The 227,365-nt window shown below is 63.3% G+C and carries 206 protein-coding genes and 2 pseudogenes (2 of these 208 only partly in view); 103 read left to right on the top strand and 105 right to left on the bottom strand.

From position 1 onward, the window contains the following. Positions 1-413, top strand: partial view of an MFS transporter gene (locus CJU94_RS24355; RefSeq protein WP_095421225.1) — the 3' end only. Its footprint begins 754 nt before the window's first position; only the last 413 of its 1,167 coding nucleotides appear in the window; the start codon falls outside the window, past its left edge; the stop codon is at positions 411-413. 20 nt (positions 414-433) lie between these two features. On the opposite strand, the gene CJU94_RS24360 is transcribed toward CJU94_RS24355, so the two are convergent. Genes CJU94_RS24360 through CJU94_RS24370 form a run of 3 tightly spaced genes read right to left on the bottom strand, consistent with a single transcriptional unit; the run spans position 434 to position 3,776 of the window. After that, positions 434-1,147 (bottom strand): methyltransferase family protein, encoded by a 714-nt coding sequence (locus tag CJU94_RS24360; RefSeq protein WP_095421226.1) that lies wholly within the window; start codon positions 1,145-1,147, stop codon positions 434-436. A gap of 7 nt (positions 1,148-1,154) precedes the next feature. Continuing rightward, positions 1,155-2,495 (bottom strand): vWA domain-containing protein, encoded by a 1,341-nt coding sequence (locus tag CJU94_RS24365; RefSeq protein ID WP_095421227.1) that lies wholly within the window; start codon positions 2,493-2,495, stop codon positions 1,155-1,157. A gap of 33 nt (positions 2,496-2,528) precedes the next feature. Then, positions 2,529-3,776, bottom strand: a complete 1,248-nt coding sequence (locus CJU94_RS24370; protein WP_095417046.1) for an ISL3 family transposase — start codon at positions 3,774-3,776, stop codon at positions 2,529-2,531. On the opposite strand from CJU94_RS24370, the gene CJU94_RS24375 reads away from it, so the two are divergent. Next, positions 3,775-4,194 (top strand): hypothetical protein, encoded by a 420-nt coding sequence (locus CJU94_RS24375; protein ID WP_095417045.1) that lies wholly within the window; start codon positions 3,775-3,777, stop codon positions 4,192-4,194. The two genes, CJU94_RS24370 and CJU94_RS24375, sit on opposite strands and share 2 nt — an antisense overlap. Positions 4,195-4,261: 67 nt before the next feature. Here the strand turns inward: CJU94_RS24375 and CJU94_RS24380 are convergent, their stop codons facing one another. From CJU94_RS24380 to CJU94_RS24450, 15 genes are all read right to left on the bottom strand, one after another. Next, entirely contained in the window at positions 4,262-4,894 is a 633-nt protein-coding gene (locus CJU94_RS24380; RefSeq protein WP_095421228.1) for a TadE/TadG family type IV pilus assembly protein, read from the bottom strand. A 1-nt stretch (position 4,895) separates the two neighbouring features. Continuing rightward, positions 4,896-5,426: a TadE/TadG family type IV pilus assembly protein gene (locus CJU94_RS24385; RefSeq protein ID WP_095421229.1), complete on the bottom strand. Its 531-nt coding sequence runs from the start codon at positions 5,424-5,426 to the stop codon at positions 4,896-4,898. After that, complete coding sequence (locus CJU94_RS24390; RefSeq protein WP_095421230.1) at positions 5,423-6,289, bottom strand: sterol desaturase family protein; 867 nt, start codon at positions 6,287-6,289, stop codon at positions 5,423-5,425. Before CJU94_RS24390 ends, CJU94_RS24385 begins: the two co-directional genes overlap by 4 nt. A 26-nt stretch (positions 6,290-6,315) precedes the next feature. After that, a complete protein-coding gene (locus CJU94_RS24395; RefSeq protein WP_095421231.1) occupies positions 6,316-7,272 on the bottom strand; it encodes a type II secretion system F family protein in 957 nt (318 codons plus the stop codon). Positions 7,273-7,316: 44 nt separating this feature from the next. Further along, positions 7,317-8,294 (bottom strand): type II secretion system F family protein, encoded by a 978-nt coding sequence (locus CJU94_RS24400; protein WP_095421232.1) that lies wholly within the window; start codon positions 8,292-8,294, stop codon positions 7,317-7,319. A 27-nt stretch (positions 8,295-8,321) separates the two neighbouring features. Beyond that, positions 8,322-9,701 (bottom strand): TadA family conjugal transfer-associated ATPase, encoded by a 1,380-nt coding sequence (locus CJU94_RS24405; RefSeq protein ID WP_095421233.1) that lies wholly within the window; start codon positions 9,699-9,701, stop codon positions 8,322-8,324. Positions 9,702-9,767: 66 nt separating this feature from the next. Then, positions 9,768-10,970, bottom strand: a complete 1,203-nt coding sequence (locus CJU94_RS24410; RefSeq protein WP_095421234.1) for a CpaE/TadZ family protein — start codon at positions 10,968-10,970, stop codon at positions 9,768-9,770. Positions 10,971-11,015: 45 nt separating this feature from the next. Further along, positions 11,016-11,309: a hypothetical protein gene (locus CJU94_RS24415; protein ID WP_095422773.1), complete on the bottom strand. Its 294-nt coding sequence runs from the start codon at positions 11,307-11,309 to the stop codon at positions 11,016-11,018. Between the two features lie 23 nt (positions 11,310-11,332). Further along, complete coding sequence (locus CJU94_RS24420; protein ID WP_095421235.1) at positions 11,333-13,126, bottom strand: type II and III secretion system protein family protein; 1,794 nt, start codon at positions 13,124-13,126, stop codon at positions 11,333-11,335. Between the two features lie 87 nt (positions 13,127-13,213). Continuing rightward, positions 13,214-14,047 (bottom strand): Flp pilus assembly protein CpaB, encoded by an 834-nt coding sequence (gene cpaB / locus CJU94_RS24425; protein ID WP_095421236.1) that lies wholly within the window; start codon positions 14,045-14,047, stop codon positions 13,214-13,216. A gap of 36 nt (positions 14,048-14,083) precedes the next feature. Then, positions 14,084-14,620 (bottom strand): A24 family peptidase, encoded by a 537-nt coding sequence (locus CJU94_RS24430; protein ID WP_095421237.1) that lies wholly within the window; start codon positions 14,618-14,620, stop codon positions 14,084-14,086. 132 nt (positions 14,621-14,752) lie between these two features. Next, positions 14,753-14,938, bottom strand: a complete 186-nt coding sequence (locus CJU94_RS24435) for a Flp family type IVb pilin (protein ID WP_095421238.1) — start codon at positions 14,936-14,938, stop codon at positions 14,753-14,755. A 1,113-nt stretch (positions 14,939-16,051) separates the two neighbouring features. Beyond that, the gene (locus tag CJU94_RS24440; RefSeq protein ID WP_095421239.1) at positions 16,052-17,374 is read right to left on the bottom strand and encodes an MFS transporter; all 1,323 of its coding nucleotides are present in this window, start codon (positions 17,372-17,374) and stop codon (positions 16,052-16,054) included. A gap of 66 nt (positions 17,375-17,440) precedes the next feature. Next, positions 17,441-18,970, bottom strand: coding sequence for a bifunctional 3-(3-hydroxy-phenyl)propionate/3-hydroxycinnamic acid hydroxylase MhpA (mhpA, locus tag CJU94_RS24445; protein WP_095421240.1), 1,530 nt, complete (start codon positions 18,968-18,970; stop codon positions 17,441-17,443). A gap of 68 nt (positions 18,971-19,038) precedes the next feature. Beyond that, positions 19,039-19,890 carry a fumarylacetoacetate hydrolase family protein gene (locus tag CJU94_RS24450; protein WP_095421241.1) on the bottom strand — a complete coding sequence of 284 codons (852 nt, stop codon included), beginning with the start codon at positions 19,888-19,890 and terminating at the stop codon, positions 19,039-19,041. A gap of 145 nt (positions 19,891-20,035) precedes the next feature. On the opposite strand from CJU94_RS24450, the gene CJU94_RS24455 reads away from it, so the two are divergent. After that, entirely contained in the window at positions 20,036-20,602 is a 567-nt protein-coding gene (locus CJU94_RS24455) for a VOC family protein (protein WP_095421242.1), read from the top strand. A gap of 109 nt (positions 20,603-20,711) precedes the next feature. On the opposite strand, the gene CJU94_RS24460 is transcribed toward CJU94_RS24455, so the two are convergent. From CJU94_RS24460 to CJU94_RS24470, 3 genes are all read right to left on the bottom strand, one after another. Further along, on the bottom strand, positions 20,712-21,467 hold the full coding sequence (locus CJU94_RS24460; protein WP_095421243.1) for an IclR family transcriptional regulator: 756 nt from the start codon (positions 21,465-21,467) through the stop codon (positions 20,712-20,714). Between the two features lie 42 nt (positions 21,468-21,509). Then, positions 21,510-21,842 (bottom strand): DUF2322 family protein, encoded by a 333-nt coding sequence (locus CJU94_RS24465; RefSeq protein WP_095421244.1) that lies wholly within the window; start codon positions 21,840-21,842, stop codon positions 21,510-21,512. Between the two features lie 84 nt (positions 21,843-21,926). After that, entirely contained in the window at positions 21,927-23,843 is a 1,917-nt protein-coding gene (locus tag CJU94_RS24470; protein ID WP_095421245.1) for an SMP-30/gluconolactonase/LRE family protein, read from the bottom strand. Positions 23,844-24,245: 402 nt separating this feature from the next. Between CJU94_RS24470 and CJU94_RS24475 the strand changes: the two genes are divergently transcribed. Then, the gene (locus CJU94_RS24475) at positions 24,246-25,919 is read left to right on the top strand and encodes an FAD-dependent oxidoreductase (RefSeq protein ID WP_095421246.1); all 1,674 of its coding nucleotides are present in this window, start codon (positions 24,246-24,248) and stop codon (positions 25,917-25,919) included. A 43-nt stretch (positions 25,920-25,962) separates the two neighbouring features. On the opposite strand, the gene CJU94_RS24480 is transcribed toward CJU94_RS24475, so the two are convergent. From CJU94_RS24480 to CJU94_RS24490, 4 genes are read right to left on the bottom strand one after another with little or no spacing between them, the layout of a single operon-like run. Continuing rightward, a complete protein-coding gene (locus CJU94_RS24480) occupies positions 25,963-27,282 on the bottom strand; it encodes a sensor histidine kinase (RefSeq protein WP_095421247.1) in 1,320 nt (439 codons plus the stop codon). Beyond that, positions 27,279-28,019 carry a response regulator gene (locus CJU94_RS24485; protein WP_095422774.1) on the bottom strand — a complete coding sequence of 247 codons (741 nt, stop codon included), beginning with the start codon at positions 28,017-28,019 and terminating at the stop codon, positions 27,279-27,281. Before CJU94_RS24485 ends, CJU94_RS24480 begins: the two co-directional genes overlap by 4 nt. Positions 28,020-28,026: 7 nt before the next feature. Next, a complete protein-coding gene (locus CJU94_RS42295) occupies positions 28,027-28,149 on the bottom strand; it encodes a hypothetical protein (RefSeq protein WP_279636658.1) in 123 nt (40 codons plus the stop codon). Then, positions 28,146-28,493: a GFA family protein gene (locus tag CJU94_RS24490; RefSeq protein WP_095421248.1), complete on the bottom strand. Its 348-nt coding sequence runs from the start codon at positions 28,491-28,493 to the stop codon at positions 28,146-28,148. The genes CJU94_RS42295 and CJU94_RS24490 overlap by 4 nt, the downstream gene beginning before the upstream one ends. A 209-nt stretch (positions 28,494-28,702) precedes the next feature. Between CJU94_RS24490 and CJU94_RS24495 the strand changes: the two genes are divergently transcribed. The 3 genes from CJU94_RS24495 (at position 28,703) to CJU94_RS24505 (ending at position 30,996) form a co-directional block, all read left to right on the top strand. Further along, positions 28,703-29,242 (top strand): thioredoxin family protein, encoded by a 540-nt coding sequence (locus CJU94_RS24495; RefSeq protein ID WP_095421249.1) that lies wholly within the window; start codon positions 28,703-28,705, stop codon positions 29,240-29,242. A 206-nt stretch (positions 29,243-29,448) separates the two neighbouring features. Next, complete coding sequence (locus tag CJU94_RS24500) at positions 29,449-29,700, top strand: DUF4148 domain-containing protein (RefSeq protein WP_095421250.1); 252 nt, start codon at positions 29,449-29,451, stop codon at positions 29,698-29,700. Between the two features lie 192 nt (positions 29,701-29,892). Beyond that, positions 29,893-30,996 carry a linear amide C-N hydrolase gene (locus tag CJU94_RS24505; RefSeq protein WP_208645406.1) on the top strand — a complete coding sequence of 368 codons (1,104 nt, stop codon included), beginning with the start codon at positions 29,893-29,895 and terminating at the stop codon, positions 30,994-30,996. Positions 30,997-31,065: 69 nt separating this feature from the next. Here CJU94_RS24505 and CJU94_RS24510 read toward each other — a convergent pair whose 3' ends face one another. From CJU94_RS24510 to CJU94_RS24520, 3 genes are all read right to left on the bottom strand, one after another. After that, positions 31,066-31,767: an OmpA family protein gene (locus tag CJU94_RS24510; RefSeq protein WP_095422776.1), complete on the bottom strand. Its 702-nt coding sequence runs from the start codon at positions 31,765-31,767 to the stop codon at positions 31,066-31,068. A gap of 73 nt (positions 31,768-31,840) precedes the next feature. Beyond that, positions 31,841-32,605, bottom strand: coding sequence for a flagellar motor protein (locus tag CJU94_RS24515; protein WP_095421251.1), 765 nt, complete (start codon positions 32,603-32,605; stop codon positions 31,841-31,843). A 72-nt stretch (positions 32,606-32,677) separates the two neighbouring features. Continuing rightward, positions 32,678-33,922, bottom strand: coding sequence for a Crp/Fnr family transcriptional regulator (locus CJU94_RS24520; RefSeq protein WP_095421252.1), 1,245 nt, complete (start codon positions 33,920-33,922; stop codon positions 32,678-32,680). Between the two features lie 734 nt (positions 33,923-34,656). On the opposite strand from CJU94_RS24520, the gene CJU94_RS24525 reads away from it, so the two are divergent. Then, complete coding sequence (locus CJU94_RS24525; RefSeq protein ID WP_095421253.1) at positions 34,657-35,007, top strand: DUF4148 domain-containing protein; 351 nt, start codon at positions 34,657-34,659, stop codon at positions 35,005-35,007. Between the two features lie 190 nt (positions 35,008-35,197). Here the strand turns inward: CJU94_RS24525 and CJU94_RS24530 are convergent, their stop codons facing one another. The 5 genes from CJU94_RS24530 to CJU94_RS24550 form a co-directional block, all read right to left on the bottom strand. Then, positions 35,198-36,049 (bottom strand): carbohydrate ABC transporter permease, encoded by an 852-nt coding sequence (locus CJU94_RS24530; protein WP_095421254.1) that lies wholly within the window; start codon positions 36,047-36,049, stop codon positions 35,198-35,200. A gap of 10 nt (positions 36,050-36,059) precedes the next feature. Then, the gene (locus tag CJU94_RS24535; protein WP_095421255.1) at positions 36,060-37,034 is read right to left on the bottom strand and encodes a carbohydrate ABC transporter permease; all 975 of its coding nucleotides are present in this window, start codon (positions 37,032-37,034) and stop codon (positions 36,060-36,062) included. A gap of 205 nt (positions 37,035-37,239) precedes the next feature. Beyond that, positions 37,240-38,493 (bottom strand): ABC transporter substrate-binding protein, encoded by a 1,254-nt coding sequence (locus CJU94_RS24540; protein WP_095421256.1) that lies wholly within the window; start codon positions 38,491-38,493, stop codon positions 37,240-37,242. A gap of 88 nt (positions 38,494-38,581) precedes the next feature. After that, a complete protein-coding gene (locus CJU94_RS24545; RefSeq protein ID WP_095421257.1) occupies positions 38,582-40,567 on the bottom strand; it encodes a beta-galactosidase in 1,986 nt (661 codons plus the stop codon). Between the two features lie 11 nt (positions 40,568-40,578). Continuing rightward, positions 40,579-41,733 carry an ABC transporter ATP-binding protein gene (locus CJU94_RS24550; protein ID WP_095421258.1) on the bottom strand — a complete coding sequence of 385 codons (1,155 nt, stop codon included), beginning with the start codon at positions 41,731-41,733 and terminating at the stop codon, positions 40,579-40,581. Between the two features lie 189 nt (positions 41,734-41,922). Here CJU94_RS24550 and CJU94_RS24555 point away from each other — a divergent pair, with 189 nt between their 5' ends. The 6 genes from CJU94_RS24555 to CJU94_RS24580 all read left to right on the top strand — a co-directional run bounded on the left by CJU94_RS24555 (position 41,923) and on the right by CJU94_RS24580 (position 48,655). Next, complete coding sequence (locus tag CJU94_RS24555; protein ID WP_095421259.1) at positions 41,923-42,954, top strand: LacI family DNA-binding transcriptional regulator; 1,032 nt, start codon at positions 41,923-41,925, stop codon at positions 42,952-42,954. Positions 42,955-43,215: 261 nt separating this feature from the next. Continuing rightward, entirely contained in the window at positions 43,216-43,980 is a 765-nt protein-coding gene (locus tag CJU94_RS24560) for a flagellar brake protein (protein ID WP_095421260.1), read from the top strand. 463 nt (positions 43,981-44,443) lie between these two features. Continuing rightward, positions 44,444-45,448 carry a sugar ABC transporter substrate-binding protein gene (locus CJU94_RS24565; RefSeq protein WP_095421261.1) on the top strand — a complete coding sequence of 335 codons (1,005 nt, stop codon included), beginning with the start codon at positions 44,444-44,446 and terminating at the stop codon, positions 45,446-45,448. A gap of 92 nt (positions 45,449-45,540) precedes the next feature. Next, positions 45,541-46,527, top strand: coding sequence for an ABC transporter permease (locus tag CJU94_RS24570; RefSeq protein ID WP_091807372.1), 987 nt, complete (start codon positions 45,541-45,543; stop codon positions 46,525-46,527). A 73-nt stretch (positions 46,528-46,600) separates the two neighbouring features. Further along, positions 46,601-47,398: an ATP-binding cassette domain-containing protein gene (locus CJU94_RS24575; RefSeq protein WP_095421262.1), complete on the top strand. Its 798-nt coding sequence runs from the start codon at positions 46,601-46,603 to the stop codon at positions 47,396-47,398. A gap of 30 nt (positions 47,399-47,428) precedes the next feature. Next, positions 47,429-48,655, top strand: coding sequence for an ROK family transcriptional regulator (locus CJU94_RS24580; RefSeq protein ID WP_095421263.1), 1,227 nt, complete (start codon positions 47,429-47,431; stop codon positions 48,653-48,655). Between the two features lie 51 nt (positions 48,656-48,706). Here CJU94_RS24580 and CJU94_RS24585 read toward each other — a convergent pair whose 3' ends face one another. Together CJU94_RS24585 and CJU94_RS24590 are read right to left on the bottom strand one after the other, a co-directional pair. After that, positions 48,707-51,787, bottom strand: a complete 3,081-nt coding sequence (locus CJU94_RS24585; RefSeq protein ID WP_095421264.1) for a transglycosylase domain-containing protein — start codon at positions 51,785-51,787, stop codon at positions 48,707-48,709. Between the two features lie 196 nt (positions 51,788-51,983). Continuing rightward, a complete protein-coding gene (locus CJU94_RS24590) occupies positions 51,984-52,985 on the bottom strand; it encodes a LysR family transcriptional regulator (protein ID WP_095421265.1) in 1,002 nt (333 codons plus the stop codon). A gap of 146 nt (positions 52,986-53,131) precedes the next feature. On the opposite strand from CJU94_RS24590, the gene CJU94_RS24595 reads away from it, so the two are divergent. The 5 genes from CJU94_RS24595 to CJU94_RS24615 all read left to right on the top strand — a co-directional run bounded on the left by CJU94_RS24595 (position 53,132) and on the right by CJU94_RS24615 (position 57,829). Then, complete coding sequence (locus CJU94_RS24595) at positions 53,132-54,064, top strand: dihydrodipicolinate synthase family protein (protein ID WP_095421266.1); 933 nt, start codon at positions 53,132-53,134, stop codon at positions 54,062-54,064. A gap of 195 nt (positions 54,065-54,259) precedes the next feature. Beyond that, the gene (locus CJU94_RS24600) at positions 54,260-54,829 is read left to right on the top strand and encodes an RNA polymerase sigma factor (protein ID WP_095421267.1); all 570 of its coding nucleotides are present in this window, start codon (positions 54,260-54,262) and stop codon (positions 54,827-54,829) included. Continuing rightward, positions 54,829-55,611, top strand: coding sequence for an anti-sigma factor (locus tag CJU94_RS24605; RefSeq protein ID WP_095421268.1), 783 nt, complete (start codon positions 54,829-54,831; stop codon positions 55,609-55,611). Before CJU94_RS24600 ends, CJU94_RS24605 begins: the two co-directional genes overlap by 1 nt. A 147-nt stretch (positions 55,612-55,758) precedes the next feature. Next, the gene (locus CJU94_RS24610; protein ID WP_095421269.1) at positions 55,759-57,039 is read left to right on the top strand and encodes an NAD(P)/FAD-dependent oxidoreductase; all 1,281 of its coding nucleotides are present in this window, start codon (positions 55,759-55,761) and stop codon (positions 57,037-57,039) included. 94 nt (positions 57,040-57,133) lie between these two features. Beyond that, entirely contained in the window at positions 57,134-57,829 is a 696-nt protein-coding gene (locus CJU94_RS24615; RefSeq protein WP_095421270.1) for a TetR/AcrR family transcriptional regulator, read from the top strand. 72 nt (positions 57,830-57,901) lie between these two features. Here the strand turns inward: CJU94_RS24615 and CJU94_RS24620 are convergent, their stop codons facing one another. The 3 genes from CJU94_RS24620 to aroQ are packed head-to-tail and all read right to left on the bottom strand — an operon-like array spanning position 57,902 to position 60,651. Further along, the gene (locus CJU94_RS24620) at positions 57,902-59,263 is read right to left on the bottom strand and encodes an MFS transporter (RefSeq protein WP_095421271.1); all 1,362 of its coding nucleotides are present in this window, start codon (positions 59,261-59,263) and stop codon (positions 57,902-57,904) included. Between the two features lie 45 nt (positions 59,264-59,308). Next, the gene (locus tag CJU94_RS24625) at positions 59,309-60,199 is read right to left on the bottom strand and encodes a shikimate dehydrogenase (protein WP_095421272.1); all 891 of its coding nucleotides are present in this window, start codon (positions 60,197-60,199) and stop codon (positions 59,309-59,311) included. After that, positions 60,196-60,651, bottom strand: a complete 456-nt coding sequence (gene aroQ / locus CJU94_RS24630) for a type II 3-dehydroquinate dehydratase (RefSeq protein ID WP_095421273.1) — start codon at positions 60,649-60,651, stop codon at positions 60,196-60,198. The genes CJU94_RS24625 and aroQ overlap by 4 nt, the downstream gene beginning before the upstream one ends. A gap of 318 nt (positions 60,652-60,969) precedes the next feature. On the opposite strand from aroQ, the gene CJU94_RS24635 reads away from it, so the two are divergent. The 3 genes from CJU94_RS24635 (at position 60,970) to CJU94_RS24645 (ending at position 63,793) form a co-directional block, all read left to right on the top strand. Then, entirely contained in the window at positions 60,970-62,853 is a 1,884-nt protein-coding gene (locus tag CJU94_RS24635) for a bifunctional sugar phosphate isomerase/epimerase/4-hydroxyphenylpyruvate dioxygenase family protein (RefSeq protein WP_095421274.1), read from the top strand. A 190-nt stretch (positions 62,854-63,043) separates the two neighbouring features. Further along, positions 63,044-63,376 (top strand): hypothetical protein, encoded by a 333-nt coding sequence (locus CJU94_RS24640; protein ID WP_095421275.1) that lies wholly within the window; start codon positions 63,044-63,046, stop codon positions 63,374-63,376. Between the two features lie 156 nt (positions 63,377-63,532). Further along, complete coding sequence (locus CJU94_RS24645) at positions 63,533-63,793, top strand: hypothetical protein (RefSeq protein WP_095421276.1); 261 nt, start codon at positions 63,533-63,535, stop codon at positions 63,791-63,793. Between the two features lie 110 nt (positions 63,794-63,903). Here CJU94_RS24645 and CJU94_RS24650 read toward each other — a convergent pair whose 3' ends face one another. From CJU94_RS24650 to CJU94_RS24675, 6 genes are all read right to left on the bottom strand, one after another. Beyond that, positions 63,904-64,233, bottom strand: a complete 330-nt coding sequence (locus CJU94_RS24650) for a hypothetical protein (protein ID WP_095421277.1) — start codon at positions 64,231-64,233, stop codon at positions 63,904-63,906. Between the two features lie 10 nt (positions 64,234-64,243). Next, a complete protein-coding gene (locus CJU94_RS24655) occupies positions 64,244-65,011 on the bottom strand; it encodes an AraC family transcriptional regulator (protein WP_095421278.1) in 768 nt (255 codons plus the stop codon). Positions 65,012-65,165: 154 nt separating this feature from the next. Continuing rightward, complete coding sequence (locus CJU94_RS24660; RefSeq protein WP_095422777.1) at positions 65,166-66,452, bottom strand: FAD-dependent oxidoreductase; 1,287 nt, start codon at positions 66,450-66,452, stop codon at positions 65,166-65,168. Between the two features lie 67 nt (positions 66,453-66,519). After that, positions 66,520-66,798: a (2Fe-2S)-binding protein gene (locus tag CJU94_RS24665; protein ID WP_095421279.1), complete on the bottom strand. Its 279-nt coding sequence runs from the start codon at positions 66,796-66,798 to the stop codon at positions 66,520-66,522. Beyond that, the gene (locus CJU94_RS24670; protein ID WP_095421280.1) at positions 66,788-67,945 is read right to left on the bottom strand and encodes an NAD(P)/FAD-dependent oxidoreductase; all 1,158 of its coding nucleotides are present in this window, start codon (positions 67,943-67,945) and stop codon (positions 66,788-66,790) included. Before CJU94_RS24670 ends, CJU94_RS24665 begins: the two co-directional genes overlap by 11 nt. Continuing rightward, a complete protein-coding gene (locus CJU94_RS24675) occupies positions 67,942-68,898 on the bottom strand; it encodes a 4-hydroxyproline epimerase (RefSeq protein WP_095422778.1) in 957 nt (318 codons plus the stop codon). Before CJU94_RS24675 ends, CJU94_RS24670 begins: the two co-directional genes overlap by 4 nt. Positions 68,899-69,245: 347 nt before the next feature. Between CJU94_RS24675 and CJU94_RS24680 the strand changes: the two genes are divergently transcribed. Then, positions 69,246-70,151 carry a dihydrodipicolinate synthase family protein gene (locus CJU94_RS24680; RefSeq protein ID WP_095421281.1) on the top strand — a complete coding sequence of 302 codons (906 nt, stop codon included), beginning with the start codon at positions 69,246-69,248 and terminating at the stop codon, positions 70,149-70,151. A gap of 16 nt (positions 70,152-70,167) precedes the next feature. Here CJU94_RS24680 and CJU94_RS24685 read toward each other — a convergent pair whose 3' ends face one another. Beyond that, positions 70,168-70,914 (bottom strand): response regulator transcription factor, encoded by a 747-nt coding sequence (locus tag CJU94_RS24685; RefSeq protein WP_095421282.1) that lies wholly within the window; start codon positions 70,912-70,914, stop codon positions 70,168-70,170. Positions 70,915-71,309: 395 nt separating this feature from the next. Between CJU94_RS24685 and CJU94_RS24690 the strand changes: the two genes are divergently transcribed. Next, the gene (locus tag CJU94_RS24690) at positions 71,310-72,611 is read left to right on the top strand and encodes an MFS transporter (RefSeq protein ID WP_095421283.1); all 1,302 of its coding nucleotides are present in this window, start codon (positions 71,310-71,312) and stop codon (positions 72,609-72,611) included. Positions 72,612-72,742: 131 nt separating this feature from the next. On the opposite strand, the gene ilvB is transcribed toward CJU94_RS24690, so the two are convergent. The 4 genes from ilvB to CJU94_RS24710 form a co-directional block, all read right to left on the bottom strand. Continuing rightward, the gene (ilvB, locus tag CJU94_RS24695) at positions 72,743-74,506 is read right to left on the bottom strand and encodes a biosynthetic-type acetolactate synthase large subunit (RefSeq protein WP_095422779.1); all 1,764 of its coding nucleotides are present in this window, start codon (positions 74,504-74,506) and stop codon (positions 72,743-72,745) included. A gap of 32 nt (positions 74,507-74,538) precedes the next feature. Further along, positions 74,539-76,332, bottom strand: a complete 1,794-nt coding sequence (gene lpdA / locus CJU94_RS24700) for a dihydrolipoyl dehydrogenase (RefSeq protein WP_095421284.1) — start codon at positions 76,330-76,332, stop codon at positions 74,539-74,541. A gap of 14 nt (positions 76,333-76,346) precedes the next feature. Further along, positions 76,347-77,696: a dihydrolipoyllysine-residue acetyltransferase gene (gene aceF, locus CJU94_RS24705; protein WP_095421285.1), complete on the bottom strand. Its 1,350-nt coding sequence runs from the start codon at positions 77,694-77,696 to the stop codon at positions 76,347-76,349. A 276-nt stretch (positions 77,697-77,972) separates the two neighbouring features. Then, positions 77,973-78,989, bottom strand: coding sequence for a 1-aminocyclopropane-1-carboxylate deaminase (locus tag CJU94_RS24710; RefSeq protein WP_095421286.1), 1,017 nt, complete (start codon positions 78,987-78,989; stop codon positions 77,973-77,975). A 1,084-nt stretch (positions 78,990-80,073) separates the two neighbouring features. Here CJU94_RS24710 and CJU94_RS24715 point away from each other — a divergent pair. The 4 genes from CJU94_RS24715 (at position 80,074) to CJU94_RS24730 (ending at position 83,772) form a co-directional block, all read left to right on the top strand. Next, positions 80,074-81,024, top strand: a complete 951-nt coding sequence (locus CJU94_RS24715; protein WP_095421287.1) for a branched-chain amino acid ABC transporter permease — start codon at positions 80,074-80,076, stop codon at positions 81,022-81,024. 25 nt (positions 81,025-81,049) lie between these two features. Further along, a complete protein-coding gene (locus CJU94_RS24720) occupies positions 81,050-82,216 on the top strand; it encodes a branched-chain amino acid ABC transporter permease (protein ID WP_095421288.1) in 1,167 nt (388 codons plus the stop codon). Between the two features lie 66 nt (positions 82,217-82,282). Further along, the gene (locus CJU94_RS24725) at positions 82,283-83,056 is read left to right on the top strand and encodes an ABC transporter ATP-binding protein (RefSeq protein WP_095421289.1); all 774 of its coding nucleotides are present in this window, start codon (positions 82,283-82,285) and stop codon (positions 83,054-83,056) included. Then, positions 83,056-83,772 (top strand): ABC transporter ATP-binding protein, encoded by a 717-nt coding sequence (locus CJU94_RS24730; RefSeq protein ID WP_011489615.1) that lies wholly within the window; start codon positions 83,056-83,058, stop codon positions 83,770-83,772. Before CJU94_RS24725 ends, CJU94_RS24730 begins: the two co-directional genes overlap by 1 nt. Before the next feature lie 342 nt (positions 83,773-84,114). Here the strand turns inward: CJU94_RS24730 and CJU94_RS24735 are convergent, their stop codons facing one another. After that, positions 84,115-84,624, bottom strand: coding sequence for an Lrp/AsnC family transcriptional regulator (locus CJU94_RS24735; protein WP_095421290.1), 510 nt, complete (start codon positions 84,622-84,624; stop codon positions 84,115-84,117). A 186-nt stretch (positions 84,625-84,810) separates the two neighbouring features. Between CJU94_RS24735 and CJU94_RS24740 the strand changes: the two genes are divergently transcribed. The 4 genes and pseudogenes from CJU94_RS24740 to CJU94_RS42565 form a co-directional block, all read left to right on the top strand. Next, a complete protein-coding gene (locus tag CJU94_RS24740) occupies positions 84,811-85,293 on the top strand; it encodes a hypothetical protein (RefSeq protein WP_157763802.1) in 483 nt (160 codons plus the stop codon). A gap of 52 nt (positions 85,294-85,345) precedes the next feature. Beyond that, entirely contained in the window at positions 85,346-86,146 is an 801-nt protein-coding gene (locus CJU94_RS24745; RefSeq protein WP_095421292.1) for a phytanoyl-CoA dioxygenase family protein, read from the top strand. Positions 86,147-86,730: 584 nt separating this feature from the next. After that, a complete protein-coding gene (gene mdeB / locus CJU94_RS24750; RefSeq protein WP_095421293.1) occupies positions 86,731-89,400 on the top strand; it encodes an alpha-ketoglutarate dehydrogenase in 2,670 nt (889 codons plus the stop codon). A gap of 183 nt (positions 89,401-89,583) precedes the next feature. Beyond that, a pseudogene (locus tag CJU94_RS42565) lies at positions 89,584-89,955 on the top strand (hypothetical protein); the annotation flags it as partial. On the opposite strand, the gene CJU94_RS24760 reads toward CJU94_RS42565, so the two are convergent. The 6 genes from CJU94_RS24760 to CJU94_RS24785 all read right to left on the bottom strand — a co-directional run bounded on the left by CJU94_RS24760 (position 89,950) and on the right by CJU94_RS24785 (position 92,960). Continuing rightward, positions 89,950-90,222 (bottom strand): hypothetical protein, encoded by a 273-nt coding sequence (locus CJU94_RS24760; protein WP_095421294.1) that lies wholly within the window; start codon positions 90,220-90,222, stop codon positions 89,950-89,952. The pseudogene CJU94_RS42565 and the gene CJU94_RS24760 overlap by 6 nt on opposite strands. A gap of 63 nt (positions 90,223-90,285) precedes the next feature. Beyond that, positions 90,286-90,744, bottom strand: a complete 459-nt coding sequence (locus CJU94_RS24765) for a DoxX family protein (RefSeq protein ID WP_095421295.1) — start codon at positions 90,742-90,744, stop codon at positions 90,286-90,288. A 215-nt stretch (positions 90,745-90,959) separates the two neighbouring features. Beyond that, positions 90,960-91,367 carry a VOC family protein gene (locus CJU94_RS24770; protein WP_095422780.1) on the bottom strand — a complete coding sequence of 136 codons (408 nt, stop codon included), beginning with the start codon at positions 91,365-91,367 and terminating at the stop codon, positions 90,960-90,962. Between the two features lie 164 nt (positions 91,368-91,531). Continuing rightward, on the bottom strand, positions 91,532-91,996 hold the full coding sequence (locus CJU94_RS24775) for an RbsD/FucU family protein (RefSeq protein ID WP_095421296.1): 465 nt from the start codon (positions 91,994-91,996) through the stop codon (positions 91,532-91,534). Between the two features lie 138 nt (positions 91,997-92,134). Continuing rightward, on the bottom strand, positions 92,135-92,566 hold the full coding sequence (locus tag CJU94_RS42570) for a hypothetical protein (protein ID WP_244221066.1): 432 nt from the start codon (positions 92,564-92,566) through the stop codon (positions 92,135-92,137). A gap of 25 nt (positions 92,567-92,591) precedes the next feature. Beyond that, positions 92,592-92,960, bottom strand: a complete 369-nt coding sequence (locus tag CJU94_RS24785; protein WP_095421297.1) for a nuclear transport factor 2 family protein — start codon at positions 92,958-92,960, stop codon at positions 92,592-92,594. 324 nt (positions 92,961-93,284) lie between these two features. On the opposite strand from CJU94_RS24785, the gene CJU94_RS24790 reads away from it, so the two are divergent. From CJU94_RS24790 to flhC, 4 genes are all read left to right on the top strand, one after another. Next, on the top strand, positions 93,285-94,151 hold the full coding sequence (locus CJU94_RS24790; protein ID WP_244221067.1) for a helix-turn-helix domain-containing protein: 867 nt from the start codon (positions 93,285-93,287) through the stop codon (positions 94,149-94,151). A gap of 76 nt (positions 94,152-94,227) precedes the next feature. Further along, a complete protein-coding gene (locus CJU94_RS24795; protein WP_095421299.1) occupies positions 94,228-94,761 on the top strand; it encodes a GNAT family N-acetyltransferase in 534 nt (177 codons plus the stop codon). Between the two features lie 629 nt (positions 94,762-95,390). Beyond that, positions 95,391-95,711 carry a flagellar transcriptional regulator FlhD gene (gene flhD / locus CJU94_RS24800; RefSeq protein ID WP_028194930.1) on the top strand — a complete coding sequence of 107 codons (321 nt, stop codon included), beginning with the start codon at positions 95,391-95,393 and terminating at the stop codon, positions 95,709-95,711. Positions 95,712-95,725: 14 nt separating this feature from the next. After that, positions 95,726-96,295, top strand: a complete 570-nt coding sequence (gene flhC / locus CJU94_RS24805) for a flagellar transcriptional regulator FlhC (RefSeq protein ID WP_007177883.1) — start codon at positions 95,726-95,728, stop codon at positions 96,293-96,295. A gap of 130 nt (positions 96,296-96,425) precedes the next feature. Here flhC and CJU94_RS24810 read toward each other — a convergent pair whose 3' ends face one another. The 9 genes from CJU94_RS24810 to CJU94_RS24850 all read right to left on the bottom strand — a co-directional run bounded on the left by CJU94_RS24810 (position 96,426) and on the right by CJU94_RS24850 (position 109,323). Then, positions 96,426-97,754, bottom strand: a complete 1,329-nt coding sequence (locus CJU94_RS24810; protein ID WP_095421300.1) for an Nramp family divalent metal transporter — start codon at positions 97,752-97,754, stop codon at positions 96,426-96,428. A 60-nt stretch (positions 97,755-97,814) separates the two neighbouring features. Further along, positions 97,815-99,017, bottom strand: a complete 1,203-nt coding sequence (locus CJU94_RS24815) for an acyl-CoA dehydrogenase family protein (protein WP_095421301.1) — start codon at positions 99,015-99,017, stop codon at positions 97,815-97,817. 170 nt (positions 99,018-99,187) lie between these two features. Continuing rightward, entirely contained in the window at positions 99,188-99,844 is a 657-nt protein-coding gene (locus CJU94_RS24820; RefSeq protein WP_095421302.1) for a methionine ABC transporter permease, read from the bottom strand. After that, a complete protein-coding gene (locus CJU94_RS24825) occupies positions 99,837-100,997 on the bottom strand; it encodes a methionine ABC transporter ATP-binding protein (protein WP_095421303.1) in 1,161 nt (386 codons plus the stop codon). Before CJU94_RS24825 ends, CJU94_RS24820 begins: the two co-directional genes overlap by 8 nt. A gap of 125 nt (positions 100,998-101,122) precedes the next feature. Next, positions 101,123-101,962: a MetQ/NlpA family ABC transporter substrate-binding protein gene (locus tag CJU94_RS24830; RefSeq protein ID WP_167397572.1), complete on the bottom strand. Its 840-nt coding sequence runs from the start codon at positions 101,960-101,962 to the stop codon at positions 101,123-101,125. A 383-nt stretch (positions 101,963-102,345) separates the two neighbouring features. Continuing rightward, positions 102,346-103,923 (bottom strand): efflux transporter outer membrane subunit, encoded by a 1,578-nt coding sequence (locus CJU94_RS24835; protein ID WP_095421305.1) that lies wholly within the window; start codon positions 103,921-103,923, stop codon positions 102,346-102,348. Between the two features lie 13 nt (positions 103,924-103,936). Continuing rightward, positions 103,937-107,122, bottom strand: a complete 3,186-nt coding sequence (locus tag CJU94_RS24840; protein ID WP_095421306.1) for an efflux RND transporter permease subunit — start codon at positions 107,120-107,122, stop codon at positions 103,937-103,939. A 56-nt stretch (positions 107,123-107,178) separates the two neighbouring features. Then, positions 107,179-108,423, bottom strand: coding sequence for an efflux RND transporter periplasmic adaptor subunit (locus CJU94_RS24845; RefSeq protein WP_095421307.1), 1,245 nt, complete (start codon positions 108,421-108,423; stop codon positions 107,179-107,181). A 45-nt stretch (positions 108,424-108,468) separates the two neighbouring features. Then, entirely contained in the window at positions 108,469-109,323 is an 855-nt protein-coding gene (locus CJU94_RS24850; protein ID WP_095422781.1) for an alpha/beta hydrolase, read from the bottom strand. A 183-nt stretch (positions 109,324-109,506) separates the two neighbouring features. Between CJU94_RS24850 and CJU94_RS24855 the strand changes: the two genes are divergently transcribed. Further along, positions 109,507-110,511 carry a LysR family transcriptional regulator gene (locus tag CJU94_RS24855; protein ID WP_095421308.1) on the top strand — a complete coding sequence of 335 codons (1,005 nt, stop codon included), beginning with the start codon at positions 109,507-109,509 and terminating at the stop codon, positions 110,509-110,511. 235 nt (positions 110,512-110,746) lie between these two features. After that, positions 110,747-111,055, top strand: a complete 309-nt coding sequence (locus CJU94_RS24860) for a DUF4148 domain-containing protein (RefSeq protein ID WP_095421309.1) — start codon at positions 110,747-110,749, stop codon at positions 111,053-111,055. Positions 111,056-111,277: 222 nt separating this feature from the next. Here CJU94_RS24860 and CJU94_RS24865 read toward each other — a convergent pair whose 3' ends face one another. Next, positions 111,278-112,351 (bottom strand): purine-nucleoside phosphorylase, encoded by a 1,074-nt coding sequence (locus tag CJU94_RS24865; RefSeq protein ID WP_095421310.1) that lies wholly within the window; start codon positions 112,349-112,351, stop codon positions 111,278-111,280. 258 nt (positions 112,352-112,609) lie between these two features. Between CJU94_RS24865 and CJU94_RS24870 the strand changes: the two genes are divergently transcribed. Continuing rightward, positions 112,610-113,590: an aldo/keto reductase gene (locus CJU94_RS24870; RefSeq protein ID WP_095421311.1), complete on the top strand. Its 981-nt coding sequence runs from the start codon at positions 112,610-112,612 to the stop codon at positions 113,588-113,590. Positions 113,591-113,599: 9 nt separating this feature from the next. Here CJU94_RS24870 and CJU94_RS24875 read toward each other — a convergent pair whose 3' ends face one another. Continuing rightward, positions 113,600-114,511: a cation diffusion facilitator family transporter gene (locus tag CJU94_RS24875; protein WP_095421312.1), complete on the bottom strand. Its 912-nt coding sequence runs from the start codon at positions 114,509-114,511 to the stop codon at positions 113,600-113,602. Between the two features lie 155 nt (positions 114,512-114,666). After that, entirely contained in the window at positions 114,667-119,508 is a 4,842-nt protein-coding gene (locus CJU94_RS24880) for an NAD-glutamate dehydrogenase (RefSeq protein WP_095421313.1), read from the bottom strand. A 194-nt stretch (positions 119,509-119,702) separates the two neighbouring features. Here CJU94_RS24880 and CJU94_RS24885 point away from each other — a divergent pair. Next, a protein-coding gene (locus CJU94_RS24885) for an IS5 family transposase (RefSeq protein ID WP_095417314.1) occupies positions 119,703-120,514 on the top strand; the annotation gives its coding sequence in 2 pieces (ribosomal slippage) (positions 119,703-120,042 and positions 120,042-120,514; 813 coding nt in all). Positions 120,515-120,579: 65 nt separating this feature from the next. Here the strand turns inward: CJU94_RS24885 and CJU94_RS24890 are convergent. Continuing rightward, positions 120,580-121,380, bottom strand: coding sequence for an alpha/beta fold hydrolase (locus CJU94_RS24890; protein ID WP_095421314.1), 801 nt, complete (start codon positions 121,378-121,380; stop codon positions 120,580-120,582). Then, positions 121,377-122,411, bottom strand: a complete 1,035-nt coding sequence (locus tag CJU94_RS24895; RefSeq protein ID WP_095421315.1) for a M14 family zinc carboxypeptidase — start codon at positions 122,409-122,411, stop codon at positions 121,377-121,379. Before CJU94_RS24895 ends, CJU94_RS24890 begins: the two co-directional genes overlap by 4 nt. Before the next feature lie 291 nt (positions 122,412-122,702). Here CJU94_RS24895 and phnC point away from each other — a divergent pair, with 291 nt between their 5' ends. From phnC to CJU94_RS24920, 4 genes are all read left to right on the top strand, one after another. Then, on the top strand, positions 122,703-123,611 hold the full coding sequence (gene phnC / locus CJU94_RS24900; RefSeq protein WP_095422782.1) for a phosphonate ABC transporter ATP-binding protein: 909 nt from the start codon (positions 122,703-122,705) through the stop codon (positions 123,609-123,611). 41 nt (positions 123,612-123,652) lie between these two features. Beyond that, entirely contained in the window at positions 123,653-124,630 is a 978-nt protein-coding gene (gene phnD, locus CJU94_RS24905) for a phosphonate ABC transporter substrate-binding protein (RefSeq protein WP_095421316.1), read from the top strand. Then, positions 124,627-125,469, top strand: coding sequence for a phosphonate ABC transporter, permease protein PhnE (phnE, locus tag CJU94_RS24910; protein ID WP_095421317.1), 843 nt, complete (start codon positions 124,627-124,629; stop codon positions 125,467-125,469). The genes phnD and phnE overlap by 4 nt, the downstream gene beginning before the upstream one ends. A 362-nt stretch (positions 125,470-125,831) precedes the next feature. Continuing rightward, positions 125,832-126,668, top strand: a complete 837-nt coding sequence (locus CJU94_RS24920; RefSeq protein WP_095421319.1) for a DMT family transporter — start codon at positions 125,832-125,834, stop codon at positions 126,666-126,668. 16 nt (positions 126,669-126,684) lie between these two features. On the opposite strand, the gene pdxR is transcribed toward CJU94_RS24920, so the two are convergent. Next, positions 126,685-128,190 carry a MocR-like pyridoxine biosynthesis transcription factor PdxR gene (gene pdxR / locus CJU94_RS24925; RefSeq protein WP_095421320.1) on the bottom strand — a complete coding sequence of 502 codons (1,506 nt, stop codon included), beginning with the start codon at positions 128,188-128,190 and terminating at the stop codon, positions 126,685-126,687. A 122-nt stretch (positions 128,191-128,312) separates the two neighbouring features. On the opposite strand from pdxR, the gene CJU94_RS24930 reads away from it, so the two are divergent. From CJU94_RS24930 to CJU94_RS24970, 9 genes are all read left to right on the top strand, one after another. Continuing rightward, a complete protein-coding gene (locus CJU94_RS24930) occupies positions 128,313-129,596 on the top strand; it encodes a 4-aminobutyrate--2-oxoglutarate transaminase (protein ID WP_095421321.1) in 1,284 nt (427 codons plus the stop codon). Between the two features lie 10 nt (positions 129,597-129,606). Continuing rightward, positions 129,607-131,067, top strand: coding sequence for an NADP-dependent succinate-semialdehyde dehydrogenase (gene gabD, locus CJU94_RS24935; protein WP_095421322.1), 1,461 nt, complete (start codon positions 129,607-129,609; stop codon positions 131,065-131,067). 543 nt (positions 131,068-131,610) lie between these two features. Continuing rightward, the gene (locus CJU94_RS24940) at positions 131,611-133,224 is read left to right on the top strand and encodes a methyl-accepting chemotaxis protein (protein WP_095421323.1); all 1,614 of its coding nucleotides are present in this window, start codon (positions 131,611-131,613) and stop codon (positions 133,222-133,224) included. Between the two features lie 304 nt (positions 133,225-133,528). Continuing rightward, positions 133,529-134,461: a hypothetical protein gene (locus CJU94_RS24945; RefSeq protein WP_095421324.1), complete on the top strand. Its 933-nt coding sequence runs from the start codon at positions 133,529-133,531 to the stop codon at positions 134,459-134,461. A gap of 378 nt (positions 134,462-134,839) precedes the next feature. Further along, positions 134,840-136,378 (top strand): methyl-accepting chemotaxis protein, encoded by a 1,539-nt coding sequence (locus CJU94_RS24950; RefSeq protein WP_095421325.1) that lies wholly within the window; start codon positions 134,840-134,842, stop codon positions 136,376-136,378. A 195-nt stretch (positions 136,379-136,573) separates the two neighbouring features. Next, the gene (locus tag CJU94_RS24955) at positions 136,574-136,879 is read left to right on the top strand and encodes a hypothetical protein (protein WP_157763804.1); all 306 of its coding nucleotides are present in this window, start codon (positions 136,574-136,576) and stop codon (positions 136,877-136,879) included. An 842-nt stretch (positions 136,880-137,721) separates the two neighbouring features. Further along, positions 137,722-137,973 carry a hypothetical protein gene (locus CJU94_RS24960; RefSeq protein WP_244221068.1) on the top strand — a complete coding sequence of 84 codons (252 nt, stop codon included), beginning with the start codon at positions 137,722-137,724 and terminating at the stop codon, positions 137,971-137,973. 41 nt (positions 137,974-138,014) lie between these two features. Further along, positions 138,015-138,269: a hypothetical protein gene (locus CJU94_RS24965; protein WP_095421327.1), complete on the top strand. Its 255-nt coding sequence runs from the start codon at positions 138,015-138,017 to the stop codon at positions 138,267-138,269. A gap of 91 nt (positions 138,270-138,360) precedes the next feature. Further along, positions 138,361-138,558 (top strand): hypothetical protein, encoded by a 198-nt coding sequence (locus CJU94_RS24970; protein ID WP_095421328.1) that lies wholly within the window; start codon positions 138,361-138,363, stop codon positions 138,556-138,558. A 40-nt stretch (positions 138,559-138,598) separates the two neighbouring features. Here CJU94_RS24970 and CJU94_RS24975 read toward each other — a convergent pair whose 3' ends face one another. Further along, on the bottom strand, positions 138,599-138,784 hold the full coding sequence (locus tag CJU94_RS24975; RefSeq protein ID WP_095421329.1) for a hypothetical protein: 186 nt from the start codon (positions 138,782-138,784) through the stop codon (positions 138,599-138,601). Positions 138,785-139,394: 610 nt separating this feature from the next. Between CJU94_RS24975 and CJU94_RS24980 the strand changes: the two genes are divergently transcribed. From CJU94_RS24980 to CJU94_RS25030, 11 genes are all read left to right on the top strand, one after another. Beyond that, positions 139,395-140,381: a GlxA family transcriptional regulator gene (locus tag CJU94_RS24980; protein WP_095421330.1), complete on the top strand. Its 987-nt coding sequence runs from the start codon at positions 139,395-139,397 to the stop codon at positions 140,379-140,381. Positions 140,382-141,010: 629 nt separating this feature from the next. Further along, positions 141,011-142,030 (top strand): GlxA family transcriptional regulator, encoded by a 1,020-nt coding sequence (locus tag CJU94_RS24985; protein WP_244221085.1) that lies wholly within the window; start codon positions 141,011-141,013, stop codon positions 142,028-142,030. 50 nt (positions 142,031-142,080) lie between these two features. Further along, positions 142,081-143,463, top strand: a complete 1,383-nt coding sequence (locus CJU94_RS24990; RefSeq protein WP_095421332.1) for an undecaprenyl-phosphate glucose phosphotransferase — start codon at positions 142,081-142,083, stop codon at positions 143,461-143,463. A gap of 121 nt (positions 143,464-143,584) precedes the next feature. Then, positions 143,585-144,700, top strand: a complete 1,116-nt coding sequence (locus CJU94_RS24995) for a polysaccharide biosynthesis/export family protein (RefSeq protein WP_095422784.1) — start codon at positions 143,585-143,587, stop codon at positions 144,698-144,700. Between the two features lie 46 nt (positions 144,701-144,746). After that, positions 144,747-146,399, top strand: a complete 1,653-nt coding sequence (locus CJU94_RS25000; protein WP_095421333.1) for a hypothetical protein — start codon at positions 144,747-144,749, stop codon at positions 146,397-146,399. 113 nt (positions 146,400-146,512) lie between these two features. Beyond that, complete coding sequence (locus CJU94_RS25005; protein WP_157763805.1) at positions 146,513-146,956, top strand: arsenate reductase/protein-tyrosine-phosphatase family protein; 444 nt, start codon at positions 146,513-146,515, stop codon at positions 146,954-146,956. Further along, positions 146,953-149,214, top strand: coding sequence for a polysaccharide biosynthesis tyrosine autokinase (locus tag CJU94_RS25010; protein ID WP_095421335.1), 2,262 nt, complete (start codon positions 146,953-146,955; stop codon positions 149,212-149,214). Before CJU94_RS25005 ends, CJU94_RS25010 begins: the two co-directional genes overlap by 4 nt. Beyond that, complete coding sequence (locus CJU94_RS25015; protein WP_095421336.1) at positions 149,211-151,364, top strand: glycosyltransferase; 2,154 nt, start codon at positions 149,211-149,213, stop codon at positions 151,362-151,364. Before CJU94_RS25010 ends, CJU94_RS25015 begins: the two co-directional genes overlap by 4 nt. A gap of 49 nt (positions 151,365-151,413) precedes the next feature. Then, positions 151,414-152,454, top strand: a complete 1,041-nt coding sequence (locus CJU94_RS25020; protein WP_095421337.1) for an EpsG family protein — start codon at positions 151,414-151,416, stop codon at positions 152,452-152,454. A 6-nt stretch (positions 152,455-152,460) separates the two neighbouring features. Then, on the top strand, positions 152,461-153,624 hold the full coding sequence (locus CJU94_RS25025) for a glycosyltransferase (RefSeq protein WP_095421338.1): 1,164 nt from the start codon (positions 152,461-152,463) through the stop codon (positions 153,622-153,624). Continuing rightward, the gene (locus CJU94_RS25030; RefSeq protein WP_095421339.1) at positions 153,621-154,811 is read left to right on the top strand and encodes a polysaccharide pyruvyl transferase family protein; all 1,191 of its coding nucleotides are present in this window, start codon (positions 153,621-153,623) and stop codon (positions 154,809-154,811) included. The genes CJU94_RS25025 and CJU94_RS25030 overlap by 4 nt, the downstream gene beginning before the upstream one ends. A gap of 116 nt (positions 154,812-154,927) precedes the next feature. Here CJU94_RS25030 and galU read toward each other — a convergent pair whose 3' ends face one another. Then, entirely contained in the window at positions 154,928-155,809 is an 882-nt protein-coding gene (gene galU, locus CJU94_RS25035) for a UTP--glucose-1-phosphate uridylyltransferase GalU (RefSeq protein ID WP_095421340.1), read from the bottom strand. A 426-nt stretch (positions 155,810-156,235) separates the two neighbouring features. On the opposite strand from galU, the gene CJU94_RS25040 reads away from it, so the two are divergent. The 3 genes from CJU94_RS25040 to CJU94_RS25050 all read left to right on the top strand — a co-directional run bounded on the left by CJU94_RS25040 (position 156,236) and on the right by CJU94_RS25050 (position 157,930). Next, positions 156,236-156,469 (top strand): flagellar transcriptional regulator FlhD, encoded by a 234-nt coding sequence (locus tag CJU94_RS25040; protein WP_095421341.1) that lies wholly within the window; start codon positions 156,236-156,238, stop codon positions 156,467-156,469. 239 nt (positions 156,470-156,708) lie between these two features. Continuing rightward, complete coding sequence (locus tag CJU94_RS25045; RefSeq protein ID WP_095421342.1) at positions 156,709-157,017, top strand: hypothetical protein; 309 nt, start codon at positions 156,709-156,711, stop codon at positions 157,015-157,017. Between the two features lie 61 nt (positions 157,018-157,078). Continuing rightward, complete coding sequence (locus CJU94_RS25050) at positions 157,079-157,930, top strand: transposase (protein ID WP_244221069.1); 852 nt, start codon at positions 157,079-157,081, stop codon at positions 157,928-157,930. A 41-nt stretch (positions 157,931-157,971) separates the two neighbouring features. On the opposite strand, the gene CJU94_RS25055 is transcribed toward CJU94_RS25050, so the two are convergent. The 6 genes from CJU94_RS25055 to CJU94_RS25080 all read right to left on the bottom strand — a co-directional run bounded on the left by CJU94_RS25055 (position 157,972) and on the right by CJU94_RS25080 (position 163,653). Then, the gene (locus CJU94_RS25055; protein WP_095421343.1) at positions 157,972-158,181 is read right to left on the bottom strand and encodes a hypothetical protein; all 210 of its coding nucleotides are present in this window, start codon (positions 158,179-158,181) and stop codon (positions 157,972-157,974) included. A gap of 30 nt (positions 158,182-158,211) precedes the next feature. Beyond that, entirely contained in the window at positions 158,212-158,460 is a 249-nt protein-coding gene (locus CJU94_RS25060) for a hypothetical protein (RefSeq protein WP_095421344.1), read from the bottom strand. Between the two features lie 137 nt (positions 158,461-158,597). Then, a complete protein-coding gene (locus CJU94_RS25065; protein ID WP_095421345.1) occupies positions 158,598-159,230 on the bottom strand; it encodes a response regulator in 633 nt (210 codons plus the stop codon). Then, the gene (locus tag CJU94_RS25070; protein ID WP_095421346.1) at positions 159,208-160,857 is read right to left on the bottom strand and encodes a response regulator; all 1,650 of its coding nucleotides are present in this window, start codon (positions 160,855-160,857) and stop codon (positions 159,208-159,210) included. The genes CJU94_RS25065 and CJU94_RS25070 overlap by 23 nt, the downstream gene beginning before the upstream one ends. After that, complete coding sequence (locus tag CJU94_RS25075; protein WP_095421347.1) at positions 160,854-163,013, bottom strand: ATP-binding protein; 2,160 nt, start codon at positions 163,011-163,013, stop codon at positions 160,854-160,856. Before CJU94_RS25075 ends, CJU94_RS25070 begins: the two co-directional genes overlap by 4 nt. Before the next feature lie 211 nt (positions 163,014-163,224). Beyond that, entirely contained in the window at positions 163,225-163,653 is a 429-nt protein-coding gene (locus tag CJU94_RS25080) for a hypothetical protein (RefSeq protein ID WP_244221070.1), read from the bottom strand. A gap of 181 nt (positions 163,654-163,834) precedes the next feature. Here CJU94_RS25080 and CJU94_RS25085 point away from each other — a divergent pair, with 181 nt between their 5' ends. From CJU94_RS25085 to CJU94_RS25105, 5 genes are all read left to right on the top strand, one after another. After that, positions 163,835-164,716, top strand: a complete 882-nt coding sequence (locus CJU94_RS25085) for an ABC transporter substrate-binding protein (RefSeq protein ID WP_095421349.1) — start codon at positions 163,835-163,837, stop codon at positions 164,714-164,716. A gap of 337 nt (positions 164,717-165,053) precedes the next feature. Further along, entirely contained in the window at positions 165,054-167,324 is a 2,271-nt protein-coding gene (locus tag CJU94_RS25090; RefSeq protein WP_095421350.1) for a sigma-54-dependent transcriptional regulator, read from the top strand. A gap of 36 nt (positions 167,325-167,360) precedes the next feature. After that, entirely contained in the window at positions 167,361-168,578 is a 1,218-nt protein-coding gene (locus CJU94_RS25095; protein ID WP_095421351.1) for a DUF917 domain-containing protein, read from the top strand. Then, entirely contained in the window at positions 168,575-169,300 is a 726-nt protein-coding gene (locus CJU94_RS25100; protein WP_095421352.1) for an aspartate/glutamate racemase family protein, read from the top strand. Before CJU94_RS25095 ends, CJU94_RS25100 begins: the two co-directional genes overlap by 4 nt. Before the next feature lie 867 nt (positions 169,301-170,167). Then, complete coding sequence (locus CJU94_RS25105) at positions 170,168-170,356, top strand: hypothetical protein (RefSeq protein ID WP_095421353.1); 189 nt, start codon at positions 170,168-170,170, stop codon at positions 170,354-170,356. 33 nt (positions 170,357-170,389) lie between these two features. Here CJU94_RS25105 and CJU94_RS25110 read toward each other — a convergent pair whose 3' ends face one another. Beyond that, positions 170,390-170,665, bottom strand: coding sequence for a substrate-binding domain-containing protein (locus CJU94_RS25110; RefSeq protein ID WP_425272231.1), 276 nt, complete (start codon positions 170,663-170,665; stop codon positions 170,390-170,392). On the opposite strand from CJU94_RS25110, the pseudogene CJU94_RS25115 reads away from it, so the two are divergent. After that, positions 170,556-171,748, top strand: a pseudogene (locus CJU94_RS25115) (LysR family transcriptional regulator); the annotation flags it as partial. The gene CJU94_RS25110 and the pseudogene CJU94_RS25115 overlap by 110 nt on opposite strands. Before the next feature lie 377 nt (positions 171,749-172,125). Here CJU94_RS25115 and CJU94_RS25120 read toward each other — a convergent pair. Beyond that, positions 172,126-172,455, bottom strand: a complete 330-nt coding sequence (locus tag CJU94_RS25120; RefSeq protein WP_095421355.1) for a DUF4148 domain-containing protein — start codon at positions 172,453-172,455, stop codon at positions 172,126-172,128. A gap of 110 nt (positions 172,456-172,565) precedes the next feature. Beyond that, positions 172,566-173,591, bottom strand: coding sequence for a GlxA family transcriptional regulator (locus CJU94_RS25125; RefSeq protein ID WP_095421356.1), 1,026 nt, complete (start codon positions 173,589-173,591; stop codon positions 172,566-172,568). A gap of 347 nt (positions 173,592-173,938) precedes the next feature. Between CJU94_RS25125 and CJU94_RS25130 the strand changes: the two genes are divergently transcribed. The 5 genes from CJU94_RS25130 (at position 173,939) to CJU94_RS25150 (ending at position 178,571) form a co-directional block, all read left to right on the top strand. Beyond that, complete coding sequence (locus CJU94_RS25130; RefSeq protein ID WP_095421357.1) at positions 173,939-174,904, top strand: choline ABC transporter substrate-binding protein; 966 nt, start codon at positions 173,939-173,941, stop codon at positions 174,902-174,904. Positions 174,905-174,945: 41 nt separating this feature from the next. Then, entirely contained in the window at positions 174,946-175,875 is a 930-nt protein-coding gene (cdhC, locus tag CJU94_RS25135; protein WP_095421358.1) for a 3-dehydrocarnitine:acetyl-CoA trimethylamine transferase CdhC, read from the top strand. A 76-nt stretch (positions 175,876-175,951) separates the two neighbouring features. Continuing rightward, on the top strand, positions 175,952-176,917 hold the full coding sequence (locus CJU94_RS25140; protein ID WP_095421359.1) for an L-carnitine dehydrogenase: 966 nt from the start codon (positions 175,952-175,954) through the stop codon (positions 176,915-176,917). A gap of 180 nt (positions 176,918-177,097) precedes the next feature. Then, positions 177,098-177,607 (top strand): thioesterase family protein, encoded by a 510-nt coding sequence (locus CJU94_RS25145; protein ID WP_095421360.1) that lies wholly within the window; start codon positions 177,098-177,100, stop codon positions 177,605-177,607. Then, on the top strand, positions 177,600-178,571 hold the full coding sequence (locus tag CJU94_RS25150; protein WP_095421361.1) for an alpha/beta hydrolase: 972 nt from the start codon (positions 177,600-177,602) through the stop codon (positions 178,569-178,571). Before CJU94_RS25145 ends, CJU94_RS25150 begins: the two co-directional genes overlap by 8 nt. Here the strand turns inward: CJU94_RS25150 and CJU94_RS25155 are convergent. The 3 genes from CJU94_RS25155 to CJU94_RS25165 form a co-directional block, all read right to left on the bottom strand. Next, positions 178,568-179,992 (bottom strand): sensor histidine kinase, encoded by a 1,425-nt coding sequence (locus tag CJU94_RS25155; RefSeq protein WP_095421362.1) that lies wholly within the window; start codon positions 179,990-179,992, stop codon positions 178,568-178,570. The two genes, CJU94_RS25150 and CJU94_RS25155, sit on opposite strands and share 4 nt — an antisense overlap. Positions 179,993-180,015: 23 nt before the next feature. Continuing rightward, positions 180,016-180,978 (bottom strand): response regulator, encoded by a 963-nt coding sequence (locus CJU94_RS25160; RefSeq protein ID WP_095421363.1) that lies wholly within the window; start codon positions 180,976-180,978, stop codon positions 180,016-180,018. Positions 180,979-181,304: 326 nt separating this feature from the next. After that, positions 181,305-181,979 carry an HAD family hydrolase gene (locus CJU94_RS25165; protein WP_095421364.1) on the bottom strand — a complete coding sequence of 225 codons (675 nt, stop codon included), beginning with the start codon at positions 181,977-181,979 and terminating at the stop codon, positions 181,305-181,307. A gap of 485 nt (positions 181,980-182,464) precedes the next feature. Here CJU94_RS25165 and CJU94_RS41880 point away from each other — a divergent pair, with 485 nt between their 5' ends. Both CJU94_RS41880 and CJU94_RS25170 read left to right on the top strand, forming a co-directional pair. Continuing rightward, the gene (locus CJU94_RS41880; RefSeq protein WP_244221071.1) at positions 182,465-182,719 is read left to right on the top strand and encodes a hypothetical protein; all 255 of its coding nucleotides are present in this window, start codon (positions 182,465-182,467) and stop codon (positions 182,717-182,719) included. Between the two features lie 21 nt (positions 182,720-182,740). After that, the gene (locus tag CJU94_RS25170) at positions 182,741-183,256 is read left to right on the top strand and encodes a hypothetical protein (RefSeq protein WP_244221072.1); all 516 of its coding nucleotides are present in this window, start codon (positions 182,741-182,743) and stop codon (positions 183,254-183,256) included. Between the two features lie 181 nt (positions 183,257-183,437). Here the strand turns inward: CJU94_RS25170 and CJU94_RS25175 are convergent, their stop codons facing one another. Next, positions 183,438-185,717 carry a hypothetical protein gene (locus tag CJU94_RS25175; protein ID WP_208645407.1) on the bottom strand — a complete coding sequence of 760 codons (2,280 nt, stop codon included), beginning with the start codon at positions 185,715-185,717 and terminating at the stop codon, positions 183,438-183,440. Positions 185,718-186,429: 712 nt separating this feature from the next. Here CJU94_RS25175 and CJU94_RS40975 point away from each other — a divergent pair. After that, a complete protein-coding gene (locus CJU94_RS40975; RefSeq protein ID WP_157763806.1) occupies positions 186,430-186,906 on the top strand; it encodes a hypothetical protein in 477 nt (158 codons plus the stop codon). Positions 186,907-186,930: 24 nt separating this feature from the next. On the opposite strand, the gene msrA is transcribed toward CJU94_RS40975, so the two are convergent. Beyond that, the gene (gene msrA / locus CJU94_RS25185; RefSeq protein WP_095421365.1) at positions 186,931-187,671 is read right to left on the bottom strand and encodes a peptide-methionine (S)-S-oxide reductase MsrA; all 741 of its coding nucleotides are present in this window, start codon (positions 187,669-187,671) and stop codon (positions 186,931-186,933) included. A gap of 51 nt (positions 187,672-187,722) precedes the next feature. Beyond that, the gene (locus CJU94_RS25190) at positions 187,723-189,588 is read right to left on the bottom strand and encodes a cytochrome c biogenesis protein DipZ (protein ID WP_095421366.1); all 1,866 of its coding nucleotides are present in this window, start codon (positions 189,586-189,588) and stop codon (positions 187,723-187,725) included. A gap of 266 nt (positions 189,589-189,854) precedes the next feature. On the opposite strand from CJU94_RS25190, the gene CJU94_RS25195 reads away from it, so the two are divergent. Together CJU94_RS25195 and CJU94_RS25200 are read left to right on the top strand one after the other, a co-directional pair. Beyond that, positions 189,855-190,601 carry a response regulator transcription factor gene (locus tag CJU94_RS25195; RefSeq protein WP_095421367.1) on the top strand — a complete coding sequence of 249 codons (747 nt, stop codon included), beginning with the start codon at positions 189,855-189,857 and terminating at the stop codon, positions 190,599-190,601. Beyond that, a complete protein-coding gene (locus CJU94_RS25200) occupies positions 190,598-192,091 on the top strand; it encodes a sensor histidine kinase (RefSeq protein ID WP_095421368.1) in 1,494 nt (497 codons plus the stop codon). The genes CJU94_RS25195 and CJU94_RS25200 overlap by 4 nt, the downstream gene beginning before the upstream one ends. Before the next feature lie 95 nt (positions 192,092-192,186). Here the strand turns inward: CJU94_RS25200 and CJU94_RS25205 are convergent, their stop codons facing one another. After that, positions 192,187-192,936 (bottom strand): hypothetical protein, encoded by a 750-nt coding sequence (locus CJU94_RS25205; RefSeq protein ID WP_095421369.1) that lies wholly within the window; start codon positions 192,934-192,936, stop codon positions 192,187-192,189. A gap of 133 nt (positions 192,937-193,069) precedes the next feature. Further along, positions 193,070-193,261 (bottom strand): hypothetical protein, encoded by a 192-nt coding sequence (locus CJU94_RS25210; RefSeq protein WP_095421370.1) that lies wholly within the window; start codon positions 193,259-193,261, stop codon positions 193,070-193,072. Between the two features lie 186 nt (positions 193,262-193,447). On the opposite strand from CJU94_RS25210, the gene CJU94_RS25215 reads away from it, so the two are divergent. The 3 genes from CJU94_RS25215 to CJU94_RS25225 all read left to right on the top strand — a co-directional run bounded on the left by CJU94_RS25215 (position 193,448) and on the right by CJU94_RS25225 (position 195,024). After that, complete coding sequence (locus tag CJU94_RS25215) at positions 193,448-193,768, top strand: DUF4148 domain-containing protein (RefSeq protein WP_095421371.1); 321 nt, start codon at positions 193,448-193,450, stop codon at positions 193,766-193,768. A 386-nt stretch (positions 193,769-194,154) separates the two neighbouring features. After that, positions 194,155-194,349 carry a hypothetical protein gene (locus CJU94_RS25220; RefSeq protein ID WP_095421372.1) on the top strand — a complete coding sequence of 65 codons (195 nt, stop codon included), beginning with the start codon at positions 194,155-194,157 and terminating at the stop codon, positions 194,347-194,349. A gap of 213 nt (positions 194,350-194,562) precedes the next feature. Beyond that, entirely contained in the window at positions 194,563-195,024 is a 462-nt protein-coding gene (locus CJU94_RS25225; protein ID WP_095421373.1) for a TerB family tellurite resistance protein, read from the top strand. Here the strand turns inward: CJU94_RS25225 and CJU94_RS25230 are convergent. After that, positions 195,000-195,878 (bottom strand): LysR family transcriptional regulator, encoded by an 879-nt coding sequence (locus CJU94_RS25230; protein ID WP_095421374.1) that lies wholly within the window; start codon positions 195,876-195,878, stop codon positions 195,000-195,002. The genes CJU94_RS25225 and CJU94_RS25230 overlap by 25 nt on opposite strands. 120 nt (positions 195,879-195,998) lie before the next feature. Here CJU94_RS25230 and CJU94_RS25235 point away from each other — a divergent pair, with 120 nt between their 5' ends. Beyond that, positions 195,999-196,751 carry a TerC family protein gene (locus tag CJU94_RS25235; protein ID WP_095421375.1) on the top strand — a complete coding sequence of 251 codons (753 nt, stop codon included), beginning with the start codon at positions 195,999-196,001 and terminating at the stop codon, positions 196,749-196,751. An 85-nt stretch (positions 196,752-196,836) separates the two neighbouring features. Beyond that, positions 196,837-197,130 (top strand): TFIIB-type zinc ribbon-containing protein, encoded by a 294-nt coding sequence (locus CJU94_RS25240; protein ID WP_095421376.1) that lies wholly within the window; start codon positions 196,837-196,839, stop codon positions 197,128-197,130. A gap of 52 nt (positions 197,131-197,182) precedes the next feature. Here the strand turns inward: CJU94_RS25240 and CJU94_RS25245 are convergent, their stop codons facing one another. Genes CJU94_RS25245 through CJU94_RS25260 form a run of 4 tightly spaced genes read right to left on the bottom strand, consistent with a single transcriptional unit; the run spans position 197,183 to position 201,614 of the window. Further along, a complete protein-coding gene (locus CJU94_RS25245) occupies positions 197,183-197,848 on the bottom strand; it encodes a DUF2894 domain-containing protein (RefSeq protein WP_244221073.1) in 666 nt (221 codons plus the stop codon). After that, entirely contained in the window at positions 197,841-198,488 is a 648-nt protein-coding gene (locus CJU94_RS25250; RefSeq protein WP_095421378.1) for an OmpA family protein, read from the bottom strand. The genes CJU94_RS25245 and CJU94_RS25250 overlap by 8 nt, the downstream gene beginning before the upstream one ends. Further along, complete coding sequence (locus CJU94_RS25255; RefSeq protein WP_095421379.1) at positions 198,485-200,842, bottom strand: DUF802 domain-containing protein; 2,358 nt, start codon at positions 200,840-200,842, stop codon at positions 198,485-198,487. Before CJU94_RS25255 ends, CJU94_RS25250 begins: the two co-directional genes overlap by 4 nt. A 10-nt stretch (positions 200,843-200,852) precedes the next feature. Further along, positions 200,853-201,614 (bottom strand): DUF3348 domain-containing protein, encoded by a 762-nt coding sequence (locus tag CJU94_RS25260; protein WP_095421380.1) that lies wholly within the window; start codon positions 201,612-201,614, stop codon positions 200,853-200,855. Between the two features lie 357 nt (positions 201,615-201,971). On the opposite strand from CJU94_RS25260, the gene CJU94_RS25265 reads away from it, so the two are divergent. Next, positions 201,972-203,204, top strand: a complete 1,233-nt coding sequence (locus CJU94_RS25265; RefSeq protein WP_095421381.1) for an NAD(P)/FAD-dependent oxidoreductase — start codon at positions 201,972-201,974, stop codon at positions 203,202-203,204. Here CJU94_RS25265 and CJU94_RS25270 read toward each other — a convergent pair. Beyond that, on the bottom strand, positions 203,201-204,109 hold the full coding sequence (locus CJU94_RS25270) for a LysR family transcriptional regulator (RefSeq protein WP_095421382.1): 909 nt from the start codon (positions 204,107-204,109) through the stop codon (positions 203,201-203,203). The two genes, CJU94_RS25265 and CJU94_RS25270, sit on opposite strands and share 4 nt — an antisense overlap. A gap of 150 nt (positions 204,110-204,259) precedes the next feature. Here CJU94_RS25270 and CJU94_RS25275 point away from each other — a divergent pair, with 150 nt between their 5' ends. Further along, complete coding sequence (locus tag CJU94_RS25275; RefSeq protein ID WP_095421383.1) at positions 204,260-205,243, top strand: aldo/keto reductase; 984 nt, start codon at positions 204,260-204,262, stop codon at positions 205,241-205,243. On the opposite strand, the gene CJU94_RS25280 is transcribed toward CJU94_RS25275, so the two are convergent. Next, on the bottom strand, positions 205,240-206,610 hold the full coding sequence (locus CJU94_RS25280) for a putative bifunctional diguanylate cyclase/phosphodiesterase (protein WP_244221074.1): 1,371 nt from the start codon (positions 206,608-206,610) through the stop codon (positions 205,240-205,242). The two genes, CJU94_RS25275 and CJU94_RS25280, sit on opposite strands and share 4 nt — an antisense overlap. A gap of 393 nt (positions 206,611-207,003) precedes the next feature. Here CJU94_RS25280 and CJU94_RS25285 point away from each other — a divergent pair, with 393 nt between their 5' ends. After that, positions 207,004-207,954 carry a LysR substrate-binding domain-containing protein gene (locus CJU94_RS25285; RefSeq protein WP_095421385.1) on the top strand — a complete coding sequence of 317 codons (951 nt, stop codon included), beginning with the start codon at positions 207,004-207,006 and terminating at the stop codon, positions 207,952-207,954. Positions 207,955-208,148: 194 nt separating this feature from the next. Here the strand turns inward: CJU94_RS25285 and mctP are convergent, their stop codons facing one another. Then, positions 208,149-209,630, bottom strand: coding sequence for a monocarboxylate uptake permease MctP (gene mctP / locus CJU94_RS25290; protein WP_095421386.1), 1,482 nt, complete (start codon positions 209,628-209,630; stop codon positions 208,149-208,151). Next, a complete protein-coding gene (locus CJU94_RS25295) occupies positions 209,627-209,824 on the bottom strand; it encodes a DUF3311 domain-containing protein (protein ID WP_095421387.1) in 198 nt (65 codons plus the stop codon). The genes mctP and CJU94_RS25295 overlap by 4 nt, the downstream gene beginning before the upstream one ends. Positions 209,825-210,084: 260 nt before the next feature. On the opposite strand from CJU94_RS25295, the gene CJU94_RS25300 reads away from it, so the two are divergent. From CJU94_RS25300 to CJU94_RS25330, 7 genes are all read left to right on the top strand, one after another. Continuing rightward, positions 210,085-211,494: a cache domain-containing protein gene (locus tag CJU94_RS25300; RefSeq protein ID WP_095421388.1), complete on the top strand. Its 1,410-nt coding sequence runs from the start codon at positions 210,085-210,087 to the stop codon at positions 211,492-211,494. 2 nt (positions 211,495-211,496) lie between these two features. Next, on the top strand, positions 211,497-212,144 hold the full coding sequence (locus CJU94_RS25305) for a response regulator (protein WP_095421389.1): 648 nt from the start codon (positions 211,497-211,499) through the stop codon (positions 212,142-212,144). A gap of 114 nt (positions 212,145-212,258) precedes the next feature. Continuing rightward, entirely contained in the window at positions 212,259-212,804 is a 546-nt protein-coding gene (locus CJU94_RS25310) for a hypothetical protein (RefSeq protein WP_095421390.1), read from the top strand. 159 nt (positions 212,805-212,963) lie between these two features. Further along, the gene (locus tag CJU94_RS25315; protein ID WP_095421391.1) at positions 212,964-214,910 is read left to right on the top strand and encodes an arylsulfatase; all 1,947 of its coding nucleotides are present in this window, start codon (positions 212,964-212,966) and stop codon (positions 214,908-214,910) included. Between the two features lie 7 nt (positions 214,911-214,917). Then, entirely contained in the window at positions 214,918-216,000 is a 1,083-nt protein-coding gene (locus CJU94_RS25320; protein WP_095421392.1) for a formylglycine-generating enzyme family protein, read from the top strand. Next, the gene (locus CJU94_RS25325; RefSeq protein WP_095421393.1) at positions 215,997-216,791 is read left to right on the top strand and encodes a MetQ/NlpA family lipoprotein; all 795 of its coding nucleotides are present in this window, start codon (positions 215,997-215,999) and stop codon (positions 216,789-216,791) included. The genes CJU94_RS25320 and CJU94_RS25325 overlap by 4 nt, the downstream gene beginning before the upstream one ends. After that, on the top strand, positions 216,785-217,741 hold the full coding sequence (locus CJU94_RS25330; protein WP_425272226.1) for a hypothetical protein: 957 nt from the start codon (positions 216,785-216,787) through the stop codon (positions 217,739-217,741). Before CJU94_RS25325 ends, CJU94_RS25330 begins: the two co-directional genes overlap by 7 nt. Positions 217,742-217,753: 12 nt before the next feature. On the opposite strand, the gene cls is transcribed toward CJU94_RS25330, so the two are convergent. The 3 genes from cls to CJU94_RS25345 form a co-directional block, all read right to left on the bottom strand. After that, positions 217,754-219,016: a cardiolipin synthase gene (gene cls, locus CJU94_RS25335; RefSeq protein WP_095421394.1), complete on the bottom strand. Its 1,263-nt coding sequence runs from the start codon at positions 219,014-219,016 to the stop codon at positions 217,754-217,756. 142 nt (positions 219,017-219,158) lie between these two features. Then, positions 219,159-219,644: a hypothetical protein gene (locus CJU94_RS25340; protein WP_095421395.1), complete on the bottom strand. Its 486-nt coding sequence runs from the start codon at positions 219,642-219,644 to the stop codon at positions 219,159-219,161. 22 nt (positions 219,645-219,666) lie between these two features. Further along, on the bottom strand, positions 219,667-220,527 hold the full coding sequence (locus CJU94_RS25345; protein ID WP_095422787.1) for an H-NS family nucleoid-associated regulatory protein: 861 nt from the start codon (positions 220,525-220,527) through the stop codon (positions 219,667-219,669). A 509-nt stretch (positions 220,528-221,036) separates the two neighbouring features. Here CJU94_RS25345 and CJU94_RS25350 point away from each other — a divergent pair. Further along, positions 221,037-221,327, top strand: coding sequence for a hypothetical protein (locus tag CJU94_RS25350; RefSeq protein WP_095421396.1), 291 nt, complete (start codon positions 221,037-221,039; stop codon positions 221,325-221,327). A 54-nt stretch (positions 221,328-221,381) separates the two neighbouring features. Next, positions 221,382-221,618, top strand: coding sequence for a hypothetical protein (locus CJU94_RS25355; protein ID WP_095421397.1), 237 nt, complete (start codon positions 221,382-221,384; stop codon positions 221,616-221,618). A 30-nt stretch (positions 221,619-221,648) separates the two neighbouring features. Here CJU94_RS25355 and CJU94_RS25360 read toward each other — a convergent pair whose 3' ends face one another. Next, positions 221,649-222,722 (bottom strand): DUF6765 family protein, encoded by a 1,074-nt coding sequence (locus CJU94_RS25360; protein WP_095421398.1) that lies wholly within the window; start codon positions 222,720-222,722, stop codon positions 221,649-221,651. A 360-nt stretch (positions 222,723-223,082) separates the two neighbouring features. On the opposite strand from CJU94_RS25360, the gene CJU94_RS25365 reads away from it, so the two are divergent. Next, entirely contained in the window at positions 223,083-223,313 is a 231-nt protein-coding gene (locus CJU94_RS25365; protein ID WP_095421399.1) for a DUF2964 family protein, read from the top strand. Between the two features lie 48 nt (positions 223,314-223,361). Here CJU94_RS25365 and CJU94_RS25370 read toward each other — a convergent pair whose 3' ends face one another. Continuing rightward, positions 223,362-223,823, bottom strand: coding sequence for a DUF488 domain-containing protein (locus CJU94_RS25370; RefSeq protein WP_095421400.1), 462 nt, complete (start codon positions 223,821-223,823; stop codon positions 223,362-223,364). 100 nt (positions 223,824-223,923) lie between these two features. Continuing rightward, a complete protein-coding gene (locus CJU94_RS25375; RefSeq protein WP_035516750.1) occupies positions 223,924-224,325 on the bottom strand; it encodes an FKBP-type peptidyl-prolyl cis-trans isomerase in 402 nt (133 codons plus the stop codon). Positions 224,326-224,592: 267 nt separating this feature from the next. Between CJU94_RS25375 and CJU94_RS25380 the strand changes: the two genes are divergently transcribed. Both CJU94_RS25380 and pdeM read left to right on the top strand, forming a co-directional pair. Then, a complete protein-coding gene (locus CJU94_RS25380; protein WP_095421401.1) occupies positions 224,593-227,229 on the top strand; it encodes a ligase-associated DNA damage response DEXH box helicase in 2,637 nt (878 codons plus the stop codon). Beyond that, a protein-coding gene (pdeM, locus tag CJU94_RS25385; protein WP_095421402.1) for a ligase-associated DNA damage response endonuclease PdeM crosses the window boundary here: on the top strand, positions 227,226-227,365 show its 5' end (the start). Its footprint extends 523 nt past the window's final position; only the first 140 of its 663 coding nucleotides appear in the window; its start codon is at positions 227,226-227,228; the stop codon falls past the right edge of the window. The genes CJU94_RS25380 and pdeM overlap by 4 nt, the downstream gene beginning before the upstream one ends.

Here is a 227,365-nt window from a genome sequence, read left to right on the forward strand (position 1 = left end):
CGTTCGCGTTCTCGATGGCAGCGTGCCGCATCGTCGGCGACGTGTCCGTGCGGCGTTTCGGTTCGAGCAGGGTCGTGGCGCTCGGCGCTCTGATTGCGGTGGCGGGGCTTGCGCTCGTACTGGGCTGGCCGACCGTGTTCACCGCTTGCGTGGGCTTCGCGATGGTCGGCGTGGGCCTCGCGAATATCGTTCCGGTGATCTTCAGCGCGGCGGGCCGCTCGACGCTCACGCCGGCAACCGGCGTCTCGATGGCCGCGACCTTCGGTTATGCCGGCTTCCTCGTCGGGCCGCCGTTGATCGGCCTCGGCGCGGGCCTGCTCGGCCTGCGCCTCGCGTTGTGCGTGCTCGTCATGGCGACGCTGGTCGTTTGCCTCGTCGGCGGCCAGGCCGTGCGCAGCGCGCGGCTCGCCTAGCAGTCCGCCCGGCGGTCCGCCTAGAACACGCCCGGAATCACGCGGTAACGCACGCGGCCCTTGTAGGTCCGATACCCTTCGTCCGCCGAGAGCAGTTGCTCCTCGCGCACGATGCGCCCCACCTGCAATGCGAACTGGCAGCCATACACCAGCAGGTTTTGCAGACCGAAATTCACCAGCAGAAAACCGATGTCGGTCAAGAAATAACCGAGGTACATCGGATGACGCACGAAGCGATAGGCGCCACGCGATACGACACCGCGGTTGGCCGGCAAGATGCCGAACGAGCGGCGCAGCGACGCCTTGGCGAACAGTTGCCAGAAAATCCCCAGCAGTTGCAGCGCCGCGCCGACGGTCTCCGGCACGAGTTGCGCGCCCGGGGCGAGACGCACGGCCAGGAAGTAGTACGTGCCGCCCATCGAGCACATGAAAGCGAACGGCCGCCAGTCGCGTTTCATCGGCACCCGCGTGAAGAGCGACAAGCCCACCGTGAAGCACGCCGCGACCACCAGCAACAACAGCGTGATCCGCGACGGCGCGGCAAGCCATTGCATGATCGCGGCATAGGCGAACACGCTCAGCATGAGCGCGGCGCCCACGCGCGCGGCCACCTCGATCAGCGCGTGCCGCAGCCCAGGCGCGCCGCCCGCGGCGTCGGATCCGCTGCCCGTTGTGGTGGCGCCTTCGATGCTGGCGGCGAGGGGCAAGTCTTGCAAAGGGGTCGTCGGTGTCATGGCGCGCTCACTTGGAAATACGCAGGATTTGCGAAGCCAGCTGCGAAAAGCACGGCTTCAGATCGGCGGGCGTCGCGGCGTAGCAATACACGCCGACCGGCTGTTTCGGGTTGTAGCAGCGCGACAGCGAATCGGCTGTGTTGGCCATGCACTTGAGCAGGTCCTGGCCGAGTTCGTTGTCCGGGCCGGCGGGCTGCACCAGTTCGGGTCCGTAACCGAGCGTGAACACGTAGGTGCCTTCATCACGCGCCGCCGAGGCCATCGCTTCGAGCAGATTGCGCGACGCGCGATTGACGTTCACGTAGGTGATGGTGCCGTTGGGCACGGCGCGCGGCGCGCTCACGGGCCAGATCGGGAACGTCTGTTCGTTGACGTTGTGGGCGTTGTACCACTTCGGCATGGCCGTCACGAGCTTGGTCACGTTGCTCTGGAAACACGGCGAGCCGAGCGTCTGGTTGAGCGCATTCATGTTGTACAGCCCCGACATCGTGCCAGGGCTGTCCGGACTCGCAATCGTGCCGGCGGTGTTGTTGCAGCCGCTCTGATTGGTCGTGAAAAACGAGGAGAAGCTGTTGGGCGCGCCGTCCGAGAAGAACACGATCACGCGCAAACTGGACGGCTGCGTGATCACCGTGTTCAACTGATTGCGCGCGTTCCAGATCGCTTCGGCCGAATTGGTGCTGCCGTTGAACGTGTATTTATTGATGTCGGCGGTCATCGTCGTGCGATCGAAACCGCGCGCGTCGCCGTTGAACGGCACGTCGACCACGGTGCCGTACGCGAAGTGCATCAGCGCCACCCGGTCGTTGGTCACATCGAAATTGTTGAGAAAGGCCACCGCGTTCGAGCGCACCGCGGCCGGCACGCCCGAGCTATTCAGCGAACCCGTCGTATCGATCACGAACGCCATATCCAGCGTCTTGCGAATCGCCTGTGACGACGCGCTCACGTTCAGCACCTTGAAGCCGAGCACCTTCGTGAAGCTGACCGGCACGCTCGCCTGCGCGTTCATGCCGATCGTCACGGTACCGCCGTTGAACACGATCGACGGTGTGCCCGCCGTCACGCTCGAGCCGAGAAACCCCGCCGGATAGTTCGCCGCGAAAAAAGCCGTTGCCGCCTGCTGCGCGTTGTTGGTCTGCTCCGTCTGGTTGGCGCCGCGCGTGACCGCTTCGCCGGCCGCGATCACCGCGCCGTCGGTGGCGGCATCCAGGCGCGCCTTGATCATGTAGCCGAGACCGGAATCCACGGCGAGACCGAGAATGCCCAGCAACGCGATCAGCGAGACCGCCACGATGATGCTGACCGAGCCCCTCTGCCGCCTTCTGAATGTCGCTGTCGTTTTCATGGCTTCCCCCGAAACTGCTTTTTCTTAGGTTCGTCAGTAAAAAGTGTGGGTTGTCGGCGGCTCGGGCAAATTGCCAAGTGCATGATATAGCGCGATTTCCGTCGTTCGAAACGTCCGGAAGCCGTACGCTTTTCTCATGGTGACTTTGGCCTTGTTGTTCAAACCCTCGACGATTCCGCTGGAGAACTGCTTGCGCGCATGAAAGTAGTTGAGAATCAGTTCTCGATGGGCGCGCACGGTGCGTGCGAACTTCTTCATTGGTTCGATGCGTGAGCGCATGACCCGGGTGCACCACTGATCGAGGAACTTGCCTGCCCAGACAGGCGAGATGTAATCCCAGATCTGCTGGAACTCCTCCTTGAGAAGATAGGCGCGGACACTGCGCAGGTTGTAGTGCAGCAGATCGCGCAGGCGCAGTCGCTGATTGTCAGTAAGGTTCTCTGGCCGCTTGAGCAAACACCAGCGGGACTTCTTGAGGACTGGCTCATAGCCGTCGCGGGTCATGCGGCGAGCTTCCTCGGCGCGAACCTCGTCGATCGCCTTGTTCATTTTGGCAACGATGTGGAAGCGGTCGAGGATGTTCAGCGCGTTGGGGCAATGTAGTGCGATCATCTCGATGTAGGGCCGCCACATGTCCGAGCAGACGAACTCGACCTGCTCGCACAACCGTTTGCCGATCATGACGAAGAACTTTGCGAAGCTTTCCTTCGTGCGCTCCTGGCCAACCCAAAGCAGGCGCACGCAGCTGGCCTCGATCTGATAGACCAGCGTGAGATAATTGTGCCCTCGGCCATACTGGATTTCATCGACGCCCAAAGCGCGGATGGTGCCGAGTTCGCGATGGGCCAGCCCCCAGTCGACCACCCACTCCACCGCCTGGGCAACCTTCTCCCAACTGGTGCGAAAGCTTTGCGCTGTCTCTTTCCAGGAGAGCTTGCGTGCCCACTGCGCGAGAAACAGCATGTAGGCCTTGGTCAGCGTGTGCTTGCCGATGGCCCACGGCACCGTCTCGACCTTCACGCCGCACTCACGGCAGTCGACGCGGCGCATGGCGTACAGCAAAATCACCGCGAAGCCCCAGATCGGAATAAATTCGAAACTACGCGATGCGAGCGTGTCATAGCCGCTGCCAGGCCGGTTGCAACACGAACAGATCGGCTTCGAACCCTTGCGTGGCCGCACGTCGATCTCGATGGTTTTGGACTGCTCGCACAGTCGGGCACTTTCATAGACGAAGCCGGGAAAATGATGGCAGGCATTGAGCAGGCGGGTCAGCAACATGGTTAGCAAGCGCGCGGGAATCAGTAAAGACGCTATTGTTACCTCAGATCCGCACGCACTGGAGCGCTACGTCCCGGACTTGCAGAACTGGCCTGCCTCATGGCGCTTCGAGGACGAGGACATCCCATTCGGACAGGCGCTCGTGAAGGTCTTCACACCTTTCCTGCAACACCTGCTGACCCACGGCTATGCCCGCAAAACGTTGCACCGCCACCGCGATCACCTTTGGATGCTTGGTGGCCATCTCATCGAAGTCCGTCACGTCGATCCGGACTTAGCCGCCATGGATGCCCGCACACTGCTTCTCAATGAGATCCACGAGTTCGGTGGCCCGCTTTCGAGGCACCTCTCCGAGCACGAGCAGAACGCCTTTGACGCTACCTGCAAGAAACTCTATCGCTTCCTCTGTCCCTCATGAATCGCATCAAACCACCCACAGATTCCGCCGACGAGCCTTTTCTTATTTGACCCGGCTTATCGGCGCGTCAGAACACCGTCATGGCATAGAGATTCGGCGAGAGCGCGGGCGTCCTGATGCCGCCGCCGAGATTCAGCGAACCGATCAGCGGCGTTTGCAGATAGAACGCCTCGACCACGTATGCGATCTGGCCGTCGGCGAGCTTGCCTTGCAACAGGTTCACCACCGGCGACGAACTGCCCGCAGCCGGAAGCCCGCTGCAACTGCCGGTGCCGTCCGTCGCCCAGCGCGTGCCGCTGCTGCCGCAACTCCACAACTGGCTCGCCGGATAGTAGTTGCCGCCGTTCCAGCGGTATTGCGCGACCACCACGCCGGTGCAGTTATTGCCGCTGCTGTCGCAGTTGTTGTTGCCCATGATCTCGGTGATGTAGATCATGCCGTGCGCCGTCATGTTCAGCGGCGGCGTGGTCGCGGTCAGCGAGGACATGATGGTCTGCATCGGATAGGTGAGCGACGCGCGCGACGACAGGCTCGCGCCTTCGCGGCTCACGTTGATCAGGATCATCTGCGCCTGGATGTTGCGCGCAAGGTCGTACACCGGCAGCGCGAGCGCCACCAGGATCGGCAGCAACAGCGCCATTTCCACGCTGACGATGCCTTTGGACGCGCGGCGGCGGTTTCGCAGGGAGCGTATGCGCATGTCAGAATCCCTCGTTACGCATCGTCGCCGCGACGCTGAAGGTGAACTTGCCGTTGGCGAAGAACGGCTTGACGAGCGGCGTGAGGAGCGGCCAGATGCAGTTGATCTGCAGCACCACGATGTCGCCCGGGCTGCCGAACATGCCGGTGCTGTAACTCGTCTGCGTGTTGTAGGTTTGAGTCGCACCGTTGATGGTGATCACGTAGGTGGGCGAGACGAGCGAATAGAGGCCCATCGAGCTGTTCTTGATCTCCTGCACGACGGCCAGATAACGTTGCTGGTTGGTCGCGTTCGGATCGAGGTTGGCCTGCCCCGTCACCGAATAGCGCGCGCCTTCCCGCACCGCGTATTGCATGGTCAGATTGACCCACAGCGCGATGCCGAGATCCATCGCAATGCACAGCAACAGGAACAGCAGCGGCGCGATCAACGCGAATTCGATTGTGGCGACGCCGCGCTGCCTGCGCGTGAGGCCGCGCTTGCCCGCGCGCGCCTCGCCGCTGAAGGGGGACTTCCGGCGAGCGGCTTTCATTTGGTCTCCTTGTCCAGCACCGGCACGGGCTTGCGGCCGAGCCCCGCAGCGCGTTCGGCGTGCAGGCGCAGCGGCCAGCAGAACGCCTCCAGCAGCGAATGCGGTTGCGCGCCGTCGTCCAGACCGGAGGCCGGCCACTCCTCGCTGGCCGGCACCCATTGCGTGTCGAACAGGTGGTCCCACAACGGCAGCAATTGCGTGAAGTTATGGTTGAAATGCTCGGTGCGGTTCGAATGATGCAGGCGGTGATAGTGCGGATTGTTGATCCACGTGACGCAGCGGCCGAGGTCGATGCGCAGGTTCATATGCGCGAAGTAATTGCCGAGCATGAACACGACTGAAGTCGCGCCGACGATCCACGGATCGACCTTGAACAGCACGCCGACGAGTGGATAGAGCAGACAGCCCTTGATGAGCGATTCGACCCAGTGGTGCCGCCACGTGACCGTGATATTGAATTCGAGCGCGCTATGGTGCAGCGAATGCAGCTTCCACAGCACGGGCCACGTGTGCTGCAAGCGGTGAAACGCGTATTCGAGCACGTCGATGGTCAACAGCACGATCACGAACGAAGCCACCGCGCCCCACCCGCGCGAATTCAGCACCACCATGCCGCCGCCCAGCGCATTCACGATCGCGATGCTCGCCGCCGCCGTCAGCGGTTTCATCGCTTCCACCATGGCCAGATACACGCCCGCATACGCGACGTTCAAACGCTGTCCGGCGCGCGATTGCAGCCGCGCGGCGGGCCAGCGCCGTTCCAGCGCGGCCCCCACGGCCATCATCGCCAGGCCGAGCGCGTACGCGCGCAGCCAGAAGCTTGCGTGGTTCAACAGGTCAGGTAGCGGGCTGGATGCGAACATAGGATTCCCCGGTGAAGACCCGGCGCTCAACCACCCGCCATCGAGTTCACGGCCGGGAATAGCTGGCGCACGACCTGGATCGCCGACGGGCCGACTAGCACGACCAGCAGCGTCGGAAAAATGAAAAACATCAGCGGAAACAGGAGCTTCAAGGCAATCTTGGCAGCCTGTTCTTCCGCGCGCAAGCGGCGCTTGGTGCGCAGGTTGTCGGTATAGACCCGCAGCGAATCGCCCACGCTGGTGCCGAAACGGTCGGCCTGGATCAGCATCGCGGCGAGCGTGTCGATATCTTCCACGCCGGTGCGCAGCGACAGGTTGCGCAACGCCTTGTCGCGGCCTGAACCGGCGCGCAGCTCCAGCAGCACCATGTCGAACTCGTCTTTCAGCGCATGGCTCTTCACGCCGATTTCCTGAGTGACGCGCATCATCGCCGCGTCGAGGCCGAGGCCCGCTTCCACGCAGACGGTCATCAGATCGAGCGCGTCGGGCAGATCTTCGAACAGCTTGCGCTGGCGGCTTTCAACGAGACGCGTCATCACGAGATTCGGCAGATAGAAGCCGAGCGCGGACGCGGCCAGCACCGTCAGCAGCAGATAGATGCGCTGATCGGCTTCGAAGGCGTTGCCGAAGAAGATCAGCGCGAGCGCCGGCAGCGCGAGCGCCAGCACCGTCTTGGCGGCGAAATAGACCGCCGGTGCGGACGGCGTGCGGATACCCGCATTGGCAAAGCGCAGACGCAGCGCCGACTTGTCCCAGTCGTCTTTCGGCAGCGACAGTTTGGCGACCCGCTCGGACATCTTCGTGACCGTCTCGACCCAGTTCTTCTGCGCGCCGGCGTCGGCCTCGACGGCCACGTCCGGCTGCGCGAGTTCCTCGATGCGCCGTTGCACCGGGTCGGGCCGCAACAGCGTCATCGCCTTCAGCGCCGCGCCGAACACGATCAGAAACATCACCCCCAGCATCACGATCTGTTCTATTTTCATGGTCTGCGGGCCGGGCCCGCGCTCCTCGTGTCGAAACCGGTGGTCTAGATATGGATGCGCACGACTTTGCGCATCCACACGATGCCGATCAGCATCATGGTGATCGCCACGCCGGCGAGTTGCACGCCGGCCGGGTCCTTCCAGAACACGCTGATATAGCCGGGATTGAGCACCGTCAGCAGCCCAAGAATCGCGAACGGCAGCACGCCGAGCACCCAGGCCGACAGGCGCCCTTCCGCCGACAGCACGCGCACCTTGCCGAGCAGCTTGAGCCGCTCGCGGATGATGCCGCTGATGCTGCCGAGAATCTCCGCCAGATTGCCGCCCGCCTCGCGCTGGATCAACACGGCGATCACGAAGTAGCGCAGATCCTCGACCGGCACGCGGCTCACCATATTCAGGAGCGCGTCGTTCATCGAGACGCCGTAGTTGATTTCGTCGAACACCAGTGCGAATTCGCCGCCGAGCGGTTCGGGCAACTCTTCGCCAACCATGCCGAGCGCGGCCGGAAACGAATGCCCGGCGCGCAGCGCACGAGCGATCAGATCGGCCGCATCGGGCAACTGGCGTTCGAGTTGCAGCACGCGTCTGGCGCGCTTGCGGCGCAGAAGCGTCGCCGGCAGCAGGGCTGCCGCCGCGGCGAGCGCGCCGCACACCAGCGCGGGCGCATGCAGCACGAAACCGCCAAACGCGCCCGCGAGTGCGCACAGCAGCGTGTAAGCGATAAAACGCGCGACCGACCACTTCAGCCCGGACTGCTGCAATTGCCGGTCGAGCGTGTGCACGCGCGGCAGGCGCAGCAGCAGGTTCGTGACGAACGGCGAGTCGCTGAGCATGCGCTGCTTGAGAATCGACAGCTGTTCGCTGCTCACGTTGCCGCCCGCGGACAACGCGCGAATCCGCTCGTCCATGCGCTTCACGGCCTTGCCGTGATGGCTGCTCCAGAACAGATAAAGGCCCTCGATGGACAGCACCACCGCGAGAAACGCGAGCACCGCGAAGCCGATAAACGACGTATTCATGTGCCTCTCCTCAACCCCGTGGCGCGCTCATACTTCGAAACGCCGCGCCGGATCGAACATCTGGTCCGGCAGCACGATGCCGAAGCCCGCCAGCCGCTCGCAGAATTTCGGCCGCACGCCGCTCGCGCAGAAATAGCCTTTGATCATGCCGTTTTCGTCGACGCCGGTGCGCTTGAACGTGAAGATCTCCTGCATGTTGATGATGTCGCCTTCCATGCCGGTGATTTCCTGAATGCTCATCAGCTTGCGGCGCCCGTCGGTCAGACGCGAAGCCTGCACCACCACCGTGATCGCCGACGCGATCTGCTGACGGACTGCCTTGATCGGCATCGTCAAGCCCGCCATGCCGACCATGTTCTCCAGACGCGTGAGCGCATCGCGCGGCGTGTTCGCGTGCAGCGTCGCCATCGAGCCTTCGTGGCCGGTGTTCATCGCGTGCAGCATGTCGAGCGCTTCGGCGCCGCGCACTTCGCCGAGCACGATGCGGTCCGGGCGCATCCGCAGCGCGTTGCGCACCAGCGAGCGCTGCGAGATTTCGCCCTTGCCTTCGATATTCGGCGGCCGGGTTTCGAGCCGCAGCACGTGCTGCTGACGCATCTGTAATTCGGCCGCGTCTTCGATCGTCACGACCCGCTCGTCCTCGGGAATGAAACCGGAGAGCAGGTTGAGCAGCGTGGTCTTGCCGCTGCCCGTGCCGCCCGAAATCAGCACGTTCAGCTTCGCCTTGATCAGCGCTTCGAGCAGTTGCGCCATGGCGGGCGTGAAGCTCTGGTTGTTCACCATGTCGGTGACCGTGAGCGGATTCACCGCGAAGCGGCGAATCGACACCAGCGGTCCGTCGATCGCGGACGGCGGAATGATCGCGTTGACGCGCGACCCGTCGGGCAGGCGCGCATCGACCATCGGCGTGGATTCGTCGATGCGGCGGCCCACGCGCGAGACGATGCGCTCGATGATCTTCATCAGATGGGCGTCGTCGTAGAAGGTCACGTCGGTATGTTCGAGGCGGCCGCGCCGTTCCACATAGACGTGCTGCGACGTGTTCACCAGAATGTCGGAGATGGTCGGATCGTTGAGCAACGGTTCGAGCGGGCCGAGGCCGACCATTTCGTCGTGCACGTCCTGGGCGAGACGGCGGCGCTCGAGCTCGTTCATCGGAATCTTGTCTTCGTCGACGATCCGCTCCACCAGTTGCGCAAGCTCACGCTTGATCTGCTCGGGCGACAGGCGTTGCAGCTTGTCGAGCTCCACCCGGTCGATGATCGCCTGATGAATGTTCATCTTGAGCTGCTGATACGCGCGCCGCGCCGCGAGGCTCTCGGCGGCCGCGCCGGCGGCGGCCGCGGGACTGGCGCTATCGAACGGCAGCGTGCCGCTCTGGATCATCAACTGTTCGCGCAATGACATGGTGCTCTCCGCATTCTTTTCGGTGGCAGCCGGACCTGAACGGATTCAGGCGGGGCGTCCTGAGGTTCAGTGTCCGGGCTTCAGTTGCGGCGGCGAATTCGACCTGCCGGGAAAGAGGCGCCCGAGCACGCTCTTGCGCGTCACGGCCGGCAGCGGCCACAGCAGCGCGGCCAGTTGCGAGATGCCCTGGGCGAGCGCGCCGCCCTTCGCGCCGGTGACGAGCGGCACGCCGTGATTCAGCGCCTCCGTGGCCTGCTTTTCGTCGCGCGGCAAGTGATGCGCGACCTTCGCGCCGAAGGTTTCTTCGAGCGTCGCCAGGTCGATGCGCGCGTGCTTGTCGTACTGGTTGACGATCACCTTCACCTTGCCCGGCGGATAGCCGAGCTCCTTGAAGATGTCGAGCATGCGGCGGCCCGCATGCAGGTACGGAATGTTCTGCCGCACCACCATGCAGATCGAATCGCTGTGATCGAGCGCGTAGATCGCGAGCGGATTGATGTTCTGGCCGACGTCGATCAGCACCGCGTCGTATTGCTCGCGCACCAGCGTGAGAATCCGTTCGAGATGCGCGGCGCGCAGTTCGCCGGACTTGACCGGGTCGCCCGCGCCGGCCAGCACGTCGAGATTGGCGTGCACGTGCATCACGCAGGCTTCGAAGAACGCGGCGTCGAGCCGCTCGATCTGCGAGCACAGATCCGCGAGCGTGGCGGGCGGGGCCTTGTCGGCGACCAGCAGGCTCGCGTCGGCGAACTGCTGGTTCAGGTCGATCAGCAGCACGCGCTTCTCGCGCAGGGCGGCCAGCCCGTAGGCGAGATTCACGGCGATCAACGTGGTGCCGCTGCCGCCCTTGCAGGACGTGAACGACACCACGCGGCCGTCGCGGCGCACGCCGGCGTTTTTCTTCGCCGAGACATGGGCGAGCGCGTCGGCGATCTCGCCGTCGTCGAGCGGCCACGAGAGCACATGCCGCACGCCCACGCGCATTGCCGCCATCAACAGGGTGGTCGACGGCGCGGGCGTCACCAGCATGCAGTGCAGATTCGGCATGAGGGACAGCATCTCTTCGACGCCGTTCAGATCGCGCGGCGTGAGCTCGGCGTCGTCGACGATCAGCAGGTCGGCGCTCTTGATCGCTGCGGCGTGCACGCGCAACTGCTTCGCGGTTCCGTGCAGCGTACGCAGACGAAACGCGATGCCGCTTGCCTCGAGACGCGCCGCGATCAGCGGCGCACGCTCGGCGCTGGACGAAATCAGAAGAGTATCGATCATGGTCAGTCTCCGCTGGCTCCGGTGGAGCCGCCTGGTTGCACCGCTTCAGTACCCGCTCGACGAGCCGATGCCGATCGTGAAGGCATTGGTCGGCGGGGGCGGCGCGGTGAACGACTTGGCGTAGCTCTTCTGCGCCGCCGCTGCCGCCTTGCCGTCGATACCCGCAACCGGATCGGTATTGGCCGAGCCCTGCGGGTTGAGCGTCTGCATTTCCTTGATCTGGTTGACCGAGTCGCCGAAGGTGGCGTCCCAGTGCGGCGTGGAACTCAGGCAGCCGGCGAGCGCGGCGCTCAAGCCGGCGCACAGTGCCATGCGGATCAGTGTGTTGGTGGTGGTCATGTCGATCTCCGGTAGGCCGCGCATTACTGCGAGGCGTGTGAGTCGCTGGTTTCCGGCGTGGCCGGGAGCACAGCCACGGATGCGGCCGCACTCGGAGCGGGCGCGGGCGTGGGCGCGGGAACCGGCGCCGGGGCGGGCGCCGACGCTCCCGCAGCCGGTGCGGCGCGCTTCGTGCCTTCCATGTGGCCGGTCAGGTACACGTTCGCTTCGCCGGCGTCGCCGAAGCCGTCGGTGGGCAACGGATAGTGCTGCGGCAACGGTTTGGCCAGACGCGGCGTAACGACGAACACCAGTTCGGTCTTGTCCTGCTCGTAGCTCGTGCTGCGAAACAGCGCGCCGAGCACGGGCAACTCCGCGGCGCCGGGCAAGCCCTTGATCGAACCGGTCACGTTGCTCTTCAAAAGGCCGCCTATCGCGAAGCTCTGACCGTCGAACACCTGCAGCGTGGTGGAGGCGCGGCGCGTCGTGATCAACGGCAGGATCGACGTGGTGTTCGAGTTGCCGGCGCTCACCACCACGCCGGTGGACGACAGTTCGGACACTTCCGGCGCGACCTTCAGGTTGATGCGTCCGCCTTCGAGCACGGTCGGCGTGAAGGTGAGGCCGACACCGTACTGCTCTTCCTGCAGCACGATGGTGGTGCCGCCGGAGCCGTTGCTTTGCGGCACCGGAATATAGACCTTGCCGCCCGCGAGGAAACTCGCTTCCTGGCCGCTGATCGCCATCAGATTCGGCTCGGCGAGGATCTTCACGAGCTGATCGGTTTTCTGCGCGTCGACCGCGAACCTGAGCGGCGAATTGTTCGCTTTCGACGCGGTCAGCGCGCTGAGTCCGCCCGACAGATAGTCGGCCAGCAAGCCGAAGCTCCAGCTGCCGATGCCGCCGTTGATATTGGCCGCCATGCCGAGCTGGTCGATCAACGTCTTCGACACTTCGGCGACCTTCACTTCGAGCATCACCTGCTGCGGCGCGGCCACGTGCATCATGTTGATGATGCGCTCGCCGCTCGCGCTGCCGAGCGAGGGCGCCGGCGCGCCCATCGCGCGCGGCGCGGCGCCGACCGGCAACGGGCCGCTGCCCATCGGCGCGGCGCCTTGCAACGCGGTGGCCGGGCGGGCCACGAAGGCGCGCGCCAGCTCGAGCACGCGTTCGGCCTTGACCGCGTCGGAGACGGTGCCGGTCAGCACCAGCGAGTCGGCGGCGGCCTTCACCTGAATGCCGGTTTCCTCCGGCATCAGCGCGGCGAGGGTTTGTTGCAGTCCGCCCGGATCCGCGCCGACGCTCACGTCGATGATCGTGCAGGAGCCGCTGCGCCCTTGCACGATCATGTTGGTGGTGCCGACATCGGAGCCGAGCAGATAAAGCGTTTGCGGGGATACGAGCATGGCCTGCACGATCGACGGATTGCCGACCGTGCGGCTCTTCACCGGTTCGCGCACGTCGATCATCGCGGACTTGCCGACCGGGATCGTCACCGAGCTATGGTCGGCGACCGGGCCGCTGCAGTTCGGGCCGCGGCTGCCTTGCTGCGCGCCGCCGGAGGAAGCGCCCGGGCCCATGCCGCTGGCGGCGATGGTCAGACGCACCGAGCCGTTCGACGCCACCGTGAGCGGCACGTCCGGCAGTCCCGGCACGCCCGCTGCCGCGTTCTGGCCGGCCGCTTGCGCCACCGGCAGCATCGTCAGGTACATGCCGAGCAGCACGCCGGTGCAGGCTTCGGCGATCCGGGTGCGGCCCCGTGGCGAGCGCGAATTCGCTTCGCGTGGGCCGGGCGGGTGCTGCGGCGCGCTAGCGCGCTGAGTCGTTCTGGCGTTCATGTCCTACCCCCGTTATGTGCCGGTTTTTTTTGCGTGCTGGTCTGGACGCCAGTCATGCATCGGTCACGGCTTGCAGGCTCGAGCCTGTCAAAAACATTCTTGTCTTGCGTCGGCGCCGTCGAGCACTCGCACGCAGTTGGCCGGCGCATGCGCAACCACTTTGCGCACGATGTGCACCGGCTTCGGTTCGGGCGCGGGCGCCACGGCGACCGGCGTTTTCAGCAGCGTGGCCTTGGTGGCGCCGGCGGTATCGATCGCCTGCGGATCGATCTGGTTGCGCAACACGAGAGACAGCGTGCCGATGCTGCGCGCGAGGTCGATCTTCTCGGCCTGTTCCGGCGAGACTTCGAGCGTCACCGCGTCGACCACCTTCGGCTTGGTCTCGTCGCGGCCCACTTCCTGGGCGACGGCCAGTACGAGAATCTTTTCGAGCACGATCTTCGAGATGTTCTGGTCGCGCTGCGTGCCCGGATCGCGGGCATCCTTCTGCGTGTTGACAATGATGTCGACGTAATTGCCCGGCAGCGCGAAACCGGCCACGCCGATCACGTCGTTCACGCGCACCGTGATGGCGCGCTTGCCTTCGCCGATCACCGCCGAGAGGCCGCCGAGCGTGCCGACCGGCGTGAGCTTCGCCTCGAGGATCGGTTCGCCGTGCAGCAGGCTTTCCTTCAGCACGCGGCCGTCGAGTTTCTGCAGGTCGGTGAACGAACCCGGCGGCACGCTATTGGACGGCCAGTCGGTGAGCTTGAGGAAATCCGGGCCGATCCGCTGACCGAGATTGATGTCGGTTGCCGCCACCACCACCTTGGTCGTGGCATTCGACGACTGCGAGACCATCCAGCGCGAGGCGAACACCACCGCGGTGAGGCCCGCCAGCGTCGCGATCAGCAGCATCGTTACAGCGCGCGCATTTTTCATTTTCAACCCCCGAATTGTGTCCTGTCCCGGCACACGTCACACGCTGGCGAACAACACGCATGCGCTGCCTATTGCTATCGCGACGCCGTACGGCATGGTCCCCGTCGCACTGCTTTCAGCCACACTGCCCGACCTTCGCAGCGCGCCGTTTCCCGGCGTCGCGCAGTCGATCAGCAATGCCGCCATCCCACTCAGCCCGGCGCGCATCTGGCGGCGCCGCAGCCATATTGCGAGCGACCCGATGCCGCCGATCACACAGGTCGCCAAGCCAATTTCGAGCGCGCCGTAAGCGCCGCAGAAAGCGCCGACCGCCGCCATCAGCTTCACGTCGCCCGCGCCCAGGAGCCGCATTGCGTAGCCCGGCAGGAAAATCGCGCCGCCGGCCAGCATGCCGCCCAGCCACAACGTCAATGCGTCGATACCGCCATGCGTGAACCACTGCACCGGCATCGCCACGACCAATCCCGACGCCACCAGCCAGTTAGGAATCCGGCGCGTTTGCACGTCCCACAGTGCGGCGACGAGTACCAATGTCATCACGCACGGCCCAACCGGAAAAGGAACCCCGTTCATTGCCCGCTCCGTGTCGAGGATCGAATTGCCCTGTTTTACTGGAGTCGAATCGTTCGGCGCGGGGCCGTCGCTACCCTGTCCCGAAGGACCGTCGAGCCAGGGCGAGCGATCGGCTTTGCGCCTCCTGCCGCCTCAGGCGGCCGGGTTGGTCACACCGTTCAACGCGTTCTGCACGTACGTGAACACGGTGTTCAGCTTGCTGCCGACCGTAGTGATCGTCGCAATGATCGCCACTGCGATCAGGCCGGCCAGCAGGCCGTATTCGATCGCTGCAACGCCGTCTTCTTCGCGCAGAAATTGTTGGATCGTGTTCTTCATGCTAACCCCCGTAGAGTGAAAGTTGACTTCGGTTTATGCCGCCTGCGGCTGCCTGAAAAACAGGTGTGCCGAAGTGGCGTTCAAGCCCGTCACGAGGACGGAAAAAAGTGGCGAGGTCAGCGCTTTACGTCGTCACGATCACGAGTGGCCGATACCCCGTATCGATTACCCGTGTCGTTGTTTATCGACATCCGCTTTTCGTTGGCCCCGCCGCCCCCCGTAAAACGCGTGGACCTCCCCGAACGCGCTTCACGAAGACTGTTGCTGCTGCCGGGAAGGCTTGCTGTTTGTGCATCTGTTTGCTGCTTCCCGGCGGCAACGTATTTCGTTTTGTGACTCTCTATTTGCAACGGCTGTGCCATGAGGCCGCAAAGCCTTGCGGGGCAATGACTGGAGGTTCGGTGAGCGAGCTCGCGGCAAGTTCGCAACACGCGATGGTTCGGATTTGAGACACGCGACGGCGTGTCGAAGAAGCCTTTTCGTCGGACATGACGGCTTGTTTCCGGGGGCGGAAAAACCCGAAGGACCGTGGACTGGCAATGGTTTGACGAATGCCCCGGACAAATATGCCTGTGCGTGAGTGGGTGAAGTAGCTTTTACTGAGCGCGGTCCGGCATGTTGCAAACGTGAGACGCACGAGTCGCGAGCGCCCGCTTTGTTGCGCCGGCACAAGCAGTCCTGGCGTGCATTCGTATGTGGGGTCGCGCACATTGGAGGATTGACGGCGCATCGCCCACGCGTTCTGGCGGCGATGAAACCCGCGCGGTCGATGCCGCGCAGGCAAGAGGCGCGCGGCAGCGCGACCAGTTCACGGACGGTGCGCAACGCGTTGCCGGTCGCGCCTGTTGTGGCGGCCGACGGTTTTGCGCAGCGTCGCGACTTTGCGCCAGATCAAGGAAACCGCGGCCGATTGCGCGCGAAGCGGCGAGCGGGATGGTCCAGAGGGGCACGGTGCCCGTTTTCATTCAGACTTGCAAGGCGGTGCCATGAGAATTCGCCGCGCCGGCAGCTCCCCTGCCGTGCACGCGCATTCGCTTCACGCGAGACGCGCCTGGACATGAGGCCGTCGAGGCTATCGCGGCCACCGCGACCGTCCAGGCCGGGACCCGCCGATCAATGAACGTGCCGCACGCTGACCGCCAGCGTCCGCCTTCCCGGCAAAACGAGACTCGCCAGCAACGTGACCACGGAGGCGCCGATCACGTAATACGCCGGCGCCGCGAGCGACCCCGTCTCGCGGATCAGAAGCGTCGCAAGCAGAGGGGCAAAACCGCTGAACGCGACCACCGCGACGTTATACGACAGCGCAATGCCGCTGAAACGGATCTGCACCGGGAAATGATCGGCGAGCACCGACGCCCACGTCCCGCTTGCCAGCGAAAAGACCAGCGCCGCCAGCACGAAAAGCACGACGGGATCGACCGAATGACGACTGAGCGCGACATAGAACGGATAGCTCAGCACGATCAGCAACAAGGCCGACAAGCGCAGCAGATGCCGGCGCGGGATTCTGTCGCCCAGCCAGCCCGCGAACAGCAGTCCGAACGAACTGACGACGAGATACGCGTTCTGCGCGATCGCCGCCGTGCGCGGCGCATAGTGCAATTGCTGAACGAGAAACGCCGGCATGTGACCATACAGAATGCCATTCACGCCAGCCATGACCGCAATCGACATCACGCCGGCCAGCACCGCTCTGCTGTGATTGCGCAGCGTTTCACGAAACGGCTGCTTCGCGACGGCGCCTTGCATCTGCTCGAACTCGGGCGACTCGTCGAGATTGCGCCGCATCCAGTACGACACGATTCCGCATGCTCCGCCGAACAGGAACGCGATGCGCCAGCCGTATGCGGCGGCGTCGGCGCTGGAGAGGAACGTCTGCACGGCGAGGTTCACCAGCGTCGCCAGCAACACGCCCACATTGACCGCGCAAATGATGATCCCCGCGGCCAGACCGGCGCGCTCGGGCGCGGCTTCCACCGCATACGTGATGGCGCCGGGCATCTCGCCGCCCACGCAAAACCCCTGCAGCATGCGCAGCACGATGAGCAGGATCGACGCCGTGACACCCCAGCTTCGATAGTTGGGCAGCAGCCCCAGACAGATCGTGGCCGCCGTCACGACGACGATGGAGACGAGGAACACCGGCCTGCGCCCATAGCGATCGCCCCAACTGCTCAGCACGATACCGCCGAGCGGGCGAATCACATAGCCGATCGCAAGAACGGAAAACGAAAACAGCAAACTGACCACCGACGACGCGTTGGGAAAGAACTGTGCGGCGATGTAATGCGCGAAGAACCCGTAGACGATGAAATCGTAAAACTCCAGCGAGCCGCCGAGACTGGCGATGAGGATCATCTTCCACTGCGCGCGGGAGATGCCGCGAGACGCGGTGCGCCGCGCCGCCATGACTTCGTGTTGGGTTGTTTCCATTGACTCCTCCGATAGGGGTGTCTGGCTTCTACTGGCCAGTACGAAAGGTGACCGCCGGCGGCAGCTTCACGCGTGTTCGGTCTGCAAACCCGCGAACGCGCGTGACAGCAATGCGTGCACTGAGGCTTCGTCGTGAGCCACGCCGTGGATGTAGCGATCCGGCCTGATGAGCACGGCGCGCGCGCCGATTTCCGCGAACCACGCCCGGACCGCTGCGCCGCCATCGGCGATGAGCGCGATGTCGGTGAGCGCCGCGCGTTCGGCGAGGCCGGGATCCCCATGCAAGATTGACGGCGACACCACGAGCGCGAAGCGGTAGCCGACGGCGTCATCGAGCAGGCGTCCATCGGACAGGCGCGGCTGGGCGGCGATACTCCCTGCCAGCGGCTGAGCGGGGCCGAGATGCGCGCCCTCGCCGAGCCTCGGTTGCGGCGTCACGAAATGGCGGATCGCCCGGGTCGTTTCGCCGCCCGCGGCATCGGGACCGGCCGGCGGCGAAGGCGTCGTCTGGATCACCGCGCCGAGTTGCACGGCGGTCTCGATGAATTCGCGCACATGCGGCGAGCGTTCCGATTCGTAGCTATCGAGCAGCGCGCCGTCCGCTTCGCCGCGAATCACCGCGGCGAGTTTCCACGCAAGGTTGCTCGCGTCGCGAATGCCGGCCGCCATGCCCTGCCCCATGAACGGCGGCGTCTGATGCGCGGCGTCGCCGGCGAGCAGGAGACGCTCGTTGCGCCAACCTTTGGCCACCACCGAATGAAACGTGTAGACCGCTGAGCGTTCGAGCGTCGCATCGGCCGGGCTCACCCAGCGAGCGAGCTTGTCCCATAGCCACTCGGGCGACGACAGCTTCGACGGATCGTCGCCCGGCATGACCATCAGCTCCCAGCGGCGGCGATTGTTCGGTCCGCGCGTATAGGTGCCCGGCCGCTCGGGGTCGCAGTATTGAATCGAGTAGTCGCCCAGATCGGGGCGCGGTGTGTCGAGCAGCACATCGACGACGACCCAGCGCTCGTGCGACTTGAGATCGTCCAGTTCGGTGCCCATGAAGCGACGCACGATGGAGCGCGCGCCGTCGCAGCCCACCACGTAGCGCGCCGTGGCTCGTCCGAGCTTGCCCGTGCGGGTGTCTTCGAAGCGAAGCGCGACCCCGTTGGCGGTCTGATCGAGCGCGAAGGCTTCGTGCCGCAGACGGACGTCGATCTGCGGCTGGTTCGCGAGCTGCGCGCGCAGTGCGCGTTCGAGATCGGGCTGGTGAAACTTGTAGCTCGCGCACCAGCCGAGCGGGCCGACGCCGGTAGGCCGCTGCCAGTCGATCAGCAACTGGCCGGCCGCGTCGACGAACTTCATGCCGGGTCCGACGAACAGGTTCGGCAGCAAGGTATCCGCGAGACCGATCGTCTGGAAGACGCGCATGCATTCGGCGTCGAAATGCACCGCACGCGGCAGCGCGAAGATGTCCTGGTCCCGTTCGAGCACCAGCACGCGCAAGCCGTCGAGCGCGAGCAGGTTGGCGAGCGTGGCGCCGGTCGGGCCCAGGCCGATCACGGCGACATCGTAGTCGCACGCATCAGGGTTGGGGATTGGCTGTGACATGAGTATCTGCCTTCAATGAGGGGCCGGCGCGGCGGTGCGAACACGCGGGCGCGCCGGCCGAACGCGCGTCAGGCCTCGTCGGCGACCGGGTTGGACAGAATGCCGACGCGGTCCACTTCGACCTCGACCACGTCGCCCGCTTTCATGAAGAGCGGCGGATTACGCTTGGCGCCCACCCCGCCCGGCGTGCCGGTCACGATCACATCGCCGGGTGCGAGCGGCGTGAACGTGGACAGATAGGCGATCTGTCTGGCGATGCCGTGAATCAGCATGTCCGTCGTCGCGCGCTGCACTTGCTGGCCGTTCAGGCGCGTGGTGAGCGTCATCGTGGCGTTGGGCGCGATCTCGTCGCTCGTCACCATCCACGGACCGAATGCGCCGGTGCGATAGAAATTCTTGCCCGGCCCCCACTGACCGGTGTGACGCTGCCAGTCGCGAATCGAGCCGTCGTTGTAGCAGGCGTAGCCCGCGATGTGATCCCACGCGTTCTGCTCGGCAATGCGCCGGCCGCCTTTGCCGATGATCACGGCGATCTCCCCTTCATAGTCGAATTGCGTCGACTCGGGCGGCCGCAGCATCGGCTGGCCGGCGCCGACCTGCGAGGACGGCACGCGCATGAAGATCACCGGGTTCTCGGTCGTCTCGCGGTTGGTCTCTTTCACATGCTCCGCGTAGTTCAAGCCCACGCAGAAAATCTGCCCGGGGTTCGGAATGACCGGCAGGAGCGCCACCTCGGCGAGCGGATAGTCGCTCGCGCCGCTTGTCGCGACGCGGCGGGCTTCGTCGAATGCATCGGCGGCGATCAGTGACTTCAGATCGGCGAAGCGCCCGTTCAGCCGCTTGCCGAGATCGATCACCTGGTGATCGCGGACGATGCCGAAGGACGGCCCTTCATGAGTGGAAAAGCTGGCGAGTTTCATGTTGCTCCATGGATAAAAGGAAACGCTTGTCTTGAAAAATTCCGCGTTTTATTTGCTGAATTTATCGTTATTTGAGAATACACTGATAAAAACGCAGTCTACAAGACACTTTTTATCAGGGTTTATCATTACCAGGGAGGAAGACATGACCTCGACCAAGACCGGGCGCCCCGGCCTGTCGCTTAGCCACATGGGCTTTTACGTGAACGACATGCCACGGGTCGAAGACTTCTACACACGCGTGCTGGAGTTCACCGTGACCGACCGCGGCAGTCTGTCGACGCCGCATGGCGACGTACGGCTCGTGTTCCTGAGCCGGGATCCGGCCGTGCATCATCAGATCGTGCTGGCGAGCGGCCGGCCCGCGCATCTCGCGTTCAATCCGATCAACCAGATCTCATTCGAGGCCGACAGCCTGGCGACGCTGAAGCGCTTCTACCGGCGTTTCATCGAAGAGGACGCGAAGGAGATCACGCCGGTCACGCACGGCAACGCGATCTCGTTCTACGCACGAGATCCGGAGGGAAACCGGCTGGAGTTGTTTATCGACACGCCGTGGTACGTGGATCAGCCCATGCGCGTAGCGGTGGATTTCTCGCTGCCGGATGCGCAACTGATGGAATCGGTGGAACGGCATGCGCGCGGCTTGCCGGGCTTTCGCCCGCGTGCGCAGTGGGAAGCGGAGATGGCCGCGCGCATGGGCATCGCCTGAGCGGTCGCGCAGTAGCGTGAAGGCGGCCTTGGCGACGGACGAGCCGCCGTGGCGATCCACGACCAAGCCGCGCGCGCTGCCGCTAGCGCGGCTCGAACACCGGCAGCGCTCAGCCGGAAATGAGGGCGCGCGTGCGCTGGGACGTGCGGGCGGCGGCTTCGCGAATCAGCTCGACGAGCCGTTCCAGATTCACGAACTCGAGCCGCGGCGTGGGCACGATCAGGGCGAGCGAACCGACGGCTTCGCCTTGATCGTCGGTGAAAAGCGGAGCGGCGATGGCCGAGACGCCTGCTTCCAGTTCGCCTTTCGACAGATAGAAGCCTGCCCGGCGGATCTTATGCAAGGCGGAGCGGAAGTCTTCGAACGTCGGACCCAGGCCGCTCGTTGCGATGTCGGCGGCATGCCGCTCGAACAGCAGCGCGAGCTTCGCCTTCGGGAAAGTCGAGAGAATGGCCTTCGGCGCCGCGCCAAGAAAGAGCGGCCGGGGACGTCCGCGCCCATAGCGCAGATCGAGCTTTGAATCGAGACTCTCGCGATGCGTATCCACCAGCTCGTCACCGTACCAGCGCGACATCACCACGTCGAAGCCGGAGTGCTCGCTCAATTCGCGCATGATGGGTTGCCCCACCTTCAGCAGCGGATCGGACATGCGCAGGTTGTAGTCGAGCTTGATGATGCGCGGACCGAGTCCATATTCGCCACCCGTGAAGCGCACCAGCATGCCGGACTCGACCAGCTCACGCACATAGCGGTAGGCGGTGGGAATCGAGCAGTCGAGTTCGGCAGCCACTTCTTCCGCGGAAAGAAAGGGGCGTCCTTCGGAAAAGAGTTCGAGTATGGAGAGAAGCTTGGCGATGCTCGACATCGAAGAGATTTCTTTCCGGGTGGGGTGGCGAAATTATAGCCTTCAGCCCGCGGCGACGACGTCGATACGCAAGGCTTCACCGCCTGCCGCGATCGCGAGCAGGATATCGACGTTCGGGTGCGCGCCGGGGCGGTTGCGCGCATCGGCCGTATGCTCGGCGAACACCGCGAGACCGTGCCCGGCCGCCTTGGCGTCGAGCGTGTCGAAGGTCTGCTGCAGATAGTTGTACACCGCGAGCGAGCCTTGCTTACCCGGCTTGTTCTCGATGCTCGCCACCACGGCGCCCTTGCCGTCGACCAGGTCGATGCGCGCGATGCCCTCGATGCCGGGCATCTGCGCGAGGTTGTCCGTGAATACGTTGCTCGGTTGAATCATTGAAACCACTCCTTCTGTTCGGAAAATGACAGCGCGGGCCGTATCTTATCCGATGGGTGTCGTTCAATCACCGAGCCACCGCCGTCACGGCGTCCAGCGATACACCACGACGCTGGAGCCGTTGTAGTTGTCCTTGGTGATCACGTACTCGCCCGCGGCTCGGAGATAGGCCCGCAGACCGTACATCGAATCGACGTCGTTACCGACATCCAGACTTGCCGGATTCGAATTGGTCAGCGTGGTGACGAGTTGGCCGGTGGTGAGATTGAAGGCGTCGATATTCGGCACCGTATGCACATAACCGACGAACAGATAATTGCCCGCCGCCGTGATCGACTTGGGATTGGCGCTGGTGAGATTGATCACCGGGTCGGGCCGCGTGGTGTTGCCCGCGCTCCAGCCGTGATACACCTCGATGCGCGACTGCATGGCCGTCCAGTCCCAGCTTCCGGCAATCCCTTGCGCGAGAATCATGGTGTCGCTCTCCGCGAGGTAGATGATGCGCGTGAGCGGCCGGATGCTCTGCGGAATGGAGAGGGTGACCGCCGGACCCCATGAAGGTTTTCCGTTGCCGTCGAAGCCGGTCAGCGGATAGTGGTAAATGTGATTCGTGCGGTCGAGGCCGGCCCACACGTCGCCCCGGCTGTCGATGCAAAACCCGCCCGTGACCTGACGGTCCGTATTGAACGCCGTGCCGGGAATCGACGCGTCCGGTATCGCGATGTAGCCGCTCGCCGGGTTGAAATGGAAAAAGTTGAAGACGCCGGGGTTCTGTCCGGACGCCACCAGAATCCGGTTGCCGCCCACCGTGACTAACTGGCCGAAGTGCTGGCCGCGCTGCGTGTCGTTCATGTTCAGGCGTGGATCGGACGGATAGGCGAACGGATCGACCGTGTTCGCGACGAACGTGCCGCCCGCCGTGCCGGTGTGAATCTGGGTGCCGCTGTAGAAGTAGGCGCCGTCGGTCGACGGGTCCGGGGCCGCGACCGCCTCGAAGTTCAGCGACTGCAGCTTCCATTCGAGATTGCCGGCGGTGTCGTATGCGTGAAGGTCGGTCGCGCCGTTGCGCCCGAGATCCCAGCCGCCGCCCCACGGGTTGTTCAGCACGTACAGGTTGCCGGCGGCGTCCCTGCCGATGCCGACCACGCGCGTGAAGCGCTTGTCGCCCACCTGCCCTTTGATGCCGCTGGTGGTGTCGAGATAACCGCCCTGAATGCCGAAGGTGCCGACAAGCGTCGGCGTGCCCGTAATGGTGTAGCGCTTGATGTTCATATCCGGCCCCTGGTCGCCCACCATCAGTTGCCCGGACGCTGCATCGAAATAAAGCGCGGACGGCCGCGACGCGGACGGCATCTGAATCGTGTTCAGTAATGCGCCTGCCGCACTGAATTCGACGATCGCGCCCGCGCTCTGCTGCGCGACCCAGAGATTACCGGCGCCATCCAACGCCAGCGCGCCGGGACCGGATATCTTGATGTCCTGCTGCCAGACGCCGTCGGTCGTGAAGACCCGCACGCGATTGCCGAAGAAGTCGCTCGCATACAGCAGCGAGCCCGCGGTCGCGAGGCCGGTGATCACATCCGCATGCGGGATGCCCGTCCACACGCTGACGGGAATGATCAGGTCGCGCGTTTGCGTGGCCCGGTTGTAGCGCCCCACCGAGCCGCTGCCGAACGACTTGTTGTACTGCAATGCTGCGAAGATCGACGTGGCATTGCCGGTAATGGCGCTGCCCTGAAAGTCGGCATGCGTTCCGATCGAACCGATGCTCTGGCCATTTCGATAGATCGCGACGCCGCCCTCGTTTTCGTCCCACAGTGAAGCGGTGTAGATGACGCCTTCAGGCGCGACCCACATCGAGCGTGCTGTGTTGCCCACGTGCGCGGCGAGGGTGCCGAACGTGTTTGCCAGCCAGTCTGTGGTGTATTGCGCCTGGCATGTCTGCGCGAACGTGACAATCAGCGCGCAAAGGAAGGCGGCACTGATTCGGTGCTTGACCATGTGTGATGCTCTCCGGAAAACCATTCGCGGACAATTTACATCGCCAGATGTGACAGAGGTCATTAATGTGACGCTATATTCATGAGGAAACGGGACAATCCATGCAGCGCGAATATAAATAAAGAAAAGAAATTCGCGGGGGGATTTTTTTTGTCATCGGGACACGACTTGACAACGTGAAAAGTGCGAGCGGCGTCATCGCGGTGATCGTTTTGCCGATGCGCGCCGCGAGCAGGACACTCCTCTTTTCCGCACTTTACCGGGCGCGGAACTCGGGCGCACAATCTCCGCGGATAGTGCGCCGCGCCGTCGTTTCCGGTGGTGCAGTCTGTTTGCGCAGGCGCGCTATCCGGCGGCAAGCTCACCACGGTCGCAATGCGCGTCCTCTATTCGGAACATCCAATGGGCAATCAATCGTCAAGCAGACTTGAAGACCTGGTGGCGGGCGGCAGCCGTCATCATCAGATTTTCCCGAGGCTCGATGAAGATCAGTTCGCGGTGCTGGAGCGCTACGGCGAACGCCGCCGCCTGAAAGCGGGCGACATCCTGTTCTCCGAAGGAGACCGGCACATTCCCATGTTCACCATCGTCTCCGGCACGATCGAGGTGACGCGAGGCGCGGGAGAGAAGCGCCATGTGCTGGGCGAGCACGGCCCCGGCAGCTTTACCGGCGAGGTGGGCACGCTGGCGGGCCGCGGCGCGGTCTCGACGGCGCGCGCCACCCGCGATTGCGAAGTGATCGTGATCGACGAGGAGTCGCTGCGGGCGCTCGTTGTCGCGGAGGCGCAGCTGAGCGAAACGATCATGCGCGCGTATATTTTGCGGCGCGTCGCGTTCATTCAGGATCAGCACGGAGGGCTTCTGGTCATCGGCAGCTCGGCGTCCTGGGCCACGCTCGCTCTGCGGCATTTCTTGAGCCGCAATGCTCAGCCTTTCGCTTACTTCGATATCGTCGAGCACGAGGCCGCCAGCGCGCTTCTCGAGCGTTATGACGCGACCGAAGCGGACATCCCGGTGATCATCACGCAGCAAGGCACCGTGCTCAAGCAGCCGACCAACCGGGCGGTGGCCGATGCGATCGGCCTGAGCCCCGACCGGTTGAACGGCGAGCGCTTCGACGTGGTCGTGGTCGGCGCGGGACCGGCCGGCCTCGCGGCCGCGGTCTACGCGGCGTCCGAAGGACTACGGGTCGCGGTTCTCGACACCAAGGCGCCCGGCGGCCAGGCGGGCACCAGCTCGAAGATCGAAAACTACTTCGGATTCCCGACCGGCATTTCGGGGCAAGCGCTCGCCGGCCGCGGCCTGTCCCAATGCCGGAAATTCGGCGCCGAAGTCGGCGTGCCTATTGAAGTGCTCGGTATCGAATGCGATGACGCGTCCCGGTTTCACCTGCGCCTCAACTATGACGAGCACGTGTACGCGAGCGCGGTCGTGATCGCTACCGGCGCGCGCTATCGGAAACCGCTGTTGCCGCGCCTCGAACAATTCGAAGGCCGCGGAATCTACTACAGCGCAACGTTCATGGAAGCCGCGTTCTGCAACAACGAAGAACTGGTTATCGTGGGCGGCGGCAATTCAGCCGGCCAGGCCGCCGTGTTTCTCTCGGGATTCGCGCGGCACGTTCATATCGCGATTCGCGGCGACGGACTCCACGCGAGCATGTCGAACTATCTGATCAGACGGATCGAAGCGACGGCGAACATCACCGTTCATGTGCGCACGCAGATTGTCGAACTGAACGGCGCGACACAACTCGAATCGATCAAATGGGACACTCAGGGATACCTCGAGGAGAAACCGATCCGCCACGTGTTCCTGTTTCTCGGTGCGCAACCCAGTACCGCCTGGCTCGGCGATTGCGTCGCGCTCGACAAGCACGGCTTCGTGCTGACGGGCCCCGATGCGCTCCACCAATGGTCGTCCGAGCGACCGCCGCATTATCTGGAGACGAGCCGGCCCGGCATTTTCGCCGTGGGCGACGTTCGCAGCGGCTCGGTGAAGCGCGTGGCGGCCGCCGTTGGCGAAGGCGCCGCGGCGATCCAGTCGCTTCATCAATATCTGGCGCTCGATCGCTGAGGTCCGGCCGCCGGCGCGCGGTGATACGCAAAGGCGGACATTTTCAGCGCGGAGGGCTCAACGTCAGGCGCGCTTCCAGGCCGCCGCCGGGCCGGTTATGCAGCGACAGCGTCGCATCCATCGCCATGGCAAGCTGCCGCGCGATGGCAAGGCCCAGCCCCGTGCCGCCCGTATCGCGATTGCGCGATGCTTCGAGCCGGTAGAACGGCTCGAACACCGCTTCCAGCGACTGCGCCGGTATGCCGGGACCGCGGTCGAGCACCGCGATCTGCGTCTGCCCACCTGCCAACACGCTCGCGGTGATCTCGGCGGCGCCGCCGAATTTCAGCGCGTTGTCCACCAGGTTGCCGAGTATGCGGCGCAACGCCTGCGGACGCGTCATCAGCGAGACGCCGAGCCGTCCCTGCAGACTCACCGCCTGGCCGGCGTCCACATAGTCACACACGAGGCTGTCGAGCAGCGCGTCCGGGTCGACGCGGCGCGGCACTTCAGTCGCGCCATGCAGCGTGCGCGCGTACGTCACGCCTTCCTTCACCAGGCTTTCCATCTCATGCAGATCCTGACGCAGCTTCGCGCCCTGCTCGTCGTCGTCCATCACATCGACGCGCAGCCGCATCCGCGTGATCGGCGTTTGCAGGTCGTGTGAAATCGCCGCCAGGATCTGCATGCGTTCGGTCATGTAGGTGGCGATGCGGTCCTGCATCGCGTTGAATGCGCGCGCGGCGCGCGACACTTCCGACGGGCCGTCTTCCGGCAGACGCGCCGCCTTCAGGTCGGGGCCGAGCGTATCCGCGGCGACGGCCAATTGATGCAGCGGGCGCGTGGCGAGCCGCACCGCCAGCCAGCAGCACGCGACCAGCACCGCCAGTTGCAACGCGAGCACGAGCGGCAGCCAGCGCGATAGCGGCGCGCCCGGCATGGGGCGCAGGTCGATCGTCAGCGGCGTGCCGTCGCTCAGCCGCAGATGAACCTGCAGGCGCTCGTTGTCGCCGGGGACCGCATTCACCGTCAGCGGATAGCGAGTGCCGATGCCGTCCGCGATGGACTGCGCCACGCGCGCGGACAGACGCGCATCCACCGGTCCGCCGGTCATGCCGGGCCCGAGGATGAACTCGTAGCTGCGCCGCGCAAGCCGCGGCAGCCACTGCACGCGTTCGTTGGGCGGCAAATGATCGAGCAGCGCCACCGAGCTGCTCACTTCACGCTCGATATAGCCCATCATCACGTTGGTCATGGTCTGGTCGCGTTCGGTCAGCGTGAGCCAGAACGACAGCGTCTGCGCCAGCGCAAGGCCGACGAAAAGAATCAGCGCGAGCCGCGCGAACAGCGTGCGCGGCCAGTGCAACCATGACCCACGGCTCATTGCAGATCCTCGATGGCGGTCACCGCCGCGGAAAACACATAGCCCTCGCTGCGCAGCGTCTTGATGTAGCGCGGCTCGCGCGCGACGTCGCGCAAGCGCTGGCGCAAGCGGCTCACCATCAGGTCGATCGACCGGTCGAACTGATCGGCCTGGCGACCTTGCGTGAGATTGAGCAGTTGATCGCGCGTCAGCACCCGCTGCGGATGATCGAGAAACACGCGCAGCAAGCGGTACTCGGCGCCGCTCAGCGCCACCATGGTGCCCTCGGCGTCGAGCAGATGGCGCGCGGTGGTGTCGAGCCGCCAGTCGCCGAAGGCGAGCATCGGTGCCGATTCCGTGACCTGCATGCCGGGCGGCAGCATGCGCGCGCGGCGCAGCACGGCGCGAATGCGTGCAAGCAATTCACGCACGGCGAAGGGCTTGGGCAGGTAGTCGTCGGCGCCCATTTCCAGGCCGACGATGCGGTCGGCTTCCTCGTTGCGCGCAGTCAGCATCACCACCGGCACTGCACGGAATTTGCCCGCGCGCAACTCGCGGCACAGCACCAGACCATCCTCGCCGGGCATCATCAGGTCGAGCACGATCAGATCGGGCGCGCCCTGCTCCAGCGCCGCGCGCATCTGCCGTCCGTTCGCCGCGAGCGAGACGCGCATGCCGTTCTTCTCCAGATAGCCGGCGAGCAGTTCGCGGATGCCGCGGTCGTCGTCGACGATCAGCACGTGGTCGATGGGTTCTATCAATGAATCATCTCCGTTGGCGTTTTAGCTGCGTCCGGCCCGTGCACAACAGCGAACAGTTCACCGGATGCGCCAGTTCGGCGGCGAGGCCGCCGGAAACGAACACAAGGATCGCGAGCAGGCGTTTCATGCGTCCTCCAGCACGGACAGGCTGGCGCCGTCGGCCACCGAGGCTTCCAGGCAACCGATGTTCACGCGCCACTGCAGCGGGTCTTTGCGGGTCTGATGAAACGGATAAATACCACAGTGCTTGCAGAAATAGTGCCGCGCCACCCGCGTGTTGAATTGATAGAGGGTCAGCGCGTCTTCGCCGCTCAGAATCTTCAACTGGCTTGCCGGAAACAGCGGCGTCATCAATGCGCCCTTGCGCCGGCACAGGCTGCAGTTGCAGCGGCCGGCCGGGACGATCGGGGTGCGAACTTCGAATCTGACGGTCCCGCAGTGGCAGGAGCCTTGCAGCAAGTCGGCGCTCATGGTGCTCTCCGTGATGGGCAATGCCTGCTTTATAGCCTGGTGCGCACGGCGATTTGTGTCGCAGTGTATCTGGACGGCGGGCGGATACACAACATTGCACTCGCGCGGTTTGGGCGACACAAGCCGGATACCTGCGCACGCTCCAATACGGACATTCGCGGCTCAAGCGCGAATTGCCGTTCCTTGCCTCTTCCTGAAAGGACTCTGACATGCTCTGCCGACCCAAGCTCAAAACCCTCGCCGCCGTCACGGTGATTGCCGCCGCAACCGCGGGCAGTATCGCCGCCGCCGCGGATCCGCTCGAAAGCCATGTGCCCGCGCCCGAATTCACCGGCATTGCGAATTGGCTCAACAGCGCCCCGCTGACGCTGCGGCAACTGCGCGGCAAGGTGGTGCTGGTCGATTTCTGGACTTATACCTGCGTCAATTGCGTCAACACGCTGCCCTACGTGAAGAGCTGGCATCAGAAATACAAAGACCAGGGGCTGACGGTGATCGGCGTGCATACGCCGGAGTACCCGTTCGAGCGCGACACCGGCAACGTCGAGTCGGCGCTCAAACGCTTCGGCATCACATACCCGGTCGCTCAGGACAACCGCTATGCGACGTGGACCGCTTACGAGAATCAATACTGGCCGGCGTTCTATCTGATCGATAGAAAAGGACAGATCGTCTACACGCATTTCGGCGAAGGCGCCTATGCGCAGACGGAAGCGAAGATTCAGGCCTTGCTCGCGCAAAAAGAGTAGTCCGACTTTGTATCGAACCGTATCCGTGGATGGCGGCGATACATAACATTGCAAATCGCCGCTTTCTCGACACATGCCAGATACGCCCGCACGGTTCAATACGTCAACGCCGCCTCAATGAAGCTATCGGATCCGGCAAGCCCCGGTCTCTGCCCTTGCACTCCGATTTGCGGGCGTCTCTTATCCAGCCGTTCAAGGAGAACGACATGAAAGTTTCGATGATCGCTTTGACTTTGGCTGCGTGCGTGGCCGGAAGTGTTGCTCACGCCGCGGTGCTGCCGGCTCCCGCTGCCGACGCGAATTCCTCGCAGAGCGCACCGGTCGGGCAGCCGCAATGGTCCGCAAACGCCGCCGGCGTCGCGCCGAAAACGCGGGCCCAGGTTCGCCATGAACTCGTGCAAGCCGAGAACGACGGTCAGCTTGCCAATCTGAACCGGTCGCTCTATTCGGGCGGTTGAGCACGTGCCTCGCGCGGACGTCACGAGGTTCGCCTACGTTCCTCGTGACGCAATCGCCTTGTGATCCGCTGCGTCGGTCAGCGGACCGGCCGCAGGTTGAGCATCGCTCGACGAATCCGCTATTCTCTCCCTGGCGGCAACCCAAGCCGCCTCGAAATGGCCAATCCAAGGGCCCGTTTCAAGGAGATCGTCATGTCCCGTGTGCTTCGCATGTTCCGGTATGCCGTGGCCGGATCGGTCCTCGCCGCTTTTGCCGCATTCGCCTCGTCGCTCGCCAACGGCTGCACGCGCGCGCTCTATGTGGGCGATGACGGCACCGTGATGACCGGGCGCTCGATGGACTGGTCTGAAGACATGCGGTCGAATCTCTGGGTCTTTCCCGCCGGGATCGAACGTGACGGCGCAGCGGGACCGCGCACGCCGCACTGGACTTCGAAATACGGCAGCGTGGTCGTATCCGGCTACGAAATTGGCAGCGTCGACGGCATGAACGAGCGCGGCCTCGTGACCAACGTGCTCTATTTGACCGAAACCGATTACGGCAAACCTGACGCGTCGCGCCCGCCCTTGTCGATCAGCCTGTGGGCGCAGTACGCCCTCGATAATTTCGCCACGGTGGCCGAGGCGGTCGACGCGCTCGGCCGCGAGCCCTTCCAGATCATTGCCCCGCCCTTGCCCAACGGCAAACCGTTGACGTTGCATCTCGCGCTTTCGGATTCGCAGGGCGATTCGGCCATTCTCGAATATCTCGACGGCAAGCTCGTGATCCATCACGGCAAGGCATTCAAGATCATGACCAATTCGCCTATCTATAGCGAACAGCTTGCTCTCGACACCTACTGGAAAGGCGTTGGCGGTCTCACCTTCCTGCCGGGCACGAATCGCGCGGCGGATCGTTTCGTGCGCGCATCGTTTCTGATGGATGCCATTCCGAAGCGCCTCGATCCCAACTATATTGCCGGCGTGCCCCAGCAATCGTATGCGTTTCAGGCGGCCGCCGGCGTGATGAGCGTGATGCGCGCCGTCAGTGTGCCGCTCGGTATCACGACGCCGGGCCAGCCGAATATCTCATCGACGATCTGGCGCACCGTGTCCGACCAGAAGAATCTCGTGTATTACTTCGATTCGTCGACGCGGCCCGATACGTTCTGGGTGCCGCTGCACAGGTTGAATCTGAAACCGGGCGCGCCCGTGATGAAGCTGACCATCGACGCCGGCCAGGTAGTGTCGGGTGATGCATCGGGTTCTTTCGTGCCGACGCCTTCGTTCAAGTTCATGCCCGCGAAGGCGCCGTGAAAGCGGGTGTGAAGTGAACCGTCACGCGGCCCGAGGCTCCCGCTGCTCTGGCGCGCACGCACGCACAGCTCAGTACTCGACGAGAATGGTCACGCGCCGGTTCGCGGCGCGCGCTGCCGTGTCGTCACCGATAATCAAGGGGAAATTGTCGGCGCGGCCAATCGCGGCCATTCTGTGCGCCTCGATACCTTTGTCCGCGAAGAAGCGCACCACCGCGCCTGCCCGTGCGGAAGATAGCTCCCAATTGGATTCGTACTTGGCCGTCGAGATGGGCACACTGTCCGTGTGGCCTTCCACGAGGATGTTGTTCTTCGACCGGTCGCGCAGCACGCGGGCAATCTGGTTCAACACCTCGAACGATTCCGGCAATAGACGCGCATCGCCCGAGTTGAACAGAATCTTCGCGTTGATGGCGACTTCAACGCCCTGCGCGGCGTTCGAAATCGTAATCTGGCGGTTGTCCTGAAGCGGCTCCAGCAGAGCCAGCAACCGCTGCTTCGAGGTATCGGGCGCGGGCGCCGATGCATTGGACGATGGGATGCTGCCCGCGGATGCCGCTGCTGTCACTGCGTGCCGCTCCAGCGCCTTGATTTCCAGCTCCCTCGTTTTTGCCAACTGAAGCACATAAAGCGCAAGGAACAACACCATCAGCGTGGTGATGAGGTCGGCGTAGGAAATCAGCCAGCGTCCGGACTGCTCCTCGCCTTCGTCGGCGGCGTCATAGCCGGTCTTATCCGCCGTGAGGCGCTTGTTACCCGAGGAGGTGTTCATATCCGAAAGGTTTGCGTTCGAAATCACGTGCGCTTCGCGCCATGCCTCCTGCTAACGGCGTGGCCCAGTCCGGCTAGCCCAGCAACTCGGCGGATCTTTCCCGCACGTCGCCCGCGAGCCGCGTTTCGATTGTGTGAGGCGACTCCTTGCGCGAGATCGCGAGCAAGCCGTCGAGATATAAACGCCTGAAGCGCAGTTCGCTGTCCACCTGCGCCCTGATCTTTCCGTACAACGGCAGAAAGACCAGATTCGCCAGAGCAAGGCCGTAGAGTGTCGCAACGAAAGCCATTGCAATACCTTGTCCGAGTTGCGCGGGTTCGAGCATATGGCCGGTCACCTGAATCAGACCGAGCACCGCGCCCAGAATGCCGAACGTCGGCGCATAGCCGCCCGCCTGTTGCCAGATCCGCGCCGCCGCCATGTGATTGCGCTCATAGGCAACCAGTTCCCGTTGCAATGCGTCTTCGAGCACCGCCGTTGATACGCCATTGGCCAGCAACTCCAGACCTCTTTGCGCAAACGGATTGATGCCGCCCGCCCCGATCGATTCGAACACCAGCATGCCGTTGAGCTTGGCCTGATCACCCCACTCGAGCAGGATGGCGAGGCTCTCACGATCGACCTGCCTCGCCTTCACAAACGCGAGGCGAAGTTGCTTCAAGCCGTCATAAAACCTCGCCCAGGTATTCTGGATCATCACCGCGCCGAAGGTGCCGCCAAGAACGATGACGAGCGCCTCCAACTGAAACAGCGAGGTGAAGTGGCCACCCTCGAGCGAGAAGCCCGCGACGATCGCCGTTACGCCGAACAAGGCGCCAAATAGCGTCAAAAGATCCATACATCCTCTCGAATGGCCACCCGGACCATCGAATTCCTAAGTCGATAATGCCTGGCGCCGGCGAATTGCGCGTCAGACATCCAGATTGGAAAGCGGCGCAGCCGTGGCAACCGGCGCCTTGATCGCTCGCACGGTCTCGAGAAAACGCTCTTCGATTTCGGCAATTTCGAGCGGATCGATCTTGATCTCACGACGCATGACCCAAGAGACCTCCTTCTTTCTCGCTTCGGTCATCACGGAGAGCAGGCGTTCGGCGACCGGCTGCCCGGTCAGCGCGGAAAGCAGTTTCGCGAGGTCGTAGGTGTCGAACGCGCTCACCGCTTCGAACAACGTGCGCTGGTCGACAAACTCCAGATCGTCGAGCGACTTCAGGTCATTCAAACCGCGCGTACTGCGCCGCGAAAAATAGCTGATGCCCTTTTCCTCGACATAGTTCAACACCCTGGTCTTGCGAAACGCAAAGATATCTTCCGCAATCTCCGAGTGCGACAGTTTGTTGAGAATCACCTTCTTCTCGACACCGATCAACGCCTCCAGATCGTTCAGTTCGATCAGCTCCAGTTCGCTGCTAATGGAGAGATCGAGATCGTGGTCCGCCACCTGTTGGGCACGCTCGATGATTCGCACCGGATCGAACGTGACCAGTTGCCGGCTCGTCGCGCCGTCCTGCGCGGAATAGCGCGCCGACGTATTGCTCACGCGATCGGAGCGGCCGGGTTCCAGCGAAACGAGATTGAGCTTCTCCATCCGTTTGAGCATGGCCATCACATGCGGACGCGAATGACCGGCAATCGCATGGCATTTCTTGACCACTTCCGGCAACGGCACCGAGAATTCCTCGCCTTGCGCGCGGCGCAGACGGCCGTCGAATCTGTCGACGTTCTCGCTTCCCGCCATCAACGAAAGAACGTGAGCGTAGGAGACCACGCCCGGCAGAAAGTCGGCATGCGTATTGGTGGCGAGGACGTCGTCCTTCTTTTTCACCCGCCGGATCAGCGTGCGGACGATATGGCGCAGCAACGGCGACACGCGCGCGAGTTCCTCCTCCACCACATCCGCCGCGACGACGGTCAATTGACAGAAGCTCAGTGCTTTGGCTGTATGCGCTCGTGGTTCGGGCGGCAACAAAGCCGCCTCGCCGAAAAACTCGCCTTTGCCCAGTGTGGCGAGAATCACTTTCTTCTCGTCGCACTGTGTGGAGATTTCGACTTTGCCGTCTGCAATAACGTAGACGACGGCGTCGCCCGCGAAGCCTTCGGAATAGATGACTTCGCCCGGAGCCGCAGTGCGCGACCATGGCGATCGTTGGTGATTCAAGATTCATTCCCCCGAATGGGCAAATCCCCGGTTAGCGCACGCCATGTCGCAGGCTCGCGCTTGTCCGATGGTCCAGATTATTTGACTGGATATCGACATGAAAAACGCAAAACTTTAATAAATGTAATCGTCAGACCTTATGGCGAAAACGTCTGGCGGCCCTCTGGTCGAGGCTTTCCGCGATGCCGGTCGTTTTCCGGCGACGCCTGCGCGGAGCGATTCCGGCATCGGTGGCGGCAGCAACCGTCGAACACTCTCGCTTCTCGATGTTCAGGAAAATGTAAGAAACACATCCGATGCTTTTCCGCGAAAAAATTTTGGAATAAGCGGAAACCCGATGTGTTTGCCCTTACGTAGACAGCAGCAAACATGACATCGCGACTCATCAAACAAGTCGATGCGCGATGCTCCGGTTGCAAGTGGGACAGGTTGGCAAGTTGGTAGGTTGGTAGGTTGGCAAAGACGTAGCTTCACTCGAACCGCAAGGTATTTACAATTTCCTTCTATTTAGGCATCCAAAATGAAAAGCAAACTTTCACTCATCCTCTCGCTGATCGTTCTCGCTTCGGCAGGCGTTGTGACACAGGCTTCGGCCAAAGAACACGTTCACACGAACACCCAGCAGTGTGTCGGTCCCGCAGGTTTCTGCACTCCGTATTTCGGCAGCTAAATACGCACCGTTTCCAGGCAATCGTTGCCCGTCAATTCAACTCATTCACGAAGGAATCTTTATCATGAAAAAAGCTCTTGTTTGCTTCGCTCTCGCCGCCGGCGCGTTGGCCGCCCCTGTTCTGAGCTTCGCGCAATCGAATGCGCCGGTCACGCGCGCCGAAGTGCGCGCCGACCTGGTGCGCCTCGAACAGGCAGGCTACAACCCCTCGCTTGCGGACGACGCTGACTATCCCGCCTCGATTCAGGCAGCCGAAGCGAAGGTCGCGGCGCAGGACGCAGCGCAAACCACGCAGTCGTCGTATGGTGGCATGACGCAGGATGGCAACACCTCGTCCGGCACGCGCACACACATGCCGGCCAGTTCGAGTTGCGTCGGCCCAGTGAGTTTCTGCAACATCTTCTTCGGCAATTAAATGACGCGCATCGGGAATCCTGTCTCACCTTCCGTCTCGACAGGATTCCTACTTTTTATAATGACGACGACAGGCGCGCGTTTTCTCTCATGGATGCAGTGCGGATGCTGTCACGCGGTGGTGAAAGACAGGCTGGCACGGCGAAACCGCGCGCGCGAGGCGACCTTTCCCGCACCCAACCGCAGCCGCTTCATCCCTTCGTCGCCCCGAACGTCAAGCCGGCCACGAAATGCTTCTGCATCGCGAAGAACATCGCCACCGAAGGCAATGCCGCGAGAATCGATCCCGCTGAAACAAGATTCCATGCCGTGGTCCATTGCCCTTTCAATGCGGCCACGCCCACGGTGATCGGCGCGGCATCGTCGCCTTGCGTCAGACACAGCGCCCAGAAATAGTCGTTCCAGACAAACGTGAACACGAGAATCGCCAATGCCGCGAGTGCCGGCCGGATCAACGGCAGCACGATCCTGAAGAACACGGCCCACTCGTTCGCGCCCTCGATGCGCGCCGCCTCGACCAGTTCGAACGGCAACTGCTTGATGAAGTTGCGCAGAAACAGCGCGCAGAATCCCGTTTGAAACGACACGTGAAAGAGAATCAGTGCGCTGACGGTATTGAACAGGCCGAGTTGCAAGGACAAATCCCGCACCGGGATCATCAGCACCTGCACGGGCACGAAATTTCCCGCCACGAACGTGGCGAACAAGGTCGAATTGCCGCGAAACCGGTAGATGGCCAGAGCAAATCCGGCCATCGCGGCCAATGCAATCGACCCCACCACCGCAGGCACCGTAATCAGTACGCTGTTCCAGAAGTAATGCAACATTGGCGACGTGGTCAGGGCCTCGCGGTAGTTATCGAACATCGCGAAGTGCTTCGGCCATCCCCAGTAGTTGCCCTCGCTCAGTTCCTCCGACGAGCGCACAGACGTGACCAGCACCGCGATCATCGGCAGCAGCCAGATCAGCAGTGCGACAGGCAGCGTCAGTTTGTACATGCGGCGAGTGGCCGGCTTCCATTTGTCGATGGGAACGGGAAACATGGTCGGCTCCTTATTGCTCGGCGCGCAGCATCCGCCGCAAGTGATAAACGATGTACACGAGCATGATGGCGAACAGCACGACCGCCACCGCCGCCGAATATCCAATGCGGTAGTACTTGATCGCCTGGTCGTACATGTAATACGCGAGCACGGTCGAACTTTCGAATGGACCGCCGCCCGTCATCACCGAGATCAGATCGAAACTGCGCAGCGCGCCGATGATGGTCACGACGATCGCCATGAACGTGGTGGGCCGCAGTTGCGGCAGGATCACGTGCCACAGCATGGACCAGCCACGTGCCCCCTCCATGCGCGCTGCCTCGATCTGTTCGGCGTTCAGCGAAGTCAGGCCGGTCAGATAGAGAATCATGCAATAAGCGGTTTGCGGCCACAGCGCCGCGAACACGATCCCGAGGGTCGCGTAGCGCGGGTCGCCGAGCACCGGCACGCCGTGGCCGAGAATCAGCGCGAGCAGGCCGAAGGTCGGGTCGTAAAACCACGAGAAGATCAAGCCGACCACCACGCCCGACAACACGAACGGCGCGAAGAACAGCGACTTGACGATGCGGATGCCGGCCACCGCCTGGTTCAGATACAACGCGACGGCCAGTCCCATTGGCGGAGCGAGCAGGAACAGCAGCAGCCAGATGAGGTTGTTCTTGAGCGCCGTGTAGAACGTCTGCGCATGGAACAGTTCCACGTAGTTCGCGAGACCGATGAACGACGGCTCGCTCATTCCGTCCCAGTTGAAAAAGCTCAGGCGGATGGTCGACAGGATCGGCCAGACCACGTAGATGGCCACCATCACGCAGGCGGGCGCAAGGAACAGAAAGGCGGCGCGCCGCTGCCGGCGCGCGGTGGGCGACGGCCGGCGCCGCCGCCCACCGGCGGGCCGGCCGCGCAACGCGCCGCCCGGCGTGGGCAAGCCCGGACCGCCGGGTTCAGCAGGACCGCCGACGGAGCGGCGGGTGACGGAATGCGACACGATGATTCTCCTGTCGACCCGAGTTAGCGCTTTAGCGCTTACTCGGGTCCCATGCAAAGCTGTCGACCCGAGTCAGTGCTTCAGCGCTTACTCGGGTCCCATGCAAAGCTGTCGACCAGAGTCAGTGCTTTAGCCCTCGCCCCGGTCCCACGCAACATCCTTGCCGATCAGCTACAACCAAAGGCGGCCTCGCGGCCGCCGCCACTCACTTCTTGTAAATCCGCTTGCGCGTCTGCTCGAGCTGCGCGAGCACATCGTCAAGTTTCGTCGGGTCTGATATGAACTGCTGCATCCCCTTCATCCCTTCGTCGGCCATTTCCTTGGTCATGTCACGATCATAGAACTGCGCAATGCCGCCTTTCGTGTTCGCAAGAATCTGGAAGCCGATCCGGGAGATCGGGTCTTCCGGTTCCGGCGACTTGCTGTTCGCCGACAGCGAACCGAGCCCGGTGGCCAGCTTCGCGCCGATTTCCGGTGTCTCGACGAACGCGAGGAACGTGTGCGCATCCGCCTTGTTCTTCGCCTTCGACGGAATATGCAGCGACTCGACCGGGCCGTCTTCGGCGGTCGGCACCTTCGAGTCGATGATCGGGAACTGGAAGTAGCTCATCTCCGGTTTCACATTCGCCGGGAAACCAGCGGTAATGAACGTGCCCATCAGCATCATCGCCGCCTTGCCCTGGAACAGGAACGGCTGCACGGAATCGAGATCGTAGGAGAGCGAGTTGTCGATGAAATAGCCCGCGTCGATCAATTGCTTCCAGGTCGTGTAGACCTTCTTCACACGCGGGTCGGTATACGCGATCTCGCCCGCCATCAGCTTCTGGTGGAACGCATTGCCGTTCAATCGCAAGTCGAGATAATCGAACCAGCCGGCGAGCGTCCATGCGTCGCGCCCCGCCACCGCAATCGGCGTGATGCCGGCGGCCTTCAGCTTCTTGCAGTCGTCGAGAAACTGATCCCACGTTTTCGGCTCGCCGCTAATGCCGGCCTTCTGGAACAGATCCTTGCGATAGAACATGCCCCACGAGTAGTACACGGTCGGCGCGGCGTACTGCTTGCCCTTATACGACGACGCTTCCTTCGTCGACGCATACATGTCGTTCCAGCCGTTCTTCGCCCAGTCGCCGCTCAGGTCTTCGAACAGGCCGCGCTGCGCGTAATAGGCCATGCGTTCGCCGTCATGCCAGTTGACGATATCGGGAGCAACGGTCGTAAGCCAGCCGGGCAATTGCACCTTGTACGCTTCTTCATCGACGAACGACACCTTCACGTCGATACCGGGGTGCGCCTTCTTGAACTCGTCGATGACCGACTGCCAGACCGCGCGCTGGCTCGCGCCTTTGAACGCGATGTTGGCGGTCAGCGTGCCCGCCTGCGCGGTAGTGGCGACGGAGGTCCCCGCAGCCGCGGCGGCCAGCGCGAGTGCCAACAGAATCTTGCGTGGTTTCAGTTTCATGCTGCCTGTCTCCTTTATTCCTTGATTTTGCGTCGTTGTCGGTACTGCATGGAATTTCGTAGGCCTCTGCTTCTGCACAGTCAGATCGTCATCGCGTTCGGTAGACGGCCACACCCTGTGGTTCGACCGTGTGCGACCCGATCACGAAGGCTTCGCCGGCCACACCGCTGAGCGTGTGCGCGTGGTCGCCGTAGTTGAAGACGTAGGTCAGCGCGCCGCGCCGGCTCACCCGTACGCTGTCGCCGAGCGACATCGTGACGAGGCCCGCCTCGCGCGCGATCCGCTCGAACAGCCGCACCGTCAGTGAATCATCGAACAGACTCGCGAAGTAGTGAAACGCGCCGCTGCGCACATAAGCGGGATGGCCGTCCGCGAAACGGGCGCGCACGTCGAGCGAATCCGCCGCGTCGCTGTCGATGAAATCGCGCCAATGGCGCGCGAAACCGTCGTCTCCATTCGCCTCCGCACTGTCGGCAAGGCGCACCGTTTCAGTCACGTTCGGCCGCATCGATTCGACGCGCCACACCCGCAGCGGCAGCACGGCAGCCAGCGCGCCGGGCGGCAGATTCGCGGGAATCTGCAGGTCGCCGGTCTTCGAACCCGTGCGCGGACCGAGCACGATCTGTGCGCCGGAGTCTGCCAGACGCTGTGCAAAACCGGCCGGCACCACCGGCAATGGCGGCACGACGATCATGCTGTAGCCGTCCAGCGGCGCGTCCGCCGGCACGATATCCACGTCGAGTCCGAGCGCACGCAGCGCCGAGTAATACTCGAAGGCGAAGCGCGGATAGTGAAAGTCCGCTCCCTGCGGATGAATCTCGAAGAGCCACTTCGCCTCGTAGTCGTAGACGAGCGCGACTTTCGAGCGAATCGAAGCATTGGCGTCGCCATTCGCGGCGAGCACCGCGTGAATCTCCCCGGCAACCTGAGCCGCCTCGGTGCCGCCCACGTCGAGCCGGTTATCGGGCGTGTTCAGTCCCGCATGCATCTGCTCCTGCGCGAACGGCGCCTGACGCCAACGGAAGTACGACACACAGCCCGCGCCGTGCGCGAACGCCTCCCAGCTCCACAGCCGCACCATGCCCGGCAGCGGCGCCGGGTTCCATAGCGCCCAGTTGACCGGCCCCGGCTGCTGCTCCATCACCCAGAACGGCAGCTTCGACATGCCGCGATAGACGTCGTGATTGAACGACGCGAAGTCGGGATGCCCGCTGCGCAGCCAACGCGCTTTCACCTCCGGCGCGAACCATTGCTCTTCGAGCGCGCCGAGCGGATAGCTGTCCCACGTCGCGATGTCCAGATCAGCCGCGACCTTGTAGTGATCGAACTCGGTGAAGAGCTGCATGAAGTTGTGCGCAACCGGCCGCCCCGGCGAATGCGCGCGGATGATCTCGACCTGCATGCGGTTGTAGCGCGCCACCTCGTCGGACGCAAAACGCCGGTAATCCAGCCGATGCGAAGGATGCGCTTCCGTCACGGTCGCCACCGGCGCGTCGATCTCGTCGAAGCTGCGGTACTCCATGCTCCAGAACACCGTGCCCCAGGCGCGGTTCAACGCGTCGATGGTGTGATAGCGCGCCTTGAGCCATTCGCGAAAACGCCCCACGGCTGCCGGCGAATAACTGACCACCGTGTGATGGCAGCCGAATTCGTTATCGGTTTGCCAGTAGGCGACGGCCGGATGCTTGCCGTAGCGCTCGGCCACCGCCGTGCAAATCCGCTGCGACGCGGCGAAATACGACGGCGACGAGAAGTCGTAATGGCGCCGCGAACCGAACGCACGAGGACGGCCGTCCGCGCCGATCGGCAGAATGTCGGGATGGCGGTCGATCAACCATTTGGGCGGCGTCGCCGTCGGCGTGCACATCACCACCTTCAGGCCGGCCGCGCCCAGTACATCGATCGCGCGGTCGAGCCAGCCCCAATCGTATTCGCCGGGCGTAGGCTCGATCCGGCTCCAGGCAAACTCGGCGATCCGCACCTGGTCGATGCCGAGGGCTTTCATACGGCGGGCGTCGTCTTCCCACATCGACTCCGGCCAGTGTTCCGGGTAATAACAGACTCCAAGGCGCATCCGAATGTCCTCTATGCGTAGTGTTCGACGGATTCGAGCGAAGCGGCGGCAAAGCCGTCTTCGGTAAACAAATGGCAAGCGGGGCGAGGCACGCGCAGGCTGGCGCGCGCGCCGGGCGCGAGGCGCGTATCGCCCGGCGCTTTGGCGATCAGCGCGGTGCCGCCGGGCTGATCGAGGTGGACATAACTGTGTTCGCCGAGCTGTTCGACGAGCGACACGGTGCGCGTCAACACGGTCTCGTCCGGCGCAACGCAAGAGCTGTCGACCAGCTCCAGGTGTTCAGGACGTACGCCGAGCGTGACCGCTTGCGAGATTTGCACGCCCGCTCCGCTCACCGGCACGCGCACGGTTTCAGCCGTGTGATCGAGCGTCACGCCCACGCCTTGCGCATCGATCGACGCCACCCGTGCCGGCAGAAAATTCATCCGCGGCGAGCCGATGAAGCCAGCGACGAAACGGCTCTTAGGACGGTGATACAACTCGAGCGGCGCACCGATCTGGGCGATGCTGCCGTAGCGCTCGGTGTCCTTGCCGGCATGCAGGAGCACGATCTTGTCGGCGAGCGTCATCGCTTCGATCTGGTCGTGCGTCACGTAGACCACGCTGGCCTTGGCGAACTGCTTGTGCAGCCGCGCAATCTCGATGCGGGTCTGGCCACGCAGCGTAGCGTCGAGATTGGAAAGCGGCTCGTCGAACAGAAACACGCCGGGCTCGCGCACGATGGCACGGCCAATCGCCACGCGTTGCCGCTGACCGCCCGACAACGCTTTCGGCTTACGCTCGAGCAATGCCTCCAGTTGCAGGATGCGCGCGGCTTCCCGCACCTTGCGGTCGATCTCGTCCTTCGGGGTTTTGGATAACTTGAGGCCGAATGCCATGTTCTCGAACACGGTCATGTGCGGAAACAGCGCGTAGCTCTGAAACACCATCGCCACGCCGCGCTGCGCGGCCGGCACATCGTTCACGAGTCGGCCGCCAATCGAGAGGTCGCCGTCGGTCACATCCTCGAGGCCCGCGATCATGCGCAGCAAAGTCGATTTACCGCAACCGGACGGCCCGAGAAACACGCAGAACTCGTTCTCGCCAATCTCGAGATCGACGTCGCGGATCACCGGCGCGCCGTCGCCATACGCCTTTTGCACGCCTCTTAACGAAATGCTCGCCATTGCATCGACTCCGTGGTTTAATCGGCTCGAAGTCGGAGATTAAGCGCTTAATCAGCGAGGCCAAAAAAACGATCGCTGTGGATCGTGGGGCCTTGCCTGTCTCCGATATCGTTTTGTCTGTGCGAGAGATGGTGCCGCGCCTTTGACTGCGATGCAAATGTCGGGCAGCCATCCCAAATACTGAAAGCCATGCCCACTCTTAGCGAAGTCGCGCGTCATGCCGGCGTCACCCCCGCCACCGTGTCCAACGTGCTGCGCAATCGCGGCCGGGTCGGCGCGACCACCCGGCAACGCGTGCTGGACGCCGTCCAGGCGCTCGGCTACCGCCCGCATCTCGCCGCGCGCGCACTCGCCGAGGGTCGCGCGCCCACGCTCGCGCTGATGGTGTCGAGTATCGCCAACCCGTTCTATCCGGAGTTCGCGCTCGCCGTCGAACGCGCGGCGCGCACGAGCGGCCATTTCGTGATCATCTGCAATACGAACGAAGATCCGTTGACCGGCCGCGCGTATCTCGACCAGATCGCGGGCACGCTCTCCGAAGGCGTGCTCGTGACGAATGCGAACCTCGACTTCGCCGATCTTCATACAACCGAGTCGCGCGGCACGCCGGTGGTGCTATGCATGTGGGAACGGCCTGACGAGCCGCCGGGGCTGCCGTGTGTCGCGGTCGATTTCCGGCGGGCGGGCGAACTGGCCGGCACGCATCTGCTGGAGCTCGGTCATCGGCGGATCGGCGCGATTGTCGGCAGTAAAGCGTCGGGCATTCACGCGGCGCGTTACGAAGGCTTCGTCGACGCGCTGCGCGCGAGCGGCGCGCCGAAAAGCCGCGTGAAGCATGCGGCCGACACGATTCAGGGCGGCTACGCCGCGGCACGCGCGCTGCTCGAAAGCGATCCGAAGCTCACCGCGATCTTCGCGACCAACGACCTGCCCGCGCTCGGCGCGATGCACGCCGCCGCCGACCTCGGTCTGCACGTGCCCACGGACCTGTCCGTGATCGGCATCACCGACATTCAGCTCGCACGCGAGTCGCGCCCCGCGTTGACGACGGTCGCCGTGCCGACGGCCGAGGTGGCCGGACTCGCGGTATCGCTGTTGCGCGAGCTGATCGAGTCGTCGTATGGCCAGGCGGGACGCGACCCCGCCGGCGTGCCGATGCGGATTTCCTCGCCGCCCGAACTCGTTGTGCGCGCATCCACCGGCGCACCGCGTTCGCGGTGATGTGGCCGTAACAGCATCGCGCACGTTACGTAGCAAACCCGCCCTCAGCCCGTAGCGGCCTCCCCGCGCACCGCCCGTGACAGGCCGCAAACGCTCCGCGGCAAGCGGTTCGGCGGCGCGCGCACCGCGTTCATTTCCCGCTCCATGCAGTTGGCACGGTCCCTGCAATCAGACAGGTAAAGGCCGGGCGCCGCGCGACCTGGAGGCCGCCCGCGCTCTCCAACTGGCCAGGCCAAGGCCATTACACGCATGGAAATTCCAATGATCGCCGATCTCCTGCAGGACGCTGAAGTCGCGCAACACAATCATCACGCCGCCTCGAACTTCGCGCAGCGCCATCCGTTGCAAATCGCCGTTTGTCTGCGCAACCTGGTAGCCGGACAGGACTTCGTCACGGTCGAATTCGGCGGCCGGCAGATCGTCACGCAGATACTCGACGTCGACTCGCGCAATGCGCGCTTCGTGTTCGATACCGGCAGCGTGGCCGATGACAACACCGCGCTGCCCGCTGCACGGCAACTGACGTTCCGCAGCCTGCCTGGCGGCATTCGCACCGAGTTCACCACACCCGGCGCCACGCCGGTCATGTTCGACGGATTGCCGGCGTTCGAAGCGCCCTTCCCGTCGTTGCTCTACTACGTTCAACGCCGCGAATTCTTTCGCGTGCAAACGCCCGTGCTTGACCCGTACATCGCAAGCGGGTCGTACGTGGACGGCGGCTCGTTCCGGCTGGAATTGCTGGACCTCTCGTTGGGCGGCGTCGCGTTGAAGACGGCCGACGAACGCTTCGGCTCGCTCGAAAGCGGCACCGTGCTGCGCGAGGTCGCGCTGCAACTCGGCAGCTTCGGCACGCTGCGGCTCGATCTGGAAATCGTCGCGCCGCGCCAGGTGAGCACAGCGAAGGGCGACCGGCGCTTCGTGATCGGCTGCAAGTTCGTCGCGACACCGGGCCCGGCCGAGCGGACCTTGCAACGCGTCGTCACGCAACTCGAAACCCGCCGGCAAACGCTCGTGCCGCGCCGGTAAGTCCATGCGCCGCAGCGCGCGTGGGTGACGATCGTTGCATCGCCGCCAGCGCGCGCCGCGCATTTGGAAGGTCACTGAATCTCCGTCACGCCGCAAACCGTTGGGCCTGGTAAACGCTCTCCCAGCCTTCAATCTCCTTTCATTCGAGCCAGGACTTTCCCCAAGCCCGAAGGCCCGATCTTGCATCGCACCACGCCCGTCGAACCCTGCCAGGTAAGGCTCAGCGCCCGACGGCGGGTTTTCGCGCGTCACCGCCCGTGCCGATCGTTTCCTTGACGAGCGTCCGCGCGCCTGCTGTACTAAATCAACCTGAGTGATTTAAGGGGCGAGAATCGAGTCGGCGGAGGTCGTTTCGAACCGCCTCGTCGCATCGAGCCGCAAACCAGGTTGTCAGCGCGCAGCGTTCGCGCGGGCAGCCGCCAGCAGTCCACAACGTCGTTGCCAAGAACCGGAGGAGCGTCCCATGAATCTGAATTCCCGCAGGCTTCCTGTCGCCAGGAAAATCGTGTCGATGTGCGTCGCCGCATCGGCGGTGTGGTGTGCGAGCGCGAGCCAGGCGGCCGATCAGCCTGTCGTCGGCCTCATCACCAAGACCGACACCAACCCGTTCTTCGTGAAGATGAAACAGGGGGCCGAGGCGGCCGCCTCGAAAGACGGCGCGAAGCTGGTCACCGCCGCGGGCAAGTTCGACGGCGATAACGCGAGCCAGGTCACCGCCATCGAAAACATGATGACGGCCGGCGCGAAAGCGATTCTGATCACGCCGAGCGACACCAAGGCGATCGTGCCGAGCATCAGGAAAGCCCGCGCCGCCGGCGTGATGGTGGTGGCGCTCGACACGCCGACGGATCCGCAGGACGCCACCGACGCCCTCTTCGCCACCGACAACTTCAAGGCCGGCGTGCTGATCGGCAAATACGCCAAAGCCGCGCTGAACGGCAAGCCGGCGAAGATCGCCACGCTCGATCTCGCGCCTGGCGTGTCGGTTGGCGTGCTGCGTCATAACGGCTTCCTGGAAGGCTTCGGCGTAAAGGCAGGCGATCCGTCGGTGGTCTGCAGCCAGGACACGCGCGGCGATCAGGCCAAGGGCCAGACGGCGATGGAAAACTGCCTGCAGAAGTCGCCCGACATCAACGTGGTCTACACGATCAACGAGCCGGCGGCGGCGGGTGCTTATCGCGCGCTCAAAGCGGCGGGCAAGGACAAGGACGTGATGATCGTCTCGATCGACGGCGGCTGTGAAGGCGTGCGCAACGTCAAGGCCGGCGCCATCGCCGCGACCTCGCAGCAATATCCGCTCAAAATGGCCTCGCTCGGCGTGACGGCCGGCGTCGAGTACGCGAAGACCGGCAAGAAGGTCTCCGGCTATCAGGACACCGGCGTGACGCTGATCACCGACAAGCCGATGTCCGGCATCGACAGCAAGGACACGAAGTTCGGCCTCGACAACTGTTGGGGCAACAAGTAACGCGCATTGAACACAGCGGCCCGCTTCGCCGGGCCGCCATCGGAATTGCCGCGTGGCTCCCGCGCCACGCTCATGCATCGAGGTCATCCATCATGTCGACTCCATCCGCGCCCGCCGGCCATTCCCGCTCGTTCGCCGAGCGCATGCCATCGCTTGCCGAGGTCGGGCCACTCATCGCACTGGTGCTGGCTTGCGGCTTCTTCATCTCGCAGAGCAGCCGCTTCCTGTCGTTCCAGAACCTCTCGCTGATCCTGCAGCAAACCATGGTGGTCGCGGTCATCGCCATCGGCCAGACGCTGATCGTGCTGACCGGCGGCATCGATCTGTCCTGCGGCATGGTGATGGCGTTCGGCTCGATCATCATGACCAAATTCGCGGTCACGCTCGGCGTGCCGCCGGTCCTCGCGATTCTGTGCGGGATCGGCGCGAGCACACTGTTCGGCGCGCTCAACGGCGTGCTGATCACGCGCATCAAACTGCCCGCCTTCATCGTCACGTTGGGCACGCTGAATATCGCCTTTGCGCTCACGCAGATCTATTCGAACGCCGAGAGCGTGTCGAACCTGCCGGACGCGATCATGTTCTTCGGCAACACGTTCAAGCTCGGCCCCGCGGATGTCACGTACGGCACCGTGCTCACGCTGTTGATGTATCTGGCGACCTGGTTCGTGTTGCGCGATACGGTGCCGGGCCGGCATTTGTACGCACTCGGCAACAACCCCGAGGCCGCGCGCCTGATGGGCCTGTCGTCGCAGAAGATCCTGCTGACCGTGTATTCGCTGGCCGGCGCGATCTACGGCATCGCCGCGCTGCTGTCGGTGTCGCGCACCGGCGTGGGCGACCCGCAGGCCGGGCAGACCGAGAATCTCGACAGTATTACCGCGGTCGTGCTCGGCGGCACGAGTCTGTTCGGCGGGCGCGGCTCGATTGTCGGCACGCTGCTCGGCGCGCTGATCGTCGGCGTGTTCCGCAACGGTCTCACGTTGATCGGTGTTTCTTCGGTCTACCAGGTGTTGATCACCGGCATGCTGGTGATTCTCGCGGTGGCCGCGGACAAACTTTCCCATCGTCGCGGTTAACCGCAATCGCACTACGTGCATGGGGCCGCAGTCAGCGCTCAGGCGCCGACTTTGGCCGACACAGGAGCCTGTCATGTCGACACCCACTTCCGCTTCTACCGCGATGCCCGTTCTGCAGGCGCGCGGACTCATCAAACGCTACGGCAACGTGACCGCGCTCGACGGTTGCGATTTCGAAGTTCTGCCCGGCGAGATCATGGCCGTGATCGGCGATAACGGCGCGGGGAAATCGTCGTTGATCAAGGCGCTTTCCGGCGCTACCGTACCCGACGAAGGCGAGATTCTGCTCGACGGCAAACCGGTCAAGTTCCGCAGCCCGCTCGATGCCCGCGCCCAGGGCATCGAAACCGTGTACCAGGAACTCGCGGTGGCGCCGGCCATGAGCATCGCGGAAAACCTGTTCCTTGCGCGCGAACTGCTGAAACCCGGCTGGCGCGGCTCGATCTTCAAGATGATCGACAAGCGCCGCATGCTCGACGAAGCGACCGCGCACATGAAAGATCTGCAGATCGGCATCCGCTCGATGCGCCAGGCGGTCGAAACGCTCTCGGGCGGCCAGCGCCAGGGCGTGGCCGTGGCGCGCAGCGCGGCCTTCGCGCGGCATGTGGTGATTCTCGACGAACCCACCGCCGCGCTCGGCGTGAAGGAAGGCAACATGGTGCTGGAACTGATCCGCCGCGTGCGTGATCGCGGCTTGCCCGTGATCCTCATCAGCCACAACATGCCGCACGTGTTCGAGATCGCCGACCGCATCCACATCCAGCGACTCGGCCGGCGCGCCGCGCTCGTGAACCGGAAAGACATCCACATGTCGGAAGCCGTGGCGATCATGACGGGCGCAAAGGAAGCAGACGTCAAGGCGATTGCCTGATGCCCGCCTCCTGCTGAGCGGATTCTCACCATGGAAACCACCGGCACCCGCTCGCCCCTCAAACGCACGGTCGGCTCGAACCAGGTCGGCATGCGGCAGTTCAACGAGCGCATCGTGCTGCAGGCGATCCGCCTGCACGGGCCGCTGCCGAAAGCCGATGTGGGCCGCCTCACGCGTCTGTCGATGCAGACGGTGTCGATGATCGTCGAGCGCCTCATCGACGACGGCCTGCTCGAAAAACAGGCTCGCGTGCGCGGCAGGATCGGCCAGCCGTCGGTGCCGATCGCGTTGCGCGCTGAGGGGGCGTACACCATCGGCATCAAGGTGGGACGCCGCAGTCTCGACGTGCTGGCAATGAATTTCGCCGGCCAGGTGGTGCATCGCGATGTCTTCGACTACGCGTATCCCGATCCGCGCACGCTGTTTCCCGCGCTCGAAAGCAAACTCGCGCGCGTGAACCAGACGCTCGGCGCGAAGGCCGACCAGGTTGTCGGCGTGGGCGTCGCGGCGCCGCTGTGGCTTGGCGGCTGGCGCGACTTTCTCGGCGCGCCGCCCGACGCGCTGGAGGCGTGGCACGAGATCGATCTGCGCTCGCGCATCGCCACCATGACGGGCCTGCCCGTCGAGTTCGCCAAAGACACCACGGCCGCCTGCGCCGCCGAGCTCGTGATGGGCCAGGGCCGCGGGATCCACAATTTTCTGTATCTGTTCGTCGGCACGTTTATCGGCGGCGGCCTCGTCATCGACGGCCGTTTGCATGGCGGCCCGCACGACAACGCGGGCGCGGTCGGTTCGATTCCGCTGCGCGAAGGCGGTCCGCGCAAACCCGCGCGCCAGCTGCTGCATGCGGCCTCGGGCTTCGTGCTCGAAAAGCTATTGACCGATGCGGGTGCGCCGGCCGCGGCCGCGCACGATCATCGCGCGCTCTCGCCGGAGATGTGGCGGCTCACCGAGCAATGGCTCGACAGCGCATGCCCCGCGATCGCCAACGCGCTGACCAATGCAGCCGCCCTGCTCGACCTCGAAGCAGTCGTGATCGACGGCGAACTCGACCGGCAGCTGGTGCGGCAAATCATTCGCCGCACCGAGCGCGTGCTCGACCGCTTCGAATGGGAAGGCATGGTGCGTCCGCAATTGCTGGAAGGCGCGATCGGCGCCGATGCGCGCGCCATGGGGGGCGCGATTCTGCCGCTCTACGCGCATTTCGCGCCCGTGCACGAGCTGTTTCTGAAACCGGCAGCGGAGGCGGTTTATTAGCCCCTGACGGTGCGGTCCATCCGGACCACACCGGCACGCTTCACGCACTGCTCATTGCGTTGCGACCTTCGTCGTGGACGCCGTTTTCACAGGCGCATCGTTTAGCAACGGCTGCAACACCGGCGCCAGCGACTTCAGCAACTGCACCGAGAGCGCGCTCGTGAACTCGTAATGCGCGGCATACGGTTCATGCACCCACGCGGTCAGCGTGCCGTAGAAGCGGTCGCCCATCGCGAACACGAAGGTCGCGCTGCGGTTCACCTTGCGCGACTCGATCAGCCGGGCGCCTTTGGCGAACACATTGAAGCGTTGATCGCCGGTGCCGGTCTTGCCGTACACCTGCAGCGTCTGACCGTCTGGGAACGTCATGCCTTGCGCAAGACGCTTCGCCGTGCCGCCCGTCACCACGTCACGCAACAGCGCTTTCACCACGCCCGCGATTTCCGGCGACAACTGCTGCTGCGGCGCCACCGCCGCGCGGCGGAAATGCGTTTCGTAAGGCGTGTCTTTCGCGAAATCGAGTTGCGTGAGGCTTTCGGTCGGCACCTTGTTGCCGTCGTTGGCAATCACGCCGATCAATTGCGCGAGCGCGGCGGGCCGGTCGCCCGACGCGCCGATCGCCGCCGCATACGAAGGCGTGAGCGTCGCGAACGGATAACCAAGGGCCTGCCACGATTTGCCGATCGCATCATAGGCGCGCAGTTCGACCATCCGCTTGATGCGGCGGTCCTGCGTCGCGTGATAGCGCGTCTTGAAGAGCCACGAATAGGTCGACAGACGCACGTCACGGCTCGCACGCTGGATCTGGTCGAGCGTGGAGTCGGGATGCTCGCGCAGATAGTTGAGGGTCCACAGTTCCAACGGATGCACGCTCGAGATATAGCCGCGGTCGTTCAGATTGAAGCGGTCGATGGCGTATTTGACGTACAGGTTCGCGAGGTCTTCGTCGTCGAGCACCGAGGCGGCGGGCGTATTTTTCAGCGCCGTGCGCATCTGAGCGTTGAACCATGCATTCGACTCGTCCGGCGCGACGCTGCGCAACACCGTCGCCACTTTGGGCGGCGATTTACGCACGCCGAGCAGCAGCAGCGTCAAGGCCTGATCGCGCGTTTTGCCGTGATACTTCGTGTAGAAACGATTCATGTACACGCGGCTTTCCTGATCGGCAAAGCGCGTCAAATACATCTTGCGGGTCGCCGGATCGCCCAGCCATTGCGACGACGGGCCGGTGGTCTGCACCATTTCGTAGTGAACGATGTCGCGCATCAGGCGCACGAACACCAGGTTCACCGAATGCTGGAAGGCGCGGTGCACGGTCAGGATGCGGCTGTTGTCGTCGGATTCGAAATTGTTGAAGGTCTGCGCGCCGCCGCCCGTGTAGAACGTTTCACCGGGACTGGCCGAGTATTTGCGCTCCACGGCCGCGTCGAGCATGGCTTGCAGCGAACGGTTCGAGGTGTGCGCCAGGTAATCGAGCGCCCAGCGCGTGAGCTGGTCGTTCGGATCGGGCTTGACGGCTTTCAGCTCCGCTGTGCTCAGCGGTGCATAACGCCGGTGCAGGTCGGAGACGATCTGCAAATACGTCACCACGGTACGTAGTTTCGCCGTCGAACCGAGATTGAGCCGCGCGCCGGAATTGATATCGAACGGCTGGTTGACGCTGTCGGTTTGCACGCGCACGAGGTTGGCGCCGTCGCGCCGCTCGAACAACGTGAAGCTATAGGCGATCTTCGACGGATCGTCCGACGCGCGCAGCATTTCGAAGCCGACCAGACCCGCGGCTTTCGCGCCGTCACGCGTAGCGGCAGCGGCGAGGCGTTCGCTCACGGCTTGCTGAACGGCGTTGTTGAGCGTGCCCGTCGCCTGGAGATCGAGGCGGTCGAGTTCGTAAAAACTCCGAATGCCGAGCGCGGCCAGCAGGTGCGAGCGCATGGACGTCACCGCCTTGCGCGACACGAAGGAATCCATGCTCGCCGTTCGCGCGGGCGCACGATGCAAATCGACCACGGCGGACAGCGCCGCATCGCGCAGCGGCATCGACACGATGCCGCCGTTCGCGAGCAGCCGCAGATAACTGTCGGTCAGCCGTTCGAGTTCCTTGTAACCGTGATGCAGGAAATACGACGGCGCGCGCTGCGCGATCATCAGCGAAAGCACCTGGCGGAACGCCACCCCCTGCTCCGGCAGATTCTGTTCGGTCGACGGCGCTGTCAGAATACGGTTGACGTCGTTGAAATCGCGTCCGTACCAGGCGGCGAGCCCGTCGCCAATGCCGTTGATTTCGCCGATACCCGGCTGCGCGGCGAGCGGCACCGAGTTGAGATAGTGGACCACGATCTGCCTGCGCGCCGGCATGGTTTGCGGGCCGTTCAGATAAGCACGCACCGAAGCCGACGCGATCTGCCGTAATTTCTCCGGCGGGCTCGCGGTGCGCCCGCCTGCCGAGTGGCGGAATTTTTCGATCTGCGTGGCGAGCGTGCTGCCGCCGGGTTGTGCCTGATGGTGGTTGAACACGCGCACGCCTTGATCGGCCAGGGCGCGGCTGAAGCGTCCCCAGTCGATTGCCGGATTGCGGTTCGGCTGATCCGGATCGAGCAGATAGCGGTCTTCGATAAAAAGCAGCGAATTCACGACGAGCGGCGGAATCGCGTCGAAGTCATCGTAGACGCGGCCAGGAAACTGCGCGGCGAAAAGCGGCGCGCCGGTGCCGTCGAAGAGTTGCAAGCCCGCGCGGTCCTTTTCTTCGTATGGAAGAAAGAGGCCGTTATCCGCCAGCGTCAGCATCCGCTCGGAGTCGCGCGCCTGGGCACTGATGGCAAATCCGTTTTGCAACAGGCGCTGCTGGATCGACGGCAACAGCGCGTAGCCCAGACGGCTGTCGTAAGGGCCCTGGCTGGATTCGGGAAAACGGATGGCGTGACTGGGACCGTCGGCGACGGAGAAACCCACGTCGCGAGTCAATTCGGAGAGATAGCGCGCCTGCAATCGCGATGTTTCGATCTCGACCTGGCAAAAGCGCGCCGCGAGGGCCAGCGCGAGCAATAACGCTGCCGCCAGCGCCCATTTGAACCACTTCCGGGCAGGCGCCGTGCCTGTCGCGCGAAACGGTAACCGAACCAGTGGCCGATTCATGCTGCTCTCCCCGAGCGGGCGCCGTGCTCTTCTGACCTGACGCGCCTTCAAAAGAGTGTAGCTCGGAACGCGAAGCCGCTAACGGTACGGATTTACCCGAGAGTGTCACGGCTACAACACCCTTTTGCGAGGCATGGCGCAGGCGCCATCGCCATGCGATATTGAGAGACTTTCGTGTGTCGAAAAAAGCGCCTCTTCAGGCGCTTTTTTGCTTGCGTGCCGTGTGCGCCGGCAGCCGTTTTCGCGGCGGCCGCGGCGTTTGCAGCGGTTGCGGCGGATGCACACGCAGCAATTCGATGAACTGTTGGGCCGGCGGCGACAGCACGCCGCCCTTGCGTGTCACGATGCCGAACGTTTGCGACGGCGATTTGAGCTTCACCGGCACGAGGCGCAGCATCTTTTTCCGCACGAACAAACCGGCGATCGCGCTGGGCAACAGCGAAACCAGATCGTGACTGCTTTGCAGGAGTGCAACCGTCACGAAAGTCGAGGCCGTCGAAACCGGGTTATCCGGCATCTGCAGACCGGCCAGATCCATCTCCCGTTCGAGCAGCGCGTGCAGCGGCATATGCGACGGATACATCACCCAACGGTGACCGGCCAGATCGCGCAGTTTCACTTCTTTGTTCGGCAACGGCGGATGGCCGTAGCCCACCACCACTGAAAGCGGCTCGTCGCCTAGCGGACGGTAATGATATTTCGACGGATCGGCCGCCACTGCCGCGCGGCCGATCACCAGATCGAGCCGGCCGTCGTCGAGTTGCTGCAGCATGCGCGCGCTCGTGTCTTCCACCACTTCGACGGAAAGATCCGGCTGACCGGCATGCAACTGATTCAGCGCCGGCACGACGCACTCGGGAATCGCTCCCATGATCGCGCCGATCGCGAGACGCCCGCCGCGCCCGGAACGTATCTCGGCGACGTCCTGGCAGAGCGCGGTGAGATCGGTCGTCACGAGGCGCGCGTAGCGGATCACGCAATGGCCGAGCTGGTTCGGGATCATGCCGCTTTTCGAGCGCTCGAAGAGCGGCGCCTCGAGCATCGACTCCAGTTCCTGCAACGCCTTGCTGGCCGCCGACTGCGTCATCGACATTACGCCGGCGGCTTTGTGCAGCGACTTCTGGTCGTCGAGCGCGATCAGCAGTTGCAGTTGCTTCATGCGCAGTTTCGAAAGCAGAAGATTCAGGGTGTCTTTCATGGCGTGCCGGGCTCAAGCGCTAAAGCGCGGGTAAGTCGCAAAAGCGATCACAAGATGGAAACAATTCAATATACCTGTCGCGTCCACCTCCGTATAGTCGGCAGCAATCTTCCGGTATTCCAACACCCTCGAAAACGCACCTCGCCATGACCCAGACTTCGCATCCTGCCGCATTGCGCGGCGTGTTCCCCGTCGTGCCGACCATCTTCGACGAGGCCGGCCGTCTCGACCTCGAAGGCCAGAAGCGCTGCATCGACTTCATGATCGACGCGGGCTCGAACGGGCTGTGCATTCTGGCGAACTTCTCCGAGCAGTTCGCCCTCTCCGACGACGAGCGCACGACGCTGATGCACGTCGCGCTCGAACACGTCGCGGGCCGCGTGCCGGTGATCGTCACGACCACGCATTTCAGTTCGCACCAGTGCGCCGAACGCAGCCGCAGCGCGCAAGCCGCGGGCGCCGCGATGGTCATGATCATGCCGCCATACCACGGCGCGACGATCCGCATCGGCGAGCGCGGCATCTTCGAGTTCTACCGTGCCGTGTCCGACGCGATCGAGATTCCGATCATGATTCAGGACGCGCCGGTGAGCGGCACGGCCTTGTCCGCGCCGTTTCTCGCCCGCATGGCGCGCGAAATCGACCACGTGTCGTACTTCAAGATCGAGGTGCCGCAGGCGGCCAACAAACTGCGCGAACTCATCGAACTCGGCGGCGATGCAATCGTGGGGCCGTGGGACGGCGAAGAGGCGATCACGCTGATGGCCGATCTGGATGCGGGCGCAACCGGTTCGATGACGGGCGGCGGCTACGCCGACGGCATCCGCCGGATCGTGGACGCCTATGCGGCCGGCGACATCGAGGCGGCGGCCGCGCACTATCAGCAGTGGCTGCCGCTGATCAACTATGAAAACCGCCAGGGCGGGCTCGCGTCGTGCAAGGCGCTAATGAAGGAAGGCGGCGTGATCCGTTCGGACGCGGTGCGCCATCCGTTGCCGCAGATGCATCCGGCCACCCGCGAAGGACTGTTGAATGTCGCGCGGCGGCTCCATCCGCTGGTGTTGCGCTGGGGTCGCTAACCCGCGCCGGGAAGCAGCCGGACGCAGCGATGAATCTGGTCACGATCAGGTCAAAGTCGGGTCAAAGTCGGGTCACAGTCAGGTCGAATACGCACACACCGCATCAACGGATGCAAGCCGAGGGGAAAAAAACCGCATATAAGACGGCGGAGAAATTGAGTAACATAGGCCCGCAAGCTCACCCTAACTTTCTCCATGACCGCCAAGCCTCGAGAACTGACGCCGGAAACCCTTGCCGAGCTGCTCGAACGTGTCGCCAAACAGGATGCCGCGGCATTGCGCGAGCTTTATGATCTCGCCGCCCCGAAACTGTTTGGCCTCGCCCTCCGTATATTGAGCAAGCATGAGTGGGCCGAAGAAGTCTTGCAGGACAGCTTCGTCAACATTTGGCGTTTCGCCGGCGACTATCGCCGCGCGCTGTCCGCCCCGATGACGTGGATGTCGGCCATCGTCCGTAATCGTGCTCTCGATCACCTGCGGCGGGTCAACACGCAGGAAACAGAATGGAGCGATGCGTTGGACGATCTCCTGGCGGCCGGCGATCCGGATCCCGAAGCGCTGACCGCGGTCAGCCTGCAGGCACGTTTGCTGGCCGGCTGCATGCAGCAACTGGAGCCGGCACAGCGTCAGGCGGTCGCCCTCGCCTACCTGCGCGATCAGAGCCATAGCGAGATCGCGGAAGTGCTGACGGTGCCGCTCGGCACCATCAAGTCATGGATCCGGCGCGGCCTCGCCAAGCTGAAGACCTGCCTGGGAGGCGAGTGATGAATCTCCATCGCTATCCTCAGCTAGTCGATCTGCTGGCCGCCGAGTATGTGCTCGGCACGTTGCGCGGCGGCGCGCGGCGCCGCTTCCAACGCTACGCGGACCACGACACGACGATCCGCAAGGCCGTCGACGAATGGCAGCGCCGCATCTCGCCGATGGCCGAACTCGCGGAGCCGCGCATGCCCCCCGCCGCCGTGTGGGACGCCATCGAACGGCGGCTCGGCCTCACGGCCGCGCGTGACGCGGCACGCCCGCGCACCGTGGTGGAAACGCCGGCGCGGCCGGCGCGCAGCCTGTTCGAGAATCTGGCGTTCTGGCGCGGCTGGGCACTCGGCGTCACGGGTCTCGCCGCGGTCGCCGTGGTGGTCGCCGTCCGCTCGCTGTTGCCCTCCGCCACGGCGCCTGTCACCGCGCCGACCGTGGCTCAGCAAGCAGAAGCAACCGTGTCGCATGTCGCCGTGCTGAACAATAAGGACGCGCATCCGGTCATGCTGGTCGCATGGGATGAAGCGCATTCGACCATGACGGTGCAACCGCTCGGCAAGGTCGACCTGCCCGTGGGCCGGGCGATGGAACTGTGGGGCATTCCGGCGAGCGGCCACCCGGTCTCGCTCGGCATGCTGCCGGACAGCGCGAACGGAAAGGTCACCGCCGGTCAGCAGAAGCCGGAGAGTTATGCGGCGCTGGCCGTCTCGATCGAAGCGCCGGGCGGCTCGCCTGATCACAATGCGCCTAGCGGTCCGGTGGTATACACCGGCAAGCTGCTGCCGGTGTCGTGACGGGACTTATGCCGAACGTCGCCCCGCCGTTCAGTCCGGCAAGGCCGGCATTCGCTCGACGCGGGCGCCGCCTTGCCTCGCCACTCTTGCACACGGCAAGCGCACGACGGCTGGACGCGAGCGCGCGATTGCCGCTACCCTAACCCTATGCAAAGCTTTTACGAAGCCACTGTCACCCGCTCGTCCGCTTATGCGCCGCTCGCCGGGCGGCGTAGCGCCAACGTCTGCATCATCGGCGGCGGCCTTGCGGGATTGTCCACGGCGTTGGGGCTCGCCGAGCGAGGCGTCGCCGACGTCACCGTGCTCGAAGCCCGGCAGGTGGGTTTCGGCGCGTCCGGGCGCAATGGCGGATTCGTGTTCGGCGGCTACAGCCTCGATTGCGCCGACCTGTTGAAAACCCTCGGTGCGGCCCGCGCCCGCGAGCTCTACACGTTGACCACCGACGCCGTCGATCTGATGAGGAAGCGCATTGCGCGCTATAGCATCGACTGCGACGCGACCGATGCCGGCGTGATCCTCGCGAACTGGTTCGACGAACCGGCGCGGCTCGAATCGCAGCGGCGTCTGATGCGCGACTCGTTCGGCGTCGAGTGGGAACCGGTGACGGCGGAACAGCTCGCTTCGCAGCTGAAGACGCGCCGCTATCACGGCGGCCTGTTCGAGCGCAACGCATTCCACTTTCATCCGCTCAAATATGTACTCGGCGTGGCCGGCGCCGCATCCCATGCCGGCGTGCAGATTCATGAGCACTCGCCCGTCGTGCGTCTGCAGCGCGACGGCGCCGGCTTCGTGGTGCACACGCGGCACGGCGCGCTCGAAGCGCGCCATGTCGTGATGGCCGGCGGCGGCTACGCGCGTCGCGTCTACCCGCGGGTCGAACGCGCCGTGCTGCCGATCGCCACCTACGTGATGGCGACCGAACCGCTCGGTGCGCGCCTGAAAGACGCGCTCGACACCCGCGCCGCCGTCTACGACACCCGCTTCGCCTTCGACTATTACCGGCCGCTGCCCGACACGCGCATTCTGTGGGGCGGCCGCATCTCGGTGCGCGACCGCGCGCCCGAGGTGATCGCGCGCCTGTTGCGGCGCGATCTGCTGAAGGTCTATCCGCAGTTGCACGACGTGCGTATCGAGCACGCGTGGGGCGGCTTGATGAGCTACGCGCGGCACAAGATGCCGCAAATCGGCCGCAGCACGGACGGCGTCTGGTACGCGGTCGGCTTCGGCGGGCACGGCATGGCGCCGACCACCGTGTCCGGCGAACTGCTGGCGGCGGCCATTGCCGGCGAGCGCCCGGTGCCCGAGGCATTTGCAACGTTCGGTCTGACGCCCACGTATGGCGCGCTGGGTCTCGCGGCCGCGCAACTCACCTACACCGCCATGCAGACACGCGACGCGCTCGCCGCGCGCCGCCGGCCTGCCGTTTGAGGTCGGCCAATACGTGCCCGCTTAGGTCCGGGACCCGCGCCGGCCGTCGATTTGGCCATGCTAGAATGCGCCGTCACTGCCGCTCGAATACACAATGAAAAAGGGAAGCAAGGCTGCCGAGCCTGATACCAACGGCATCCCGTCCGACAGTCCGCGTACCGACACCCGGCGCAAGTACGACCCGGAACAGACCAAGCGCAATATCCTCGAGGTCGCGACCCAGGAGTTCTCCGCGATGGGATTGGCGGGCGCACGCGTCGACGCGATCGCGGAGCGTACCAACACCACCAAGCGCATGCTGTACTACTACTTCGGCAGCAAGGAAGGGTTGTACCAGGCAGTGCTGGAAAAGGTGTATGGAGACATTCGCGCACTCGAACAGGATCTGCACGTCAGCGAGCTCGATCCGATCGAGGGCATGCGCGCGCTGGTCGAGTTTACGTTCGACTATCACGACCGTCAGCGCGATTTCGTGCGGCTCGTCACCATCGAAAATATTCACGGCGCGAAGTACGTCGAGCAGGTCAAAAGCTTCAAAGGCCGCAACGTCACCGTGATTCATACGATCGAAGATCTGCTCAAGCGCGGTATCGCGGCAGGCCAGTTCCGCAGCGACATCGATCCCATCGATCTGCATCTGCTGATCAGTTCGCTGTGCTTTCACCGCGTCGGCAATCGCCATACCTTCGGCGCGGCGTTCGGGCGCGACCCCTCGCATCCGCGCTTGCGCGCGCGGCATCGCGCCATGATCGTCGATGCCGTGCTGCGATTCGTGCGCAAAGACGATTGAGGCGAGCCTCAACGTAAAAAACGGGACGTGGCCTGCGCCACGTCCCGTTTTTTTCATCGGTTTGCGGACCGCTCAATCCACCAGCACGATCCGCTTGATATCGCCGACGATAAAGATGTACGACAGCGCGCCGATCAGCGCGATCGCGCCGATGAACACCAGCGCGCCGACAAACGAGCCGGTTGCCGCGACGATGAAACCCACCACCAGCGGCGTCACGATGCCGGCCAGGTTGGCGGCGAAGTTGAAAATGCCGCCGGTCACGCCGAGCAGGCCTTCCGGCGCGATATCCGACACCAGCGTCCAGCCCAGCGCGGCCATGCCCTGCGCGAAAAACGCCACCGACAGAATCGCGATCACCGCCACGTTGCTCTCGACATAGTTGGCAAGAACGATGGTCGACGCGAGCAGCAGGCCGGCAATGATCGGCAGCTTGCGCGCCACGTTCGCCGACTTGCCGCGACGCAGCAGCCAGTCGGAGAAAAAGCCGCCGAACATCACGCCGATCGACGCCGCAATGAACGGCATGATCGCGAAGAAGCCGATTTTCAGCCATGCCATATGGCGTTCGGTGGCGAGATACGTCGGGAACCAGGTGAGGAAGAACACCAGCGTCGAGTTGCCGGCGAACTGGCCGAGGCAGATGCCCGCCAGTTGACGATGCTTGAGCAGCCGGCCGATGGTGCGCCATTCGAAACCGCTCTTTGCCGCGCCGCCCGCTGCATCGGCGACCTTCTTCGCGCTCGTCAGACCGCCGCCCGCTTCGATATAGGCGAGCTCCGCCTGATTCGCCGACGGATGATCGCGCGGCTCGCGATAGAACATCCACCAGATCCCGCCGAATACGATGCCGACGCCGCCCACCACGTAAAAGAGCGAGCGCCAGCCGAAGGCGCCCATCAGCATGAACAGGAACGGGCTGAAAAAAGCGAGGCCGATATATTCGCCCACCGTGTACGTGCCGGTCGCCATCGCGCGTTCGCTCTGCGGGAACCACGTGGCCACCACCCGGCTATTGGTCGGAAAGCACGGCGCCTCCGAGACGCCGAGGCCGAGTCGGAACGCGAACAGCGCGCCGATGCCGTGCACCAGGCCTTGTGCGAGCGTGCACAGCGACCAGAAGGTCATCGACAGGAAATAAGTGAGCTTGCTGCCGAAGCGGTCGAGAAACAGACCGCCCGGAATTTGCGAGGCCACATAGCTCCACGAAAACACCGAGAAGAGCAGCCCCATCAGGGCGGCGTTGATGCCGAGCTCTTTGGTCAACTGCGGCGCCGCGATGCCGAGCACCGTGCGGTCGAGATAATTGATCATCGTGCCGACCGCGAGCAGCGCCAGAATCTGATAGCGGGCTTTCGAGCGGCGCGCGGTGCTCACCGCAGCGCTTTTCGGCGTGGCGGCGTCGGCCTGGGCGGATGGAATGGGTTGCTGCATATCGTGTTTGTCTCCTCTGCTTGTTACCGGTTGATGCGCTACCGGTTAGCGTTGCAATAACGACTGGAAATGGCCGTACACTCGCTCGGCGTCGGGTTCGAGGCCGGTGAAGATGCGCATGGCGTCGACCGCCTGATAGACCGCCATGCCGCCGCCGCTCAGCGTGCGGCAGCCGAGTGCTTCGGCCGCCTGCAGCAGCGCGGTGCGAATCGGAAAATAGACGATGTCCGCCACCCACAGATCGCGGTGCAGCAATTCGACCGGCAACGGCAAGCCGGGCAATTTCGCCATGCCCGTGGGGGTGGCGTGAATCAGGCCATTGGCGACCGCGAGCGACTCGCCGAGCGAACTGCCCGCGCTGACCGCGGCGCCAGGAAAGCGCGTTTGCAACTCCTCGGCGAGCGAGGCCGCGCGCGTCGCATCCACGTCGAATAGCGTGAGCGATTTCGCGCCCATGGTCAGCGCGGCATGGGCCACCGCCGCGCCGGCGCCGCCCGCGCCCAGTTGCACGACGCGCTCCAGCGACACGTCCGGCAAGCCGCGCTGGAACGCACGGGCAAAGCCGGACCAGTCCGTGTTGTGACCGATGCGTTTGCCGTCCTTGAACAGGACCGTGTTGACCGCGCCGAGCGCGCGTGCGTCGTCGGACAGTTCGTCGAGCAGCGGAATCACCGCCTGCTTGCACGGGTACGTGATGTTCAGACCGTTGAAACCCATGCGTTCGGCCGCGGTGAGCAGATCGGGCAGCGCGGCGATGTCGAGCTTCAACGCTTCCAGATCGATGCGCCGGTATACATAGTGCAAGCCGAGCTTGCTGCCCTCTTCCTCGTGCATCGCGGGTGTCAGCGACCCGCCGATACCCGCGCCGATCAAACCGACCAGATAGGAATGGGGTGTTGCCTGTGCGTTTGCTTGTGCGTTCGCTTGTGCGTTCATTTCGCCGCCCTATGCTTAAGAATGGTAGCCATCCGCTCCAGCGCCAGTACGTAGCCTTGCGTGCCGCAACCGATGATGATTCCCTCCGCCACCGCCGACACGTACGAGTGATGCCGGAACGCCTCGCGGCGATGCACGTTTGATATATGCACTTCGATGACGGGCTTTTCGATAGCCGACAGCGCGTCGGCGATGGCAACCGACGTATGCGTGTAAGCCGCCGGATTGATCACGATGCCGTCGACCTTGGTGCGCGCCGTATGCAACCAGTCGATCAGCTGATGTTCGGCGTTCGACTGGCAGAAGTCGATCGACAGATTCAAACGCTCTCCCGCATCGCGGCAGAGTTTCGCGACGTCGTCGAGCGTTTCCGAGCCATAGAATGCCGGCTCGCGCGTGCCGAGCAGATTGAGATTCGGTCCGTTGAGGACCAGTACTGAGGCGAAACTCATGAGATGCACTCCTGCAAATTGAGGCCTGAAACCAGCCGCGGCGAGCGCGGCGCTCCGGCAACCTGACGGCAGTGTGCACGCGTTGGCCGCTGTCGTCATTCGGGGTTTGTACGAATTTGTACCATCTAGTTAGTTTGTATAAACTATCGACAACATTAGTTAGCGTGGGCAGTTGTGGCCTGCGTATTACTGCAACAAGTAACGAACTGGCCCATTTTGCGCATTGCAGCATGCCTGACTCAACACCGGCGAGCGGCGCGCGCGGGCCGTCGCACGCCCTCTCCCCTAGCCGTTTGATTGTTTCTGCAGGAGCCGTCCATGCAACGTTCGATTGCCACCGTGTCGATCAGCGGAACCCTCGTCGAGAAGCTGACCGCGATCCAGGCCGCGGGCTTCGAAGGCATCGAGATCTTCGAGAACGATCTGCTGTATTTCGACGGCTCGCCGGCCGACGTGCGGCGCATCGCCGAAGATCTCGGGCTGAAGATCGTGCTGTTTCAGCCGTTCCGCGATTTCGACGGTGTGAGCCCGGAGCGCCTCGAGCACAATCTCGACCGCGCGAAGCGCAAGTTCGACGTCATGCATGAACTGGGTACGGACCGCATTCTGGTATGCAGCAACGTTTCGCCCGACACCATCGGCGACGATTCGCTGATGACCGACCAGCTCGGCGCGCTCGCCCGCGCCGCAGAGGCCGCCGGCGTGATCGCCGGCTACGAAGCGCTCGCGTGGGGCAAGCACGTGAAAACGTACCGGCACGCGTGGAAACTCGTGAATGCGGTCAATCATCCCAACCTCGGACTCGTGCTCGACAGCTTTCACACGCTTTCGCTGAACGATACGGTGGACGGGATCGCCGACATTCCCGGCGAGCGCATCGCCTTCGTGCAGATCGCCGATGCGCCGAAACTCGCGATGGACGTGCTCGAATGGAGCCGCCACTATCGCTGCTTCCCGGGCCAGGGCGATTTCGATCTGGCCGGTTTCACGGCCCAGGTCGTGAGAACAGGCTATAACGGGCCGCTTTCACTGGAAATTTTCAACGACGGCTTTCGCGCCGCCCCGACCACCATCACGGCCGCGGACGGCCATCGTTCGCTGCTGTTCCTCGAGGAACAGACCCGCGCGCTGCTCGAAACCACCCAGCAGCCGGTCGGCGACCTCTACCACTCGCCCGCGGCGCCCGCGCACGTCGGCTATCAGTTTCTCGAATTCGCGGTCGACCACACCACGCGCGCGCAACTGATCGACTGGCTCGGCAAACTGCGCTTTCGCGAGGCCGGGCGGCATCGTTCGAAGGAAGTGACGCTTTATCAGCACGGTGCAGCCTCGATCGTGCTGAACGCCGAACCGGATTCTTTCGCCAATGCGTTCTTTCAGCAGCATGGCTTGTCGCTGTGCGCATCGGCATTTCGCGTGGACGACGCCCACCAGGCCTTCGAGCGCGCCGCCGGCTTCGGCTACGCGCCGTTCTCCGGGCAAATCGGCCCGAACGAGCGGCTGCTGCCCGCCGTGCAGGCGCCGGACAGCAGCCTGAACTATTTCGTCGACGAAACCCCGGATCAGCCCACCTTGTTCGAGGCCGATTTCGTCCTCACCGACATCAACGGTCCGACCGAAGTGGGGCCGCTTAGCCGCATCGACCATGTCTGCCTGTCGGTGCCGGCGAATTCGCTGGATACGTGGGTGCTGTTTCTGCGAACCGCCTTGGGGTTCGACGCCGAGCCGGGCGTGCTGGTGCCCGATCCCTACGGGCTCGTGCGCAGCCGCGCGCTGCGCAGCCGTGACGGGTCGGTGCGCATCGTGCTGAATGCCTCCGTGGACCGCCACACGGCGGTGGCCGAGGCGCTGCACACCTATCACGGCTCCGGCCTGAACCACGTCGCGTTCAGCACCGGCGACATTTTCAGCGCGATCCCCGAATTCGTCGCCGACGGCTTGCCGGTACTGCGCATCCCGCGTAATTACTACGAGGATCTCGCCGCCCGCTACGCGTTGCCGGACGAGACGCTCGAGGCGCTGCGCGCCAATAACATCCTGTACGACCGCGACGAACGGGGCGGCGAATTTTTCCACGCCTACACGGAACAGCTCGATCAACGCTTTTTCATGGAAGTCGTCGAGCGGCGCGGCGGGTACGACGGCTACGGCGCGGCCAACGCCGCCGTGCGGCTTGCCGCGCAGGCGCAGCGCCGCAAGTAGGCTGCGCGCGAGTCAGCTTGGCGCCCGACGGCCCGTTGAACCGGCCCTGGCGGGCACGGCACGTGCGGCTTTGGCTGAAGCGCCGCGCCGCCCCGATATAATGACGCCTGATTTCGCGGCCCATGCCGCGCGGCTGTGCCATGTGCGGGCGTCGCACGTACTGTCGGCCGAATGTAACGCCAGGAGAGATATGAAGAAGTTTGCCGTAGTTCTGTCAGTTCCCCTGCTTCTCAGCGCGTGCGCGTACTTCCAGAAAAACCCGGATGCCGGCGAACCCGTCACGGACACGACCACGCAACGCTCCGTCAACGACGTGGTCTCGTGTCTGACGCAGGTGGCCACGAGCCACAACGCCGCGTTCAAGTCCACGGCGATTCCGCAAGGCCAGATGCTCGACTTCGGCGATTCGAATATCGTGAAGGTGCGCAGCGACAATGGCGCGACGACTTACCGTTTCTATGCGGGCAAGCGCCACGTCAACAATCTGTGGATCGAATCGGCGGGCAAAACGTGCGCCCCGTAAGGGTTGGCGGGCGAAAGCAGACGTAAGTGTGACAATCGGTAAGCGGTTCCGGTGCCATCTTCGTGTCACGGTGTTACAGGACAATGGTGTCTTAAGAATCGTTTAAGACTTCGTCCGCATCATCCACCAGACACTAATTCGCACAAGGTGCGCACCATGAACCAGCCCGACCCCAACACGAACGACACGGCGGCGCCGGCCAAGCGGCCTACCATCCTGCGTCGCCTGCTGAGCCATCACGAACTGGCCACGCTGCTGCTGTTGCTGCACGCACCCATCGACGCGTCCGCCAAACCGGAGATTCCGCAGCTTCACGAAGCCGGCCTGATCGAAACGGTCTCCGGCGATGCCGGCTCGTCGCATATCCGTTTGACGCGCGAGGGCAACGCCGTGCTGCGCGGTCTGGGCGTGAAATAACGCGCGCTTCGATATCCGGATTCGAAAGCCGCGCGCCTGGATCCGAGACCCTTTGGGCGCTCGAGCGCCGGCAAGGCCCGCTGACGAACGCCACGGCGAAATCGCGCGACTCAAGCCTGCCACACGCCGTACCCCGCTTCGCGCAGTCCTATCGCCAGTTCCACCTCCATATCCTGTGCGCCGCGGTAAGGCATGGGATTGAACACTTCATATAACTCGGGCACGAGCCGCACGCCGTAATCGCGCACATAGCGATTGGCCTGAATGCCCGCCTTGTGCCGGTCGAAGCGCAGATCCGGGTCCAGTCCCGTCATTCCCACGTACACGCAAGGCTTGTCGAACCGGTAGTCCGGATTCGCGCGGCGAAAGCGCGCCTCGTTCCACACCTTGTCGTCCAGCGCGACGACGTAGACAGAGTAGTGATGCTTGCGGCGAGCCATGGCCGGCGCTTCAGCTCCGCGAAGTGCCGTGCAACAGCATGCGGTATTCGGTGGGCGTCACGCCGACGGTCGCCTTGAATTGGCGCGTAAACGCGCTGTGGTCGGTGTAGCCGCACAGCGCGGCGACGTCGGTGACCTTGTCGTGCGACACCAGCAGCGCCGTGGCGGCATCCAGCCGGGTTTTCAGCAATACCTGGCGCGGCGTCAGATGAAACACTTTGTGAAAGTAGCGCTCCAGTTGCGCGACCGACATGTCCGCCATGGCCGCGAGCTGCTTCAGATTCAATGGCTGGACGTAATTTTCCTGGATGGACTGCACCACCGCGGCGAGGCGGCTGTAGGCAGGATGGCTGCTTTCGTCCGCTTTCAGATCGCGCGAAATGCCGGCTAGGCCGACCACCTTGCCGGCCGGATCCCGCAGCGGCTGCTTGCAGGTCAGACACCAGCCCGGCTGCCTGCCGGGATAAAGATGCAGTTCCAGTTGATCGATCAGCTGATTGCCGACGTTGATGATCGCCTTGTCCTGCGCCGTATAGATGCGCCCGAAGCGGCGCGGGAAGACGTCCTCGGCGGTCTTGCCGAGCAGCGCGGCCTTTTCCTTGAAGCCGCAGCGCGACGCGAGCGTGCGGTTGACGAGCGCATAGCGCGCCTCGGCGTCCTTGACGAAGAACACGACATCCGGCATCGCGTCGAACACCGGCTCGAGCAGCCTGAAATGCGACAGCATGCCGGACAGCGTTGCGTCGTCCGTTTCGAGCGGATGAGCCAGCGTGTTCATCGTGCGGGTCCCGTTGGTCCGTGCGTTGATGAGGGGAGTCGGGGGAGCGAACGTCGTTGCGGCCCGACGCTCGGCGTGTGCGGTCGATTATAGGGCCGCGCCGCAGCGGAACAATATCCGCCGGCGGGAGTCCGCCTGCCTGTGGACGAACGGGTCATTCCGCTGGCGGCGGCGCCGCATTCGCCGCCATCAATGTACTGATCGGCGCGGGGCTGAACGGTGGGCGCGGTGCCGCGGCCTGCCAGCCGAAGTAGAGGCTCGCCGCCGTGCCGCAGATCCTCCCCTGACAAGCGCCCATGCCGCAGCGGGTCTGCAGCTTCGCGTCGCGCCAGTTCGCGAACTCGCGGACTTCGCCGAGGCTCACGTCCTCGCAGCGGCACAGCAGCGTGCTGTCGGCGGGCGGCGTGCGCGCGGCGTCCCGCAACGCGAAAGCGGCGTCCACACGCCGGCCGAAGCGGCGCCATCGCGCCCGCTGAGCGTCGAGCGCGGCGCGGTCCGCGGCGCCGCCGCTTGCGGCAAGACCGGCGATCTCGCCTTCCACGCCGGCCAGTTCCGCGCCGCCCACGCCGGTGCACTCGCCCGCCGCGAACACGCCCTCGACCGACGTGCGCTGCCCGCCGTCGACGACGATCTCGCCCGCTGCGCCGATCGTGCAGCCGAGCGCTTGCGCCAGCGTCACGTTCGGCACGAGACCATAGCCGCAGGCGATGCGCTCGCACTCGAGCGTCACGCGCCTTTCCGCGTGGCCCCGTGAGATGGTGACCCGCTCGACGCGGCCGTCCCCGTGCGCCGCTTCAACCATACTGCCGGTCCAATAATGCAGGCCCGCGAACCCGCGCGTCATGCCGACGGCCTGCCGCAACTTGCCGGGCTCCGCCAGAAGCGAGACGCCGAAACGCGCAACGTCGAACGCCGGCGCCTGCTCCACCACCGCCACCACCCGCGCCCCGGCCGCGCGCGCGGTGGCGAGCGCGGCGATCAGTAAAGGACCGCTGCCGCCGATCACGATCCGCTCGCCGCGCACCGGCATGCCGCCCTTGATGAGCGCCTGCAGCGCGCCCGCGCCGCTCACGCCCGGCAAGGTCCAGCCCGGGAAAGGCAAGAGCCGTTCCCGGGCGCCGGTTGCGAGGATCAAGTGTTCATAGGTCACGCAGGCGCCGCCGTGCTCCGCCGATTCGAGCAGCAATCGGCGTGAATCCAGCGGCGCAACCACGCGAGTCGACGGCCAGAGCGTGGTGTTACCTCGATCCCCGATCGCGCTCAGTAAGCGCTGCAAAGGCGCTTGCGGCGCATGGCCCGGCCCCTGCCGCCAGATCTGGCCGCCAGCGCGCGGATTGTCGTCGAGCAAGGCGACCGTGGCGCCCGCGCGCGCGGCGGCGTGCGCGGCGTTCAAACCGGCCGGACCCGCGCCGACGACGACGATATCGAAGTGCTGTTTCATGGTGTGGCCGCCGCTTTGTCCCATTGCGCCACGCGGATTTCCGTGGCGACCTGGCATGATTGCCGGTTCATGGCGTGCCTGCCGAATCGTCGGTACGAACGATCTGGCCGTCCCGGCACAGCGCCTGGCACGCCAGCGTGTGCGCCCGGCCGTCGATCGTCACGCGACACTCCTGGCACACGCCCATCCCACACAGCGCGGCGCGAGGCTCGCCGCTCACGGACGTCCGCGTGCTGCGAACACCCGCCAGCACGAGCGCCGCGGCCACGGTCGTGCCGCTTTCGACGTCGATACTCCGGCCGTCGATCGTCAAGCGGATGACTGACGCGTCGCCGCTACGATGCATGGGTCACCTTTTCGGCAAAACGCACGGGCAGATAAGGCTCGGCAGGAATCGGCGCGATGGTCGCCACAGTCGCCACACTCGCACCACTCGCGACGATCTGCGCCGCAAGCAGCTTCGCGGTGGCGAGCGAGGTCGTCACGCCCAAGCCCTCGTGCCCGACGGCCAGCCACACTCCGGGCGCAAAATCACCCGCCGCGCCGATCAGAGGCAGTCCGTCCGGCGTGACCGCCCGAAATCCGGTCCACGCGCGAATGCCATTGAGCGTCGGCAGAACCGGCAGGTAGCGCGCGGCGCGCTGCAGCATCCGCGCGAGCACGGGCATGTCGACGGCGGGATCGGTGCTGTCGAACTGGCGCGACGAGCCGATCAGCAGTTGCCCCGTGGGCCGCGGTTGCGCATTGAACGCCACCGAGGTGCCGGCCGCGTGATGCGCGCTTTTGATGTAGCCGAGTTCGAGCAACTGATGCCGGATCACGCCGGGATAGCGGTCCGTGATCAGCAGATGGCCTTTCTTCGCCTGCAACGGCAGCGACGGCACCAGATGCCGTGCGCCCAGACCGTTGGCCACGACGACGTGCGCCGCGCCGACAAACTCGCCGCCGGCGAGCGTGATGCCGCTCGCGCCGATCGAGCTCACCGTCGTGCCCAGGCGCACGCGAATCTTCGCGGCGGCCGGCGATTGCGTCAGCAGCCATTCGGCGACCGTCGGCGCGTACACGATACTGTCGTGCTCGATGCGCAAACCGCCCGCCATCGAGGCCGCCAGTGCCGGCTCGCACGCGCGCAACGCGGCCGCGTCGAGCAGTTGCGCCGCAACGCCCTGCGCCTCGAACGCGGCATGCATCGCGCGGGCGGCTTGCTGTTCCTCTTCGTCGGCGGCGACCCAGAGCGTGCCGCAGCGCGCGAACGCGTCGCGCGAGCGCAGCTGCGGCGCGAGTTCCAGCCACAGGTCTCGTGAATAGCGGCTCAGCGCGAACTCAGCCGGCGAGTCGTTCATCACGACGATGTGGCCCATGCCCGCCGCCGTCGCGCCGCCGCCGATGCCTTGCGCGTCGAACACGTCGACCCGCATGCCGAGCGCCGCCAGTTCCGCCGCGCACGCCGCGCCGACAATCCCTGCGCCAACGATCAACACGTCCGCCGTCATGCCGTGCGGATGCCCCACGCGAACGGATCGCGCTCGTCGAAGCACAGGCGCGCCTGCGCGGTAATGTAGGCGTGGCCGGTGATGGTGGGAATCACGTGGACGCCGTCGCCGGCATGGCGATAGCTCGCCTCGAATACGCTGCCGATAATGCTCTCCTGCCGCCACACCGCGCCTTCGGCCAGTTTGCCGTCGGCCGCGAGGCAGGCCACCTTGGCGCTCGTGCCGGTGCCGCATGGCGAGCGGTCGTACGCATTGCCGGGACAAAGCACGAAGCTGCGGCTGTCGATGCCGTCGCGCGAACCGGGAGCGAAGAGCTCGATGTGGTCGATCAACGCACCCCCGGCGCCGGTGATGCGTTGCGCGATCAGCGCGTCGCGGATCGCCCCACTGAACGCCGTCAATTCGCCGATACGCGAGGCCTCCAGCACGCGTCCATGGTCGGCGACGAGAAAGAACCAGTTGCCGCCCCAGCCGATATCGCCGCTCAACACGCCGTGCCCCGGCACGTCTACCCGCACGGACTCGCGATAGCGACAGGCCGGCACATTGCGCACGGCCACGCTGCCATCCTCGTTGAGCGTCGCTTCGACGATGCCGACCGGCGTCTCGATCCGATGACGCCCCGGCCCGATCCGTCCCAGGTGGGCGAGCGAGACGATGAGACCGATCGTGCCGTGCCCACACATGCCGAGATAGCCGACGTTGTTGAAAAAGATCACGCCGGCCGCGCACGTGGGGTCATCGGGCTCGCACAGCAGCGCGCCCACCACCACGTCCGAACCGCGCGGTTCGGTGACGATGCCCGCGCGCCAGTCGTCGAACTGCGTGCGCAATACGTCGAGCCGTTGCGCCAGCGTGCCGCCGCCGAGATCCGGGCCGCCCGACACCACGAGGCGGGTCGGTTCACCGCCGGTGTGCGAGTCGATAATGTCCAAGGTTTTCATGATGCTCATGGTAGAAACGGCGAACCGCCGAGTCTTGGTGCGCTTGCGCGCGGATTGTGACGATTTCGGCATAGTCATGCGATAGCGCGTCGGCTTCGGGGGTTCGGCATGGACAAAGCCGGAAAAGTCCGCCGGACGTGCAACGGGCGCGACCCGGCGTAGATCGCGTCGCGCCAGCCATGCGCTTCAACGCGTCCCGCTTCGCATCCCAAAATAAGGGATTCGCATTGAGCCGGCGACGCTTCAGGCAAAGCGCCTATGCTGAAATCGTCATGCGCCGCGCGCGATTCACGCAAGACGGCACGATTTTCCCTGCTTACACTGCGCTTGAACACATCACACTCAGGAGAGCAGTCGTGGCGCATATCTGGGAAGGCGTATTGCCCGCAGTCACCACCAAATTCAACGCGGATTTCAGCATAGACCGCGCATGGACCGGGAAGAATATCGAGGCGCAGATCGAAGCGGGGGTGGACGGCATCATCGTGTGCGGATCGCTGGGCGAAGCGTCCACGCTCTCGCTGGATGAAAAGCTGCAGGTGCTCGACATCGCCGTCGAGGCTTCGCGTGGCCGCGTGCCGGTCCTCTTGACGATCGCCGAAAACAGCACGCTCGACGCCTGCCGCCAGGCCGAAGCGGGCAGCCGCCATGGCGCGGCCGGTTACATGGTGCTGCCGGGGCTGCGCTATCTGTCGGACCGCCGCGAGACGCTGCACCATTTCCGCAGCGTCGCCGATGCGAGCGCGCTGCCCTTGATGATCTATAACAATCCGCTCGCCTATGGCGTCGACATGACGCCCGACATGTTCGCGGAAATCGCCGACGAGAAGAAGATCGTCGCGATCAAGGAATCATGCGGTGACGTGCGGCGCGTGACCGACCTCATCAACGCGGTCGGCGACCGTTTCGCGATTCTTTGCGGGGTGGACAATCTCGCCATGGAAGCCATATTGATGGGCGCACATGGCTGGGTGGCCGGTCTCGTTTGCGCATTTCCGCGGGAGACGGTGGTGATCTACAAGCTGCTGAAGGCGGGACGCCTCGAAGAAGCGCGGACGATCTACCGCTGGTTCGCGCCGCTGCTCGCGCTCGACGTCTCGGCGAAGCTGGTGCAGAACATCAAGCTCGCCGAAGCGATCGTCGGACTGGGCACGGAGCCGGTGCGCCCGCCGCGCTTGCCGCTGGCCGGCGACGAACGCAAAGCGGTCGAGGCGTTGATTCGCAAGGCAATCGAAACGCGGCCCGCGCTGCCGCAGATCTGACCGGAGCGGGTCCGCTTCAGGCCGCCTGCCTCTCGACGTCGGAGTCGGAGTCGGAGTCGGAGTCGGCGGATTCGCCGTGGCGCAGATGCAGCAGCCTGTAGCCGCTTTTATAAACCGGCTGCAGCCGGAACTCGTTTTGCGGCTCGATCTCCAACAGCAGGCGCAGCCGCGAAACGTGGCTGTCGATCGTACGGGTGAACTCGCGGAACTCGCGGCCCCATACCATCGCGAAAATGTGATCGCGCGACAGCACACGGCCGATATTGGAGAAGAATAGCGACGCCAGCCGGTACTGGGTGCCGGACAGTTGGACCGGCTGGCCGCGCAGCATGACGAGTTGGCGGCGTGTGTCGAAATGGTACGGGCCCACATCGAAACTCGAGGCGCTGAACCGGTCCGGATATGCGCGCCGCAGTAGCGCCGCGACCCGCTCGCGAAACTCGGCCGCGCGCAGCGGCAACCCGACATAGTCGTCCGCGCCGGCGACGAAGGCACGCACGACGTGCTCCTCCGCCATGTCCGCCGATGCGAACATCACCGGCAGACGGTCGCCGCCCGCCGAGCGCGCCGCCCGCAAAACCTCGGCGCCGGACAGGCGCAGACCCTGCCAGTCCAGCACCAGCATATCCACGGTGGAGCGCGCGAGCATTCTCGACATGCTCAGGCCGTCGTCGAAAGCCGTGCAGGTGTGGCTGGCAGTCGTCAGGACCTTTTCGATCGACTGACGCATGACCGGGTCACGTTGAAGAATGGCAATGCGCATGGGATGACTCTTAACTGATAGCTCGGACGCGATTCTCAGAGGCAGGCCCGCGCCGTCCCATAGGAGCAATCCTAATTTACATATGAATCCGTTGCCCCCGGCACCACCGCCGCGCATTCCCGCACCCGGTTGCGACAATTCTCAAGGCGCCTTCGTCAATGCCTCGAAAAAGCGCGTTCCGGGGAACTTTTCCAGTCCAATTAAGCACTTCCCGAAACGGTCCGCTTTCATCCTGTAAAATCCCCGCCTGGCCCCAGTCGTCACCGTGCCGGCCCTATCCGGGCCGGCGCGCCGGTGTCCCGTGCTCTACCCAGCGCTTGCCACACTTCTCGCCCGACGACCGCCGTGTTTCCACGCGCTACGTGTGGCTCCCAATTCAAAACAAGACACAAGCAATGCAAGCGACAAATCTGGGTGGAGCGCAGGCTGTCACCCCACGCCCTCTTGGGCGCAGCGATTACAAGACGCTCGGCCTCGCCGCCCTCGGCGGGGCTCTCGAGTTCTACGACTTCATCATCTTCGTATTCTTCGCGCCAGCAATCGGCCAGCTGTTTTTCCCGGCCGCCATGCCGGAATGGCTGCGCCAGGTGCAAACCTTCGGCATCTTCGCCGCGGGCTATCTGGCACGTCCGCTCGGCGGCATCATCATGGCGCATTTCGGCGATCTGTTCGGCCGCAAGCGCATGTTCACGCTGAGCGTGCTGCTCATGTCCGTGCCGACGCTGATGATGGGCCTCTTGCCTACCTACTCCAGCATCGGCGTGCTGGCGCCGGTCCTGCTGCTGCTGTTTCGCGTGATGCAAGGCGCGGCGGTGGGCGGCGAAGTGCCGGGCGCCTGGGTGTTCGTCTCGGAGCACGTGCCGCAGCGGCACGTCGGCTATGCGTGCGGCACGCTGACGGCGGGCCTCACGGCGGGCATCCTGCTCGGCTCGCTGATCGCCTCGGCGGTGAACCGCCACTTCGCGCCGGCGGAAATCTCCGCGTACGCGTGGCGCATTCCGTTCCTGGTGGGCGGCGTGTTCGGCATGTTCTCGGTCTACCTGCGCCGCTGGCTGCATGAGACGCCGGTGTTCGCCGAACTCAAGCAGCGCAAGGCGATTGCCGCCGAAGTGCCGCTCAAGGCCGTGCTGCGCGACCACGGCCGCGCCGTGATCGTCTCGATGCTGCTTACGTGGATGCTCTCGGCGGCGATCGTCGTGGTGATTCTGATGACGCCGACACTGCTACAGAAGCAGTTTCATATCGCGCCGGCCACCGCATTGCTGGCGAACTGCGTGGCGACGCTGTGCCTGACGATCGGCTGCGTGATGGCGGGCTCGATTGCCGGACGCATTGGCGCGGGGCGCACTATTTTCATCGGCGGCCTCGCGCTGGCGGTGACGTACTACGCGATGTTCCAGCAACTCGCCCTCGATATCTCGGCGCTAGTGCCGCTGTATGCGCTGGCGGGGCTCTTCGTCGGCGTGATCGGTGCAATCCCGTTCGTGATGGTGAAGGCGTTCCCGCCGGTCGTGCGCTTCTCGGGCATCTCGTTCTCGTACAACGTGGCGTACGCGATTTTCGGCGGCCTGACGCCGATTGCCGTGTCGCTCATGATGAAATCCAACCCGATGGCCGCGCCGCTGTACGTCGGCGCGATCTGCATTCTCGGGGCATTGACCACGCTGTTTATCAAAGACGCGCCGCAAAAGCGCTAAACGGAGACTCGGCTTCTGATTGCCGATTCAACTTCGCGATGACGGCGCGCCGCACGGTGCGCCGTTTTTATTTGCAATGAGGAGCGGCGCTGCGAAAAAAGAGCAAGGCCATCTCACAGGCCTGAATTCAGTTATTCGCCGCGTATGTCGTCCGTGTTCAGCAACATTTCGGTCAACCCTTTGCCCGATGGGATCATGGGCCAGACCCGTTCCCGCGCATCGACCACCACATCGACAAAGACAGTCCTGTCGCGCGTGGCAAGCATGTCGAGCAACGTTTCATCCAGATCGGCCTGGCTCTGCACGCGCAGGCCAACATGACCATAGGCTTGCGCGAGCTTGACGAAATCGGGAAGCGAGTCCATATAGGAATGAACGTAGCGCCCCTCGTGATCGACATGCTGCAATTGCCGCACCATCCCGAGCGCGCCATTGTTCAGGCACAGAACCTTCACGTTGATGCCGTATTGCAAACAGGTCGACAGTTCCTGAATGCACATCTGGATCGAACCGTCGCCGGTCACCACGACTACATCTGAGTCGGGCGATGCCAGTTTCGCACCCATCGCATAGGGTAATCCAACCCCCATCGTTCCAAGGCCGCCGGAATTGATCCAGCGACGCGGTTTGTCGAAGCGGTAGTACTGCGCTGCCCACATTTGATGCTGGCCAACGTCAGAGCAGATGATGGTGTTCCCGCCAGCCAGTTCGCAGAGCCGCTCGATCACGTACTGAGGCCTCAGCCACGCCACCGAGTTGTCATACGCCAGGCACTTTCTATCGCGCCATTGCGCAATATTCAGCCACCAGGGCGCGAGGTCTTCACCACGCGCCGCGCTTCCCAACCGGGCGAGCAACTCGGGAATCACATGACGCAAATCGCCGACGATAGGTATGTCGACCTTAACCCGCTTGGAAATGGACGTGGGGTCCACGTCGACGTGAATGATCGTACGGCCGACCTTTGCGAAATCGGCTGGATTTCCGATAACCCGATCATCGAAACGAGTTCCGAGCGCCAGTAAAACGTCGCAGTTCTGCAGCGCCATATTCGCTTCGAACGTTCCGTGCATTCCCGGCATACCGAGAAATCGCCGGTCGGCACCTGGAAACGCCCCCAACCCCATCAGCGTCGTCGTGACGGGATATCCGGTCAGTTCCACAAGCTGTTTGAGTGCCTGTGACGCACCGGCCGAAGTGATGCCGCCTCCAGCGTAAATGAACGGACGTTTGGCGCGTTGAAGCGCCTGGACCGCCCGGTCGATCTGCCGACGATCCCCGTGGGCAGGAGGCGAATACGACCTGACTTCCACTCTGTCTGGATAGACAAACCGGCTGCGCGCTAACAGGACATCTTTCGGAATATCTATCAATACCGGGCCCGGACGCCCCGTGGAGGCAATGTAAAACGCGCGTTTTATCGTCTGGGCGAGCGTGGTTACGTCTCTGACCGAGAAGTTATGCTTGGTAATCGGCCGTGTGATACCTGCGGCATCGCATTCCTGAAAGGCATCTTGCCCGATCAGGCCGGTAGAAACATTGGCGGCAATCACGACAAGTGGAATCGAATCGAAATAGGCGGTTGCTATGCCCGTAATCGCGTTGGTCGCACCGGGACCGGAAGTAACGAGCGCAACCCCGACCTTGCCCGTGACCCGGGCAGAACCGTCTGCGGCATGTAATGCCGCTTGCTCGTGGCGGACAAGGATGTGCTCGACCTGATCCTGTTCGTGAAGCGCGTCGTAGACCGGCAGCGCCGCGCCGCCAGGATAACCCCAAACATACCGCACGCCTTCCTTGCACAGCGCGGCGACTACCATCTCTGCGCCAGACAGGATGTCTGCATTTCTGCCACTGCGGGCAACCATGTCCTGCTCTTTCAAATCAATCTTCATACCGCCGTTGTCCTTCGCGCTCACGTTCCGAATTAAGTGGTCCGCCTCGGCAAGTCGGTACACACGCCTTCATACAACTCGGCGGCCATACCGATCGATTCGCCGAGCGTCGGATGCGGATGAATCGTCTTGCCGATATCCGTTGCGTCCGCACCCATCTCGACCGCGAGACACACTTCGCTGATCAGGTCGCCCGCATTCAGACCGACAATCCCGCCGCCGATCACGCGATGCGTTTCCTCGTCGAACAGCAGCTTCGTGAAGCCTTCGTCGCGGCCATTCGCGATCGCGCGGCCCGATGCCGCCCACGGGAACACCGCTTTGCCGTACCGGATGCCGGCCGCCTTCAACTGGTCTTCCGTCTTGCCGGCCCACGCCACTTCCGGATCGGTGTAAGCCACCGACGGAATCTGCAGCGCGTCGAAATACGCCTTCTCGCCATGCGCCGCTTCTGCCGCTACGTGGCCTTCGTGCACCGCCTTGTGCGCGAGCATCGGTTGACCGACGATATCGCCGATCGCGAAGATATGCGGCACGTTGGTGCGCATCTGCCTGTCGACGTCGATGAAGCCGCGATCCGTCACCGCAACGCCGGCCTTGTCCGCACCGATCTTCTTGCCATTCGGCGTACGGCCGACGGCGACCAGCACCAGGTCATAGCGTTGCGCTTCGGCCGGCGCCTTTTCGCCTTCGAACGAGACGTAGATGCCGTCGTCTTTCGCTTGCGCACCGGTCGTCCTGGTCTTCAGCATGACGTTCGCGAAACGCTTGCTGTTGTACTTTTCCCAGACCTTGACCAGATCGCGATCCGCGCCGGCCATCAGGCCGTCGAGCATTTCGACCACGTCGATCTTCGCGCCGAGCGTGGCGTACACCGTGGCCATTTCAAGACCGATGATGCCGCCGCCGATCACCAGCATGCGTTGCGGAATCTGACGCAGTTCGAGCGCGCCGGTCGAATCGACCACCCGCGGATCTTCCGGAATGAACGGCAGCTTCACCGCTTCCGAGCCCGCGGCGATGATCGCCTGCCTGAACCTGACGACCTTCTTGCCGCCTTCGGTCTGCACTTCCAAGTGATGCGGATCGACGAACGTGCCGTTACCCGTCACGACTTCGACCTTGCGCATCTTCGCCATGCCGGCGAGACCGCCGGTCAGCTTCTTGACCACGCCCGACTTGAAGTCGCGCAGCTTGTCGAGATCGATTTGCGGCTTGCCGAACGTGATGCCGTGCGCGCCGAGCGCTTCGGCTTCGTCGATCACGAGCGCGGTGTGCAGCAGCGCCTTCGACGGAATACAGCCGACGTTCAGACACACGCCGCCGAGCGTCGCGTAACGTTCGACGAGCACGGTCTTCATGCCGAGATCGGCCGAGCGGAACGCCGCCGAATAGCCGCCGGGCCCGGAGACGAGCACGAGCATGTCGCATTCGATATCCGCGCTGCCGGAGAAGCTGCCCGCTTGCGGAGCGGGTGCTGCCGCCTTGGCCGGAGCCGCCGCTGCTTGGACGGCTTGCGCGGCTTGCGGTTTGGCCTCCGCCTGCGCGGGCGCTTCACGTGCCGGCGGGACCGAGGCAACCAGCGCATCCGCACTGTCCATTGTCACAACGACGGTTCCCCGCGAGACCAGATCACCTACCCTGACTCTCACTTCCTTGATCGTGCCGGCGGCTGGACTGGGCACATCCAGGGTCGCCTTGTCCGATTCGAGCGTTATTAGCGACTGCTCTTTCTCGACGCGGTCCCCTGCCTGCACCAGTACTTCGATGACCGGTATATTCTTGTAGTCGCCGATATCCGGGACCTCGACCAAGCTCGCCTTCATTGCAGCGGCTCCCATCACAAAGACACCCGACGAAAATCGCCGAGCAATGAGGACAGGTGGGCATTAGAACGCCCCGCCTGCGCGCCATCGATCACCCGGTGATCCCACGAAAGCGAAAGCGGCAGAATCAGGCGCGGCACGAACTGCTCGCCGTCCCAAACAGGTTTCATCGCACCACGCGACAGACCAAGAATGGCGACTTCAGGCGCATTGATGATCGGCGTGAAATTCGTGCCGCCAATGCCGCCCAAAGAAGAAATCGAGAAGCACCCGCCTTGCATCTGATCCGGCTTCAACTTGCCGTCGCGCGCGGCCTTCGACAGCTCGGCCATTTCCTTCGCGATCTCGATCAAGCCCTTCCTGTCCGCGTCGCGAATGACAGGCACGACCAGCCCATTCGGCGTGTCGGCCGCAAACCCGATATGGAAGTACTGCTTGAACACCAGGTTGTCGCCGTCGAGGCTGGCATTGAACGTCGGGAACTGCTTCAAAGCAGAAACAACAGCCTTGATCACGAAAGCCAGCATGGTGATCTTCACACCGGCCTTTTCGTTTTCCTTGTTCAACTGCACGCGCAGCGCTTCGAGATCGGTGATATCCGCTTCGTCGTTATTCGTGACGTGCGGAATCATGACCCAGTTGCGATGTAGATTCGCGCCCGAAATCTTCTTGATGCGCGACAGCGGCTTCGAATCGACCGGACCGAACTTCGTGAAGTCGACCTTCGGCCACGGCAGCAGATTCAGCTCGCCGCCACCCGCCGCAGCCGGCGCCGCGCGCCGAGCGGTCATCACACTCTTGATGAACGCGGTTACGTCGGCTTGCGTGATCCGTTCTTTCGGACCCGTGCCCAGCACCTGCGTCACGTCGACGCCGAGTTCGCGCGCGAACTTGCGTGCAGAGGGCGACGCGTGGCCCGCCTGTCGGTCGCCTATGCCAGCCGGAATGAGGGGTGGCTGAATGGCAGCTTGAGTGGATGCTTGAGTGGATGCTTGAGTGGATAACTGAGTGGCTGACTCAGTGCGTTCCTGAGCGAGCGCCTGCGGCGAAGGCAACGCGGGCGACAGAGCTGCCGGTGCGTTAGCCGGCTTTTCCGCCGCCGGCACTGTCGCCTGAACTGGAGCCGTCGCGTCGCGTTCGGCTTCGACCATCACGATCACCGTGCCTTCCGAGACGATATCGCCGACCTTGACTTTCAGTTCCTTGATGATGCCAGCGGCCGAACTCGGCACGTCCATGGTCGCCTTGTCGGATTCGAGCGTCACGAGCGACTGCTCTTTCTCGACACGGTCCCCCACCTTCACCGCGACCTCGATCACGGGAATGTTCTTGTAGTCGCCGATATCCGGAACGCTTACTTCCATTACCGTCACGAATTATTCTCCAGTTCCGCTTCAGTGCCGCCATACAACCTGATTAGCATGTCGAAGTATCTATCGTCCAATGCGAGCCGTGTGCCGCAAACGGTTCGCAACGCTGGACATGTCGAACTTTCTGCCAGGCCCAGGGTTGCACGTTATCGTGATGTCGACATTGCGACCCACAGCTCGTTTCATATCTATGCACAGAAAAAAGCCCACCCAGATGTGGGCTTCCTGCGCTCGCTCCGCCAACTTCGACAGAAACCGCGACTGTGATTCTCAGCCGTCGCGGAAGATGAAGCTATAGCCGTTCAGCGCGGGGACGCCGCCCAGATGGGCATAAAGCACCCGCGAACCCTCGGGAAACTCGCCATTGCGGACTTTGTCGATCATGCCGTGCATCGACTTGCCTTCGTAGACCGGGTCCGTCAGCATGCCTTCGAGCTTCGCACACAGGCGGATCGACTCAAGCGTGCCGTCACTGGGAAGGCCATACTCCGGGCCGCCATAACGGTCGTCGAGCACCACGTCCTTTGCCGTAATGGCGCGCCCCAGTCCGACCTTGTCGGCGGTATTCTGCGCGATGCGCAGAATCTGGGCGTGTGTCTTTTCCGGCTTCGCCGACGCGTCGATACCGATCACCCGATCCGCGCGGCCGTCCGCGGCAAAGCCCACCACCATGCCCGCTTGCGTGCTGCCAGTGACAGAACATACGACGATGTAGTCGAACTTGAATCCGAGCTCTGCTTCCTGCTGGCGAACTTCTTCAGCAAAGCCAACGAATCCCAGACCGCCAAGCGGATGATCCGAGCAGCCTGCCGGGATGGCATAGGGTTTTCCGCCTTCCGCCCGAACGTCCTCGAGCGCGTCTTCCCAGCTCCTTCTGAAGCCGATATCGAATCCATCCGGAACCAGTCGTACGTCAGCGCCCATGATGCGCGACATCTGAATATTGCCGACCCGGTCGTACACTGCGTCGCTGTAGTTGACCCAGTTCTCCTGAACCAGCACGCACTTCATTCCGAGGTGTGCCGCGACCGCTGCCACCTGGCGAGTCTGATTCGACTGGATGCCACCAATCGAAACAAGGGTGTCGCAGCCTTGGGCGAGTGCCTCCGGGATCAGATACTCAAGCTTGCGTGTCTTGTTACCGCCAAAAGCCAGGCCGCTGTTGCAATCCTCCCGCTTGGCGTACAGCTCGACTTTGCCCCCGAGATGATCGCTCAGACGTTTCAGCGGCTGGATCGGAGTCGGACCAAACGTGAGCGGGTGGCGGGGAAATTTGTTCAGGTTCATAGCGATTTCCAGTGTTAGAAGGTCGGCCTCGCAGAGACGGAAGCCCGGATGGCCTTTCGATAGAGGACGTTGAACATGTTACAAATTTCCGAAAAAACATGGGTTGTGTTTTTTATCCGCAATTTTTAATCTTTACGAACGTTCCTTTCTAACGGCAACTTTTTATTAATTATGACCCTTGAAAATCATAATAAAATTACGTCGAGACGATACTCCCGATAGAAGATATCCGCGCCGCAAAAGCTTGGCCCTGGCCACCGAGCGCGCGGCAGGGCCTGAGATGATGGATCTCGCGTCTATCGCTGCGCTGCTCCGCGCAGCCGACGAGCTGGAAGAAGCATTTCAGCTCACAGTCACCCCGGCGGCGATGCGAACGCACTATCCACTCCTGGTGCCGCTGCGTTCCTTCGCGAACGCGGTAGGCCAATGACTTCAATGCATGCTCTCCCACGCAGCCGCTTCAGTTGACCGCGTCACTGCGTTTCCATCGGTAGTGGACGCGATAGCGCCACGCCGCTCCATCCAATACACAACAAACGTTCTTTCCTCATGGCCATTGCACAATGAAATTCCGTGCTTCTGATGAAATAGCCGATCTTGTTTTGCGCCGCGAATTTATTTTGCAACCACCAATTCTTCGAGCTTCTTTAGGATTGCCTCTGAGTCTGCGCGGCCAATCGAGCCTCCGCGCCTCGCACATGACAAATCCAAAGGAGACACAGTTGAACACTTCAATCGACGAAAAAATCCGCCTTGCCTGCACGTCGATCTCTTCGGATCGACCTCGGAGGGCGAGAAGGCCACTCAGGTAGTCGCGCAATGCCAAAGAGGCAGCCAGCTGTCTCGTGACGACCCTATACGCCTGCGAAGTGCCATCTGCGCGTCGCTTAAAGCTCCCACTCCGTCTAAGCAGCGCAGATCGAGGTTAGAACTGGAGCGATGCAGCAGCGAATACCGCGTTCGTTTTCCCATGTTCAGGTTTCGACTGGCTCGGCTGGGAGCCTGGCCTCGCCAACACGGCTCTCGAACACCAGCTTTACCTTATTACGTGACGCGCTCACACGGGCGCGACCAGGAGCAATCGATGGATATCTTCATCCAACAACTTTTGAATGGGCTGGTGCTTGGCAGCGTTTACGCCATCATCGCACTGGGCTATACGATGGTTTACGGCATTCTGGGCATCATCAACTTCGCTCACGGCGATGTGTTGATGGTGGGCGCGATGGTTGCGCTCTCAGCTATCGGCGTGCTGCAGAACCACTTCCCAGACCTCGGCAATGTGCCGACGCTCGTCATCGCACTGATCATCGCGGCGGTTGTGTGCGCGGTGGTCGGTTATACGATCGAGCGCGTGGCTTACCGGCCGTTGCGTAAGGCACCGCGTCTCGCCCCGCTGATCACCGCGATCGGCGTGTCGATCCTGCTGCAAACGCTGGCCATGATTATCTGGTCGCGCAACCCGATGCCGTTCCCGCAACTGTTGCCCACCGACCCGCTGAACGTGATCAAGGCCACGGACACGACACCGGGCGCCGTGATCTCGATGACTGAAATCGTGATCGTCATCGTGGCGTTCCTCGTGATGGGCGGGCTGCTTCTGCTCGTGCACAAAACCAAACTTGGCCGCGCAATGCGGGCGATTGCCGAGAACCCGGGTAACGCGTCGCTGATGGGCGTGAACCCGAACTTCGTGATTTCGGCCACCTTCATGATCGGCTCGGCGCTCGCCGCGCTGGCCGGCGTGATGATTGCGTCGGCATATGGCAATGCGCACTTCTACATGGGTTTTCTCCCCGGCCTGAAGGCCTTTACCGCGGCAGTGCTCGGCGGTATCGGCAATCTCGGCGGCGCGATGGTGGGCGGCGTGCTGCTCGGCCTGATCGAGCAGTTGGGTGCCGGTTATATCGGCGATCTCACGGGTGACGTTTTCGGCAGCAACTATCAGGACGTGTTCGCCTTCATCGTGCTGATCATCGTGCTGGTGTTCCGTCCGTCGGGTCTGCTCGGCGAACGCGTGGCGGATCGCGCCTGATTTCTGATCCAAGGAGAAAACAGATATGACATTGATTCAACGCATCGAGCCATCCTCGCTTGCCGCCGAAAGGACGCGGACCACGACGCTATCGGTCGGCATCATCACCGCGATCTTCGTGATCGCGGCACCGATGATCATCGGCGCCGCAGGCGGCAACTACTGGGTCCGCGTGCTCGACTTCGCGATGCTGTACGTGATGCTCGCGCTCGGCCTCAACGTGGTGGTCGGCTTCGCCGGCCTGCTCGACCTGGGCTACATCGCGTTCTACGCGGTCGGCGCTTACGTTGCAGCGCTGCTGAGCTCGCCGCACCTGTCCACGCAGTTCGAGTGGATCGCGCACTTCGCACCGAACGGTCTGCATGTGCCGTTCCTCCTCATCGTGCCGTGCGCGATGGGTCTGGCCGCGCTGTTCGGCGTGCTGCTCGGTGCACCGACGTTGCGTCTGCGGGGCGACTACCTCGCCATCGTGACGCTGGGCTTCGGGGAAATCGTGCGGATCTTCATGAACAACCTCGACCGTCCGGTGAATATCACCAACGGCCCGAAGGGGATCACGGCGGTCGACCCGGTGCACGTCGGCGACTTCAGCCTCGCGCAGACGCACTCGCTGTTCGGCTTCCAGTTCCCGTCGGTCTACTCGTACTACTACCTGTTCGTGGTCGCCGCATTGCTGGTGATCTGGGTGTGTACGCGCTTGCAGCATTCGCGTATTGGCCGCGCATGGGCCGCGATCCGCGAAGACGAAATCGCCGCCAAGGCAATGGGCATCAACACCCGCAACGTGAAGCTGCTGGCGTTCGCGATGGGCGCTTCGTTCGGCGGCCTGTCGGGCGCGATGTTCGGTTCGTTCCAGGGTTTCGTGTCGCCGGAATCGTTCACGCTGCCGGAATCGATCGTGGTGCTGGCGTGCGTGGTGCTGGGCGGCATGGGCCACATTCCGGGCGTGATTCTCGGCGCGGTGCTGCTCGCCGTACTGCCGGAATTCCTGCGCTCGACGATGGGTCCGCTGCAGAACATGATCTTCGGCCATGAAATCGTCGATACGGAAGTGATCCGCCAGCTGGTCTATGCGCTCGCCATGGTGCTGATCATGCTGTACCGCTCGGAAGGCTTGTGGCCGTCGCCCAAGCATGAAGACAAGATTGCGAAGCTGTCGAAGCGTGGCGGCAAGAAACCGCTGCGCGATTAAGAATCGGGCAGAGCATCGGACCAGACCAGGCGCTGAAGTGCAGCCTGGTCAACCAGGAGATTAGACATGAGCGACAACATTCGACTGTCCATTAGAGGAGCGAACAAGCGCTTCGGCGGTTTGCAGGCGCTGTCCGATGTCGGGCTTGAGATCGAGTCCGGCCAGATTTACGGTCTGATCGGGCCGAACGGCGCCGGCAAGACCACCTTCTTCAACGTGATCACGGGCCTCTACACGCCGGATTCGGGCGAGTTCAAGCTCGACGGCACGCCGTACACGCCGACCGCTGTGTATCAGGTGGCGAAGGCCGGCATTGCGCGCACGTTCCAGAACATCCGTCTCTTTGGCGGCATGACCGCGCTGGAGAACGTGATGGTCGGCCGTCATGTGCGCACCAAGCACGGCCTGCTCGGCGCGGTGTTCCAGACGCCCGCGGAACGCAAGGAAGAGCGCGAGATCAAGGAGCGCGCGATCGAACTGCTGGAATACGTCGGCATTGCGCAATACGCGGACTACACGTCGCGCAATCTGTCGTACGGCCACCAGCGCCGCCTCGAAATCGCCCGTGCACTGGCAACGGATCCGAAGCTGCTTGCGCTGGACGAACCGGCCGCCGGCATGAATGCGACGGAAAAGGTCGAGCTGACCAAGCTGCTCGACAAGATCCGCGCGGACGGCAAGACGATCCTGCTGATCGAGCACGACGTGAAACTCGTGATGGGTCTGTGCAACCAGATGACGGTGCTCGACTACGGCAAGGTGATTGCCCAGGGTCTGCCGCAGGACGTGCAGAAGGATCCGAAGGTGATCGAAGCTTATCTGGGTGCGGGGGTCCACTAATGGCAACGGCAATGTTGAAAATCAAGGGCCTGCAGGTCAATTACGGCGGCATTCAGGCAGTCAAGGGCATCGATCTCGAAGTCGCGCAGGGCGAACTGGTCACGCTGATCGGCGCGAACGGCGCGGGCAAGACCACGACGATGAAGGCGATCACGGGGCTTAAGCCCTACACGATCGGCGACATCGAGTACATGGGCGAGTCGATCAAGGGCATTCCGCCGCATCTGCTGCTCAAGCGCGGCCTCGCGATGGTGCCGGAAGGCCGCGGTATCTTTGCGCGCATGTCGATCGTCGAGAACATGCAGATGGGCGCTTATCTGCGTACCGACACGGACGGCATCAAGGCGGACGTGGATCGCATGTTCGGCTTCTTCCCGCGTCTGAAGGAGCGCGCCACGCAATACGCGGGCACGCTCTCGGGCGGCGAACAGCAGATGCTGGCGATGGCGCGCGCGATCATCTCGCGTCCCAAGCTGTTGCTGCTGGACGAACCGTCGATGGGTCTGTCGCCGATCATGGTCGAGAAGATCTTCGAAGTGGTGCGGGCGATTTCGGCTGAAGGCATGACCGTGCTGCTGGTCGAGCAGAACGCGCGTCTCGCGTTGCAGGCGGCCAATCGCGGCTACGTGATGGACTCGGGTCTGGTCACCATGTCGGGCGACGCGAAGCAGATGCTGGACGATCCGAAGGTGCGGGCGGCTTATCTGGGTGAGTGAGCGGTTCATTACCCGCCGACACGGTTTTCTTCGGGGAAGAACCGCCCGTCCCCGCCGGTTTCAATAAGCTCAAGCACAGGTATCTGCTCCACAGCGAAGACCGACCGGGGCAACTACCCTTCCCCCAAAAACCGGCGGCAGATGATGAACCCCGCGTTCCAGTCTGCCGCTGTCATTGCCTGCCAGCACTACGGCGTAGTCGATAGCCGGTTCGAATCAGGCGGCCAACGGAGCCGCCGTTACCACGGCTCTACCGCCTCTCGCTTCCTAGACGCAATAGAACTCAATGCCGAGCGGATTCCAGGCAAAATCGTTCAGGTGTGCAATGCAACAATCGGTTATTCAGAGCGGCAGTTTGGTGGTGGAGAGAATCTCCTTGAGCACCATGAACGTCCGGATTTGACGAACCCCCGGAAGGTACAGCAACTGCTCCGCATGCAGCCGGTTGAAGCTGTCATTGTCGCGCGTGCGTACCAACATGAAATAGTCGAATTCGCCCGTTACCACGTGACATTCCATGCAGCCAGAGACTTTTTGAGCTGCCTTCTCGAACTCGGCGAAGGTCTCGGGGGTGGAACGGTCCAGCACAAAGCCAATCACCACGAGCATCGCCCAGTCTAATGCCTTGGCGTCGAGAAGTGCGACCACGGATCGTATCAATCCCATCTCCTTGAGCCGCTCAACGCGCCTCAGGCAGGCCGGCGCACTCAGCTTAACCTTCGCCGCGAGATTGACGTTGGAAATCGAGGCATCACTTTGCAACTGCTTGAGGATTGCGCGATCAATCCGATCCAGCTGCAGCGCCGACTTCTCATTGCCCACAACCGGACCGTGCTTTTTTGTTGCTCTCATTGCCTTCCTTTGCAAATTTAATTACGTGCATATGCGCGCTGACTCTGTGAAATTACCCCCGCACGCAGGCATTTGCAACATTGTCGAACAGAAAATGTCCTAAAATTTCCAGATACGATCGCGCCACGCAGATGACAGATCGAACCCGCACCTCCAACCAACATCATTCCCTAAAAAGTACAGCTCATGAACAAGTACTCAAATGAAAAAAAGTTGGTGGCCACGGAGCAATGCGCGTGGATGCGACCGCCATCGTCACTCACCGAAGTGTGCGCGATCGTAGATCCTACGACCGAAATCTTCGTTGCGCCCGCGCTGTCCAATCGCTTCGCCGATACCGCCCAATTCGCGTTACTTTCGTTGAAAGACATCGAGTCGCTCCGCCGCGAATGGGTTGCGTCGGTGTCATCGAATGGCGGCCGTGGAATTCACGACATGACGGAAATCGAACAGGTGTTGAGTCAACTTCCCGCGCAGTGCCGGCTCGCGCTCTGTACTCAAACGGTCAGATCGTTGGACTGGATTGGGTCGGTCTGCGGGCATCCATGCAGGATGATTCTCTCGCCCGATTCGCTACCCGATGTGACATGCCAGATTGAAGAGGCCACGCGAACCGTACAGACAGCGCTGTGTGAAGCGGTGTCACGACGGTGGCGAGACTGCATCTGATTCGCCGCGCGACAACCGAATCCCCTCAGCCTCGTTGAATAGACTCGACGCCATGCCGGATATTGTTTCCCAACAGATCAGTCGCTTCGTTGAAGATGGCTTCATCATCTTGCGCGGCATTGCAAGTCAAACCCAATGTGAAGCAATCCTTGAAAGGTCGCGGGTCGCCATTCAGGACAACACGGAGCCGATCGAGTACGAGGCGGACCTACACTACCCCGGCGCCCCGAGCTCCCGATTCGTGCATGGCGGCGGCACACCGAGGCGCCTTCTGGATGCGTTCTCCCGAGGCCACGAATTTCAGGCATGGTGTGGAGAACGGGAGGTAGTTGATTGGCTTCGGTCCTACTTTCAACGCGATGTAGTGTGTTCGATGACTCACCACAACTGCGTCATGACCAAACATGGATCGTTCGGCTCCTCGACCGGGTGGCATCGGGATCTGCGTTACTGGCATTTCGGCCGAGGGGATCTCGTGTCGTCATGGCTTGCGTTGGGCACCGAGAATGCCACCAATGGCGGACTATCGTTCATTCCCGGCTCGCATCGAATGAAGCTTGAATCAGACCGGTTCGACAGTGCGTTGTTCCTGCGCAGCGAAACTCCCGAAAACAGATCACTGATTGCCACGGCAGTCTCACCGTGCCTGGCAGCAGGGGATGTCGTCCTGTTTCACGCCCGCACGCTGCATTCTGCCGGACGCAATCAAGACGCTCGAACCAAAATATCGTTGGTTTTCACCTACCACGCGGACGACGATCTGCCGAAGCCCGGCACACGCTCGGCATCTCGCCCGGGTGTTCGCATTCCGGAAGACCCACTGGCCGCTCGAGTTCACCTCGCCCACAACTGAAACGTCCGCGCCTAACGGACATCTCGCAGGTCCGCCGATCACGATACGTCTGCGCATCATCACCGACTGTTCGAGAGTGTCCGCGGGCGCACCGGTTATCGCTCCAGCCTCAAGCCATCGCTTCGTGTCCTGCCACGCTGCCGATATGGGTTCGACGCTTTCTGCGCGTTCAGCGCTGCCCTTGCGCCCAATCACTCTGCAATCCTCCGGGTTTCTTCCGATCGATTGCCTCGAATAATTTTGAAGAGTGGTCCATCACCGTGCGCCCCATCTCGCCCGGCACCGGGGGCGAGGCGACACGTTCGAACCGTTCGCTGCTGCTTCCGCTTCATGGATAGCGTTCCGTGTGAAACATACACGTCAAGGCGAGCCAATTTCGCATCACTTAAAATTTTGCACAAACGTATTTCTCTTTTATTTTTGTTTTCTAGTTTAGTTTACAACGAATTTAAAGTTCGTCTTCGCCACGTCGAACGAAAGCACCTTTCTTTCCGGGAACTCTACAATCGACATTGAATGCTGGTGTGCTCCAGGTCGTTTCGCCACACACACCAGACGAATCCCTGGCTTCGGAGGAAGACACAATGTTGAACAAAAAGAGAGTGACGCAGCATGACGTACAGACCATCGGACCCGACCCCGACCCGGAAGAAACAAGAGAATGGCTGGACGCTCTGGACGGCGTTCTCGGTGCGGTAGGGCCGGACAGAGCGCTGTATCTTCTGCAGCGACTTGCGGCGCACGCCGACGAGTCTGGCGTTGCGTCCTACGCGCACCCTTACCAGCTCTATCGCAACACCATTAGTACCGAAGAAGAGCCCGCGTATCCCGGCGACATCGAGATGGAAAAGCGGATCACCTCCATTGTCCGCTGGAACGCGCTGGCCATGGTGGTGCGAGCGAACGTGGCATACGGCGAGCTCGGCGGCCACGTCGCCAGCTATGCGTCCGCAGCGGAGATTTTCGAGCTCGGATTCAATCATTTCTTCCGCGCCGACGACGGTTCATCGAAGGGAGACCTCGTCTATTTCCAGGCTCACTCGGCTCCCGGCGTTTACTCACGGGCGTATCTGGAGGGCCACCTGAGCGAGGCACATCTGGCCAACTACCGGCAGGAGATCAGCGGGACCGGGCTCTGTTCGTATCCCCATCCGTGGTTGATGCCCGATTTCTGGCAGTTCCCAACCGGATCCATGGGCATTGGGCCGATCAACTCGATTTATCAGGCAAGGTTTCTGCGGTATCTGGAGCATCGGGGACTTGCGAAAACGTCATACCGGCACGTCTGGGGCGTCTTCGGAGACGGCGAGATGGACGAGCCCGAGTCGCTTGCCGCGTTATCTCTCGCCGCCAGAGAGCGGCTCGATAATCTCACGTTCATCATCAATTGCAACCTGCAGCGACTCGATGGACCTGTGCGCGGAAACGGGCAGATCATCCAGGAGCTCGAGGCAACCTTCTCCGGCGCCGGCTGGAATGTCATCAAGGTCTTATGGGGCGCGGACTGGGACGACCTTTTCGCTCGCGATACCCATCACGCACTGCTGAGGCGATTTGCGGAAACAGTGGATGGCCAGTATCAAACGCTGGGCGCCAACAGCGGCGAATACAATCTGTCGAACTTCTTCGGCATGGACGAAGAGCTGCGATCTCTCGTGTCAGGGATGACCCCTGCGCAGATCGACGGTCTCACGCGTGGCGGCCATGACTTCAGAAAGCTCCATGCCGCGTTCGCCGCGGCGCGGGAACACAAAGGGCGCCCTACCGTCATTCTCGCCAAAACCAAAAAGGGCTATGGCATGGGCAGCATTGGCGAGTCCAGAAACACCTCTCATCAGCAGAAGAAGCTCGATGAAGAAACCCTGCTTCGGTTTCGCGATCGTTTCAAGCTGCCTCTGGATGACAAAGGCGCCTCTGAAATGCAGTTCATCAAACCGTCTGACGATAGTCCGGAGATGCGCTACCTTAAGGCTCGCCGGCAATCTCTCGGTGGATATTTGCCACGGCGACGCTCGGACGCGGCGGTAGTCGAGATTCCGCCGTTGCCGAGTTATGCCCAATTCGCCCTCGCTCCTGACAATCGGGAGATCTCCACGACAACCGCGGCTGTCCGATTGTTTTCGAATCTTCTCAAGGACAAGCAATTGGGTCCAAGAATCGTTCCCATCGTTGCAGATGAGGCGAGAACATTCGGGATGGCGAACCTTTTCCGGCAGATAGGCATTTACTCGCCCGATGGTCAGTTGTATGAGCCGGAAGACGCGGCTTCCATGATGTATTACAAGGAGTGCATAGACGGGCAGCTCCTGGAAGAAGGCATTACCGAGGCAGGGGCATTATCCTCGTGGATAGCGGCTGGCACGGCGTACAGCGTCAGCGGAATTGCGATGCTCCCTTTTTACATCTACTACTCCATGTTCGGATTCCAGCGCGTGGGCGACCTGATCTGGGCGGCAGCAGATCAGCGGGCGCGGGGGTTTCTCATTGGCGCAACCTCCGGCCGGACCACGCTTGGCGGCGAAGGACTGCAGCATCAGGACGGAACCAGTCACCTGATAGCGGCAACCGTGCCGAACTGCAGAGCCTACGATCCTGCGTTTTCAAGCGAACTGGCCATTATTGTCGACCATGGTCTGCGCCGCATGCTCGAACAGCAGGTCGATGAGTTCTATTACCTGACCGTCACCAACGAGAACTATGCGCACAATGCGGTGGCCACCGAACAGCAGGACAATGTGATCAAGGGTATGTACCGTTACTCCGGCAACGCCGGCGCCGCGGTTCGGCTCCTTGGATCCGGGGCAATCTTGAGAGAAGTGATCGCGGCTGCCGATATTCTCAATACGGTTTGGGGTGTTTCAACCGAAGTCTGGAGCGTCACCAGTTTTTCCGAGCTGGCGCGCGACGCGCGGGAGGTCGAGCGGCTTTCCATTCTCGCCGGTTCGAGCAACGTGCACGAGTCCGGGCGCCCCATCAGCCACGTCGCGGCATGTCTGCCCGGCCATGCTCCGATTGTCGTGGCGACCGACTACGTGCGGGCCGTACCACAGTCGATTGCATCGTATGTGAGCGCCCCGTTGATTGCCCTCGGAACCGACGGGTTCGGTCGCAGCGATACTCGGGACGCGCTGCGGAGCTTTTTCGAAGTAGACCGGGAGCATATTGTTCTGGCGGCGCTTGCCGTGGCCGCTCCAGACAAGCATGGACAGGCGGTTCATCAACGCAGCGCTGGCGCCGCGCCATGGCAACGCTAGCCATGGAAAGCCACGCGATACGTTAGCCGACTCGTGCGGTTACGCTTCGCACCGACGGCGCACCGCACGGTGCGCCGTTTTTGTTTGCGCCGGCTTTACGCCACGTGTTGCCGGCGGCATCCGCACTTCACGCCGCCGCGAAACAGGGTGCGCTACAGCGGCCCTACGATGTAACGCATGAACTTGTCCAACTTCGGCGTGCGGGTGCCGATGATCGCGGGCGCGATCACCGCCGGGCTCGGCTACGGCCTGTTGCATTTCGTCGATGCCGGCACGCCGCTCATCGGCCTGATGCTGCCGTTTCTGCTGATTCCGTCGGGCATGGGCCTCGCGGTGCGGGCGATGACGACAGCCGTGCTGGCCTCGACCGATGCGACCCGCGCCGGCACGGCGTCCGCCGGGCGCTCTATGGTGCACGCAAAAAAAAACGACCCCCGCGATGCTTACGCATGGCGGGGGTTGACCGCACGCGGCCTGCCGACCGTGATGCGCGCCGGGCCGGGAACGGCAAGCGGCGATGCCTTGCCCGCCGCAGCCACGCAGACTCGCTTATAGCGGTGCCTCCTGAATCACGCCCGTCTCGATAGCGCGCTCGATCAGGCCTTCGTTTTGCGCTTTGGCGATCGCGTCGGCGAGCAGTTTTTGCGGCTCCTCGATCTCTGCCTTGATCGTGCTGATGATTCCGGATGCGTCCAGAACCACCAGGGTTTTTGCCGAATCGGCCAGACTGATGATCACCCGATGCGGCGTGGGTCCTTCACCCAGACTCGCACACAGTTGCGTAACCTTGCCGCCAATGGTTTGCTCGAAACTTTGAATCATTACTTGCTCCCTGGGTTACAGCCGGAATCGAAAGCGACGCGCCCAGCCTGACTCACCGCCGCGTCAAAGACCAAGTCCACCGCGTGGCGAGCGTCCGCCGAGCGAGCCCGCCCCGGAACGTTCGCCGTCGATGCTGATACGCCCCGCGCCAGTCACGAACAGCAGCAGGAAACCGCCGGCAATGCCGATGTTTTTCCAGAAATGGATCACCATGTCGCGTTGCAAGGCGGCGTCGGTGACATTCCAGAAATCGTGGCCGAGGACCGCCGTGGCCACCGTGTACACCGCCATGACGAGCGCGAGCGGACGCACCTTGAAGCCGACGATCAGCAGCAGACCGCCGAGCGCCTCGACGGCGACGGCGATCGGCGCGGCGATCTGCACGAACGGCACGCCCTTCGAATGCAGGTAGCCGACGAAGCCCGCATAGCCCAGCAGTTTCATCACGCCGCCCCACAGGAACAGCACGGCAAGGGCAATACGCGCGATGAGAATAACGCCGGAATCGACGGGACGCGACATGGAGGGGCTCCTGTAGATGAATAAGCAGCAGACCCGGCCAGGCGGCGGCAGTTCCCCGCATTGCACCTGAAAATATGTGCATCTCCCGACTTTTCCAAGCTCGGGCCAGGGTGCGCGGACGCGGACCGCGCCGCATGCCGGAACGGAAAACGGTGCCTGAGCGGGCCGCCGCCCCGCCACGGCAGTTCATACGGCTTGCGCTAGCGCCGACGCATTCAAGCCGGCGGGTATGTCGCGACTTCGATCAGATTGCCGTCCGGATCGCGGCAATAGACCGAAATCATCTTGCCGCGTGCGCCGTCGCGCTCCACGGGGCCGGCCTCGATGTCGACGCCTTGAGCGAGCCAATGCGCGTTGACCTCGGCCGGGCTCGCGGTCGCGACGAAACACAGGTCCGCGCTGCCAGGCACAGGCGCGCGGCCCGTCAACCACGCCTCGGTGTCGGCGCCGGCCGGCCGCAGATTGATCTTCTGATTGCCGTAGGTCATCGCCACCCGCGTGCCGGTGCGCGACTCGAACTCGGTGCGCCGCATGCCGAGCATGCGCGCGTACCAGGCGGCGCTGGTTTCCACGTCGGCTACGTTCAGCACGAGATGATCGAGATTCTCTACAGAAAAGCTCATGGGTTTCGTCACCGTGATGTGATCCGATGCCATTGCGCCGGATCGGGTGGATCGCCGTCAGCCGCTGGGCAAAACACCGGCACTCGCGCGATTTTCACGCATGCCTGCCGGCACCCGGCAGGCGTCGCCGCGCGAGTGCGGCGGCCGTGGCACGGGCCTGAAACTTACGACTGAGGCGCGTCCGGCGCGAGCAGAACGCCCTTCGTGAACACGAAGCAACCATAGCCGCGCGCTTCGCCGGTGGCGATCACGCAATAGGCTTTGCGCGCCCGCTCATAAAACGCAAACCGCTCGATCGACGCGAACGGCACATCGCGCCCTTCCGCTGCATTCACCTCGGTCTGTGCTTCACGCTGCACCGAGGGTATCGTATGCGGCTCGCCCACCACCTCCATGCGCGACGCCGGATGCTCGATGAACGTATCGAGCGGCATCACCGAAAGCACCGCGCGAACCGCGCGCGGCGCGTTGACGCCGTCGAGGCACAACACCTTGCCGAGCACGCTCTCGCGCGCCACCGAGTCGCCCGGAAAATTGGCGTCGCAAATCACGAGTTCGTCGCCGTGGCCCATCGAGCGTAGCGCATGCAGTATGTCGGCATTGAGCAGCGGATCCAGATTCTTCAGCACGGTGTCTCCTTGTGGTCCGATTGTGTTCGGTTGTGTTCGGTTGTGTTCGGTTGCCCGGTTGTCCGGTTGTGTCCGGTTGGCCTTACCGGCGCCTGGGCGCCGGCCTGACGATGGCCTCAGATGCGCGAAGCACTCGGCTCATGCCCGCGTTCGGGTCGAGCCCAAGCGGCAGGCTCGGCTCGACGAAGACGGGCCAGCGCTTCGAATCGCCTTCCAGCGGACGATTGTAGCAAGCAACGTTGCGCACATCCCTGGAGGGTAGCGCGCGGCGGCCGCACGCCGAGTCGGCGGCCTGGTGACCGCCCGGTCGGCCCGGTCAGCCCGCGCGGCGGGGAGAGCCGCCCCGCCGCCGCAGTGCCAGCGCAACCAGCCGACTAGCGCCAGCAGCACCAGGCCCGCGCCGGCCAGCACCGGCTCGCGCCAGCCCAGCAAGGCGATGAACATGAATGCACGCGCACCGGCGAGCAGCGCAAATCCAGCGATCGCGCAGGACAGCGAGTGGACTGCGCTCGCGAAGCGCGCGGTCGCGATGGCGGGTTGGGAATGCGTGGCGACAGCGGGCACGTGCATGGTCGTCTCCGTCAGAAAGCCATGCTCAGAGGCCGCCCGGCACCTGATCGAGAAAGCCGGTAACGGCCTGCAAGCGCCCTTGCGGATCGACCACGCCGAAGTCCGATCCCTTCACGATCACCTCATTGGCCGGCGTAACCAGTTCCCAGGAAAAACGCAGGCGGTTCGCAAAACCGTCAACCTCGCCCGTGCGCCGAAACGTGTGATGCGCAAAGCGCTCATGCACCGCGCGGATCATCGCGTCGATGCCGTCGTGGCCCGCGCCGGCCAGCAGCGGGTCGCGGTAGTCGGCGTCGGCGCTCCATGTCGCGGCGATCAACTCGCGACGGCGCGCGCCATCGGCTTCGTTCCATGCGTCGAAATAGCGGTCGATCAGATCGGTGTGCGCGTTCATTTCAAGACTCCTGGTTGGCATGACTGAGCACTACGCCTCGCAGACACATTTGTTTGCAGCGGGCTCGGAATAAAGCTTGACGGGCGAAGCGCGGCGCGTCGATTACGTGGGAGGTAAGCAAGTCCGAGCGCATCTCGTCGTGCGCCGGCGCTTTTCATGGGCTGCTGCGATTCGTCGATTTGGCGGGTCACTGCCTGTGGTCGTTCTTTCCGGAATGGCGTAGGCGTGGCCGGAGGGCGAGCGGGCAGGGTCACAGGGTATCCCGGGCATTCCTTTACCTCGCAGGTAATGGATTGCCCGCGAGGTTTGGCTATTATCGGAGGCATGAACACACTCTCTCTTGCGCAAACCGTCCCGTCGCATGCACCCGCGGCCAGTCGCACGGTCGGCGATCTGCTGCGGGAATGGCGCCAGCGCCGAAGAATGAGCCAGTTGCTGCTCGCAGCGGAAGCCGACATCTCCACCCGCCATTTGAGCTTTGTCGAATCCGGGCGTGCGGTGCCGAGCCGGGAAATGGTCATGCATCTTGCCGAACGGCTCGACGTGCCGCTGCGCGCGCGCAATGCACTGCTGGTTGCGGCAGGTTACGCGCCGCTGTTCCGGGAACGTCCGTTAACGGATCCGCAGCTGGCCGCTGCACGGGAGGCCGTCGAGCTGGTGCTGAAGGGACACGAACCTTACCCGGCGCTCGCCATCGACCGCCACTGGACCATCCTCGCCGCGAACAGCGCGCTTGCGCCTCTGCTGAGCGGCGCCACTCCTGAACTGCTTAAGCCGCCGGTCAACGCGCTGCGTCTGAGTCTGCATCCGGAGGGCATCGCGGCATCCATCGTGAACTGGCATGCATGGCGCGAGCACATCCTGGCGCGACTGCAGCGGCAAATCGACGTGAGCGGCGACAACACGCTGAGCGCGTTGCGCGAGGAGCTGGCCGGCTATCCCGCGCCGCCCGGCGCGGATGCGGCCGAGCCCGACAATGCCGCCATGAACCAGATTGCGGTCCCGCTGCGGCTGCGCACGCCGATCGGCGTGCTATCGTTTTTCAGCACGACCACGGTATTCGGCACGCCGGTGGACGTGACACTCTCCGAGCTCGCAATCGAGGCATTCTTCCCCGCCGACCCGCAAACCGCGGCCACCTTGCGCGAGTTCGACGAGAGCCAGCGTAGCGGGACGGCACACCGGTCCTAGCCGACGTTGTCACGCGGACCGCGTGTCCCGCGTTGCGCCCTTAATCTGTCAAACGCGTGCCTCCACGGAGAAACAGTTGAACGAAAACGCTGTGCTCGTACGACAACTCGGTCCCAACGACCGGAACGACTACTTCCAGCTGCGCCTGCGCGGCCTGAAAGCACATCCTGATTCATTCGGTCAGAGTTACGAGGACGCACTCGCTAAAGGTGCGTCGCAGCACGATGCGCTATTGGAAGGCTCGCGGGCGGCCGAAGGCGACTTCTTGCTCGGCGCTTACGCAGCGGCTCAAACACCGTTGATCGGGGTGGTCGGACTGATCCGGGACCCGAGCGACAAACAGCGCCATAAGGCCGCGGTGGTCGGCATGTATGTCGCGCCGGAGGCTGCGGGCCGCGGCGTCGGGCGCGCGTTGCTCGACGAATTGCTGAGCAGGGCTTCGCGCGTGGACGGCCTGCGGCAAATCCAGTTACGGGTCGGCAGCCGCAATGAAGCCGCGAGAAGGCTCTATGAGTCGCTCGGTTTTCGCCAATATGGCTGTGAGATCGGGGCGTTGAACGTTGGTGGCGTGTTTCATGACGCCGATCTGATGGCGCTGTTCCTCCAATAGTTGTAACGAGGCGGCCGCCCACAACGCCCTCGCCGCTGCCCGCGCCTGCGGCCCACATATTCAGCCCCGCCGCGGATCACGCCCCTCGCCGGCCACAAAACTTACACAAGAAGTTACAAATCGGGCCTCCTTTGTAACTAGGGCACCAACAACCTGTTACACCTCTGGTTTGTCCCTAAAGCATAGTCCGTAAGTGGTATTTATTACCCTTAAATGGTCACGCTTTCTATCTCCTTTCTGTTAAGAGCGGGAATTGTGCTGCGGCATCCCGCCTTCTTCCTATGTTCAGATGAATAAGCGAAACGCCCGCTTCACAAGGGTTTTCATGGATCAGACAAAAAATTGCGGCAGCGAAAAATTGCCGATGCATCGCGTATTACACACGCGTGAAAGAGTTACCGAAAATTGATGTATCTTTTTGAGACATTTTTTTGAGAAGGGATTGATTTCTTCTTTTACCCTTCATACAATTCGTCCCAAGCTGTTACGAAATGTAACGCGATGTATCAAAAGGTCGCCAGCTGTATCAGGTGGTGACAGTAGCCGGAGGACAACGTTTCCGGTGAGGCACAAAAGACATAACGGCAAAAAATGCCGAATCGTAATTCGGGGCTTCGGAAACAGAGAAAATGGACCGTAGCAGCGAGACGCTGGATTCAATCCGCGAGATCAACTTGTCTTACATCATGCTCGCGCAACGTATGTTGCGTGAGGACAAACCGGTCGGCATGTTCCGGCTGGGACTGTCGTCGGAACTGGCCGATTTGCTTGCCGGGCTGTCGCTCGCGCAGATCGTCAAGCTGGCCGCTTCCGATCAGCTTTTGTGTTTCTTCCGCTTCAACGACCACTCCATGTTGTCGGCGTTGACGCAAACGACGAAGCACGCGGCCGTTGCACCGACTCACGCGGCGATCCTGCTTGCAGGCCAGCCTGCTGAACAGTTCGCTTGACCGGGGTGACTGCGATGCTTAAGCGTAGCCTGACGGAAGACGCACAAGAAGTATTCCGTGCCATCGCGCTGATCGAACTCGGCGCGCGCATGCAGGTGCTCGAGAGTGAACTGACGCTCTCGCGCGACCGCATGATTCGCCTGTACCGCGAGGTCAAGGGGGTATCGCCGCCCAAGGGCATGCTGCCCTTTTCGGCCGACTGGTACATGACGTGGCTGGCGAACATCCACGCGTCGTTGTTCTACAACACGTACCTGTTCCTGAAGAACGAAGCGCGCTGCTCGCATCTGGACGCGCTGACCAAGGGGTATCGGCTGTATCTGGAACATTGCCAGCACAGCGAGACCGAACCGGTGCTGGACCTGACGCGTGCGTGGACGCTGGTGCGTTTCTTCGACGCCGACATTCTGCAATTGACCAAATGCTGCCGTTGCACCGGCAAGTTCGTGGCGCACAAACACGATCTGCAACACAACGTGGTGTGTGGCGCATGCCAGCCGCCGTCGCGTGCCGGCAAGACGAAGAAAGCCGCCGCTGCCCGCCAGGAAGCGCTCGAAGCAGCACAGATCGCGCAAGCTGCCTGAGCTGAAACGACTCTGACTCGATGAGGGCTGGTCCGGCCCGACTCGAACCGAAGCCTGAAACAGAAAGTCCGCCTCCGCGCGGACTTCTTTTTTTGCTCCAATCGCACCGCCAAGGCGGCGCGAGACCGCGTCAACCCACCAAGCCCACGGTTTGCACCACCAGCCAAAGATTCGCCGCACTGATCACCGCGAACAGCGTCCAAGCGACGCACCGGGTCAGCAGCGTGTTGGCGAACTCGCCCATCAGCGAACGGTCGCTCGTCATGCGGATCAGCGGATAGAGCGCGAACGGCAATTGCAGACTCAGCACGACCTGGCTTGCGACCAGCAGCTTGCCGACGGCGCCGTTGCCCATCATCTGCACGCCGATCAGCGCGGGGATCAAAGCGAGTGCGCGCGTAATGAAGCGCCGCTGCCAGCAGGGAATTTTCAGCTTCAGGAAGCCTTCCATGATGACCTGCCCCGCCACCGTGCCGGTAAAGGTCGAGCTTTGTCCCGAGGCAAGCAAGGTCACGGCGAACAACACCGCCGCGAAACCGGTGCCGACGATAGGCGCGAGCAGCTTGTAAGCGTCCTCGATTTCGGTGACCTGGTTGTGGCCCGTGGCATGGAACGCAGCGGCGGCAAGAATCAGGATTGCCATGTTGATCAGCAGCGCGAGCAGCAACGACACGATCGTGTCGATGCGCGACATGCCGATCGCCGACCTGATGCTGGCGGAATCGCGCTTCACCGCGCGCGTCTGCACGATCGACGAGTGCAGATAGAGGTTATGCGGCATGACCGTCGCGCCGAGAATGCCGATTGCGAGGTACATAGGCTCGCGCGAACTCAACGCCTGCCACGACGGCATCAACCCCTGCGCGACCGACGGCCAATGCGGCTGCACGAGCGCGAGCTCGATGATGTATCCAACGCCGATCGTCGCGATCAGGCCGAGCATGATCGCTTCTAGATCGCGAAAATTCTTGCCCTTCAGTCCGAGCACGATCAGCGTATCGAACGCGGTCAGCAGCACGCCGGTGGTCAGCGAGCATTTGAAGAGCAGATGGAAAGCGAGCGCACCGCCGAGCACTTCGGCCAGATCGCAGGCCACGATCGACAGTTCCGCCAGCAGCCATTGAAAGCGCGCCACGGCCGGCGAATAGCGCGTTCGCGACAATTCGGCGAGGTCGCGGCCGGTAGCAATGCCAAGTCGCATGCTCAGACATTGCAGCGCCATCGCCGCGAGACTCGACAGCATGACGACGAACAACAGGCTGTAGCCGTAGCGCGAACCGGCTTCGATGTCGGTGGCCCAGTTGCCCGGGTCCATATAGCCGATTGACACCAGCAGGCCGGGCCCCGCGAATTGCAGAATCTTCTTCCAGAACGGCGCGCCTTGCGTGACGGCCACCGAGCCCTGCACTTCGGATGGACAAAACGGCGCCGTTGCCGTGGTCGGTAGTTTGAACTGCAATCCGGGAGCCTCTTGAAGGGGATACAACACGGCGCATCGTACAGGCCGCCGCGAACCGCCTCAAGTGTACAAAGAAACCTCCGGCAGCGCGCCGGTGAGCGCGTAGCGGCCGACGTCGCGCACGCGATAGTCGAGCGGATCATGCAGCGTATGCACGCGAGCGTTGCGCCAGAACCGGTCGAGCGCGAGCGGCGCGTGCGTGGCGCGCGCGCCACAGGCGTCGAAGAGTTGCCCGCTGACCTCGAGCGCGGCACGGTGCGCGACGATCTTCGCCTCCGAGGTGGCGAGCGCGACCTGTGCGCGAGCTTCCGCGGAAAGCGCCGGACCTTGTTGCCAGGCGTCCTCGATCAACCAGGCAGCGCGCGCGCTCAGCGCTTCGGCGCTCACCGCTTGCACGCGCATCTCGCCGAAGCGCTGGATCAGGTAGGGATCGTCGGTGGCTTTGTCGACACCGGAATAGATCCACGCCTTGCCGTGCCGCGCGACGTAGGCACGCGCTTCGTCGAGCGCGCCTTGCGCGATGCCCACGAACAGGTTGGTCAGCACCAGTTGCGAGATCAGCGTGCGCAAACTGGCGTACGGCGTGTCGGGCCGCACCATCACTTCCTGCGGCTCGAGCTTGACGCGCGCGAAGGACACGCTGCCGCTATCGGTCTGCCGCTGGCCGATCGGATTCCAGTCTTCGTGAACCGTGATCCCTTCACGCGTGGTCGGCACGACGCCGAACACCGGATTGCCGGTGAGCGGATCCTGCGCGGAAACCGTCATCATCTGCGAGCCGCGCGTGCCTGAACAAAAGCCCTTCTGGCCATCGAGCAGGTAGCCGCCGTCGCCGGTTGCGTTCGCAACGAGTCGCGTGTCGAGCGGGTTGACGGCGTTGCCCCACCACCATCGATTTTCGACGGTGCCGCCCAGATAGCGGGCACGTTGTTCAGGATTACCCCAAACATTGACGCTGACCACCTGCAGGCACGTGAAGCCCAACAGATGCGCGAGCGCGCTGTCCACTTGCGCGATCTTGCGAATCGTGTCGTAGATGTCCGGCCAACGCGCGCCGAGGCCGCCGAATTCGCGCGGCACCGCGAGCGTGAGCAGCCCCGCGTCGGCGATCCATTGTTTTTCCTGCGCGGCGTGGCCGCCGTCGAGATCGCGCTGCGCGGCACTGGCGTGCAGCGCGTCGAAGAGACTCGCGAGATCGCGCACCGCGGGCGCGGCGGATGCCGGAGGCGTTTGTAACGCGTCGGCATGACGAAGGTCGTTCATGGATGTCCACGTGAAAAGTTTTTCGGCGAGCGGCAGCAGGCAGAACGCCTGTAGCGCTCAATGCAATAGCTAGCATGATAGGCGGTGATGCCGGCGGCGCAAACACGCGCGGCGATTCTTCATGCAAATAGCCGCCGCGCGGGCTCGACGATAGACGCGATCCTGCGCGATCACGCTCGCTGAGCAAGCCGCCGTACGAATCGATCGCCGATGAACTGCACCGCCGTGACGATCACGATCAGCAAGACGATCACCGTCACCATCACGGTCGTATCGAAACGCTGGTAGCCATAGCGGATGGCCAGATCGCCAAGGCCGCCGGCGCCGACCGCGCCCGCCATCGCCGACGAACCAATCATCGCCACCACGGTAATGGTGAAACCGCCGAGAATGCCCGGTAGCGCTTCGGGCAGGAGCACATGCCAGATAATGTGCCGGCGTTGCGCGCCCATGGCCTGCGCGGCTTCGATCAAACCCCGGTCCACTTCACGCAGACTCACTTCGGCCACGCGCGCGAAAAACGGAATCGCCGCGATGCTGAGCGGCACGATCGCGGCCCACACGCCGATCGTCGTGCCGATCAACAAACGCGTGAGCGGCAGCAATGCGACCAGCAGAATGATGAATGGCGTGGAGCGGAACGCGTTGACGAGCGCACCGAGCGTGCTATTGACCGCCCGCTTCTCGAAGATGCCGCCGCGTGTGGTGGTCACCAACACCAGCGCCAGAGGAATGCCGACCAGCGCCGCGATAAAGGCGGACACGCCGACCATGACGATGGTGTCGCGAATCGCGTCGGCGAGTTCGGAAAGCCACAACTCAGACATAGCCCAATACCTCGACATGGTTCGCATAGCGGCGCGCGCGATCGAGCAACGTCGCGATCTGCTCCTGCACGGTGCTTTGCGCGTTCGCATGAACTTGCGCCGACACCACGAGGCGCCCCTGCGCATGCCCCTGAATCCGGTCGATGCCGCCATGCACGAAGCTCACGCGCCCGCCTTCCGCGCTCAGCGCTGAAGCAAGGCCGCCCAGGTCCGGCTCGCCGGCGTCCGCGCCGGTGAAACGCACGTCGAGCAGAATCTGCGCATCCACTTGCGCGATGTCGCGCAACGGCTTGACCCGCTCAGCGAGATCCGTCGGCAGATCATGCACGAGCGTACGTAGCAGCGCGCGCGTCGCATCATGTCGAGGATCGCCGAATACTTGCCACACCGGTCCGGTCTCCACCACTTCGCCGCGCTCGATTACCGCAACCGTGTCGCAGACCTCGCGAATCACCTGCATTTCGTGCGTGATCAATACGACGGTCAGGTTCAGGCGCTGGTTGATATCGCGCAGCAACGCGAGAATGGCTTGCGTCGTTTCGGGATCGAGTGCCGAGGTGGCTTCGTCGCAAAGCAGAATGTCCGGATCGGTGACTAAAGCGCGCGCAATGCCGACCCGCTGTTTCTGACCACCGGACAGGCTCGCCGGATAAGCATCGCGCTTAGCCGACAGACCCACCAGTTCCAGCAATGCATCGACCTTTTTCTCGATCACCGCTTTGGGTACGCCGGCGATTTTCAGCGGCAACGCAATGTTCTCGCGCACTGTCTTGGCGGAAAGCAGGTTGAAATGCTGGAACACCATGCCGATACGCCGGCGCAAGGTCACCAGTCCGCGCTCGTCGAGTTCGCCGACGCTCACGCCATTCACGCGCACGGCACCTGAACTCGGCTTTTCCAGGCCATTGACGAGTCGCAGCAGCGTCGACTTACCTGCGCCGCTACGCCCGATAATGCCGAACACCTCGCCCCTCGCCACGTTCAACGAGACGTTGGCGAGCGCCGCGGTCGAGACACCGCGCGCGCTGGCGAACACCTTGCCGACGTCGTCGAATATCACGGCGGGCTGGGTCGCGGCTGCGTGCGAACCCGCATTCACGGCGAGAGACGGCGCGTCTTCGATGAACTGCGGCGCGTCGAAAAGATTGCCCATGTTCTAGCTCCTTTCAGGCTGCCGCGATGGCCGGCGCGGCGGCTTGCAACCGGCGCCGAACGGTTTCTCGCGCAGCGTGGCCGAGGCACTGTCGTCTTCGAACGATTCACGCGGGACCATGCGGGTTACCAGGCGACGGCGTAGAGATTGCCGAAGGCTTTGTCGAGCGCGGCGCGTACCGCCGGCGAATGCTGATAGATCGCGATGAACTTGCGGATACGCGGGTCGTTCACGCTATCAGGACGCACCACCCACTGGATCGCGTAGTTCTTGTTTTCAAGCCCGTCGAACAGCAGCGCGCTATTCGGATCGGTGGTGCCCGCGAGCTTGATGAAGCTCGGATAACCCTGCGCGAGATCGACGTCGTCGAGCGAGCGCGCCAGTTGCGACGCTTCGAGCTGGATGATCTTCAGATGCTTCGGGTTGTCGGTAATGTCGAGCGTCGTCGCGCGATAGTCGATGCCCGGCTTCAGCTTGATAAGACCGGCGCGCTGCAGCAATAACAGACCGCGGCCACCGTTGACCGGGTCGTTGGCAATCGCGACCGTGGCGCCGTCTTTCAGTTCGTCGAAGCGTTTGATCTTCTTCGAATACAGACCGATCTTCATGATCGTGCCGGGCGCGATCGCGACGAAGTTATAACCGCCTTGCTTCTTTGCATTCTCGAGAAACGGAATGTGCTGGAAGTAGTTGACGTCGATGTCCTTGTTGGCGAGCGCCGCATTCGGCGTGTTCCAGTCGGTGAACTCGATGATCTTCACGTCGAGCCCCTGCTCTTTGGCTTCGTGCGCGGCGATTTTGAGCGCTTCGATTTGCGGGCTGGTCGCGGTGCCGATTTTCAGCGTGGCCGAATCGGCCGCCGAGACGGGCGCGGCCTGCAACGCGAGCGTGAGACCGAACGCGCCGATCAGCGACATAGCTGGCGCGTGGAAAAAGCGCCGCACGGTGGATAGAAAAATGCGCATGGTGAACTCTTGAGATGGGGGCGTGGGTTGATTCGAGGCGAGCCGGTCCAGCGGCATGCGTTTGCGCGTCCCCGAACCGATGCGAAGTTTTTCGGCGCGTGAACAGGCATGCCGGACCTATCGGGCAACGGAAATTCGCTGCGGGCGGCTTAAGCCGCCCGTAGCGGCGACGGCGCGCGTAGATCGGTCAGCGCGGACAGCGCAAGGTCGGACAGGTCATCGCCTCTCTCCAGATGAGGTGCGGCTCATCATAGAGGGCGGGAAAGCGGTGGTCTACGAAGGGATTTTCGAAAGGAAAGCGGGAAAAATGATTTGGGCAAAAAAACGCCGGGCCGCGCTGTCGCGCGACCCGGCGTCTTTCACTCGTCCCTGCTTCGATAAACTTACTGCTTTGCCACCTGTTGCACGGAAGCAGCCACAGGAGCCACCGCCGCCACGGGAGCCGAAGCGGGCGCAACCGCGCCTACCGCCTCGTCAGGCGACGTGCCGCCGTCCCAGCCACCACCCAGTGCGCGAATCAGATTGACCGTCGCCACCGCCTGCGTGCCCGACAAATGGCTCGCCTGCAGTTGCGAAATCAGCACCTGCCGCTCGCCGTCGATCACATCCAGATAGCTGACCGCGCCTTCCGTGTACTGCGTGCGCGACAGATGCGCCGCCCGCTGCGAAGCCTGGACCGCATTGTTCTGCTCGCGCATCTGATCGTCGAGCAAGCGCAAATCGGCGAGATTGTCTTCGACCTCACGGAACGCCACCAACACCTGCTGACGATACTGCGCCACGTCCTCGTCATACTTCGAGCGGGCCTGCGCGAGGTTCGCCTTGCGGCGGCCGCCGTCGAACAAAGGCAGCGTCAACGCCGTGCCGGCAAACGGCCCGAGAATGAACGCACGGCTCGACCACATGAACAGATTGCCGAGCGTCGCCGATTCAAAGCCGGCCGCGCCGGTGATATCGAGCTTCGGGAAGAACGCCGACTTCGCAAGGCCGACTCGCGCATTCGCGGCCTGCATCGCCCGCTCCGCCGCCGAAATATCCGGCCGGCGTTCCAGCAACGCCGAAGGCAGACCCGGCGGCACGCGCACCGTCACCGGCGCCAGCGGCGCTTCCGCGAACGAGAAATCCGCCGGCGGCTTGCCGAGCAGAATCGCGAGGCTGTGTTCCGACGCCGCGCGCTGACGCGCCACACCCACGGCATCCGCTCGCGCGCTCGCGAGTTCATTGCGGGCCCGCGACACATCCAGCTCGCCGATATCGCCTTCCTTGAAACGCCGTTCGACCAGCTTCAGCGTGTCCTCGCGCAACGCCACGGTACGGCGGTACAAGTCCTGATCCGTATCGAGTTCACGCAACTGGAAGTAATTCTGCGCAACATCCGCCTGCAGCGACAGTTGCACGGAACGGAACAGGGCTTCGCTTTGCTGCTCGTCGGCACGCGACGCGTTCACGTTCGAGCCGACCCGCCCGAACAGATCCGCTTCGTACGACGCGCCGACCTGCGCGCGCCAGATCGTGCCGTTCGTGCCGCCCGCGCTATCCGGCTGGAATTGCGAGGCCGCCGAAGCACGCTCGCGGGTCGGGCCGAAGCCCGCGTCGAGCTTGGGGAACCAGTCCGACTTCGCCGCCTGGGTGACCGCCCGCGCCTGCTGCACGCGCGCGGCGGCTGCCTTCAGATCCTGATTGGCGGCGGCGGCCTGATCTTCAAGCGCGTTGAGTTGCGGGTCGCCGAAAATCGTCCACCATTCGCCGCGATGCGCGTCGTCGGCGGGCTGGGCCTGCTTCCACGTGCCGTTGTCCTGCGCCGAAACAGCCGAAGCAGCCGGCGTCTCCTTGAACGCCACCGGCGTATCCACTTCGGGCCGTTTGTACGTGGGCTCCACGGAACAGGCGGCCAGCAACGCGACCAGCAAACCGCTGGCGGCCGCCCGGCCCCACCCACTCAAAGATTCAATACGTTTCATTATTGTTTTCTCCTCAGGCGTCCGTCACCGGCGCCCCATAGTGCGGCGAATCTTTCTGCGCGACGTGAATGGTTCCACCCGCCAGCGTACGCAGCACTACATAGAACACGGGGGTCAGCATCAAACCGAACAGCGTGACGCCGAGCATGCCGAAGAACACCGCGATACCCATTGCGTGACGCATCTCCGAACCCGCTCCGCTCGACAACACCAGCGGCACCACGCCCATGATGAAAGCGATCGACGTCATCAGAATCGGCCGCAGACGCAAGCGGCTCGCTTCGATCGCCGCGGAGAGCGGCGTATGCCCGTCGTGCTCCAGTTCACGAGCGAACTCGACGATCAGAATCGCGTTCTTCGCCGACAGGCCCACCAGCACCATCAAACCGATCTGCGTGAAGATGTTGTTGTCGCCACCGGTGAGCCACACGCCGGTCAGCGCGGATAGCACGCTCATCGGCACGATCAGGATCACGGCGAGCGGTAGCGTCAGGCTTTCATACAGTGCGGCGAGCACGAGGAACACGAGCAGCACGCTGATCGGGAACACCCACAAGCCCGCATTGCCGGCCAGAATCTGCTGATACGTCAGGTCGGTCCATTCGAGCTTCACCCCGTGCGGCAGGACTTGCGCCGCCACGCGTTCGGCCGCGGCCTGCGCCTGGCCCGACGAGAAGCCGGGCGCCGGTCCACCGTTGATGTCCGCAGCCGTATAGCCGTTGTAACGCACCACCATTTCCGGACCGAACGTCGGCGTTACGGTCACCAGCGACGACAACGGCACCATGTCGCCCGCGGCATTGCGCGTCTTGAGTTGCAGGATGTCGTCGGCGCGTTGACGGAACGGTGCGTCCGCCTGCACCCGCACCTGATACACACGGCCGAAGCGGTTGAAGTCGTTCACGTACAGCGAGCCCAGATAGATCTGCATCGTGTTGAACACGTCCGTGACGGGCACGCCGAGTTGCTTGGCCTTCACGCGATCCAGGTCCACGTTCAGTTGCGGCACGTTGATCTGATAGCTGGAGAAGGTCGGGCCGAGTTCAGGCGTCTGCGCCGCCTTCTTCACGAACGCCTCCGCGGCCTTGTTCAACTCCGCGTAACCGAGCGCGCCGTGATCCTCCAACTGCATCTTGAAGCCGCCGAGCGTGCCGAGACCGAGCACGGGTGGCGGCGGGAACACCGCCACGAACGAATCCTTGATCGCACCGTATTGCTGATTCAGCGCACCGGCGATCGCACCGGCCGAAAGCTTCTTGTCGCCACGATCCTTGAAAGGCTTGAGCGTGACGAACACGATGCCCGCGCTGGAGCTATTCGTGAAGCCGTTCACCGACAGCCCCGGGAACGCCACCGCGCTCTCCACGCCCGGCTGCTTCAAGGCAATCGAGCTCATGTCGCGGATCACCTTCTCCGTGCGATCCAGCGACGCACCGTTCGGCAGTTGCGCGAACGCAATCAGGTACTCCTTGTCCTGCGCCGGCACGAAGCCGCCCGGCACCACGCGCGAAATCAGCACGGTCGCGCCCAGCAGGATCGCGTACACCGCGAGCATGGCGCCCTTGCGGCGCAGCACGCCGGTCACGCCACGGCCATACTCCGTCGAGCCGCGATGGAAGACCTTGTTGAAGCGCTTGAAGAAACCACCCAACAGGCGATTCATCACGCGCGTCAGGAAGTCTTCTTTGGCCCCGTGGCTGCGCAACAGCATCGCGGACAAAGCCGGCGAGAGGGTCAGCGAATTGAACGCCGAGATCACCGTCGAAATCGCGATGGTCATCGCAAACTGCTTGTAGAACTGGCCCGTCAAACCGGTCATGAACGCGAGCGGCACGAACACGGCAACCAGCGTGAGCGCAATGGCGATAATCGGCCCGCTCACTTCCTGCATCGCCTTGTACGTCGCGTCGCGCGCACTCAGCCCGTTTTCGATGTTCCGCTCGACGTTCTCCACCACCACGATCGCATCGTCCACCACGATCCCGATGGCGAGCACCATGCCGAACAATGACAACGCGTTGATCGAGAAGCCGAACGCGAGCAGCAGCGAGAACGTCCCCACGATCGACACCGGCACGGCGATCAGCGGAATGATCGACGCGCGCCACGTCTGCAGGAACACGATCACCACGATCACTACCAGCGCAATCGCTTCGAGCAGCGTATGCACGACCGCCTCGATACTCGAGCGCACGAACTGCGTCGGGTCGTAGACGATCTTGTATTCGACGCCCGCCGGCATGTCTTCCGCGAGTTCCTTCATCGCGGAGCGCACCTGATCGGAAATCGCGAGCGAGTTCGCACCCGGCGCCTGGTTGATGGCGAGCGCCACCGCAGGCTTGTTGTCGAGCAGCGAACGCAGGCCGTATTCCGAGGCCGCGAGTTCGATTCGCGAGATGTCTTTCAGGTAGGTCACGCCGCCGTCCGGCGTGGTCTTGACGATGATGTCGCCGAATTCGCCCTCGGTCTTCAGACGGCCGCGCGCATTCACCGACAACTGCAGCTGCGTGCCCGGCACCGAAGGCGATGCGCCGATCACACCGGCCGCCACCTGAATGTTCTGCTCGCGGATCGCGTTGACCACTTCGGTCGCCGTCAAGCCGCGCTGCGCGACTTTCTGCGGATCGAGCCACACGCGCATCGCGTAGTCGCCTGAACCCCACAATTGCACTTCGCCCACACCCTGAATCCGCGCGAGCCGGTCCTTGACGTTCAGCAGCGCGTAATTGCGCAGGTACGTCATGTCATAGCGATTGTTCGGCGAGATCAGGTGAACCACCATGGTCAGCGTGGGCGAGCTCTTGATCGTCGTGACGCCGAGGCGCTGCACGTCTTCCGGCAGACGCGGCAGCGCCTGGTTGACGCGGTTCTGCACGAGCTGCGTCGCGAGGTCCGGATTGGTGCCGAGCTTGAAGGTCACCGTGAGCGTGAGATTGCCGTCGCTATTCGCTTGCGACTGCATGTACAGCATGTTCTCGACGCCGTTGATCTGCTCTTCGAGCGGCGATGCGACTGCTTCGGCGATCACCTTCGGATTCGCACCCGGATACTGCGCGTGCACCACCACCGAAGGCGGCACGACTTCCGGGTACTCCGAGATCGGCAGCTTGAAGAGCGAAATCACGCCCGCCAGCAAGACCAGTACCGATAGCACGCCGGCAAAGATCGGCCGATCGATAAAGAATTTGGATATGTTCATTGGAAGCTCTTAACGTTGGAGCATGCGCCGCGCGGTCGGGCCGCGGCGCGCGAGGCTCACGAGTTCTTGTCCGCTTTGGCGCGCTGTTGCGGCTGCGCTTGCTCTTGCGTCGGTGTCGGCGTCTGCGCGAGCGGCGCGCTGTTCGGATCCTGATCGGCCGTCATCGGCACCATGTGGGCGCGCACCGCATCGCCGGGGCGCACGCGCTGAATGCCGTTCACGACGATCCGGTCGGTAGGTTTCAGGCCGCCCTTCACCACACGCAGGTTGCCCTGCATGCCACCCACGGCGATCTCGCGGTATACGACGTGATTGCCCGCGTCCACCACCAGCACGAATTTCTTGTCCTGATCGGTGCCGACGGCGGCGTCGTCGATCAACAGGGCCGGATGCGGTTCGCTGCCACCGACCTTCACGCGCGCATACAAGCCCGGAATCAGTGCGCCGTCCTGGTTGTCGAAGCGCGCGCGCACGCGGATCGTGCCCGACGACGTATCGAGGCGGTTGTCCACCGACTCGATCACGCCGCTGCGCGAGTAGCCGCTTTCGTCCGCGAGACCGAGCTCCACCGGCACCTTGCTGCCGTCTTTCGCGCGGCTCAGGTATTGCAGGTAGGTTTGTTCGTCCGCGTCGAACGATGCGTAGATCGGCGAAACCGACACCAGCGTGGTCAGCGGCGCCGCGCTGGCGCCCGCCGACACCACGTTGCCCACCGTGATTTCCGCGCGCGACACGCGGCCCGCCACCGGCGCGACGATCTTCGTGTAGCCAAGATTGATGCGGGCGGTTTCGAGGGCGGCTTGCGCGGCCTTCAGGTTCGCGCTCGCTTCGCGCGCGGCGTTCTGCTTCTCGTCGTAGTCACGCTTGGCGATCGCGTTGTCGGCGATCAGGCGCTGCGCACGCTCCCAGTCGCTTTGCGTGTAGCCCGTGCGCGCCTGCGCGGCCGCGAGTTGCGCTTCGGCTCGATCCACTTCGGCGGCGTACGGACGCGGGTCGATCACGAACAGCGTGTCGCCTTTCTTCACGAGCGCGCCGTCCTTGAAATTGACGGACACGATGGTGCCCGGCACCTGCGAGCGCACGTCCACTTTCTCGACGGCTTCGAGACGGCCCGAATAGCTCTGCCAGTCGGTGATCGTTTTTTGCACCACGGTGGCGACATCGACTTCCGGCACGATGGTCGGCGCGGCGGGCGAACTCGCGTCCACGCGAATCGCGCCGAAGGTACCCAGCCCGGCCACGGCGATGACGACTAGGGCGGCAATCGCCACACGGCGACGCGAAAGAGGAAGGATAGTCATGTGAAGCTCCCGGTATCGTTGATCAAAGTTTTACTTGTTTCTGTTTTATCGATGGGCGCGGGCATCGAAGCGCCACTGAAAAAATCGCACCGCTTCCTGCAACGCGGGCGGATGATCGGCCAGCGCCGCATGCGAAACGCTCGGATAGCGGACCACCTGGGTCAGCACGCCGGCGTCGATCAGACTGCTGGCGTATTTCTCCGCTTCCACATGCAGCACGTCGTTTTGCGCCGTCGCGATCAGCGTGGCCGGCAGGCCCGCAAGGCGCGACGATTCCAGCGGCGCGGCATACGGATGCATGCGCTGGGACGCTTGCGGCAGATACGCGCGATAACAGGCCGCGCACTCTTTCGCCGTGATGTCCGAGCCGAGGCGTTTTTCGTCGCCGAGACGCGTGAGGCTCGGATCGAGCATCGGCCCGAACAGCGCCTGGGCAGCTATGCGCACGTCGCCGCGATCACGCGCAATGAACGCGAGGCAATTGGCCAGCTGCCCGCCCGCATCGTGTCCGGCCACGCCCACCTTCTTGCTGTTGCCGCCGAATGCACGCGCCCGCGTTTGCACCCACAGCGCCGCGCGGTGCGCGTCTTCGGGCGCGGCCGGAAACGGAAACCGCGGCGCGAGCGAGTAGCCGACCGATACGACGAGAGCCGGTAAGTGTTCTGCGAAATAACGCGAGGCGTAATCGGCCTGTTCGATCGATCCCTTCGTAAATCCACCACCGTGGAAATAAAGCAGTACCGGCAATGCGGTTTTTTTTGCCTGCCGGTAAAGGCGTAACGTGATGTCCTGCGCGTGTCCTTCGATCTGCACGTCAGTGACTTCCAGTGCCGCGCTGTCGGCCTCTGCCGGCTCGCTGCCGGTGGGCACGAAGGAGTACGGCGGTTTAAATGCTTCCATGTCGAGCCGCGCAATGCGCATAGAACTTCAATGGTGCGAATTGTGGGTTCAGCAGACTCGTAAATAAATGCCTATAATCCGGCAACACAATTCGGCGCCCCTGAACAATCGAATGCGATTGTCTGCGGATTCGCGGTGGAGTCCTTTCCTGCTCGGTGCGCCCGCCCCTATTGGAGGTCTGCAATGGACCGGCTTCAGGCCATGCAAGTGTTCACCCGTGTCGTCGACACCAACAGCTTTACCCGCGCAGCGGAAACGCTCGACCTGCCGCGCGCGTCGGTTACCACGATTATTCAGAACCTCGAAGCGTTCCTCGGCACGCGTCTGATGCATCGGACCACGCGGCGTTTGTCGCTCACGCCGGACGGCGCGGCGTACTACGAACGCTGCGTGCGCATCCTCGCGGACGTCGAAGAAACCGAGGCCAGTTTTCAAAGCGGCAATAAAAAGCCGCACGGCAAGCTGCGCATCGACATGCCGGGGTCGATTGGCCGCTTGCTGGTGATTCCTTCGCTGTGTGAATTCCACACGCGCTATCCGGACATCGACCTGCAACTCGGCCTGACGGACCGGCCGGTGGATCTGTTGCAGGAAGGCGTGGACTGCGTGGTGCGGGTTGGCGCGCTACAGGATTCCTCGCTAGTGGCGCGCCGTATCGGTTTGTTCGAGGGCGTGACCTGCGCGGCCCCCGATTACATCGAGCGCGCAGGCATGCCCAGTTCGCTCGAAGACCTGGAGAATCACAAAGCAGTCAATTACTTTTCGAGCCGCACGGGGCGCACGCTCGATTGGGCCTTCATGGTTGACGGCAAAGAAGTCGAAGTGAAAATGAAGAGCATCGTGTCAGTGAACGACGCCGATGCCTACGTGACGTGCGGGTTGGAAGGCTTCGGCCTGATTCAGCCGGCGCTCTTCATGGTGCTGCCGCATCTGCGTTCGGGCCAACTGGTGGAAGTCCTGCCGGAGCTGAAACCTTTGCCGATGCCGATTTCCGCAGTCTATCCGCACAGCCGGCATCTGTCGCCTAAAGTCCGCGTTTTCGTAGACTGGATCGCCGAGCTGTTCGATCGTTGTCCGTTGCTGAGCGGACGCGGCAGTCTCGACGCCACGTGCACGAAGCGCACCTTCGAAGAACGCGAGTCCGCCCCGACGCTCGACACGCCAGTAATATCGGAGTGGGTCGCGTGATCAGCGCGCCTTGAAGTACAGAATCTGGAACAGTGAATTCCAACCGCGGCTCTAATGCCGCGGTTTTCTTTTCCAGCACCGCAGCTGCTGTGGTTTAGCGCGGCGTTGTCGCGATTGTTCTGGAAACACGACAATTCATTTCGCGAAAGTGCGATTTATCCGCCGAGTCGCGAAGTCTACATTTCACCCTGTCGCAGCGCCGCTCGTGCTGCAAACGAATCGACAGGACTGAATCATGAAACGCAATCTCTTAGCAGGTCTGGCTCTTGCACTGCTCGCGAGCGCGCCGGTGTTCGCCCAGAGCAGCAGCGGCGGCATTGGCCGCGCCGGGACATATGACACACAACCCGCGCCGACCACCAGCGCGAAAACGCGTGAAGAAGTGAAGGCGGAACTCGTCGCGGCCTATCGCGATGGTTCGCTGCCCGCGCTGAATCGCACGACGTATCCGAACAAAGGGCTGATCGGTCAAACCCAGGCTGCACGCATCGCGCTGCAGGAAGGCACGAGCGGCGACCTCACGCGCGTGGCCAACAAACAGTAAAGCAAACGCCGTTGCAATGATTCGGTTTCCAAAAGAAATAGTCATTGCCGCGCATCCATGCACTCTTCAAAAAGGAGCACATCATGACACCCTCGGAACTCGACAATTGGGATACTGACACGCCAGTGTGGACGCCGTACCGCGCGCCCCAACACTAAGTGTCGAAAGTCGCAGCGCGCGCCCGCGGAACCGGTCCGCGGGCGCACACGCATCTAAAGAGGCCTAGCGCCTCGGCACGCCGTCGCGCCACTCGCCCCAATGTGTGGCGATATCCTGCACGAGCGGATTGCCCGAGAGGAACAGGTTCTGGATGGCGATCGTAAAGCCGCCTTGCGCAGCGTAGTTCAGCAGGTTGTCCGCGCTCGTCTGTCCGTCGTAGGGCCGGTCGAAATCGGAGCCCGCCCGCAACACGGCCACGCGACTCAAATCCACCTTATGTACCGAAGCCGCGCGCTTGAGGGCCTCGTACGTGGCGTTATCCTCCTGCTGCGTCGTGCAGTAGACGCCCTTTCCATCGGTCAGGATTCTGGTCCAGTCGCGGGCGCGCTGGCCGAGCAACGTGCCCGACCACCAGGTGTCGCCAGCCAGCGTGTCGCACTGAATGACGGTTGGCGGCCGGTTCGCAGGCGCATAGGAATACTTGGCGCGCGCCGCTTGCGCCTGCACGTTGTCGGACAGTGTCACGCTGCGGGATAGAGCGAACGCCGTGTCCGCGAGGCGGGTGTTCAACTGGAAGACTTCCGTACGGTAGTCGAGCGGCGGCTTGGCGGTAGGACTCGTGGTATTGATGCCAAGGTAGCCCGTCGTCCAGCCAGGCGGAATTTCACGCCCGTCTATTTCCCACTGAATCCCGAAGTCGACCAGATATTTCGCCCACGCGGCGGATCCCACCGTTCCCTGCTGCGGATCGATCCCCGCAATACCGGCAACCATGAAGTACGTATGCCGCAAATCGAAACGCGGCGAGAACGTCAGCGCCATGATCGACGCCGCTGCATTGCTGTGGCCCATGCCGGTGGTCATCACGCAGACGTCCTGCTTGTTGCAATGGACCGTCGGGTAATCGGGCGACAGGCCGTCCACCGCGATCTCGCGCCAGGGCCCGAGGTTGTCGAGCCACACCTGCCCTTCCGGCCCGAACATCGAAATGATCATCACCTTGACGGGGCGCCCGCGCGCGCCGCCGTCGTCGTGCGAGAAACCGTCGTTGTCGTCCGCGCTGGCCGGTCCGGACGAAAAGGCCGCGCATGCCGCGAGTGTAACGGCGGCAATGGCGCCGAGTGAGCGAGTCAGCATCGTGATCTTCCTTTTTTGCTCTGATGCAGGTTGGGAGAAAGGGCTGCTTTCAAGCCGAAAGAAGTATAGGTGCGAAGAAATTATTTTCCACTACGCGATGCACTATCGGGCCACGTTGCCGGTCGCCTCGGCCGTCATGCAAAACGGTTCGGCACGCTCCGGCCGCCGTTTTCCTATAATCGAGCGTCCGCAGCACGCCCTGAACGGAATCCGCCGGGGGCGCACCGCGCTTGTGCACTTCACAACAGGAGCACCACGATGGACTATGTGAAACTCGGCCGCACCGGCCTCGATGTATCGCGTCTTTGCCTCGGCTGCATGAGCTACGGCGTGCCGTCGCGCGGCACCCACCCCTGGTCGCTCGACGACGAAGCCGCGCGGCCCTTCATCAAGCAGGCGCTCGATCACGGCATCAATTTCTTCGATACCGCGAATGTCTATTCCGACGGCACGAGCGAGGAAATCGTCGGCCGCGCGCTGAAAGACTTTGCGAAGCGCGACGAGATCGTGCTCGCCACCAAGGTGAATAGCCGCATGCATCCCGGCCCGAACGGCGCGGGCCTGTCGCGCAAGGCGATCATGGCGGAGATCGACCACAGCCTCAGGCGCCTCGGCACGGATTACGTGGACCTGTACCAGATCCATCGGTGGGATTACGGCACGCCGATCGAAGAAACCATGGAAGCGCTGCACGATGTCGTCAAAGCGGGCAAGGCCCGCTATATCGGCGCATCGTCCATGTATGCCTGGCAGTTCGCCAAGGCGTTGCATGTGGCGGAGCGCAACGGCTGGACGCGCTTCGTGACGATGCAGAACTACGTGAATCTGCTCTACCGCGAGGAAGAGCGCGAAATGCTGCCGCTATGCGAAAGCGAAGGGATCGGCGTGATTCCGTGGAGTCCGCTCGCACGCGGGCGCTTGACGCGTGACTGGAACACCGAGAGCGCGCGTTCCGGGACCGATGAATTCGGCCGCACGCTGTACGCGCAGACGGAGGACGCGGACCGGCGCATCGTCGAACGGGTCAGTGAGATCGCCAAAGAGCGCGGCGTGCCGCACGCGCAAGTGGCGCTCGCGTGGGTGTTGCAGAAGAAGCCGATCACCGCGCCGATCGTCGGTGCGACCAAGCTGCATCATCTGGACGATGCGGTGGCCGCGCTCTCGTTGAATCTGAGCACGGAGGAAATCGCCCGGCTCGAAGAGCTCTATGTGCCGCATGCGGTGACCGGATTCAAGTAAGCGGCGCGCTCACGTGTCAACACGCGGCACGTCCGGTTCGAAAAACACCCAGCGGACTTGCGGAAACCTGGCCTGCAAGTCCGCTTCGATCACGTTGATCGCATCGATCATGGCGCGCCCGCTCGCGTAGTCGATCATTTCGGCCTGCACCGCCACCACGACATGCCGGCCCCATTGCAGCGTGATCATGTTGATGATGCTGCGAATCTCGGCGCGCCCGCGCAGATGCGCCTCGATGGCGCGGCGCACCTCGGGGCTCGCCGATTCGCCGACGATCATCGACTTCACTTCACGCGCCACCAGCCACGCGATCACCATCAGCAACAAGCCGACGCCGATCGAGCCCAGCGCGTCGTAGACCGGATTGCCGGTCACGAGGGTGAGCAGCACGGCAACGAAGGCGATCGCAAGGCCTGCTAGCGCGGCGATGTCCTCGCCCGCCACCACAAGCAGTTCTGACTCGCGCGTCTCCCGAAACCAGCGCCACATGCTTTTGTCGGGATGCGTCTTGCGGATTTCCCTGACGGCGCCCCACAAGGAAAGCGCTTCGAGCACGGCGGACACGCCGAGCACCGCCAGCGCCACATACGCATACTGCAGAGGCTCACGCACGAACAGACGATGCACGCCCTCGTACACCGAGAACGCGCCGCCGACAAAGAACAACAGCAGCGCGACCAGCAGCGAATAAAAGTTGATCTCGCGCCCGCTGCCCATGGGATGCAACGGACTTGCCGGTTTGCGCGCTTCGCGCAGGCCGAATAGCAGGAGCAATTGATTGCCGCAGTCGGCGGTAGAGTGAATGGCTTCGGCGAACATCGAGCCGGAACCCGTGAAAGCGGCAGCAGCGAACTTACAGATGGCAATGCCGAGGTTGGCGGCGAGCGCATAAAAAATGGCTTTCGGCGATTCTTCTTTCATCGTCGTGACGGGCGTCCGTGAGATTGCAAAGCGCTTTCGATAGGCAACAGCCCGTATTATGGCCATGCCGGGCGCCATGCGTCCAACCGCGGTGTTGTTTGCATCGTGTGCCTGCCCGCAGTCGAAACTATCGACGCCCCCCTCCGCCCGCCGCGTCAGGCCCTTTCCAGCGCCGCCATTTCACGCACGATCACCAGCAGCATCGACAGGCTCGCGCCGCCCGTGGCCCGCAGATCGGCCAGCAGTCGCGCGTAGCGTTCCAGTTGCGCGGCGCGCTTCTGACGCCATGCTTCGACGAGTGCGTCCGGCGTGGATGCCTCGTCGGCGCCGGCCAATGCGCTCGTGGTCAACGCGCGTTTGAGACGCGCGAGTTCGGCCAGCGCGGTGGCGCGCGCCAGCATGTCCCAGTGCGTGGGCACCGGCAAGGCGGCCGCGCGCTCGCTGATCCAGCCGGAATTGAGCAGCGTGCCGAGCGCGAAATAGACGCCCGCCACCAGTTCGAGACTGCGCCCGCAGGTCGAGGCCACTTCGGCGATGTCCAGCAACGCGGCGGAGATCTCGCCGCTCGCGATCCGCACCGCCAGTTCGCTATCCACGCCGGCGTCCGCGAATACGCGCTGCCGCTCCGAAAGCGCTTCCAGGTCGGCGCTCGGCAGCAGCATGGGCCATTGCGGTGCAAGCCGCTTCGCCGCGTCGCGGCAACGCGCGAGCAGGCCGGCCACGTCGCCGTCGCTGACCGCGCCCGATTGGAATTGCCGCAGGAACCACAACGCGGAACGCTCGACGAGCCGCGCGACTTCGACGAACATGCGCGCCTGGACGTCGTCGGCAACGCGGTTGTCGAGCGCGTCGATGCTGCGCCAGACGTTGTCGAGATCGAACACGTCGCGCGCCATGATGCAGGCCCGCACGATGTCGCCCGGCTGCGCGTCGGTTTCCTCCATCAGCCGGTGTACGAACTCGCAGCCCACCCGATTCACCAGCGCGTTGGTCAGATGCGTGGCGAGAATTTCGCGGCGCAGCGGGTGGCGTTGCATCGGCCCGCTAAAGCGCTGGCGCAGCGGCTTGGGGAAATACTCCACCAGCATGTCGGCGACGAGCGGGTCTTCCGGCATCGACGATTCGAGCAGCGCGTCGTACAGCCACATCTTGCTGTAAGCGAGCAGCACTGCGCGCTCCGGCGTGGTGAGCCCCTGTTTCGCGGCTTGCCGTTCGGCGACTTCCTCATCGGTCGGCAAAAACTCGATCACGCGATTCAGCCGACCGGTGCGTTCGAGGTAGCGCATCAGGCGCGCTTCCGCATCGAGCAACTCGACGCCGTAGCGGCCCGCGATCGACAGCGCCTGAGTCTGGTAATAGTTGTCCTGCAACACAAGCAGGCCGACCTCGTCGGTCATTTCGGCGAGCAGCGCGTTGCGCTGCTTCTCCGTCATCTCACCGTCGGTCACGACTAGCCCCAGCAGAATCTTGATGTTGACCTCGTGGTCCGAGCAGTCGACGCCCGCGGAGTTGTCGATCGCATCGGTATTGATACGGCCGCCGCGCTGCGCGAATTCGATGCGCCCGAGCTGCGTCAGACCGAGATTGCCGCCTTCGGCCACCACCTTGCAGCGCAACTCGGCGCCGTTGACGCGGATCGCGTCGTTGGCGCGGTCGCCGACCTGCAGATGCGTTTCGCGGCTCGCCTTCACATAGGTGCCGATCCCGCCGTTGTACAGCAGATCGACCGGCGCCTGCAAAATCGCGCGCATCAGTTCCGTGGGCGGGAGTGCCGGTGCGCTGATGCCGAGCACCGACTGCACCGCCGGCGAAAGCGGAATCGTCTTGGCACTGCGCGGAAACACGCCGCCACCCGCCGAGATCAGCGTAGGATCGTAATCGGCCCAACTCGAGCGATCGAGAATGAACAATCGGCCACGTTCGGCAAGACTGACCGCTGGATCGGGATTCGGATCGAGAAAGATATGCCGATGATCGAACGCGGCCACCAGCTTGATATGCGGCGACAGCAGCATGCCGTTGCCGAATACGTCGCCGGACATATCGCCGACGCCGACCACCGTGAAATCCGTGGTCTGCGTATCCACGCCCATTTCGCGGAAGTGCCGCTTGACCGACTCCCATGCACCGCGCGCGGTGATCGCCATTTTCTTGTGGTCGTAACCGACCGAACCGCCCGAGGCAAATGCGTCGTCGAGCCAGAAACCATATTCCTGCGAGATCGCGTTCGCGTAGTCGGAGAACGTGGCCGTGCCTTTGTCGGCGGCGACCACCAGATAGGGATCATCGGGATCGTGGCGCACCACGTCGGGCGGCGGCACCACGGCCGTGCCCGCGAGGTTGTCGGTCAGATCGAGCAGGCCGCGCAGGAAGGTCTGATAGCACGCGATACCTTCGCGCATCCACGCGTCGCGTTCGGTTTGCGGCGGCGGATTCTTCACCACGAAGCCGCCCTTGGAACCGACCGGCACGATCACCACGTTCTTCACCATCTGCGCCTTCATGAGGCCCAGCACTTCCGTGCGGAAATCTTCACGTCGGTCCGACCAGCGCAATCCGCCGCGCGCCACGCGTCCGCCGCGCAAATGCACGCCTTCCACGCGCGGCGAGTAGACCCAGATTTCGAACATCGGTTTCGGTTCGGGCAGGCCGGGCACCAGCGCGGGATTGAACTTGAAGGACAGATACGGCTTCGGATGCCCTTCGGCGTCGAAGCGATAATAGTTGGTGCGTTGCGTGGCTTTGATCACGCCGAGAAATTGCCGCAGGATCCGGTCTTCATCGAGATTCGGCACCTGATCGAGCGCGCTGTCGATCGTGCGCAGCCAGCCGTCCACGCGCGCTTCGCGCGTCTCGCCCAGCACCGGGTCGAAGCGGGCCACGAACAACTCGACCAGCATGCGCGCAATCGCCGGATTGCCGGTCACCGCGCGTTCGATGTACGCATCGCTAAAGGTCGACCCCACCTGCCGCAAATACTTGGCATAGGCACGCAGTATCGTCACCTCGCGCGCATTCAGTTGCGCGCGCAACACAAGGCGATTGAAGTCGTCGCTTTCGATCGCGCCGGTCCATACCTGCTCGAACGCTTCTTCGAAGAGATCTTTGACACGCTCGATATCGAACTCCGCGTCGTCCGCGAGTTCGAGGCCGAAGTCGTGAATCCATGCGGGTGTCGCGCCCAGCGCCTCGATCAGATAGGGCCGCTCCTCATCGACACGCACGCCGAGATGTTCGAGCATCGGCAGGCTGCGCGACAACGCGATCGGCAGACCCGCGCGGTACACCTTGAAGCGAAACGCACGCGGACCCGCTTCGATCGGGCGATACAGGTTCATCGCGAGCCGTTCGCTGCCTTGCACGCGTTCGATCAGTTCGATGTCGCGCACCGCCGTGCGGGCCGGATAATCGTCGCGATAGCCCGCGGGAAACGAATCCGCGTAATGCTGCAGCAGGCGATTGCCCTGCTCTTCGCCGAACGCGTCGAGCAGTGCGTCGGCGAGATCGTCCTGCCAGCGGCGCGCGACCTGTACAAGCCGCGCTTCCAGCTCGCGCGTATCGACATTGGGCATGCCGCCCGGCTTTGCATGCACGACGAAGTGAATGCGCGCCAGCGTCGACTCCGAAAGCAGCGGCGTGAACTCCACGCTCTCGCCGTTGAATGCGTCAGCCAGCAGATTGGCGATACGCTGCCGCAAATCGGTGTTGTATTTGTCGCGCGGCACGAACACGAGGCACGACACGAAACGGTCGAAGCGGTCTCGCCGCACGAACAGGCGGGTGCGCTGATGCTCCTGCAAGCGCAGCACGCCTAGCGCGGTGTCGTAGAGCTGATTCTCTTCGGCCTGAAAAAGCTCGTCGCGCGGATAGGTTTCGAGCACCGTGACAAGCGATTTCGCGAGATGCCCCTTCGCGAGAAATCCCGCGCGCCGCACGATATTCGCGCACTTGCGCCGCACGATCGGAATCTCCGAGGCCGACACGAAATACGCCGTGGACGTATAGAGACCGATGAAACGCCGCTCGCCGGTCACCTTGCCGTCCGGCCCGGTCAGCTTGATGCCGACATAGTCCAGATAGCCCGGCCGGTGCACGGTGGCCCGGGAATTGGCCTTGGTGAGAAAGATCGGCGACGAAGCGGAAATGATCTCGACCGCGGCCGGCGGCAAGGGCGTGACCTCGGCGGCGCCGACAGGGCGCAGCGCATCGCGCAGAATGCCCAGGCCCGAGCCCGGCACCGCGCGCAATCCGTAGCCGATATCGTGCTGCACCAGTTCGTAATCGCGCTGACCGAGAAAGGTGAAATGATCGGCCACCATCCATTCGAGAAACGCGCGCGCTTCCAGACCTTCGGGCCCCGCCTCACCGGCTTTCATGCCTTTGATCGTGGCGCGCGCGAGTTCGACGATCTTCGGCCAGTCTTCCACCGCCGCCCGCACGTCGCGCAATACGCGGGCGATGTCGTCGCGCAGCGCATCGAGCTTTGCGGCATCGCCGCAACGGTCCACCTCGAAGTGGATGAACGAAGTCAGGTGCGAACGCGAGTCCGTGGCTTCTTCGGCGCCCTGGCTCACGCGCGCGATACTGCCGTCGGGCGCACGCCAGATGCGAAACACCGGATGCACGACGGAATGCAGCGCGAGGCCATGCCGGTTGACCGCCATCGACACCGAATCGACCAGAAACGGCATGTCGTCATTGACGATTTCGATCACCGTGTGATCGGAGTGCCAGCCGTGCTGCTCGAGAATCGGGTTATAGACGCGCAGCCGTTCGCCGCCCGCTACGAAGCGCTGCGCGGTCTGCCAGTGCGCAAGCGCCGCGCCGTAGAGATCGGCGATCGAGCGGCTTTGCAGATCGTCGGCGTCGACGAAATCGTAGTAGTGCCGCAGAAAAGGCTCGACGACCTTGAAGGTGGGTTCGGGCAGGCGTCCCCGCGCGAATTCGACGACATCGTTCAGCAAGTGCGTGACAGCTTCTTCGTTCTTTGCTTGCATGATCAACTCCCCGGCTGGCGGCAATGGCGAGTATGGCTTGATTCGCATGCATCGTCTGAAGGGGAATTATGCACCTGCCGACCACTATGCGAAGGATGACCGCACTTAGAAGCTGTTGCGAAATTAAGTTCTGGGGCTGTTAACTTTTCTGGCTTGGTGTTAACTTTCTGTCTTGTTTTGCCTGACAGGAAGCGATGTCTAAAGAACTCATAGACGACGAACTGTGGTCACTCATCGAACCACTTCTGCCTGCGCGAGCACCTCGCAATCGGCAATATGCCGGGCGCAAGCCAACACCCGACCGCGCTGTACTGACGGGCATCGTGTTCGTACTGCGCTCAGGCATTGCGTGGAATCTCCTGCCGCAGGAGATGGGGTGCGGCTCAGGCACTGCCTGTTGGCGACGGCTCGTCGCATGGCAGGAAGCAGGCGTCTGGCAACGCATCCACGAAACGCTGCTGGCCGAACTGCGTCGTCGTGGCGAAATCGATTTGTCGCGCGCGCTCGTGGACAGTTCATCGATTCGCGCCGTGCTGGCGGGAAAAAAACCGGCCCGAATCCCACGGACCGGCGCAAGCTCGGCAGCAAACACCACCTCATCGTCGACGCGCAAGGCATCCCGCTCGCGGTCATCCTGAGTGCAGCGAACCGCCACGACATTACCCAACTCGATGCGCTGGTTGAGGCAATTCCGCACATCAGAGGCAAGCGGGGGCACCCCTTGCATAAACCACAAATCGTTCAGGGCGACCGGGGCTACAGTTCCGAACCACATCGGCAACGTTTGAGAGAACGCGGCATCACGCCGGTGCTCGCAAAAATTGGCTCGCCCCATGGAAGTGGTCTCGGCAAAACGCGCTGGCCAGTCGAGCGTTCGATTGCATGGCTTCACTCGTTTCGACGCCTGAAAATTCGCTACGAACGTTATGCCCATATCCATGAAGCCTTCCTCTCTCTGGCTTGTGCCTTAATTTGCTGGACACGTCTCAAGCCAATGTTTAACTAATTTCGCAACAGCTTCTTAGGTTATACCCGCTGCCGCCTGCCGCGCCGCAAAGTCGGCGCCGCTATTCAAAGCACGGAGCCGGGAACCGCATGCTCCTCGCCGAGCCATGCGCGGACCTGCTCGCTGGTCCACACGGGGTCGTCGTGCGGCAGGTCGTGGCCGGCCCACGGATGCTCCAGGTGCAAAGCGCCCCACGCCGCCGCGAGCCGGGCCGAACACACCGGGTCGACCAGTTTGTCGGCGCGCGAGGAAAGAATCAGCAACGGGCATTCGGGTCTCGACGCGCCCGCGGTAAAACGTGCCGCGGCCCAGAGCTGCCGTAACGCGTTGCCGCGGCTCACGGGCGCGCTGCGGCGAATCCGGCTCCAGGCGTCGAGATCGTCGCCCAGCGTCTCCACGTTATTGCAGGTCAGCCGATGAATGCCGTGTTCCGCGCGCGGCGCGTCGCGCCAGTGCGCGGCCACGCCCAGCAGGCCCGGCCATGCCGAAGGGCGCAAGCGCTCCTGCATCCGGCTGACCGGCCGCATGCTGGTATTGATCAGCACCAGCCGTTCGATCTCGTAGGGATGCCGTTGCGCCCAGTCGGTCGCCACCATGCCGCCGAGCGACATCGCCAGCACGCAATACGGGCCCGGCATGCCGCTTTGCACAGCAGCATGGCGCACGAAGCCGACCATGTCGGCGACCGCCGACGGCGCGCGCAAATGCGCGAACGCGCCGTTGCCCGGCAGATCGAGCGGCAGCAGCCGGGCGGGCGCGCCCGTTTGATACGGCGGCTGGTTGACCGCTGCGTGCAGCAAGCCGGGCAAGCGCCCCCAGTGGCGGATTTCGCGCGTGAGTCCGCGCAGCAGAATCCACGTGCTCATAGGCTTTCCGGTTTGTACCAATGGTCGATCGCGCTTTGCAGCAATTGCTCGCGACGATTGCCTTGCGGCAGCCAGCGTTGCGACGAAAAGGCCGCGCGCGCCAGAAAGTCGAGCAGGTTGGCGTGACGCCGCAGCACGCGCGCGGTGCGATGCGCCTTGACCGGATTGAACATGCCCTGACGCGAAAACAACTGCCGCGGGTTCTTCTTGATCCACAGCCACGAGCCGAGTTCGAGGGTCATCGGCAAAAAGACGTTGGACGCGGGCGCGCGGTCGTACGCGAAATCCCACAGGTCGCCATGCAATAGATATTGATGGCTTTGCGGTTCGAACGCGTAGCCGTGATGAGGATGGGCGCGCTCGAACATGGTCTTCAGCACGTACATTTCCGGCAAATGCGGCATCAGCTTGCGCGTGCGCGCGTAGGGAAACCAGATGCTGTCGCTCCAGCCGTAGCCCGAATGGCAATCGAGCGCAATGCTCAATGGCCGCGCGGCCAGCTCGGTTGCAACCACGTGTAGCAGCGCGGCAGCCTCGGGTTCCATCGGCGCCCCGGCGCGGCCGCGATACCACGGCAGCCAGGCGCCCACGCGCTGACCGCCCGCCAGCAGCGGCACGCGTTCGTCCGCGTTCTGCGGCGCGTTGCGCATCAGATCGACGCCGTTGGGGTTGGCGCGCGTGGCCGCCCACATGCCGCCCGGGTTGACGATCGGCATAAAGATCAGACGAATCGACTGCAATTGACGCACCAGCAGCTCGTCCCACTCGAGCCGCGCGAGCAGCGCGCGCATGTAGTCGAGGACGAGTTGCGAGCCGATTCGCTCGAGCCCGTGAATGCCGCCGAAAAAGCCGATTGCCGGCGCCTGCGGGTCGGTAGAGCCGATGCTTGCGGTTTGAACGGCAAATCGCCGGCCGCGCACCGTCGTCTCGCAGACCGTGCGGATCGCGAAGCTCGCGCTGCCCTGATCGAGGATCGCCTTGAGATCTTCGTACTCCGCAAAACTGTCGGGAAGGAAGCTCAGAGGCTGCATGACGACGTCGAAAGGAATCGCAAGGTTATTGGGGACGGCACACCGATTGACGCAATATAGCCTGGCGCGGAGCAATCATGCTGAAGCGGCGTGAATGCAGCCGGATCGTGTCACACGCATGACATTTTTCACGCCGGCGAATGACTTCGCTCTGCCTTTCAGGCGACGCAAAGGAGACACGTGAAGATATAGTCGTCTAGACGTTGCGATGCCTTCACTCAACCGTCACAGACGCTTCCTAGAATGAGCCCCACACATGCCGGCAGTGGCCGGATGCATCAAGGGGTGCTTATGGACGCAATTCGGGAAGCAATCCGTATCGAACGGTTGAGCAAGACGTTCAGCAACGGCCGAAAGGCGCTGGACGAAATCGATCTGCGTGTCGAGCCGGGCGAGATGGTTGCGTTGATCGGCGCTTCGGGTTCGGGCAAGTCGACGCTGCTGCGCCATATCGCCGGCTTCACGGCGTCGGATGCGCAACCGTCGCAGATCGCGATCCTGGGCCGGCCGATTCAGCAGAACGGCCGCATCGTGCGGGAAGTGCGCAGCATTCGCCGCGATATCGGCTTCGTGTTCCAGCAATTCAATCTGGTGAACCGCCTCTCCGTGGAAAGCAACGTGCTGATCGGTGCGCTAGCGCGGCTGCCCTGGTGGCGCCGTCTCAGCGGGCGCTTCCCGCGTGCCGAGCGGGCGTTGTCGATGGCCGCGTTGAACGAAGTCGGCATCGGCGAACATGCTCGCGAACGCGCCGCCAACCTCTCCGGCGGGCAGCAGCAGCGCGCGGCGCTCGCCCGTGCATTGGTGCAGCGCGCGCGTATTGTGCTCGCCGATGAACCGATTGCCTCGCTCGATCCCGAGTCGTCGCGCCGCGTGATGGAGATGCTGCGCACGCTGAACATCGAGCATCGCCTCACGGTGCTGGTGTCGCTGCATCAGGTCGACATCGCGATGCAGTATTGTCCGCGCACGGTTGCGCTGCGCCGCGGCAAGGTGGTCTACGACGGTCCCTCCGCCGCGCTCACGCCGGCGCTGCTCAAGGCGCTCTACGGCGACGATGCCCGCGAACTGCTCGATGAAGCCGCCGGGAGCCCGGACGACAACAGCGAGGCCAAAACCGTTGCCGGCAACCTGCCGCTTCAGGACGCCGCGCCCGCCGCGGGCCGCTACGCGTTCGCTCTCAACCCGGCGCACTCGAACTGAGCGCGCCTCACCCTTCTGCTAACTCAACCGGGTCTCAAACAATGAAATTCCTGCGTTCGTTGATCACGCTGGCCGTCGGCGCGGCTGCTTTCGCCGGTGCCGCCACCGCGCACGCCGAGGACATCAACCTCGGCATCATTTCGACCGATTCGTCTTCGGTGCTAAAACAGCGCTGGGAGCCGTTGATTCAGGACATGAACAAGCAAACCGGCCTGAACGTCAAAGCTTTCTTCGCGACGGACTACGCCGGCATTATCGAAGGCATGCGCTTTAGCAAGGTACAGGTCGGTTATTTCGGCAATGCGTCGGCCATCGAGGCAGTGGACCGCTCGCAAGGTGAAGTGTTTGCAAAGATCCAGTACGCGAACGGCGACGCCGGTTACTACTCGGTGCTGATCACCAACGTGAACAGCCGCTTCAAGACGCTCGACGACGTGTTCAGGAATACGAAGGACGTCACGCTCGGCTTCGGCGATCCAAACTCCACTTCGGGCACGCTGATTCCCGGTTATTACCTGTTCGCCAAACACAATACGCCGGTCAACACCTCGTTCAAGACCGTGCTGCCGTCGAGCCACGAAGCGAATCTGCTGGCTGTCGTGAACAACAAGATCGATATCGCGACCAACAACACCGAGATGCTCGACACGTTGAAGAAAGAGCATCCGGACAAGTTCGCGCAGGTGCGTGTGCTGTGGAAGTCGCCGCTGATTCCGTCGGACCCGCTGGTGTGGCGCAAGGATCTGCCGCAAGCCACCAAGGACAAGCTGCGCAACTTCTTCCTGAACTACGCGAAGACCGATCCGCACGAAAAGGCGGTGATGGCGGCGATCACCGGTTACGGCGGCTTCGCTGCGTCGGCGGACGCGCAGTTGCTGCCGATCCGCCAGGTCGCGTTGTTCCAGCAGAAGCAGAAGATCGAGAGCGACGCGCATCTCTCCGACGACGATCGCAAGACCCAGCTGGCCGCGCTCGACGCGAAGCTGAGCGCGCTGAACACCGCGCAATCGAAGCAATGAACACGGCCGATCTGACCACGCCGCCTGCGCGCGCGAGCGAAATGCTCGCCGCGCAGGCGGCGCATCAGCCTGCGCCGGTTGCCGGCAAACGCAGCTGGCTCTCGCTGCTCGGCTGGATCGCAGTGCTCGCGGTGTTGGGCGGCGCGTGGCACGGCGCCGACATGCGGCCGCTCGATTTGCTGAGCGACTCCGGCAACATGGGCCAGTTCGCCAAAGACTTCTTTCCGCCCGACTTCGCCGAATGGCGCAGCTATCTGCACGAGATGTACGTGACGCTTTCGGTAGCGGTGTGGGGCACCGCCCTCTCACTCGTGTGCGCGGTGCCGTGCGGGCTGATGTCCGCCCACAACATCGCGCCGATGTGGGTGGTGCAGCCCATGCGCCGCATGATGGACGCGTGCCGCGCGATCAATGAAATGGTCTTTGCCATGCTGTTCATCGTGGCGGTCGGCCTCGGACCTTTTGCCGGCGTGCTGGCGCTGTGGGTGCATACCACCGGCGTGCTCGCGAAGCTGTTCGCCGAAGCGGTCGAGGCGATCGATCCGCGTCCGGCCGAAGGCGTGCGCGCCACCGGCGCAACCAGTCTCGACGAAATCGTCTACGGCGTCTTGCCCCAAGTGCTGCCGTTGTGGATCTCATACGCGTTATATCGCTTCGAATCGAACGTGCGCTCGGCGATGGTAGTCGGCATGGTCGGCGCGGGCGGCATCGGCGTGGTGTTGTACGAAGCGATCCGCTCGTTCAACTACGCGCAGACCGCCGCTGTGATGATCCTGGTGATCGTGGTCGTGACGGTGATCGACCTCGCGTCCGCGTGGCTGCGCGAGCGCGTGACCTGAGGTTGCAGGCGTAACGGCTGCGGCTGCGGCTGCGGTCGCGGTCGCGGTCGCGGTCGCGGTCGCGGTCGCGGTCGCGGTCGCGGTCGCGGTCGCGGTGGGAAGTTTGCCCAAGGAGCACCGCTTCGTCGACTTCTCACCCGCCTCTCAGCCCTCTCACCCGCCACCGCCGCACTGCGTTTCGATCTGCATGTCCGGCAACCCGCCGGGGCTGGCAGCGTCTCATTGACGCCACAAATCGCCGCATTTTTCCAATTAAACCCCCTCCAATCGAGTCGTCCACGCTTCTATTGCGGCGTTCTGCTGGAATAATCACGGGCTTGCGGCCCGCAACCGGGCCTTCGCTCCCCTCTCCCCGGTCTTCGATGGAAACCTTTGTCGTTTTGCTGGTGCTGCTCTCCGCCTTGCTTCACGCCACGTGGAACGCGTTTCTGCATCTTTCGGAAGATCGCGTCTGGCTGCTCGGCATGATGGCGATTCCATATATCGCCGTGAGCGCGGTCGGCGTGGTCGTGCTGCCCATGCCCGCGCCGCAGGCGTGGCCGTATATCTTCGCGTCGGTGGTGCTGGAATTCGGCTATCTGCTGGCGCTGATTCGCGCCTATAAAAGCGGCGACTTCGGCCAGATCTACCCGATTGCGCGCGGCCTTTCGCCGATGCTCGTGTTCGTCGGCGCACTGGTCTTCGCTCATGAAGCGCTCAAGCCGCTCGCCGCTGTCGGCGTGGCGCTAGTGTCGATCGGCATCGTCTCGCTGGCGTTTCGCCGCGGCATGCGCTTTTCCGGCGAGAGCGTGCCCTTCGCGCTCCTGACCGGTCTGTTCATCGCCGCGTATTCGGTGGTCGACGGAATCGGCGCGCGCGTGGCGGGCAATGGCCTGAGCTACATCATGTGGGTCTATCTGATCTGGAATATCCCGCAGTTTCTGCTCGCCTGGCACTGGCGCGGCGGCGCGAAGGGGCTTTTCATCGGCCGCGCCGTGGTGCTCAAGGGCATTGCGTCGGGCGTGCTCGCGCTGAGCGCGTACTGCCTGATCATCGAGGCTTACCGCTATCTGCCGATCGCGATGGTCTCCGCGCTGCGCGAGATGAGTTCGATCTTCGCGGTCCTGATCGGCTGGCTGTTCATGCGCGAGCAGCTGACCACGCGGCGTATCGTTGCGTGCGCGCTGGTGACGTTGGGGGCGGTGCTGATCAGGATTTGAATCTCAGTCGCCCCCCTCACGCAAACTCCGGCAACATCGCGTCGATGGCATCGGCCAGCGTGTTGAATGCCGGCGCGATCTCCTCATCCGGCACGCACGCGTAGCCGATCAGCAAACCCGACGGCGCCAGCGAAGGTTGCGCGTAATACCCCGACAACGGCCGCACGACGATATTGCGCTCCAGCGCGGCGGCCGCCACCAGCCGGTCGTCACTGCCGCCGGGCAACTGCATCACGAGATGCAGACCGGCGTCGCCGCCCACGGCCGGCAATGCATCGCCGTAACGGTGCGCGGCGGCGTCGAGCAGCGTCTGGCGGCGCTGCCCGTAGAGCGTGCGCATCTTGCGGATATGCGACGTGAAATGCCCTTCGGCAATGAACTCCGCGAGCATCGCCTGCTGCAGCAACTGCCCCTCGCGATACAACTCGGCGCTCGCCGTGGCAAAGCTTTCCGCCAGCGCTTCCGGCACGACGAGGTAGCCGATGCGCAACCCCGGAAACAACGTCTTGCCGAAACTGCCCACGTAAATCACTTGCCCCGACGTATCCAGGCCCTGCAATGAGGCGAGCGGCCGGCTGCCGTAGCGATATTCGCTGTCGTAATCGTCCTCGATGATCCAGCACTGGTTCTGCCGCGCGTATTCGAGCAGCATGCGGCGCCGCGCGAGACTCATCACCATGCCGAGCGGGTATTGGTGCGAGGGCGTGACGAGCATCAGCTTCGGCGGCTGCGTGAGGTCGTCGGCGCAAGGATTGATGCCTTCCTCGTCGACCGCGATCGGCCGCGATTGCAGGCCGGACACGTGCATGACGCTGCGCACGCCCCAATAACAGGGGTCCTCGGTCCAGATCACGTCGCCCGGATCGGACAGCAGCCGCACCGCAAGATCGACCGACTGGTGAATCCCGGTCGTGATGATGATCTGCTCGGGCGTGCAGCGCACCGAGCGCGAGGTGCGCAGATAGTCGGCCAGCGCGTGCCGCAGCGAAGCCAGTCCGCCCCCAGGCGCGTAAGTGAGCAGGTCCGGACGCAGGCGGCGCCAATACTTGTTGTGCAAGCGGCTCCAAACACGCGCCGGAAACTTCGTGACATCCGGCACGCCGGGCATGAACGCGCCCCATTGACGCTTGGACACACCCGCGCCCGCCACCAGCCGCGCGCCGCGCGTGGAGAGCGCGCGCCTTGCCTGCAGCGGCAACGGCTCGGGCCGCGCGGCGGGCGCCTCGGCATCGGGCGCGCCGACGATCTCGTCCGGGGCGCTATCGGCGACGAATGTGCCTCGCCCGGTCGCCGAACTCACATAGCCTTCGAGCACCAGCTGCTCATACACCTGCGTGACGGTATTGCGCCCGATGCCCAACTCCTGCGCCAGCAAACGCGACGACGGCACCTTGCTGCCCGGCGGCAGTTCGCGCGACAGGATCGCCTGCTGTAAGAGCCGATGCAACTGGCGATAGATCGGCTGGCCATTGCCGCGGTCGAGGCGCTGGGCCAGCCAGTCGGACAAAACGCTCGCGCGCATTGATTGGCTCCTATATTTTTATTGAAATGGCTCTGAAGTTAAGAGCCAAATCTCATTATAGTCGCTGCATGTGCTGCGCTGTGGGCGTGGCGTCCGCAAACCGAGGAGCGAAGGAGATGACCATGAAAAATGCCGAACTGAAGAGCCGCAAAGACGCAGCCACGCCGCGCGGCGTCGGAGTGATGTGCGATTTCTACGCCGAGCGCGCTGAAAACGCGGAACTGTGGGATATCGAAGGCCGCCGTTTCATCGACTTCGCGGCCGGTATCGCTGTGTGCAACACGGGCCACCGTCATCCGAAGATCGTCGCCGCGATTCGCGATCAGCTCGATCATTTCACCCACACCGCGTATCAGATCGTGCCGTACGCGTCGTACGTCGAACTGGCCGAGAAGCTCAACGAGCGTGCGCCTGGCGACCATCCGAAGAAAACCGCGTTCTTCACGACCGGCGCCGAAGCCGTCGAAAACGCGATCAAGATCGCCCGCGCCGCCACCGGCCGCCCTGGCGTGATCGCCTTCACGGGCGGTTTCCACGGCCGCACGCTGATGGGTATGGCCCTGACCGGCAAGGTTGCGCCGTACAAGATCGGCTTTGGTCCGTTCCCGTCGGACGTGTTCCACGCACCGTTCCCCAACCCCCTGCACGGCGTGACCACCGCCGACTCGCTGAAGGCCATTGAATTCCTGTTCAAGGCCGATATCGATCCGAAACGCGTGGCCGCGATCATTTTCGAGCCGGTTCAGGGCGAAGGCGGTTTCTATCCGGCGCCGGCCGAGTTCGTGCGCGCCTTGCGCAAGCTGTGCAATGAGCACGGCATTCTGCTGATCGCCGACGAAGTCCAGACGGGTTTCGCACGCACCGGCAAGCTGTTCGCCATGAATCACTACGACGTGGTGCCCGATCTGATGACGGTCGCCAAAAGTCTCGCCGGCGGCATGCCGCTGTCGGGTGTGATCGGCCGCGCGGAGGTGATGGACGCCGCGGCGCCCGGCGGCCTCGGCGGCACGTATGCGGGCAATCCTCTGGCGGTGGCCGCGGCGCATGCGGTGCTCGATATCATCGACGAAGAGAAGCTGTGCGAACGCGCCACGCTGCTGGGTGACCGCATCAAGGCCAAGCTGATCGCGCTGCAAAGCGAAGTGCCCCAGATCGCTGACGTGCGTGGTCCGGGCGGCATGGTCGCGGTCGAATTCTGCAAGGCGGGCAGCACGGAGCCGGATGCGGAGTTCACGAGGCGCGTGCAGACGCGCGCGCTCGAACGCGGCTTGCTGCTGCTCGTGTGCGGCGTCTATTCGAACGTGGTGCGCTTCCTGTTCCCGCTCACGATTCAGGACGCGGTCTTCGAGGAAGCCATGGCGATTCTCGAAGACGTGATCAAAGATAGCGTCGCGATCACGGCTTGAGGAACGACACGTGAGCACATTGACCTTGAAGGACCCGACGCTTCTGAAAACCCACGCCTATATCGCGGGCGAATGGCAAGGCGCGGACGACGGCTCGACCTTCGACGTAAAGAACCCCGCCACGGGCGAAATCATCGCGACGGTGCCACGCATGGGCACGGCGGAAACCCGCCGCGCGATCGACACGGCCAACGCCGCGTGGCCGGCCTGGCGCGCCACCACGGCAAAGCAGCGCGCGGTGATCCTGCGTAAATGGCATGACCTGATGATGGACAACGCCGACGATCTGGCGAAGATCCTCACCACGGAACAAGGCAAGCCGCTCGCCGAAGCGAAGGGCGAGATCCAGTACGCCGCGTCGTTCCTGGAATGGTTCGCGGAAGAAGGCAAGCGCGTGAACGGCGACACGATCCCGACGCCGGCCGGCGACAAGCGCATCGTCGTGACGAAAGAGCCGATCGGCGTTTGTGCGGCCATCACGCCGTGGAACTTCCCGGCGGCGATGATCACGCGCAAGGTCGGTCCGGCGCTCGCGGCGGGCTGCCCGATCATCGTCAAACCGGCTGAAGCCACGCCGCTCTCCGCGCTGGCGCTCGCGGTGCTGGCCGAACGCGCGGGCGTGCCGCGCGGCGTGTTCAACGTCGTGACCGGCGAGCCGAAAGCGATCGGCGCGGAAATGACGGGCAATCCGATCGTGCGCAAACTGTCGTTCACCGGTTCGACGCCGGTCGGCCGTCTGCTGATGGCGCAGTGCGCGCCGACGGTCAAGAAGGTGTCGCTCGAACTCGGCGGCAACGCGCCGTTCATCGTATTCGACGACGCGGATCTGGATGCCGCGGTGGCCGGCGCGATTGCGTCGAAGTATCGCAATAGCGGCCAGACCTGCGTGTGCACGAACCGTTTCTACGTGCACGACAAGGTTTACGACGCGTTCGCCGAGAAACTGCGCGTCGCCGTCGAGCAGCTCAAGGTGGGGCGCGGCACCGAAGACGGTGTCACGCAAGGGCCGCTGATCAACGAAGCAGCCGTGCTCAAGGTCGAGTCGCATATCGAAGACGCGCTCGCCAAAGGCGCGCGCATCGTCACCGGCGGCAAGCGTCATGCGCTCGGCCATGGCTTCTTCGAGCCGACCGTGCTCGCGGATGTCACGCCGTCCATGAAGGTCGCGCGCGACGAAACCTTCGGGCCGCTCGCGCCGCTGTTCCGCTTCTCGTCGGACGAGGAAGTGATCCGCCTCGCCAACGACACCGAGTTCGGCCTCGCGTCGTACTTCTATAGCCGCGATATCGGCCGCGTCTGGCGTGTCGCCGAAGCGCTCGAATACGGCATGGTCGGCATCAACACGGGCCTCATCTCGAACGAAGTCGCGCCATTCGGCGGAGTCAAGCAGTCGGGCCTGGGCCGCGAAGGCTCGCATTACGGCATCGACGACTACGTGGTCATCAAGTACCTGTGCGTCGGCGGGATCTGAGCCTTTAGCGCAAAGGCTCGGCTATTCGACCGACGCCGAAGGCTACGCCGGCAGCATCCTGTTGCGCGTAGCCTTCGTGAGGCGCATCCGGCGCGCGGACCGGCTCTCGCGCGCGAACTCCCTCTCTCCCTTTAGGGCTGCCGCCAGGCTCTCTGGCGGTAGCCTGTTACGCTCGTTGGGCGTGCGCGCACGTACCGCGCGCCGAATCGTCGTTCGGCGCACGAGTTGCTGATTCGCCGCTGCGCCGCACCATTAGCCTTCCCCTCCAGCACTTGTGAACCAGCTTGGGCGCGCGCACCACGCACCGTCCATCGTCTCGGGTTCAGCACATCCTCGTACTCCGGCTACCGCCTGCGACGCACCTGAGCAACCGACCGAACCAAGGGTTTCACAGGACGAAACTTTCACTGCTACCCGCCGATAACTCGGAAAGGAACGCACCGGACACCGGGCACTCCACCGGCGCCGCCCGTCGGACCCATTTGCGCGCCGCCTCGCGTGGCAACCCTGCGCGATTCTCATCCGCTTGCAAGAGGACTCAGGATGCACAAGCTCAGTTTTACGCAAAGACTGTGGCTGCCACTGATCATCAGCCTCGGCGCGTTGCTCGCCGTCTCAGTGTCGGCAGCGTGGCAGTCGCGCGAAACGCGCATCGAGGAACGTAAGCACGACCTCACGAACGTCGCGCACGTCGGGCTCGGCATCGTGAAGGAGTATGCGGCGCTGGCGCAAAGCGGCGCGCTGCCGGAGGCGGACGCCCGCAAGCAGGCGCTCGAACGCCTGCGCGGCATCCGCTATGGTGAAGACGGCTACTTCCTCGTGATCGACTCGACGCCGCGCATGGTGATGCATCCCATCAAGCCGGCACTCGATGGCAAGGATCTCGCGTCCAGCGCCGATGCCGACGGCCGTCACCATTACGTGACGTTCGCGTCGGTTGCGCGGGCGCCGGACGGCGGCTTCGTCGACTACGTGTTCCCGCATCCGGGCGCGGCGGCGGCACAGGCGGTCGGCAAGATCGGCTACGTGGTGCGCTATGCGCCGTGGGACTGGATCGTCGCGACCGGCGCCTATGTCGACGATATCGACGCTGCGTTCATGCAATCGCTGTGGCTGATCGGCGCGGTCTTCGTGGCGGTCTCGGTCGTGCTCGTGACACTCGTCGCGCTCACGAACCGCAGCATCGTTCGCACGCTCGGCGGAGAGCCGGCCTATGCGGCGAACGTGGCGGACGCGATCGCATCAGGCGACCTCACGGTGGCGATCCGCACGCGCGAGGGCGACACGTCGAGCCTGCTGCACGTGATGCAGCGGATGCGCGACGCGCTGACGGGCACCGTACGCCAGCTCAAGCATGCTTCCGACAATGTCGCGTGCGGCGCGAACGAGATCGCGAACGGCAATGCGGATTTGTCGTCGCGCACCGAGAGTCAGGCGGCGTCGTTGCAGGAAACGGCGTCGAGCATGGAGCAGATGACGGCGATGGTCCGCCAGACCGCGGACCACGCGCGCACCGCGAGCGAGCTTGCGGCCGGCGCCGCGGAGATCGCGAACCGCGGCGGCGACATGATCGCGCGGGCCGTCGCGGCGATGAAAGCCATCTCGAACGAATCGGGCCGCATGGTCGAGATTATCGCCACGATCGAGGGCATTGCTTTCCAGACCAACATCCTCGCCCTGAATGCCGCGGTCGAAGCGGCACGCGCGGGCGAGCAAGGCCGCGGCTTCGCGGTCGTCGCGGGCGAGGTGCGCAGTCTCGCGCAGCGCAGCGCGAGCGCGGCGAAAGAAATCCGCCTGTTGATCAGTCGCGCGGTGGACAGCGTCGGCAGCGGCGCGACACTGGTCGAAAACACCGGCTCGACGATCGATGAAGCGCGCGACGCGATCATGCGCGTCACCGGCGTCGTGCAGGAGATCGCGGCGGCGGCCGCCGAACAGAGCGCCGGCATCGACCAGGTGAATCTCGCGGTCACGCAGATGGACAGCATGACGCAGCAGAACGCGGCACTCGTCGAGCAGGCGGCAGCCGCGGCGCAGTCGCTGAAGGAGCAGGCAACGAGCCTGCAACGCGCGGCCGGGGCATTCCATGTGGACGACGCCGGCGGCCGCGCACCGATCGCGACATCTTCGGGGCAACGCCGCGCCGCGTTCGCATAAGCCGCCCCGCCGCGATGCCGGCCGCCGGATCCCCGGCTACCGCGGCCGTGGCTCCCGCATGCTCCCAAGGCTGGCAAGCATGCTCCACTGACCATGGACCACAGGTCCGGACACGCCGCCGCTTCGAACGACGTCGATCGGCGGTGCGCGAGTACCATCGGCCGATTCCGGACGATTAGAAAACAGCGGCGATTACGGATGTACAAACCACCCTACTGCCTGCAAAAATGCGGGGCAACCGGCGCGCCACGATCCGATCCAGGCACGGTGCCCCGCAACCTCAGCCAACAGTAGGAGGACGTCCATGGGCAGGCTTATCCAATCCCCAGCCGGCAACCGCAGCGCGCGACAGTGGGCGATGGCCGCGCTGCTGGCAGCGTCCTGCTGCCTGTGCCAGAGCGTCTTCGCACAAGCAACCGACAACGCGGCAGGCCTGCGCGACAAATACCAGAGTCTGACGCAGCAACTCGCGCACAACCAGTTCCAGCGACCGCTGTATCTCGAATCGCAGGAGTTGCCCTCGGCGCTCAAGGGCGATATTTACGGCGTGCTCAACTATCCGTTCGCGACGGTCAACGGCACGCTCAACGACCCGGCTCAGGGTCCGGCCAACTGGTGCGACGTGCTGATCCTGCATCTGAACACCAAGTATTGCCATGCATCGACGAGCGCGAGCGGGACGGTCCTCGCGGTGAACATCGGCAAGAAAACCGAGGAATCGCTTTCCTCGTCCTACCGCGTGCAATTCAACTATCACCCGGTCGCGAGCAACCCGGATTATCTTCGCGTGGAGCTCTCCGCCGCCACGGGGCCGCTGAGCACGAAAGACTACCGTATCGTGATGGAGGCGGTACCCGTGGGCGATAACCGCACCTTTATCCATTTGACCTACGCCTACGGTTACGGCACGGCGGGACGCCTTGCGATGAAAACCTATCTGGCGACGATCGGCAGCGACAAGGTCGGCTTTTCTTCCACGCCTGATTCGTCGGCGGGCGAAACGCAATTCGTCGGCGGCGTGCGCGGCCTGGTGGAGCGCAACACCATGCGCTATTACCTCGCCATCGACGCCTATCTGGCTGCGCTGTCCAGCCCGCCCAACGCCCGCCTCGACAAACGTCTCGCCGACTGGTTCGACGCGACCGAGCGGTATCCGCGGCAATTGCACGAGGTCAGCCGCGCCGACTACATGCAAATGAAGCACAACGAGTATCAACGTCAGCAGACCGCCCAGTAGGTCGCGCGGCAGGCGGCGGCCGGGTTCGGCCGGCGGCCTGCCGCGTAGCTGACATCGCAGGCGGTTTCAACCGCCGTCCACCACGTCCGGGGAGCGTGTGATCCCGCGCCCTGCCTGGGCGACCTCCATCACTCGCCCGCAGCGGCGCTCCAGTCCGTCTCGCCGACACGTTGCACATGGCTGCCAATGGTGAATGATCGCCATCACCGGCAGTGAGGCACAGCCCTCGTCCGCATTCGGCCCATCGTGGTCTCAGGTCGAAACCTGTGGGGATGAAGGTCGCGCGCGCCAACCAAAAAAACGCTAAAGGTTCAACTACGCTGGTCGATATATGTACCATATAGTTAATTTTGCATGTCCGCATGCCGGCCACATTCTATGAAAATTTCGACCAAACTGATTCTGATTGTCGGCACCGCATTGGCCGGCGTGGCAAGCATCGCGGCGCTCGCGCTGTCACAACTCGACCATGCGCTGATCGAGAGCCGTCAGGCGCAGATTGAAACGCTGCTGACCAAAGCGGAACACCTCGTGCTGTACTACCAGTCGCTCGAAGGGAGCGGCAAGATGAGCCGCGACGAAGCGCAGGCCGCCGCCAAAACGGCGCTCAGTCAGTTGAACGCGAACAGCCAGAGCTACTACTGGGTGACCAATACGGACAGCATCAACCTGGTCCACCCGAACCCGAGTCTCGTCGGCACCAAGACGGGCGGCAACAAGACCACATCCGGCGATCTCACGGACACGCAGGCCTATCAACAGGGACTCGCCAAACGACACGTCGCGCTGGTGGACGTGCTGGTCAAGCGTTCCCAGGACGGTCCGCTCGAAGGCAAATTACAGGGCGTGGTCGCCATTCCGGCATGGCAATGGTGGATCGGCACAGGGTTTTTCTATGACGACATTAGCGCGGCCTACTGGAAACTCGCGCGAATGTTGATCGCGATCTCGCTTGCGATCTTTGCCGCGGTCGGCGGCATGGCGTGGGTCATGACGCGTAGCGTGAAGCGCGAACTGGGCGGCGAACCGGCCGATGCCGCGGCGTTCGCGGCGCAAATCGCCTCGGGCAATCTGGCCGCCGCGATCAAGCTGGAACCGGCTGACCGCTCGAGCTTGCTGTACGCGTTGAGCCAGATGCGGCTGCAGTTGCGCGAACTGGTGCAGGGCATTCAGCGTTCGAGCGATTCGATTGCGACCGGCTCGGGTGAAATCGCGCAAGGCAACACCGATCTGTCGCAGCGGACCGAAGAGCAGGCTGCGTCCTTGCAGGAGACGGCGGCCAGCATGGAACAGTTGACGGCGACCGTAAAGCAGAATGCCGACAATGCGCGCCAGGCGAGCCAGCTAGCGGTGCTCGCGACGGATGCGACCCAGCGCGGCGGCAATGCGGTCGATGAGGTGATCGGCACGATGCAAAGCATCGCCGACGAATCGCGCAAAATCGGTCAAATCATCACGGTAATCGAAGGCATCGCGTTCCAGACCAACATTCTCGCGCTCAATGCCGCGGTCGAAGCGGCACGGGCCGGTGAAGAAGGACGCGGTTTTGCGGTGGTCGCGGGCGAAGTGCGCACGCTCGCGCAACGCAGCGCGGCGGCCGCGAAAGATATCAAGGAGCTGATCCATTCGTCCGTTGCGCGCGTCGACGACGGCACCGATCAGGTGGCGGTCGCGGGTGAACGGATGAGTGAGATCGTAGAGTCGATCCGGCGCGTGAGCGACATCATGGGTGAAATCGCCGCGGCGTCGATCGAGCAGAGCACCGGTATCGAGCAGGTGAATCGTGCGGTGTCGCAGATGGACGAAGTGACGCAGCAGAATGCGGCGCTAGTCGAACAGGCGGCTGCGGCTGCGGCATCGCTCGATGAGCAGGCCGCCCGGTTGCAGACGATGGTCGGCACGTTCCGCGTTCAGTAGCACCACGCAACGGCTCCTGCCCACCGCGGCGCGCGTCGCTCATGGACGGGTGCGCGGTGCCGCGATCAACGCACCCGGTACACCGGTTCGCAAGCCGTTCGCAGGCAATGGAGGCCGGCATCTCCATGTAGAGAGAAAACAAGGTATAGTCCGCAAACGCAGGATTTCGATTACTCCATTCTGATGGATCTGAATATGATTCCAATCGGTGCAGCATCCACCCTACTCGGCGGCGTCAGCAGGGTCATCAGTTCCGGGCTGTCGATGCTAACAGGCAAAAGCTCCGCGAGCGAAGCCAGCCAGTCGAGCTTTGCGGCGCATCTGAAGTCGGCGACATCATCCAAGAGCACCGCCGTAAAAAGCGTGCATCACCACGTGCCTGCCACGGGCAGCACAGTGAGCGCATTGGCCGGTGCTTCGTCATTGCCGACACACGCCACGGCTGGTGCCGGTACGACTCCGGGCGTCGCCACCGGCTCGGTCATCAATACCAGCGCGTAAGCGGCCACCGGAACCCGACCACCGGGTAACGCATTTGCGACAGGCGTTACCCTCGAGCCGCTGTGCAAGCCCACAGACGCGATTGGTCAAGGCATACCCGTTCGAGAATTCGCCCCGTCTGCTCGGCGGGGTCAACGCATCCGTCAGATTCCTCTGCACGCTTCATCGGCGTTGCGACTCGAGGTCCTCCTCCGTATTGCCGCGCCGTCAGCTTTCGCTATAGACGGCTGACACTCGTGCATGCCGCTCCAGCCTCGAAGATTCAGGCTCATCCCGCCTCGACGGACCCGACTTCGCGTCCAGTTCTGTCAAAAACTTGATGCAATCCGCCGCCTGCGTCCGCAGCCTGCTTCGAAAGACTAAACTCAGTCCCGGTCTTTCGAGGGGGCTGTCTCAGGCGAACCCCACCCCTCGAATTTTTAGCCTGCCGCTCCCCCGGGCGGCGGGCTCTTTTTCGTCCGCATTCGTCTTCGTGGCGAGGCGTCATGAATAGCCGCAGAGGGCCCGCGCGCTTCGAAGGTCGTGCTCGGTGCGCGCCATATGCCCGGCCATCGATCGAGTATCGATCTCGGGAAGTCGTTGCTGGACGAAATTGACAAAAGCATGGCCGCATCCGCCACGTCATAGCCGGCTTCTAACCAGAGCGGCTTGTCGTGGCGCGCCAATCGAGCAACTCACACGCAACCGCCGTTCGCTTCTTTGTCTTTCCGCATAAGGCTTTTCGGCGCATTCGAGTGTCTCATCGACGATGCCTCCATGCGATCGCGGCCTCTTCCAGAGCGACCTGTCTAGACCAAGCGAAATCCTTCTTAGTTGTGCGAGACTTCCATCGACCAGAACTCGTGTTCTTCACCACCGGGGTCGACATGGATGAAAGGGTGACTTACGTGTACGAGTACACAGGCGGATTCGGCACCTACCGCACGACGGGCTCACGCGCGGCCCAGCAACTTCCTCTCGTAGGAGACAACGTCACGATGAAAGTCGACGAAATGGGATTCGACGGCGTTCTCAAAGTCAAGTCACGGCTTTTCCATTACGACAAGGCGGGCTCGTTGACCGTCATTCTAAGTCTGTCCCATACCGTCGCCTGAAAGGCCGGTTGCCCGCACTACCTTTTTGAATAGAGACAATCATGGAAGATATTCAACAGATGCGGATGCAACTTCTCGCATACCAGACGCTGATTGCGGCGCTACTGGCGAAAACATCGCCGACCATCGGCGAACTCGAACGGGTGCGTCGTGCGATCCGGCGCAGCGCGACGTTCCATCCGATGGAGGAGCATAGTCGCGATTCGGCGGGCGAATACGCGGCGGCGATCGAAGACGTGTTTCTCTCCGCATCGATGGTCATTCAGGATCTGAGAGATCCTCCTCCTGCGTCCTGACGGCGATCTTTGCGCACTTGCTCCCGCGGACGATTCGGCCGCCTATGCCGTGGTTCGAAACAGTCCGTTCCGCACCGCATTCGAGGAAACCATGCAGCTACCCAGCGTCGATAATTTTGTCAAAGACCCGAGACTCGGCATTACGTACAACATTTGCGCCTATCGCAAACTCTCAGGAGAAGAGATGATGCGCGCCGTACAGGTGTTCACCCAGCAACAAGGTGGGTATCGCCCCAGGCAAGGCACGGTCGTCAAGATCTTTTCGGTGATTGGACTCAATGAGAGCTAGCCGCGTCGGGTCGCCATGGATCGACTGGCAGTCAACCGGGTCAATTCAGCATCGAAAGGAGATCGGCAACGCTCACGTTGGGCAATTGTTTGACTATCATGTCCCAGAAGATCGCATCGTGCATCGCGCGCGCTTCCTCGGCCGTTCTCCAGTGCCGCGCGCCGACGATCGAATCGGCGGTCTCGCTGGCGGCGTCAACGATGGTCTTGATGTCTTCTTTGTGCATGAACGGATTAACGGCTACGCGGGCGGCTAATTTAGGCTCTTGCGCAATCGTTTGCCTAAAATTCTATGAGCCATCGATTCCAGGCTAGCCTCAACGCCGCCGGGTCGGTCCTCAAATCAGAACGCATATGCCGGCGACCGACGCGATTCTATCAATTCCGGTTCGGCCTGCCATGTTCCGGCCGTTACCGGCAAGATTCTGTCCGGACGCGACCTGCCGCACCGGCCTCGCGGACCTGATTTTTTAGACATATGCGACGACATGCCATTCTTCCCATCCATTACATACGACCACACAATCGCCTCACAAGCGCAGCACCGCCTCAAATACGAGTTTCATTCATTTGACATACACGATTTCCGAAAAGGCGTCATGCATCCAGTCTCGCTTTTCTCCACATATGGCTTGCGCCAATTCAATTTCCGGCTGCTATATGCACCGCAATGGCGAATTCGCTAGCCATTCAATGTCACCAACTGCCAACCTCCTGGCAGAATCGGCAATACAATAATGGCGTCAGTATCATTTGTATAACATACGCCGACAAATAGAAATGACAGGGTGTCGAGAGAACGCCTTTGCTGGCCACAACATTCCGGGGAAAAACCAAATGGAGCTGTTAGAAGCAGAGCCGCGTAGTTCGAGGCAAAGCGCCATGCCGGCGCAAACAGGCGCGCTGACTCGCGTCGATATCGCGCTGTTCAATGACTTTGCGCTGCCGAAGGTCGCAGCGCTCATCGAGATCTTCCACAAGGCGAACGCACTCGCCGCGTCGCAGCGCTGGGGCCGCGCGCGTTATGACGTCTCGCTGATTTCCGCCGCGGGTGGCCGCGTCGCGAGTTCATCGTCGGTGTTCGTCTGGACCGAGAGCGTCGACGCCTACAGAGGCACGAACGACACGCACGTCGTGTTCATCGCAGGCGGCGCGGGCGCACAAAGCGCGTGCACCGACGAACGCCTGCGCAACTGGCTGCGCCACCGGCATCCGCTCAGCGAGATCGTCCATCCCGTCGCCGAGGGTGTGCTGCTGTTGGCGGCAGCAGGGCTTTCCAGCCGTTACGATTCGCCGCCGCGCGGCGGCACTGAAGCATCCGCTGCCCTCGCAGCGCGGTCGCGGCGCGTGGCGCCAACGGCCGTGGGCGTGGCATTGCGCATGATCGAAAGAGACCTCGGCCCGGAGTTGGCTCGCCAGGTGGACGATTCCATCGCACCCCAGCAGGAAACACCGTTCAGTGCCTCCATAGCCCGCAGCACGGCGCCCCATGTGAGCGAAAAAATCCTGGCGTCGGCCCGTTGGCTGGAGGCCAATATCGATCGTCCGATCTCGATCGACGACGCGGCGCGCCTCGCGGCCATGAGCGAGCGCAACTTCTTGCGGCGCTTCAGAAACGAGATTGGCATGACGCCTTCCGACTATCTCCTTCGTGCGCGTCTGAACCTCAGTTGCCGGATGCTCGTGGAGTCGCGTTTGCCCATCGACAAGATAGCGCGGCGCTGCGGGATCGGCAGCGGCAGCCAGCTATCCAAGCTGTTCAGAAAGTATCTGTCGACCACGCCCACCGACTACCGTCAGACTCAGGAAGCCTGCCCCGAGTAGCCACCCCAGCGCGCTGTCCGACTGGCCCCGCAGGGGCCGCAGCTATCTGCTGCAATTCGGCTTCACGAGAGGCCTGCGGCGACGCGAATCCGAGACGAATAGAGAAGCCGCCTGCGCGCGGCGCAAGCGCGCTCGCTATTGGTATCGGCGGCTATCGGCGCTATCGGCGCCGCGCGCGAGCCTCGTCGATTTGCCGCACACGTCCCGCCGCACAACAATGCTCAATAAATTTCCTTTGAAAAATCGGTAATTTATGCCAGTCCTTTTGACCGCCAATTCATTTAATTGAGCTCGGCAAGCGAGCGGCATTGAAAGCGAAATCCGTTTTCATTCGACTACGTCTTTTCGCATACCGAACTCTCCCGCGGTATTCACTCCCCCGACACAAAGGGATTCGGGAATTTCCGCGCGCTGCTTCGCGGCGCTGGATGCATTCCAGCCGGCCAAATTGCCGCTCAACCCTTCTTGATCGATTCAGACAAGAACATGGTTGAATCAGACGCATTCATCTGATCAAAGCCTCCCCGCGAATATGATGCGCTGCAGAAAACCTAATTTACATATTAGTGCCGGGGGCCAGCGATATGGAATATGCGACTGATATAACGAGGAAATCAATTCATCTCATGATGGGCCGCAGCATCGGCTTGGCACGCCGTCGCAGACAGGTTGTGATTCTCCTTTTCGAAGGATTCTCGCTCATTCACATGGGGCGGCTCGCCGAGACATTCAGTCTTGCGAACCGTCTTCGGGATCCTGAGAACGCAGTGCACAACTACTACGAACTGCAGTTGCTGTCCGCGAGCGGCGGAGCCATCCGCTCGTCGTCGGGCGTGTTGATCTGGACCGACGCGGTCGATGCGCACTACGCCAAAGACGTGCATGCGCTGTTCGCGCTCGGCGGCGCCACGGCCCTGCCTGCCGCAAACGACGAACGGCTGCTCTCCTGGCTGCGCAACACCTATCCGCACGCGCAGGTGGTTCAAGGCATCGGCGGGGGACACGGCGCTCTCGAAATGGCCGGCCTCGAGCCGAAGGTCGTCGCGCCGACGGAGATGGCCGGCCCGTCGATGCCGCCAGGTACGCTATCCGCCACGAGGACGGCCGGCATGGATGCCGACGCAGGGGTCGCGCTGACCAGCGCGCTGTCCGTGGTCAAGCGGGATTGCGGCTACGAGACGGCGAGCCAGGTGGCGCACGACCTGCTGCCCGCCACGCCCAAGCAGTTCACCCAGTCGGTCTTCGATTCGCGCGAAGCACGCGCCAGCGACCTGATTCGCTCGTCGGCGCATCACCTGCGCGTCAACAGCGAGAACCGCGTGTCGATTGCGGAAGCCGCTCAGGCCGTCGCGATGAGCGAACGCAATTTCCTCCGCCGCTTCAAGCAGGAGATCGGCGTGACGCCGACCGAGTTCGTCCTGCGAGTCCGCCTCGAAAAAGCCTGCCATATGTTGGTGGATACGGACCTGCCCGCGGACAAGATTGCGCGGCGCACGGGGCTCGGCAGCGGCGATCGGCTTGCGAAGCTGTTCCGCCAGCATCTGTCGATTTCACCGACGGAGTATCGAACGATCGAACGCAACCGCCTCGCTGATAACGAGTCGTCCCAACCGGACGTGGTCAGGCGGATGCGCCGCCCTGCTTCGTAAAGATCGAGAGATCGCGGGACCGTTTACTCCCCGTCGCCACGGAGATTCTCATGAAACAAGCTATCGCCCGCCTGGTCGATACCGGGTGCATTGCGCTCGCCGCTGTCGTCTCGGCCCATATCGCCGCGGTGCAGGGCCCGGAAAACAGACCACTGCAATTGCTGTTCGCGATCGTGATCCTGCTGTCGTCGACCGCCTTGCTGCCGGCGCTCGGCGTTTACGCTGTAGCGCCGGCTCGGGCGCTACAACGTCTATACGCGCGACTGCTTCCGGCATGGCTCGCCTTGCAGTTCGCCGGCCTGCTGCTTCTGCTGTCGATGCACCGGCAGGACACCGCGCTGCTCTCGTGGATCGCATGGTGGACCGGTATCGGCGCGGTCCTGATCGCGTCGTGGCGACTGGCCGCTTCTGCGTTGCACTCTTCGCTGCGCAGTTTCAGGCTGCATGTGCGCAATGTCGTGGTCGTGGGCCACGGCGAATACCTGAAGCAGATCGTCGCGAAGGTCGACTCCAGCCAGCAAAGGAATTTCCGGGTCGCGGAGGTGGTCGAGTTGCACGGCCCCGACGGGCGCACCGGCACGGACGCCGGCAGGCATCGCGACATGGAGCTCGCTCGCCTCGCGACCCTGGCAGGGTCCGGCGGAGTGCATGAAGTGTGGCTTGCGTTGCCGTTGTCCGCGCACGCGGCGGCCGCCCATTGCATCGAAGTGCTGAAGAGCACGCTGGTGGAAATACGCCTCATGCCCGACTTCATGCCGCTTGGCCTGTATGCCGGTGTCGCGTCGCTCGACACCCTCGATATCCCATCGCTCAGTCTGTCGCCGTCCGCCATTTCCGGCGAAGCAATGACCGGCAAGGAAATTTTCGACAGGACGTTCGCACTTGCCGCTCTCATCGGGCTTGCCCCGCTGTTCGTCGTGATTGCGATCGCAATCAAGCTGTCGTCGCCGGGCCCGGTCTTTTTCCGGCAGCGCCGCAAGGGTCTCAAGGGTCGCCCGTTCTGGATCTACAAGTTCCGTTCGATGCGGGTTCATTCGGAAGAGCGTGGCGTGGTGCGTCAGGCAACCCGCAACGACAGCCGCATCACGCCAGTGGGCCGCTTCCTGCGCCGCACGAGTCTCGACGAGTTGCCGCAATTCATCAATGTGCTGCGCGGCGAAATGTCGATTGTCGGTCCCCGTCCGCATGCGCTCGAGCACGACGATCTTTACGAGCCGTTGATCTCCGGCTACCTCGACCGCTATCGGATCAAACCGGGCATCACCGGATGGGCGCAGATCAACGGCTTCCGGGGCGAGACGGACGCGCTGGAGAAGATGGCCGGACGCGTCGAATACGACCTGTACTACCTGCGCCATCGCTCGTTCCGAATGGATATCAAGATCGTGCTGCGCACCGTCGTTCGCGGGTTCTTCGGCAAACAGGCGTACTAACCATGACGTGGAGCCGCGGACCGCGAGAAGGAGGTCGGCGAGCCCAATCAAAGGAATCGGAGTGAAGCAATTGAAAGTCAGGTCCAACGCGTTGCGTCGCGGCGGCGTCGAGATATTTTCCATGAGCCGGCTGGTTTGGATCGCGGCGCTCCCACTCGCCCTGTCCGCCTGCACGATAGCGCCCGGCATGAAGATGCAGAAGGCACCCAGCTTGCCGATGAACAGTGCGACTGAACAGGCGCCGGCAGAGCAGTTGCCGGTGCCGATGACCGAAGTGACCTTGTCGTCGATCGATGAAATCAGAAGCGAAGCCGAACGCCGCGACGATGCCAGCGCGAGCGCCCTGCTCGGCCGCGGTCATGCCTATACGATCGGGGGCGGAGATGTCTTGCAGATCACGGTCTGGGATCATCCGGAACTGGCCGCGGCGCTCGGTGCCCAGCCGCCCGCGAATGCCCGCACGTATGACCCGCCGCCGGGGTTTGTCGTCGACGACGCGGGCTATCTGCAGTTTCCGTTCGTCGGCAATATTCATGTCGAGGGCATGAAGGTCGACGAGGTGCAACGCAAGCTCGCGACGGAGTTGGGCAAGTCGTTCCACGACCCGCAGGTGACGGTGCGCATTGCGTCGTTTCGCGCGAAGCAGGTCTATGTGGACGGCGAAGTCCGCACGCCGGGAGCGCAATCCATCAACGATATCCCGACCACGCTGTACGACGCGATCAGTCACGCGGGCGGCTTCAGTGCCGCGGCGGACCAGAGCCGCATTACGCTGACCCGCAACGGCCGTTCGTACGACATCAACTTCACCGGCATGCTGCAACGCGGCCTGAATCCGTCGACCATCATGCTGCGTCCCGGCGATCTGATACGTGTGTCGGCCCGGGAAGAAAACGGCGTGTTCGTGCTCGGCGAAGTCACCAAGCCCGTTACCGCACTGCCGCTTCGGAGCGGTCAGCTGACGTTGAGCGACGCGCTTTCGCAGGCGGGCAGCATCAACTCGGCGACCGCGGACGCCGCGCAACTGTACGTGATCCGCGGGCTCGGCAAGGACGCACGGGTGTTTCACCTCGACGCCGCGTCGCCCGTTTCGATGATCCTCGCCAACCGCTTCGAGCTGCAACCGAAGGACGTCGTCTATGTCGACGGCAACGGGCTGGTCCGCTTCAGCCGTGTGCTGAGTCTTCTGCTTCCCGCCATCAACGCGGGCCTGACTGCGGGGCTGGTGACGAAATGACCACGACCTCGCGATTCCTCCCGAACCGGCGCGTGACGGTGACGCCATGGTAAATCGCCGCTCCGCCATCGGTCTGTCCGCCGGCGTCGCGTTTCTGGGCGCGGGCGCCGTTTCGCGCGGCTGGGGTGAATCTGTCGACAACCCGGCCCCGAACGGCTTTCGCTGGCTCGGCGAATTCGCCGCCAAAGGCAAAGGCGCGAGCGACGACACCGGCACGTTCCAACGCGCGATCGACTACGTCCGCAATCTCGCATTGCGCGCGCGCGATACGTCCTGTCTGCCATCGCTGCTGATTCCCGCCGGCCGGTACGTGCTCACGCAGACGCTCGACACTACGCCGTGGATCAAGTTGTGCTCGGTGGGCGGCGTTTTGCTCGACTTCTCGCAAATGCCGGTGGGTTGGGACGGCCTGACATGCAGAAACGAAACCACGCTGCCTGCCACGGAGTTGCGTTTCCCCGGTGACCGTTCGCCGTTCCTCGACGGCACCGGCGGCACGATCTCGATACTCGGTCCAGGCAAGGCGCGGGCCGAAGGATCGGGCATCGTGCTCGGCAACCGTCAGGCCGGCTTTCCGGGCGCCGTGAGAGACGCCGGCGGCCGCAATGTCGTGGTCACCGGCTGGGGTAGCGCGCTACGCATCGATCCGCTCAACACCTACCTCACCGCGTGGTTCTCCTCGCGCTTCGAACAGAACCGCGAGGCCGCCATCCGCGTGGCGCCCGGCGTCGGCAGAAGCGTCAACAGCGGCGAACGGATGACCTTCATCGATTGCACGTTTGCGGGGTCGGCACACGCGCTCGACATCGACTCGGACAGCATGGACTTCGTCTTCGACGCCTGCTCGTTCGATTTCAATGGCGACGTGGTGTATTTCGGCAAGCACGCCCGTTTTGGCACGGTGGCGTTCAACCACTGCCACATCGAGGGGATCGACGGACTGCTGGTCGACGCGACCGACGCGGGCAAGCATCTGCGCACCGTGTTCCGCGACTCGATCGTGTTGCCGAGGCACTGGAAGCGCAAGGACCTCAACAATGCGCCTCGTCAACTGGTCGCCGGTACGGCGAAGTTCTCGGCGTCAGGACTCGAGTGGCGTTTCGAGTCGCCGCAACAAGACGCGCTGACGCCCTTGATCGGCGACGAAGTGCCGGTTGAAGCGCTCAGCGCGATGAGCTTCCAGAAAGTTGCGGCACTGCCATGGCGGGGCGCCGTGATCAACGCCGACAGCCGCTTCACGCTGGATAGCCCCGGCACGCCGGTGAGCGCGCTGACGCACTGGACCCTGTCGTCCACCGCCGCTGCGCGAGCCGCCGGCGAGCTCGTCACGCTCGACACCATCGCGGGAACCGGCGCACCGGCCCGGTCGCAACAGGCATTGCGGCTGGCGACGGCGGAGCGGGGCGACGAACCGCTCTCACTGACCACGCGAACTCCTTTCCCGGTCAACCCCGGTGAAACCGTGCTCGCTGCCTGCACGGCGACAGCGGCCGCAAAGGGGCGCACGGCATTCACCTTCCAGTTCTACGCGGCGGAGGGCGTTGCGCTCGGCATCAGCGAATCGCAAAGCCCGGCGAACGCGCTTGCGGGTGCACAAGCCACTGTTCCCGCTGGCGCCGTTCAGGCCACGCTCAAGACGAGTTTCATCGGCTGGACGGGAAAGCTCGAGTTAAGCGAACTGGCGGTATGGCGCTCATGAGGCCCGCTTTGCAGCGCCGGGTTCGAGTCCGCAACGTCTCAACACAAAGAAACCAGGACCAGATGATTTCCAACGTTCTCATGGTTTGCCACGGAAACCTTTGCCGCAGCCCGATGGCGGCGGCTCTCCTTCAGCAGCGCAGCGACGGCCTGCGCGTCGGCTCGGCCGGTCTCGCCGCCGAGGTGGGGCAACCCGCCGCGAAAGAGGCCGTCGCGGCGCTTGCCGAAGTGGGCATCGACATCCGCGCGCACCGCGCCGTGCAGTTGACCCGCCAGCTCGCGAACGACGCGGATCTGATACTGACCATGACCGCCGCGCAGACCCGCAGCCTGCACTCGCTGTATCCGGTGATGCGCGGCCGCATCTTCCCGCTGCGCGAGTTCGACGACACGGATATCGACGACCCGATGGGCATGCCGCTCGCCGAGTTCCGCACCTGTCGCGCAGCCTTGCAGACCGGCATCGATCACTGGGTCAGACGGTTGACGGACCTGAACGGACCAGCGGGCGGCCGTGCCCGTTCCGAAGCGCTCTGCGTCGACGGAGGTGTTCAATGAACCCGCCGAATATGCCGTATGAAGCCGCCGCCGAGAAGGAGTTCAACCTCGCGGCCATGCTCGATGTATTCATGCTGTACCGGCACATGATGCTGTGGATCTTCGGCACCGTATCGATTCTCGGGATCGCGGCGGTTCTGTTGTCGGACCCGCAGTATCAGGTCAACATCATCACGCAGGTCGACGAGGGCTCCGCCGCCACCACCGCGTCATCGCTGCTGGGTCAGGATCTGTCGTCCATGCTCGACGTCAAGTCGTCCGCGGATACGGAAATGCAGGTGCTGCAGTCGCGGCTCGTCGTGGCTTCGGCCGTCGACAATCTGCGCCTCGACATCGACGTGGAGCCGGCTCGCTTTCCGCTGATCGGCCGCGCTATCGCGCGCTCCAGCAAGGGGCTGTCCCGTCCCGGCTTTCTCGGCATGGGCGGCTATACGTGGGGCGACGAAAGCGCCCTCGTCGAGCGCTTCGACGTGCCCGTCGGCTTCGAGGGAGAGCAATACCGCCTGACGGTTCTGGACGCCGGCACCTACCGGCTTTCCGGCACCGGCCTCGAACAGGGCGTCGTGGGACGGATCGGCAGGACCGAAACCTTCGTCAGCGACGACGGCCCCATCACGCTGCAGGTCGGCGCGATCCACGCGGCAACCGGCGCGCGCTTCAAGCTCACCCGGCAATCGCGTCTGGAAACGATCGACAGGCTGCAGCGCAGCCTGTCGATCAGCGAACTTGGCAAAGACTCCAACGTTCTGCAGGTCAAGCTGCGCGGCAGCGATCCGGTGCTGATCACCGCGATCCTCAACGACATCGCGCGCCACTATGTCGGCCAGAACGAAGACCGTAAGGCGGAGCAGGCCGCGCGTTCGCTGACCTTTCTGCGCGGCCAGGTGCCCGATTTGCGCCAGAAGCTCGATACCGCGGAGAGCGCGTATGCCACAGTGCGCAGCAAGCTGGGATCGGTCGATCTCGACGGCGAGGCGCGCGCGCTGCTGCAACAGTCAGCCGACAACGAGACGCTGATCAGCACGCTGCTGCAAAAACGCGCGGAGGCCCTGACCCGCTTCGAGCCGACCAATCCGACGGTGGTCGCGCTCGATCACCAGATCAAGGTGCTGCAGTCGCAATCGGCCGGCTTCAACCAGCGCATCGATCGCCTGCCGGAGATCCAGCGTCAGGTGGTGACGGCGCAACGCGACGTGAAGATCAGCAACGATCTGTATGTCGGCTTGCTGAACAACATCGAGCAGTTGCAGATTCTCGAAGTGGGCCGGATCGGCAACGTCCGCGTGCTCGATAACGCGTTGCTGCCCGACCAGCCAATCCGGTTGTGGCGCCCCGTGCTGTGTGTCGTCGTGGTCGTGCTCGCGCTGTTCGCGGCGGCCGCCGCCGCGTTCATCCGCGATCTGCTGTTCCGCGGCATTTCGGATTCGCACGAGATCGAAGAACAGACCGACCTCAGCGTGTTCTCGGTCGTGCCGATGGCGAAGCGCCGCGGTTTCATGGGGCCCGGCTTTCTGCGGCGCAAAACGCCGGCGCGCCGCCCGCTCGCGTTCGTAGATCCGGCCGACCCGGCGATCGAAAGCTTGCGCAGTCTGCGCACGGCGTTGCAGTTCTCGCTGTCCGACTCCGGCAACAACGTCGTGATGTTCACCGGGCCGTCACCCAACATCGGCAAATCGTTCATTGCGTCGAACGTGGCCGCAGTGCTCGCGCGGACCGGCAAACGCGTGTTGTTGATCGACGGCGACCTGCGGCGCAGCGGACTGAGCCGTGCGTATGGCTGCCACTCGGCGGTGGGTCTCGCCGATGTGATCGCCGGCACCAGCGAGCTCGACGCGTCGGTCCGCAAGGTCGAGCGATCGACGCTCGACTTCCTGCCAAGCGGGTCGATGCCGCCCAACGCCGCCGACCATCTCGGCGGTGCGGGCGTGGCCGCACTCTTCAGGACGCTCGCCGCCCGTTACGACGTGGTGATCGTCGACACCGCGCCGCTGCTGCCCGTACCCGACGCGGCGATTCTCGCGCCCTACTCCAGCGGCAATGTGTTCCTCGTGGCGCGCGCCTCCATCACGAAGCCGGCGGAGCTCGAAGAGTGCGCGCGCCGCCTGCGCCAGGTCGGCGTCGACGTGAAAGGCGTGGTGCTCAACGGAATCGACCGGCACGCCGGACGTTTCCGCTACGGCACGACCTACGGCAGCTATCGCTATACGCGCTCGCGAAGCGAAGAGTCCCGCCCTGTGATGGACGAGGTGGCGCCATGACGCAGCGAAGCCGCGACGCCTGGGCGGCGTCCCTGCTGTCCGTCAGCGCATTGGGTTCAGCCGGGCTGGCCTTTGCCGTGCAGGCGAGCCTCGCGCGGTCCCTCGCGCCGGCGGAATATGGACAGTTCGCCGCCGCGCTCGCCGTCGTGACGATCATCGCGCCGGCGGTCGGCTTCGGCGTGCCGTCGTTCTGGCTCAAAGCCTACGGCACCGAAGGCTGGGCGGCACGGCGCTGGATGGAGGCGTCGGTGCGGTTCATCGCACGCAGCGCGGCGCTGTGCATCGTCGCCGCCGTGCTGTGGGCCTGGCTCGGCACAGCCGACATGCGCACCCGCCAGTTGCTGCTGTCGATGCTGCCGGTGATCCTGACACAGGGCGCGATCGAAATGGCCTCGGCGAAACTGCAGCTCGAAGAGCGGTTCGGTCGGGTTGCGCTGTGGCAGGCATTGCAGCATGCCGCCCGTCTCGCGTTGGTGCTGGCCTGCTGGAAGCTCGCGGCGACCAGCGACGCGATCGCGCTCGGTTTCGGTTGCATCGGCGCGATCGTGACGCTCGGCGCCTGGCGGTCGGTCTCCGCGCTGCGGCGCGGCGCGGTGGAACTGGTCGGCCACGGCCCGCAATCCGCCGCGCGCGCCGCCCACGCCAGACTGCCGACGCCGTCGACGCATGAACTCTGGCGCAATGCGTTGCCGTTCGGCATGTCGAGCCTGCTCTTCTACGCATACGGACAAAGCGGGCTGGTGATCGTCGCGCACCTCGGCACGCCGCAGGACGTCGCCGTGTATAGCGTCGCGATAACCATGCTGACGGCGCTCTATCTGTTGCCGACCGTGCTGTTCCAGAAACTGCTGATGCCGCGTCTGCATCGCTGGGCCGCTTCGGGCGACGAGCGTCTCGAACGCATGTACCGCGACGGCAGCAAATGGATGTTCGCCTCGGGCACCGTATTGGCGCTCGTCGCGGCAGTGCTCGCGCCGTTCGCGATCCCCGTGGTGTTCGGCCGCCAATACGAGCAATCGGTCAGCGTAGTCGTCCTCATGACATTGAGCACGCCCTTCAGGTTTCTGACGGTCAGCGCTTCCTCGGTGATGACCACCAGCAATCTGATTCGCGTGCGCAACCGCTGCGCGTTCGCCGCCCTGCTGGTCAGCGTGATTGCAGGTGTGATCGGCGTATCGGTGGCGGGTATCGTCGGCGCCGCGCTTGCTTCAGTTGCGGGCGAAGTCGTGTGGGCCGCGCTGTCCGTGCTGTGCGCGCGTCACTTTCTCGCCGGCGCGCGGCATCAAGCGGCGCCCGCTGCCGCGATTCAGCCGACCGTCGACGTTTCCTCGTCCAGCGTCGCCAGAATGATTCCGGTCTGCGCGATCGTTCCGTGCTTCAACTGCCGCGATACGATCGGGCGCGCGGTCCAGTCCGTGTTCCTGCAAACGTGGCGCCCCAAAGAGTTGATCCTCGTCGACGATTGCAGCACGGACGGCACCCGCGAACTGCTCGACGAACTGGCCCGGACCTATCCGGCCGGCTGGATTCGCGTCCTGCTGCAGCCCCGCAATGCGGGACCCGGCGCCGCGCGCAATGCCGCATGGGCCGCGGCGGGACAGCCCTACATTGCCTTTCTCGACTCGGACGACTGCTGGCATCCCGCGAAGATGGAGATCCAGTACGGATGGATGCGCGCCTGTCCCGAGGCGACGATCACCGGCCACCCGGTCGCGCAACTCGACGCCGGCGAACCGGCCCAATCGCAACCATTGCCGCCCGTCGGCGTGCCACGCCGCGTGTCGCGCCGGCACGTGCTGTTCTCGAATCGCTTCACGCCCTCCAGCATTCTGATGCGCGCGGACGTCGGCGCCCGCTTCGACGAAACCAAACGTCATGCCGAGGACTACTTCATGTTGCTCGAAGTCGTGCTGGTAGATCGCGGCCGCGCCTATTTGTTTCCGACGCCGCTTTCGTACATCTACAAGGCGCAATTCGGCGCGCGCTCCGGCCTGAGCGCTCAACTCTGGAAAATCCAGAAAGGCGAGCAGGACAACTATCTGCAGTTGCGCAGACGCAAAGTCATCAGCCCTGTCGAATGGCTGTGTTTTTCGCTGCTGAGCGCAATGAAATATTTTCGACGCTGCGTGGTGTCGCGGAGATTTGCGTGAGCGACGTCCTCGCCTCCACCGCGACGCCGCAAACGGCCGGGCGTGCGACATGACTTACTACCTCGTCCCCCTCGTGGTCTTCTATTTCGGCGTGGCGCTGTGCATCGCCTATGGCGGGACCAACCCCGCGGTCGTTCTGACCTGCGCGCTGCCGATGGTCGCGCTGGCCGTCTTGCGCGGCCATAGCGGGACCGACACCGCCGCGTATTACCAGGCGTTCACGGATCTCGGCCAGGGCAACGGCTATGGCGCAGAGCCGCTGTTCAATGCGTATGCGCGGCTCCTCTGGTCGATCGACCCCGATCCGCGGTTCGTCGTCAACAGCATTTCGATGACGACCGCGCTGTTGTTGCTGTGGTCCATTTCCCGCAGCCGCTTCGGTATCTGGTTCGGCGGACTGATCCTCGTGCCGGGTATGTTCTACGAGCTGACCATGAACGTGATGCGCTTCGGCCTCGCGTCGGCGATCTTTCTGCTCGCCACGCGTGTCGCTCCGCACAGGAAGCCGCTCCGCTACTTCATCTACGCGTTGCTCGGCACCTGCGTGCACTTTTCTTCTGCGCTGTTGTTCCTGCTCTTCATCGCGACCACCCGGCGCGGTCACACGCTGATGTTCGTCGGCGTCGCGGTTGCCGTCATCGGCGGTTCGCTCGTCATGCCGGACTACTTCGCCGACAAGACCAGCCTCTACACCGGCATCGCGGCGCCGAACGCGTCGTCGGGACTCCTCTTCCTGATGATCCAGATGCTGATGCTGGGCGTGATGATCGTCTACCGGCGGCAATTCGCCATTCCGCCGATCGGCTGGCTGATCTGCGCCGTGCTGGCGGCGGTGCTGTACGGGATGACCCAGGTGACGTATGCGGGCATCCGCTTTCAGCTGATTCTCGTGAATCTGATGCTGGTCGTGCTGTGGCGTCAGTTCGCGCCGCCGACCGGCCGCATGCGGACCAATCTGGCGAGCTGCCTGTTTGTCATCGGACTGATCGCGCTGGCCGGACGCATCCACAACATGACCGATGAAGAAGGACACGGACAGTCGCCGTTTCTGCCTTATCAGGCGGCTCCATCAATTCAGGAACTGGGGTGAGCGATCATGCGACAGAAAATCGTACACGTAACGGAAGCACTGGGTGGCGGCGTACTGCACTGCGTCGCGCTGCTGGCCAACCGTCAGGCGGCCGCCGGCGACGAGGTCCTCGTGCTGCATTCGATGCGGCAAGACACGCCGCCGGCCGCGAAGCTGAACGAGCTGTTCGACCCGCGGGTGCGCCGCGAGGTCGTCGACATGCGCACCAGCATCGGCGTTCACGACATCGTCAGCGTGTTCCGGCTGCTCATCGCGCTACTGCGCGAGCGCCCGGACATCGTCCATCTGCATTCGTCGAAAGCCGCGGCGGTGGGCCGGATCGCGGCGCGCCTGCTCGGCATCACCGCGCGCACGATCTATTCGCCGCACGGCTTCGCCTTTCTCAAAGAAGATATCTCGCCGCGCAAGATCAGGCTGTTCCTGCTGGTGGAGCGGATGCTGCACGCCACGGGCGGCCATATCGTCGCCTGTTCGAAGAGCGAATTGCGTTACGCACGCATGCTGCTGTTGCGCGCCGAGCGCACCAGTCTGGTCGAGAACGCCGTGAAGCTCGACGAATTCCGCAGCGGCGCTCATAGAACGGCCGGCGAACGGGTCGTCGTATGCACGTCGGCACGCGTCACGTATCAGAAGGCGCCCTGGCGCTTCACCCGGCTCGCGCAACAACTTTCGTCCAGCCCGGCCGCCCGCTTCGTATGGTTCGGCGACGGCGAATCCGAGGCGATCGAGCGTTGGATCGATCGCGACACGGTTCAGGTAAGCGGCTGGATTCCGGCTGCGGAGCTTCGCCGGCGGCTTTCGCAGTGCGACATCTTCGTTTTGCCTTCGCTCTGGGAAGGCATGCCGATCGCGCTGATCGAAGCGCAAGCGGCCGGACTGCCCGCGGTGGCCAGCCGCATCGTGGGCAACCGCGACGTGATCGTTCACGGCGTGACCGGCTTTCTCGCCAACGACGACGAAGAGCTCGAACGCTACACCCGCCAGTTGATCGACGACGCGGCGCTACGGCAGCGCATGGGGGCCGCCGCGAGCGCGCATGCGCGCAGCCGCTTCGGCGACACGCAACTGTTCCGTTCTTATGTGGGGGTCTACCGGCGTTTGCTGACGCCGATGCAAGACCGCCGTCTGCCGGCCGTCACGCACGCGCTTTCCCATGAGGTCCTGAAATGAATACATCTGAAACCGACGCCCCTGCACGCGTCGCACCCAGTTCGCCGGCACGCCGTGCCGAGGTCCGCGACCATGCGCGCAGAAACGCCGCCCCGAGACGTGAAACGCGCATCGCGTTCTTCGGTTTCTATGGACGGCACAATTTCGGCGACGATCTGTTCGGCTACCTACTGCAGTCGATGTCGATCAGGACACCGGGGATTCTCCCGCTGATCGTCGGCGCATCGCCCGCGCAGGAATTGACGCATCTGTTCCATTTGCCGGTTGCAAGAGCGTTGTGGACGCGGCCAGGGATAATGGGCGCGGCGGCCCGCTCCGTGACCTATGTGGCCGCTCTGTTGCGCGCGAGAGCTGCGGTGTTCGGCGGCGGCTCGTTATTCGGCGCCAATGCTTCGCTGTCGTTCGCGAAGCTGATCGTCAACGCGGGGCGGCGGTTCAACAGGCCCGTCGCCGCAGTCGGCGTGTCGGTCGGGCCGTTCGCGACAGCTGAGCGGCGCCACGCGTTTACCGGCGTGCTCAGGGCGTTGCCCTGCATAGCGGTTCGCGATGAAGCATCGGTTCGCGCGGTTGCGGACGCGACAGGCTCGGCGCCCGCCAACCTCAAGGATCTGGCTTTCGCACTGCCGGCACTCTACACGCCGAAGCGCAGGGCGCACGATCGGCGCACGCTGGTGGTGTCCATTCATCTGCGGCAATACATGGACGCGGTGCTGGCCGTGCTGGCCGACGTCGACAGCCGGCGCCTCGTCGACGAAGTGCTGTTCGTCTCGCTGGACGACGAGAGCGTTGCGGTCACGGGCGACATTGCCCGCCTGTTCTCGCCATCGAACGTCGCGGTGAGCCGCTTTCAATACGGCGATTCGATTACCGAGGTGGTCGATCTGCTGGCGGCCGCGGCGTGCGTCGTCACCTCGAAGCTGCACGGTGCGATCGTCAGTTTCGTGTACGACGTCCCGGTCCTGCTGTTCTGCTATCAACGCAAGTGCGCGGAATTCCTGCTGGACAACGGACTGCCTGGGCCCAAAGAGCCACAGCCGTCCGACGAGGTCTGCATCGCGCACGTCAGCGCGCTTCTCTCGCCTACCGCTCGCGAGAGAAGCTATTCGAACGCCGCCTGGCACCTCGATCAATTCACGCGGTTCATTGCCGGCATTGGCGGGGTTGAAACACCATCTGGCGCGCGTTGAGCGCGCACGCAACGCAGTGAGGTCGCGAACGCGGCCCGCACTGCGCGGCCGACGTTGCCGGAAGCCACGGCGGCCTGCCACGTTGCCACGTCGACAGGCCTCCCACGCGGAGTCGATTAAATCTGCAGTTCCGGCATGCGACTCGCGAGATATTCGCTGAAGTCCGACGACACTTCGGGATGGCGCAGCGCGAACTCCACCGTCGCCTTCAGGTAGCCGAGCTTGCTTCCGCAATCGAAACGCGTGCCGCTATACCGATAGGCCAGCACCTGTTCGTCGGCGAGTAGCGACTGGATCGCATCGGTGAGTTGCAGCTCGCCGCCGCTGCCCGGCCGCAATGCGCGCAGATGCTTGAAGATCCTCGGCTTGAGGACATAGCGGCCGACCACGCCGAAACGGGACGGCGCGTCCGCGGGCGCCGGCTTCTCGACGATGCCCGACAATTTGAAAATATCCTCTTCCCATTGTTTGCCGTCGATCACGCCATAAGACTTCGACTCGTCCGGCGCGATCTCTTCGACACCGAGCACCGAGGTATGGTAATGATCGAACACGTCGATCATCTGCCGCAGCACAGGCGGCCGCCCGTCCAATAGGTCATCGGCCAGCACGACGGCAAACGGACTGTCGCCGACGAGCTTTTCCGCGCACAACACCGCATGGCCCAAGCCCAGCGCTTCGGCCTGGCGAACATAGAAACAGTCCACATGGCTCGGCTTGATGCTGCGTACCAGCGAAAGTAGCTTCTCCTTTCCTCGTGCTTCGAGTTCGGCCTCGATCTCGTACGACTTGTCGAAATGATCCTCGATGGCCCGTTTGCTGCGTCCCGTCACGAAGATCATTTCAGTGATGCCGGCCGCGATCGCTTCTTCGACCGCGTACTGGATCAGCGGCTTATCGACAATCGGCAGCATTTCTTTCGGACTTGCTTTGGTCGCCGGAAGAAAGCGGGTACCGAGCCCCGCAACCGGAAAGACGGCTTTCGTTACATTAAGCATAGGACTTGAATCTCGCGCGTGGAATGACCGGGTATTTATATGGCATTACCGGTGTCTGAATCGCAAAAAGAACCTGCCCGCCCAAATCCACCGACGAGCAGGTTTAACCGAGGTTGAAAGGGTTCACCGAGAGCAGAGAAGCCCGAAACAAGTATCGTCTTCCAATAGTCGATCCGGCTAACCGTTTGTCTGATCAGGCTTATCAAATGACGGAACGCTACAGCAATGTGATTGACCGGCGTGACCCCGTCGCTATTCCCGCGCGATCACTTACAAAAAAATACGACGGATCGTCCCTATAGGCGGATTGAATCAAGGTTTTGTCAGAATTGGGAAAACCGCAATCAGTAAACTGATAAACGGAATCTGTCGCGTGATGAATAAGCGGCGGCGGACCCTTTCAACTCTCCCGGACGAAAAACCCAATTGGCCAAGAATTCAGACAGCCTGCAGGCAATCGCCGCATTCAACCAATCGTATCTGCTGCTCGCGCAGCGGATGCTTAAGGAAAACAGAGAGCAGGCAAAACGCGCGCTCGGCGTCTCAGACTCGATGGCAACCCGGATCAGTTCGCTGACACCGGCCGAAATCGAGGTCCTCTCCGATAGCTCGGAACTGATCTGTCAATTCAGATTCGACGCGGCGCCGAGCCGGGCGTGACGCCTGCGCGCGCTTCAAACGCGCGGTGAGGTGGTTTCCGAACCCTCACAGGCGCCGAAGCTACCCCTATCACCGCTTCTCCGGGCAGCAGTCGCCCTGCCAGGGACAGCCGGTGAGTAAGGATTCCCTGACCCAGAGTTCAGCATCTACCGCTCACATTTTCTTGATCCCCTGACTGCACGGCGAAAACTGGCCGCATACGATGAACGCACATCGATTGCTTTCATCCAGGTGTTGCCATGGTTCCGTATCTGTCCGAGAGAGAAAATTCAATCGAGCACATCAACGCGATGTGCTTACGCCTCTTCGACCAGTGGTGCGAATCCCGCAGCATCGCGCCGCTGACGTATCTATTGCGAGGCTGGCCGATCCTCGACAGCGAGCCTGACACCCTGCGTCGTCTTAACACTGCTCTACGCGAGTTCAGACGGCAACATCCGCACGATTCCAGCGATGCCTCATTTCAGGAGGTGTGCGAGCTATCCGATTGTGTCGAGGACCTGCTGATCCTCTCGTCGCTGCCAACGTGGCTGACGAGCGGCCTGTAGCGGCACCGGCGGCACCGGCGACACCCGGGCTCGCCCGAAGCAATGGGTAGGGGAGGACAGCGTGCATTTCGACGAAATCAGTGACGAAGAGTGGCTGCTGCTCGCGCCCATCCTCGCGGACCCGCCCATCCATCACCGGCAGCGCGGCCGGCCTCGCGCGCAGGTTCGCGTCGTGGCGAACGCCGTGCTGTGGGTGCTGACGACCGGCGAATCCTGGTCGATGTTGCCGAACCACTATCCGTCGGCGCCGACCTGCCGCCACCGTTTCGAGGCCTGGCGTTCGAGCGGTGCCCTGGCGCAGATGTACCGGATTCTTTCGAACGGTGGCCGCAGGTTCCAGTGCGGTCCGCAATTTACCCTTGAGCGCCGCGCGGCCCCGGCGTACCGCGTCGATCGCCAGACTCGCGATGACGGTCTTCGCCGGGTGCTGTGGAGCGAACAGGCGGCATGGCAGACACCGCGCGAGACATGGCAGTCGTCCCACACTGCCGATACGTTCAGGCATATCGCGCGGCAACTCCCGAATTCCGCGAATGCCGGGGAACCCGTTCCTGAGCGCGTCGAATCCCGCGCGCCGGTGACAACCCTGCGCTGCGTTCAACTGCCGCCCTCACCATGGAGCGGCCTCGCGTCGAAAGGCCCGGTCGAATCCGACCCGCGTGGCTATGTCATCCACGTGTGCGCCGATCCGCTGGCAAACGCCCGTTTCCGCGGGCGGGCCGAGATCGTGCGTGATGGAAGGCGAGTCGCTCGTTCCGGGCTGATCGGTCCGGGCTTCGAAGACCACGAGACGGCACGGCAATACGCGCTCGAATGGGCGCGGCGATGGATCGATGAGGAAAACGGCGAAAATGGGGACGACGCTGCCGAAGCGACTAACGGAGTTCAGCAACCCAAGAAGCGCTCCGGGTAAGCCCCTCATCGACACGCCGGATGCCCCGGCGCGTCGATGAGTCAATGCACCACGCCGAAAATCGCCTTGACACCCTCCGCGGGCGTCAATCCCACGTCGAAATAACCTTCCAGCCTCAAGGCGGTCGCGTCGTCGAGGATGAATGGCGGCCGGATGAAACCGGTCGCGAAGGCGTGGTCGTACCATTCGCTCAACCACGCGCGCAACGCTGCTTCATGCGCCGACAGTGTCCCCAGGTTGTCTCTGTTCATCGACGACTCCTTTGTCCGGCCCCGTTCGTATCATCCCGCGAGCGGCTCGAAGCTCATTCTGCACAGGTTCTCCGCCGGCGGAAATACGTGCCACGTACCGTCGACGTGCCGATAAAAGAACAGCAGGATCGGTCCATCCGGCCGCCTGATTTCGACACAGACCCGGCAAGTCAGACCGTCCGTCGAACCGTGCAGCGCGAGCACGCGCACCGGAAGCGCGCCCGCCGTCGCCCATAATTTCGCGCGCAGTCCGCGTAGTGAGCTTTTCGTCGCATCCACATCTGCCCCCGCACATCAGGTTCCCATTTGACAATCGTGGGACAACAGCGGGGATTCATCAGTCAGCGGCACCGGATTGTTGATTCGGGAAGCGCTGCTTCGCGCCTCAGGATTTCCCTACCGGCACCGGAACTCCGTCACTCCGTCACCAGACCGTGCCTGATCGCATAGCGGATCAGCTCGGCGTTGTTGTTGAGACCGAGCTTCTGCATGAGGCGCATCTTGTGGGTGCTGATCGTCTTGGCGCTGAGCGAACACGACTCGGCGATCTCGTTGATGCTTTGACCGGCTGCCAGCATCCGCAACACCTGGAATTCACGGTCGGACAACACTTCATGCGGCGGCGCGTCGCCGGAATGGGTTTCGAAGACCATGGCATCGACCAGTTTCGGGTCGATGAACCGCCCGCCTCCCGCCAGCTTGCGGATCGCCGCAAGCAGCACGTCCAGATCGCTGTCTTTCGTCACATAGCCCGTCGCGCCCGCGCGCAGCGCGCGTGATACGACCTGAGCCTCGTTGTGGATGCTCAGCACGAGAATAGGCAAGGACGGCTGTTCGGCGCGCACGCGCCGGATCAGATCGACTCCGCTGATGCCGGGCATGGTCATGTCCAGCAGCACGAGATCGAAGCGCCGCGCGCGCAGCCGATCGAGCACTTCCGACCCTTGCGCGGCCTCGGCGGCGACCACGATATCCGTGGTCGTCGCGAGAATCTGTTTCAGGCCGCCACGCACCACGGCGTGATCATCAGCAATGAGGACGTCGATCATTTTCTGCCCCGCCTGTGAGCGGAATGTGAATGGAAATAGCGGTGCCCATGCCTTGTGCACTGTCGATAGTCATCGCGCCGCCGATCAGGCGGGCGCGCTCCTGCATGCCGAGCAGTCCGTAGGAATAACCCGTACGCGCCACGGCTGGATCGAAACCGCAGCCGTCGTCGCTCACGTGGAGATCGAGCGCGCTCGCCGTTCTAGTCAGAGTCACGTCGGCGCGCGTCGCTTGCGCGTGGCGCCCGACGTTGGTGAGCGAGGCCTGCACGATACGGAACACGGCTGTGGCGCTAGCCTCCGGCAGCACCGGCTCGCCCCCGTTGATATGCAACTGGCAAGGAATGCCATGGCGCCGCATGAAGTCTTCGACCAGCCATTCCAGTGCCGACACGACCCCATAGTTCAGCGCTACCGGCCGCAAATGGTTCGCGACGTTGCGGACCATCCAGATCGTCCTTTCAACGAGTTCGCGCATGTCGTCGGCTTTGCGCATTGCGTCCGGATCCGTGCCGAGACGCATTTTCAGCAGGGAGACGTCCATTTTCAGCGCGGTCAGCAATTGGCCGAGTTCATCGTGAATCTCCATGGCGATGCGCTTGCGCTCTTCCTCGCGAATCGCCTCCATATACGCGGACAACTCGCGCAACTGATTGCGCGATTCGAACAACTCCTGCTCGATACGCTTGCGCGACGTGATGTCGCTCAGACCGACGTAGATCGCCGGGGCGTCGGCGAAGGTCGCCACGCGTGCGGTCGCCATGGCCCAGAACCGCGAGCCGTCGGCTCGCCGCATATGGACTTCGCTGTTGTTGAAACTGCCCTCGGTGCACAGATGCGACACGAGCCGGTCACGGTCGGCGGCATCCACATAGAAATCGACGATATTGGACAACGTGCCCACGCCCGCATCGAGACCGACCAGTTTTCGCAACGGTTCGTTCGCATACAGGATGACGCCATCGGGCATCGACGTGATGCACAGCGCAATCGGGCTGGTTTCGACGATCGAGCGAAAGCGCCCTTCGCTCGCCAGCAGCTTCGCTTCCGCCCGGCGCCGCTCGTCGACCTGGGCGGACAGCCTCGCATTGGACTCCTCGAGTTGCCGCGTGCGTTGCTCGACCTTTGCCTCGAGTGCGTCGCGCGCGCGCGACAATTCGGCCTCGGCCTGGAGGCGCACCGCCACCTCGTTCAGAAGCTGGCGGTTCTGCGCGACCAGTTGCCGGTGCATCACCCGCAAGGCGAGATGAGTCTCGATGCGCGCCATCATTTCGTTGACACGGACGGGCTTGGCCACGTAGTCGACGCCCCCGGCCGAGAAACCCTCGACCATGTCTTCCGCGCCCGTCAAAGACGTCATGAAGATGACCGCGATATCGCGGGTACGCGGGTCCGCCTTGAGTCGGCGGCAAGTCTCGAAGCCGTCGATACCCGGCATCTTCACATCGAGCAGGATCAGGTCGGGCGCGGAAAACAGCGCGCGCTCCAGCGCCTCTTCGCCGTCGAGCGCGATGAGCACCCGATAGCCCCGGTCCGTCAGGGTTTCGACGACCACGCCGAAATTCGCCGGCGTGTCGTCGGCGATGAGGATGGTCGGGCGTTCGCGGGAGTCCGGGTTGGGCTCGTTCATGACCTGCTCTCGAGATTCAACTGTCGTTCGACCAGATGAAGTATGGATTTCGATTGATAGTTGCGAGCCAGCGCGCAGAGCTGCCCCGTGAAAGCGCGATAACGCGAATCGTGCGCCGCCAGATTCTCGGCCCAGGCGATGATTTCATGCATGTCGCCAAGGCGGGCAAGATGATGCAATTCTTCCATCTGTCGCCGAGGCACGACGGCTAGGCCGACCTCGGGCGCCACGTCACGCTCGGACGGTAACGCACGGGTCCATTTCAGCCCGAGCAGCGTGCCGATCTGTACCAGCAGCGCTTCCAGGTCGACCGGTTTGGGCAGGAATGCGTTCACCCCCGCTTCGATGCTCATTGCCTGGTTGATTCGGGAAGGGCTGGCGGACATGGCGACGATCGGAACCTGAGCGAACGCCTGCGATTGGCGCAAACGACGCGTCAGTTCAAGGCCGTTCATCTCGGGCATCACGATGTCCGTGAGAATGAGTGCCGGCCGCTCGCGTTGCGCCGTCTCGACCCCGTCGCGACCGTTCTGCGCCTCGACGGTATCAAAGCCGAGACGGCCGAGCAGATCTACAACGATCGCGCGATTGACCTCGATATCGTCGACGACCAGCACCTTCCTGCGCGGGCCCTCGTAACCCGTCGCCGTGGCCGGGAGCGGCGCGGCGTTCGCCGTGTTGCGCAACACCGGCGCCACGCTCGCGGACGGCAGCTCGAAGCGGAAAGTGCTGCCTTGCCCGAGGCGGCTTTCCACCTCGATCTCGCCGCCCATCGCACGCACGAACTCGCGGCTGATGGCGAGGCCGAGACCAGTCCCGCCGACTCGCCGCTCGGCCGCGCCCAGTTGTTCGAATGGTTCGAAGATCGTATTCAACTGGTCGTGACCAATGCCCACTCCCGTGTCGCGCACTTCGAAACGGACGCGGTTTGCCTCGGCCCCGGAGATATGCAGGCTCACGCAACCGGAGTCGGTGAATTTGACGGCGTTGGCAAGCAGATTGAGCATGACCTGCCGTAAGCGTCGCTCATCGGCGCGCACGCCGTCGGGCGCATCGGCCGCGAATTCGCAGATGAAGTCGAGCTGCTTCTGCTCGGCTTTCACGTCGATGATGTCCCGAATCACATCGACAAACCCCGCCAGCGGCACGTCGCCTATCTCGACTCGCAGCTTACCCGCTTCGATCCTCGCGAAGTCGAGCGTGTCTTCGATCAAGGTCAGCAGATGCTCGCCACTATGGCGGATGGACGCCACGCGTTCTCGCTGCCGCTCGCTCAGCGTGGCATCGCACTCGAGAATCTGCGCATAGCCGAGAATCCCGTTCAACGGCGTGCGCAGCTCGTGACTCATGTTCGCCAGGAACTCGCCTTTGGCCCGGTTGGCCGCTTCCGCCAGATTGCGTGCTTCGCGCTCGGCCGCCGTGTCCTGCTCGTCGCGATACGCGCAGTAGAGCCGCGCGCCCATCGCATTGAATGCGGCGGCCACGCGGTCGAGTTCGTCCGGCTCACGCCGTTTGCGGCGCTGGAGACTGAACGGCTGGGGCGGTTCGCGGAAATCGTAGCTTTCCACCGTGCGCGCGATGGCCGCGACGTGCCGCATCACCAGACGGGACAGGATGTAGACGATGAACAGTGAGACGAGAAAGGTGTTGGCGGCCTGGGTGATCAGAATCGTCGCGGCGGTGCGCTTCAGTTCACCGTAGAGGTCGAGCAGCGTCGCCTCGACATAGAGCTTGCCGATCTCGCGCTCCTTGTCCTGCACCCTGTACAGCAGCGGAAACTCGCGGGCAATCACGGGCCCGGCTGAGCGCTGACCCGCGCTCAGGTAGGCGGATTGGCTGCCTCGTCCCGTCTCGCGGATTTCCACGGCGCGGATGTCGGCGAGACGCAGAATGCCGTTCAACTCCAGTTGCAGCTGGGCATCGTCGAGGCGCCAGAGGGCTTCCGCGAGACTGTCGCGATTGCTGCGGTCAATATCGACCAGCCTGTTTTCAATCTGCTCCACGCCCTGATGGTAGTCGCGGTAAAGCTGCAGCCCGGTCAACAACACCGTGACCGCGCCGCTGACGAGCAGCACTGTCACGAGTAGCCGCGACACGAGGCTACTCCTGAAGCGGCTGATCAAACTCCACCAAGCATCGAACAGGTTGTGCTTCATACTTCCCCGCGAGTGCTACGGTTCTAGTTTCGTCTATTCTGCACTCGTTGCCGCTACGCGGGCCATGAGTCGCTGGCCGCCGCGTCCGCGGGGTGGCGATTGAACGGGCGATTGAACGTTTCCGGCCCCGGCCAACCAGTCACGCTCATTTCCTGGTCCTCCCCGGCGCGCATGCCGGATGAACCGCGCCCTGATTGATCAGACGTGAGGCCTACATGACGTACATGACCGTCTCGACAGGCGGCGCGTCGCCGACCGCCCGCGGCAAGCAGATCCTCGGATACAGCATGATCTCATCGATGCATGACGTCAGCTCGGCGAGAATCGGCCGGATGCGCCCACCGAGGGCATCGGGGTTCGAGATCCTCAGCTCGCGCAACCCGTCCGACAGGCGCTTCACGGACGCGTATCCCCAATCCGGCAATGGCCAGCAGTGCAGCAAATAGCTGAGCGGTATGACGCTTCTGCTTTCGCACCAGATGTCGAACAGCCGTTCGCACTTGGTGTTGAGGAATTCGACCGCGACTTCGCGGCTTTCTGAATGACCGTTCATAACGGGGCCGTTGATATAGACGTTTGCGATAAACCATCCTAGAGAGGGCGGCGGCGGCACACAGTCAGGAAGCCCGGAATATTGCACTTCGGATCTGCTGAAGATGCCGTCAGGAAATCCTGAATGCGCGCCGTGCCCCAACAGCGGGATTACACGAATAGGTCAGCAACGACAGGACGTGGCACGATGAATGACAGAGCAGGCGAGAATCTGTGCGGACAAGCGGCCATCTGAGCGCAACACTCCTGTTTCGAGAAACCGACCATCCATGCATCGCAGGCGCTTTGTACTGGCAGCGCTGAGTGCAGCGGGCATCGCGCTTCGTGCGCGTGCCGTGCCTGCCGCCCCTCCCGTCCACTTCGAGATCGTCTATCCCCGCATTCGGCCTGCCCGCGACGTGCACGCCGCGTTTGCGCTCGCCGTGCTCGATCTGGCCATGACCATGGCAAACGCTTCGTACACGCTGCGGACTGCCGACATCGAGATGGAGCGCGGTCGCGCGCTGGCCGAACTGGCTGCCGGCAACAACATGATCAATCTGCACTGGACCAGTATGGAGGCACATGCCGAGCGCGGCAGGAATGTCGTGCGGATTCCAATACATCGTGGATTGATTGGCCACCGGGTTTTCATCATCCGGAAGGATCGGCAGGCTGATTTCGACCTGGTCGAGCGCTTCTCCGATCTGAAAGCATTCATGTGCGGGCAGGGCTTGGGGTGGATCGACACGGAGATCCTGAAGGCAGCCGGCCTGAAGGTCCAGACCTCGACCTATGACACGATGTTCGAGATGACCCAGGGCGGACGGGTCGACTATTTCCCGCGCGGCGTGGTCGAGGCATTTACCGAGCTCGATGGACGCCGGCAGCAGGAGCCGGATCTCGTGGTCGAAAACCGGCTCCTGCTGAAGTACCGGTCGGATTTCATTTTCTATGTCGCCAAAGGCCACGAAGCATTGGCGCAGGCGATCGAAAGCGGGCTCGTCGCTGCGTATCGCAATGGCGCCTATATGAGGCTGTTCAATTCCCATCATTACATTCAGGATGCACTGACCCGCGCACAGCTCGCGAGCCGACTGACCTTCACGCTCGACAACTCATTCCTCTCCGAAGCCGACCACAGAATTCCGGACAGGTACTGGATGAGCTAAGGTCGTGACGCCCTTCCCTCCATCAGCGCTCTCATCGCAATTCCATTAAAGTAGCCTCGCTGAAACGCCGTTATCGGAGTCACGTATCGTCATCTTGCCGGGCGTGCTTTCGCCGTCGCGGCAAATACGCATGTGATCCGCAAACGCACTGGCGCGCCGGTTTATTTCGGCGGGGCAAGATCGGCAACAAGCCGTCATACTCTGTCTTTTTTTGCGGCAGACGGTCCCGAAAAAGCAATCGGAAGACTCCCGATCGAGGTTTGACCGTCCGTCCCGTCTTCTGGACGGTAATTTCCGCGTAGCGCCACGCGCGGATTATGTGGAGCATATTTTTGTAATGAGTCCCCCCCCTGTCGTTCCGTTCGTCCACGACAAAGCTGATTCCGGCGCCTTCGTGGGCGCCGCGCCAGCGTTTCGCCAACTGGTCAGGATGATCGATCGGGTCGCGCCGACCGATCACCCGCTGCTTGTTTTCGGGCCGACCGGCTCGGGCAAGGAGTTGGTCGCTCGTCGCGTGCATGCGCATAGCCAGCGCCAGGATCAGCCGTTCGTCGACGTCAACTGCGGCGCGATTCCAGAAAACCTCGTCGAAGCCGAACTGTTCGGCCACGTCAAAGGCGCATTCACCGGCGCGGGCGAAACCCGCCAGGGACTATTCCAGCAGGTCGGCAAGGGGACGCTGCTGCTCGACGAAATCGGCGAACTGCCGCTCACGCTGCAGCCCAAACTGCTGCGCGTACTCGAAACGCGAACCTTCCGTCCGGTGGGATCGTCGACCAACCTGCATTTCGCCGGGCGCATCGTCGCCGCGACTCACCGCGACCTGCGCGAGCTCGCGCGCGAAGGCCAGTTCCGCGAAGACCTGTTTTACCGGCTGGCGGTTTTCGTGCTCGCCGTTCCCGGCCTCGAGCAGCGCGTCGAAGACATCCCGGCTCTTGTCACTCACTTCGCCGCGCAGCACTCGCGGCGCCTTGAATTTTCGCCGGCGGCGGTCCGGCGGCTTTGCCAGCACGCGTGGCCGGGTCATATCCGGCAATTGCGCAACCTGATCAGCCAGTTGAGCGTACTCGCCGAGAACACGCTCATCGACGTCGATTCGCTCGAGCCGTTTCTTGCCAATGAAGCGGCCGGGCCGGTGTCGCGCGCGAGCCTCGCCGACATGCTGCTGCAACTCGAAGGCCGCGACAAGCTCGCCGCCGCCGAAGACCTGCTGATCGACCGCGCGCTCGAACGCACCGGCGGCAACAAGAGCGCGGCCGCCGCCGTGCTGGGCGTGGGCCGCAAGACCATCGAGCGGCGCCTGAAGTCACGCGAGGAACATCACCAGGAAGCGCGCAAGTGTCTCGAGCATGCCAGCGCGCTGATCGAAGAATCGAAGTTCGCCGACGCCATTCCACTGTTGCGCCGCTGCCTCGACGTGCTGCAAACGCCTCACGAACAGGAGGCCGTGCGCCGTCTTCAGTTCGACGCCTACCGGCTGCTCGGCATGAGCTTGCGTAGCGTGCACGGCTGGTTGTACGCGGAAGCCACCGCCTGCTACGCCGCCGCGCTCGCCATCGGCGAAGGCGTCTGCGCGCCTGCCGAACTCGCCGCGATCCAGTTCGGCATCTGGACCACGCAACTGACGACGCTCGAGCTCAAGCAGGCGCGCGCCACCGCGCAGAACATGCTGGAGCGCGCCCAGAACGGCGGCGACCGGGTTTCACTCGACGAAGCCCACGTCGCGATGACCAATACGCTCTTCTGGCTCGGCGACAGCGAGGAAGCGCTGGCCTGTCTCGCGCGGGGCAATCTGCTCGGGGTCGCGCGCGAAGACGCCCGGACCGGCTCGCAGGGAATCGACCTCGCCAGTCTCGCACTGACGTTGGAGGGCCTCGCCGCGTATCAGATCGGCGCCTTCGGGCAAGCGCGGCGCGCAATGGACATGCTGATCCTGCGCGCCTCAGAACCCGGCGCGCACGCATTGGCTCATGCCGTCGACCTGCAGGGCGCGGCCTGGCTTGCCTGCCTGTTCGACGACCAGCACCGGCTGGGGCATCTCGCGAGCGAACTCGAATCGGTGTCGATCGCCAACGGTTTCGCGTTCTATCGGGGCGTCGGCCAGGTGCTCCGCGGCTGCCACCTCAGTTCGCTCGGCCAGTCCGACGAAGCCGAAACCGTCATGCTCGACGGCTACGATAACCACATGCTCTGCAACGGCGGCGCGCTGTTCTATTCCTTCAAGACGTGGCAACACGGCGAGCTGCTGCTGCGCGCCGGCCGCGCGAAGGCCTGCGAGGCGATTCTCGCCACCGCGATCGACGAAACGCTCGCCCGTCAGGAGCGCGTCTATCTGGGCGAACTGCTCGTCACCCGAGCCCGCGCGCAATGGGCGCTCGGCGATGTCAATGCCGCGGAGCTGGGGCTGCGCACCGCCCTGTCCACGGCCCTCGCCTTCGGTTCGGTGCCTGCCCGGGTGGACGCCGCGCGCTATCTCGCCGATCTGCTGCGCGCCACCGGCCGCGGCGCCGAAGCCATCGACACACTCGAGCGCGGGTTGCGCTCGTTGACGGCGGATCCGACCGCTCGCGTCGTCAGCGCCATGGATTTGCTTGCCGAACTCCGGTAGGCGTTTTTCTGACCTCGACAATAAAAAGGATCTCGAATGGCCTATGAATTAAAACGGGAAGATCTGGAACCGCTGCTGCTGGGCGCGGCGTTCTTTGGCAGCGGCGGCGGTGGCACGATTGAATCCGCGCGGCACCTGGCCGAGCATTTCGTCACGGGCGACTATTACCCGACCGACACCGTCAAGGTGGTGTCGGTGGACGAGGCCACCGAAGGCGCGGCAGTCATGGTCGCCTATCTCGGGGCGCCCGAAGCCATCAATTCAGCCACCTATCCGATCGGACCGGTGACGGCCGTGGAGAATGTGCAGAAGCGGCTTGCCTCGCAATCCGTGAAGCTCGCCTATGTGATGCCGCCGGAAAGCGGCGCTCTCGGCTTCACGGTCGCGGCGCTCGTGGCGGCTAAGCTCGGGCTTGCCGTGATCGACGCCGACGGCGCCGGCCGCGCCGTGCCGTCGTTGCCGATGCTGACCTTCGCGGCCGCCGAGATCGATCCGCGCCCGGCGTTTCTGGTGAGCCAGGGCGGCCTGTGCGTGGAGCTCGACGTGACGCCGCGCAGCGGCGGCAACGGCGGATCGACCCATCAGCGCGACGTCTCGGCGATCGTCGAACAGATGATGCGCCCGGTCGTCGCCGATCCCGAATTCGGTCAGTTCGGCGGCCTCGCCATGTGGGTCATGACGCCGGCCGACCTCGGCCGCGCCACGCCGATTCGCGGCACCTTGACGCGTGCGCTGGAGCTTGGCCGCGCGGTGCGGGCCGGGCAGATCGGCAGCGCCCAGCAGATGATCGGCTATCTTACCGAGCGTTGCGGACTCGCCGCGCGGGCCATCTCGACGGCCGGCGAACTGGTGTCGGCCGAAGTGGATACGAGCGGCGGCTTCGATGTCGGCAAGATTCGCATTCGGGCCGGGCAGCGCACCTACACGGTGATCTACCAGAACGAGTCGCTGCTCGCGTGGGACAGCGCGTGTTCGCATCCGATCGTGCTGGCGCCGGACAGCGTCGCGTATTTCGTCGGCGGCGAAGGCCAGTCGATCTTCAGCAATGGCGACCTCGTGAAAGACGACGGTTCGCTGAACCCGGCAATCGGCAAGCGGCCCGTGACGCTGATCGCCTGGCGTGCCGAAGCGGAACTGGGCAAACCCGGCCTGATTCTCGACAGCTTCATGCAACTGCTGAACTCGCTCGGCTATCTCGGGCCGTACGTGCCGCTCGAATCGCTCCAGTCCGCACGCAAGGGGGAAGCATCGTGAACGCCCCACTTCGCATCTGCGTGCTCGTGCCCGTCGCCACGTCGCAATATAACGACCGCATCATGAAAGCCATCGCGCCGGTCTTGCCGCCGGACGTGCAGGTCGAGATCCGCAACATCACGCAAGGGCATCCCGATATCGAGAACCGGACCAACTGGCTGCAGAACGGCATGCCGGTGGTCGAACTCGCGCAGTCGATCGCGAATGACGGCTTCGACGGCATCTGGCTGACCGACTTCGATATGTGCGGCGTCGAAGCGGCGCGCGAGGTGATCGACATTCCGATCATCGGTGGTTTTCCGGCTTCGGCTTTTACCGCGCTCGCGCTCAGCCAGCGGTTCTCCATCGTCACGATCCTGCAAAGCACGCTCGCCATGCAGCGCGCTCACCCGCAGACTTATGGCATCCAGGACACGTTCGCCTCGATCCGGGCGATCGACTGCCCGGTCGCGCAACTCGAAAACATCGACGTCGTGGTGGTACGCACCTTCGAAGCGGCCATGGCCGCGATCAAGGAAGACGGCGCGCAGGCCATTCTGCTCGGCTGCACGGGTTTCGTGGACGTGGCGAGCCGCGTGTCCACGCTGCTCAGCGAGGCCCTGGGTGTCTATGTGCCGGTGATCGATCCAAACCAGGCCGGTTTCAGCTTCCTCGTGTCGCTCGTGCGAATGAAAGTGCGCCCCAGCCGCCTGACCTACAGCAAGGTCAACCTCCAGTCGTAACCGGCGGGCGCGGCAATTCCATGAACGGATCATTGACGCCTTTATGTGATTGCCGCGCCGACCCACGCGCGCCTTGAGCGCGCCCTCCCACTTCCCTTGGCGCCGGTCGTTTTCGTCCATGCGGACGAAATCGCCCTTTCATTCGCCACAAACACCCAATTGGACGAAATCGTCCAATTTCGCCGAAATTGCCGGACGGAATTGTCCAGTCCCGCCCGACCCACATACCCATGGGCCCGCTCCTATGCGGATTCCAGCTTGGCACGATCATTGCTAAAGTAGTTCCGATTCAGCTGTCGCCTGGCGTCCAATCCCGACCGGCGATAGCAGTGCGACGCAACCAGAAACGCGTTCCACCCGCATCGCGCGGAACGCGCAATGAAATGTCCGAGTAGCCGGGGAGCCTGAGAGACCAGAAAGATCGCGCGCTGCAACATGTTCGACACATCGAACCCAGAATTGCTGACGCGACGATCGACTCCAACGACACCAGTCGTTGGACGCGAATTAACAGAGGGTCGTGCCGTTGTTGTAGTGGTGTCTGTCGTGTGTCCACGCATGGCAACCGAACGCTTCCACAGAGAAGCGCGCCCCCACGCGGGACACCGGGATAACGGATTCGTCTGGCCATGCACTGGACGAACCGCTGCGGGGTTCGGCCGTCGTTGCCCCTTCGGGGATAAGCAGCGGCGGCTCGTACTTTCGGTCAACTGCGGCAAGCGCAGAAGATCAATCCATGATTCGCCGTGCGCTCAGACGGTTCTGACCGCGGCACCCGCATTGCAGTTTTACCAGCCCTACGCGGCGTCAGATTGTTAGCGACGTCGCGAGCGGAATACATTGGCCATTCCACGGGGAATTCATTGCATGCATCACCACCTGTTCGAAAGAGAACTCGTTCATCTGGAACGCGTCGTCGCTTGCTCGCCGAAAGAGCCCTTCCCACCGACCTACTGGCGCGATCGCGTCGAGCATCTGAAAAACTGTCCACACGAGCCGTTGTATAGCTACCGGATTGCGCGCCTGTCGCAACTCGTCGCTCAACTGAGCGGTTGAGCGCAACCTACTAGAAGCTCGCGTCCCGATAGTTCACGCCGGCTCCATGCCGTGCGCAAGCTTCGCGGCCGCCGCACGGGGTGAGGCCAGAAACGAAACGAATGCTTGCGCGGACGCGGCGCAGACCGCGGCGGAACAAACAGTAACGAGCTGAATATCAGGCGGAAGGGTTCCCACGACATCGACGCCGGGCAAGTGCATCAGTTCGCTCAATTGCTGGAAACCGAGTTCCGCCTCACCCCTCACCGCAAGTGAGCCGACCGGCACGCCCGGCGGAGCCTGCGCAACGCGCGGCGCCCAGTCGGCCATCACATGTTCTGCCCAGGAACTCGAGTCGGCGCTCGGCGAGCCGCCTTTTGTCCGCGGTGCCTCGGGCATGCTTCCGACACCGGTTGGCCGGGCCATTCTGAAACGTTGCGAGCGGATCTTTGCCGAGTTGGAAGAACTCGCGCAGTGGTGCTCGGCGAGGCAGGCACGCCGGCCGCCCGCGGCGGAAGGCGCGTTGCCGGCCTATCTGCTCAACACGCGGCGGCTGCAACTGTTTGCCGCGCTCGCCCGCCATCGGCACATGCCTAGCGCAGCCAGGACCTTCGGCATCAGCCAGCCGGCCGTGAGCACGGCGATTCGCGTGCTGGAAAGCGGCTCCGGCCTGACTTTGTTTCGTCGCGGCCTGCGCGGCATCCTTCTCACCACAGAAGATGAAACGTTTCTGCTGCGCGTGCGTCGCGCGCTGAACGAATTGAGGCATGTGCCCGACGACATCGCGTGCAACGCATGACCAGATCCCGGACACCGTGACAGTTGGTGCATTGCCGCCAGGACGCACGCTGATCCTGCCGAAAGCCATCGCACGGATGATGAGGGAGAATCCAGGCGTGCGCACCATCGCGAACGAAAGCGCTTAGGAGCGCTCGTCGCGAACCTGCGCGCCGACGACATGGACTTCATTCTTGGCGCGCTACGGGAGAAAGACGCTGCGAGCGGCCCGAAAAACGAGCGACTGATGTCGTCCGACATGGCACTGCTCGCGATCATCCGCTCGCTCACGCGCGCGATCTGAGCATCATGGACCTGCGCGACGCACAGTGGATCCTGCCGCGCAGCAACGCACCGGCTCTTGCGCTCTTCGAAACGCAATTCAGGCGAATGAAAGTCAAGCCACCCGAACCAAGTGTCGAAACGGCGGACCTGGCGGCGATTCGCGGGCTGCCGTTCGATACGGACATGATCGCCGCGCTGTCGGCGCACCACTTGCAACTGGACATTCAGTCCGGCCAACTGGCGATTCTCGATGTCAAGCTACCCAACACGCGACGCGACATCGGCTTGACCACGTGCTCGACCGGCAGCCCGTCTCCAGCCGCGCGAGCTTTGATCGATGCGATCCGTCTCCGCTACCGTCGCGGGGCGAAAATTCCGAAACCCATGGCAACCCGCGAACGGGACGGCGGGCGTTTTCATGTTGACCAAGCGGTGACGCGCGATGGCGCGATGAAGAACGCTCACTCGCTCTACTACGGATATCGGTTCCCGCCTGCGGACATCACTCAACCGCCAGGCGAATATATAAGCGGAGAAACCGAAAGACTCGCTTTCCCGCTAGAGAACTCTCTCGGGAATCAGCGAGTCATCGATCAGATACTGGCCGGCTCAGCAGCAACCGAAACGTCGCCAGTACGCCAGTCGTCGTGATCGCCATGTGCCGGCAGCCAATCTGGTCGGCTGCCTCACACGCGGATGCCGCGAGCTATGACGTACTCACGCCGCGATCAGTTGTGGCTGTAGTTGACGACAGGAGCCGAGTAGGAGCTGTGGGTCGTTTCGGAACGGCTGCCAGCCTGCGACGAACCGTTCGTGGCCGAACCGTAACCGCTGGTTTGAGCGGCGCCATTCTGTGCAGCGACGCGTGCCTCGGCAGCCTGAATATCGGCCGGGTATTGGGGATCGCTTGCGGTGGCGGGGTTATAGCCGGCCTTTTCCAGCTGGATCAGTTCGGCGCGCACTTGAGCGCGGGTAACCGGCTGATTCGATTGAGCAAAAGCGGCGAGCGGTGCGGAAATGAGTGCGGCGATGACAGCAGCTTCGATCAGGGATTTCATGATAAGGACCTCCAGAGATTGTTTTTGCCACGCTGCAAACCTGTTTGTCTGCAGCGGATGGACACAGTCTAGGAGTCAGGGTATCTAGGGTAAACCCCCAATCAACCAATTCACTGTTGCGCCAAACGGCACAATTGCGTCGCCGCGGCAGGATTTCTTGCCTGCGACGGCGCCAGTTCGGCGGCGTTCCTTCCGCCCGTTCCCTGCCGGTCGCTCCTCGGGCTCGCGCCGAAGCGCGCGCGATAGGTCCGCGAAAAATGCGAGGGCGACTCGAATCCGCACGCCACGCAAATCGACGTAATCGACATATCGGTCTGTTGCAGCAGCTCGCGCGCGCGCGTGAGGCGCAACTGCAGATAGAAATGCGTCGGCGTGTCCTTCAGCGAAGCGCAGAACAACCGCTCGAGCTGCCGCCGCGTCACGCCGATCTCCTGCGCGAGCCGATCCGGCGCGAGCGGCTCTTCCATATGCTGTTCCATTACGCCGATCACCTGGATCAGCTTGCGGTTGTGCACGCCATAGCGCGCGGCGATCTCCATGCGCTGATGATCCGAGCGCTGGCGGATCCGGCTCACCACGAATTGCTCAGAGACCGCCGAGGCCAGAGTGGCGCCATGCTCGCGGCCGATCAGGTCGAGCATCATGTCGATCGACGCGGTGCCGCCCGCACAGGTAATGCGTCGCGGGCCGATTTCGAACAGTTCCTGGCTCGCGGCGAGCGACGCATAGCGTTCGCGGAACGCCGACAGCGCTTCCCAGTGCACGGTCACGCTGTCCGTGCTGCCCAGCAGTCCGGCTTCCGCCAGCACGAAGCTGCCGGTGTCGATTCCTCCGAGCGTCGTTCCCGCGCGGTCGAAACGCTTCAGACAATCACCCAGCGCGCGCGTATAGCAGGCGAGCGGCTCGAAGCCCGCGACGACGAAGAGCGTTCGCGGCGGGTCCATGTCGGCGACGGCGGCATCGGCGTTGATGGAAATGCCGTTGCTGGCGGCCACCGGCTCGCCGTCGACACTCAGAATGCGCCAGCGGTACAGATCGCCCTGAAAGCGGTTGGCCACGCGCAACGGCTCCACCGCCGACATGAAGCCGATAGCCGAAAAGCCCGGCAGCAAGAGGAACGACATATCTTCGGGCATCGTGCAAAGACTCGATCAGGAGACGGAAAACGCGGGCGGACGCGGGCTTGCGGCGAGCGTAGCAAGCAGCACGCGAGCCGGCAAGGCACGCCAAAAATGCCGCATCCACCGCTGTTGCACCGCAAGAAGAGGCAACCGAGGTTTTCCCTCATAGTCGCGTGGAAGCAAGAACGGGTCGCTGGCGGTCGCTTTGGCCGGAATATGGGGCATTAACGTTACGTCATCGTGCAGTTCAGGCATCACCCAGGCCGTATCGCATGTCCGGGGGGCCGCTTCGCCTGGTTTCATCCACCCGGGCGCGGCCCGGTTCGAAACACGCTGTTGAACGTGTCAGAAGAGGGAACATCATGAAGTTACGCATTAAAGGCGCGCTTGCCCATCTTGCCTGTCTCGCGGCCACCGTCGCCGCCGCCGTTACCGCGCAGCCGGCCTTCGCCCAGGATTCGGCTGCCTGCCGCACGGTGCATTTCGCCGATATCGGCTGGACCGATATCACTTCGACGACCGCGCTCGCGTCGACCGTGTTCGAAGGGCTCGGCTATCAGCCGGTGACGACCGTCGCCTCCGTGCCCATCTCGTTTGCGGGCCTGAAGAGCAAGCAGCTGGACGTGTCGCTCGGCTACTGGTGGCCGGTGCAGGAAAAGGCGATCGCACCGTTCGTCGACTCCAGATCGATCCAGGTGCTGCAACCGCCCAACCTGACCGGCGCCAAAGCCACGTTCGCCGTGCCGAGCTACGAATACGACGCGGGCCTGAAGACCTTCGCCGACATCGCCAAACACCGCGACCAGCTCGACGGCAAGATCTACGGCATCGAGCCCGGCAGCAGCGCGAACGCGGCGATCCAGAAGATGATCGCCAACAATCAGTTCGGCCTCGGCGGCTTCAAGCTGATCGAATCGAGTGAAGCGGGCATGCTCGTCTCGGTGGATCGCGCGATCCGCGAGAAGAAGTGGGTGGTCTTTCTGGGCTGGGAACCGCATCCGATGAACATCCAGATCGATATGAAGTACCTCACCGGCAGCGACGGCGTATTCGGTCCCAACGACGGCGAAGCACGGGTGTACACGCTGACGTCCCCCGACTATCTGACGCGCTGCCCGAACGCGGGCAAGCTCGTGAGCAATCTGCGCTTTTCGACGCAGCTCGAAAACGTGGTCATGCAATCGGTCATGAACAAGGAAAAGCCCGCCGACGCCGCCAAGGCGTATCTGAAGAAGAACCCGCAAGTCCTCGGCGCATGGCTTGCCGGCGTGAAGACCTACGACGGCAAGGACGGCTTGCCCGCGGTGAAGGCTTATCTGGGTCTTTGACCCGGCCAGTCGCGCATTTCAATCCACAGGAATTAGCACGCATGAATCATGAAGTCATCGTGACCTGCGCGGTCACCGGCGCAGGCGATACCGTCGGCAAGCATCCCGCCATTCCCGTCACGCCGAAACAGATCGCCGAGGCCGCCATCGAAGCCGCCAAGGCCGGCGCCACCGTCGCGCATTGCCACGTGCGCGATCCGAAAACCGGCCGCGGCAGCCGCGATCCGCAGCTGTATCGCGAGGTGGTCGACCGCATTCGCTCGTCGGGCACGGACGTGATCATCAACCTGACGGCCGGCATGGGCGGCGATCTGGAGATCGGCCCCGGCGAAGACCCCATGCGCTTTGGCGCTGGCACCGATCTGGTCGGCGGCTTGACGCGCCTCGCGCATGTCGAGGAGTTGCTGCCGGAAATCTGCACGCTCGATTGCGGCACGCTCAATTTCGGCGACGGCGACTACATCTATGTATCGACGCCCGCGCAATTGCGGGCCGGCGCGCAGCGCATTCAGGATCTCGGCGTCAAGCCGGAACTGGAGATCTTCGATACCGGCCATTTGTGGTTCGCGAAGCAACTGCTCAAGGAAGGTTTGCTCGACGCGCCGCCGCTCTTTCAGATTTGTCTCGGCATTCCCTGGGGGGCGCCCGCCGACACCACGACCATGAAAGCAATGGCCGACAACCTGCCCCCCGGCGCGCAATGGGCGGGCTTCGGCATCGGCCGCATGCAGATGCCGATGGTCGCGCAGGCGATGCTGCTCGGCGGCCACGTGCGCGTCGGCCTCGAAGACAACATCTGGCTCGACAAAGGTGTGCCCGCAACCAACGGCACGCTGGTGCAACGCGCGGTGGAAATCATCGAACGGCTCGGCGCACGCGCGCTGACGCCCGCCGAAGGACGCGGCAAGCTGGGCCTGCCCGCGCGCGGCGAGCGTCAATTGGAGCGGCGCGCGGCCGGACAGTACGCGTGATCGTGCGACAGGCGCGTTGCATGGATGGCAACGCGCATCGGAACCCGACAACACACAGGCAAAGGAAACGTCAGCAATGGCAATGATCGTCGATATCAAAACATTCGCGGCAATCGGCGTGGGCGTGATCGGCAGCGGCTGGGTGGCGCGCGCGCTCGCCCACGGGCTCGATGTCGTCGCGTGGGATCCGGCGCCGGGCGCCGAGAAGCAATTGCGCGAGAACATCGCCAACGCCTGGCCGGCGCTGCAGCGCGTGGGCCTCGCCGCGGGCGCGTCGCCCGAACGCTTGCGCTTCGTCGACACGATCGAAGCCTGCGTCGGGAAGGCGGACTTCATTCAGGAAAGCGCGCCGGAACGCGAGGAATTGAAGCTCGCGTTGCACGAACAGATCAGCCGCGCCGCGAAGCCGGATGCGATCATCGCTTCGTCGACGTCGGGGCTCTTGCCAAGCGACTTTTACGCGCGAGCGGTGAACCCGGAGCGCTGCATTGTCGGCCATCCGTTCAATCCGGTGTACCTGCTGCCGCTCGTCGAAGTGGTGGGCGGCGCAAGCACCGCCCCGGAAACGCTCGACGCCGCGCAACAGGTATATCGTGCTCTGTCGATGCGGCCGCTGCGCGTGCGCAAGGAAGTGCCGGGTTTCATCGCCGACCGCCTGCTCGAAGCGCTATGGCGCGAGGCCTTGCATCTGGTCAACGAAGGCGTGGCGACCACCGGCGAAATCGACGACGCGATCCGCTTCGGCGCGGGCATCCGCTGGTCGTTCATGGGCACCTTCCTCACCTACACGCTGGCTGGCGGCGATGCCGGCATGCGCCACTTCATGCAACAGTTCGGACCGGCGCTGGAGCTGCCCTGGACTAAACTGGTCGCGCCGAAGTTGACGGATGAACTGATCGACCGGGTCGTGGACGGCACGGCGGAACAGGTCGGCCCGCGGTCGATCAAGCAGCTGGAGCGTTACCGCGACGATTGCATTACGAGCGTGCAGGCGGCGATCGCGGAGGCGAAGGCGCGGCATGGGTTGCTGCCCGCGGAGTGATGCCGAGAGCTGTGAGCTGTGAGCTGTGAGCTGTGAGTTGTGAGCTGTGAGCTGTGAGCTGTGAGCTGTGAGCTGTGAGCTGTGAGCTGTGAGCTGTAAGACACGCTACTGCGCCGAAGCGCTGGCGGCACATTCGCCGCCGGCGAACGCCTTTGATACGAATGTTCGAGAGGATTGCCGATGCCGCAACCTGCTGCCCTGCCTTGCTATCGCGATACGGTGCGGGCCGAATGGGTCGATTACAACGGCCACTTGCGCGACGCGTTCTATATGCTGATCTTCAGCTTCGCGACCGACGCGCTGATCGACCTGATCGGTTTGCCGGACGCAGTACGCAAAGAACGCCAGCGCTCTATCTACACGCTCGAAGCGCACGTCAACTATCTGCATGAAATCAAGGATGGCGCGCAGGTGCGCGTCGACATGCGCTTGCTCGGGCACGATGCAAAGCGGCTGCATCTATACCTCGAGATGTTTGCCGGCGACAGCGGAGAGCCGGTGGCCGCAGGCGAGCAGATGCTGCTGCATGTGGATACCGGCGGCCCGCGCGCCGCCGCGTTCGATCCGGATGTCGCCGCGCACGTGCAGGCATTGGCCGACGCGCATGCCGCCCTGCCACCGGCCAGATTTGCCGGCCGCGTGATCGGCTTGCCCGCCGGAACAAAGCCGGGTGGGCCCGAGCATGCTTGAGCCGGAAATTGCCGCGTTCATCGAAAGAACCGCCGCGATTTATCCGGGGCATTCGGCTTCGCTGTCACCACCCGAACAGCGCGAGATTTACGAACGGTACGCGGCGGCGTTCACGCCCGCGCTGCCCCAAGACGTCACGACACAGGACGCGGCGTTCCAATCCGGCGCCGGCCATGCGATCGCGCTACGGCTGTACCGCAACCGTGCATGCGCTCACGAAGCGACGCGTGGCACCGTGCTGTACTTTCACGGCGGCGGTTTCGTGCTCGGCTCGTTGGATAGCCATCAGATCGTAACCGCGCGCATTGCCGCGGACACCGGACTCGACGTGATCGCGGTCGACTACCGGCTCGCGCCCGAACACCGCGCCCCAGCCGCGCACGACGATTGCCTGGCAGTCACGCTCGCCGCGCTGAAGAGCCGCTTGCCGTTCGATTTGCGGGCCGGCGCCACGCTGCAACTGGCCGGCGACAGCGCCGGCGCCACGCTCGCGGCCAGTGTGGCGATGCGCCTGCGCGACGACGGCATTCAAGGCGTGCGCGGGCTCGCGCTGGTCTATCCGATGCTCGGCACCGAGCCTCAGCCGCCCGCGCGCGAAACCGAAGCGCACGCCCCCATGCTCAAGCTGGCGGATATTCATGCATTCCGCGATCAATATTGGGGCGCACACCGGCCCTACCCTGCATGGACGATCCCGCTGGAGGCGACGCGCTTCGACGGCTTGCCGCCGACCCTGGCAATCGCGGCCGAGCATGATCCGTTGCGAGACGACGCGCGCGTCTTTGCCGGGCGTATCAGCGCAGCCGGCGGAGAAGCGCAGTTGTGGATCGGCGCCGGCCTCGTGCATGGATGCTGGCGCGCTATGGAATCGAGCCCCGGCGTGCGGAGCTTGCACGGCGAGGTGTGCCGTTTTCTGTCCGCCCATGCGGTGCCGGCGCCTGCTGGCGGTGAGCGCCGACGCTAATGCGGCGCACGGGCCGGCGTCTTGCGCAGTGCGCGGTCGGCCGGTGAGTCGGGCACCGGCAACCGTACGGTGAAGGTCGTGTGCGCGCCTTGTATCGAACTGCAATCGATACTCCCGCCCAGAAGTTCCGTGGCGCGACGGCAAAACGCGAGCCCCATGCCCGCGCCGCTGCCGTGCCGCTTGGTCGTGAAGAAGGCGTCGAAGATGTAAGGCAGCACGTCGCGCGCGATACCCGGCCCGGTGTCACGGAATTGCAGCACGCAAAAGTCCCGGTCCTGCACGGCACTGATCGTGATCTGACCATCGCCGCCCACGCTGATCGCATGCAGTGCGTTTTTCAGCAGGTTGAACAGCACGAAGACCACCACCGTGTCCGAACCTGAAAAGGCCAGGGCGGGGTCGATGGGCATCACCGTGACGCGCGCCCGCTCGTCGCTATTGAACGGATATCGCTCCAGCGCCGACGCCACGCATTGCCGCACGGAATGGCGGCTGAAGCGGCTGCGGTCCAGACGGTCGAGCGTGAAAGACGCGAGCGCCATCTCGACCATCGCGCTGGTGCCGGAAACTTCGCGCCGGATCGCGCTCGCCAGTTGGCTGATGCGTTCGGATTGGCCGGAATCGTCGTGATCGTCGTAAATCCCATGCGTGACGGCCATCCGGTACCCTTTGAACACGTGGTCCCAGACGCTGGCGATTTCGTCGGCGTGCATACCGATGGTCGCGAGCGGCGTCGATATCTCGTGCGCGATGGTCGCCGCGACGGCGTACGGGTGAATCAGGTGATAGCGGACGATGGTGATCGCCAGAAGCGCGAGACTCAGGCCGATGAACAGGACGCCCGGCGGATAGAACCGGGCACCGTAGTTGACCGCGTAGTCCGCCGCCGCGAACGAATACAGGCAAAGGCTCGCCAGACACAGATCGAGGCGTCTGCGCGCGTGCCCCTCCGCGTTGCGGCGCGCGGCGAGCAGAAGCTGCGCGCTGCGCCCGGCCAGCAACACGGTCTGCACCACATGCAAGGGATGCAGCGGCCCGGCCACGGGATAGTAGCCGAAGAAGAAGTGCCGATAGCCGGCCACCACTTCGTTGCCGGGAAGCAATATCGCAAGAACAAAGCACAGACCGTACGACGCGATCAGCAACGGCCGCTCACGGCGCTGCGCCGCCACCTCCGTGACGAAGTGATAGAAGGTCGTCGGCAGAAAGAGAATGAACAGATAGCCGCATCTGACCAGCAGTTCCGCGGTCTGCGGGTTGTCGGTCTGGAACAGCAGCGTCCATGTGCCTTGCCAGGCGAAGGTTGCCGCGCACATCAGGATGAATGGCGTGAATAGCCGCGTCGCCCCTTGCGTGATCAGTACGTACAGGCCGAACACTACGAACATCGCGGACACGAAGGCAGTCGGAATAGCGTACATGTGGCTCAACGTATCGGCCAGCTTTAGCGATTCCGCTCATTGCGCCATTGCGCGAATGTTACGAGGTCCATGCCCACTTCGGCGGCATCGATCGGGGTCCAGCTATAGAACACGTCTTCCCAGCCCGGAATGGTCTGCGGCGTCAGCGTCCTGAAGTTCATGCCGGAGCGGTAGGCCAGATTCGGCCAGAATACCGGCATCACCTCGCGCACCGCCATCTGCTTCAACAGGTCGGCCGGGCCGTCCTCGTCCGCGACGATTTCGCCTTGGGAGATCCAGTCGTTCTCGGCCCAGGCAACGAAAACGCTCGGGTTTCCGGCACGGTCGAACATCAGAATGGCGTCCTGTTCCGGGCGCCAGTAGTATTCGACGATACCGTGCGCGGCCACCAGCTCGTCGATGACCTTGCGCGTTCTCGGATCGCAATACACCGTGCCGCTATCGCCCAACGCCAGCCAGCCGCCTTCCGAGCAATGCCTGTTTTTGGCATCTTTCAGGAAATGGGCCAGCCGGTTTGCGGAATCGATATCCGTTTTTCTCAGGTATAGATCGACGATCCCGGCATTGAACGCTTTGACCGCGACGGTCTCGTCCGCCACGCCGGTCAACAGCACTTTCGCGCAGCGCAGATTGGAGATGGAGGAGAGGAACTCGACGCCGCTCATGCCCGGCATGTCGAAATCCACCACTACCGCCGCCACTTCCGCGAAGCGGGAACCGCGGGCCAGAATATCCCGCTCCGCCGAGCTTTCCACGTAGCGCTCGAAGCCCGTCTCGCTCACGCAGGCCGACGCCGGGGCAAACTCCAGTGAATTCTCGCGAGCATGCTGACGGATGAAGGCCAGCGCGGTTTGAGGCCGCGTGAAGAACAGATTGGTCGCGGCATCCGGAAAGAAACGCCGCAGGGCGTCCAGGTAGCCGTCGTTGTCATCCACGAAAACAACCGATGACGGGTACAGAACAGGTGGTCGGATAAAGTTGTTCATATATTCACGTGGTTGGTCGCACCGCCGCCGGAGGTTGGCCGCAGCAGGCCACCAGCCGGAAGAACAGGCGAGTCCGTAAGCCCTGCCGCGGGGTGGCGCCCCCTGATACGAGAGGCCGCCGACGCCCCGGCCATTGCCTGCCCGCCCCCGCTTTGCCGCATCAGGCTTTTCCGTGTGTTCGTGCAAGGAACACATCCGCGTGCCGCTTACCCGCTCATAGGGCGGATTCTCTCACGCTGGTTCCCAACTCGGTATTCCCCTGAACTATATAGTATCAACGACAGCGCTAAAGCGTGACGGGAAAATCCGCGAGATGGAGCCGGCCCTTAGGGCCGCGACGCAACCTCGTCCAGATGCTCCAGCAGATCGGCGGGGTCGTCGTAGACCCGCAGCGCGCCGGCGCGTTCGAGCTCTTCCGTGCCGTATCCGCCCGACAGCAAACCCACGCCCAGCGCGCGACAGCGTCGCGCCGCGAGCATGTCCCAGATGCTGTCGCCGACCACCACCGTATTTTCGACCGGCACGCCGAGCCGTTCGGCTGCGGCGATGAACAGATCCGGATCCGGTTTTGCATATTTGACGTCGTCGCGCGTGACGACGACCGCCTTCGCGGGATCCATACCTAGCGCCGCCAGATTGAGCGCCGCCGTTTCCATGCGGCCGCTGGTCGCCACCGCCCACGGCGTTCCGGCTTGCGTCAGCGCGTCGAGCAAGGCCCGGGCGCCCGGCAGCGGGCACACCTGCGCGCGCAGTCGCTGATAGGCCGCGGCGTGGGCCTGACGCAGGCGCTCGACCCGCTCGGCACTGATTTCGCCGTGCGTTTCCCGCAGAAGCTGATGGGTGAAAAGCCCGCCGCTCATGCCGATCTTGCGGTGAATCCGCCATACCGACAAGGGAATCCCCTCGCTGTCGAGCGCTTCTTTCCAGGCTAGAACGTGCTGGTAGACGCTGTCGACCAGGGTGCCGTCGAGATCGAAGAGGAAAGACGTCTGGATGCGCATGGCGAGCTCCTGTTGATGACTATGGCCACCAATATGCCATGCCCCGGGTTTCGCGGGTCGCCCGGAGCCGGCCTTTGTTCCCTTTGTCCCCCTTGACCCTCACGTCGCGTAAGGTTCTACGCTCCAACCCGCACACTGACCGGAGGCTCGAATGCTGTTGAAAGTGGGAGAACTTGCGAGGTTTCGACTCAGTCGCGCGACTATGTGTTGACCGCCTTCAGCGAAACAAAACTGCTGATCTACGAAAAGTATCTGTCGCCCGACGAGAGGCGGATGAGTCTGTGCTCGCGTTCATCCGCGAGGCGATGGCGAGCGTCGCGTAGCCGCGTTGATCGTGCAGGCCGGCTTTTGGCCGGCTTTTGGCCCGCTTCTGACCTTGCTTCTGACCTGCTTTGGGCGAGCAGGAGCGCGGTGGCCCGCACCGAGGCGATCCTTCAGCGCTGCCGTTCATGCTAGCCTCGTGACTCCCGCTAACAGGACGTTGCATGAACACACTTCGATTGCGCCTTCGTGGCCTGACGCGGCGACGCACGATCGCAACCGTTGCCACCCTCTTGACGATTTCGACAGGCCTGAATCACCCCGCCTTCGCGGACGCTGAACACGCAACCAGAGTGGAGTACGCCGGCACGGTGGGCGAAGCGAAGATCGGCATGACGCTTGTTCTGCGAGGAAAAAACCTCGGCAAAGGACATTACTTCTACTACCGCTACCTGAAGGACATTGCACTGACCGGCTGACAATCCGGCGCCCAACTGACATTGCAGGAAGCGAATGGGGCGTTCGATCTGCACTTCGTGGGCAATGGATCGAACGGCGACCAGCCGCTGGATTTTGCCAATAGCGTGGGCCTCGCCGGCACCTGGCGCGGCGGCGTAAAGACTTGGCCGGTCAGGCTATCCCTCGAAACCATGTCGTCCGCGGATGCGAATGCGGAACACCTGTACGGCATGATCACCGACGAATCCGACCAAGCATTCGAGGCGCGGGCCCAGGGCTTTTATTTCGCCGCGCTGAAGGGCGACCCGAAGCAGGCCGCGCGTTTCGTTCACTTTCCGCTGCGGGTGAATTGGGGTGCCTCGCATCACGAGACGATAGGTTCGGCGAATCAGCTTGCCGCCAACTGGCATCGCATATTCACGCCCAACTATCTTGCGGCGCTACGTGAAGCGGCTCCGCACGATATGCCGGTGATCAGGAGCCAGTACGCCATGCTCGGCGCAGGGCTTGCGTTCTTTACGGATAAGGGTGTCGAAGTTCTGAACGCGCAGCAATAAGCGCCGCTCGCGAAGCTGGAGGGAGTACGATCGGATGTGATCGGCTTGAGCAAATGCGTCAGCGCGACACCGGGTGTTTCTGCATTGCAAATGCGCAATCGACGCGCCGCCATTCACATCAGCGGCGCGTCGATCGTTTTCTGCGCTTATTGAACTGCTACCGGACTGCTTATCGCGCCATTTACTGGCCCGTGTATCCGAGCGGAACAGTGGCGTTGGCCTTGGCGACCGTCGCGTTGTTCGACACGATGTACTGCGGCACTTCGGTGAGCGTGAGCGCGACCTGGCCGTTGGTGTAGGCAACCGTGCTGACATTGCCGTAACCGTCGATCTTGGTCACATTGCCCGACGTGCCGGCATTGTCGACCTGGAGCGAATAGCCGGTCGAATACGTCTGGCTATACGCACCGTTGCTCGCCGGCCACTGCGCGTTGCTGTGCGTCCACGCCGCCGTCACGACCTTGCCGTTCCCCAGTTGCTGGAACGCATATGCAAAGACTCCTGACGGTGCGCTCTTGATGCGGCCCAGCGTATTCGTGCCGTCGAGAACCCGCGTCATCGTTGCGAAGGCCATCGCTTCAGGCTTCGGCGAAAGGTTCGTCGCACCGAAGGCGCCTTGTGCGTCGTTCAGATCGAAGAACGATCCGTAGCCGACTTCGCCTGGATAGTCAGGACCGTAGAACAGCGTCGTCACCTGCGCACCGCCGCCAAGCACGATGATGTGCGCCCGCACGCCAACTGCCGCATGCGCGAACAACTGGTTCTGCGACGGCACGTTCGGACCGTAGTTGAGGCCCGGATCGTAGCTCACGCCGGCTTCGGTGAAGAAGAGCTTCATGTTCGGCTTGCCTGCCTGCATGACCGATCGCAGTTGCTTCATCTGATTGTCGAGCGCATTGGCCTGGTTCGCCGGATCCGGATCCGAGTCCTGCAACTCAGGCGGATGGGACGGGTAGGTACCCGCATTCCAGTAGCCATGCGTTGCGACTGCATCGATGTAATTCCACAAACCAAGTGCGCCGAACTTCTGCAGATAACCCGTTGTGCAGGTGTCGCAGTTCGAGGCGAAAGGATTGCCGGTGCCCATCACCACCGCGTTCGGATCGGTAGAGTGAATGCCTTGATAGGCCGCCTTGTACATGGCGACGAAGTTCGCGTCGCTATCCGCCCAGCCGAGGCTCGGTTCCCAGGTGACCTGGTAGTAGTTCTTCTGCTGGTTCGGGTAATTTGCAGCACGAATCAGGCTCGTGTCCGTACCGACCTTGCTCATGAAGGTCTGGAACTCAGGCATGTTCGACGGCGCATAGTAGCTGTCGTTGAACTGGCCGGTCTTCGAGTCCCACGCCGGCAGTCCGTCCAGACGCACGATACGCATCTGATCAGGATTGGCCTTGTAGAACGGATCGAGGTCATTCACGTTCGGCGTATACGTGTTCGGGCCGTTGGGTTCCATGGCCGATACCTGACGGTCGTCGATCGTCCACGAGATGCCCAGCGCGTGCAGCGCGGCGATGTTGCCGTTGAAGCCCTGCATGCCGAAGCGATGCTGATCCTGATGCGCATAGTTCACGGTGCCCAGTGCCGAACTCAGATTCGGCAACACACCGAACGTCGCGATGCCGACCGGACGCGTGCCGCTTCTCGGCAGCGTGCCGCCGTTCGAGCGCAGGGTCGCGGTGAGCGCGCCGTAGCCGGACCACGTCGACGTACACGGAATCGTCGCGGTTTGTACGCCGGCCTTGACTGCAAAACTTCCCTGCGTCTTGATCGCGCCAGTCGAATCCGCTACGGACCAGACGACAGTATCCGCGCTCGGGGCGTTCGTCGTAATCGCCAGCTTGAACGAGGCGTTGTTCTGGAACACACGCAGGCCGTCGCTGGTCGGCGTATCGGCGCTGATCACGCCGTTCGCGGTGCCGCCGGCCGTTTGGGTCGGCGTGCTGCACGACATGGTCGAGCTGCCGGGAGTGGGCGTCGGGGTCGGGGTGGGCGTCGGGGTCGGGGTCGGGGTCGGGGTCGGGGTCGGGGTCGGGGTCGGGGTCGGGGTCGGGGTCGGGGTCGGGGTGGGCGTCGGCGTCGGCGTCGGGGTGGGCGTCGGCGTCGGCGTCGGGGTCGGCGTGGGCGTCGGAGTCGGCGTCGGCGTTGCAGCAGCCGCCTTGATCCAGCATGACTTGCCGTAGCCATACGCCGGGTCTGTCTGCGAAACTGCGCCGACATAACAGCCGACGCCATTGCTGAACGTACGCGGCGCGCTCAGCATCACCGACGGTGCATTGGGCGGAACCGCACCGAACACCACCGAGGCCGTTCCGAGGAACGAGCAGTTGGCATTCTCCTGTGCGCACAACTTGTATTGCTGTCCTGAGACCGTGATGGTGGACTGAGCCTGCGCGCTTTCCGCGGCAAACGATGCCAACACTGTTGCAGATGCAACGCCAAATAGTTTCAAGTATCTCGTCATTGTCCGTATGTTCGCTAAAAGCAGGTTTTCCCCGAGAATTCAGCAAGATCGATCAGTCGTCCCGCTTTGGCGTTATTGAGTACAGAGAGAGGTGAACCTGAGAACGCGATGACCGCGTTCATTGCTGATGAAGCTCAAGCCTTGATGTGCCGCTATGCGATGGCGAACCTGCCAGCCATCCGCTCGCCTGGAAACTGCCGCTGAACAGCGGAGCAATCGGCACCGCCACCAGGTTTCCGGCCGACATCTATTTATTACGTTATGCTTACTATTTAGCCGATAGCAATCCTGCGATACATCGCTACCAACTACCCCATATGGAACTTCGACACGGTCGATCGAGCGCGGCGCGCACCAAAATCAAACCGCATGCACCGATTGCGTGACAAAGTCAGTCGACTTCCCGACCGTCGTAAAAGACGCCCCACCGATCACCCAACAGGGAAAGCACCACGAGGGGTTCATGCATGCCGCCGACGCGACTGGAACATCTACCGACTACCGAGGCTCGCCCTGAAAGTCCGGCGCACCTGGTATTTGCCAAACAAGGTTCGTACCAGCACGCGCAATCCCATAAATCAGGATGACGAATAATCAACCCGACTTATTTTCGGTCGCCGTTGACAGTCCATTATTGATGTGAACCCGTCGGCTCGACAGCGATCGAGGTACGCCCTCGCCTTGCAAGTCGGGTTCGGAACCCAAAGAACGAATGATCGGCGCGAATCTGCCTCACCCGCTCCAGTTGCAGCGCGAGGTAGGGTGCGTCGAATTTGAAGCGCGCCGCGGTCCGCCAACACGCTTCGCTACCGGAAAAGCGGTTTACAGGTGCGCGGCTGCCATCGGCGTAACTGTTACAGGAAAAACGGTGCTCGACCGCATGCCCGGTATTAGTTACAGAAGTTTTTGGCAGACGAATTATAAACGTTTCATCCGCGTAACGTGCCGGGGTTCAGGGGCGATAAGTGATATGTGCAAGAAACTTCGCGAGGATGCGGCGAGAGATTTTCCAAACATAGGGGAATGCAAAAACTCCGCCTCGCGGCGCTGCGGAAAAGGTAAATATTTGATTCGTCAGTTGATTGTTGTCGCGCTTTTTCAGTCATCCAATATTTGTGAAATTTTTATATTAGTAATACAAAAGGCTCGCATCCGCTGCGAGCCCAAAAACGACCAGATGTTTTACTAAGCAGTCCATGCTGGACCATAGATGCTATGGAGCCTTCGTAGCGAGCAATACAGGATCGTTGCGATACAGATCCGGGAACATCCGTTTCAGGTCAGCCACCTTCGGCAGGTCGTTGATCGCGATGTACGGGTGGTCCGGATGCAGCGCGAGGAAGTTCTGGTGATAGCTTTCCGCCGGATAGAAGCCCTTGAAGTTCTCCACGCGAGTTACGAGCGGCGCCGAAAACACATGTGCATTGTCCAGTTGTGCGATATACGACTGCGCAATATCGCGCTGCGCTGCATTCACAGGGAAAATCGCCGATCGATATTGAGTCCCGTGGTCAGGGCCTTGATAGTTCAACTCGGTGGGATTGTGCGCGACCGAGAAGAATATCTGCAGCAACCGCCCGTACGTGATCTGCGTCGGATCGTAAGTGATCTGCACGGACTCGGCGTGCCCCGTATCGCCTTCGCTGACGGTTTCGTATTGCGCCGTGGACGCCGCGCCGCCGCTATAACCCGAGGCGACCTGCTTCACGCCGCGCACGTGTTCGAACACACCTTGCACGCCCCAGAAGCAGCCGCCCGCCAACACTGCCGTTTCGCTATGCGTCGCGGCGGCTTTTTCGTCCTGCACGGGGGCGGGGATCTTCGTCGCGGCTTCGGCCGAATGTGCGACGTGCTGCGCGGCCACGACGCCCAAAACAACCACGACGAGACCTGCGAGTCGGCTGACGGAAAAACGCTTCCGCAGCGACGCGGCTCTAGTGAATATCGTGTACATGATGGTCTTTCCTTTAGATCAGCTTGAAGTTGAGTCAGGCCGCTCGCCGGCTTACCCGAACGTGAAGGCAAACGCCTGCACACCAGGGTCGAGAAACTCGATGGAGAACGTATGGTCCGCGACTTCGCCGGATTGCCGCACCAGTTGATAGAGACGCTGCCCGGTTACGCTGCCGCTGCCGTCGGCGGCGACGTCGGTACCGTGCGACGCGCCGGGCGCGCCACCGTCGACACTGACGCGAAACCGCACGGGCTTGCCGTCCTTACCCGGACCGAGCACCAAGTGCAGGTCGCGAGCATGAAAGCGATACACGATACGGCCCGACGCGGCGACGAGCGTGGCGTGCTCGGCACCCACATTCCATGAACCGGCGAGACCCCAGTCGTTGACGGCGAGCTGCGACGGCGTTGCATACGCGTGCGCCTTGTCCTCCACTTCCCCGCCCGGCGACGCGAAGTTCTCCGCCCGCTGATAGCCGACGTAGGTTTCCGGCGATTGCATATCGGCGTTGTCCGCTGCGGCCTGCACGCCTTGGACGCCGGCATCCGCAATGCCGATCGCCATGTTCGACGCGTTTGCATGGCCCGCTTCGGCCAACAGTTGCTGAATCACCTTCTCGGACTCCGCATAGTCGCCTTCGCCGAAGTGGTGATAGCGGATCTGCCCTTTCGCGTCGACGAAATAGTGCGCGGGCCAGTACTGGTTATTCAACGCGCGCCAGATCGCATAGTTGTTGTCGATCGCGACCGGGTAGTCCACGCCCAGGTCATGCGTCGCCTTCCTCACGTTGTCGATATTACGCTCGAAGGCGAATTCCGGCGCATGCACACCGATCACGACGAGCCCCTGATCCTTGTACTTCTGCGCCCACGCTTTGACATACGGCAGCGAACGCAGACAATTGATGCACGAGTAAGTCCAGAAATCGATCAGCACGACCTTGCCGCGCAAATCCTGCAGGGTAAGCGGCGGCGAATTGAGCCATTGGACCGCGCCGTTCAGTGGAGGCAACACGCCTTCCACCGGCAGCGGCGCCGCATTGGCGGCGGTGCGCATCATCGCGCCGCCGGAGGTTGCGGCGGAGACCGGTTCGACGTTGGCGCCCCGCTGCGCCTCAGGGTTGGCGCCCTTCATTGCGCCGCCGGATGCGTCCGCCGGATTGCCGGCGACGGGCGACTTGCCCGGCGCCGCGTTCGGCGAGAACCTGTCGACGAGTTTCTGTTCGAGACCGCCGGTAGCGAGCGTCGAGACACGGGCGAGCACGCCGGTGTCGATACCCAACGCGATCGCGACGACGCCAGACAGCATCGCGACACCGATCCCGCGGCGGATCCATTCGCCCGCACCTAATGACCGCTTCATTGCCGCGAACACCTTGCCGCCGATCAGGAGCGCCACTGCCAGCGACGTCGCCGCGCCCGCCGCATAAGCAGCCAATAGCAACGTGGTGCCGACGCTCGCGCCGCGCAGTGCCGCGCCGGTCAGCACGAGGCCGAGAATCGGACCGGCGCACGGCGCCCACAGCAGACCGGTCGCGACGCCCAGCAAAAACGACGAACCGGCGCGAATCTGCTGTCCATCGGCCTGCGCGAAACTGGACAGGCGATTGCCCGCGCTGACGAGCGGCCGCATCAGATGATCGGCGAAGCGCGGGAACAGCAACGTCAGACCGAAGATCGCGAGCAGCGCGATTGCCAGCCAGCGGCCATACTGGTTGGCCTGCGTGACCCAGCCGCCGCCCACCGCGGCAAGCGTCGCGACGAGGGCGAACGTCAGTGCCATGCCGGCGAGCAAGGGCAAGCCGCTGCGCACGAACGGCTGATCGGCGCGCGCGAAAACAAACGGCAGCACCGGCAGGATGCACGGGCTGAGAATCGTGAGAGCGCCGCCGAGATAGGCAAGAACGATGAGTAGCATGTCGGTTCCGAACGTTCGTGTAGGTCAGTTAAAGTGGGCACGCGGGCAGAAGCGGCAGCCGGCGTACAGTTCATCCAGGGCCTGATACTGCGGAAAGTGCCCACATGCTAGAGCGCCACCGATGTCGAAGTCCTCACGAAAAGTTAAATTAAATGTGATAACTCGCAGGCCGGAAATTTTGCACAATGGCGCAATGGCCGCCTTTCCCGGCGGCCGTGCCCGGCCCTGCTCCTCAACCGCGCCCTGAACCGTCGCCCACACCCACCATGGACAATCCGAAGCGCATCCTGATCGTCGAAGACGACGTCGACATCGCCAACGTGCTGAGTCTTCATTTGCGTGACGAGCGCTATGAGGTCGTACACAGCGCCGACGGCAATGAAGGCCTGCGCCTGCTCGAACAAGGCGGCTGGGATGCGCTGATTCTCGATCTGATGCTGCCCGGCGTCGACGGACTGGAAATCTGCCGGCGCGCCCGCGCGATGACGCGCTACACGCCGATCATCATCACCAGTGCGCGCTCGAGCGAAGTGCACCGGATTCTCGGCCTCGAACTGGGCGCGGACGACTATCTCGCCAAGCCGTTCTCCGTGCTCGAACTGGTGGCGCGCGTCAAAGCGCTGCTGCGCCGCGTCGACGCGCTCGCGAAAGATGCGCGGATCGAAGGCGGCAGCCTGCGGATCGCCGGGCTCCTGATCGATCCGCTGACGCGCGAAGCGGCCGTCGACGGCAAGCCCATAGAACTCACGCCGCGCGAATTCGATCTGCTGTATTACTTCGCCCAGCATCCCGGCAAAGTGTTCTCGCGAATGGACCTGCTCAATGCGGTCTGGGGCTACCAGCACGAGGGGTATGAGCACACCGTCAACACCCATATCAACCGGCTGCGCGCGAAGATCGAGGCCGATCCAGCTCAACCCGAGCGCATCCTGACCGTCTGGGGGCGCGGCTACAAGCTCGCCGTGCCTGGCGAGACACCCGCGCCCGCCGGCGCGCAGAAGGACGCATCGTGAATCTGACGCTGACCCAGCGGCTTTCGCTCGTTTTCTCCGTGCTGTTGCTGGCATGCTGCGGCGCGTCCGCCTTTTTGCAAATCCGTTCGAGCGATCTGCACGAAAAGGAAGTCATCCAGAGCCTGTCGCGCAATCTCGCCGACCATATCGCGCACCGCACCACGCTGATGGACGCCAACGGCTTGCGGCCCGATGCGGTCCGGCAACTGTTCGGGCAACTGATGATGGTGAACCCGAGCGTCGAGGTGTATCTGCTCGACAATCAAGGGCGCATTAAAGGCGACGACGCGCCCGCCGGGCACGTGAAACGCGCGCAGGTGGATCTGGCGCCGGTCCGGCGCTTCATCGCGGGCGAGGCGCTGCCGATTCTCGACGACGACCCGCGCAGCGTCGACGGTAAAAAGGTGTTCAGCGCCGCGCCGCTGCAACTGAGCGGGCAGGCGCCGTCCGGGTATATCTACGTGGTGCTGCTAGGCGAAGAACACGACGCGCTCGCCGCGCAGGTGGCGGCCAGTTCCGTGTTGCGCACGACGTTGTGGTCGATGGCGCTGGTCGCCCTGTTGGGATTGCTCGCCGGGTTGACCGCATTCGGCCTGATCACGCGCCCGCTGCGCCGCCTGACCGACGCCATGCGCCGCTTCGACGCGGAAGGCGAGCCCGACACTCAGCCGAGCGTGCCGCGCTCGTCGGCTGGACGGCGCGACGAAATCGCCGTGCTCGAAGCCACGTTCGCGCAGATGGCGAACCGCATCGGCGATCAATGGCGCGCGCTCACCCGGCAGGATCAGCAGCGCCGCGAGTTGATCGCCAATATTTCACACGACCTGCGCACGCCGTTGACCTCCCTGCACGGCTACCTCGAGACACTGTCGCTGAAGACCGACACGCTCGGCGAAACGGAGCGCAAGCGCTATCTGGCAATCGCGCTCGCACAAAGCGTCAAGGTGGGCCGGCTTGCGCAGGCCTTGTTCGAACTGGCGAGGCTCGAACAAGGCAACGTGCAACCGGCGCTCGAGCCATTCTCGCTGATGGATCTGGTGCAGGACGTCTTTCAGAAGTTCGAATTGCCGGCCGAGGCGCGGCACATTCAGTTGCGCGCGGCTATTCCGCCACGTCTGCCGAATGTTTGCGCCGATCTGGGCATGATCGAGCGCGTCCTGACGAACCTGCTCGACAACGCGATTCGCCACACACCCGCGGGAGGATCGATCGACATCGATCTCGCGCACAAGGACGGCAAGGTGTCGGTCACGCTCAGCGACACGGGGCCCGGCATTCCACCCGAACAACGCGCCGGTCTGTTCGAACGGCCATTCAGCGCCGGCGGCGCGCATCGCGGCGGCGGACTCGGGTTGCTGATCGTCCAGCGCATGCTGCAACTGCACCATAGCCAGATACGGCTGGTCGAAACGGCGGGAACGGGCACGACGTTTTGCTTTGAATTGCCGACGGCTGCCCTCAAACCAGGTACCGCCGGCATCCTTCTATGACGAATCGCGCCGGCAGGCGCGGCCACCAACGCGCAGCTAACTGACTGCAAGTCGGCATTGTCGTAGCGGCAACAGTCTTTCACGCCGGCCGGGAATCAGACGTTGACCGCTGCCTTCCTAATCCGCCGACGCTCCAGCCAGTTGCGTATCTGACCTGCGGCGAACGCGCTCATCAGCAACGACAGATACAGCATGAGGATATCGTGGCGCCATACGTCGAGCGCCACCTGATGCGCGACCAGTTTCGGATCGGGCCGCAACGGCACGGCACTGATTGCCACGACTGCCTGCTTCATCCGGATAAAGCCCGCCGCGGACAGCACCGGCAACAGAACCAGCAGCGCGACCAGAACTGGCTTCGCGCGGCGCGCCATCGCATGATGACGCAAACGCAGCCACAGCCCGAGGCAACCGTGCAACCAGCCCGGCGCGAGCAATGCAAGCTGCAATCCCTGCGTGCCGCTGGTGATGAGCGATATCACAATGCGCTCGTAGTTCGGTTCAAAGCCGTAGAGCGACGAGGCAAGCCGGGTGGACACGGCATGGCGGATCAGCAGCAGCGGCAGACTCAACCCCGCCCATAGCCGGACCCATTCAGTGAGCGGAAGCGTCCAGTAGCGGCGCCCGTAGATGGTTCGCAGTGCCAGTGAAAAATGCAGTAACGCCGCGCCATAGAGCAGCACCGTTCCAGGCACGCTACGCCATAGCCGCAGCGCCAATACGAGAGCGCGCCCGGCAAGATCCAGCGACCAGATCCCTAGTGCGTGATTGACCAGATGCAGAAAAAGGTAAATCAGCAGCACCACACCGGACACGAACTGAAAACGGCGCAGTAGCGTATGCACTGTCGATTCCCGGAGATTGTGCGCAGACCGGCTCCGCGGCCGCCGGAGCAGCGATTTCGCCTCGCGTCCGGTGGCCCGCAAGAAGTCAGCCGGGGACGGCGTCCGCCCAGCCCGGTTACGTGTTCGAGTCATGTCAGGCCCTACCTGCGGGCCGTTCCTGCCGGTCGCCGCCCGTTTTAGGGTTCACCGTCGTATGGCGAACGGCATCGGCGAATTTCTGCAACGCGGACAGCGAACCGCAAACGCTGTGGTACTCCTCCCGCCCTATCCTGGCGTCGAGAATAACCGCCATCCCCGATTGACGGGCCATGTCGATGATGTCCATTTGATCACCCCCATTCGTGTCTTCACGACTGTAAGACGGCGCATTTCACGTCGTTATTCCCGCGCCTCCAATGAACGCGCCACCCGGAATAAAAAATCCATCCGGATGGTTTACCGGTTCAGAGCGTGCTGATGCCGACTCACGTCGAGTTCGAGCATTTGCGCTCGCACATTAAGGAGTATCGACATGAGACTGATCCCGCTTAACCGGCTCGCTGTGCGGGCCCTGTCCGGGGCACTCGCCGTGAGCGCGGCCCTTCTGCTGACATCAAACGGTGTCTACGCGCAAACGTCGCCCTCGCCCGGCACGCACCCGCTCACGCGCGCCGAAGTGCGCCAGGAACTCGTGGAGCTGGAAGCCGCCGGATATGACCCGTCCCGAGGCGATGACAGCAACTATCCCGCCGACATTCAGGAAGCGGAAAGAAAAGTCGCCGCCATGCACGCGGCCCAAACGAATGCGCTCAATGACAATCAGTCGGCCATGCAGACCATGCCCATGCATTGACGGCGACGCCGTACCGGAGAACCGGCGGACCGCCGGTTCCCCGTTTGACTGACGCCGCAGCCGACAAAACGGGGATCGCGAAGGGGCTGCAAGCAGAGCGGCGAGCGATCCGCTTCGAAACGCCGACCGGAGGCTTGGCTTCACCGCTTTAATGAAGCCGCGTCGGCGTAGAAACTGTTGCCGTTCAACAGACAGCATGGCCATTCGACTGTCGGGTTTGCTGCACCAACCGGCTTCCTTGCCGCGTGCTCCTCATGGCGGGCATCTCCTTTGTTATCAGCGGTTTGGCGGTCTAAAGCCGCGACTGGCACGTCCTGTGCACGACGGTCATCCGAGCACGCACAACCGTGCTCGCCCCCCAAAGCCACTATCCCAAGGAGCACGTCATGAAAGAACTGAAGATCGACGAGTTGCATCGCAACGAAGAAATGTCCTCTTCCGACATGGCCCGTATTGTCGGAGGAACACCGAAGGAGCCTGTCGGCAAACCGACGCATATCGACGCCATGAACGGCGTCCTGACATTCGGCGACGGCTCGAAGTGGTCGATGGACCTCAACGGCAAGCTCCATCCGCTTTAAATCGACAAAGCTCATCTGGTTCTCCGGTGAGAACGCAGGAAAACTCCACTTCTCACCGGTAACCCGTCGATCACCTCTAGCGTAAATGGCTCACTGGAAAGCTTCGGTTTTTCCGAACCTTCCCTTCGCAATTAACAGGTTTATCCGATCCCGGGCATGCCGCAGACTGGGGCTCATCTTCACTACGGACATTGTCCGCGAAAGGACCCGATCATGCGCACCTATCCCCGTAACAGCCCCCAAGCCGCGGCACGCATCGTCGCGTTGGCCCTCACCTCCGACGGCCATGTCAGCAGCGCGGAAGAGCGTGTGCTGGACCGATTGAACATTGCTGGCGAACTCGGACTCGCGCCGGCGCAGTTCGAGCAGATCGTGCAGACGCTGTGTGAGGACCACTCGGTCGCCCAGCCCTCGTTCGCGCCGCCGGTGGGCCATCTCGATCCGGCCATGCTCACGAGCCTGATCGACGAGATCGACGATCCCGCGCTGCGTCGCAAGGTGATTCGCCTGTGTGTGGCCGTGGCGGTCGCCGACGACCATCTGGCGGACAGCGAAATCGCCTTGCTTGCCGCCGTATTGAACGCGTGGGGCCCCAATCTGACGCCGGCGGCGAGACGGCAGGGTCTCCCCTCGCACGTGCTGCGCGGTTATCAGCGCGCGGCGGCCACCACCTGAGACGCGAGCCCGTGATGCTGGCCGCGACGCGAGCGGATGGCATGGATCTCTTCGATCACGCCGTCCGCGCGGCCGAGCCAGCGCAGCCCCCGCAGCAGCGACAGGTCTTCCGCGCCCAGTTCCGCGAGCGGAAACACGCCGAGGCCACGCGCGGCGAACACCGCCATCAACGCGCTGTCCTCGAATTCGCCGACGATGCGTGGCCGGATGCCCTGCGATTCGAACCAGCGGTCGAGCCTCGCGCGCAAGGCGGCGTGCCGGGTGGGCAGCAGCAGAGGCACCTCCGCGAGGCATTGTGGAAAGCCCGCGCGCGCGGATTTGCGGACGATCTCGGTCGGCCCGTACCAATCCACCGGCGAGCCGGCGAGGCGCTGGCTCAACACGCGCAAGTCGGCATTGTGCGGCGCCGGCTGGCAAGCGAGCACGAGATCGAGCCGGTGCAAGGCGAGCTCCGACATCAACTCCGCGTGCTCGCCCTCGTGACACAACAACCTGAGCGACGGCGTGCCGAGCACCGGCGCCAGCAGCGCGTGCGCCGCGAGCTTTGAAATGCCGTCGGAAAGCCCGACGGCGAGCCGCGCCACGCCTTCGCCGCCCGCCTCGCGCATGTCGTCGAGCAGCGCTTCGCCGAGCTGAAAAATCTGCTCCGCGCGATTGAACGCCGTTTCGCCGGCTTCCGTCATCGTGACGCCGCGCCCCGCCGGCTTCAGCAATTGCCGACCGATCGATTTTTCCAGCTCACGCACTTGCGCGCTGATGGTCTGAACCGCCATGTCGAGCCGCTCGGCCGCGCGCGCAAAGCCGCCCTCCTTCACGACGATCCAGAAATAGTACAGGTGGCGGTAGTTGAGCATGGTTGAACACTTCGAAAAAACCGATATGTCGATCAGCGTATCACTGATTTATCCGAAATGCCGAGAGGACGATCATGACGCTATTCCAACGTTACCCGCCTCTATTCACCTACCGACACCATGGACTTCCTGCTCACACTCGTTACCGACCCCGCCGCATGGGCAGCGCTCCTCACACTGGTCGTGATGGAAATCGTGCTCGGCATCGACAACCTGATCTTCATCTCGATCCTCAGCAACAAGCTGCCGCAAGCGCAACGCGCACGCACGCAGCGCCTCGGCATCATGCTCGCGCTCGTGCTGCGGTTGGGTCTGCTCGGCACGGTCGCATGGATCGCGCAGTTGACCGCTCCCGCCGTCACCCTATTCGGCCACGCGTTTTCGTGGCGCGATCTGATTCTGCTGGCCGGCGGCCTGTTCCTTGTCTGGAAGGCCACACGTGAGATTCACCACCACGTGGTCCATGCCGAAGAAGAACGCGACAACCCGAGCAGCACCGTGCAGTTGACCGTGGCAGGCGCGATCGGCCAGATCCTGTTGCTCGATATCGTGTTTTCGGTCGACAGCATCATCACGGCGGTCGGCATGACGGACCATATGCCGATCATGTTCATCGCGGTGATTAGCGCTGTGCTGGTCATGCTGTTCGCAGCGAGCCCGCTGTCGCGCTTCATCGATCGCAATCCTACCATCGTCACGCTTGCACTGAGCTTCCTGCTCGTGATCGGCATGACGCTGATCGCGGAAGGTTTCGGCTCACACGTGCCGAAGACTTACATCTACGTGGCGATGGCGTTCTCCGCGTTCGTCGAGGCGATGAACATGCTGGTGCGCCGCGCGAAATCGAAGCGCGCGCTCGGCACCGGGCAATGACCGGTAGCGCCAGAAGGTTTTTTCCGGATCGGGCGGCTCGCCGGATCGAGCGTTCGATGCCTTTGTACTCTTGAGGAGCGACACCATGAAATGCCCTGTATGCAAGACCACCGACCTGCTGATGACCGAACGCCGCTCGATCGAAGTCGACTACTGCCCGGATTGCCGCGGCGTGTGGCTCGATCGCGGCGAGCTCGACAAGCTGATCGCACAGGACGCGGCGAGCCACGAGGTGCCGGCCGCCACGCGCGCGAGCCGTGAGGGCCACCGGGACTGGGGTCACTCGCACGACAGCCAGCGCGGGTACGACGACCGTCGAACGGACTATCGGACGCAGAAGAAAAAGCGCTCAATTTTCGACGTGTTCGATTTCGACTGAGCGCCGCCAGCCAGGATGAAGGAAGCGCCGGCGTATCCCGGCGCAAATAGCGTCAGCGCGCTTTGCCGCGGGCGCTCTTGCCGGCGTTGCCGGCGCGAGGCGCATCTTTACCCGCCGGCGCCGCGCCACCACTGATCTGTTCCATCCACGACAAGGCGTCGACATAGGAGAGGAACTGCTTCAGATAGCCCGGCGACACTTCGCGCATCAGCGAGAGCGCCCGGTGTACGAGACTGCTCGAGTTGAGCGGACCGGCGTTGCCGGGCACCTGCTCCAGCGATTGCCGCATCTGCTTCTCGGTGCGGACTTTGGACCAGACTTCCCTGAAGTAATCGAGTTCCGCGAGTTCCGGGTACGTGGCGGATCGCGGCGAGCCGAGCGTCGCGAGGACATGTTGACGCGCGATGGCGTCGACCAGGCTCTTCAGTGTTTCTTGAGCGGGCTCGTCTGCTAACGCCGAGCTGTCTGGGCGGGCACCGGCGTCGCCGCTGTCAGCCGGAGGTGTCGCGCCCTCGATCTGCCCGGCATAGGCCTCCAGCAGACCGGCCAGCCGGTCATCCAGAATCCGTCGCGCCTCGCCGCTGTGCCCGGCCGCGCGCCGCGCCAGCGCCTCGATGAAATGGAAGCGCACCGGATCCACCCGGTCGGCGCCGCGCTCGCGCCACGCGTCGAGCGTCGCACGGGCTGCGCTTGCCGGATCGCTATCACCATTACTCACGAGGCTTCCCCGGCGAGGTCGACGGCCGTGGAACCGGCGCGATTTCCACGCGCCGGTTTTTGGCGCGTCCCTGCTCGTCCGCATTCGAACTCACGGGTTGCCCGGAACCGAACGCGGCGGCAAAGAGCGACGAGGCGGGCACGCCGTCGTCGATCAATGCGCGCGTGACCGTCAATGCGCGCTGCGCCGACAGCTCCCAGTTGTCGGCAAAGCGACGGTTGCCTTCGCGCAAGCGCTGGTCGTCGGTAAAGCCGCTCACCATCAGGATTTCGTCATTGGCGCCGAGATACGCGGACAGCGGCCCGGCCAGACTCTTGAGCAGATCCCGGCCTTGCGGCTGCAATTGCGCGGAGTTCAGCGCGAACAGCACATTGCCGCTGATGCCGATGCGGCCATTCACCAGCGTCACGCGCCCGGCTGCCAGCGGGCCGGCGAGCGCCTGCTCCAGCGTCTTGCGGCGCTGCGTTTCGAGCTGACGCTGCTTGACCTCCTGCTCCAGCTTGTTCGACAGCTCCAGTTGCACGCCTATGACGCCCACCAGTATCAACACGAAGGCGCCGAGCAGCACCGACATCAGGTCGCCGAAAACCGGCCAGATCGGCGCGACCTGCTCCACGCCGCCGTCGATGTCCTCGCTCATGCCGCTTCAGCTCCGGCTGGCGCGCGCCGGCCGGCGAGCTGCTGCAGGTCTTCGACGATCTGCTTCTGCGACATCACGCTCAGGTCGATGACTTCCCGCGCTTGCGCCACGTAATACGCAAGCTGTTCGTCGCTGCGCGCGAGGGATTTGTCGAGCGCGGTTTCGATACGCTGCAGATGCGTGACGAGCTTGTCGTTCGACTCGCCGAACACTTGCACGGCGGCGCCGAACGCTTCGCCGAGGCTCGCCACTTCGACGGCGCTGCCGGTGACTTGCGCGGCCACCGAGCCCAGCTTGCCGGTTTCGAGTTCGAGCCTGTCGGTAAAGCGCGTCCCCACGCGCTCCAGCAAATCCGCCGAAGTGGCGACGAGCGCGTCGACGGCCGTGCGCTGCTCGGTCGACGCATGGTTGACGGCATCCAGCAGGGTTTCCAGCGTTGCCAGCAAGCGGCTGCGCTCCTCCAGCATCGCGGTGTCGCGCACCATGCTGTCGGAGAGCTTCTGGCGCAGTTCGGCGACGACCTCGGCGGCGGCCTTGGGTGCTTCCGAAGCCGCCTGCACGAGTTGGCCGATCTCGGCAATCGTGCCGCTCGCGTGCGCCTGTGTCTGGGCCGAAATATCGCGCGCGGTTTGCGCCAGCGTCTCGCAGATTTCCTGCTGGCGGCTCGCGGTGCGCGCGCCCGCCTGCTCCCACTCCTTGCTCAACGTCGCGGCCATCGCGCCGAGCGCCTCGGTCCAGGCTGCCAGCCTCTGCTGATCCCGCGAGACCAACTCGGCCTGCAGGTTCGCCGCGGCCTTCGGCGCTTCCGCTGCGGCCTGAACGAGCCGCTCGATCTCGGCAATCGTGTTGCTCGCATGCGCCTGCGTCTGAGCCGAGATGTCGCGCGCCGTTTGCGCCAGCGTCTCGCAGATTTGCTGCTGACGGTCCGCGGTGCGCGCGCCCGACTGTTCCCATTCCTTGCTCAACGTCGCCGCCATCGCGCCGAGCGCCTCGGTCCAGACGGCGAGCCGCTGTTCGTCCTTCGAGGCCAATCCGGTCTGCAAGTCCGCGTGCGACTGTCCCACGCCGCGCAGCAGCGACGCCGCGTGCTGCTCGAAGGTCGCGGCGGCCGCCGCCAAGGCTTGCTGGTTGCTGGCCGCGAGCTTCTCGCCGACGTTTTCCTGGCGCGACAGCGCCTCGTTCCAGGCCTGCGATACGCCGCCCGCGGCGCTTTCCAGCCGTGCGGCCACGCCGTCGAGCAAACCGGCCGAGCGTTGCTCGAAAGTCTCGGTGAAGCGATCCAGCGAGGCGCGCAGGCGCTGCGCCAGTTCTTCGCTCGAACGCTGATGTCCCGCCAATGCCTTGTTCCAGAGCTCCGCGACGGTCGCGGTGCTCGCCTCGAAGCCGCTCGACAGGCCGTCCAGTTGCCGCTGCACGGCGTGCGTGACGGTCTCGTGCAACGCGGCCGTTTCGCGCGCGAGGCCGGCCATCGTGGCTTCCATGACCGGCTGCAACGCCGCGCCGGCGGCGCGCGTGCTGTCCGCCACGCTGGCCTTCAACGACTGCTCGACCGAGCCGGCGAGGCGCGTGTAAGTGGCCTCGGCCCTCGCGTGGAAAGCCTCCTGGCTGCCGAGCTGCCGCTCGTTCAAGGCGAGGCTCTGCTGCTCGATGGCCGTCATCATCGTCTGCAGGCGGTCGACCAGCGTCGGCATCACCTCGGCCTGACGCTGCAGCAGCCTGAAGGCTTCTTCGCGCTGATGGGTCTGCGAGTAGATGCGCAGCGTCGTGGCGATCTTCACGTCGAGCATCTGCGCCGCCTGCAGGCGCTCGCGCCGGCACAACGCGGACAACAGTCCGAGCATGGCGGAGCTCGCCACGCCCGCAATCGAGGTGCCGAACGCAAAGCCCAGCCCCTTGACCGGCGCGGCCAGCGAGGCGCGGATCGCCTGCAGGTCGGTGGCGCTTTCCAGCGCCATGCCGGTGCCGCGCAGAGTGGCCACCATGCCGAGCAGCGTGCCCAGCATGCCCAGCAGCACCAGCAAGCCGACGAGATAAGGCGTCAGCGCCGGCCCCGGCAAAGCCACGCGCTCACCCTCGACGCGCAGGCGCACCGGATTACGCAGGCTGGGATGCAAGGGTTCGAGCCAGGCGCCGAGGCCCAGCGGCGGCGCGGACAGCCCCGCGACGGCGCGCGTCAGCGTGCCGGTAGCCTCGCGGTAGCGGTGCAGCTCGAGCGCGCCCGCCACGTAGCAAGCGCCGATCAATAAGGTGACGGCCAGCGCCAGCGGGTTCGAACCAAGGTAGCCGGCGGCGATCCAGCACACAGCGGCCAGACCTGCCAGAAACACAACGAGATCAATACGATATCTGGACATAGTGTCCCAGTTAGCTGGCGCGAAGGGCGGCGAGCAACCCTTCGACCGGTTGTAAACGAATATCCAGTTCGGCAAGCAACACGCTCTGCATATCCTTGCGGAACAGGTTCAGCCATGCGCCCGGCGTGAGGGCCGCTGCGTTGCCGGAGGCGTCGCTGGCGGTGTCGCCCGCGGCCTCGGCGGCGGCCAGCGCCGCCTGCTCGGCCCCGCGCAAGCGCTCGAAATGTCCAGCGAGCAGCACGGGCACGGCAGCGAGCAGATTGCGCTCGCGCTCGCTCAACGCCCGCTCCATCACCGCGTCGACCACCGCGAGGCGCGCCATGGCAGGCGTTCTGGCCGCCAGCATGGCTCGCAGCCGGCCGCGCAGATTGCCGATGCCCGTTTCCATCGACTGCTGGATGGCAAGATAGCGCTGACGAAACACCGCGTAGTCGGCCGCGGGCTCCGTGGGCGCGCCGCCCGAGGACGCGTGCCCGTGCCGCCGCGCGGCGGCGAACACGCTATCGCCCGTGATGGCCTTCGCCAGCGAGCTGCGCGCGCGGACGTAGTCGGCCTCTTCGGCGCTGCCGAAGGCTCGCGCGCCGGCGGCGACGGCGGGCGGATTGCCGTTCAGCGCCGAGGACAGCGCAATGGCGTCGGTCCAGCCGAGCCATTGGCTGAGCCGGTCCGAGAGCGATTGCCTAGATTCGGGGACGTCGGCATCCGCGAGGCGCGCCAGTAGGCGAACGAGCGCCGGGCCGCTGAGCGCGGTGCGCTGGGGGGCTTGCAACATACCACCGGAGTCAAAAAAGTCAGCAGTTTACACGGTGACGGGACCGGGGAGGCGACCGGGCGATCCGTCGCCGCTGCATGAACGGTATTTCAACGTCGCGAACGCCCCTCCCAACGGCCTTTCCCCCGCGCCGCTGCGGCCGGTTGCGCACCTGCTGAAGCGACGCGCGCCCGCTCGCCGGAAGGTTCTCGCGCATCCCGTGTTCCATGCCGGCTTCGCCCTGCCATGCGGACGACTCCATGTAAGATGAACGCGCGCTTTAACGCGCCTGTGGACGGCGCTGCGCGACCCGACTGCCGGTCGGCGGAGCGGGGACATCTTCGAACAAAGTGACTTCAGGCGAGGCACGTCAATAGAATGAAATTCGATACCGTTGTGCTCGGGGCGGGCATTGTCGGCGTGTGCGTCGCCTTGCATCTGCAAAAGCGCGGCCGCCAGGTCGCGTTGGTCGATCGCAGGCTGCCCGGCAATGAGACCTCGTTCGGCAATGCCGGGCTGATCCAGCGCGAGGGCGTTTATCCCTATGCTTTTCCTCGCGGGTTCGGCACGTTGCTTCGCTATGCGCGCAATCAGTCGCCGGACGTTCGCTACCATGCCGACGCCATCTTCAAGGCAGCGCCGTTCCTGTGGCAATACTGGCGCAACTCTCACCCGGCGCGGCACGCGGAAATTGCGAAGTCGTACGCCACGCTGATCGAGCACTGCGTGAGCGAACATCGAGCGCTCGCCGCCGAGGCCGGCGCGAGCGCGTTACTGCGCCCGATCGGCTGGATGAAGGTGTTTCGCACCGAAGCGGTCCGGGACAAGGAGATGCGCGCTGCCGAACAGTGGCATCGGGAATACGACATCGAGTTCGAAACACTCGACGCCGGCCGCCTGCAGCAGATCGAGCCCGATCTCGACAAGACGCTGGTCGGCGGCGTGCGCTATCCGCAATCCGATTCCGTGAGCGACCCGAACGCACTCGTCACCGCATACGCGAAATATTTCGAAGCGCTGGGCGGACGGTTCTTTATCGGCGATGCGGACACGCTACGCGATGGCTGGCAGGTCGATACGGAGCAAGGAACGATCTCGGCATCCTCCGCGGTCGTGGCGCTCGGGCCGTGGTCGGAGCGTGCGAGCGCGCGGCTGGGTTACCACCTGCCGCTGGCGGTCAAGCGCGGATACCACATGCACTACGCGCCGCAGGGGAGCGCCCGGCTGCATCACCCGGTGCTCGATGCGCAGAACGGCTACGTGCTGGCGCCGATGGCACGCGGCATCCGCTTGACGACGGGTGCGGAAATCGCCCACCTCGACGCGCCGAAAACACCGACCCAGCTTGCCGCCGTCGAGCCGGCCGCCCGCGCGCTATTTCCGTTGGGCCAGCGTCTCGACGACGAACCCTGGATGGGCCGGCGCCCGTGCACGCCGGACATGATGCCGATCATCGGGCCCGCGCGCAAACACGACGGCCTGTGGTTCGCGTTCGGCCATGCGCATCATGGGCTGACGCTAGGCCCGATCACCGGGCGCCTGATCGCCGAAATGATGACCGGCGAAGCCACCGTAGTGGACTCGCGGCCGTTCAGCGTGGAGCGCTTCTAACGGCACGCCTCGCCGCTCGCCCACTCCCGCACCGCCTGCGCGAACAGCCGCAGTGCGGTGGGTGGATGGCGATTGGCGGGGTAATACAGGCACAGCCCCGGAAACGAAGGACTCCATTCGGCCAGCAACTGCACGAGCCGGCCCGAAGCCAGATGGTCCGCGGCCAGCTGGTCCGTCACCCAGGCAATGCCGATGCCGGCCAGCGCCGCCTCGACCATCAGGTTCAGATTGCCCAGCGTCATCGGCCCGTCGACATCGAGGCTGGCGCTTTTGCCGCGATATTCGAGGTCCCATCGGTAGAGCGCGCCGCTATCGAAGCGGAAGCGGATACAGCGGTGCTGCGCGAGATCGTGCGGCGCTTGCGGTTCGCCGTGACGCGCGATGTAATCCGGCGAGGCCACGGCGATGAACCGCATGTCAGGGCCGAACCGGGTGGCGATCATGTCGCGCGGCACGTCCTGCAAGACACGAATGCCCGCGTCGAAACCATCGGCCACGATGTCCACCAGCCGCGTGTCCACCACGAATTCCACGTGAATGTCCGGGTATGTCGCGAGGAAACCAGGCAAGACCTGCTGAACCAGCGGCCGGGCCGCGGATTCGGACGCGCTGATCCGGATCGAGCCCGACGGACGATTGCGCGCGGAGGCCGCCTCGTTCACGGCGTCTTCGAGATCGGCGATGGCCGGCCCGACGCGCCGCAGGAGCTGTTCGCCCGCCTCGGTCAACGCCACCGAACGGGTCGTGCGGTTGAACAGCCGCACGTCGAGACGCGCCTCGAGCCCGCGCATGGCGTGGCTGAGCGCCGAGGGCGACACGCCCAGCGTGCGGGCCGCCGCGCTGAAGCTGCGCTGGTGAGCAATGGCGACGAAAGCAGTGAGTTCGGACAGACCGGCGCGCAACATAAATGAATTCCCCTCATAACCCCTTGCGATTCTAGCCGGATTGTTGAGCGACACACATCTGCTTAAGCTTGAGGCCCATGAACATCGCTCGACGTGTCTGCCCTACCGGCGGCAGAGCGACGCGGGCAACATCCGCAAAGGAGAAAGGACGTGCAAAAACGCAAACTGGGCAATAGTGGCCTCGAAGTGTCCGCAATCGGTCTCGGCTGCATGGGTTTGAGCTTCGGCTACGGCCCCGCCACGGAGAAAGCCGCGAGCATCAAACTGATTCAGTCCGCTTTCGAGCAGGGTGTGACGTTCTTCGACACCGCCGAGTGCTATGGACCGTTCATCAACGAGGAACTGGTCGGCGAAGCCGTGGCGCCGTTTCGTGACCAGATCGTGATCGCCACCAAGTTCGGCTTTCAGGACGGCGATTCGAAGAAACCGAATGACAGCCGGCCCGAGCGTATCCGTGCCGTCGCCGAGGCATCGCTCAAACGCCTCAAGACCGATCGCATCGATCTTTTCTACCAGCATCGCGTCGATCCGAACGTGCCGATCGAAGAGGTGGCCGGCACGGTCAAGGACCTGATCCGGGAAGGCAAGGTGAAGCATTTCGGCCTGTCCGAGGCCGGCGCGCAGTCGATCCGCCGCGCGCACGCCGTGCAGCCGGTGGCCGCGTTGCAAAGCGAGTATTCGTTGTGGTGGCGCGAGCCCGAGCAAAAGGTGCTGCCCACGCTCGAGGAATTGGGCATCGGCTTCGTGCCGTTCAGCCCGCTCGGCAAGGGCTTCCTGACCGGCGCGATCGACGCGAGCACGACCTTCGACTCCACCGACTTCCGCAACCTCGTGCCGCGCTTCTCCGAAGAGAACCGCCAAGCCAACGCGGGTCTCGTCGAAGTGCTGGGCCGGCTCGCCGACGCGAGGGGCGCCACGCGCGCGCAGATCGCGCTGGCCTGGTTGCTCGCGCAAAAGCCGTGGATCGTGCCGATTCCGGGGACGACCAAGCTGCATCGGCTGGAGGAAAACATTGGCGCGGCCGCGGTCGAACTGTCGGCTGATGATCTGACGGCTATTGAAACCGCGCTGCGGGATATCGAAGTGGCGGGCGATCGATATCCGGCCCAGTGGCAGCAGCGTGTCGATCGTTAAGCATCGCTCGGGCGCACGGCGCACCATTTACTGCCGAGGTCGGCGTCCGACAGCGCGCGGCCGAACTCCGCCGCGTCGGCCGGACGACTGAAGAAGTAACCCTGCAGCATGTCGCAGCCCATCTCGAACAGGGCCGTTGCCTGTTCGTGCGTTTCCACGCCCTCGGCTGTCGCCGTCAAGCCGAAGGCGTGCGCCATCGCCACGAGCGAGTGCGCGATCGCAGCCGAATCGTGATCGTGCGGCAAGCCTTCGACGAAAGAGCGATCGATCTTCAGGTTGTGCAAAGCAAAGCGCTTCAGATAGGACAGCGACGCATAACCCGTACCGAAGTCGTCGATGGAGAGCTTGACGCCAAGCTTCGCAAGCGCCGCCATGGTCGCCGAAACCGCTGGATCATCCGGCATCAACACGCTTTCCGTGATTTCCAGTTGCAGCGCTGATGCAGCGAGTCCGCTGCGCTCAAGGCACGCGGCAACGTGCCGCACGAAACGTTCGTCGAACTGGCGCGGCGAAATGTTGACGGAGACAGCCAGATGCGGCGCAAGGCTCCAGCGCCATTGCCCGGCCTGGGCGCAAGCCTGTTCCACCACCCAGTCGCCGATACTCTCCATCAGACCGGCTTCCTCGGCAACCGGTATGAACTCGGCGGGCGCGACGTCGCCCAACTCGCTGCTGGTCCAACGCAGCAGCGCCTCCGCGCCCACCGTCTCACCCGAAGCACTGTCGACTATCGGTTGATAAACGAGCCTCAGTTCACCCGCGCCCAGCGCGCGGCGCAACAACGCCTCGACCTTGAAGCGTCGTTGCAACTCGCACTGCATCTGCGCCGTGAAAAAATGCGCGCGGCTGCGGCCGCACTGCTTTGCGTGATGCATCGCGAGGCCCGCGTCGCGAATCAGCGCGGACGCATCGCAAGCTTCATCGTCGGAGCGGGCGATGCCGATCGCGACGCCCACGTAGTACTCACCCTCCGCGACTTCGAACGGCGTTTTGAAAAGCTCGAAAATCTGCTGTGCGAAGCCACCGATAGTCAGGGGATTGCCGCGGTCGTCGATGACGATAAGGAAGCCGTCGCCACCGATGCGCCCCAGCAAACCACGTCCACCGATCAAGCCGGCCAGCCGGCTCGCGACGTCGCGCAAGACGTAGTCGCCGAGATCGTAACCGCCGAGATCGTTGATCTTGCCGAAGCCATCCAGATTGACGAACAGGACGGCGACGCGAGCTGCGCGCTGCGACTTCAGCAATTGCTGAAGACATTGCGCGATGTAGACGCGATTGTGCAAGCGGGTGAGCGAGTCCAATACCAACGCATAGCCCGCGTGGTGAACGGCGTCCAGCTGGACGTTACTAGCGCCGCGGCGCATAGGAAGTTCGGCTTCGTCATGAGGCGAACGGGAGACTGAATCGCTTGCACACACTTGCATGCGGGCAATGGTCGCAGGGTGAGTCATCTTTGCACTCCAGTTCTTATACTTCGCCCGGGAAAAACGGCCGGAAAGGGGTGGTCGATCGTAGCTGCATCGACTCCTCGGGCCATCGTGCATGAGTGACTCTCGCCGATGCACATACCGAATTAACCTATAGAATCGGAGCCTGGAGACTTGGGTCGGCTGCTCGGCGTGAACGGCTCGGTGCTGGAAGTCGTGGCAGTGCCGCCACGATATCCCGGCATCGTCCGCGCGCAAACGGGTCGTCCGAGTGAACGCGTAAAGCAAAGGTGAACACCTTGCCGCACGCCGCACAAAACATACAATCAAATGAAAATTCACCAGTTACGTGCGCTTGTCGCCATTGCGGACGCGGGCAGCGTCCGCGGGGCCGCGAGGCTGCTCAATTCCTCGCCCGCTGCCGTCACTCAAAGTCTTCAGTACCTGGAAGAAAACCTACGGATGCAGCTCGTCGCCCGCACTTCGTCGGGCGTGACACTGACAGAATGCGGGCAGACACTGCTCGCCCATGCGAGGCTCATCGTCGCGCAGATGACGCGCGCGCATCAGGCCGTCGACGCGCTGCGGGGCGATCTGCGCGGGCGCCTCTCGATCGCCGTGACGGCATGGGTTGCGATGACGTTTCTCCCCGAGGCGGTAGCACGTTTTCGCGAAAGAATGCCGGGCATCCAGCTGGAGGTCTTCGAAGGCTTGCTCGCAATCGCCAACCCGCGCTTGCGCGACGGCAGCCTTGACATCTACGTCGGCCGGCAAACGCCGGGGACGGCTAATGGCGAGTTCAGTTACCGGCCACTGTTTTCTTCGAGCCTCGCCATCGTCGCGCGGCAGGATCATCCGCGGGCGAACAGCCGGTCGCTTGCCGAGCTGCTCGATGTCGACTGGCTCGTCGCGCTGGACCCTGAAACAGACGGACAGGCGCCGTACAGGATGTTCTCGCGGCACGGCTTGCCCGCGCCGCGCAGCATTCACTTTCTTCACTCGCTGACGGTCGCGCTGCCGCTGCTCAACCGCATGGACATGGTCAGCATCTTTCCATGGCCGCTCATCGAATTGTGCGCCGCCCGCGACGGCTTATGCGCGATCCCCGTGCGGGAGCAGCTCGACGAGTCGACGGTGGGGATCATTACGCGCGCCGGCCAGCCATCCGACGCGGCGGCGAGGTGCTTTATCGACTGCCTGATCGATACGATCCGCGACGAGTCATGGGCACGCACGCCGGACACGCTCCGCGCGACGCATTCGGTGGAGATACTGGTTTAGCGGCTGACGCGCGGCTCGAGGTGCGCTCGTGCGCGGCGCAGAGCACCTGGCGTCAGAGCAAGGTCTGCGCTGCGTTTTTGCATGCTTGCGCCCGCGTCTGACAAACATGGGCGCCTTGCTGGCCCACCAGCACACGCAAAAAAAAGCCGCGAACAGCAACGTTCGCGGCGTTCTTTTACCTGGCCATCGATCCGTCAGGCAGTCACGGCCACTCTGCGCGGCGACAGCACCGACACGACGAAGCTCACGACGATGTTCGCCACCAGCGCGATCAAGCCGATATAGACCGGATATACCGCATCGCCGACATGCAGCGCGAACACCGGCTTGAGGCCTTGGGAAATCGCCAGCCCGGTGCCGATCACAATCCCGAGCAGCCAGCCGAGGAACAGGCCCTGCGTATTCAAACGACGCGTGTACAACGAGAACACGATCGCCGGGAAGATCTGCAGAATCCACACGCCGCCCAGCAGTTGCAGGTCGATCGCATACTGCGTCGGCAGGAACACGATGAACAGCAGCGCGCCGAACTTCACGACGAGCGAAACGATCTTCGCCGTGGAAGCCTCGCCCTCAGGCGAGATGTTCGGCGAAACCAGCGGACGCCACAAATTGCGCGTGAACAGATTGGCCGCGCCGATCGACATGATGGCCGCGGGCACCAGCGCGCTGATCGCAATCGCCGCCGCCGCGAAGCCGACGAACCACGACGGGAACAGCGTATTGAAGAGCGCCGGCACCATGTCCGAAGCCGACTTCACATGCACGCCGGCCGCAATCGCCATATAGCCGAGCAACGCGATCAGACCCAGCAGCAACGTGTACGCCGGCAGGAAGATCGCATTCTTGCGCACCGTATTCGCCGACGACGACGACAGCACCGCGGTCATCGTGTGCGGATACATGAAGGCCGCCAGCGCCGAGCCCAATGCCAGCGACGCATACGCGGTGAATTGCGTCGGCTTCAGAATGATGCCGGTCGCGCCGCCCTTGGCCTTGAAGTACGTATCGGCCGCGTCGAACACATGGGCGTAGCCGCCGAGCTTGGCCGGAATCAGCCACACCGCCGCGATCACGACGATATAGATCATGATGTCCTTGACGAACGCGATCATGGCCGGTGCCCGCAGGCCGCTCGCATAAGTGTAGAGCGCGAGAATCACGAAGGCGACGATCAGCGGCATTTCGCCGGTCACGCCGAGCCCCTTGATCACGACCTGCATGCCCACCAGTTGCAGCGCGATATACGGCATTGTCGCGACAATGCCGGTCAAGGCGACCGCTGCCGGGAACCACTTGCCGCCGTACTCGCCCTGCACGTAGTCCGCTGCCGTGATGTGGTTTTTCGCGTGCGCGATCTTCCACAGTTTCGGCATCACCGCGAACACGAACGGGTAGACGATGATCGTGTACGGCAACGCAAAGAAGCCATACGCGCCCACCGAATAAACCAGCGCGGGCACGGCGATCACCGTATAAGCGGTATAGAAGTCGCCGCCCACGAGGAACCACGAAATGACCGTGCCGAACTGGCGGCCGCCGAGGCCCCATTCATGCAATTGCGTGAGATCGCCGCGCTTCCAGCGGGCGGCAAAAAAACCGATCACGGTGACGAGAACGAAGAACGCGATAAAGACGGTCATCGCAACCGGATTCACAGGATTCACTTCGCTCATTTGACACCTCGGTACACGACGTAAATCAGTAGCGAGGTCAACGGCACCCACAAGAACTGATACCAGTAGAAGAACGGAAAGCCGGCGAACGACGGACGCGTGTCGTTATAGAACGGCAGCCACAACAACGCGATGTACGGGATCAGCAGGGTCAGCCATAGCCATGAGCGGCCGGCAGGTTGGGAGGTCTCCACAAACTTCTCCTAAGTCTATTATTGAAACCGCGCGCCGCGACTCGTGGTCCGGCACGCGGAAACCGGCTAACCGATATGGGACGGCAAAACCGGCATGCGCTCTTTGCGTCGCGCCATGCGCGCAGCGGCAGGCGCAACCGCCCGCAAGGCGCATTACGCTGCGGGGATGTAGTATTCGCCTTCGTAAGCGTCCTTACAAGCGCGCAACTACGTAAGCCGGCTACGTAATAATACGTAGCCCGTCGGCCGTCTTTTCAACGATGAAACTCAAAGCAAAGATTGTCCTGCTGGCGATCGTGCCCTTTCTGGCCGCCATCGCCAGCATCGAAATCGGCGTGCGTCAGGAAGCCACGGCGCTGGCCGAGACTCAGCACGCGACCACCCAGGCCGCGTACATGGCCAGCAAGGAAATCGAGCTCAAGCACTACGTGGAGCTCGCCACCACCGCGATCGCGCCGCTCTACAACGCCGGCCAGGAGAACGCGCGTGACGACGCGATGCTGCGCACGCGCGCGCTCGAGATCCTCGAGAAGATGGACTTCGGCAAGGACGGCTACTTCTTCGTGTATGACATGCACGGCCGTTCGTTGATGCATCCGCGCGAGCCCGACCTCGTGGGGCGCGACCTTTGGGCGCTGCGCGACCGGCAAGGCGCGCTGACCATCCAGCAGTTGCTCGCCGCGGCCTCGCGCGGCGGCGGCTATGTGCGCTACCTGTGGCATCGTCCGTCGACGGGCAAAGTGGCGTCGAAACTCGGCTACGTGGTGCCGCTGGAACGCTGGGGCTGGATGATCGGCACCGGCATTTATCTCGACGACGTGGACAGCACGCTCGCGCATATCGACGAAGGCGCGGCCGCCAACATCGATCGTACGATGAAATGGATCGACGCGATCGCCGTGGCCGGACTCGCCGTGATCGCGCTGTGCGCGCTCGTGCTCAACGTCACCGAATATCGCAGCGCGGACGCCAAGCTGAAGCGGCTCGCGCAGCAGGTGGTGGAGTCGCAGGAAAACGAACGGGCGCGTCTGTCGCGCGAGCTGCACGACGGCATCAGCCAGATGATGGTCTCCGTCAAGCTGCTGCTCGAATCCGCGCTGGCGCGCTTCGAACGCAGCGAAGTGCGCGTACCCGCGGCCGAAGCCGCGCTCACCACCAGCCTCACGCGGCTCGGCGACACCTTGCGCGAAGTGCGGCGCATTTCTCACGCACTGCGTCCGTCGATGCTGGACGACCTCGGCGCCGCAGCCGCGCTGGAACAGCTCTCGCGCGAACTCAGCGAGCAGTCCGGCATCGAGATCGGCTTCACGCAGATCGCGCACACCCACGCCGCGGTTTTGCCGGACACGGTCAATACCGTGCTGTTCCGGATCGCCCAGGAAGCCCTGACGAATATCGTGCGGCATGCGCAGGCCTCGAGCGCCGCGCTGACCCTGGAGGTGTCGCGCGACGCCGTCACGCTGAGCATCACGGACAACGGGCGCGGCTTCGACGTGGCGCATGCCTTCGTCGGCCGGCGCTCGGGCGTGGGGCTGCGCAATATGCGCGAACGGCTCGAAGCACTGGGCGGCACGCTGTCGCTCAGTTCACAGGCCGGCCACACCCTCGTCACCGCACGCGTGCCGCTGGGCTCGACCGAGCCGACATTGCCGGCCTTGCAGGAAACCTGACCATGAACGACACCTCGCCCGCTATCGCCCGTCTGATTCTCGTCGACGATCATCCGCTCGTGCGCGACGGTCTGCGCGCGCGGCTCGAAGCGGTGCGCAACCTCGAAGTCGTCGGCGAAGCCGGCAATGCACAGGAAGCGCTCGCACTCGCCGCGAGCGCGGAGCCTCATCTCGTGCTGATGGACGTCGGCATGAACGGGATGAACGGCATCGCGCTGGCCGGCATGTTTCACGAACGCTTTCCGGCGATTCGCGTGCTCATGCTGTCGATGCACGACAATCTCGAGTACGTGACCCAGGCAGTCCGTGCTGGCGCGAGCGGCTACGTGCTGAAGGACTCGCCTGCCACCGAGATCATCCAGGCAATCGGCGCGGTGCTCGAAGGCAAGCAGTTTTTTAGCGCGGGGCTCGGGGCACGCCTGATTCAGGCCTCGGCGATGCAGTCGCCCGTCGAACGGCTCACGCCGCGCGAGCGCGATATTCTCGATGCGCTCGCGGAAGGCTTGTCGAGCAAGCAGATCGCTCAACGCAACGATCTCTCCGTGCGCACGGTGGAAACGCACCGGCTGAATCTGAAACGCAAGCTCGATATTGAAGGTCAGGCGGAGTTGATCAAGTTCGCGGTTGAGAACCGGCGCACCAGCCGGTAAAGATCTGACTGACGCCGACCGGCAAAGCGCCGCCTGATCGGCACTGCCCCCATTCAAAGTATTACCGTCGTACCGTTTAATCCACTCAACGCCCGAACACTGGAGCTGACGACGATGAAACGCTCGATCCGATGGCTGAGGCTAGCGAGTCTGCTGATCTGTTTCCCGGCCACTCATTCGCACGCCGAACCTGCGCGTCTGAATCGTGGCCACGACCCGTTCTTGCAGATCTCTCACGCAATCAGCGAGTGCCCTGTGCCGTTGGGCCCACTCGAAACCGAGCGGGAGTGGCTGGACGACAGCCACTACCGGATCGAACGCGGCAATAGCTGCTGGGTGGAAGGCCGCTGCCGTCTGTCCAATGCGTATCTGTACGACGCGGAAATCGCCGACGCCGTGCAGCGGCGCCTCGCCAACATCGAGTTCTCCACGCACTGGCGCGAACAGTCGACCCTCTGGCTGACACTGCAACGCCGCTTCATCTACGTGCAAGGCTGCGTTGCACCAGGTTTCGACAAGCCGGCCTTCCTCAGCGAACTCGCAAAAACCGCGGATGTCGAGCGTGTGATCGATGACACGACGAACGACCCGCACGCCGCACGTCCTCCCTACAAAACGCTTGCAGACCCCGACAAGCCGGTGCTCGATCCTGGCAACTAACCAGATCAGTCGACGGGCGATAGCGGCGTGCGCGTGATATCCGGTCTCACGCTGCAACGCCTATATCGGCAATCGAACATAGCAACGCAGAAATCGAACTTTGTCCGTTTCTACGTCGTTGCTACTATCGGCGACCCGATATATCCGGTCAGCACAACAATGACAATACGACGATCGCAGCGCCCCTCTCTTCGCCCTCGCCTGATCGGCGCCGCCGTGGCCAGCCTCGTCGTCCTCGCATCCTGCGGCGACGACAACCTGCCTGGCCCGACGCCCACACCTGTTGTCGCGCAAAAACGACCGAACATTCTGTACATCATGGCCGACGACCTCGGCTATTCCGACATCCACGCGTTCGGCGGCGAAATCAATACGCCCAACCTCGACGCGCTCGTGCAATCGGGCCGCATCCTGACGAATCACCATACGGGCACCGTCTGCGCGATCACGCGGTCCATGCTGATCTCCGGCACCGACCACCATCTGGTCGGCGAAGGCACCATGGGTGTGCCGACGGACGAGCGCAAAGGGCTGCCGGGTTACGAGGGCTATCTGAACGACCGCGCGCTGTCCGTTGCGCAATTGCTGAAGGACGGCGGTTATCACACGTATATGGCCGGCAAATGGCATATCGGTTCGGGCATTGTCGGCAGCACCACCGGTGGCGGACAGACGCCTGACCAATGGGGCTTCGAGCACAGCTACGCGCTGCTCGGCGGTGCCGCGACCAATCACTTCGCGCACGAACCGGCGAACTCGCAGAACTACACCGAGGACGGCAAATACGTGCAGCCCGGTCAACCTGGACAACCGGGCGGCGCGGGCGGTAGCCCCGCGGTGTTCTATTCGACCGACTTCTACACGCGGCGCCTGATCTCGTACATCGACTCGAACAAGGGCGACGGCAAGCCGTTCTTCGCCTACGCGGCCTACACGTCGCCACACTGGCCGCTGCAGGTCCCCGAACCTTATCTGCACAACTACGCCGGCAAATACGACGCCGGTTACGATGCGATCCGCAACGCACGCATTGCGCGGCAAAAAGCGCTCGGCATCATTCCGAACGACTTCGTGCCGTACGGCGGCGCATCGGAAACGCTCGTCGCGACCGCGGCCACCGCGAACAACGGCACGGTGAACGCGAAGTACGTGAGCGCCGTGCATAGCGCCGCGCAAGGCTATACCGACTATGGCCCGGGCACCGTGAACAAAACGTGGGCGAGCCTCTCGCCCGCCGAGAAGAAGGCCCAGGCGCGTTATATGGAAATCTACGCGGGCATGGTCGAAAACCTCGACCACAACATCGGTCTGCTGATCCAGCATCTGAAGGATATCGGCGAGTACGACAACACGTTCATCATGTTCCAGTCGGATAACGGCTCGGAAGGCTGGCCGATCGACTCCGGCGCCGATCCGACCGCGACCGACACCGCCAACGCCGCCGAGCCGATCTATTCGGCACTCGGCACCGACAACGGCAAGCAGAACGCGCAACGTCTGCAATACGGTCTGCGCTGGGCCGAAGTGAGCGCCACGCCGTTCCGGCTGACCAAGGGTTATTCGGGCGAAGGCGGCGTCTCCACGCCGTTGATCGTGCATCTGCCGGGTCAGACCACGCAGAAGCCGACGCTGCGCGATTTCACGCACGTGACCGACAACACCGCGACGTTCCTCGCCGTCGCCCAGCTTGCGCCGCCCACGCAGGCCGCGCCGCCGCTCGTCAATACGCTGACAGGCGTCGACCAGAACAAGGGCAAGGTGGTCTATAACAACCGCTACGTGTATCCGATTACCGGACAATCGCTGCTGCCGCTGCTGAACGATCAGGCCACAAGCGCGGTGCACGCCGCTTCGTTCGGCGACGAAGCTTATGGCCGCGGTTATCTGCGCAGCGCCGACGGCCGCTGGAAAGCGTTGTGGACCGAACCGCCGCTCGGCCCCGTGGACGGCCGCTGGCAACTGTTCGACATGAGCACCGACCGTGGCGAAACGCAGGACGTGTCGACGCAGAACCCCTCGGTCATCGACGGTCTCGTGCAGCAGTGGAACAACTATATGAGCAGCGTCGGCGGCGTCGAGCCGTTGCGTCCGCGCGGTTACTACTGAGCGCGCAATGACCGTCCGATTCAAGCTGAAGAAAAGCGCGGCGCTTTACGGCGTCTACGCGGCGATCGCCACGGTCGCGTTCGCCGCCGCTTTCACCGCCGCGACGGCCGCTTCGGCGGTCTTTAGCGGCGCCCAACAAAGCGCATTCGACAACCTCAACAAGTCGCGCCCGCTGGCCGCGCTCGGCTCCGAGCAGCAATGCGCGCGCTACGCCGGCCTGCCCTCGCGCTGGCGCGAAGATCCGAAAGCCGGCATGGTACATCTGCACGGCGGCGACTTCGTATTCGGCAGCAAGCTCGGTTACGAAGACGAGCGTCCCGCCGGCGACGGCAAGACGCGTATTGCCGGTTTCTGGATCGATCAGACCGATGTGACGAATGCGCAGTTTGCGGCATTCGTCAAGGCCACCGGCTATGTCAGTGACTCGGAGCGACAAGGCGGCGCCGTGGTCTTTCATACCCCGACACGCGATGAGATGAACGCACGCGAGCTCGCCTGGTGGACGTGGGTGAAAGGCGCCGCGTGGAATCATCCGACAGGACCCGGCAGCACGCTCGAAGGCCGCATGAACCAGCCGGTGACGATGGTCACGCAAGCCGATGCGCTGGCCTACGCAAGCTGGCTCGGCCGCGATCTGCCGACCGAGGCCGAGTGGGAATACGCGGGCAAAGCCGGCCGCGAAGGCGCGGACCTCGATACAGCGCCCCGCGACGAACACGGCAAGCCGAGCGCCAATTACTGGCAAGGCGTGTTTCCCGTGCTCAATACGAATGAGGACGGCCATGTCGGTCTTGCGCCCGTCGGCTGCTATGCCGCCAATGATTTCAAGCTTTACGACATGATCGGCAATGCGTGGGAATGGACCAAAGATGTTTATAGCGGTCCACACCAGTCGCACACCAATGGCGACACCGCCGCGGTCGCGCCGCTCAGCCGCAGGCACGACACGCCGGTGGTCATCAAAGGCGGCTCGTTCCTGTGCTCGCGCGACTATTGCGTGCGTTATCGGGCCGCCTCGCGCGAACAGCAGGAGGCGGACTTGCCGGCGTCGCATATCGGTTTTCGCACAGTGTTGCGGGACGCGTCATGAAGCCGCGCCTGTTTGCAACGGCAGTGTTGCTCATGGCTGCGACGATGGCTCAGCACGCGCAGGCGGCCGCATCGCGAGTCATCAAGGTCGGTGTGACGGCGGGCGCGCACGCGCAGATCATGGACGAAGTACGCCGTGTCGCCGCCGATCGCGGACTCACGCTCGACGTGGTCGTATTCGACCAGCCCGAGCGTATCGACGCCGCGCTCGCCGCGAAGCAGATCGACGTGGCGAGTTTCGAAGACGAGCCGCGCCTGGACGCCCAGCGCAAACAGCATGGTTACGCGCTGACGAGCGTGGCCACCACCGTGACGTTTCCCATTGCCTTATATTCGCGCAAACTGGCGAACCTCGGCCAGTTGCAGCGAGGCGCGACGATCGCGATTCCCGACGACCTCGAAGGCACCGCGCGCGCGTTGATCCTGCTGCAGAACTTCACGCTGCTGACGTTCAGGGACATCGCCGGCTTGCACGCGACGCTCGCCGACATCACGAGCAACCGTCTGAACCTGAAGATCCGCCAGGTGCCGCGCACTCGTCTATTCGACACATTGAACAATGTGGCCTTCGCCGTGATCGACAGCGACGACGCGGCTCGTGCGGGTCTCTACCCGGCGCGCGACAGCCTCGGCCTCGAAGATGCCCGCTCGCCCTACGCCAACGTGTTGACCGTGCGCGAGGCCGACTGCACGCAGCCTTGGGTCACGCAACTGGTGGCGGCTTACCATTCGAACGACGTCGCGCATTTCATTCTGACGCGCTATCAGGACTCGGTGCGCCGACCGTGGTGAACGCCTTCTCGTTCGCCTGCACGGGGTGCGGCAAATGTTGCAACAGTCCGCCCACCATGTCGCTGCCCGAGTTGTTCTGCCATCGCGGCCGGTTCATCGGCTGCCTCGCGATCGGCCGTGTGCCCCGCAGGCGTATAGGAGACCGCGTGCGCGCCTGGGGGCACGAAACCGTGCTCGACGCGGCCGATATCGCCGCCTTCGATTCGATCGCCCACACGCTGCTTTATCGCGCCGGCGACACCTTCAGCATCATGTCGCAGGGCTACGACTACCCGTCTTTGGCACGTTGCCCCGCGCTAGCGGAGGATGGACGCTGTGCCATCCATCTTTCCGGTAAGCCGCTAACGTGCGAAGTGGTGCCGCTCGATCCGCTCGTGCCGGACCAACTTCAACATCTGGTCCTCGCCGGGCGCAATCAGAGCGCTTCGTACATTGGCGCCAATTGCATTCAGGAAGGTGAACGCACCGACGCCACATTAATGATCGCGCAAGGCGAGATAAAAGACGCGAATGCGAGGGATGCTCTGGCACGCCGCCGCCGTGAACTCGAAAGAGAACGAGAAGTGTGGGGCCATGCCGTATTCGAATCGCTGCGTAAAGACCTGTTCGAGTCGCCCGCAGCATTGGCGCGGATTGCGCCCGGCGGCTTTCTGACCATCTCCATCGTGCCGGCGTTACTGGCCGTGGCCGGTATGTCCGCGCATTGCCGACAGCTATGCCTGAACTATATCGACAGCCAGCTCGCATTGATCGACCGCAGCATCGCGCAAGCGCTTTTGCGACGCCGCCTGGAAGATCGACCGGTGACTCAGGAATTGCGCGGATTCGCTCAGGCATATTACCGTGCGAAAGCGCTTCTTGCGACACCGCTTCCCGCTATGGGAGCAGAGAGCGGCCCGCCCTCCTCCCTATCGAACATCGAAGCCTATCTTTCCGGCGCGGATCATTAACCAGAAGATTGGTCAAAGCTGCGTATCCAGCAGCGGCACGAACTTTTCGATCAGCTTTTCAGTGAACGGGCGACGCATCCATGCTTCGAGCGTGATCCTTTGCGACTTCTTCAGATCGTCGGCGAAAACGGCGGTTTGCTGCTTCGCAAAGTCGCGGTCATAAATGTTCAGATTCGCTTCGTCGTTGAGTTTGAACGAACGGTTATCGAAATTGGTCGAGCCAACCGACACCAGGTATTCGTCCACCACCAGCAATTTGCAGTGAAACATGGTCGGTTGGTACTCGAACATTTCCACACCCGCCTTGAGTAGATCGCCCCAGCATGCGCGCGACGCTTCGCGCACGGTATGGGTGTCGATCCGATTTCCCGGCATGATGATCCGCACTTTCACGCCGCGCTTCGCTGCTTCGACGATAGCGTTGATCGTCAGCTTGTCAGGGACGAAATAGGCACTCGCCAGATGAATGGAATGTGTGGCCGCCGTGATCGCCATTAGATACATCAATTGCATATCGTCGCTGCCGCCGGAGGGTGAACTGCTGAACATATGCGCGAGGCCGTCGCCCACTGGCGCGATATCGGGAAAATAGGCAGGACCGTGCAGCACATTGCCGGTTGCCTTGACCCAGTTGTCCATGAATACGGCCTGCATATGGCCGACCACCGGACCCTCAACGCGAAAATGCGTATCGCGCCAGTGCTTTTCATTCTCCGCATGACCGGTCCACTCCGGGGCGATGCCCACGCCGCCCGTGAAACCGATATGCCCGTCGATGATCAGTAGCTTGCGGTGCGTGCGATCGTTCATGCGGCCAAGTCCGGTCCAATGAGGCTTGTGATACTGGATCACCTCCGCGCCGGCGTCGCGCAGCAAATCCAGATAGCGCTTGTCCATTTTCGATGACCCGACCCAGTCGAGCAGCACATGCACAGCGACGCCTTCACGCGCTTTATCCGCCAGTGCCTGCGCAATCTGCTCGCCGATCTCGCCGGACCAGTAAATGAAGGTTTCAAACGTGATGGTTCGCTGCGCGGAGCGGATGGCTTTCAGCATCGAAGGAAAAATGCAGTCGCCGTTGAGCAGCATCTCGAAGCGATTGCCCGAGATTACGGGTGGCCCCAGCAACAAGCCCATGGAACGAAGAAATTGTGGATCGTCGCTCGCATAGAGGCGTTCGATCTTATGCTCGATCGTCTTCTCGCCACTCGATAAATTGGCAATCACCAATATGATGACAAGCGTGACGAACGCGGTAATGGGAATTGCCAGCATGCGTGCCCTCGATGCTAATCGGCGGGACGCGGCGCGCGCGCCCTGCGGTTTGAGCAGATCGGGCCTCGGCCCGGCCTTTACGACAAACGCAGGACGCATTGCGCGTGCCCGTTGCAGGCCCGCGCCTTGCTACCAGCCCCGATTATCTGACAAGCGAGAACGCTTCCCGGCTGGCAATTTCACCGGCGCCATACACACCCACCACGGTGTAGTCCGACGCCACACATTCGAACGTGGACTCATCGAACGTGATGACGAAATGGCGCTTTGCAGCTTCCGTCGATGCCACCGCCGCAAGCTCCGCGACAAGCGACGAATTGGCGACTTCGTGAACCGAGCAGCCGATCAGACCTTGCGAGGCAAGCGGATGAATCTCGAGATCGCCATTTCCGGGCGGCCCCAGACGGTGAAATAGGGTGTCCGGAAATAGCACCGTGCAAAATGGATCGTCGTCGGTATCGAATGGCCCGAACCGTTCAAAGTCGGATTCCGCAATCGGATAAGAAAGAATGACCCGGCGGGCACTGGCAACAATGAACGGCTCGGCGGCATCTTCTGCCGGATGGGGAACGCCGTCCAGCAGGACCACCTGGTCTTCCTGCCGGGATGATTCGAGCGTACTAGTCATCTACTTCACGGCTCCATTGCGCTCATACGCTGGCTTGCACCGGCGAGGCTTGCGGCGCTGCCGCTTCACTCGTCGCGACAGCTTTGCTTTTCGCCGCGCTCTTGCGCACCGGCGCTTTCCTTGCCGCCTTGGGTGCGGCACTCTTCTTCGCGGCCGGCTTTGCCGTGCCTTTCTTTGCCGCTACTTTTCCGGCCGCCGCAGTGGCTTTCCTGGCCACCGTCTTTTTGGCCGCGCCTTTCTTTGCCACGACCTTTCTTGCTGCAGCCTTCTTGCTCACCGCGCCGCCAGCCGCCGCCGACTTCACTTTGCCGGCCTTCTTCGCAGCCTGGTGACCCGCACCAGCCGCCGTTGCCGCCGCGCTATCGATCAGGAATTTCGTACGGTCCTTGACCGTGGCGAGCCATGCCGGCGCCGGGCCGCGGCCGCTCCACGTCGCACCCGTTTTCGGATTGAGGTACTTGGGCGGCTGCGCGCCTTTCGGCTGACCTTTGCTGCCTTTCGCATGGGTGACAGCCGCCTTTGCCGCCGTCTTCAGTTCGCTCGCGCCTGCGATCAGGAATTGAGTGCGGTCTTTCACGCCGGCAATCCACCCCGGCGCGCGACCATGGCCGGTCCAGGTCGCACCGGTTTTGTGGTCGCGGTACTTGGCGATTGCCTTGCCGGCCCGGGCGGCTTTCGCCTTGCCATTACCCGCATGACCGTTCAAACCGCTTGCGGCACGTCTTGCCTTTGCACGGGCTTCGATATCCGCCGTGGTCAGGCCATGTTTGAGCATCAGGTCGCGAATCTGGTCGACTGCGACTTGCGCTTTTCTGGCAATAAGGGCGTCTGCTTGTGCCTGAAGCTTTTTAAGCTTTGCCTGGATTTGCTCTAACGTGGGCATTTGATTGCTCCTTATGTGGTAATCGATCGAACTATGCCACGAATGACGCGAGAAAGGCAGATCGGCGTGGCGATAAATGCACGAGTCCGAGTCGATCATGCATCCGGTGGAGTACGAACTTTTTCGGTTCACTACTCCTTGCCATACTTTCTGTGTCTTTTCTTTTGTCACTCTCTCCCTGCTCTTTTATTACGATCGGAGCTATTCCGGGTCGGCGACAACGTTTCGTCAGGCCGATTGGGCGCCGTGCATCGCGGGATTAGCCGCTTCTACTATAGGCAAGCATTTGCAGATTCAAAGAGCCGCGGTAGTTTTTTTGTCATTCAAGCCGGTTTGCTCGCCCGCTCCTCCGTAATCCGGCGTTACCAATCTCGCAGTGCTGTTTCACCTGTGTCAGGACCGTCCTTCTACACTCCGAACCGTACTCAGCAGCAAAGCTCTCGGTAATCCGTAAGGGCAAACCTGAGGCAATCGGAAGCATCGCACTTCGATATGCAAGGAGAAGGCAAATGAACAAGAAGATCATCGGCGCGGTATTCGGTCTGGCAGTGCTCGCGGCGTCGTCGGCGGCTTCGGCGCATGTGGATGTGGCAGTCGGAGTCGGCGTTCCTGTGGCCGTGGTTGCACCGCCGCCCGTCTATGTCGCGCGTGCTCCCGCTCCGGTCCCGGTTGTTTATGGCGGTTATGGCGACTGGCGCGCTCGCGAGTGGCGCGAGCGCCGTGAATGGCGGGAACACGAGTGGCGCCGCGAGCACTGGCGCGAACACGAGTGGCGTGAACGCCGCTGGGATGGCTATTGAAATGACGCCGAATAACGCCACGTTAGAACACCTCAATAGCACGGTACTGTTCAGATGAAAGCTGATTACATTAAGACCGCCCTCGCCGCGGTGGCACTCACCGCAGCAACGGTCGGCACGGCAAACGCGGCCGGCTGCATGAAGGGAGCGCTCGTCGGCGGAGTGGCGGGACACTATGCCGGCCACCACGCGGTGGCCGGGGCAGTCGGCGGCTGTCTGGTCGGGCGGCACATCGCCAGAAAGCATGCGGAGGAACAGACCGCTCAACGTCAGCAAGCGAGAATGCAATAACCGGGAGTCAGGGGCGCGCCGCCGCCCCGTTCACGCAATCCGTAATCCGTACGCCGGCAGAATCTCTTGCGTGGTCACGAAGCGATGCTGCTTAACCGCGTCGTGAAATAGCCGGTAATCGCTTTTCTCAAAGGTATCCGTCCATACCGGCTTGTCTCCAGTGTCGTCGTCGAACTTCAAACCGGTAGCCAGGTACTTCCAGGAGCCCGGCCCTTTGGGCACATAGTCCGGAATCGACTCTTTCAAACCCGGAATATGTCCAGCTTTCACGACGCGGCAAATGTGCCGCAAGCGCTCGTTGTCGTCTTCGATACGATTGGTATCGAGCAGATCGGTGAGCACGTCCCGGACATTGTCCGGTAACCCTGCCTCGTTCTCGAAATCCTGCCGCCCCGCCAGATAGGCGCGCACCGCGCGGCATGCCATGTCTGCCGCCTGCACGAACTCCGGCAGGTTGTGGCGCTGGACGAACTCGTTTCTACCGTCGATATAGTGCCATTTCGCCCACGGCTGGTCGGGATAGTGCAACGCGGCGCCATGTCCGACGGGTAGCGCGACGGTCAGAATATCCTCCTCGATATGCTCGATCAGATGCTCGCTGGCAAGTTTGAGTTTGGCCAGCCAGCCTTTGCGCGTGCAATCTTGAGCTTCCAGCAGATGAACCCGATTCCACGGACTTTCGATACCGGCAAACCCCTGATGCGCCCATGTATCGACGTATGTGTGAAGCGTCACACCCAATCGATGCAATCCGGTCTCGGTGTCCCGCCGCAGAATCGCCCGTCGTACCACTTCGCGGGCAACAGGGCTATCCGGCCGGCACACGGCTTTCTCGTGCAAGGTCGAGCCTTCGGCCGCCGGCAGAAAATGGAAGGGTGTCCACACGAGCCGGTTCTTGTCGTCCTCCGTGGTGGCGTAGTCGAATAACTTGTGCGCCGTGGCAAAGCGTTCGAAAGTTTCGCCGCCTTTAAAGCGGAGTATGCCCGCGGTGGTCGCGTCGTCGACGTACTGGCAGGCGTGCGCTACGGTGAGCGCGTCGCCGGCCGGCATTCCGGCCACCCGCGCGGCGATATAAACCACACCGTAGTGGAAGTCGATATTCATGGCTGGCGCTCCTGACGCGCGGCGAATGACGACGGGATCTTTTCTGACTGCGCCGCGAGGTGGGCATGGCATCGGCGCATGAGTAGATAGTAGATGACCGGGCGCAATGAAACTTTAAAAAACTCGCGCCATCCTGTTTCATGGCCATGCCGAAGCAGCGTTTTCGGCCACTATCGCGCCGGTAAATAGACTTGTGACAATCAGGCGCTGCATTTTCCCGTGTTTGTTGTTTGCACGGTCTAGCGACTCGGTTATGCTCTGTGCCAATGGAAACATTCGTAATGCGAAAGGCAAGCCGGGCGCACCACGCCCGGACGCCAACCTCCAGGCCATTACCCGCCAATTCAAAGGACGACTCCCGTGAAACTCGATAACTGGAAAGAAGGCGCGAGTCCTGAACGCCGCAAGCTGATACGCAGCAAGGTCCACGTAGTGCTGGCCACGATCGGCACGTTGGCGTCCGTGGTCGGGATCTGCGTGGCCATTAACGGCGGACTGGAATTCAACCGCACCAAAGTTTTCATTGGAGTCGGTATTACCGTCGTGTCTACCATCGTTTATATCTCGATGCTTTTCGCGCCGTCCGAGTGAGATCCGGACTTCTCCTGATGTTCAGAAGCGCCGCCACCGGGTCGACGATTACGACAGGTGCGTAATAGTGAGGCGGCCATTCCAACGCGAATTCAAGTACTCGAGCGCGAGGCGCCGGTGACAGCGGTGTGGTAAATGTTCACTGCAAAGCAGGCAAGCCGAACGGAATAGATCGACGTCCAGATTGCTTTCCACCCTGCGCTTCGCAATCAGCTCGACATAAGCGGCCGCAAAATCGTCCCACGTCACTTCTTTGGCCTTGTAGCGCTTGAACAAGTCGGGCTCCGGGGCCAGTTCTGGCAATTCCTGGTAAGCAGCGCCGCACAACTTGTCGAGAAAGAAAGGCAGATCCTGCTTCTTCGCGAAGCCGGCAAGTTGCGACGTGTTGCTCAGGCGGATGTCGAGCAGCGTGCGCACCTCTGCGTTTTTCAGCAAATCGAAAAACTCCTGCGCCGTCTTGCCGGTGAAGCCGATAGTGGTCACGGGTACGGCATTGTCTTTGCGATTCATCGCAGCTTACTCGCCAGTGGGCAGACGCAATGCCCGGAAAAAGAAAAACCCCGCTGCGATATTCGGAGCGGGGCTCAGTCTCGGTTCACGTCGTGCCGGGTTACTTGACGATACCGACCAGTTCGACCTCGAACGTCAGGTCGCTGTTCGGCGGAATCACGCCAACGCTGCGGTCGCCGTAAGCTGTTGCCGCCGGGCAGGTCAATTTGGCCTTGCCGCCCACCTTCATTTTCTGCACGCCTTGCGTCCAGCACGGAATCACGCGGTTCAGCGGGAACGTGGCCGGGCCGCCGTGTTTCGCCGAACTGTCGAACTCGGTACCGTTGGCCAGCGTGCCGCGGTAGTTGACCTTGACGACATCTTCAGCGGCAGGTTGGGCGCCGGTGCCCTGCGTCAGGTGTTCAACCACGACGCCGGAAGGCAGTTTTTCGGTGGTGGGCGCGGCGGCCATCGCCGTTGAAGACAGAAGAGCTGCTGCGACCAATGCAACGATAGATTTCAAAGCGAGTCTCCAGATGGGTAGTGCGCCTCATTGTAACGGATCGCATCCGGCGCAACCCACGATCGCCGAGTTGCGGATCGGCGGCCGTGCTCGCCGCGCCTTGGCGCGCAGACGACCACCCGAAAGTCGGCCTTCAGATCTAAGCGGCACGGTGCGCGCCAGCGAGAGGATTTCTGTTGTGAACCACCTGCCCGGTTCATCGGTCCACACAGTAATCCCCTTTGAGCCGTTGCCGACAAGTGAATCCCATGCAAATGAGCGCTTTTGATGACCGAGCCGGCTGATTCCGACGAGAGCGCAGTTCCCTCTGCTCCGCCCGAGCGTCGCCGCGCTCCCCGGCCGCGCCGGATTCCGCGCAGCCGGCAACAGCAGGCGCGGCTCGACGCGCGCGAGCCGGTCTTCGAACCGCTGCCTTTCGGCATCGACGAAAGTGCCGCGCGCCTGCCCTTCGCCGACAAACTCGGCGCGTGGTTCGAGGCGCGCCGCTGGCAGCCGTTCGAGTTTCAACGAGAGGTCTGGCAGGAAATCGGCCGTGGCGCGAGCGGTTTGCTGCATGCCACCACCGGCGCGGGTAAAACCTGGGCCGTCTGGTTCGGCGCGCTGGCGGCCTTCGCCGCAACGCCAACTGCTCGCAGCCGCGCGCCCCGCACTCAGCCGGAGCCGCTCACCGTGCTGTGGATCACGCCGATGCGCGCGCTCGCCGCCGACACCGCGCGCGCCTTGCAAAGTTCGGCGGCGGAATTGGCCGTGCCCTGGAGCGTCGGGTTGCGCACGGGCGACACGTCGTCCGCCGAACGCGCGCGGCAGAACCGGCGCATGCCATCGGCGCTGGTCACCACGCCGGAGAGTCTTTCCCTCATGCTTACGCGGCCCGACGCGCGCGAGGTGCTTGCGCGCGTGCGACTGGTCATCGTCGACGAATGGCACGAGTTGCTTGGCAACAAGCGCGGCACGCAGACCCAACTCGCGCTTGCGCGCCTCGTGCATTGGCGGCCGCAATTGCAGGTATGGGGCTTGTCCGCCACGCTCGGCAATCTGCCCTTCGCCGCCGATGTCCTGCTCGCGCCCGTGAAAACGCCTCGCGCAAGTGTGCAGGGTGCGCTGCCCAAAGCGCTGATTGTCGATACGGTCATTCCCGAGACCATCGAGCGGTTCCCGTGGGGTGGCCATGTGGGCATGCGCCAGGTCGGCGCCGTCGCCGAGGCGATCGGTGAAGCCCGGACCTCGCTCGTATTTACCAACACGCGCTCGCAATGCGAGGTGTGGTATCAGGCACTGCTCGAAGCGCGGCCCGAATGGGCTGGCCTGATCGCACTGCATCATGGCTCACTCGATCAGGAAGTGCGCGAATGGGTCGAGCACGGCCTCAAGAGCGGCTTGCTGAAAGTGGTTGTGTGCACATCCAGCCTCGATCTCGGCGTCGATTTTCTGCCGGTGGAGCGCGTGTTTCAGATCGGCTCGCCTAAGGGCGTCGCGCGTTTGATGCAGCGTGCGGGCCGCTCGGGTCATGCGCCGGGACGTCCTTCGCGCGTCACGATCGTGCCGACGCACGCGCTCGAACTGGTCGAAGCCGCCGCCGCGCGTGAAGCCGTCGAGAGGCGTCAGATAGAAGGCCGCGAAACGCCTGAGAAACCGTTTGACGTGCTGGTACAGCATCTCGTTACCGTGGCGATTGGCGGTGGATTCGATGCGCGCGAACTATACGGCGAAATTCGCAGCACCTACGCCTACCGGCAACTCACCCAGGCGGAGTTCGACTGGGCGCTCGGTTTCGTGGAAGGCGGCGGCACGGCATTGCGCGCCTATCCCGACTACCATCGCGTGGCGCGCGAGAGCGATGGGCTGTACCACGTGCCGCGCGAGGATCTGGTGCGACGGCATCGCAACAACATCGGCACGATCGTCGCGAACGGCACCTTGAATGTCGCTTATCTCTCGGGCGGCCGGATCGGCGCGATCGAGGAGTCGTTTATTTCACGGCTCAAACCCGGCGATATCTTCACTTTCGGTGGGCGCGCACTCGAATTGATCCGCGTACAGGATATGACCGCGTGGGTGCGGCGGGCCACATCGTCACGCGGCGCCATGCCGCAGTGGGCGGGCAGTCGCATGCCGCTGTCCTCCGAACTCGCCGACGCCACGCTGACGATGCTCGCACGCGCCGCGGCCGGCATCTACGACGAACCGGAAATGCGCGCCGTGCGGCCGCTGCTCGAATTACAGCAGAAGTGGTCGGCATTGCCCGAACCGGGCGTACTGGTCGTGGAGTTGGTGAAATCGCGCGAGGGACACCATTTCTTTTGCTATCCGTTTGCAGGGCGCACGGCGCATATCGGTTTGGGCGCATTGCTCGCATGGCGCATCGCCCGCGAGAAGCCCGGCACGTTTTCTATTTCGATGAACGACTACGGCTTCGAGTTGTTGTCCGCGCAACCATTCGATTGGGCGGAGAAGCTCGAAGGCGGTTTGCTTTCGCCTGATGAACTGGATCATGACATTCTCGCGAGCCTGAATTCGTCGGAACTCTCCATGCGGCGCTTTCGCGAAATTGCGCGTGTGTCGGGACTGGTGTTTCAGGGGCATCCCGGGCAGCAGAAAAGCGCGCGGCAGTTGCAGGCGTCTAGTGGCCTCTTCTATGAAATCTTTCGCACTCACGATCGCGGCAATCTTTTGCTCAATCAGGCCGACGACGAAGTGCTTCTGCAGGAACTCGACGCCCGGCGCATTCGCACCGCGCTCGAACGCATGAACGCGAGCCGCGTGATCGTCACACGCCCGAAAAAGCCAACGCCGTTTGCGTTTCCGTTGATCGTCGGGCGCCTGCGGGAGAAGGTCAGCACGGAAAAGCTCGCGGACCGCGTCGAGCGGATGCTGGCCGAACTCGAGAAGGCGGCCCGCACATGAGACCGGCGTCTTTGACGGCGGAGATTGCCGGACATCCTCTTGTGCTGTCGAGCTTGCGCTCGGCTTTCGATCCGGTGCTGCGTTGTCTTTTCGTCGCCGATGCGCATTTCGGCAAGGACGCGGTGTTTCGCGCGCG

Source organism: Paraburkholderia aromaticivorans (genome assembly GCF_002278075.1).
GTDB lineage: Bacteria > Pseudomonadota > Gammaproteobacteria > Burkholderiales > Burkholderiaceae > Paraburkholderia > Paraburkholderia aromaticivorans.

What these genes read in the sequence shown, in the direction of transcription:
- CJU94_RS24555 (WP_095421259.1), top strand. Translation starts at nt 41,923, where the DNA reads ATGCCCACTCTTAGCGAAGTCGCGCGTCATGCCGGCGTCACCCCCGCC.
- mdeB (WP_095421293.1), top strand. Translation starts at nt 86,731, where the DNA reads ATGTTGAACAAAAAGAGAGTGACGCAGCATGACGTACAGACCATCGGA.
- CJU94_RS25280 (WP_244221074.1), bottom strand. Translation starts at nt 206,610, where the DNA reads ATGCGCCGCGGCGCTAGTAACGTCCAGCTGGACGCCGTTCACCACGCG.
- CJU94_RS25250 (WP_095421378.1), bottom strand. Translation starts at nt 198,488, where the DNA reads ATGAGCGAGGACATCGACGGCGGCGTGGAGCAGGTCGCGCCGATCTGG.
- CJU94_RS24360 (WP_095421226.1), bottom strand. Translation starts at nt 1,147, where the DNA reads ATGACACCGACGACCCCTTTGCAAGACTTGCCCCTCGCCGCCAGCATC.
- CJU94_RS24950 (WP_095421325.1), top strand. Translation starts at nt 134,840, where the DNA reads ATGAAAATTTCGACCAAACTGATTCTGATTGTCGGCACCGCATTGGCC.
- CJU94_RS24575 (WP_095421262.1), top strand. Translation starts at nt 46,601, where the DNA reads ATGTCGACACCCACTTCCGCTTCTACCGCGATGCCCGTTCTGCAGGCG.
- CJU94_RS25105 (WP_095421353.1), top strand. Translation starts at nt 170,168, where the DNA reads ATGCATCACCACCTGTTCGAAAGAGAACTCGTTCATCTGGAACGCGTC.
- CJU94_RS24815 (WP_095421301.1), bottom strand. Translation starts at nt 99,017, where the DNA reads ATGAACGACCTTCGTCATGCCGACGCGTTACAAACGCCTCCGGCATCC.
- CJU94_RS25240 (WP_095421376.1), top strand. Translation starts at nt 196,837, where the DNA reads ATGAAATGCCCTGTATGCAAGACCACCGACCTGCTGATGACCGAACGC.
- CJU94_RS25110 (WP_425272231.1), bottom strand. Translation starts at nt 170,665, where the DNA reads ATGGCCGACTGGGCGCCGCGCGTTGCGCAGGCTCCGCCGGGCGTGCCG.
- CJU94_RS24495 (WP_095421249.1), top strand. Translation starts at nt 28,703, where the DNA reads ATGCTCTGCCGACCCAAGCTCAAAACCCTCGCCGCCGTCACGGTGATT.
- CJU94_RS24470 (WP_095421245.1), bottom strand. Translation starts at nt 23,843, where the DNA reads ATGGTCAAGCACCGAATCAGTGCCGCCTTCCTTTGCGCGCTGATTGTC.
- CJU94_RS25065 (WP_095421345.1), bottom strand. Translation starts at nt 159,230, where the DNA reads ATGATCGACGTCCTCATTGCTGATGATCACGCCGTGGTGCGTGGCGGC.
- CJU94_RS24415 (WP_095422773.1), bottom strand. Translation starts at nt 11,309, where the DNA reads ATGACCACCACCAACACACTGATCCGCATGGCACTGTGCGCCGGCTTG.
- aceF (WP_095421285.1), bottom strand. Translation starts at nt 77,696, where the DNA reads ATGGAAGTAAGCGTTCCGGATATCGGCGACTACAAGAACATTCCCGTG.
- CJU94_RS24580 (WP_095421263.1), top strand. Translation starts at nt 47,429, where the DNA reads ATGGAAACCACCGGCACCCGCTCGCCCCTCAAACGCACGGTCGGCTCG.
- CJU94_RS25015 (WP_095421336.1), top strand. Translation starts at nt 149,211, where the DNA reads ATGACGCAGCGAAGCCGCGACGCCTGGGCGGCGTCCCTGCTGTCCGTC.
- CJU94_RS24760 (WP_095421294.1), bottom strand. Translation starts at nt 90,222, where the DNA reads ATGATTCAAAGTTTCGAGCAAACCATTGGCGGCAAGGTTACGCAACTG.
- CJU94_RS25095 (WP_095421351.1), top strand. Translation starts at nt 167,361, where the DNA reads ATGGCCTATGAATTAAAACGGGAAGATCTGGAACCGCTGCTGCTGGGC.
- CJU94_RS24880 (WP_095421313.1), bottom strand. Translation starts at nt 119,508, where the DNA reads ATGCAAGCAAAGAACGAAGAAGCTGTCACGCACTTGCTGAACGATGTC.
- CJU94_RS24465 (WP_095421244.1), bottom strand. Translation starts at nt 21,842, where the DNA reads ATGATTCAACCGAGCAACGTATTCACGGACAACCTCGCGCAGATGCCC.
- CJU94_RS24770 (WP_095422780.1), bottom strand. Translation starts at nt 91,367, where the DNA reads ATGAGCTTTTCTGTAGAGAATCTCGATCATCTCGTGCTGAACGTAGCC.
- CJU94_RS24965 (WP_095421327.1), top strand. Translation starts at nt 138,015, where the DNA reads ATGGAAGATATTCAACAGATGCGGATGCAACTTCTCGCATACCAGACG.
- CJU94_RS25000 (WP_095421333.1), top strand. Translation starts at nt 144,747, where the DNA reads ATGGTAAATCGCCGCTCCGCCATCGGTCTGTCCGCCGGCGTCGCGTTT.
- cls (WP_095421394.1), bottom strand. Translation starts at nt 219,016, where the DNA reads ATGCTGGCAATTCCCATTACCGCGTTCGTCACGCTTGTCATCATATTG.
- CJU94_RS24975 (WP_095421329.1), bottom strand. Translation starts at nt 138,784, where the DNA reads ATGCACAAAGAAGACATCAAGACCATCGTTGACGCCGCCAGCGAGACC.
- CJU94_RS25370 (WP_095421400.1), bottom strand. Translation starts at nt 223,823, where the DNA reads ATGAATCGCAAAGACAATGCCGTACCCGTGACCACTATCGGCTTCACC.
- CJU94_RS25300 (WP_095421388.1), top strand. Translation starts at nt 210,085, where the DNA reads ATGAAACTCAAAGCAAAGATTGTCCTGCTGGCGATCGTGCCCTTTCTG.
- CJU94_RS24985 (WP_244221085.1), top strand. Translation starts at nt 141,011, where the DNA reads ATGGGCCGCAGCATCGGCTTGGCACGCCGTCGCAGACAGGTTGTGATT.
- CJU94_RS24730 (WP_011489615.1), top strand. Translation starts at nt 83,056, where the DNA reads ATGGCAACGGCAATGTTGAAAATCAAGGGCCTGCAGGTCAATTACGGC.
- CJU94_RS25340 (WP_095421395.1), bottom strand. Translation starts at nt 219,644, where the DNA reads ATGACTAGTACGCTCGAATCATCCCGGCAGGAAGACCAGGTGGTCCTG.
- msrA (WP_095421365.1), bottom strand. Translation starts at nt 187,671, where the DNA reads ATGTACACGATATTCACTAGAGCCGCGTCGCTGCGGAAGCGTTTTTCC.
- galU (WP_095421340.1), bottom strand. Translation starts at nt 155,809, where the DNA reads ATGCTTAATGTAACGAAAGCCGTCTTTCCGGTTGCGGGGCTCGGTACC.
- CJU94_RS25270 (WP_095421382.1), bottom strand. Translation starts at nt 204,109, where the DNA reads ATGTTGCGCGCCGGTCTGTCCGAACTCACTGCTTTCGTCGCCATTGCT.
- CJU94_RS24830 (WP_167397572.1), bottom strand. Translation starts at nt 101,962, where the DNA reads ATGCGCATTTTTCTATCCACCGTGCGGCGCTTTTTCCACGCGCCAGCT.
- CJU94_RS24635 (WP_095421274.1), top strand. Translation starts at nt 60,970, where the DNA reads ATGCAACGTTCGATTGCCACCGTGTCGATCAGCGGAACCCTCGTCGAG.
- CJU94_RS24835 (WP_095421305.1), bottom strand. Translation starts at nt 103,923, where the DNA reads ATGAAACGTATTGAATCTTTGAGTGGGTGGGGCCGGGCGGCCGCCAGC.
- CJU94_RS24595 (WP_095421266.1), top strand. Translation starts at nt 53,132, where the DNA reads ATGACCCAGACTTCGCATCCTGCCGCATTGCGCGGCGTGTTCCCCGTC.
- CJU94_RS24515 (WP_095421251.1), bottom strand. Translation starts at nt 32,605, where the DNA reads ATGGATCTTTTGACGCTATTTGGCGCCTTGTTCGGCGTAACGGCGATC.
- CJU94_RS24855 (WP_095421308.1), top strand. Translation starts at nt 109,507, where the DNA reads ATGGACCGGCTTCAGGCCATGCAAGTGTTCACCCGTGTCGTCGACACC.
- CJU94_RS24945 (WP_095421324.1), top strand. Translation starts at nt 133,529, where the DNA reads ATGGGCAGGCTTATCCAATCCCCAGCCGGCAACCGCAGCGCGCGACAG.
- CJU94_RS25055 (WP_095421343.1), bottom strand. Translation starts at nt 158,181, where the DNA reads ATGAACAGAGACAACCTGGGGACACTGTCGGCGCATGAAGCAGCGTTG.
- CJU94_RS25350 (WP_095421396.1), top strand. Translation starts at nt 221,037, where the DNA reads ATGAACAAGAAGATCATCGGCGCGGTATTCGGTCTGGCAGTGCTCGCG.
- CJU94_RS24455 (WP_095421242.1), top strand. Translation starts at nt 20,036, where the DNA reads ATGACCTCGACCAAGACCGGGCGCCCCGGCCTGTCGCTTAGCCACATG.
- CJU94_RS25175 (WP_208645407.1), bottom strand. Translation starts at nt 185,717, where the DNA reads ATGACGAGATACTTGAAACTATTTGGCGTTGCATCTGCAACAGTGTTG.
- CJU94_RS24385 (WP_095421229.1), bottom strand. Translation starts at nt 5,426, where the DNA reads ATGAAAGCCGCTCGCCGGAAGTCCCCCTTCAGCGGCGAGGCGCGCGCG.
- CJU94_RS24510 (WP_095422776.1), bottom strand. Translation starts at nt 31,767, where the DNA reads ATGAACACCTCCTCGGGTAACAAGCGCCTCACGGCGGATAAGACCGGC.
- CJU94_RS24745 (WP_095421292.1), top strand. Translation starts at nt 85,346, where the DNA reads ATGCCGGATATTGTTTCCCAACAGATCAGTCGCTTCGTTGAAGATGGC.
- CJU94_RS24785 (WP_095421297.1), bottom strand. Translation starts at nt 92,960, where the DNA reads ATGAACGCGCACACCGATCTGATCGACCGCTATTTCGACGCATGGAAC.
- CJU94_RS25125 (WP_095421356.1), bottom strand. Translation starts at nt 173,591, where the DNA reads ATGCCCGAAGATATGTCGTTCCTCTTGCTGCCGGGCTTTTCGGCTATC.
- CJU94_RS24475 (WP_095421246.1), top strand. Translation starts at nt 24,246, where the DNA reads ATGGGCAATCAATCGTCAAGCAGACTTGAAGACCTGGTGGCGGGCGGC.
- CJU94_RS24530 (WP_095421254.1), bottom strand. Translation starts at nt 36,049, where the DNA reads ATGTTTCCCGTTCCCATCGACAAATGGAAGCCGGCCACTCGCCGCATG.
- CJU94_RS24765 (WP_095421295.1), bottom strand. Translation starts at nt 90,744, where the DNA reads ATGTCGCGTCCCGTCGATTCCGGCGTTATTCTCATCGCGCGTATTGCC.
- CJU94_RS25345 (WP_095422787.1), bottom strand. Translation starts at nt 220,527, where the DNA reads ATGCCCACGTTAGAGCAAATCCAGGCAAAGCTTAAAAAGCTTCAGGCA.
- CJU94_RS25150 (WP_095421361.1), top strand. Translation starts at nt 177,600, where the DNA reads ATGCTTGAGCCGGAAATTGCCGCGTTCATCGAAAGAACCGCCGCGATT.
- CJU94_RS24370 (WP_095417046.1), bottom strand. Translation starts at nt 3,776, where the DNA reads ATGTTGCTGACCCGCCTGCTCAATGCCTGCCATCATTTTCCCGGCTTC.
- pdxR (WP_095421320.1), bottom strand. Translation starts at nt 128,190, where the DNA reads ATGCGCGCGAGCGTTTTGTCCGACTGGCTGGCCCAGCGCCTCGACCGC.
- CJU94_RS24870 (WP_095421311.1), top strand. Translation starts at nt 112,610, where the DNA reads ATGGACTATGTGAAACTCGGCCGCACCGGCCTCGATGTATCGCGTCTT.
- CJU94_RS24655 (WP_095421278.1), bottom strand. Translation starts at nt 65,011, where the DNA reads ATGAACACGCTGGCTCATCCGCTCGAAACGGACGACGCAACGCTGTCC.
- CJU94_RS25360 (WP_095421398.1), bottom strand. Translation starts at nt 222,722, where the DNA reads ATGAATATCGACTTCCACTACGGTGTGGTTTATATCGCCGCGCGGGTG.
- aroQ (WP_095421273.1), bottom strand. Translation starts at nt 60,651, where the DNA reads ATGAGTTTCGCCTCAGTACTGGTCCTCAACGGACCGAATCTCAATCTG.
- CJU94_RS25190 (WP_095421366.1), bottom strand. Translation starts at nt 189,588, where the DNA reads ATGCTACTCATCGTTCTTGCCTATCTCGGCGGCGCTCTCACGATTCTC.
- CJU94_RS24895 (WP_095421315.1), bottom strand. Translation starts at nt 122,411, where the DNA reads ATGCAGCCTCTGAGCTTCCTTCCCGACAGTTTTGCGGAGTACGAAGAT.
- CJU94_RS24615 (WP_095421270.1), top strand. Translation starts at nt 57,134, where the DNA reads ATGAAAAAGGGAAGCAAGGCTGCCGAGCCTGATACCAACGGCATCCCG.
- CJU94_RS24375 (WP_095417045.1), top strand. Translation starts at nt 3,775, where the DNA reads ATGGTTAGCAAGCGCGCGGGAATCAGTAAAGACGCTATTGTTACCTCA.
- CJU94_RS24850 (WP_095422781.1), bottom strand. Translation starts at nt 109,323, where the DNA reads ATGGAAGCATTTAAACCGCCGTACTCCTTCGTGCCCACCGGCAGCGAG.
- CJU94_RS25380 (WP_095421401.1), top strand. Translation starts at nt 224,593, where the DNA reads ATGACCGAGCCGGCTGATTCCGACGAGAGCGCAGTTCCCTCTGCTCCG.
- phnC (WP_095422782.1), top strand. Translation starts at nt 122,703, where the DNA reads ATGGACGCAATTCGGGAAGCAATCCGTATCGAACGGTTGAGCAAGACG.
- CJU94_RS25020 (WP_095421337.1), top strand. Translation starts at nt 151,414, where the DNA reads ATGACTTACTACCTCGTCCCCCTCGTGGTCTTCTATTTCGGCGTGGCG.
- CJU94_RS25285 (WP_095421385.1), top strand. Translation starts at nt 207,004, where the DNA reads ATGAAAATTCACCAGTTACGTGCGCTTGTCGCCATTGCGGACGCGGGC.
- CJU94_RS25075 (WP_095421347.1), bottom strand. Translation starts at nt 163,013, where the DNA reads ATGAAGCACAACCTGTTCGATGCTTGGTGGAGTTTGATCAGCCGCTTC.
- CJU94_RS25255 (WP_095421379.1), bottom strand. Translation starts at nt 200,842, where the DNA reads ATGTCCAGATATCGTATTGATCTCGTTGTGTTTCTGGCAGGTCTGGCC.
- CJU94_RS24860 (WP_095421309.1), top strand. Translation starts at nt 110,747, where the DNA reads ATGAAACGCAATCTCTTAGCAGGTCTGGCTCTTGCACTGCTCGCGAGC.
- CJU94_RS25215 (WP_095421371.1), top strand. Translation starts at nt 193,448, where the DNA reads ATGAGACTGATCCCGCTTAACCGGCTCGCTGTGCGGGCCCTGTCCGGG.
- CJU94_RS24735 (WP_095421290.1), bottom strand. Translation starts at nt 84,624, where the DNA reads ATGAGAGCAACAAAAAAGCACGGTCCGGTTGTGGGCAATGAGAAGTCG.
- CJU94_RS24565 (WP_095421261.1), top strand. Translation starts at nt 44,444, where the DNA reads ATGAATCTGAATTCCCGCAGGCTTCCTGTCGCCAGGAAAATCGTGTCG.
- CJU94_RS25085 (WP_095421349.1), top strand. Translation starts at nt 163,835, where the DNA reads ATGCATCGCAGGCGCTTTGTACTGGCAGCGCTGAGTGCAGCGGGCATC.
- CJU94_RS24670 (WP_095421280.1), bottom strand. Translation starts at nt 67,945, where the DNA reads ATGACGGCGGACGTGTTGATCGTTGGCGCAGGGATTGTCGGCGCGGCG.
- CJU94_RS25325 (WP_095421393.1), top strand. Translation starts at nt 215,997, where the DNA reads ATGAAGCCGCGCCTGTTTGCAACGGCAGTGTTGCTCATGGCTGCGACG.
- CJU94_RS25090 (WP_095421350.1), top strand. Translation starts at nt 165,054, where the DNA reads ATGAGTCCCCCCCCTGTCGTTCCGTTCGTCCACGACAAAGCTGATTCC.
- CJU94_RS24610 (WP_095421269.1), top strand. Translation starts at nt 55,759, where the DNA reads ATGCAAAGCTTTTACGAAGCCACTGTCACCCGCTCGTCCGCTTATGCG.
- CJU94_RS24715 (WP_095421287.1), top strand. Translation starts at nt 80,074, where the DNA reads ATGGATATCTTCATCCAACAACTTTTGAATGGGCTGGTGCTTGGCAGC.
- CJU94_RS25160 (WP_095421363.1), bottom strand. Translation starts at nt 180,978, where the DNA reads ATGAACAACTTTATCCGACCACCTGTTCTGTACCCGTCATCGGTTGTT.
- CJU94_RS25030 (WP_095421339.1), top strand. Translation starts at nt 153,621, where the DNA reads ATGAATACATCTGAAACCGACGCCCCTGCACGCGTCGCACCCAGTTCG.
- CJU94_RS24395 (WP_095421231.1), bottom strand. Translation starts at nt 7,272, where the DNA reads ATGAAAATAGAACAGATCGTGATGCTGGGGGTGATGTTTCTGATCGTG.
- CJU94_RS25010 (WP_095421335.1), top strand. Translation starts at nt 146,953, where the DNA reads ATGAACCCGCCGAATATGCCGTATGAAGCCGCCGCCGAGAAGGAGTTC.
- CJU94_RS24930 (WP_095421321.1), top strand. Translation starts at nt 128,313, where the DNA reads ATGAAAAATGCCGAACTGAAGAGCCGCAAAGACGCAGCCACGCCGCGC.
- CJU94_RS25140 (WP_095421359.1), top strand. Translation starts at nt 175,952, where the DNA reads ATGGCAATGATCGTCGATATCAAAACATTCGCGGCAATCGGCGTGGGC.
- phnD (WP_095421316.1), top strand. Translation starts at nt 123,653, where the DNA reads ATGAAATTCCTGCGTTCGTTGATCACGCTGGCCGTCGGCGCGGCTGCT.
- CJU94_RS24625 (WP_095421272.1), bottom strand. Translation starts at nt 60,199, where the DNA reads ATGAACGCACAAGCGAACGCACAAGCAAACGCACAGGCAACACCCCAT.
- CJU94_RS24665 (WP_095421279.1), bottom strand. Translation starts at nt 66,798, where the DNA reads ATGCATCGTAGCGGCGACGCGTCAGTCATCCGCTTGACGATCGACGGC.
- CJU94_RS24490 (WP_095421248.1), bottom strand. Translation starts at nt 28,493, where the DNA reads ATGAGCGCCGACTTGCTGCAAGGCTCCTGCCACTGCGGGACCGTCAGA.
- CJU94_RS25230 (WP_095421374.1), bottom strand. Translation starts at nt 195,878, where the DNA reads ATGCTCAACTACCGCCACCTGTACTATTTCTGGATCGTCGTGAAGGAG.
- CJU94_RS25070 (WP_095421346.1), bottom strand. Translation starts at nt 160,857, where the DNA reads ATGAACGAGCCCAACCCGGACTCCCGCGAACGCCCGACCATCCTCATC.
- CJU94_RS25005 (WP_157763805.1), top strand. Translation starts at nt 146,513, where the DNA reads ATGGCGGCGGCTCTCCTTCAGCAGCGCAGCGACGGCCTGCGCGTCGGC.
- CJU94_RS41880 (WP_244221071.1), top strand. Translation starts at nt 182,465, where the DNA reads ATGAACACACTTCGATTGCGCCTTCGTGGCCTGACGCGGCGACGCACG.
- CJU94_RS24600 (WP_095421267.1), top strand. Translation starts at nt 54,260, where the DNA reads ATGACCGCCAAGCCTCGAGAACTGACGCCGGAAACCCTTGCCGAGCTG.
- CJU94_RS25305 (WP_095421389.1), top strand. Translation starts at nt 211,497, where the DNA reads ATGAACGACACCTCGCCCGCTATCGCCCGTCTGATTCTCGTCGACGAT.
- CJU94_RS24440 (WP_095421239.1), bottom strand. Translation starts at nt 17,374, where the DNA reads ATGGAAACAACCCAACACGAAGTCATGGCGGCGCGGCGCACCGCGTCT.
- mctP (WP_095421386.1), bottom strand. Translation starts at nt 209,630, where the DNA reads ATGAGCGAAGTGAATCCTGTGAATCCGGTTGCGATGACCGTCTTTATC.
- CJU94_RS24590 (WP_095421265.1), bottom strand. Translation starts at nt 52,985, where the DNA reads ATGAAAGACACCCTGAATCTTCTGCTTTCGAAACTGCGCATGAAGCAA.
- ilvB (WP_095422779.1), bottom strand. Translation starts at nt 74,506, where the DNA reads ATGAAGATTGATTTGAAAGAGCAGGACATGGTTGCCCGCAGTGGCAGA.
- CJU94_RS24840 (WP_095421306.1), bottom strand. Translation starts at nt 107,122, where the DNA reads ATGAACATATCCAAATTCTTTATCGATCGGCCGATCTTTGCCGGCGTG.
- CJU94_RS24690 (WP_095421283.1), top strand. Translation starts at nt 71,310, where the DNA reads ATGCAAGCGACAAATCTGGGTGGAGCGCAGGCTGTCACCCCACGCCCT.
- cdhC (WP_095421358.1), top strand. Translation starts at nt 174,946, where the DNA reads ATGAATCATGAAGTCATCGTGACCTGCGCGGTCACCGGCGCAGGCGAT.
- CJU94_RS24545 (WP_095421257.1), bottom strand. Translation starts at nt 40,567, where the DNA reads ATGCGCCTTGGAGTCTGTTATTACCCGGAACACTGGCCGGAGTCGATG.
- CJU94_RS24740 (WP_157763802.1), top strand. Translation starts at nt 84,811, where the DNA reads ATGAACAAGTACTCAAATGAAAAAAAGTTGGTGGCCACGGAGCAATGC.
- CJU94_RS24980 (WP_095421330.1), top strand. Translation starts at nt 139,395, where the DNA reads ATGGAGCTGTTAGAAGCAGAGCCGCGTAGTTCGAGGCAAAGCGCCATG.
- CJU94_RS25265 (WP_095421381.1), top strand. Translation starts at nt 201,972, where the DNA reads ATGAAATTCGATACCGTTGTGCTCGGGGCGGGCATTGTCGGCGTGTGC.
- CJU94_RS24920 (WP_095421319.1), top strand. Translation starts at nt 125,832, where the DNA reads ATGGAAACCTTTGTCGTTTTGCTGGTGCTGCTCTCCGCCTTGCTTCAC.
- CJU94_RS24365 (WP_095421227.1), bottom strand. Translation starts at nt 2,495, where the DNA reads ATGAAAACGACAGCGACATTCAGAAGGCGGCAGAGGGGCTCGGTCAGC.
- CJU94_RS24430 (WP_095421237.1), bottom strand. Translation starts at nt 14,620, where the DNA reads ATGAACGGGGTTCCTTTTCCGGTTGGGCCGTGCGTGATGACATTGGTA.
- CJU94_RS24825 (WP_095421303.1), bottom strand. Translation starts at nt 100,997, where the DNA reads ATGGGCAATCTTTTCGACGCGCCGCAGTTCATCGAAGACGCGCCGTCT.
- CJU94_RS24380 (WP_095421228.1), bottom strand. Translation starts at nt 4,894, where the DNA reads ATGCGCATACGCTCCCTGCGAAACCGCCGCCGCGCGTCCAAAGGCATC.
- CJU94_RS24660 (WP_095422777.1), bottom strand. Translation starts at nt 66,452, where the DNA reads ATGAAACAGCACTTCGATATCGTCGTCGTCGGCGCGGGTCCGGCCGGT.
- CJU94_RS24640 (WP_095421275.1), top strand. Translation starts at nt 63,044, where the DNA reads ATGAAGAAGTTTGCCGTAGTTCTGTCAGTTCCCCTGCTTCTCAGCGCG.
- CJU94_RS25045 (WP_095421342.1), top strand. Translation starts at nt 156,709, where the DNA reads ATGGTTCCGTATCTGTCCGAGAGAGAAAATTCAATCGAGCACATCAAC.
- CJU94_RS40975 (WP_157763806.1), top strand. Translation starts at nt 186,430, where the DNA reads ATGATCGGCGCGAATCTGCCTCACCCGCTCCAGTTGCAGCGCGAGGTA.
- CJU94_RS24420 (WP_095421235.1), bottom strand. Translation starts at nt 13,126, where the DNA reads ATGAACGCCAGAACGACTCAGCGCGCTAGCGCGCCGCAGCACCCGCCC.
- flhD (WP_028194930.1), top strand. Translation starts at nt 95,391, where the DNA reads ATGGACCGTAGCAGCGAGACGCTGGATTCAATCCGCGAGATCAACTTG.
- CJU94_RS24390 (WP_095421230.1), bottom strand. Translation starts at nt 6,289, where the DNA reads ATGTTCGCATCCAGCCCGCTACCTGACCTGTTGAACCACGCAAGCTTC.
- CJU94_RS25320 (WP_095421392.1), top strand. Translation starts at nt 214,918, where the DNA reads ATGACCGTCCGATTCAAGCTGAAGAAAAGCGCGGCGCTTTACGGCGTC.
- CJU94_RS25260 (WP_095421380.1), bottom strand. Translation starts at nt 201,614, where the DNA reads ATGTTGCAAGCCCCCCAGCGCACCGCGCTCAGCGGCCCGGCGCTCGTT.
- CJU94_RS24550 (WP_095421258.1), bottom strand. Translation starts at nt 41,733, where the DNA reads ATGGCGAGCATTTCGTTAAGAGGCGTGCAAAAGGCGTATGGCGACGGC.
- CJU94_RS24480 (WP_095421247.1), bottom strand. Translation starts at nt 27,282, where the DNA reads ATGAGCCGTGGGTCATGGTTGCACTGGCCGCGCACGCTGTTCGCGCGG.
- CJU94_RS24995 (WP_095422784.1), top strand. Translation starts at nt 143,585, where the DNA reads ATGAGCCGGCTGGTTTGGATCGCGGCGCTCCCACTCGCCCTGTCCGCC.
- CJU94_RS24990 (WP_095421332.1), top strand. Translation starts at nt 142,081, where the DNA reads ATGAAACAAGCTATCGCCCGCCTGGTCGATACCGGGTGCATTGCGCTC.
- CJU94_RS24525 (WP_095421253.1), top strand. Translation starts at nt 34,657, where the DNA reads ATGAAAAAAGCTCTTGTTTGCTTCGCTCTCGCCGCCGGCGCGTTGGCC.
- CJU94_RS25210 (WP_095421370.1), bottom strand. Translation starts at nt 193,261, where the DNA reads ATGGACATCATCGACATGGCCCGTCAATCGGGGATGGCGGTTATTCTC.
- CJU94_RS24605 (WP_095421268.1), top strand. Translation starts at nt 54,829, where the DNA reads ATGAATCTCCATCGCTATCCTCAGCTAGTCGATCTGCTGGCCGCCGAG.
- CJU94_RS24410 (WP_095421234.1), bottom strand. Translation starts at nt 10,970, where the DNA reads ATGATCGATACTCTTCTGATTTCGTCCAGCGCCGAGCGTGCGCCGCTG.
- CJU94_RS24790 (WP_244221067.1), top strand. Translation starts at nt 93,285, where the DNA reads ATGAACACACTCTCTCTTGCGCAAACCGTCCCGTCGCATGCACCCGCG.
- CJU94_RS25355 (WP_095421397.1), top strand. Translation starts at nt 221,382, where the DNA reads ATGAAAGCTGATTACATTAAGACCGCCCTCGCCGCGGTGGCACTCACC.
- CJU94_RS24645 (WP_095421276.1), top strand. Translation starts at nt 63,533, where the DNA reads ATGAACCAGCCCGACCCCAACACGAACGACACGGCGGCGCCGGCCAAG.
- CJU94_RS25315 (WP_095421391.1), top strand. Translation starts at nt 212,964, where the DNA reads ATGACAATACGACGATCGCAGCGCCCCTCTCTTCGCCCTCGCCTGATC.
- CJU94_RS24560 (WP_095421260.1), top strand. Translation starts at nt 43,216, where the DNA reads ATGATCGCCGATCTCCTGCAGGACGCTGAAGTCGCGCAACACAATCAT.
- CJU94_RS24405 (WP_095421233.1), bottom strand. Translation starts at nt 9,701, where the DNA reads ATGTCATTGCGCGAACAGTTGATGATCCAGAGCGGCACGCTGCCGTTC.
- CJU94_RS25195 (WP_095421367.1), top strand. Translation starts at nt 189,855, where the DNA reads ATGGACAATCCGAAGCGCATCCTGATCGTCGAAGACGACGTCGACATC.
- CJU94_RS24940 (WP_095421323.1), top strand. Translation starts at nt 131,611, where the DNA reads ATGCACAAGCTCAGTTTTACGCAAAGACTGTGGCTGCCACTGATCATC.
- CJU94_RS24505 (WP_208645406.1), top strand. Translation starts at nt 29,893, where the DNA reads ATGTCCCGTGTGCTTCGCATGTTCCGGTATGCCGTGGCCGGATCGGTC.
- mhpA (WP_095421240.1), bottom strand. Translation starts at nt 18,970, where the DNA reads ATGTCACAGCCAATCCCCAACCCTGATGCGTGCGACTACGATGTCGCC.
- CJU94_RS42295 (WP_279636658.1), bottom strand. Translation starts at nt 28,149, where the DNA reads ATGAAACGCCTGCTCGCGATCCTTGTGTTCGTTTCCGGCGGCCTCGCC.
- CJU94_RS24970 (WP_095421328.1), top strand. Translation starts at nt 138,361, where the DNA reads ATGCAGCTACCCAGCGTCGATAATTTTGTCAAAGACCCGAGACTCGGC.
- CJU94_RS25220 (WP_095421372.1), top strand. Translation starts at nt 194,155, where the DNA reads ATGAAAGAACTGAAGATCGACGAGTTGCATCGCAACGAAGAAATGTCC.
- CJU94_RS24620 (WP_095421271.1), bottom strand. Translation starts at nt 59,263, where the DNA reads ATGCAGCAACCCATTCCATCCGCCCAGGCCGACGCCGCCACGCCGAAA.
- CJU94_RS24720 (WP_095421288.1), top strand. Translation starts at nt 81,050, where the DNA reads ATGACATTGATTCAACGCATCGAGCCATCCTCGCTTGCCGCCGAAAGG.
- CJU94_RS25310 (WP_095421390.1), top strand. Translation starts at nt 212,259, where the DNA reads ATGAAACGCTCGATCCGATGGCTGAGGCTAGCGAGTCTGCTGATCTGT.
- CJU94_RS24540 (WP_095421256.1), bottom strand. Translation starts at nt 38,493, where the DNA reads ATGAAACTGAAACCACGCAAGATTCTGTTGGCACTCGCGCTGGCCGCC.
- CJU94_RS24650 (WP_095421277.1), bottom strand. Translation starts at nt 64,233, where the DNA reads ATGGCTCGCCGCAAGCATCACTACTCTGTCTACGTCGTCGCGCTGGAC.
- CJU94_RS24460 (WP_095421243.1), bottom strand. Translation starts at nt 21,467, where the DNA reads ATGTCGAGCATCGCCAAGCTTCTCTCCATACTCGAACTCTTTTCCGAA.
- cpaB (WP_095421236.1), bottom strand. Translation starts at nt 14,047, where the DNA reads ATGAAAAATGCGCGCGCTGTAACGATGCTGCTGATCGCGACGCTGGCG.
- CJU94_RS25235 (WP_095421375.1), top strand. Translation starts at nt 195,999, where the DNA reads ATGGACTTCCTGCTCACACTCGTTACCGACCCCGCCGCATGGGCAGCG.
- CJU94_RS24450 (WP_095421241.1), bottom strand. Translation starts at nt 19,890, where the DNA reads ATGAAACTCGCCAGCTTTTCCACTCATGAAGGGCCGTCCTTCGGCATC.
- CJU94_RS25025 (WP_095421338.1), top strand. Translation starts at nt 152,461, where the DNA reads ATGCGACAGAAAATCGTACACGTAACGGAAGCACTGGGTGGCGGCGTA.
- flhC (WP_007177883.1), top strand. Translation starts at nt 95,726, where the DNA reads ATGCTTAAGCGTAGCCTGACGGAAGACGCACAAGAAGTATTCCGTGCC.
- CJU94_RS24675 (WP_095422778.1), bottom strand. Translation starts at nt 68,898, where the DNA reads ATGAGCATCATGAAAACCTTGGACATTATCGACTCGCACACCGGCGGT.
- CJU94_RS24820 (WP_095421302.1), bottom strand. Translation starts at nt 99,844, where the DNA reads ATGTCTGAGTTGTGGCTTTCCGAACTCGCCGACGCGATTCGCGACACC.
- CJU94_RS24500 (WP_095421250.1), top strand. Translation starts at nt 29,449, where the DNA reads ATGAAAGTTTCGATGATCGCTTTGACTTTGGCTGCGTGCGTGGCCGGA.
- CJU94_RS25130 (WP_095421357.1), top strand. Translation starts at nt 173,939, where the DNA reads ATGAAGTTACGCATTAAAGGCGCGCTTGCCCATCTTGCCTGTCTCGCG.
- CJU94_RS24890 (WP_095421314.1), bottom strand. Translation starts at nt 121,380, where the DNA reads ATGAGCACGTGGATTCTGCTGCGCGGACTCACGCGCGAAATCCGCCAC.
- CJU94_RS25155 (WP_095421362.1), bottom strand. Translation starts at nt 179,992, where the DNA reads ATGTACGCTATTCCGACTGCCTTCGTGTCCGCGATGTTCGTAGTGTTC.
- CJU94_RS24435 (WP_095421238.1), bottom strand. Translation starts at nt 14,938, where the DNA reads ATGAAGAACACGATCCAACAATTTCTGCGCGAAGAAGACGGCGTTGCA.
- CJU94_RS24725 (WP_095421289.1), top strand. Translation starts at nt 82,283, where the DNA reads ATGAGCGACAACATTCGACTGTCCATTAGAGGAGCGAACAAGCGCTTC.
- CJU94_RS25165 (WP_095421364.1), bottom strand. Translation starts at nt 181,979, where the DNA reads ATGCGCATCCAGACGTCTTTCCTCTTCGATCTCGACGGCACCCTGGTC.
- CJU94_RS24865 (WP_095421310.1), bottom strand. Translation starts at nt 112,351, where the DNA reads ATGCTGACTCGCTCACTCGGCGCCATTGCCGCCGTTACACTCGCGGCA.
- CJU94_RS24710 (WP_095421286.1), bottom strand. Translation starts at nt 78,989, where the DNA reads ATGAACCTGAACAAATTTCCCCGCCACCCGCTCACGTTTGGTCCGACT.
- CJU94_RS24585 (WP_095421264.1), bottom strand. Translation starts at nt 51,787, where the DNA reads ATGAATCGGCCACTGGTTCGGTTACCGTTTCGCGCGACAGGCACGGCG.
- CJU94_RS24400 (WP_095421232.1), bottom strand. Translation starts at nt 8,294, where the DNA reads ATGAATACGTCGTTTATCGGCTTCGCGGTGCTCGCGTTTCTCGCGGTG.
- CJU94_RS24955 (WP_157763804.1), top strand. Translation starts at nt 136,574, where the DNA reads ATGATTCCAATCGGTGCAGCATCCACCCTACTCGGCGGCGTCAGCAGG.
- CJU94_RS24570 (WP_091807372.1), top strand. Translation starts at nt 45,541, where the DNA reads ATGTCGACTCCATCCGCGCCCGCCGGCCATTCCCGCTCGTTCGCCGAG.
- CJU94_RS24875 (WP_095421312.1), bottom strand. Translation starts at nt 114,511, where the DNA reads ATGAAAGAAGAATCGCCGAAAGCCATTTTTTATGCGCTCGCCGCCAAC.
- CJU94_RS42570 (WP_244221066.1), bottom strand. Translation starts at nt 92,566, where the DNA reads ATGCACGTGCCCGCTGTCGCCACGCATTCCCAACCCGCCATCGCGACC.
- CJU94_RS25120 (WP_095421355.1), bottom strand. Translation starts at nt 172,455, where the DNA reads ATGAAATCCCTGATCGAAGCTGCTGTCATCGCCGCACTCATTTCCGCA.
- CJU94_RS25225 (WP_095421373.1), top strand. Translation starts at nt 194,563, where the DNA reads ATGCGCACCTATCCCCGTAACAGCCCCCAAGCCGCGGCACGCATCGTC.
- lpdA (WP_095421284.1), bottom strand. Translation starts at nt 76,332, where the DNA reads ATGAAGGCGAGCTTGGTCGAGGTCCCGGATATCGGCGACTACAAGAAT.
- CJU94_RS24845 (WP_095421307.1), bottom strand. Translation starts at nt 108,423, where the DNA reads ATGACTATCCTTCCTCTTTCGCGTCGCCGTGTGGCGATTGCCGCCCTA.
- CJU94_RS25145 (WP_095421360.1), top strand. Translation starts at nt 177,098, where the DNA reads ATGCCGCAACCTGCTGCCCTGCCTTGCTATCGCGATACGGTGCGGGCC.
- phnE (WP_095421317.1), top strand. Translation starts at nt 124,627, where the DNA reads ATGAACACGGCCGATCTGACCACGCCGCCTGCGCGCGCGAGCGAAATG.
- CJU94_RS24685 (WP_095421282.1), bottom strand. Translation starts at nt 70,914, where the DNA reads ATGCGCATTGCCATTCTTCAACGTGACCCGGTCATGCGTCAGTCGATC.